We start from the raw sequence: 229,998 nt of genomic DNA, 5'->3' as shown, positions 1-229,998 counted from the left end.
CGCTGCAACATGCGCATTGTGCCGCCAGACGCCAACCGTTCGGGGGCCATGTAGAGCAGGCGCAATGTGCCAGCCTCAAGCCCCGCCCAAACGGCGTCGGTCTCTTCTTCGGTGTTGCCAGAGGTCAGCGCGCCCGCCTCGACACCCGCCTCGCGCAGACCGCGCACTTGGTCACGCATCAGCGCGATGAGGGGGGAAATGACGACTGTGACACCGGTCCGAGCCAACGCAGGAAGTTGGAAGCAAAGCGATTTACCGCCGCCTGTGGGCATGATCGCAAGTGTATTTTCGCCCGCAATCACCGCCTCGACGATCTCTTGCTGACCAGGCCTGAACGCGTCAAAGCCAAAGATATCTTTCAGCAAAAGGGCGGCGCTCATAAGGGTTACTTTCCGTGTCAGGTCGGCGCACAATCCCACATGCGGAATCTGCAAACAAGGGCCAAGGCGACGCTTGCGCCATCGGGCTTGCATAGCTACCCATGTGGCAACGCAAAGGAGATATACGTTGGGTGAAATTACACTGGTCCGCCACGGGCAGGCCAATTCTGCGGCGACCAATGAAGCAGATTATGACCGGCTGACCGAGCTGGGACATCAGCAGGCCGCATGGCTGGGCCACTGGATCAAGGCCCACGATGGCCCCTTTGATAGTGTCTATTCAGGCAGTTTACGCCGTCAGCGCGAGACTATTGCAGGGATGGGGTTTGAAGATGTGTCGGTTGACGAGCGGTTAAACGAAATCACCTATTACGATTTGGCGGCTGAAATGGATACCTTGGGGTTGGTTGCGCCGCGCGAGGGGCCCGACGATTTCGCCGTTCACTTTCCCGCGACATTGACCGCATGGCGTGATGGCAAGATTGCAGGTGGCGAGACCTATGCCAATTATTCGCAGCGCGTGCAGGACGTGATCAACGAGGCAGCACAACCAGGCAAGCGCATTTTATGTGTGACCTCTGGCGGGATTATTGCCCGTGCTGTGGCGCATATTTTGCATCTGGATATTCCGCAGATGGCGCAGATTGCCTTGCCGATTTTGAACACCTCGGTGCACCGGATTCATGTCACGCCACAGGGACCGATTTTGGGGGCATTTAACGCGGCTCCGCATCTGGATCACGTGGACCGTTTAGCGGCGCGCACGCATTATTAAGGATCGAATATGACACATCTATGGGTTCGCGCCGAAAGTCGCGCACATGAAGAGCGGATCGGGATTACGCCTGAGGGGGCGGCGAAATTGCTGGCCGCAGGGTTTCAGGTGACGGTTGAGGAAAGTGTGCAGCGCGCGATTGGGCTGGACGGATTTATTGCAGCAGGGTGCGCCACCGCGCCTGAAGGCGGCTGGGTCGATGCCCCGCGTGACGCGATTATTTTCGGGCTGAAAGAGTTACCAGAAGATGGCACACCGTTGCCGCACCGCCATATCATGTTTGGTCACGCTTATAAGGGGCAAGCGGCGGGGCGCGTCCTACTGGACCGTTTCGTGGCGGGCGGTGGCACGTTATTTGATCTAGAGTATCTGGTGGATGAAGACGGGCGGCGCGTTGCCGCGTTTGGCTATTGGGCGGGATATGCGGGGGCGGCGGTAAGTTTGCTTGCATGGATTGCACAGCAGCGTGGTGACCTTGCGGGGCCTGTGGAAACCTATGCCAGTGCGGGTGCGATGCGTGATGAATTGGCCACGCATTTGAAAGGTGCAAAGCCGTCGGCGTTAATTATCGGGGCGCTGGGCCGTGTTGGCACAGGCGCGGCGGATCTGTTTGAGGCATTGGGGCTGCCTGTGACCAAGTGGGATATGGCCGAAACTGCGTCGGGTGGCCCGTTCCTGCAGATGTTAGAGCATGATATCTTCCTGAACTGTATTCTGGCCCGCGATGGCACGCCTGTGTTTGTGCCGATGTCGGCCAAGACGGCGACGCGGAAACTGACGGTGATTGGGGATATTGCTTGCGATCCGCAGAGTGATTTTTCACCGATCAAGGTCTATGATTTAGAGACGACATGGAGTGCGCCCGCATTGCGCGTGCATGATGATCCTCCGCTAGACGTGACCGCGATTGATAATCTGCCGTCGCTTTTGCCTGTCGAAAGCAGCGAAGATTTTGCGGGGCAGTTGATTGCATATCTTGGCCAACTTGACGATTTGGAAAGTGGCGTTTGGGGGCGGGCGAAACAGGTTTTTGTCGCCGCGACCTAGCTATTGAGAGGCGGCAGGGCTGGTTACACCTCTGGCGTCACATCTTCGAAATCGAAATTGTCGAGCTTTGCGGCCCGTTTGCCTGCGCGCTCGGAGGCGACGCCGATATCTTCGAGATCGCGGCGCGCTTGCCCAAAGTGCGTGTTCAGTTTTGCAACGCGTTCCGAGATCAGCTCGACATCGCGGTGCAGCAGCCGCAGGGTCGTACGGATTGCGCCCGCCTGTTCGCGCATACGCGCATCTTTGAGGATCGCGCGCATGGTGTTTAATGTGGCCATGCAGGTCGTGGGCGAGACAATCCAAACGCGGGCGGCGAACCCTTCGCGCACCAGTTCGGGAAAGTTGGCGTGTAGTTCGGCGTAGACCGCCTCGGATGGCAGAAACATCAGCGCACCATCGGCGGTTTCGCCGTCGAGGATGTATTTTTCCGAGATCGCTTTTATATGCGCTTTGACCGATGTGCGCATGAATTTGGCCGCCTCATTGGCCTCCCAATCGGTTTTCGCGCGGCGCAGGGCTTCGTAGGCTTCCAGCGGAAATTTACTGTCGATCACGATGGGCCCCGGCGGGTTTGGCAGATGGATCAAGCAGTCGGCGCGTTTGCCGTTTGAGAGCGTGTGTTGGAACGTGTAGGCGTCGGCGGGCAGCGCCTTACTGACGATATCGTTGAGTTGGATCTCACCGAATGCGCCGCGTGTTTGTTTGTTGGACAGGATGTCTTGCAGGGACAAAACGTCGCCAGATAACTTGGTAATATTCTCTTGTGCTTTGTCGATGGTTAGCAGCCGTTGCTGCAATTCGCCAAGCGATTGCGCGGTGCGTTGGGCCGAATGGGACATGTTCAGATTAAGGGATTCGGTGACTTGGCTCAGCCGCCGTTCCATCAGTTGCAGGGTTTTTGCCTGCTGTTGCGCCTGCGCCTCTGTGACCGAGGTCAGACCGCCAAAGAGTTGGTGTTGCCCATCAGAGAGCATTTGCACGCGATTGCCTAGGCCGCCCATTTGGCTAGCGAGGATCTGCGCCATTTCGCCTGATTTACCGGCACGGCGCACCGCCACAATCAACAAAACAACCATCGCGAGAAGAATGAGCGCAACGATGAGACCGGCGACGAACAACGGGTCGCCAAGCGCAAAGGTATAATCGCCGATCGTGATCATGTGCGGCCAAAGAGCCGTTCAATGTCGGAAAGTTTCAGCTCTACATAGGTGGGCCGTCCGTGGTTGCATTGGCCTGACATTGGCGTTGCTTCCATCTCGCGCAGCAGTGCGTTCATTTCTTCGCCGCGCATCCGTCGCCCTGTGCGGATCGAGCCGTGACAGGCGACGCGGGACAGGATTGCCTCGACTTTTGATTGCATGCGGTCAGAGCCGCCAGTGTCGTCCAACTCGTCGAGGATGTCGCGCAGCATGGCGCCTGCGTTGACTTCGCCCAAGATCGCGGGGGTTTCGCGCACGGCGATTGCGCCGCCGCCAAAGGGTTCGATGGTCAGGCCGAACCGCGCCAAGTCGTCAGCGATTTCGAGCAGTTGTGCTGCCTGATTGTCGGACATTTCGACGATTTCAGGGATCAGTAGGGCTTGCGCTGCGACGCCGTTTTCGGCCATTTGCCGTTTGAGTTTTTCATAGACCAAGCGTTCGTGGGCCGCGTGTCCGTCGACGATGACGATGCCCGCGTCGGTTTGCGAGATGATGTAGTTTTCATGCACCTGCGCGCGGGCCGCCCCCAAGGGTAAATGCGCTGGCTCGTCTTCAAAAACGGGTTCTATGCGTGCGGAGGGGGCTTCGGAGAAGCCGGGCGATTGCGCTTGGAACGACATGGAGCGCGCCGCGAATGACGGGCGGTCCATTTGGTAGACCCGCGGTTCGGTCACTTCGGGGCGCATAGCCCCCAAGGTTGCGTCGGCCACGGTAGTTGAGGCGCGGTGCCCTGCCTCTGCCAAGGCGTGGCGCAGGCCCGAGATGATGAGGCCGCGCACGATAGCGGGTTCACGAAACCGGACTTCGGATTTTGCGGGGTGCACGTTGACGTCGACCAGCGTTGGGTCGCAATCAACGAACAGCGCGGCAACAGGGTGACGATCGCGCGAAAGCACGTCCATATAAGCGGCGCGCAATGCGCCAAGCAGCATTTTGTCGCGCACGGGGCGTCCGTTTACGAACAGATATTGTGCGACTGCGGCCCCGCGAGAATAGGTTGGTAGCGCGGCGTAGCCTGTCAGGTGGAAACCCTCGCGCTGCGCATCAATGGGCAGCGCGTTATCTGCGAAATCGCGGCCAATGACGGTGCGCAAGCGGCCATGCAGCGCGTTGAACATGTCGCCAGTTTCGGCGTCGGCGCGAAAGGTTGTGCGATTATCGCCACCCGACGCATCGCGCAGGATGAAGGTGATGAAAGGTTCGGACATGGCCAAGCGCTTGACGACATCGCTCACGGCTTGTGCTTCTGCGCGGTCGGTGCGCAGGAATTTCAGCCGTGCGGGGGTGGCGTAGAACATGTCGCGCAGTTCGACCACGGTGCCGTTCGAGAGCGCGGCAGGGCGAACTTCGGTGTGTTTGCCGCCTGTGACGGAAATGGTGGCGCCCTCGCTATCCTGGGCGCGGCTGGTGATGGTCAGGCGACCGACCGCGCCGAGACTGGGCAGGGCTTCGCCGCGAAAGCCGAAGGAATGGATGTTCAGCAGGTCAGAGCCGTCGATTTTGCTGGTCGCGTGGCGCGATAGTGCAAGCGGCAGGTCGGAGCCTGAGATGCCGCAGCCGTCGTCGGTGACGCGGATCAGGGTTTTGCCGCCATCAGCGATAACCACCTCGATGCGCGTCGCCCCTGCGTCGATGGCATTTTCGAGCAATTCTTTGACCGCGCTCGCAGGGCGTTCAAGCACCTCGCCTGCGGCAATACGGTTCACAGCGGCATCGTCAAGCTGCTTGATAACAGGTTGAGGCTTTATCTGGGGGTCTGAACTGATCATGCCACAAGGGATAGCACGTCATTATGCGATTCTGCGAGACTTGAAATAGGAGTTATTGACATAAGCTTAATGTTATATAACAGTATACGTATGATAGAAATGCACACCACTTTTGCCGCCCTTTCCGATCCTACGCGCTGTTCCATTCTGGATATGCTGGCGGCGGGTGAGATGACGGTGATGGATATTTCTGATCGTTTTACCATGAGCCAGCCTGCGATTTCGCGGCATTTGAAGGTGCTGGAAACTGCGGGGCTGATCACGCGCCGTGTGGACGGTGCAAAGCGGCCCTGCGCCTTGTCGCCCGCAGGGATAGAGCAACTTGAGCAATGGGCGACCAAGCTACGCAGATCACTTGTGCAAAATTATGACCGACTAGATGCGGTTTTGGCCGCGATGCCCTCAGAAAAGGAAACGTCATGACCACTTTGAAAATCGACCTGACGGGTGACGGCTGCGCCGTCGCGACCCGTCAATTTGCGGCCACGCCCGAACAGGTTTTCCGCGCGCATACCGAGGCTGATCTGATCCGTCTTTGGATGGGCGGCATGGAGGGATGGGAGATGACGCATTGTATTTCTGACGCACGCGCCGGTGGCAAGCTAGGCTACGGCTGGGCAAATGAAGAGGGACATGCGTTTGAGATTACCGGCGAATATGAGGTCGTGACGCCCTATTCCGAGATCCGCCATGTGGAACGGATGCATATCCCTGATCCGACGCCCGACAACCGGTGCCACACCACATTCGAGGCCAAAGACGGTGGCACGTTGTTGACCCTGCGGATGCAACTGCCCGACGAAGAAAGCCTGAAAGCCATGCTAGATACCGGCATGGAGCAGGGCATGGAGGAAAGTTACAGCCGCATCGACGGGTTGTTTTAATCCGTGCTTTCCAACCCTTCGGGTTGGCCGACCACGACAAAGCGCAGGTTTTCGGGCTGTAAGAATTCAGTCGCAACGCGGTTCACATCGGACAGGGTAACGGCCTCGATGTAGTCGTTGCGATTGATGACATATTCGGTTGGCAGACCGATCATCTGCATGCCCACCATGATATTCGCGATTTCGGCGTTGCCGTCAAAACGCAGGGGATATTCGCCGGTCAGGTAGGTTTTGATCCTGTCCAATTCAGCTTGGGTCGCGCCGTTTGTCGCCAGATCGGACCAGACATCGCGGGTCACTTGGATGGCCTGCGCGATGGTGGCATTACTGCTGGCCACCTGCCCAATCCACATTTCAGCGTGGAATTTCGGCACGAGAGAGGCACCGATCCCATAGGTCAGGCCACGCTTTTCGCGGACCTCGTTCATCAGGCGGGATTCGAACCCTGCCCCACCCAGAATTTCGTTGAGAATATAGGCGGCAAAGAAATCGTCGTCGTCGCGTTTGATGCCGGAATGGCCAAACAGGGCCACGGCTTGCGGGGTGTCAAACGGGATCACGGTCACGCCACCAGACAGGCCGAAAGGCACATCCGCGATTTGCGGCGGTCCATCGGCAGGCAGGTCGCCGAGCAACGTGTCGAGGATCGGGCCAATCTCGGCAGTGGTGATATTGCCGACCGCAGACACATAGATATCGCTGCGCGTTAATGCATTACGGTAGGCGTCAAACATGTCATCTTGGGTCAGTGCGGACACGCTTTCCACGGTGCCATCGCTGGACGAACCGTAGGGGTGATCGCCAAATGCAGCACTGTCAAAATAGGCGGTTGCGATGCGGTTCGGGCTTTTGGCGTCGCTGGCGATACCTGACAGGACTTGCGCGCGCACGCGGTCGATGGCGTCTTGGTCAAAGCGCGGCGCGGTCAGGGCGCCATGTAGTAGTTCCAGAACCTCGTCTTGATTTTCGGTCAGGAAACGCGCCGAGATAGACATGGTGTCGTCGTAGGCGCGGAACGAAAAGCTGGCGGCGAGCGCGTCGAGTTTGGTCTGGAACGCGCGGGCGTCCATGTCGCCGCTGCCTTCCTCGATCAGCGCCATCATCAGGTTGGTAGCACCGCGTTTTTCGGGCAGGTCAAGCGACGCGCCGCCGCGCATGCGGATTTCAAGAGCAGTAAACGGGATCGACGGTTCCTCGACGACCCATGCGTTGATGCCGCCTGCGGAGGTGACTTCTTCGATCTCGATCGCGGAGGCGACTGTTGCGCCAAGCGCAAAGCAGACTGTCAAAACAATACGGAACATTAGCGGGCCTCCTCGGCGGCTGAGACGACCCATCCTGTCACGGATTGATCGCGGTTTAGAACCTTTTGCGCCACGGCTTTTACGTCTTCGGCGGTCACGTCTTGCAAGACTTGCGGCCAGTCTTGCACGTCTTGCACGGTTAACCCTTGGGTCAGGGCGCGTCCGTAGCGGTTGGCCAAACCTTCGACATTATCCAAGGCGTAGATTTCAGAGGCGCGCAGTTGTGTGCGCAGACTTTCCATTTTGGTCAAATCGATGTCGGCGGCGAGGAAGGCGGCGATTGCTTCGTCCATTGCTGCCTCGGCCTCGGAAAGAGTTACACCTTCGGAGGGGGCGACGCTAAGGCCGAAGCTGCCGATATCAAGGTTCGATCCGCTGTAGCCAGCCGAACTGTAAATGGCGGTTTGTGTGTCGAATTGCAGGGCCTGACCGAGGGCGGACGTGAACGGCGAACCTCCTAGGAGGTCAGCGAGATAGACCAATGCGGCGGCTTCTTTCTGCGCGCCTGCATCGCGTTCGGGGGCCAGATACGAACGCGAAAGGTAGGATTGACTGACGCGTGGATCGACGTAGGTGATCCGGCGTTCCGCCCGTTGCGGTGGCTCAGACGGGCGCAGGCGATCGGGCAGGTTTTCCTCTGCGGGGATCACACCGTAGTATTGTTCAGCCAAGGCTTGCACGTCTTCGGGTTTCACATCACCCGCGACAACCAGAACCGCGTTGTTGGGCGAATAGTAGAGGTCATAGAAATCGAGAGCGTCTTGCAGGCTCAGATCTTCCATTTCGTGCTTCCAGCCGATCACCGGCACGCCATAGCGGTGGTTTTGGTACAGGGCGGCGTCGAATTGTTCGCGCGCCAAGGCGTTGGGATTATTCTCGGTGCGCTGGTTGCGCTCTTCAAGGATCACATTGCGTTCGGTGACAATGTCGTCTTCGGTCAGCATCAGATTGTTCATCCGGTTGCTTTCCATTTCCATCATCAACGGCAAGCGGTCGGCCGCGATGCGCTGGTAATAGGCGGTATAATCGTGGCTGGTAAAGGCGTTGTCAGCGCCGCCATTGGCAGAGACCACCGCAGAAAACTCGCCGCTTTCCAATTGATCGGTCGCTTTGAACAGCAGATGTTCGAGAAAGTGTGCGACACCAGACGCGCCAACCGGTTCGTCCGCCGATCCAATTCGATACCAGACCATGTGAACCACAACAGGGGCACGGTGATCTTCGATCACGACGACATCCATGCCGTTATCAAGGGTGTAGGTTGTCACGTCCGCGGCCAAAGCAGGCAAGGCAGTGAACATCAGTAAAGCAGAAGAAATCAGGCGGCGCATGGGCGATCCTTTGTCAGTGGCGTTAGGCATAACCTACGCCGCAAACAGCATCGCGCAAGTGGCACAAACGCGGATGTGATCGGTTAGTTGGCGGGGGGCGCCGTTGGGGTTGCCACACCTGCGGCGCGGAACCTCGCAAGCTCGGCATAGGCATCGAGTGCGCTACCTGAGTATGCTTTGAAATACCGGTCGCGGCTCAAGATCGACAAGAACCCCAAGCGTTTTTTGCCTGCGCGAAACCGTGCATCTTCGTTTGCCAGAGTGCTGCGGATATCGCTCTGCGTGCCGTTGCGGCCCGCTCGTGCCACCAGCGCCGCGTCACTTGCTGGAATACCGCCCGTGTTTGCCACCGCTGCATTGCCGCCAAGTGCCGCAATCGCGTCGGCTTTTGGCGTTGCGTCCGTCAGGTTTGCACCGCCTGGCGTGGGCGCCGGCAAGGTCATTGTCGCGGGGATCTGGAGCGCGGCGAGAGGTATCACCGAAAACTCGTCAGGACCGCCCGTAGAGGACCGCATGTCATGCAATGGCCGCTGGCCTGATGAACATGCCATCAGTGTCGCCGCTGTCAGAACTGCCAAAATCGTCTTGCGCATTGTCAAACCTTTGATCTTTTCACGGCCCCTTTTAGACGAACCATCGTCGGTCGTCACGTCCGTTTCTTTTTAGATGGGCGGCTATCGGCAAATGCGATGCCGATTGCGCCGATAAAAATCGCGATATCCGCAATATTGAATGCATAAGGGTTCTGAAATCCGCAGCAAGACATGTTCAGAAAATCGGCCACCGCGCCATAGATCAGGCGGTCAACAACATTGCCCAGCGCACCGCCGATCAGGAACCCTGCTGCGATATAGGTGAACCTGTCGGCGGGCCTGCGCCACAGCCAGATCACAACGCCGACCGAGATCGCACAGGCAACCCCGATCAGCACCCAACGCATGTCGAACCCTGCGCCGATCCCAAAGTTCACGCCTCTGTTCCATGCCATCGTGAAGACCAGAAACGGGTCAAAAATCGCGACAGGCTGCCCTTCTTTGAGTTGCAGCATATGCAGGATATAATATTTGCTGGCTTGATCCACCAGAAACACCCAAAATCCCGTCCAGAATAGAAGCCGCATCAATTTCTCCTTAATGCCGGAAGTGGCGCATGCCGGTAAAGACCATGGCGATGCCAGCCTCGTCAGCCGCTGCAATGACCTCGTCGTCGCGCATGGAACCGCCGGGTTGAATGACGCAGGTTGCCCCTGCGGCTGCGGCCTCTAACAACCCGTCAGCAAAGGGGAAGAACGCGTCGGAGGCCACCGCCGATCCTATGGCGAGCGATTCGGGCAGGTCCATTGCACTTGCCATACGCTCGGCTTTTTGGGCCGCGATCAAGGCACTGTCGAGACGTGACATTTGCCCTGCGCCGACGCCAACTGTGGCACTATCTTTGACGTAGACGATTGCGTTGGATTTGACGTGCTTCGCCACTTTCCAAGCGAACAAAAGATCGGTCATTTGCGCATCTGTCGGTTTGACTTTTGTCACGACTTTGAGATCGGAAAGATCGACTGATCCGACATCTTTGTCTTGCACTAACATGCCGCCAGCGACCTGCTTCATGGTGATTTGCGCGGCTTTTGGATCGGGCAATCCGTCTGTTGTGAGCAGGCGCAAGTTCTTCTTGGTGGCAAAGATGGCGCGGGCCTCAGGGGATGCGCCCGGCGCGATCACGACTTCGGTGAAAATCTCCACAATCGCCTTTGCAGTGTCTACATCTAGCGGCTGGTTCAGCGCCACAATGCCGCCAAACGCAGAGGTCCGGTCACAGTTGAAAGCGTTTTTATAAGCCTCAAGCAAGGTCGCGCCGCGCGCCACACCGCTGGGGTTTGCGTGTTTGATGATCGCGACTGCGGGGCCATCGGCAGGGTCGAATTCTGCAACCAACTCGAACGCGGCATCGGTGTCGTTGATATTGTTATAGGACAGTTCCTTGCCCTGATGTTGCACGGCGGTCGCAACACCTTGGCGGTCTGTTCCATCGGTGTAAAAGGCGGCGGACTGGTGGCTATTTTCACCGTAACGCATTTCTTGCTTGAAGGTGCCCGCGATCGAGCGACGGCGCGGTGTTGCCAGATCAATCGCCGAGGCCATCCAAGTACTGACAGCGGTGTCGTATGCGGCGGTGCGACCATAGGCGGTTTGCGCAAGCTTTTGACGGAATGCCAATGTCGTCTGACCGTTGTTTGCATCAAGCTCACCGAGCAGCGCGTCATAGTCTTGCACGTCTGTGATTACGTTCACAAACGCATGGTTTTTCGCGGCAGAGCGGATCATCGCAGGACCGCCAATGTCGATGTTTTCAATGCAGGTGTCGAAATCCGCGCCTTTGGCTACAGTTTCTTCAAACGGGTAAAGATTAACGACCAACAGATCGATTGCGCCGATATTATGCTCGTCCATTGCTGTAACATGTGCGGGCAGATCGCGGCGCGCTAACAGGCCGCCATGCACAACGGGGTGTAGGGTTTTTACGCGCCCGTCCATCATTTCAGGAAAGCCCGTGACGTCTGCTACGTCTTTTACATCAAGGCCTGCATCGCGCAGTGCTTTGGCTGTGCCGCCGGTGGACAACAGTTCGACGCCGCGCGCGGCCAAGGCACGGCCAAGTTCAAGCAACCCCGTCTTATCAGAGACAGAAAGCAGTGCGCGTTTCAGTGGTGCAAGGTCAGTCATGTGATCCCCCGATCATTCATCATTTGGGTCCATCAAATCGTCCGTGACCAAATCGCGCACACCTTCGGGCGTGCCTTGCGCTTTGGCCAACGACCAGCGGACGCGTGTCGCATAGGCCATTGTGCTGCCAGATAAAACCACCTGTTGCGTCGGACGCGGCTTTAATCGGCCATTTTCGAGATAAACTGAAGGCTCAAGTGCCAAATCGGCATGTCCATCGTAGCGCAGGATCCAGACCTCGCCGGATTTAAGCGCCATCGACACCGCGGCCCCGCCCATATCAAGGGTCGCATCAACGTCGGGATGCAGATGAAAGCGCAGCGCGTAAGGGATGCCTTGCAGTGCGCTTTCGTCCAGCGCGTGCGCGAACCGTCTTTTGTCGGCGTCAGTCAGCGTTGTCAGCACATCGTCGCCCACCATGCCGCGTCCGTCCGTCGCCAGATCTAGTGTGCGAGCGTGTGTTAAGCCGTGGGTGACGCGGTAACCGTCGTGCGACATCTCCATGCGCTTGCCATCATGCAGTGCGGAAAATTCGGCGATTACCTCGTGCGGCACGTCGTCCAACATTTCCTGCCGAGATGTGACCACACGGCTGGGTGCGCCCAATCGGGACGAGGAATATCCTTCGATGCACAGGGTAGAGTGGCTTGGTGTGGCGCGCCCTGCGCGCCGCCAGTCTTCGCCAAAGGTGCGACCTGATCCGCAATTCACGATCAATGGCCTGCGCCCCGATGTGACCTCGAACGCAAGCGTGCTGGCATGCGCGTTCACTGATATCGGCCCGCTTGGCGGTGGTGCTGCGTCAATCACAATCGAAGTACGCCCTGCATGCATCCGCGCAAAACCCATGTAAAGCTTGTCGGTCGGGCGCGTGCGATCTCCTGCCATGGCCAAAGCAAGATCAAGCCGCCCGTCCAGCCCACGCCCACCGCCATGGAACCGCGCCAAGCCACCGTCAGCGTGACGCAAGGCCCGCAGGGTGGGCGTGATTCGCGCAATCGCCATTGCAATCGCCGCAGGGGGCTCTTCGCCTGCCTCGGTCAACGCCGCCGTGGCCCATGTCAAAAGGGTGAGGACTTCTAGCAATTCTTCGGGGTTACGCGTTGGAATGCCGCCGGTCTTATCAATTTCGCGCGCACAATCTCGCGCCAAGGCTTTGACCGCAGGGGCAACGTGTTCTTCCATACCCTCTAGCGACAGCCCCGCGTAGATCATGCCCGTAAGAGCCTCAAAGCGCGGCAACCCTTGCGCGGTTGTTTGCCAGCGCCGTGACAGGAAAATCGTTTGCTGACCCAGCGAGCGGTAAAACGCTTGGCTTTCGGATTTCTCCAAGCCGCGCAACACAAAAAATCCGTGCTGAATCCAGCGGATCAGGCGGCGCCCGACCAAATCAGGGGTCCAGCCTAAACCACGCCCGTTGCCATAACGGGTGATCCACGCCGCGATCCACGTCTGCGCACAGGCACGCGCCTTAGCATCACCAACGGCAGCCAGATCATCAAGCCAGATGCAACCTTGCAGTTCTTCGGCCACCACATCGTTGTCTTTTGCAATATCCCAAATCACTGCGCCTTTGGCCTCGGTCAAGGCGCCTGCAAACAGGAAATTTCCCGCGATCATCTGACGACCTCGCGCAAAATGACCAATGGTGCGCGGTTCTGGCTGGCTGACGAACCCTGTCGCGGGACGTGCATGAGACGCCACACGCGCATGGACGCGGTGCATGATCTGGACGCGCTTCGCACGCCATGTTTGTGGTTTTGCCACTGTCTGCTGCCTCGGCTTCGCGCTGTTACGCTTGATTATTACCGAGACAATAGCCGCGTCTTACGGCTTTGTCAGCACAGCAATATAAAAACCGTCCATGCCGCCGCGATCGGGCCAATAATCGGGGCGCAAACGCACGCCACCCTCAAAGGTGGTCCAGTCGGGGTCGATGCCTGTGCGGTTTGCGGCGGTGACGTCAACGGTCAGACCTGCATGGCGCTCCAAGGCTTCCTCGATCTGCACTTCCCCTTCGTCGGGCAACAAAGAACAGGTGCAATATACCAGCTTGCCGCCTGATTTCAGCAAGGTCAGCGCGTGGTCGATCAGCGAGGATTGCTGTTCGATCAACGCGGCAAATTCAGAGCCGTCTTTAGCATAGGGCAGATCAGGGTGGCGGCGGATTGTGCCGGTCGCCGAACATGGCGCGTCAAGAAGGACCGCATCATATTGCCCCGTGACGTCAAAGGCATCTGCCACAATCACCTCGGCCGAGAGCTTCACGCGCGCAAGATTTTCAGAGACACGCATCACGCGACCTTGCGAGATATCAACGGCTGTCACCACGGCCCCAGCGGCCGCGAGTTGCATGGTTTTGCCACCCGGCGCGGCGCACAGATCCAGAACTGTCATGCCCTCTGTCGGGGCCAACATCAGCACAGGGATCGCAGCGGCAGCATCCTGCACCCACCAATCACCCGTATCAAAACCTGCCAGCGCGCTGACTTGGCCTGCATCGGCGACGCGCACCGAGCCGGTCGGCAAGACAACTCCGCCCACCGCCTCAGCGATTTTCTCGGGGTCACCTTTACAGGTCAAATCAAGCTGCGCGCCTGCAAAATGTGCGACGTCCATCGCGTCCATCGCGGGACGACCCCACGCGGCGACGAGCGGCTGACGCAACCATCCCGGCATCAGAGGAACGGCGCGCTTATGCCACGCGGCGGGGCCTTCCTCGGCGATGCGGCGCAGAACCGCGTTGGTCATGCCTTTCATCGAGGCGGTGCGCTGGTTGCGACCGACGATCTCGACATAGGCGTTCACCACCCCATGTGCCGCCTCGCCACCTGTTAATTCGATCACGCCCAAACGCAGGGCATTCATCACGTAATCTGGCGGCGTGGTTTTTTTGAAATAAGGTTTCAACATGCGATCGGCGCGGTCCAAGCCTCGCAATGCATCAGTTGCCAAGCGTTGCGCACGCGCACGATCGTCAGGGGCCAGATGCTCTAAAGCGCCACCACTGATCAACTCGGACATCAAACGGCCCTCGCCTGTAATATGTTCCAGCAAATGATGCGCGGCGCGGCGCGGTGGCAGACCTGATTGGCTCATGGGTGTTCCCTTGTTTTCACAAGCATGGGCAGTATATCAAAGAACACGACCCCACAAGGACAGCGCAAATGACCGATGAATTTCCAGACGCCGCAAAACGTGCTCTCGCAGAAGCAGAGACCCGACGACGTGAGAGTGGCGACGTTAAATTGCCAACGGAACTGGGGGGCCGCAAAGGCCCTGAACCTGTCCGCTATGGCGATTGGGAGAAAAAGGGCATCGCTGTCGATTTTTAGACGCTCACAAGGGATTGATGACTGCGATTAAGATATGCCAGTGTGCTGGCATAGGTAGGCCGCAACACGACGACCTATCCTTCATTTACAAAGGATAGCCCCATGAAGACCACTCATCCACGGCTTGGAGTCGATATCGGCGGAACATTCACCGATGTTGTTCTGGAACGGGATGGTGCGTCGTTTTCGACCAAAGTGTTGACCACCTACGCCGCCCCCGAAAACGCAATTATCGACGGTATGAACCAGGTTTGCGCCAAGGCGGGCATCACCCCGCGTGATATCGTGCAAATTATCCATGGGACGACCCTTGCCACCAATGCGTTGATCGAGCGGCGCGGCGCGAAAACCGCGTTGATCACAACCACCGGATTTCGCGATGTGATCGAGATGCGCACCGAGTCGCGTTTCGAACAATACGACTTGAACCTGACGCTGCCAGAGCCCCTGCTCGCGCGGCAAATGCGTTATACCGTTTCAGAGCGGATCGATGCCAAAGGCAATATCCTGATCCCACTGGACCGCGCAGAGGTGGTGGCCGTGGTCGAGCAGATCAAGGCAGCCGGATATGAATCGGTGGCGGTTGGCCTGCTGCATTCCTATCTGAACGATACCCACGAGAAAATGGTCCGCGATGTTCTGGCGGAACTGATGCCAGAAATAATGGTCTCGATTTCTTCGGAAGTCAGCCCGCAGATGCGCGAATACGAGCGGTTTAATACCGTGGTCGCCAACGCCTATATCAAACCTTTGATGAAGTCCTATCTAGGCCGCCTGAAGGGTCGCCTGAAAGATGAAGGTGCAGGGTGTCCAATTTTCCTGATGCACTCTGGTGGCGGCATTATCAGCATTGAGAGCGCGGCAGATTTCCCCGTGCGTCTGGTTGAATCCGGTCCCGCAGGCGGTGCGGTTTTTGCGGCTAATATCGCGGCGCGCTATGGTCTAGATAAGGTGCTGTCATTTGACATGGGTGGCACCACCGCCAAAATTTGTTTGATCAAGAACCAGACACCAAAGACCTCGCGCGTGTTTGAGGTTGCCCGCACGTACCGCTTCAAAAAGGGGTCAGGCATGCCGATTTCCATCCCTGTGATCGACATGGTCGAGATTGGTGCAGGCGGCGGATCACTCGCACATGTGGACGCGATGCGCCAAATTCGTGTGGGCCCAGAAAGTGCGGGATCAGAGCCGGGACCGGCCTGCTACGGACGCGGTGGCGATAGACCTGCCGTGACCGACGCGGATTTAGTCTTGGGCAAACTCGACCCTGACAATTTCGCTGGCGGCTCGATAAAACTATCCAAAACGGACTCTAACAAGGCTTTAGAGACTGTTTTAGGCATCCCTCTGGACATGGACGCGCAAACCGCTGCGTTTGGTTTGGCCGAGGTTGTTGATGAAAACATGGCAAACGCTGCGCGGGTGCATGCGGTCGAAAACGGCGAGGATCTTGCTGACTATACCATGATCGCCTTTGGCGGCGCGGCGCCGCTTCATGCTGGCCGCCTCTGTGAAAAACTAGGCGTTGACCGGTTACTCGTGCCGACCGGCGCGGGGGTGGGCTCTGCTATCGGGTTCCTGCGCGCGCCGTTCAGTTTCGAGGCGAACCGCTCTGTCTATATGCGCCTGTCAGGGTTTGACGCAGATGTCATCAAAACGCTGCTGGGCGAGTTGCAATCAGAGGCAAAAGGGTTTGTGCGGACCTGCGATGCGACGGCTGATATATTGTCCGAATTCAAGGTTTACATGCGCTATGCGGGCCAAGGCTGGGAAATCCCGATTGTATTGACAGAGGCGCAGGCCATGTCGCCTGACGCAGCCACATTCCAGCGCTTGTTCGAGGCCGATTACACCAAACTTTTCGGACGCACGGTTACGGGCATGGACATTGAAATCACCGTCTGGTCGGTCAACGCCACAACGCCGCCAGAGCAGGTCGCCGCGATCAAAACCGCAAGCGCAAGCGGGCCTGCCCCGTCAACCAACACCCGCGACTTGTTCGACGCAGGGTTGGGCCACACTACCCCGGCGCAGATCATCAACCGCACCGACATGACTGCGGGCCAGACCGTGCAGGGCCCCGCGATTATCGTCGAGGACGAGACCACGATCATCCTACCCTCCACCCGCCAAGCCATCGCCCAACCCGATGGCACCATCGATGTGACCCGCAAAGGAGACCGCCAATGAACGCCCCCTCAAATGTCGCATATCAAGTCATGTGGAACCGCCTGATTTCGGTTGTGGAAGAACAGGCGCAAGCCCTCGTGCGGACCGCATTCTCGACCTCGGTACGCGAAGCGGGCGATCTGTCGGCCGGGGTCTATAACGCCGACGGTTTGATGCTGGCGCAAGCGGTCACAGGCACCCCTGGACATGTGAACGCGATGGCTGACGCAGTGGCGCATTTCATCCGGCGCATCGGTCGCGACAACATCCACGCAGGCGACGTTTATATCACCAACGACCCGTGGGAAGGCACCGGCCACCTGCACGATTTCACCGTTGTGACCCCCTCGTTTCACAATGGCATCCATGTCGGGTTCTTTGCATGCACCGCCCATGTTGTTGACGTTGGCGGCCGCGGATTTGGTGCTGATGGCGCTAGCGTCTTTGAGGAAGGCATCCACGTCCCCATCATGAAATTTGCCGATCAAGGCACGGTTGATAAAACCCTCGTCGCCATGCTGCGCAGCAATGTGCGCGAACCGGATCAGTTGATTGGCGACCTTTACGCGCTTTCGTCGTGTAATGAGATCGGGCATCGGCGGCTGATCGAAATGATGCAGGAATTCAACCTAACAACGCTGACGGGCATTTCCGATTTCATCCTCGACAATTCGCGGCGCGCGACATTGGAACGCATCGCCGCCCTGCCCCGCACCAGCGCCACTGGCGAGATGACGGTTGATGGCTTTGATGTGCCGATTACGTTGAAGGTCAAATTGACGATCCACGCTGACCGCATTGTCACCGATTTTGCCGGCACCTCGGGCGTTGATAAAAAGGGAATCAACTGTCCATTGGTCTATGCCAAAGCCTATGCTTGCTACGCGTTGAAGGTCGCGATTGCGCCCGAAATCCCCAACAACGCCGCCTCGCTTGCTCCGTTCGAGGTCACGGCCCCTGAGAACACGATTGTAAACGCGGTGCATCCCGCCCCCGTGGCCTTGCGGCACATCGTGGGCCACTTTGTACCCGATGTGGTGTTCAACGCATTCGACAAAATTATGCCCGGTCTGGTCCCTGCGGAAGGGGCCGGCTGCCTGTGCAACTTTCAGGTCTCGGTGCGCCCACGCACCGACGCGCCCGCACCGGATGACGCAGTTCGATCCGAGGTGTTGACGTTCAACTCGGGCGGCTCAGGCGCACGACCGCAGCACGACGGATTAAACGCAACCGCCTTTCCCTCTGGCGTGATGACCATGCCCGTCGAAGCAACCGAACATGCAGGCCCCGTCATAATCTGGCGCAAAGAGTTGCGACCCGACAGCGGCGGCGCAGGTCAACAGCGTGGCGGTTTGGGGCAATTCATGGAAATCGGCGCGCGCGATGGTCATGAATTCGACCTGCAGGCCATGTTCGATCGCGTGCAACATCCGGCCCTTGGACGTCGCGGCGGCGGTGCCGGTGCGGCCACGACAATCAACCAAGATGACGGCACCAAAATGCAAGGCAAAGGCAAGCAATTTGTGTCCCACGGTCGACGCGTTCAAATGGCATTTCCGGGTGGTGCGGGCTACGGCGATCCTGCGTTGCGCGAAAAATCCAGCGTGATGCGCGATCTCGCACGGGGATATATCTCCGAAGCAACCGCGCGGCAGGACTACGGGTTAGGTGACGCCGATATTGCAACCGTCAACGCGGCCATCGTAGGCGGGCAAGACCTTTAAACCTTGCGCCCGATCCCGCAACTGGAAACGGGCACACGGTCGACATCGGCCTTACGACGCCTTTGAGTAAAGCGCCGATTCGATCCGGTATGTGTCAAATACATTGGCCACAAGTCGGGCCACGTGTCGGGCATGGTCGATGATTTCAAACCCGTTCGCGGTGCGCCGGGTCACGGCCTTAAACTGCGCAAGCGCCTTGTCCAGATCGGGGATTACGCTGTCCAGCAGGCTGCCATAGGTGTCACGCAATTCCAGTAGATCAACCGAAAAATCGCACATGATCATCTCGATCAAACGCGCGCGCATCTGGTCGTCGGGTGTCATCGCAAAGCCACGCGCGCCGGCCAATCGCCCCGTCTCGATCCGCGAGATATAGGCGGCTGTCGCGGCTGCGTTTTGCACATAGCCATCGCTAAACCGCGAAATTGACGAGGCCCCGATGCCGATAAGTGTCGGGCAACTGTCAACGGTGTAGCCTTGAAAATTACGCCGCAACGCACCTGATTTTGCGGCCTTGGCAAGCGTATCGTTAGGCTTTGCAAAATGATCGATGCCTATTTCCGCCATGCCCGCGGTCACAAACCGCTCAGTCGCCAGTTCGGATAGATCATGGCGGGCATAATCGTCGGGCAATGTGTCTTGTTTGATCAATTTCTGACGCTTGGCCATATGCGGAACATGGGCGTAGCCGAACAACGCGATACGGTCGGGATCGAGGCTAAGCACCTGATCAATCGAGGCGTCCATTTTCGCAAGTGTCTGATGTGGTAGGCCGTAAACCAGATCGGCGTTCAAGGATGTAATCCCCGCATTTCGTAATAAATCTACGCAGGTTTTGGTTTGTTCAAAACTTTGATGGCGGCCAATTGCATCCTGCACGTCGGGCGCAAAATCCTGAATGCCGATACTGGCGCGGGTCATGCCGACCTCTGCCAAGGCCTCGATTTTGTCGGCATCAACCATCGTCGGGTCAATCTCTACCGAAAATTCAAAGTTGTCAGCGGGTGGGAAAACCTGCTTAATTGCGGTAGCCAGTTCGCGAATTAAGTCAGGTGGCAGGATTGTCGGTGTGCCGCCGCCCCAATGTAATCGCCCCATTTGCAATCCGTCGGGACGTAGTTTTCGCAACTGCGTCAGCTCTTTTTTCACTACGTCAATATAGTGAACGACCGGCGACAGGGTGGTGGTGCCTTGGGTCCGGCAGGCGCAGAACCAGCACAGTCGTTCGCAAAATGGAATGTGAATATAGACAGAAACCGGCTCTGCGGGATCGAGCCTGCGGATACATTTTTCTTGAAAATCAACACCCGTCTCGGGCGAGAACGCCGTTGCGGGCGGATAGCTGGTATAGCGCGGAACCCGCGCGTCAAAAAGGCCAAGTGCGGCAAGCGATGCATGTTTCATGGCGCATGTTTACGGCCCGGCATCGTCAACGACTTTGATATAGAACAAACCCTAAAAACAAAAACGCCCACCGCAATGGGTGAGCGTTTCCGAAGACATTTGCTGGTCGGGTTAGCGACGCAGGCCCAAACGCTTGATCAGGTCCTGGTAACGGGCCTCATCTTTGCCGCGGGCGTAATCCAAAAGCTTACGACGCAGAGCAACCATTTTCAAAAGACCACGACGACCGTGGTTGTCTTTCTTGTGGGTTTTAAAGTGCTCGGTCAGTGTCGCGATGCGCGAGGAAAGGATAGCAACCTGTACTTCGGGTGAACCTGTGTCACCTTCTTTGATTGCGAATTCTTTCATCAGGCGTGTTTTTTCTTCAGCAGTAATCGACATCGGGGTCTCCTTGTCTAAGGGTTAATGGCGCGATCCGGGATGTCGTCCAGAAAAGCCCGTGGAGTATCAGCGCAGGGATTCCCCGCGCAGATGGGTGCGTTTAGGTCAATTTGCGCAAAAATGAAAGCCTTTTGTCATGCAGCAGTGAGCACGATTGGTACACTGGACAAATCAAGCGCCGTGTAACCGGCAAATGTTGCAACAGGCGTATCATCCGCCATCAGCAAAACACCGTCATCTTTGTCAATAAATTGTAAAACAGGTTCGCCACCTGCCGGATCGTATGCAATTTCGATTGTGTCTTCATCCAGATTGAAGTCATCAACAAATGCACCACTCGCCACTTCTAGCAAAAATGTGTCCGCGCCATCGCCACCATTCAAATGATCGCCAACACCGGACATCAAAATATCGTTGCCAGCGCCCCCATTCAGAAAATCGCGACTACCATCGTCACGCCCGTCCAGCACATCATCGCCAGAGCCGCCAAACATCACATCTTCGCCATTGCCCCCGCTAAGTGTGTCATTGCCAAGTGACCCAAGTAATGAATCGTTGCCATCGCCACCAATCAATACATCGTCACCAGCGCCGCCATTCAGGTCATCATCCCCATCGCCACCATAGAGACTGTCATCGCCAACGTGGCCGAAAATACCATCGTTGCCAGCACCAGCGTAGATCATGTCATTGCCGCGTCCGCCGTGCAATTCGTCGTCGCCGCTGCCGCCATCAATGTTATCGTCGCCATCTTCGCCGCTAATCAGGTCGTTGCCAGAGCCCGCCGAGAGGCAATCATCATCCGGACCGGCAAACATAACCACGTCCTCGTCCACCGGTTCAGGTTCGATATCCAGATCGACCTCACCGGATGCAGCATCGCCCAACAGTTGGTCAATCGTCATGATTTCAGATGATTCTTCATCCTGCGCAGCCTTTGTATCGGCCGCATCCTGCTCTGCTGCACTGTCGTCATCAAATTCAGTGCCCGTCAGCATGACCGCAGAGAGCGCCAAGCTAAATAATCCAAGAATCGCAAACATTGTCTATGTTCCGCATATTAGGTCGCCCCGACCACGTTAATACCTGCGTAATAACACAGAACATCGCACCACCGCGTTAATTCACACCAGAAGGTTAACGGCTAAAAAAACGCAAAAGATTATGCGCCCCACAGCTCCGGCTGCTGGGTATATTTGATGTAAAGCGGATGCTTGGGGTGACCGTCCTTCGTCAATCCAAGCGTAAAAATCGGCTGAGCGGTCTGGCGTAACAAGGCCGCCACCTGCGCACCGCGACCCAGATGCACGCCATGCGTACCCCACGCGGCAATCACGGTATCCGCCCAAACGGCAGCTTCGCGAATCATTACGTCGTTGGCTGGCCCAACAGGTTCTACGGCCGCCCGCATTTTACGCGGATCGGTATCGCGCCATGCAAAGATATTGGTCACACGAAACGCACCGAACCCCAAGGCACGCGCCCTGCGCTCGCAACGCTCGACCGTCGGATCATTCTGCACTTCGGTGGCGGTCGACGGGTTCAGCATAACGAACAACGCGCGTTTGCCGTCCGCATCCCATTCACGGGTCAAGGCATAGCGATAGCGCTCGCAATCCGAATAGATCGCGGTGGAACTGGACTGCGACGTCGTATGATCACGCACAATCATGGGTCACCTGTAGGATGGGGCCTGCCCCATCAATCGGGCCGCACAAAAACACGACTCGGATGCAGTTCACCGCTGCGATAATTACCGACAGCAACGGCCTGCCCATCATGGCTGGCCCAAACTTCTTGATCGTAATCCAAGCCACTGGCGAATACGGTTGCAGCATTACCATTGCGCAGCTTTGTCAGGCTCGATGCCGGGCAAGTCACCTGCTCCAGATCAGCCAAACCAACCTCAAGCGGCAAAATAAATCCGTCTAATTCAGGGGTTTTAGCCAATGCGTCGACCCGATCCAGCGTCACACCATCCTTGACGTCAAACGGACCTGACCAAATGCGGCGCAATTGCAAAACATGTCCATAACACCCAAGCGCCGCGCCAAGATCGCGGGCAATCGCACGGACATAACCACCCTTGCCGCAGGTCATTTCCAATTCAACGTGATCGGCATCGGGGCGCCCAATCAGCAATAGCTCTTCCACCCACAACTCGCGGGCGGCAAGGTCCATTTCCTCGCCTTCGCGGGCTTTCTTATAGGCGCGCACCCCGTCGATTTTCACAGCCGAGAACTGCGGCGGGACCTGCATGACATCGCCTACAAACGCGCCCAGCGCGGCCTTAATCTCATCGTCTGTCGGGCGCAGATCAGAGCTCGAAATCACTTCGCCTTCGGCATCGTCAGTATTTGTTGCCTGCCCCAGACGCACCGTAAATGTGTAACATTTAAGCGCGTCAGTGATGTAAGGCACCGTCTTCGTCGCCTCGCCAAGTGCAATCGCCAAAACGCCCGTCGCTTCGGGATCAAGGGTGCCTGCATGGCCCGCCTTCTTGGCGTCCAGCGCCCATTTCACCTTATTCACCACAGATGTCGACGTGATGCCCGCAGGTTTATCAATCACTAACCAACCCGATAAATCGCGGCCTTTGCGTTTACGTCCCATATGTCACCTAAATTCTCTATTTGCAGGGCAGCTATCCGCGCCTGCACGCCGCGTCAACTATTCGACCACGCCGACAATCGGCCCCAGACGAAACCCCAGATCAGAACGCCCCATCGCAGGCGCGTGTAAACGCGAGACCTTACCATCAAAATATAGCGCATTTGGAAGGTTCAGAACCTCCCGAAACAAACTGCCGAATTCGTAAAATGAGACCAGACTATTCGAGATCACAAACACCGCTGTTTGCCCGTCGCTGCTGGCGCCAACCCCGTTGCGAATAAAGCGCGAGGTGCTGCTTTTCAAAAACCGTGGATGCAGCGCACCGTCAATCACCAACATCGGACCGGACTGTGTCGCGTCGCGGCAGACGGGGTCTTCGTCAAGAAACCGCAGCGTCTCGTAGACCTGCGCGTTATCGTCATTCACGCAAAACACACCATTAGGCAGCAACCCGAAATTGCCCGGACCCGCATTGGGCACCACATGCATGACCTCAACGCCGTCCTGCACATAATGACCTACAGGAGCACGGTCCGCATGATACATGCCGGCATTCATGGCAAACGACAGTTCTTTATCGCCCAGCACACCATTCACATTTGCGAAATTGCCCAAGATATTGCCGTCCGCATCCCGCAAGAACAGACGCAAATCCTCGGTCGCGACATCAACAGTGCAGGCCGTGAACTTATTGCCTTTAGACGTGATACTTTCGCATGTCACCGCTGCTGCGGGACTGGTCCAGATCAACGCCAGTAAGGCAACCCACTTCACTCGTCCAAGTCCTGCTTTACATGATTCTCGGCCAATAGCGCTGCGGTGGCATCCATCTGATCAAAGGTGCCGTCGATCTCGAACCGCAATTCAGGAGCGTGTTTGATTCTACCGCCCTTCACCACCAGATGCCTGATCTCGTGACGGTTCTGACGCAGCGCCAATAACGCCTCGTTCTTTTGCTCGCCACCCAAAGGCAGCACAAACGCCGTCGCAATCCGCAAGTCAGGCGACATGCGCACCTCGCCCACGGTAATCATGTAGCGTGACAACTCTGGGTCATGCACTTCGCCACGCTGCAAAATCGCGGACAGATCCCTGCGGATCATCTCCCCGACCTTCAACATACGCTGCGTGGGCGCGCGCCCGTCTCTTGATGTATTTTTAGCCATAAACGTCATGTAATGCGTCATAGTGACTTTGCCAAGCAGCGAACATTGCGATCTTTGGCGGTGCGACTATACGTTGACGCAGATGCACGCACACCCGCCGTTGCACTCTGTAGCATCGGACACAGCATGACTTCTGACACCACCTCACGCGACAACCTGCACGGCAGCCTGTGGATGATCGTGGCAATGGCCATCTTTGCCGTCGAAGACACGCTGGTCAAAGCGGTCTCGGTGACGCTGCCGGTCGGTCAGATCATGATCCTGTTCGGGGGTATAGGTGCTGCAATTTTCGCATTCATCGCACGGGCAAAAGGTGAGGCGATCCTCAACCCTGACGTGCTGTCGAAACCCATGCGTATTCGGGTCTGTTTCGAGGTTTTCGGGCGGCTGTTCTATTTTCTCGCCCTCGCGCTGATCCCGCTCTCGGCAGCCACCGTGATCTTGCAAGCCACACCGCTTGTTGTCGTCGCAGGGGCCGCCATCGTGTTCGGCGAAAAAGTCGGCTGGCGGCGCTGGACGGCAATCTTTATCGGGCTCGCAGGGGTGCTGACAATCATCCAGCCGGGCGCGGACAGCTTTTCGCCGCTCTCGATCCTCGCGGTCATCGGCATGTTGGGTTTCGCGGGGCGCGACCTCGCCAGCCGCGCCGCGCCAAAATCACTTAGCGCGACACTGCTTGGCATCTACGGCTTTCTTGCCGTGCTCGTCGCAGGCACTGCATTTGCAATATGGGAAGGGGCCGCCTTTGTGATGCCCGACGCAAAAACCAGCCTAACACTGCTTGGCGCAATTATCGCGGGGGTCACGGCCTACACCTGCCTGATGACCGCGATGCGCACCGGCGAAGTCGCAACCGTCACGCCGTTCCGCTACACACGGCTGATCTTTGGCATCGCCCTTGGCGTTCTGGTCTTTGGCGAAGAAATCAGCGCCGCCATGGTCACAGGCTCCGCACTGATTGTACTGTCAGGATTGTTCATCCTTTGGCAGTCAAATCGCACCAGGCGCTTAATGCGTCAAAACACGCCAACACTTTAGAGGCATCGATCAACGCGGCGCTCCACACCTGACACCTGTTCCCCCGCAGCGTTCCTGCCTATAAGCACAAGCAACACAAAACAGGAGCGCCCCATGACCAACACACCCGGAATCGTAATCACTGGCGGCTCTGGCCGTATGGGGCAAATGTTGATCAAGACGGTGATGGCCTCGGACAAATGCCACCTTGCAGGGGTGCTGGAACGGACCGGACACGCGTGGGTCGGTCAGGATGCGGGCACAGCCATGGGCGGACCTGCGATAGGCATCACGGTCAGCGACGACGCGCTAGCGATGTTCGCAAAGGCCCAAGCCGTGATCGATTTCACCGCCCCTGCCGCCACCGTCGACTTTGCAGGGCTCGCCGCCCAAGCACGCGCAGTGCATGTGATCGGCACCACGGGGCTATCGGACGGCGATCTGAATGCGATCAATCTCGCGGCGCATCACGCCGTCATTGTGCGGGCGGGCAATATGTCGCTTGGCGTGAACCTGTTGGTCAAACTCACCCAAAAAGTCGCCGCCGCCCTCGACGAGGATTTTGATATCGAAATCATCGAGGCGCATCACAACCAAAAAGTCGACGCGCCGTCAGGCACTGCGCTGATGCTTGGTGAAGCAGCTGCAAAAGGGCGCGGTGTGACCCTGTCTGACGTGACTGATAGCGGACGAGACGGAATAACAGGCGCACGCAAACGCGGCGACATCGGGTTCGCTGCCATCCGTGGCGGCGACATTGTGGGCGAACACGACGTGCTCTTTGCCGCAGCAGGCGAACGGATCACGTTACGCCACGCCGCCACCGACCGCGCCGTCTTTGCACGCGGCGCACTCAAGGCCGCACTGTGGGGCCAAGACAAATCCCCCGGCGAATACGACATGATGGACGTGCTTGGACTATAGGCAAAAGGAACCACCATGCTTATCAAGGTCGGCAACGCGCGCACCACAAATATTGATCTGGTTCTGGCGGGCTTGATGTCGTCGATTGCGGGCGCACTCAATGCCGTGGGCTTTCTCATCGCAGGCTCCTTTACGGCAAATATGACGGGCAATGTATCGGCCCTCGCAGACTACTTCGCAAACGGGGAAATCCTCATCTCACTGTCCTTTGCCGGACTGGTCGCTGCCTTTGTCTGCGGGGCGGGCGTCGCTGCACTCGCAATTCAAACCGGTGAACGACATCAGATCCGCGGCGTCTATGCGCTGGCGATTACCGCAGAGGCGATCATCCTGTTGCTGCTCGGCCTCACGCTTGGGCTGCTTTCGCCCACGACCCCAGAGATGTTTCTGGTGTTCGTCCTTAGCTTTGTGATGGGGCTTCAGAACGCAGTAACAACCATGATTTCACAAGCAAGGGTGCGGACCACACATGTCTCGGGCATGGCCACCGATATCGGCATAGAACTAGCGGCCATGTTAGGTGATACAAAGTCACGCACCGACGCGCTGCCCAAACTCAAACTCCATAGCCTGACACTGACCTGCTTTGCCGTAGGCGGTTTAGTCGGTGCGCTGTTGTTTCAATTCGTCGGAAGCTGGTTGTTCGTGATCGCGGCGGCCGTGTTACTGGTGATCGCGGTGCCAGAGGCACGGCGCGCGCATCATTCGTAAGAGTTGCGGCCCGCTTCCTTCCACCACCTTGCCTCGGCATTTCAGATATGATCTGACACGGGCAAAGTCGACGAAAGGCAACCGCATGACAATCCGGCACATCGTATTCTTTAGCGCCAAAGACAAAGCAGACATTCCCGCGATTTTGACAGGATTGCGCGAACTTGCAAAAATCCCCCATTCCGACGTGTTCGAAGTGCGCGAAAATATTAGGGGCGATGAATGGTCCCGCGAAGTCGACGTGATCGTTTACGGCGAATTCGCAAACGAAGCGGCCCTTGCCGCCTACAAAGCAGACCCGCTCTATGAACACACGACTTCTGTGGTAAAACCATTGCGCGACATGCGGATCGCGGCAGACTTCTAAGGAGCCACCTTTGGCCCAGCGCGTATATTTCGATAGCGGGCCTCAAGGCGACAGCCTGACATTTGCCGCGCCGCGCGAGATCATTCGCGCCGATACGCCCGATCAGATTGGCCCTGCACTCCGCAAAATGGAAGCAGCCAAGGCGGCGGGGTATTGGTTGGCGGGGGCTGCGTCCTACGAGTTGGGCTACACCGTCTCGCACAAACTGCACGACCTGATACCGCAGAACCGCGATGTTCCCCTGCTGCACTTTGGCGTTTTCGATGCGCCGGACATTGGCCAATGCATCACAGGCACAGGGGCCACCCTGACAGCGCCAATCCCCGTTTGGTCTATTGCCGACTACACCACCGCTTTTGATACCGTGAAACGCTACATCGCAGCGGGCGATATTTACCAAGCCAACCTGACATTTCCGCTAACCTGCAAACGCACAGGCACCCTTGATGCGCTTTACGCCGGATTGCAGGCAAAGCAGGCTGTGCCATTCGGGGCGCTCGTTGATCTTGGCGGCCCTGCCCTGCTATCGCGATCACCCGAATTGTTCTTTGCCATCGACGCCAAGCGGCAGATCACGGCGCGGCCCATGAAAGGAACCGCTGCACGCGGCGACACAGCCGACGCGGATCAGGCCCTCGCGAATTGGTTGCAAACGTCGGAAAAGAACCGCGCCGAAAATCTGATGATCGTGGACCTGTTGCGCAACGATATGAGCCGGATTTCCGACATCGGATCAGTAAAGGTCCCCGCACTTTTTGCCATCGAAACCTATGAAACCCTGCACCAAATGACCTCCACCATCACATCGACCCTGCAAGAAAACACCAGTCTGGGCGAAATCATCACCGCGCTGTTTCCTTGTGGATCAATCACGGGTGCCCCAAAAATCAGAGCCATGCAAATCATCCACGCGTTAGAGCCTGCACCGCGCGGGGCATACTGCGGTGCTATCGGCTGGATCGCACCAAACGGGGCGATGTCTTTCAACGTGGCGATCCGCACACTGACTTGTTTTGACGACAACACCGTGCGTTTGAACGTAGGCGGCGGGGTCGTTCACGACAGCATCGCCGCTGACGAATATGCCGAGGCTCTGCTCAAATCGCGTTACGCGCGCCTCGACTGAAACGCGTACGGCGCAACGTAAACCTCAAACAGGAAACCAGTTCCAAGCGAGCCAGCGTTTTCCCAGCCCCACGTCACAACACTTCCCAAACGCCAATAAATCCTGTATGGCCCAGCCATCTTGAGACGACAGGCGCCCGCATTCCAGCGCCAAGCAAGATACCGGAATGAGGGGGAATACGCCCCCTACGCAAAACTCGGGCCCAAGGTCCAAAGGAAAACATAGATGTTTAACGAAGTTAAAAAATCAATCCAGTGGGGCGAAGAGACGCTGACACTGGAAACAGGCAAAGTCGCCCGTCAAGCAGACGGTTCCGTGATTGCCACGCTTGGCGAAACAAGCGTCATGGCGAACGTGACATTTGCACGCAAGCAAAAGCCTGGTCAGGACTTCTTCCCCCTGACAGTGCACTACCAAGAAAAGTATTACGCTGCCGGTAAAGTACCAGGTGGCTTCTTCAAGCGTGAAGCGCGTCCAACTGAAAAAGAGACGCTGACATCCCGCCTGATCGACCGTCCAATCCGCCCATTGTTCGTCCCTGGCTTCAAAAACGAAGTTCTGGTGATGTGTACAGTTCTGTCGCACGATCTGGTTAACGACCCGGACATGGTTGCGATGATTGCGGCTTCCGCAGCACTGACAATTTCCGGCGCACCGTTCCGTGGCCCGATCGCTGCTTGCCGCGTTGGTTTTGTAGATGGCGAATACATCCTGAACCCTGAAATCGACGACATGCACAACCTGCGCTTGCAGCCAGAGCAGCGTCTCGACCTTGTTGTTGCCGGCACAAAAGACGCCGTAATGATGGTTGAATCCGAAGCATACGAGCTGTCCGAAGCTGAAATGCTTGGTGCGGTGAAATTCGCCCACGACAGCATCCAGCCAGTCATCGACCTGATCATTGATCTTGCCGAAGATTGCGCAAAAGAGCCGTTTGACTTCCAACCAGAAGATTACTCCGCGCTGTCCGCAGCCGTGAAGGCCGCTGGCGAAGACAAAATGCGTGCCGCTTATGCGATCACTGACAAGCAAGAGCGCACCGGTGCGGTTTCCACAGCAAAAGACGAAATCATCGCGTCTTTGACTGAAGAGCAGCAAGAAGACAAAAACCTTGGCCCAGCGCTTAAGGGTCTTGAGTCCGCTGTTCTGCGCGGCGACGTTGTGAAAAACGGCAAGCGTATCGACGGTCGTGCCCTCGATACTATCCGCCCAATCGTTTCCGAGACCGGCATCTTGCCACGTACACACGGTTCTGCCCTGTTCACACGCGGCGAGACTCAAGGTCTTGTTGTGACGACACTCGGCACCGGCGACGACGAACAGATGATCGACTCGCTCACTGGTATGTATAAGTCGAACTTCATGCTGCACTATAACTTCCCACCATACTCTGTTGGTGAAGTTGGTCGTGTGTCTGGCCCGGGTCGTCGTGAAATCGGTCACGGTAAACTGGCTTGGCGTGCGCTTCAGGCGGTTCTGCCAGCGGCAACTGATTTCCCATACACCATCCGTTTGGTGTCCGAGATCACTGAATCCAACGGCTCTTCCTCGATGGCATCTGTCTGCGGTGGCTCCTTGTCCATGATGGACGCTGGTGTGCCGTTGAAAGCGGCTGTTGCTGGTGTTGCAATGGGCTTGGTCATGGAAGACGATGGCCAGTACGCCATTCTGTCCGACATCCTTGGCGACGAAGATCACCTTGGCGACATGGACTTTAAAGTTGCTGGTACAGCTGCGGGCATCACGTCCTTGCAGATGGACATCAAGATCGCGGGCATCACGCCAGAGATCATGGAAAAAGCATTGGCACAGGCGAAAGCGGGCCGTTTGCACATCTTGGAAGAGATGAGCAAAGCTTTGACTGGCGCAAAAGATCTGGGCGTTCACGCACCAAAGATCGAGACAATGCAGATCCCGACTGACAAGATCCGTGAAGTTATCGGTTCTGGTGGTAAAGTGATCCGCGAGATCGTTGAAGTGTCCGGCGCAAAAGTCGACATCAACGACGATGGCGTGATCAAGCTGGCATCAAACGACGCCAATGCCATCAAGATCGCCTACGACATGATCTATTCCATCGTAGCCGAGCCAGAAGAAGGCAAAGTCTACAAAGGTAAAGTCGTGAAGCTCGTCGATTTCGGCGCATTCGTGAACTTCTTTGGCAAGCGCGACGGACTGGTCCACGTGTCCCAGATCGAAAACAAGCGCCTGAACCACCCTTCTGATGTCCTCAAAGAGGGTCAAGAAGTTTGGGTCAAGCTTCTGGGCTTTGACGATCGCGGCAAAGTACGTTTGTCGATGAAAGTGGTCGATCAGGACACTGGCGAAGAAGCGAAAAAAGAAGAAGGCGACGAGGAGTAAATCCTTAGTCATTCTTACGAAATCAGGCCTCGACGGAAACGTCGGGGCCTTTTTTATGCGTCACCGCGATAGTGTGAAACGACGAACGTAACGCGGCACTAATCCGGTATGCGCGCGATTTCGACGCAGTCCCGCAATGCCTCTGCCAATAACTCTTGCCCATAATCATTGATATGAATGTCATCCCGAAACGGGTTTTCACGTGCCGCAGACAGAGCCACACCAAAGTCGAGAACAGGAACACCCCGCGCATCAAATATGGCGTGGATGTTTTGGCTGTTTGATGTCGGGGCGATACCGATCTCATCACGTTCTTTGTGTTGTATAGCGCATAACTTAACACCCGCGTCTTCGGCACGATCTATAAAATCTGCTACTGAACCAGCCGCGCTAACGCGATCTGTCAGGTCCGGTGGGGACATTTTAGGCGCTGAACTTGCAAAAAAACGAGGTAAATACCGCGGCACATACCGCGCAATCCCTTCGGTCAGCGCCGAAAATGGCCGCTCAGTCGGGTGAGTTTGCGGGTCAAGCGGCGCAAAATTAGGCACGTCATACAGGTCATGCGAGCTGATCAAAATAACCAATGTGCCTGCACCCAGCAGTCCATACTCATCAATCCATGCGACCATGTTCTGCGGCCCCCAACTTCCGGCGCTCACGTTTCCATAAAAAATGCCAGCGTCAGTGGCAAGCGTGGTCGCGAGGTTGTTATGGTCCGATAGATTGCCGCCATTCAACACGGAATCCCCAAATACAAGCACGCGGCGCGGTTGGGGCACCTGATCCATCGGACCACTTCGCATCCCGTATTCGTTATAAACTTGGTAATTCCCGAAACGGTACAGATTTTGGTCTGGCGCGAACATGTATTCAATCGTCGGATGCGCCACAGAAAGCGGCGGGGTGCCGAGACCTAAAAAATACCTTGCCCCGACCTCTGCGCCGGCCACGACAGAAACTGCCAAGCCTAGAATAATAAATTTACGCTTCAAAACAGACCCCGAATATAGTGCCGAACAACTTTTGCGGACCTCGTTGATACCGACACTATCGCAGAGGCCATGATAAAAAAGAAACCTGCCGTGTTACCCATCCAACGTCTTTGTCGCCGCAACCTTTGGCACACAAAACCCCATCGCGATCCATGCGCCAAGTAGCTTCCTGAAAAACCGCAGGCTCTGCGACTTTGCGTTTGGCACATCATCCGGCAGCACCACACCGTCAGGCACATCCACGGCCATCGTTCGCATCTCGACGGGCGGGCGGTCATCGTCAGGCCAAAGCCCCGCGAAAATGCTTAACCAATGTCCATGGGCAAATTCCAGAAACATCGGCGTGTTGCAACAGCTCGCCACAACCCGTCTGGTCTTGGCCTCTGGCGACATCCTAAGCTCTCTAAGGTGATCCTGACCGCTGACAATCTGCGCGCGATCCTTGCGATACATCACATATGGCACCGTGCCGAATTCAGTCAAAATCTGCGGCGCGCCGTCCCGCATTTGAATGATCTCGGCCACCGTGCGGCACGACACGCAACAACACTCAACACTCGCAATTGGCGCCCCTATGATTTCCAGACACGTTTGGCCGCAGGCACATCTCAACTGCATCGCTCACCCGACCTAGATTAAAACTACATTTGCCATACGCAAAGAATACGCATGGAAGACGCGAAAAAGACATCACTATTGATGCATATTAGACCTTCGATGAACACACTTGGAATTTCGTATCATCATCAAACTTGCGATCTTTGGCGACATGTTCTGCGAAGGCGGAAACGGCGAAGAAAAAGGCACCGCAGGCTTGAACGTGCGCTGACGCTCTATCTAGGCAACGGCAGGGTCCCGTCTTTGTATGGGGCCCAATCGGTGATTTCGGGATAATACATCGCGCGCCATTTGCGCACACGCGGGTTCATCATGCGCCGCCACAGGGTTGGTGACAGCGCCGCAAGTGTCATCAATGGATAGCCGTATGGCAATTGCGGTGCGTCGGCGGCGCTATGGTTTTGCAAAAGCGGAAACCGCCTGTCCGGCTTGTAATGATGATCGGAATGGCGCTGTAAATTGATAAGTAGCCAATTGGATGCGCGGTAAGCGGTGTTCCACGAGTGGCGCGGCATGACGTGCTCGTATTTGCCATCCCCCAAGTGTTTGCGGGTCAACCCGTAATGCTCGATATAATTCACCAGCTCCAACTGAAAAATCGCGCTCGTCGCTTGAACTGTGAACAGAAATAGCCCCCACCATCCGCCAATCACAAAGGCCAGAATGAGCATAAATCCCTGTAACGCCCAATATTTCCAAAACGGATTGGAAGAGTGGCTCCACGACAGGTTTTTACGCGCAAGCATCGCTTTTTCAGCGCGGAAAGACGACAGATAGCTTTGACGCAAAACACGCGGCAGGAACCGCCAGAACCCTTCACTATAACGCGCGGTCACAGGGTCGCGCGGCGTGCCGACATAGCGGTGATGCACCAACATATGCTCGGACCGGAAATGCGAGTATAGAACCATCGCCAGTAAAACATCACCCAAATGCCGCTCCAGCTTTGGTTTTTGATGCATCAACTCGTGGCTATAATTGATCCCGATTGTGCCACTAATCACCCCAAGGCCAATGAATAAGACATATTGTTCCCACCCATTTAAATGGTTCGCGCGGGTCACATAAAAAATCATCCCGAAAATCACGACGAACTGCACGGGCGCCCAAATCATCGTGATAACGCGATACCAATATAGTTGATCATCGGTCGTGTTGGTATCCGCGTTAGCCTCGTTTAGCCCCGTGAAATAGTCGATTACAGAAAACAAATACCACGCACTTAATGGCAAAATCAGCACCATCCAGCCGCCGAAAGCAGCACTGATTGCTACCAGTGGCACCAGCAAAAGCGATAACCAGAACGGCAACGCGGATGAGAATTTGGCGATTTTTTCGCTTGGAATCAGTGTCATATATTTACCTACCAACAAATTACGGCAACCCTATGAAAAATGGATGAATATCTCAATCATGGCGTAGCGTCGCGGCTATTTGCGCGTGGACTTTGCGCATTGCGGTGGGCAGGCTCTTGGGGTCAAAACCGGTGTCTGCGACAAAAAACCCGCGCAAAGGTTCAGCGTCGTTTGTGACCGTAACCGTTTGAATCGTCAGCTCTAAATGAAAATGCGTGAACGTATGGCGCGCCACGTCATTTAGCGTTGTCCAAGACCCATCCAGCGGCGGATCAGCCTGCGGATCGTCACCCCAATCCGTCGTTGGAAACCCCAGCATCCCCCCCAAAAGCCCTTTTTCGGGTCTGGTTTCCAACAGCCATGCCCCATCCGCGCGCCGCGCAACATAGGCCACACCATACCGCGTCGGCACTTTTTTCTTTGGGGTTTTCTTGGGCAATCCCGCCGCCGTGCCAGCCATACGCGCCGCACAGGGATCACGCCACGGACAGATGCCGCAGGCCGGATTGCGCGGCGTGCAGATCGTGGCACCCAGATCCATGACGGCTTGCGCATAGTCGCCCGCACGTTTGTCAGGCGTGAGCATCGCCGCATAGGCCGTCAGCGCAGGTTTGCTACCGGGTAGCGGATCATGCACATCATAAAGCCGCGCCATAACCCGTTCAACATTGCCATCCACAACCACAGACGGCTGATCAAACGCGATGGATGAAACCGCCGCCGCAGTATACGGCCCGATCCCCGGAAGTGTGAGAAGTGCGTCATTGGTACGTGGAAACGCGCCGTCATGATCCGCCACGACCGCACGGGCGCATTTCAGCAAATTCCGCGCGCGGGCATAATACCCCAGACCCGCCCAAGCGGCCATCACATCCGCATCTGCAGCGGCGGCAAGGTCGGCAACAGTCGGCCAAAGCCCCATAAACTTATCATGATACGCACGCACGGCAGCCACCGTTGTTTGCTGCAACATCACCTCTGACAACCATACCGCGTAGGGGTCGGGCAACTGCCCCGATTTGCGCGCAGCCGGGCCAACACGCCACGGCATTTCGCGGGCATGCACATCGTACCATTCTAAAATTGCTTCAGACAGATCACGCAATGTTTATTCATCCTGTTACCTAGTTTCGCTGGCATGACAGCCGCAAACCATTAGATTAGCGCTTAGATATGAAACAGCCACGTCACACCAGCACCACCCGCGGATTTTCCCGTGCAGCGTCCTTGATGCAGACCCGCATCAGAACGGCTTCTGAAAGCCGTGGCTTTGCCGTGACCCGCCTTTTGACCCACTGGTCCGAGATCGTGGGCGAGGCAACGGCGAACATCGCGACCCCCGTAAAGGTGGGCTATGGTAAGGGCGGCTTGGGTGCGACATTGACCGTTCTGACCACAGGCGCACAGGCACCGATGCTCGAAATGCAAAAAGAACAGATCCGCGAGAAAGTGAATGCCTGCTATGGGTATAAGGCGATTGCCGCCGTGCGGATCACACAAACCGCGCCCGTTGGTTTCCATGAAGGACGCGCCAATTTCAACGCTCCTCCCGCACAACCCAAACAACCCGATCCAGCGATCCAGGCGATCTCTGATGATCTCTCCCGTGATGTGAAAAGCGACGATTTGCGTGCGGCCCTCGCGGCCTTGGGCGCAAACGTGCTTTCCAAAGCTAAATCCTGAACAGACAAAGGAATTCCAATGCAACGTAGAAACTTTATTCTTGGTGGCGTAGCCGTATTCGGCCTTGGCGGTTATATGCTAACGCGTAGTCCGTCGGGCGATTTTGAACCACTGATGGCCGCGAACGCGCAAGAGGCGACTGGCGAGATTTCCGAGATTGCGGATATGGTTTTGGGTGCCGCTGACGCGCCTGTCGAGATCATTGAATACGCCTCGTTCACCTGCCCGCACTGCGCGTCGTTCCACACCGATACGTTCCAAAAATTGAAAGCCGACTACATTGATACCGGCAAAGTGCGGTTCATCCACCGCGAAATCTTTTTCGACCGCTTTGGTCTGTGGGCGTCGATGATTGCGCGGTGCGGCGGTGAAATGCGCTACTATGGCTTGATCGGTCTGATATATGAAAAGCAACGTGAATGGACCGCAAGCGGTGATCCGGCAACCATCGTCGCTGACTTGCGTAAACTGGCAAAAACGGCGGGCTTGACCGACGAAATGCTCGACGAATGTATGAACGATGCCGATATGGCGCAAAGCCTTGTTGCTTGGTTCGAGGAAAATTCAAAGCGGGATGATATTAGCTCGACCCCGTCATTCATGATCGACGGCGAGAAGTATTCCAACATGGCTTATTCCGAGTTTCAAAAGATCATCGACGAAAAGATTGGCGGCTAATGCAGCCTCTCAGCGGTCTTAAAGTCATCGAGTTGGCGCGTATTCTGGCTGGCCCTTGGGCTGGTCAGACGCTGGCCGATATGGGGGCCGAGGTTCTAAAAATCGAGGCCCCCGCAGGTGACGATACACGCCAATGGGGGCCGCCGTTTATCGCACGCGAGGGCGACCGTTCCGCCGCCTATTTCCATAGCTGCAATCGGGGTAAGAAGTCGGTTGTCATCGACTTTCGCACCCCTGAAGGTCTGGTCCAACTGCGCAAGTTGATTGCAGATGCGGATATTCTAATCGAGAATTTCAAAGTCGGTGGCTTGGCAAAATACGGTTTGGATTATGACAGTCTCGCCGCGCTGAACCCCCGCCTGATTTACTGCTCGATCACGGGATTTGGACAAACCGGCCCCTATGCGCACCGCGCCGGTTACGACTATATCATCCAAGGTATGTCGGGGCTGATGTCGGTTACCGGCGAACCGGACGGACAACCACAAAAAGTCGGCGTCGCGGTCGTGGATCTGTTCAGCGGGCTTTATGCAAGCACCGCAATTCTGGCGGCTGTCCAGCAACGGCACACGACTGGCAAAGGACAACATATTGATATTGCCCTGTTTGACGTAGCGACGGCCGTTATGGCAAATCAGGGCATGAATTATCTGGCGACTGGCACGGCGCCGACGCGGTTGGGCAACGCGCATCCGAACATCGTGCCTTACGCGGTTTTTGACTGTGCGGACGGGTATATTATCATCGCCTCTGGCAATGACGGGCAATTCGGCAAGCTGTGTGATTTGCTTGATCTGGATGTGCGCGGGCAGTTTGCATCGAATGCCGATCGCTTGGAAAACCGTGACGCGCTGACCGTTCTTATAAAAGCGAAAACCGTAACTTGGACCAAGGCCGACCTGCTTGACGCTTGCGAGAAACATGGCGTGCCAGCAGGCCCTATCAACGATATGGCCGAGGTGTTTACCGATCCGCAAATCGTAGCGCGCGGTATGCGTGTTGATCTTGACGGGGTGCCCTCTGTGCGGTTGCCGGTTGTGTTTTCGGACACCGACAGTGTCACGCAAACCGCATCCCCAAAACTGGGCGAGCATCAGGATTTACTGGACTGAAACCCGATTTTGGCAAGTGCGGCATAGAGCGGTTGCGCATCATCAAAGGCCAGGCGCACCGGAAACGTCAGCACCTTAGCGCGAAAACTGTCGGGCAGGCGCACTGCGTCTTTTTCGGTCGTGACGAGTTGGGCGCGGCGTAACTTCGCTTCGGCCTCAAGACGCACCATCAACGCAGAGGTCAGCGGCTGGTGATCGCCCAAGGCCTCGCCGTGGATCACATTTGCGCCTGCCGCCCTCAGAGAGGCGAAAAACTTGGCTGGATTGCCGATGCCCGCAAAGGCCAGAACGGGCATATCCTGCCAGATCATCCCTGTTTTAAGTGGCATGAGATGACCGCGCATTGTGGCTTGCGGCACGTCGCCCGCCCCAATCGCCAGCACCAGATCGGCACGCGCAAGGCCAACATCAACAGGTTCGCGCAGCGGTCCAGCAGGGATAACCCGCGCGTTGCCAAACCCGCGCGCGGCATCAATGACTACGATATTCAAATCTTTGGCGACCGTCGGGTTCTGAAACCCGTCATCAAGAATAACCGCCTGCGCGCCCGCATCCACCGCGGCACGCACGCCAGCAGCACGATCTTTGGCGACCCATGTGGGGTGAAAACCCGCCAGCAAAAGCGGTTCGTCGCCAGTTTCGCTCGCTTTATGAACGCTGTCTTGCACCTGCACAGGGCCAGTCAATGACCCGCCGTACCCGCGACTGACGAAATGCACGCACACATCCATCTCGGCCAAAATCTGGGCGACAGCAATGGCGGTTGGCGTTTTACCGGTGCCGCCTGCATTGATATTGCCAATGCAGATCACCGGAACGGGCGCGCGGTAGGGCGTGCCCTTTGCCAATCGCCGCGCCGTGGCCGCCGCATAAATTGCAGCCAAAGGCGCAAGCAGCCGCGCTATCAGGCGGGGTTTATCCGGGGCGGTGAACCAGAAATCGGGCGCGCGCATCAGGCATTCACCTGATCAAGATAAGTGTAAATCAATGTCACAAGTTCATTGGTCGCATCCGCCCCGCGCGATGTCACGTCCCACGCAGCGTGGGCCAGTTGGGCGGCATAATCAGCAGACAAAAGCATCTCGACTGCGGCGCCCAATGCGGCAGGTGCTGCGATCATGTGCAGCGCATTCGCTTTCCTTAACTGCGCCAGATGTGTGTGAAACTGGCGGGCTTTTGCCCCGACCAGAACCGCCGACCCAACCGTGGCAGGCGCAAACGGATCCGGAATTACGCCGTCCGTTAAACTGCCGCCCAGATAGGTGATCGGCGACAACCGGCACCACAGGCCCAGCCCGTCACCGGTATCGGCAATATATATTTGCGTGGCATCTTTTGGCGGATCATCGGTGGATCGACAGGCAACCGTGAACCCCGCTTCACGCAGGTTTTCGGCCATTTGCGCACCCTGCGATGCGACACGCGGAACCAACAACAAAAGCGTGCGGTGGGCGCGCCTTTCTGCAAGTCGGTGCGCTTCGGTGATATACCCCAGCTCGTCCATCGGCACATCAGCGGCCAGCCATAGCGGACGGGTGTGCAGGGTGCTGACAAGATCCGCGCGCTCTGCTTCGTTATGGGGCGGGGGCGTCACCCCGTCCTCCAACAGTCCGATAATGCGGATTTTTTTCGGATCCGCACCTAGCTTGACAAGCCGTTGAACGGTCGCCTGATTGACGGTCAGAATTTCCACAAAACTGGAAAGTGCAGCGCGCGGTCTGCGTGGCATCCGCGGCGCTTTTGGCGCATCAAAATCGGCGCTATTGGCCTCGATAAAAATCGCAGGGATCTTCGCAGAGGTAATTTCCAACAGCGGCGCCGCCTCAATGGTGCCACCCACCCACAGGACAATCCGGGGCCGAAAGTGGTCTAAAAACGCGCGGGTGCTGCGTTTTGTATTTGGGCTTATTTGCACGTCCGGTTCGCTTGCGTCAGGCAGGGTCGCGATGATCGTCACCACCTCGCCGTCCTCGGTCAGCCTGCGCGCCAGCATGTTCACCGCGGGTAATTGTTTAGCATCTGCGCAATGCGCCCAGACCACCGTGCCTTTCGGGCGCGGCCGCGTGTCGGGACCAACCATACCGCGCTCTGTCGGACTGACTGCTGCTTGCAGTGCGGCAAATAACGGCAAACGCGCCATGGCGGGTTTAGGAGCCGAGTTCTTCGGTCGAAGAGGCCGCGGCTTCTTCATCACGCAGGCGGTGGATATGCGCAATGAAATACCGCATATGTGCGTTATCCACGGTGCGCTGCGCGGCGCCTTTCCACGCATTATAGGCGCTGTCATAATCGGGGAACATGCCAACGATGTCGATATCGTTCACATCCTTAAACGCGTTTTTGGATGGATCAATCAGTTCGCCGCCAAAGACGAGGTGAAGTCGTTGTGTCATGTGAAACCCTTTTCAAAAAAGTTGTTGGTTTATGTTTATGCTATGTTGTTGAACGCCTGCGCTCAAGCGAGTTGCGCCAAAAGCGGTCCGTGTATACCGCCGCCGCCGATCAAACCGTCGATTTGGGGGTGCGGATTGTTGAACCGGATTGGGCTGCCTTTTTGAGTTGTTGCCATGCCGCCTGCCTCGGACAGGATCAACGCCCCCGCTGCTACGTCCCATTCCCAAGTTGGGCGCAAGGAAATCATCGCGTCAAACCGCCCCTGCGCGACAAGGCACAAACGATAGGCCAGCGACGAACGAAATGCGATTTTGCTATCGGGGAACTTTCCGTCGCGCCAATATTTCTTGTCGCGGCTCGCCTTGTTCGTCAGGATTTTGGCCTGCGAAAGCTGCGTGTTCTGCAAAGCGCGGATCGGTGCGTTGTTTAAAAAGGCGCCCTGCCCCAGTGCGGCCGTAAACATTAGATCGCGCATCGGCAGATAGACCGCCGCTGCGGTGACCTGCCCGCCACGCACAACGGCCAGTGAGTGGGACCAGTCTTTTGCGCCCGCGATAAACGCGCGTGTGCCGTCAATCGGATCGATCACAAATTGCGCCTCGGTGCCAAGGCGCGTGACGCTATCTTCGGATTCTTCTGACAGCCAGCCGTAGTCGGGGCGCGCAGAGGTCAACGTGTCTTGCAACATCACGTTAACCGCCAAATCGGCTGCGGTTACCGGACCACCATCATCAGCTTTTTCCCAGACTTCGGGGCTTTGTCCAAAGTAGCTGGTTGCAATGTCACCCGACCGCTGTGCGGCTTGCGTCAATAGCGCAAGGTCAGTCGCCAGCAAGGGTAAGCCCCTCGACCAATAGCGACGGCACAACGTGGCTTAGATGCGTCTGCGCGTCATTTGCGGGGGTGATCCGCATCAGCATATCGCGCAGATTTCCGGCAACGGTGCATTCGTTAATGGCGTGGGTAATCTCGCCGTTCTCGATCCAGAAACCAGACGCGCCACGCGAATAATCGCCGGTATTGGGGTTGATTGTGGACCCGATCATCGAGGTCACCAGCAACCCGGTGCCCATCTGCGCAATCAACTCTGCGCGGGTCTGGTCGCCTTGGGTCAAGGCGATGTTGCTCAGGCTTGGCGAGGGCGGCGCAGAGGTGCCGCGCGACGCGTTTGCGGTGCTTTTCATTCCCAGTTTACGCGCGTTTGCCAGATCAAGCGTCCAACCCGTCAACGCCCCATCATCAACAATCGCGCGGCGCGCGGTGGGTAATCCTTCGGCGTCAAACATGCGCGACGACGAGGTGCGCAAACGGTGCGGATCCTCGATGATCGACAGACCCTTTGGCAGAACCTGCTCGCCCAGCGCATCACGCAGCCAGCTAGAGCCACGCGCGATAGCCGCGCCATTGGTCGCCTGCAAAAGATGCCCGATCAGCGCAGTTGAAATGCGTTCATCAAACAGCACAGGATACGCGCCTGTCTTGGGTCGACGCGCACCGGTGCGTTCAACAGCGCGTGCCGCAGCTATACGGCCAATCTCGACAGGGTCACGCAATTCGTTTTGGAAAATGCGGCTATCATAATCGTAATCCCGCTCCATCGCGGACCCCGTGCCACTGATCGCAACACATGACAGCCCGCGACTGGTGCGGGTGTAGCCTGCGGAAAACCCGTTGCTGGCAGACATGTGGATCCGGTTTTTACTATAACCGGCAGAGGCGGATTGGACCTGCGAGATGCCCTTGTTTTCAAGTGCCGCCGCCTCGGCGCGGGCAGCGTGTTCTTGTAATTCGGCGGGGTCAGGTTCGGCACTGGGATCAAACAATTCCAGCCCGCTATTATCAGTCATTGCAGCCAGTTGGGACGGATCGGCAAGCCCGGCATAGGGATCATCGGGTGCCTCGCGGGCCATGGCCATTGCGCGATCGACCATCTGCGCCAGCGTATCAGGTTTGGTATCAGACGACGATACACAGGCCTGTTTTTGGCCGACCAGCAGGCGCAAACCTACCTCGACCCCTTCGGAGCGTTCGGCGTGTTCAAGCGCGCCAGCACGAACATCAATGGAAACAGAGGTGCCATCAACGGCGATGGCATCGGCGTGATCCGCGCCCGCACGGCGGGCCAGATCAAGCAGTTGTTGGGTCAGATCAGAAAGAGGCGTAGTCATAAGATATCCTTTGTTCCTCTTTCAGGTAGTCGCCCGCGTGGTCCTGTGCAAGTCATGGACCACGCGAGTTAGGCTTACTGAAGACGTTGACCGTTTGCGATCACATGGCCTTCTTCGTTGATTTCCAGTGTGGCGGTCAACGCATCGTCGCCTGTTGACTGTGCAAACATGCCCATCATCATACGGCCCATCATCGCCTGCTCTTCTGGCAACAAGCCCATCTGCACAAGGCTGTCGATCAGCGCATTTGCACCGGTGATATTCACTGTCGCATCACCCATAGGACGGGGCATCCCGTCGAATGTCACTGTGTCAGTGTTATCAAAGGTGAAATCACCGCTGCCCTGCACATCAACACCCGCCATTTTCAGCTGAAGATCGTTCAGCGTCAGCGCATTCAATTCGCCCGGAACGTCCGCCTCTGCAATAGCCTCGGCTTGGGCCGGATCGAACAGGTCAAAGAACAACGATGCCTTTCCCGACAGGTCCAGTAGGATCGTGGCAGGGTCGTGCGGAATTGCGTCCGCAGGATCGACCATCGCCCAGATCGCTTCGTTCACAGCAAGATCAGTCAGGTTCACGCGCAAGCCAAAATCGGCGGGCTCTTTGGTCTTGGCCACTGGCATGTCAACGCCAAACCCGTATTCAGCCATGCTGACCTCGATGGGGAACGGCATAGAGGCACCGTTCAACGCAACGTCCAGGTCTTTCACGGAACTGTTGTAAGACATTGCCGAGGCATCCATTTTCATCGCCAGTGTACCAGCACCTGTGCTGGCTGTGCCGGATGCCTGATCGCCTTCGGACCTCACATCAAAGATGTAATCGCCACCAGTATATTCATAGGCCGCATCCAACGCAAAACCGTTTGCGAACATATCCTCAGGCGATTCAATGTTTTCCGCCAAAGCGAGGGTCATTTCAGCCGTTGTTGAAAGGTCCTGAATTTTGCCGCTAAAGGTGACGTAATCGCCCGCGATTTCCGGCGAGATAATATCAGCCAACATATCCAGCGACGCCACGTCCAGCGAATATGCAATATCGCGCATCTCGCCGGTTCTCACAGTATAACCACCGGTCACGTCATTCATTGCAAAGCGGATATCAGCTTCGACTTTCTCGCCATCGACCATCACCTCGTCCATATTGAACGCGTATTGATCGGCACTAAGCGCATAATTCAAATCGGCGGCTGTACCACTGGCGATCATTTTCAAGCCGGTCTGTGTGATCGTAACCTTGATATCGCCGCCTTCGTCCGTGGTGATGACCATCGGAAAGGAGGCTGCACCCGTAATTGAAACAGTGCCGTCGCCGAGTTCCTGAAACTGCATGTCGCCCACGTCGGCAGCCACCTTCACGGTCTCGTCCTCAAACGCCAGCGCGATACCTGATACAGTCAGGGTATCCCCGTCCATTGCTTCCGCCCCGACCGTAACGTCGCCGTTGCCGTACATCGCAAGGCTCTCCTGCCAGTCCGCCCAAACTTCGGCAGCGGTTACGTCAGCAGATGCCGTGGTGGCGCAAAGCAAAGCAATCGCGCTTACGGCGCTTCGCAAGGGGGTAATATGGGTCATGTCTTGATCCTTTTGAAAATGTTGTGCGCCTTGCGCTTTGTGTCAAGGTCGGGAATTCTAGCCATAACGTAGCGGTACCGCGCGCGGACAAAAAGGGACATGACATGAAAAACTTCGAAATGAGCGGGAAAACGGTCATGATTACTGGCGCAAGCCGTGGAATCGGCAAGGCGGCAGCTTATGAATTTGCAAAAGCGGGGGCAAATGTAGCCCTTCTGGCTCGCTCGGTCGATGAGATTGCGCAAATCGCAGGCGATATCGGGGCCAAAGCGCTGGCAATTCCTTGCGATGTCGCCACCCATGCACAGGTGGAAGCCGCCGTTGCCGCCACAGCACGAACATTCGGCGGGCTGGACGTCTATATCGGCAACGCAGGCGCGCTAGACCCCATCGGACACATCACCGACACCGACCCTGATGCATGGGGACGGGTCATCGACATCAATCTCAAGGGCGTTTTCTACGGCATGCACGCAGTGTTGTCCGGCATGATTGCCCAAGGACACGGCACGATTTTAACCGTGTCATCAGGCGCTGCGCATGGTCCTGTAGAGGGCTGGTCTGCCTACTGTAGCTCAAAGGCCGGCGCCTATATGATGACCCGTATGGCTGATCTGGAGGCGCGCGAAAAAGGCGTGCGCGTTATGGGCCTGTCGCCCGGAACCGTGGCAACACAGATGCAGCGCGACATCAAAGCATCGGGTATGAACGCCGTTAGCAAACTCGACTGGTCCGAACACATTCCACCTGAATGGGTCGCAAAAGCACTGGTCTGGATGTGCTCGCCTGCGGCAGACAGCTATCTTGGCCAGGATGTGTCGTTGCGCGAACAGGCGGTACGCGACGCAGTGGGCCTGTCATGATCGGGCTCGCCAAAGACGGCGACTGCTGGACGATCACGCTCGACCGCCCCGACAAGGCCAACGCGTTGACACCCCAAATGCTAACACAACTTATTGATATCGTTGAGGGCGCTACAGCGGCAAAGGTGCTGATCCTCACCGGAAATGGCCGCGTGTTTAGTGCAGGTGCCGACCTTGATGCCGCGCGCGCAGGTTTGGCGACGAGCCCGCTATGGGAACAGCTGTCAGGCGCAATTGCCGCGCACAAAGGGCTGACAATCGCGGCGCTGAACGGCACTGTGGCAGGTGGCGCATTTGGCATGGTTCTGGCCTGTGACCTGCGGATCGCGGTGCAGGGGGCCAACTTTTTCTATCCCGTGATGAAGCTGGGTTATCTGCCACAGCCAAGTGACCCTGGACGCATGCGCAACCTGATCGGGCCAGCGCGGACAAAAATGATCCTGATGGGGGGACAAAAATCCCTACCGAACAAGCGCTTGGATGGGGGCTGATCGACCAAATATGTGCGCCTGACGGATTGGCGGATAGCGTCAAGACACTCGTCCAAGACACACGCGACGCGACGCTAGATCACGTCGCGGGCATCAAAGCGTTGCTCTAAACGGGCGCAACAGGCAATAGGGGTTAAGCCGAACGGGAAAACGCCACTATGGAACAGTCAAACGCGATTATCGAAAAAGGGCTAGCGCTGTTTGATCAAGGATACAAACTCGCGCTTGAATGGCTTTTGACGCCAGCCGCATGGACGCAATTCGCGCTGCTTGTGGGGGCTTATCTGCTGGCGGTTCTGGTCAACCGGATTGTCACCCCCAAACTTTTGATCTTGCTTGCACCCCGATCAGACAGCGCAACGCTGCTGTCAAAAGTACGGCGCTTTATGATCTTTCTTTTGCCGCTGCTTTTGCCGCTATTCGCCTACGGATTTACCGCGATTGGCGAACAGGTCACGCGGTCGCTCTTCGGATCTGGGGCGATCATCGCATTCGGAAAACGGGTGTTCCTGTTTCTTGTGCTGCGGGCCTTTGTGCGGGATATCCTGACCGATCCGTTCCTGCATTTGCTCGGAAAATATGTCATCATCCCGATTGGTGCGCTTTACGCGCTGGGCGTCCTTGATCCTGTGATGCTCGGGCTTGCGCAGACAGGCGTCTCGATTGGCAACATTAATTTCAGCGTGCTGGCGCTGGTGCGCGGTGTCATCGCGGGCAGTCTGCTTTTCTGGCTTGGGCACTGGTCCAACAGCCAATCAGTGGCCTATATCGAACGGCAACGGATGCGCCCCGCGATCAGGCAACTGCTAACCAAAGTTGCCGAATTCGCGATTTTCGGCTTCGCGTTCCTGCTATTGATGAACATCATGGGCGTGAACCTTGCATCGCTTGCGCTTTTGGGCGGGGCGATTGGTGTCGGGCTTGGCTTTGGCCTGCAAAAGATCGCGTCGAACTTTATCTCTGGCGTGATTCTGCTAATCGAGGGGCAGGCAACCGTCGGTGACTACGTTGAACTCGACGGCGGCGAGGCAGGCACGATCATTAAAATGACAGCGCGCGCAACGGTTCTGGAGACATTCGACGGGCGCTGGATCGTGGTGCCAAACGAAGATTTCATCACCACGCGCGTCGTTAACTATTCCGACAGCGGCTCTGCTAACCGTCTAGAAGCGGCATTCTCTGTCAGCTACGACACAGATATCAACAAGGTCCCCGCGATTATCGAAGCTGCAGTCGCCACCCATCCGGGCGTGTTAAATACACCCGAACCACCCGATTGCGAGCTGCGCGGATTTGGCGATAGCGGCATTGATTTTGCCGTCGAATTCTGGGTCAACGGGATCGACGACGGCAATAACAAATACACCTCTGACGTGCTGTTCCTGATCTGGAACGCACTGAAAGACAACAATATTGAAATCCCATATCCGCACCGCGTTGTGGAAATCAAAGGCGGGCTGCCACAATGAATGATGCACTCGTGATCGGGGCTGGTCCGGCAGGGCTGATGGCTGCTGAAACCATGGCCGCCGCAGGGTTAAAGGTCACAATCGTGGACGCGATGCCATCTGTCGGGCGCAAGTTTCTGATGGCTGGAAAATCGGGTCTAAACCTGACAAAAAACGAAGATTTGGCAGTTTACCTCGCTAATTTCGGCAAGACGTCAGATGCAATGACAGGCGCACTTGCCGCCTTTGGACCAACGGCCGTGATGGCTTGGGCAGAGGGGTTGGGCCAGCCGTTATTCACCGGATCAACAGGGCGCGTTTTTCCGAAATCGATGAAAGCGTCACCACTGTTGCGGGCATGGATACGACGACTGGACACGGCAGGTGTGACCCTGAAAACCCGCCATCGCTGGGTCGGTTGGGATGGGGATGTGCCGATTTTTGACACACCCGACGGGCGTGTCGCCTTACCCGCCAACCGCGTGGTTTTGGCGCTGGGTGGGGCAAGCTGGGCGCGGCTTGGTTCTGATGGAGCTTGGGCCGATTATCTGCCCGAAAGTGTTGCGCCATTTGCGCCTGCGAACATGGGATTTGTGGTGGACTGGTCCGATCACATGGCCGCACATTTCGGCAAGCCACTCAAGTCGGTGGCGTTAACTGCGGGCAATCAAACATCACGCGGCGAGGTCGTGATTTCCGCACAGGGGATCGAAGGCGGCGGGATTTATATGGTCAGCCGTGCAATGCGTGAAGGCGCGCCGCTGATGCTGGACCTGATGCCAGACTGGACAATCTCGGGTATTCGCAAGGCGCTGGCGCGACCACGCGGTAAAAACAGCCTGTCTAACCATTTGCGTAAAACGCTGAAACTGGATCCCGTGCAAATCGCGTTAATGTCTGAATTCGGACGGCCTTTCCCCGACGATCTGGCGATACTTATCAAGGCTCTGCCGATCACACACAACGGCCCGCGCCCGATGGATCAGGCGATTTCGACGGCGGGCGGTGTCCGGTTTGATGCGCTCGACGGGTTCATGCTGCGCGACCGAGCAGGGGTCTTTTGCGCAGGTGAAATGCTTGACTGGGAAGCACCAACAGGCGGCTATCTTATTAACGCCTGCCTTGCGACAGGGCGCGCCGCAGGTCAACACGCGGCGGCATACCTCGCTTAAGCAACCTTACGAAACCTTGGTGCTGCATATCCGTATTGCGCGAGATCCCACGCGTATCGCTTGCTCATCAGGGCAGTGGCCTCTGGGTCAAAACGGCTCATCCAGCTTTCTCGGTCCAGTGTTTCGGTCTGGATTTCGTCCAAGCCGGGAGCGATGCCGAGTTCGGCCAAGACCGGCAGCAGATCGTCCTCGATGGATTCAACGCGGATTGTGTGGTCGATACGACCGCTTTCCCATGTTTTTGCAGACCATGCGCCGTGTTGACGCCAACGCGGACCATTGCGGTTTCCTGCGCCAATTCCGTCGGGGCGGGTGCGGTGCAGCCACTGCTTAAACTCTGGCGGTTTCATGCCCGCAAGATGACGCAACTGCCACACCATATCGGTTTGCGCGATGCGATCATAAAGCCGCGCAAGGCGGGTGAACGGATGTTCGGTGATTGAAATCCGCAGATAGCTTCGGAACGCCAGTCCCGATGCATCAAAGGCCCATTCAGCCTCGTGCGGGGTCATGTTTTGAAAAAACATATGTCCCTGATTGCGGTCGGGGCGGGGTCCAACAGTTACATCTGCCCAAGGTGAAAAGGCGCGCAAAACTTGCGCACCCGCACCTAAGGGGTCAGCGAAAAGGACAAATCTACATTTATGTGACACGATCATAGCGCGATCATTGCAGTTAAGGTCCTAATAAACTGTGCATTTTTTACGGCATTGACTGGATGTTTTGCGTTTGTCGGCATATTTCGTCATGCGTCGGGCAATTCGTGACATTCGGGTTTCCAATTCCATGCCGGCCAAGTTAACCTTGGCGCAGTATTTTGTCGGGGGATCAACTATGGCACGTTCAGTTTATCGCAATAGTGTGGGGGTGTTTGCCCTTGCTGCGGCCACGTCCGCGCAGGCCCAGCAAGGCCCAAGCTATACTATCTTCGGCACGCCTGGTTTGATCGAAATGCCCACTGCTGAAAGCGCGGATCCAAGTGATATTGCCGCGACCTTCGCCTATTCCCGAACGGTGGCTACCGGACGTCATTCACCTATCAACTGACGCCAAATCTATCGGGTAGTTTTCGTTACGCAGGGTTTGATGTTTATAGCGAAGACCTGAACGACCCTGTCGTCGAAACCTTTGATCGCAGTTTCGATCTGCAATACTGGTTGCGCGACGAGACGACGTATTTACCCGCCGTTGCCTTTGGTCTCCGCGATTTCCTCGGCACGGGGCGGTTTGGGTCTGAGTATTTCGTGGCTTCCAAATCCTTTGGTCCCAATCTGATCGCGACGGGCGGGATCGGCTGGGGGCGCATGGGGACCCAGAACAGCTTTGATAATCCGCTGAGTGCGATTTCAGACTACTTTGATAATCGACCCGTTTACGATGATCGCGATGCGACAAGCGAAGGCAGCACAGGCGGCACGATTTCGGCCAAACAGTTTTTCCGTGGTGATGCGGCGCTTTTTGGCGGTGTGGAATATCAGATCTCTAGCAATCTGGGCGTGAAGGCCGAGTAGTCATCGATTGGCTATCCGGTCGAATCCTCTGCGCCTGCGATCGATCATGCTTCGCCTTTTAACTTTGGCGTGACCTATCGTCCGCGTTCGAACATGGAACTGAACGCGGGCTATATTTATGGATCAGACTATTACCTGAGCTTTACCACACTGCTGAACCCTGAAAAGCGGCCCGGATTAAGTGGGCTTGATCTTGCGCCCGCGCCGTTGAAAGTGCGCCCGCAAGATGCGCGTGCTGCGACCACTTGGGATCGGTCAAACGAGCCCGCATTGCGTGCCGCGTTGGCGCAGCTATTGGTGGTTGAGGGAATCACGCTGGACGGGCTTGAAGTCAGCGACCGTCAGGCGCGGGTGCGCTATAACAACACTCGTTACCGCAGTGAAGCGCAGGCCATCGGGCGTGTTTCACGGATGATGAGCCAGGTGATGCCTGCCTCGATCGAGACATTTATCCTAGAACCCATGCAGCGCGGTGTGGCTGTGTCGCAGACGACATTGCGCCGTAGTGATCTGGAACGGCTAGAAAATACTGTTGGTGCCTCCGAGGCCATGTTGGAACGTGCCGGATTTACGGCTGCGGGGCCGGATGCGGGTTTGCTGGACGGGCCGGAAGCGGAGGACAAGTGGCAGTGGGGTATCGTCCCTTACATGGCGCTGGTTTTGTTTAACGGGTCCGATCCTGTGAAGGCGGATATCGGTGTGCAGTTTGACGGGCGCTATGCCTTAAACAAGAACCTGATTATTTCGGGAAGCGTGCGGCAATCGGCGTTAGGCGCGCAAGAGGCCAGCACATTTACCGACAACCCGAATGACTATGAAAACGTGCGCACCGACGGGGCGTATTACGGGCGCGATGGCGATCCGACGCTGCAAACCCTGACCTTGGCACATTACGGGCGGGTTGCGCCTGACGTGTATAGCCGGGTCACGCTTGGCTACCTTGAACAGATGCATGGCGGGGTGTCAGCGGAGCTATTGTGGAAACCTGTTGGAAGCCGTTTAGCCGTAGGTGCAGAGGTGAATTATACCGCGATGCGTAACCGCGACATGGGGTTCGAGTTTGACGAATATGATTATTCTGTCGGGACCGGGCATCTGTCTGCTTACTACGATGTCGGTGGGGGGGTATCAGGCGCAGCTTGATGTCGGGCGATACCTCGCGGGTGACTGGGGCGCGACCTTTGCGCTGGACCGCGAGTTTCAGAATGGCTGGAGCGTTGGTGGTTACTTTACGCTGACCGATATGCCGTTTGATCAGTTTGGCGAGGGCTCGTTTGATAAGGGCATCAAGGTTACTATCCCTTATGACTATTTCATTGGTTCACCGTCGCGCAAGGACGTCAGCACCACACTTCAATCGTTGTCGCGTGACGGCGGAGCGCGGCTGTCGGTTGACGGGCGGCTCTACGAGACAGTACGCGGTGGTCATGTGGCGGATTTATCCGATTCATGGGGGCGTTTCTGGCGATGATCTGCAAAAACCTTATCCGCGGCGCGGTTTGTATCGTGGCGCTCACAAGCCTTGCCACCTGCGGACCGCTGAACGAAGAATCGCCGGCTGCGGGCCTTTCGCAAATGGTAAAAGCACGGTTTACGGGGGGAGCGGAGCCAGTGGCGGCGCCCGCACCTGCCCTGACACGCGAGGCGGCCGACGCCAATCCGGGCGCATTCATGTTGATGTCACTGGCGGGGGCGCCGGAGCAAGCGTCGCTGGTCACCGCAGGTGTCAACGGGACAAAAGTGACGTGGATTGGCACCGACCAAATCTCTATTACGCTTGAAAACGGGCTGCTTGTGGCGACACGGGGATTCGCCGAAGACATGATGGCGGCCGATATTTCGCAAGTGATGAACGCACTGATTGACGGTGGCGGTACAGCTGTTAGACGCGTCGAACATTTGGACGGTTTGGATCAAATTTCGACACAACTGTTGCAGTGCAGCATCGCTTCTGTGGGAATCGAAACAGTGGAAACGCTAGGAAAAACTAGTCAAGTTGACCGTTTCGACGAGACTTGTGTGTCGGAGTCCGTCAGATTCACCAATGTTTATTGGATAAATGACGCAGGTGTGATTGTGAAAAGCCGTCAGCTGGTGTCGCGCGGGGTCGGATATCTGGAATTAATCTGCCCATAGTGACGGTTGCGCAATTTCAGATTTCAAATACCACCTTGTTTTATGACCTTAACGTGGGTAGAAAACCCTAGATCGTCAAATTTGTGCATTTTAATTGGAGTACCGACATGCGCCTTACAACAACTCTCGCTGCAGCAGCAGTAATCGCAGTATCCGGCGTAGCCGCTAACGCTGGTGGCCTCGCCCCTGTGGTCAACGACACACCAGTGGTTATGATCGACACACCAGCACCAGCTGGTTCGATCAAGCCAGGTTACATCGTGCTTGGCCTTCTGGCAGCACTCGTTGCAGCATCCGGCTCTTTCTAAGTTCACTTAGAAAGCGTTAAGTTCTGGAGAGGTTGAACACGTTCAGCTTTTCCTCTCAGTTTAAAGGAGAATACCAATGCGTATTTCAACAACACTCGCTGCAGCAGCAGCACTCACAGTATCCGGTGTAGCGGCTTCCGCAGGCGGCCTTGCACAGGCAACCCCTGACGTGATGATCACGCCAGTCGTTATGGAGCAGCCAGCACCAGCTGGTTCCATCAAGCCAGGTTACATCGTACTTGGCCTGCTTGCAGCACTTGTTGCAGCATCCGGTTCTTTCTAAGCTAACGCTTAGAATTAAAGATTTTGAAAAGGCGGGCTTAGGCCCGTCTTTTTGCGTTTGAGGGTTCGTTTGAAGCGCTTGCTTTAGCGGCGTGCCATCATCGCAAGACGGATCAGGGTGCGTTCCATCAGCGCGTTTTGCGGCGCTGTATCCGCCGATCGCAATTGCAGGTCCACATCTGTCAGCGCGGTCAAGGCACGCTCTAGCCTGTCGCTGCCCCATGCACTGGCTTGGCGCACGATCTTGTCACGGCGCGGCCCGAATACGGGAGGACGCAACCGCCCGATCCCTGCCCCTGCCCCACCCGGATCGCTGGCAACTGTGTGCAAGCGCTTGAAATGGCGCGTTGCCCCAATGCAAAGCGTCACAGGCGTGACACCTTGCGCGTAGAGATTACGCAGCACGGGGCCAAGTTCGTTCGCCGCCCCCTGCGTGACCGCATCCAGCACATCGTCAACGTCGACCTCGGCAGATTGTGGCGCACAGGCCAGCACATCAGCCATGGTCAGCGGCGTCGTGTCACCGCGTTTATAGAGGCCGACCTTTTCGATGGTCTGGCGAAAATCACCCGGTTCGAGTGTTTGCGCCAATCCCAAGAGCGCATCCATGATATCGCTGGATGGCACCTGCAATTCAGCGGCTTGCAGCGCAGACATGATATCGTCGCGGTTTGGTGGATCGTCGTAGATGCCGATGGCTACCGCGTTACGGTGGACCTCGAACAGCTTGCGCAGCGCTGATTTGGCGGTCAGCTGTCCGGCTGTCACCACGATCTGAGCGTCACCTGCCTGCCAATCGACCAGAGCGGCGGTGAGGGATTTAGCAAGCAGATCGGTTGCGTCCTCGATGAAGGCAACGCGGTGCCCCGGGAAGAAGCTTTGCGCTTTGATCGCGTCGTCTAGCAGCGCGGGATCTTTGCGCAGATCGCTAGCAGGGAGGCGGGTCAGGCGCATTTCTTCCTCGCCCCTGGGACCCACCAGTGCCGTAATCGCAGACTGGCGCGCGGTGGCGATCCGCATTGGATCAGCACCGTAAATCAGCAAGGCGGTATGTGTCGCGTCAGGCTTGCGCAGATAAGCCTGCGCGCCCGATCCCGCCAGTTTCATTGGGTGAACTCTGGTGCTGCGATGATTACCTGTGCCACGATCAAATCAGCCAAAGCGACTGATAAGCGCGCCTGTGCGTCGGTTTCGGCGGCGGTTGTGGCGACGGTTGAGCCTGTTGCCGAATAGCTGGTGAATGCGTCAACGGTGCCGTCTTTCAACGCCACACCCGCAGTATCACGCAGCACCCATGTCGCCATACCAGCCAGATTGAACCGCGTGGTGTCACCGTCGGTTGTGATCGTAGCCGGCGTCGTGGCCTGTGATATTCCGACAGTCAACCGGTACGTGGCAACGCGGGTGTCGCCCAGTCGCTCGGCCAAGCGGGTGCGTAACCGGTAGCCAGAGACCGTATCAGGGACCTCAAACGCCACAGCGCTGCGCAGTGCCGTGGCGCTGCCGCCCGTACCATAGACGGGTGAAAAACCGCAGCCAGCCAGCCCCAGCGCCACCAAAAGGACGCTGCGGCGGGAGAGCAAAAGAGGCAGCGATCTAAATGACAATGTTCACAATCCGTCCCGGCACAACGATCAGTTTCTTAGGGGTCGCACCGTCAAGGGCGCGCACCACAGCATCCATCGCGAGCACCAGTTTTTCAATCTCGTCTTTTGGCATATCGGCAGGCACGGCGATTTCTGACCGACGCTTGCCGTTGATCTGGATTGGCAGGGTGACTGTATCCTCGACCAGCATAGCTTCGTCAGCCACTGGCCACGGTGCATTGATGATCAGGCCTTCACCGCCGAGCATTGTCCAGACTTCTTCGGACAGGTGCGGGGTCATCGGGGCCATCAGCTGCACCAAGGTGCGCATCGCCTCGCGCTTGGCATCTGCGCCAGCCTTGGACTTGGAAAGCACCGCTGTGAAGCCGTAAAGCTTGGCGATTGCGGCGTTGAACCCGAAGGTTTCGATGCCAGCGGTTACGTCGACAATTGCCTTGTGCATGGCGCGCAGCAGGGCGTCGTCGTCCGTGGTTTTCGCAGTATCCATCGCGGCAATATCAACAGCGATCCGGTAGACGCGGCTGATGTGTTTATAGGTCGCCTCGGCCCCTGAGGCGGTCCATTCCACGTCGCGTTCTGGCGGACTATCGGAGAGCACAAACCAACGGGCGGTATCCGCGCCGTATTTCGCCAAAATGTCATCTGGATCAACGACGTTGTTCTTTGATTTCGACATCTTGGCCGATGGGATCACGTTCACCGTTTCACCAGTTTCAGTCACGACCATCACGCCATCACGGTCTTCGACCTGTTCGGGATAGTGGTAGATCGGACGGCCATTTTCGGTTTTGCGCTCGGCATTTTCATAGATCGCGTGTGTCACCATGCCTTGGGTAAATAGCGCGTTAAACGGCTCTGTTGCCGTATCTGGCAGGTGGCCTGTCATGTTCATCGCGCGGGCGAAAAACCGGCTATAGAGCAGGTGCAAAATCGCATGCTCGATCCCGCCGATATATTGGTCGACGTTCATCCAATAGGCGGCGTCTGCCATGTCGGTCGGCGTTGCGGCATCGGGCGAGGTGAAGCGCGCGTAATACCACGAGCTGTCAACGAATGTGTCCATCGTATCGGTCTCGCGCTGCGCAGGCTTGCCGCATTTCGGGCAAGCGCAATTGCGCCATGTCGGATGACGATCCAGAGGGTTGCCCGGCACGTCAAACGACACGTCATAGGGCAATTCGATCGGCAGGTTCTCTTTCTTTTCCGCAACAGGGCCGCAGTCGTCACAATGCACAACGGGGATCGGTGTGCCCCAGAAGCGCTGGCGGGACAGGCCCCAGTCGCGCAGGCGGAATTTGGTCACGCCGTGGCCTACGCCATTGGCTTCACAGAACGTAATCGCGGCATTAATCGCCTCTTCGCCGGTCTGTTCGATTTCACCAGCGAAGCCTTTAACATAAGCGACTTTTTCGGTCTTGAGGGGCACGTAGGCCTCTGTCAGATTGGTGGATGAACCGGTGTCAGGCAGGTAAGTTGCGATGATTGGCAGATCGTATTTGGTCGCGAAATCAAAGTCGCGCTGATCATGCGCGGGACAGCCGAAGATAGCACCCGTGCCGTAATCCATCATGATGAAGTTGGCGATATAAACCGGCAGTTCCCATGAGGTATCAAAGGGATGGCGCACGGTCAGGCCGGTATTGTAGCCTTTCTTTTCTGCGGTTTCCAACTCGGCGGCAGTGGTGCCACCCTTGCGGCAATCGGCGGTAAAGGCGGCAATCTCTGCGTTATCGCGTTCTAGTTCACGCGCTAGCGGGTGGTCGGGGGAAATGCCGACAAAGGACGCGCCCATCAATGTGTCGGGGCGGGTGGTGTAAACTTCGACGCGATCATGCCCGGCGAGGCCATCGACCAAGCTAAACGAAAACTGCAAGCCGCGCGATTTGCCGATCCAGTTTGCTTGCATTAGTTTGACCTTGGCGGGCCAGTTATCAAGGCTATCTAGTGCGGTCAGCAATTCCTCGGAATAGTCGGAGATTTTGAAGAACCATTGCACAAGTTCGCGGCGCTCGACCTCGGCACCAGAGCGCCAACCCTTGCCGTCAATTACCTGTTCGTTGGCAAGCACGGTCATGTCGATCGGGTCCCAGTTGACTACCGCTTTCTTGCGGTAAATCAGGCCTTTTTCGAGGAAATCGATGAAAAGCGCCTGTTGCTGGCCGTAATATTCGGGGTCGCAGGTTGCAAATTCGCGCGACCAGTCGATGGACAGGCCAAGCGGCAACATCTGTGCCTTCATCGCGGCGATGTTCTGGTAGGTCCAGTCTTTGGGATGGCTGTTCGTCGCCATTGCCGCGTTCTCGGCGGGCATTCCGAATGCATCCCAGCCCATCGGGTGCAGCACGTTATGGCCTGTCGCCATTTTATAGCGCGAGATCACGTCGCCCATTGTGTAGTTGCGCACGTGGCCCATGTGGATGCGGCCCGAGGGGTAAGGGAACATTTCCAGCACGTAGTATTTGGGTTTGTCGTCGGAGCGAACGGCCTTGAACGTATCGGCGGTGGCCCAAGTGGCCTGCCATTTGGCTTCGATTTCAGCGGGGGTATAGGTGCTCATGTGCGGGAACTTTCAAAAGAAACGCCGGGCCGTTCAGGCCCGGCGATGGTCGTATTCGGGCGGGATGCCGGGAGCTTATAACGCTCCGTCAGCGATACGAAGTTGGCGGGCGCGGCTGAGGATCGCATCCTCGATTGCGCGCTGTGTTTCGGCGGATACCGTGCCATTGCGGGACTGCAACGCGACATTCAGCGAACGGGCGTCAAGCGCGGGGTCGGTGATGTAGACTGTGGCGCGGTAGGCGCGATTTCCGCCCGGTGGGGTGCCATAGCCCATCACGATCACACCCGTGAAGGGATCAATGCTCTCTATCGGTAGGAAATCCAGCACGTCCAGTGCGGCAGACCAGATGTAGCGGTTCACTGCCACATTTTCGGCGCCGCGCACGCGGGCAGCTTGTCGGGTAGCAGAAGTTTCCGAGCTTGCGCCGCTGGAAAACGGGTTCAGGCTCGCGCAGGCGGGCATCGCTAGCAAACCCGTGGATATCACGGTGATTTTTGCAAAATTTGAAAAAGTGGTCAAAGCAGGGTCCCCCAAGGGATTTCATTCCCGAAATATGTAGCGAACAGGTCGCCGGGTCACAAGGCATTTGACGCAAAACGGGGCATGATCGCGATCACAACACCACAAAAAGAAAGAGCGGCCCCGAAGGACCGCTCTAACTTAGGCAATTACATTCAAATTAGAATGTGAATGCAACTTTAACAGTTGTACCTGGAAGGTACTCTGCAGAACCGATTTCGTCTTCTTGATCGCCATCTTTGTCTTCAGCATACATTGCCAAGATAGATGCACCGCCACCAAGGTCGTATGTGCCACCAACGTAGAAGTCAGCGTCGTCGCCTTCGTTCTCGTTAAGCGCACCAGCAAGAACAACAAGACCGTTGCCAAGATCGTATGCACCTTCGATGTTCCACTCTGTCTCAGTCGCAGCGGTGTTGATTTCACCTTCGCTACGTACTTTCAACAGACCTGTGAATGCACCAGCTGCGTAATCAAGCTGCAGGCCGTAGTTGTCGTCTGCATCGCCGGAGTTCTTTGTGTCTTCTGCTACGTAGTAAACAGTCGCAGTTACTGGACCGAATGGGTACGCAACTTTAACACCGAAAGACTGAAGCTCGTCATCGCCGATGTATGCGCTCTGTTGAGCGTAAGCAACAGTTACGTCAGCACCAGCAAAAGATGCACCACCGGAGATACCGAATGCTTCTGCGCTTTCGAAGTCGCCGTTGCCGCCAGTGTTGCCGAGAACAGCTTCATCCTGGTAAGCAACAGAGTAGTTGAACATGCCGATGTCGCCGGACAGACCGAAAGACAACTGGTCGTAGTTCTCGCCAGCATCGCTAGTGTAGTTGCCAGCTTCGTCAGCGACCAACATGGAGACCGAGGCAGAAACGCCGGCCATTTCGATGTCGCCGCGCAATACAACTTCGCCATCAGATTCGGAGAATGCGTCGCCGTGCATATCGCCAGCAGATTTCCAGTGAGTTTCTGCAGCGAATTTTGTGTCGCCGAAGAACAGGCTAGCTGTTTCGCTTGTCAAAGACAGAACGTAGCTGCTCGAAGCAAGGCTATAGTCGTTGCTTGCGTCGCCTTCAAAAGAGTCGCCTTCGCCGCTTTCATCATCGACTTCGATGTTGAAGGTTGCAGCAGCTGTTACGCCGTTGTCCAATGCTTTGGACATTGTTACTGCAAGGTTTGCAGCCCAATAGAAGCCGTCTTCGCCCCAAACGTCATCGTCGTTGAAACCAAGATACGCAGTACCTGTGAAAGAAACGCCGTCGTCGGAAGCGTGGCTTTCAGCGAAAGCGGCGCCAGCGAAGGCGACCAGAGCTGTGGAAGTAAGAAGAATATTTTTCATGGTATAAAACCCTCGTGTGTTGTGCATTCCCAAGAATGCCAGATTGGACCAGCATTAGGGTGTATTTGCGCCTAACGGACCGCACACTCAAGGGTTTTGGCTGGCGGGCGGGGCAGTGCCTTGGAAATGATGCATCAAGGTCACACACCGTTTCTGCGAATTCAGCAATGACAACCCCTCAAATTCAGCCTATTTCGACTATATCCCTAATACAGCAAGCATTTTCAGGAGCCCGCGATGTCCCTCGATACAATCCGCCACGCAATTGCCGCCGCAACCCTAAAAGCGGGGCGTGCAGAGCAGGACGTGACCCTGATCGCCGTCTCTAAGGTGCAACCAAATGCCCGAGTCGCGGCGATTCTGGATCAGGGGCATCGAATCTTTGGCGAGAATAAGGTGCAGGAGGCCGCTGGCAAATGGCCGGATTTTCGTGAGGTCTATGACGACATCGAGTTGCACCTAATTGGCCCGTTACAAACCAATAAGGCGCGTCAGGCGATGGAGCTGGCGCAATCGATCCATACATTGGACCGTCCGAAGTTGGCGACAACCCTTGCGCGGTTGGCGCAAGAGATAGGGCATTGCCCTGATTTGTTCATTCAGGTGAACACCGGTGAAGAGGATCAGAAGGCGGGGATCATGCCGCGCGAGGCCGATGCGTTTATCAAAGACGCGCTTGCGCTGGACCTGCCTGTGCGCGGATTGATGTGTATCCCGCCTGTGGATGACGAACCTGCGATGCACTTTGCGCTGCTTGCAAAAATCGCGGCGCGTAATGGGTTGAAGGGGTTATCGATGGGGATGAGTAGTGATTTCGAGACTGCGATTGCGCTTGGGGCGACCCATGTGCGTGTTGGGTCCGCGATATTTGGTGAACGTAGCCATGAGCACTGAGTATAACCCGCCGCAGGAGCCGCTGGAATTTTTGCACGACGATCATCAGGTGGTGCTGGTCAATAAACCCGCAGGGTTGCTGTCTGTTCCGGGTAAGGGTGAGCATCTGTCCGATTGCCTGATGGAACGGGTTAAGATGGTGTTTCCAACGGCGCTATTGGTGCACCGTTTGGATCGCGACACATCGGGCGTGATGATTTTTGCGCTGACGCCACATGCCCAGCGGCACCTTGGGCTGCAATTCGAGAAACGCCAGACAAAGAAAACTTATATTGCGCGGGTCTGGGGTGAGATGACGGAAAAAGCCGGCACTGTTGATTTGCCGATCTGCGTTGATTGGGAAAACCGTCCGCGTCAGAAGATTGATCATGAGAATGGTCGGGCGGCGCAGACCGATTGGAAGGTGATCCGCGCCGGGGACGGTGAGACTCGCGTGCGATTGATGCCGAAAACAGGGCGCTCACATCAATTGCGCGTGCATATGCTGTCGCTGGGGCATCCGATTTTGGGTGATCCGTTTTATGCGCAAGGGGCAGCATTGGCATATCCCCGCTTGATGTTGCATTCGGAGACATTCCAATTCCGGCACCCTGATGGCGGGGCTGGCACGCGGATCACGGCGAAAGCGCCGTTTTAGTCCAGAGGCGGTAGACTGCGTTCCAGCTGTGTGCGCAGGTGTTCATGGCGGGACGGCAGTTTTAGTGCCTCGCCTAGATGCGCGGTATCTTCGTCGCGGTCAAAGCCGGGGTCATTGGTGGCAATCTCGAACAGAACTCCGCCGGGTGCGCGGAAATAGATTGCATGGAAGTAGTCGCGATCAATCACGGGTGTGACATTATACCCCGTATCAAGCAGCGCCTCGCGGACCTCTAATTGGCGCGCACGGTTTTCGACAGCAAAGGCGATGTGGTGCACCGACCCTGCGCCGGACGTTGCTTGCGGCCCGTAGGGCAAGGTTTCGACATCAATTACATTCGCGGGATTGCCGTTGGGCCTGACGAAACGGGTCACATTGTTATGGGTGTCAAATTTTTCGTAGCCCATGAATTGCAACAGGTCCGATGTGGCGCGGGCGTCATGTAACCGCATCTCGGCTCCTTGGAATCCGCCAATTCCCATGTCGACACTTATGCCGTTGCCCGTCCAAGCTGCACGATTGTCATCGGTTTCAACGAGCGCAAGGCGTTCACCGTCAGGCCCGTCAAACAAAACGCGGATTTGGCCAAAGCGGGTATCTTGCGCAATATTTGCGACCTCAAAGGTGGCGAGGCGGTGCATCCATGCCTTCGCACTTCCCGTCGGGATCTTGAAAGATGTAACGCTGACCTCGCCCGTCCCGCGTTGCCCGCGCGTAGCGTTGTTGAACGGAAAATATGTGATGACGGATCCGGGGGTGCCAACCTCGTCGCCATAATACAGGTGGTAAACCTCGGGCGCGTCAAAGTTCACCGTCTTCTTGACGCGGCGCAAGCCCAGAACGGTAGTAAAGAAGGTGTTATTTGTGCGTGCATTGCTCGCCAGTGATGTGACGTGGTGCAGGCCTTTGATCTGGTTTAACATATGATTGCTCCTGAATGGGTGTGCCAAACATAGTGGTTAATCATTTGTATAAAACAGCGAGGGGCGCACAGTATTGGTGCGCCCGCTGAGATGTTTAGTCGATGGACCACGCGGAGATTGCTTTGGATTCGAGGTATTCTTCGATCCCCCAAACACCGCCTTCACGCGCACGACCCGAGAGTTTCACCCCGCCAAAGGGCGAGCCAGCGCCACGAGATTCGCCGTTCATTTCGATCATGCCAGCCTCAAGTGCACGGGCCATGCGGTTACGTTTTGCACCGTCAGTGGACTGCACATAGTTGGTCAAACCGTAAGGCGTATCGTTGGCAATACGGATTGCATCAGCTTCATCCTCGAACGGGATCATCACCAGAACTGGGCCAAATATTTCTTCTTGTGCGACGCGCATGTCGTTGGTCACGTCAGCAAAGATCGTCGGCTTTACATAAAAGCCGCGGTTCACGTTTTCCGGCAGGCCAGTGCCGCCCGCAATCAAGCGCGCACCTTCGTCGATGCCGACCTGGATCATGCCCTGAATTTTTTCCCATTGGGATTTGTTCACGACGGGGCCCATATGACGGCCCGCTTCGGTGGTTGGGCCGACCTTGATATTATTGGCAGCTTCGGTCGCTTCCAGTACGGCGGCGGCGTAGCGTGACCGCTCGACCAGCATACGGGTCGGGGCATTGCAGGACTGGCCGGAGTTGTTCATGCAGCTGCGCACACCACGTGCCACGGCCTTTTCATCGGCATCGGCAAAGATCACGTTTGCCCCTTTGCCGCCAAGTTCCAGGCCAACGCGTTTTAGCGTTTCAGCGGCACCTTTGGTGATCAAGCGACCGGCGCGGGTTGAGCCAGTGAAGCTGATCATCGCCACATCTTCGTGGGCGGTCAGTTGCGAGCCAACGCCAGCGCCGTCGCCATTCACAAGGTTGAACACGCCAGCAGGAATGCCTGCCTCGTGCATAATCTCGGCGAAGACGATGCCGGATAACGGGGCCTCTTCGGAAGGTTTTAAGACCATCGTACAGCCCGCGATCATTGCTGGAAATACTTTCAAGCCAATCTGGCTGATCGGCCAGTTCCACGGGGTGATCATGCCGACGACACCAATTGGCTCCATCAAGATACGGTCGGTCGGGGCGTGATCGCCTAGAGGGCGGTCCCATTCAATTTGCTTAGACGCTTCAACCGCATCGTTCAGTGCCCAAGGCATGCAGGGGGCTTGGCTACCGTGTGCCAGATCGTGCGGCGCGCCCATTTCCATACGGATCGCCTCGCCCATATCCTTTGCGCGGGTCTCATAGACCTTCATCACATTTTGCACATGCGCGACACGTTCGGCCACTGACAGCGCAGCCCATGCAGGAAATGCAGCGGTCGCCGCAGCCACGGCTGCATCGGTGTCGGTCTGATCACCGAGCGAGATGACAGCAACCTGCTCTTCGGTTGCAGGATCAATGACAGGATAGTCGCGTGGGGCGGCAGGAGCCGTCCAAGCGCCGTTAATATAGAAATCGCGGTGCGTAATCATGAAGTCGCTCCAAGGCCAAGTGTTTCGCGCATCGTGGCATTGCGTCGCGTTTCAAGCAAGCGGTCTAGCAAGGCCAGTTCACAACACCTATATCCTTAATATAGAATTACAACAGAAGGAGTAGCGCCATGAGCTTGCGTATTAACGACACGATCCCGAACCTGACTGTCGAAACAGACCAAGGCACACTGACCTTGCACGACTGGATCGGTGATAGCTGGGCGATCCTATTCTCGCACCCTAAAGATTTTACGCCTGTCTGCACCACCGAGTTTGGCGCAGTGGCACAGCTATCTGACGAATGGGCCGCGCGCGGCACCAAAGTCATTGGCATCTCTGTGGATAGTGCGGAAGAGCACAAGAAATGGAAGACCGACATCGAGAAAGTCGCAGGCACCAAGGCCGGCTTCCCGATCATTGCGGACGAAGATTTGGTAGTTGCAAAAGCTTTCGACATGCTGCCAGCAGAGGCCTACATGCCCGACGGCCGCACGCCAGCCGATAGCGCGACTGTACGCGCAGTCTTTATCGTTGGGCCGGACAAGAAGTTGAAATTGTCCATGACCTACCCAATGAACGTGGGCCGCAACTTTGCCGAAGTGCTGCGTGCGCTAGATGCCCTGCAGACAGCGGCCAAACACACGATTGCGACGCCCGCAAACTGGAACGTCGGCGACGACGTGGTGATCCCGACATCGTTCAGCGCTGACGCAGCGAAAGAAAAGTTTGGCGATTTTAATGAAGTCTTGCCGTATTTGCGTATGACAAAACTTTAACACTAATCGGTTTTGCAAACAAAAGGCCCCTGCATTCGCAGGGGCCTTTTTCGTTTGTCAGGCATTATATTTTACGCATGAAGTCGAGGACAAACAGCGAAAATGGTGTTTTACTTGCCTTTTACGGACGCGACGATATTGGCAAATTCTTCGTCCGTCAGCACATCGCGTTTTGCAATGCCGGCCGCTTTGACTTCTTCAAGGATGAGCGCAATCTTGTCGTCTGCCAGTTCGCCCATGCCAAGTTCACCCATCTTGTAGATGATTGACGCTTTGCCGGACTTCTTGCCCAAAACGACCTCGCCGACTTTTCCTGTAAGCGATGGATGTGTCGCAAACATGACCAGCGGGTCGTTCATCACATAGTTGATACCGATACCGGACTCGCGGATAAAGTTGCCGTGGCCAAGAACAGGTTTGTTGCGTGCAATTGGAATGTTGGATTTCTGCGCGATCATTTCGGCCAGTTCTGGAATCTTGTCCAGTTTGTAGTTGGTATCGTAGCCGTAAAGCAGGTGCAGACCCATCATCAGTTCTTCGAGTGCTGCATTGCCAGTGCGCTCGCCCAACCCGTTAGCGCAACTATGAACGCAAACAGCGCCCGCAGTCACAGCGGCGAGTTCAGTCGCGACACCCATGCCGAAATCGTTGTGCGTGTGGATTTCGATCGGCAGGCCGGTCATGTCATTGACCCAGCGGACCATATGTTTGATCGCTTCGGGGGTCGCGCAGCCCATTGTGTCAACGATACCGATGGAATCAGGCACCGAATGATCCATGATGTATTTGCACAGATTTTCCAGATCATCCTTGCGCGCGCGTGTAGTGTCATATGGGAAGAACAGCGCGTGCAGTCCGTTTTCACGGGCATAGTTGATGATCGGGGCGGTTTTTTCCGCCACATCGCGCCATGTCCACCCAAACTGGGTTACCAGTTTCGGATAGCCAATCGGCACTTCGATCACAACGCCGTCCGCGCCACATTCCAGTGCAAGGTCGATGTCTTTTTTCATCGCACGCGCAAAGGTGAAAATCTTGGCGTTCAGGCCCAGCTTAGAAATTTCTTTGATAGCCGTTTGGTCGTCAACAGAAACGGCTGGCATGCCTGCCTCGATGCGATCCACACCCAATTCGTCAAGCTTCATTGCGATTTCGATTTTATCATCTACCGAAAACACAACGCCAGGTGTCTGTTCCCCATCACGCAGTGTTGCGTCGTGGATCTCGACCTTCTCCGGCAACATCAACCCTTCGCGCACCGAAGGCTCGAAGTTATAGGGGCTGACCCACCATTTGCCATCTTCTTGATAGGTTTCGCGCATGTTATTTCCTTTTCATATCAGCATATTGAGGTATCGGATTTTAGGACAAATTCGTTATTGACTGCCCTATATGAAGTCCCCATCGGATTCGGTTATCCTAAAAGTGTCGTGGTTTTTCATATTTGTCCAATAAAATCGATTTTTATATGACTGATAAATTTTCACTTTGACAGGGGATAACGTCAAAATCCCGACAACAATCTTCGTTAAACGTCTCTGGCGGCTCTTTTAAACAGGAATCTGTCTATCTGCCCGCAGTGCGGGATGGGCTCGTAGCATGACGCTCTCAAATTTCTGGAAACCCGTCCCGAGAAGCAGGACTACGTCAATCTTCATCTACTAACGCGACTGTTCTTGTTCGTCTGATTGATGGGAGGATTACCAGAGCAAGTGACACGGCGGCAAAAATCAGCAAGCCAGCGCTAATGGGTTCGCGCAGAAATACCAAGACATCACCACGCGAAATCAACAGAGCGCGCTGCATATGGCCTTCCATCATCGGGCCTAGAATGAAACCCAAAATCATTGGTGCTGCTTCGCACTCAAGTTTCTTCAGGATGTATCCGAACATGCCAAAGCCAGCCATCGTGAGAACCACAATGGATGTGTTGGACATGCTAAAGACACCGATGCAGGCAAAGACGATGACAATCGGGAACAGGAATTTGTAAGGAATTGAAGCCAGCTTTACCCATAATCCGACGAGCGGCAGATTGAGAACCAGCAACATCAGGTTACCAACCCACATAGACGCGATGATACCCCAGAATAACTCGGGGTGATCCCTGATAACGGCCGGGCCCGGCTCGATACCTTGAATGACGAGCGCACTGATCATCAGCGCCATGACAGGGTTTGACGGGATACCGAGCGTAAGCATCGGAATAAAAGAGGTTTGTGCGCCAGCGTTATTGGCGGCCTCAGGTGCGGCCACGCCAGCAATTGCACCATGACCAAATTTCTCGGGCGTTTTTGATATTTTCTTTTCCAGAGCATAGGCTGAAAACGAGGCCAAAAGCGCACCGCCGCCGGGCAGTACCCCCAGGAAAGATCCAAGGAATGTACCGCGCACCATCGGCGCAAATATATCTTTCAGGTCCTTTCGGGTGGGCATCAGGCTGGTAATTTTAGATACCTTTACCTCACCGTTTTTCATGGATTCAAGGTTGCGGATGATCTCACCGAGACCAAAAATACCCATTGCAATTGCAGCGACGCTGAGACCATCGGCGAGCTCGGGCGTCCCGAATGTAAAGCGTTGCAAACCCGTCTGACTATCTGTCCCGATGATCCCCAACAAAAGACCCAAAATCATCATGCCGACAGCCTTTGCAATCGAACCACTGGCGAGGACAACCGATACCACCAGCCCGCACACCATCAGTGAAAAGTATTCTGCCGGACCAAATTGAAATGCAAGTGAGGCCAAGGGTGGCGCAAATAGCCCGATCAGTACCGTTGCGACACAGCCCGCAAAAAAGGATGCGATCGCGGCCGTTGCAAGCGCCTTGCCGGCATGGCCTTGTTTGGCCATTTCGTGGCCGTCGAGGGTGGTGACAATCGACGACGCTTCGCCCGGCAGATTGATCAGGATTGCGGTCGTGGACCCGCCGTATTGTGCACCGTAAAAGATGCCCGCCAGCATGATCATCGACGATACCGGATCGAGGGCAAAGGTGAATGGCAAAAGAACCGCGATTGCAACTAGCGGACCCAAACCGGGAAGAACCCCGATCATGGTTCCAAGAAGCACGCCAAAAAAGGAATACAGCAGGTTTTGCGGTGTCATAACGGTCACAAAACCGAGGCCAAGGTTACTTATGAGTTCCATGTGTGCGTCCTAGAATGACCAAATTGCGATGGGCAGGTTTAGCAGACCAACGAACAGGCCCGCGCTAAACAGGGCGAGTAATGCCGCCACCGCAAGCCGCGGGACTGTGCCGTAGCCCGGCATTGCGAAACTTGCTGTGATCGTTGCAAGAACCACGGACGGGACGAGCCCGAAACGGTTAATGGTAAATGCAAACAGAACCACTGCGAGTGTAATGAAAAAGAACGGCCGCCACACAAAATTTGCGTAGGCAATGACGGGGCTGCGCATGCTTACCAACGCCACACCTGCGCCGATCGCGATCAGAAGAGTCGACAGGATTGTCGGAAAGAAACCCGGACCGGGCCGTGCAGTTGTTCCGAAATCGAACTGGAATGACATGCTAAGGCTGAAAATGCCGATGGCTACAAACATCAAGCCCGACACGACGTCTTTATCATAAAGGTGTTTCATTTTCCGCCTCCCAACACGAAACTACGTGATCATAGTTAAGAGAGCCCGCCGCGCAGCGACAGGCTCTCTATTCAGTTTACTCTACCAGAATCGCTGCCCAGTCCGACAACTCTGCGGCGATCACAGCAGAGAAATCATCAGGCGTCCCGACGATCGGAGACAGGCCAGCACCGGCGAGCACGTCCTGAAATTCCTGCGTTTGCGATTGACGTTCAATTTCCGCGTGGATGCGGTCGATGACGTCTTGCGGCGTTCCTGCGGGTGCGATCAAACCGAACCACGAGTTGAATTCATACCCTTCGACGCCCAATTCAGCGATGGGCAGTAAATCCGGTGCGGCCGGATTTGGTGTCAGGCCGGTAATACCCAAAGCCACCAACTGACCGTCGTTCACAAATTGCATGCCCTGCGCCGCAGAAACGAACACTGTCGAAACCCGCCCTGCGACAACGTCAAGAACACCTAAGTTAAGCTGCTCATATGGAATTGGGGTCATTTCAATACCGGTTCGAACTTGGAATAGCTCGGCTGCCAAACTCGCCGAGCTAGCACTGCCCGCAGTCGCAAAGGTGACTTCGCCCGGATGATCCAACGCGTAAGCGATGAACTCTTCCTCAGATGTGATGCCCATGTCGTTGTTGACATAGTGAACCATCGACGCACCTGCGACCCGAACGATCGGTGCAAAATCGGCACTAACATCGTAAGTGATGTCGTACAGATAAGGATGCGTCGTCAGGTTGGCTGGAACAAATCCAAGCGTGTAACCATCGGGATCCGCGTCGGCCAGCTGTGTCACACCGATCGAGCCGCCTGCGCCGCCGACATTCCTGACGATAACTTGCTGCCCCCATTCTTGTGTCATTCCGTCCCCGATCAAGCGGGCCAGAATATCAACAACGCTTCCCGGACCTGCAGGAGCGATAATTGTGATCGCTTTTTCAGGATATTCCTGTGCAGCTGCTGCGAATGGAATAGCGCCCAACGTCGCAGCCATAGCCACCTTGCACATCAGCCTACGGCTGAAAGTATTGATCTTCATCATGGTCTCTCCTCCCCATTGTTTATCTATAATCTTAGCAATTTTAGTAGAACGTCATCGCTTCGATACCCTTGCCGGCCACAACGCATTCGATCGCCGTCGCTGTGGCCAAATCCACCCGCGTAAACAGTCCGCAATCGTGGTTTGACACAATCGTGTGTTTTCCATCAGCCGTGAAGGCAATGCCCTGCGGACCCTTTGCAATCGGGATCATAACGTGATCGGCGATGTTATTTGCATCATGAATATGCATGACTCCTGACGGGTAATTCGTGCTGACCAGGTATTTCCCGTCGGGCGAATACCGAAGCCGAATTAGACGGCTTGTTTTCGGATTGCTTAAAACAGCGCCCTTGAGTGCAATCGTGTCGATGATTTTATCTGTTGCCGTGTCGATAACCAGCAGGTCCTGTTTGGAATTCTCTGCCGCGATCAGACGATCACCATTCGGGCTCATCGCGATACCTTCAGTGCCTTTCGGAACTTCGATTTCTGTCAGAACTTTTTTCTCGACGGTATCAAAAACAATGATGTTTCCGAGCTTGCAAGACACATAGATTTTGCGACCATCCGGTGTGATCTCGATAAATGGCGGACGCCCGTTCTCGGCGCCAATCGGGTAAGCCTCGGTGAGCGTCAATGATTGGGTATCGATCAAACCTAGCTCGCCGGTCTCTTCAAAGATCACCCACAGGTTTTCATTTGCGTCAAAGCGCATCGCATGCGGACCTTTAAAGCGCCCGGTCGAAATGCGGTGAACGATGGTTTGGGTTTCCAGATCCAGAACCGAGATATGCGTCCCTGACTCAACGAAATTTCCGGCTGCAAATTTTCCGAACTCCGACGCAAACGCACGTTTGTGATCCGGTGAAACCGCAACCTCGTGGTGGTTTTTGTGTTCGATGACTTTCTGCTCGACCAAGGTCACCGGATCAAAGAACCGGATTGCATCACCAACCTTATCAATCGCGATAAGACCCTTTGTGCCGGTCGGGTTATTGGCCACCCATAGATCAAAAGATGCGGAGCCATCCTGGCGTTTTTGCGGGGTCTGGTTTGCTGTGTTCATTAGAAAATCCTTGCGAACGATTCATTCATTCGTTCAAAAATCCTTGCAAAATGTTCATTCATAAACAAACATAAGATTTACATACTTTATTCCAGAATGGACTATAGATGCGATATTCACTTGTCCAAATTCGATCCATCGTAGAAGTCGCCCGCTGCGGATTTCATGTCTCCAGAGCGGCAAAAAAACTTAATACATCTCAATCTGTCGTCAGTAAGCACTTGAAATCATTCGAAGACGCTTTCACGGCCAAGATATTTGAACGCACGGGCAAGCGACTGACAGGGCTAACCGCCGAAGGCCAGAAAATCATCGTTCATGCCGAAAGAATACTGCGGGATCATGAAAGCATCGAAACGATTGGTCACGAAGCAGGCATCGCCGAACGTGAAAGCCTGACTTTAGCCACAACCCCGACATTGGCGCGCTACCTCCTTGCGGACACGGTCAAGAAATTTACGCAGATGCATCCTCGTGTCCAACTGCAAGTGCAGGTCGAGGAGACAGACAAAGCCATCGAATCCCTGCGTCACGGCGCCAGTGATTTTGCCATCGTGCCAATCGGCAAAACGACGTTTCCTGATCTGACGGTCAAGCATTTGACTGACTGGACGCGGTTATTGATCGGACTGCCTGATTGCACCCTGTTCACGGACGATGCGCTGACACTGGAAGCCATCGCGGCAGAACCGATAATTGCCTTCGAGACACCTACAATATCGTTAAGGGACACCTTCGAGGAACGCGGAATAAAGATCAATACGGCCATCACCACAAGCAATCCCGGCGTTATGAAAGCCTACGCGGCGCTGGGTCTAGGCGTGGCAATCGTAGCAACCCCGACGTTTGACCCGCTGCGAGATCTGCCCCTTGTTTCGCGCGACGTGTCCGGCATTTTCCCCTCAGTTCGCATTGGCGTATTTCAAAAGGCGGATTGTTATCACGCTGCTTTACAAACCAAATTCATAGAGGTTTTGGAAACAAGTTTTCCGAAACCCGAAATCGCGTAAATACGGAACGACGTACCTTATTTAGATATTGCGCTTTCTTAAGGTAACATCGTGGCTGCAAAGACACACAGTCACTGCGGTATGGATAGCTTCGAGCGTATTCCATTCGGATCATCATGACCAGTTGCGCCAGGGGCAGAGGTAATCTGACCCACAAGATCGAAACCAAACCCAAACAGAACGCAGGTCGCGATGAAAGCGGGGGATAGTAGCCCTCCCCCTCCAGAAATACACAGCACCCTGCGCACCTGCCAATCGTGCTACACCGTGACTTTGATACGTTGGCACTGGCCGTTCAGGTGAACATCCCAAGCGATCTCTTTGATTATCTCGAAACCGAGAAAGCGCGAGCTGATGAAGAGCGGCGCGAAGTCTTGATCGACTTCAACGGCGTGCAACTTGCACTTGAAGGCGCATGGCGGTAACGGCTACCTCTTTATCGCAAGCGGCCGCATGAATGGCGCGACGTGGTTTTTTAAGAAACCAAACAGCAAAGACCCGTGGGGCATCCGTTTGTCGTTTGGGTCATACTTTATGGCGGTGCATGGTCTTGGCGCAGCAAAGGCCCATGTCGATCACGTCTTGGACCGTTTTGGGATCAAGTTCGGCGCGTCCGATATCAGCATATCGCGCATTGATTTTTGCGTGGACTTGTTGGCCCCAGATTTTCAACTGACCCCAGATCATTTTGTTATGCATAGCAGCACAGGACGGCGCGATTACATTACGGGCGATGATGTGTCGGTGAACGGAAAATCGGGGCGCGTGACCTCGGTAACTGTTGGCAATATTATGAACCGCCAAGTGATTATCTATGACAAGCGTGCGCAGATTATTGCGACCAATAAACCGCATTGGTGGGACATTTGGAACCACACCTTACGGGCGATAAAACAGGAAAAGCCCTCTTACATTACATTACATAGGGATCAGGCTTCCCCTATGTATACGATACCTAATGAATTGGACCCGTCAGACCCCGACCAAAGCCGCGTGTGGCGCGTCGAATTACGGGCAGGTAAGACCCTGTTGAATGAGGTGCCCCTAACTTCCTAGACGCCTGCCTCGTTCATTTTCTGCTGTTTCATTTCATAGTCAACCGGTGACAGCATGCCGTTGTTCGTGTGCTTGCGTGTAGGGTTGTAAAACATCTCGATGTAATCGAACACATCCTGCCTTGCGGCGTCGCGTGTGAGGTATGTTCGCCGCCTAATGCGCTCCCGCTTCAAAAGCTGGAAGAAGCTTTCTGCGACCGCGTTGTCATGACAATTCCCACGTCTGCTCATGCTGGCAACCAGATTGTGTTTGCTAAGGAACGACTGCCACTCTTTGCCAGTGAACTGTGAACCTTGGTCTGAATGGATCATGACTTTTTGCTTTGGTTTGCGCCGCCAAACAGAGGTGGTCGCGGATTTTCGGACCAGTTGTTAAGGTGGATCGCATGACGAAAGAAGTGATCCCAAATGACAAAACGAAAGAACCATTCGCCCGATTTCAAAGCCAAGGTTGCGCTTGAAGCAATCCGCGAGGAGATGTCGATGGCGGAACTGTCCAAAAAATATGGCGTTCATCCGACCCAGATAGGGACTTGGAAACGGGCGGCGATAGAGAATATGGCGACGGCATTTACGCGCAAAGGTTCAGCGCCCGATGGGGTAAGTGCCGTTGACGTCGACAAGCTGCATTCCAAGATAGGTCAGCTTGTTGTGGAGCGAGATTTTTTGGCGGATGCCTCGCAGCAGTTGCTCGGGATGCGAGGCAAAAAATGGTGAGCCGAGATCATAAGTTAAGCATGCGTAAACAGTGCGAACTATTGCAGTTGTCGCGTTCGCGGCTTTACTACCAGCCCGTCGGCGAGAGCGCTGAGAACCTGCGGTTCATGGAAATCATCGACAAACAGTTCCTGGAAACGCCTTGGTATGGATCGCGTCAGATGGCCCGGTACATGAAGCGCAACAATCACCAATGTGGCCGCCACCGGATCCGGCGCTTGATGCGGCTTATGCGTCTGGTTCCGATCTATCAGGAGCCCAACACAAGTAAAAAGCATCCGCATCACAAGATCTGGCCTTACTTGCTGAGGAATGCGGCAATTGACCGCCCAAATCAGGTTTGGTGCGCAGATATTACCTACATACCGATGCGACGCGGCTTCCTGTATCTCGTGGCGATCATGGATTGGCACAGCCGCAAAGTGCTTTCGTGGCGGCTGTCCAACAGTATGGATGCAGACTTTTGCGTCGAGGCTTTGAAAGAGGCGCTCGCCAAGCACGGCACGCCGGAAATCTTCAACACCGATCAGGGCAGCCAATTTACCAGCGGCGCTTGGATCGACGTGCTGGTCGACGCAGACATCAAGATCAGCATGGACGGAAAAGGCGCATGGCGCGACAATCGCATGATCGAAAGGCTCTGGCGATCGTTGAAGTATGAATGCGTCTATTTGAATGCCTTTGAGACAGGCTCGGAAATGCGGGCTGGGATCGGCAAATGGCTGACGTATTACAACTCTGAGCGCCCGCATTCAACTCACGGCATATTGACCCCAGATGAGGCCTATGTCAGCAAAACAGAACCAATGAGATTAGCAGCCTAAATAAAACCCAGATCCACCTTAACAAGGATGTAAACTGGTCTAAAATCTAGGACCACCTCTAACAGCAGCCAACAAGGCTTGCAAGGCCAGGTCAGTTGTCATGCGAGATTGCTTCGACCAACCAACGACACGTCGTGAAAACAGATCGATGACCACAGCGAGATATGACCAGCCTTCATGGGTTCTGATGTAGGTAATGTCGGTCACCCAAACCGCGTCAGGTGCCGCAACCTCAAACTGTCTGTCCAGCGTGTTGTCAGCGACAACAGCAGGTTTGCCGCCATAGCGACCAGGCTGACGCTTGTATCCGATCTGTGCTGTGATGCCCGCAAGGCTAGCCAATCGTGCCACACGGTTCTCGGAGCAGGTCTCGCCAGCATCACGTAGATCATCGGCCAGCTTCCGATAGCCATAGACCTTCCCGCTATCTGTCCATGCTTGGTGGATCAGCTCTGTCTGCCGCGCATCTTCAAGCGCGCGTACGCTTAACGGTTCTTTAAGCCATGCATAGAACCCGCTGAAATGCACAGCCAGCACACGACACATCGACCGCACCGAAAACTCCGCACGATGAGCCTCAATAAACGCGTACCTCACTGAGACTCTCGCGCGAAGTACGCGCGCGGCATTGTCCTCGGACCAATGGCGGACAATTTGCGCCCTTTTTTAAGATTGTGCGTTCCTCGGTGACGCGGGCCAGCTCTCGCTTCAACCGTCTGATCTCAGCAGCCTGCTCCGCAACCTCCGATCTGACACGTGGCGACTTCGCAAATTGCGCCTTCCAAGTGTACAGCGACTTGGTGCTTATCCCCAGCCGCTCGGCGACTTCGCTGACCGCATATCCACGCTCAACAACCTGCGCCACAGCGTCCTGTTTGAACTCGTCTGTAAACCGTATTCCTTTGTTCATATCCGTCTCTCCTTGGTTCCAAAATTACCAAGCAAAGCGTCTACAAATCTAGGGGCACCTCAGTTCACCGCGAACAGCACATCGCGACCATCTTTCGCAACGTGCTAGGCTGTAGCATCACGTTGGCGGCGCTAGAGGGTAAAGAACCAGCAGACCTGCCTGACTTCTTTGAAGCGACTGCGCAAAAATTGAAAGACGCGGTGCAGTCTTATCCAGCCAAAACCGAGCGGCAATTGCGCGAGGCTAAAGAGCGGTATGTGTTTATCCAAAAACCGGAAGCGCCTATGTAATGTTACATAGGCATATACGGCAGTCAAAAGCGCCTTACATCACGTAGGGCGCTTTTGCGTGGCGGAGCTTCAACTATATAAATTAGGGCGGAGAGCTGCCATTCTCTGTAGGCGCGACTATAGGACAAGCAATGTTTTGTGTCAGTCTGAGGTCAACATAATAGTTATATTCATCCGTCTCAGTACTCACAAGAAACAACTATTTGTCGCCTAATTCAAAGAAGTCCAATTTTTGCAGCACTGGCTTCCTTTTCCAGATTACGGAGCTACAACTATCGACATCTATAGTAATAATTTTCTTCAAGTCTGACTGGTACTGTGCAAAAAGCCACTCCGCGTAATCAAAACAGCTTGAATAGTTTTTTTGACCATTTCTACCGCTAGATAGTTCGTTAGAAAGGTCAAAAATTTGATCAAAGTAGTCATGAGCATTTACCACCAGAACCGGAGTAAAAGCGGGTGTCAGTCCAGAGTGTACAATGGAATTTCGTGCTCGGTAGCTTCGATGAAGTTGCCATTCAACACGCTTTTGATGTTCAGCCAAAATTTGATGGGCACGGCGCGGGTCATCAAACGCTTACCAGAGGCAGAACGTCCTATACTTTAATAGTTCGAAATGCCCCAAATCTCCAAAGAGCTTCTTAAGTTTATCGGAATTCTCTTTATTTGCTACAAGAGAGAATGCCTTTTCGCTCAAATCCGCGCCGGCAGGTGCCTCGACGTTATCTAACAGCTCAAGAGCAATATCTCGATTCCACCGATTTAAATCCGTAGCAAGTCGCCAGAATATTCTATTAAAATACTGTAGACCTAAAAATGGCAACACACCATCGACCACTTCTTTGATGACCGATTGGCCTTTTCTTCTTGGAACAATAGTTTCCAAGGATGTCCAGAGATTGATAAGTTCGTTTTCTACTGATTCAGTTTGTATACTTTTTCCATGAAAGCTTATCGCGCGGAAAAATTTCTCACGGTCTTCTCCTCTAGGAAAGTTTACCTTCTTAATCATTTCATCAAGTTTCTGCGCTGCTTTGTGCGGGGGTAATCCTCCCCAAAACCAAGGGGATGCGGAAGTAGAATTTTCTCGGCAAGATATCTGAGGAGATTTTGATGAAGATGACGAGATATAGCGAACCCCAAATCCTTGCGATCCTGCGCCAAGCCGAAGGCGGTGTGCCTGTCTCTGAGCTGTGCCGCGAGCACGGCATGAGCAACGCGTCATTCTACAAATGGAGGTCGAAGTATGGCGGGATGGACGCATCGATGATTAGCCAGATGAAGGCCCTTGAAGACGAGAACCGGCGTCTCAAGAAGATGTATGCCGAGATGAGCATGCAAGCTGAGTTACTGAAGGAAGCCCTTGGAAAAAAGTGATCCGGCCAGCCCTGCGTCGGGGTCTGGCCGAGAAAGCTGTGGCGCGACACGGTGTCAGCATTGCGCTGGCCTGCCGCACCTTTGGCGTGAGTGAGACCTGCTATCGTTACAGCCCGCTCTTGAGCGACGAGAACGAAGAGGTCGCCGATCTGCTGGTTGGGCTAACGACCGCCCGGAAGACGTGGGGGTTTGGGCTATGTTTCCTGAATCTACGCAATGTGCAGGGCCATCCGTGGAACCACAAACGCGTTTACCGCATCTACTGCGAACTGGAACTGAACTTGCGGATCAAACCTCGGAAACGGTTAAAGCGGGACAAACCCGATGCGCTGGCAGTGCCGGACGCACCAAACGTGACCTGGTCGATGGACTTCATGGCGGATCGCCTCGGGGATGGCCGGGCGTTTCGGCTTTTGAACGTGCTGGATGATTTTAACCGCGAGGGTTTGGGCATCGAGGTTGATTTTTCTTTGCCAGCCGAACGGGTTATTCGCAGCCTCAACCGGATCATCGAATGGCGCGGCAAACCAGAAACTATTCGGGTTGATAATGGCCCAGAATATATCAGTGGCAAGCTGTTAGAATGGGCTGAAAAACAAGGTATTAGCATCCAGCATATCCAACCCGGAAAGCCGCAGCAGAACGCTTACATCGAGCGCTACAATCGCACGGTCAGGCATGAATGGTTGGACCAACACATCATTGAAAACATCGAGGAGGCGCAAGACTTCGCCACACAATGGCTTGTCTTATAATGAACTTGGCTCCTGCTTTATAATGGGGCCACTGCCCGCCACGTCATTTGTGACAGGCAGTGGCGGCGGTTGGATCGTAAATGGCTGGGTCATGATGGACCGCTCCAGAGTTTGATCAACCGCCGTCTTCCCCAAAGGCCTGAACGGATACGCGTGCAACAAGTCACGTATGACAAGCATAGGATATGGAGAATATGACAGATCATAACATTGGCGTGGACATTTCTAAATCCCATCTGGACGTGTTTCGATTGGAAGACGACATGGCTAAACGCTTCGATAATTCAATCACAGGCTTCCGTGCTCTTATCAGATGGTTGGGCAAGGCGACCCGTGTAGCGAGGGTCGTTTACGAGCCGACAGGATCGTATCACAAAGCCTTTGAAGCGACACTTGGGAAGGTGTTACCATTGGTCAAGGTAAATCCTTTGCAGGCGCGCCGTTTTGCGCAGGCCCATGGTACGAGAGCTAAGACTGATGCAGTCGATGCTCGAATGTTGGCGCTTATGGGCGCGGCATTTAATCTTGAACCACAAGTGCCTCTCCCGAAAGAAGCAATTGACCTCAAAGACTTGCATGTTGCGCGGGCTGGGTTGGTCAAGGATCGCACCAGATTGCGCAACCGTGCTCAAATTCAGGGGTTATCTCTCCTGAAACGCCAAACCAAAGCGCGTCTCACGCTAGTGGAACGCCAGATCGTTGAGTTGGACGCCGAGATAGCAGCGCTGATCCAGGCGCGGGAGAGCACCGCACGTACGCATGATATTTTGCGTTCCATGCCCGGTGTCGGCGCTGTTTCTGCTGCCGCAATATTGACCCTGATGCCCGAACTCGGCACGCTAGATCGCAAACAAGTGGCCAGCCTGGCTGGTCTCGCCCCCATCACACGCCAGTCTGGATTATGGCAGGGCAAAGCGTCCATCGGAAGCGGGCGCAAGCCCTTGCGCGATGCCCTTTACATGCCCGCATTAGTCGCCATGCGCTGGAACCCAGACCTCAAAGCAAAATACGAACACCTACGAGACGTGGGAAAACCCGCCAAGGTCGCAATTGTCGCTATAATGCGGAAGCTAATCGAAATCGCAAATGCACTTGTCAAAGCTAATCGCAAATGGACACCAAAAACCGCTTGATCAAGACGGATACTCTCGACTTACAACAATGACCGCCCGAATATGGGCATCGGCGGCATCACACCCGCACAGAAACTAAAAATGGCCGCGTAAGTTCTACAGCCGCACCCCGTTAAAAATGGGGGGATTACCGACCGGTTGTCGCTTACAAAATGCATTCGGTTCACTGCGGTTCTGATGGAAACTTGCGATTTGTCACAGCACGTTTTCTTCGTTATCCCAAATGGGCTCAGGAAAAAGGAGCCTTTGTGATAATAAAGACCAAATAGGTCGTGAAGCCGTTCAACCCTATTATTTGCTGTTTGCATCGCGGAACTGCTGTCTGGAGCTCTTATATCTTTGAGGATAAGGTAATTTTCGCCTAAATCGAGGGTCAGGAACGATTTTCTAACGGTTGTTTCATGGAACTCCTCGGGAAGTTTGGTAGTCAATTCCATGCTGAAAATCTTGAGAATTTCCTTCCTTACGTTGCCAACGCTTGTCGTAATTTTCAAAGCTATGTCATATTTGTGTGAGTGTGGGAAAAGCTCTTGTAACAATTTGACAAGGATATCGGGGCCTGAAACCTCATTATCGGAAAAGAAAGTGCTTAATACAGTCTGTTTAAGTGCTATTCGCTGACGCCCTGGTTTTGCAAATTTGCAGCAATCTCACGGGCGAGAAAGTCAATTTCAAACTTTTTCTCGGTCTCTACTGCATTTTTGACTAGGTCAAAAGCAGTCATAGTATATGTTCTGGCATCCAACTCAGCCTGCAAAACACGGAGTTTCCGGAGAATGGCGCCGATATCGCTTCGATCATAATTGAGGTATTTCTCTAACCGAAGACTTAAAAGCTCCGACACGATTGGATTTTTCCGCAAGCGAGTCTCCAACTCATCGAGAATGTGCAGTGATCCATTTGGAGATATGCCCAATTCCTCGCACAGTTCAAAAGAACGTATCGCTTCTCGTAACAAAAAAGGCGCTGTCGTAGTCGGAGCTCGGTAGCTATCAAGAGTATAGCTAAATGTAAGTTCATCCATTCTTTAGGCAAAAAAGAGTAATCCTTTAGAAGTGTCGGGGCTCTTCCAATTTTTAATGCTACGTAACTTCATTTTTCTTGCCCTTTTTGCCACCTTGGGCAAGGTCAACTATACCGAGAAAAATGACAAGATTCTAATCAGTCAAGGGTGGCTAATCCAGCTCACCTCATACTACGATTTATCCTATAATTTGAGTTCCACCCACTTAAGTCTGCAGCGCGGCGCGAGGGAGCAGTTTCAATGTCTGCAATGGGCCGAAATTGCCAATCAACGTTAACCGGTAAGTTGATTTTCCCATACGACACGCTCTCGCGCGACCCAAATATGCTCCGGTTTTTGTTGAATGATCGCGTTTTTAAAGCCTGACAGTGACTTCGCCTCGTCCGCAGTATGCGCCAATGCCCAACCGTGGATAGATAGGCTGTTGGCGGCTGCTGAGGGGACTTCAATTTTCCATACCTGTAATATCATGCCTACTCTTCCCACATCACGGTTAACAAAACGTTGCAGCTAAAATCCATTCATGGACGCGAGCAACCAAACGCTGAACGAACGGCTGCTTTGAAGAGCCCCAACCGAGCACACTGATCACAGGGAGTGTCGGCTTCTCTAATTGGGCGTTTGGGTCAAGCTCATTTTCCTTCTTTCTTTCTTCCGGGTCTTTGTCACTCATCCGGGTCACGCTTCTCTTCGCAGTCTGGTTGATGCCGTGATGGCACCGCTGCACGCATATGTCGGATCGGACGTGGAGAGCCTTGCTTTGGGACGCGCTTCACGTTGCGCAGCAGACATTTTCGGCTTCTTCCACGAACCTCGTCCGGTGAGGGACGACCCCGTTAGGATTGGTGTTTGGGCTTTAGGTCATGCCTTGCCCCCCACTTGGTCCTGACGGAATTCTGTGCCATCTATCCACATCCGGTGGAGCAAGACGGCGAGTTTACGTGCGACAGCTACAACGGCGCGACGACGACCCTTGGTGCGCATTAGCCGCATACCCCAAGATTTGATCTGCGATCCGGCCATCGTCCGCATCAGCAAAGCGTTTGCAGCTGCATACAAAGTTGCGCGAACGTCTCTGTCCCCCGCTTTCGATATACGACCAGGATTGTCGTGCTCACCTGACTGATATCGTCGCGGTGTTAGCCCAAAATGCGCGCCTACAGTTCGTGACCGTTTGAAGCGCGTAGGATCGTCCACAGCGGCTTTGAAGGTCAATGATGCAATCGGTCCAACACCCGGAACGGTCATCATTCGCATACAAACCTCATCCTGGCTGGCGGCGCGTTTGACACGCCGATCCAGTTCCAGAAAGTGCTGATACAACACAACACGTGCATCTAATAGTGGCACCAAGGCATGGGCCAGAACGTCATCCATCTCGATCATCGGTCGGACAACACCATCGAAACTGCCGTGCTGCACAGTCTTGGGCAGACGAATGCCAAATATCTTTAATAAACCGCGCACTTCATTGGCTAGATCCATTGTCTTCTTTAGCAATGCCTTGCGCGTGCTAAGCAAGGCACGGACGCCATGGGCCTCTCGGCTCTTCATATGTACCGGGCTGAACCAGCCCGTGCGTAGCACTTGAGCTATCCCGCGAGCATCATTCTTGTCAGTTTTATTCCGCATTGCTGATAGCGCCGCATTGACCTGTCGCGCCTCCATGAAAACCACATCGAAGCCTTCTGCTGTCAAACCGAAGTACAGGTGCTGGCTCATCGTGCCCGCTTCAAAGCCCACCCGTTCAATCGGATGTGCGAACTCAGCAAGGTACTTAGTGATATCGCTGATCTCGCAGGGCAGCTCTCGTTCAAGAAGCACTTTTCCTCTGCCATCAACAATGCAAAGCGCACAGGATCGAAGCGATACGTCTATTCCGGCAAAATATTCCATCTTCTTTCTCCCTTGTTCACAGTCATCCTGTGATCTTATCGGGAGCTCGACCTCAGAACAGAGGGTAGCCCAATTACGCATGCTTTGGGCCGAACAGTCCGGATCGATTCGCTCAACACACGAGGGATAAGATTATTGGGCCGTGTTTCAAACGACACATGCCAAATCCGCTTTCTATAAGCTTCCGGATTTTTTACGCGATTGTTGCTAGATTCAAAATCCACGCAAGTATCTGTAATATAAAGATAAATGGTGAGCCGGTCGGGATCCGAACCCGAGACCTACTGATTAAAAGTCAGTTGCTCTACCAACTGAGCTACCGGCCCACTAGGCGGCTATCTAGAAAAGCCTAGCGCCGCGGTCAACCCACAAATGCGTCTGGTACTGGATTCATTTCAGATCAGCGTCTATATGCGCGTTTATGACCCAAAAAAATACCACAAATCTACCATTCATGAAGATGCACGGACTTGGAAACGACTTTGTTGTTGTCGATGAACGTGGAATTTTGCCAATCATTGATTCTTCGATAGCAATTGCGATTGCAGATCGTCATCGCGGAGTTGGCTTTGATCAGCTGGCCGTTTTGTCGGAACGTGCTGATTCGGATGTGCATCTGACGTTTTGGAATGCTGATGGATCGCAGTCTGCCGCCTGTGGCAATGCGACCCGCTGTGTTGCGCGGTATTTGATGGATGAGACTGGTAAGGATGCGCTTACGATCACCACGGATCGTGGCACGTTGTTTGCGGTTGATGCGGGTGACGGCGCGGTTTCAGTTAACATGGGCCAGCCGCAGTTGGATTGGTCCGAGGTGCCTTTGGCGTACGAGGTCGATACTTTGGCCTTACCGATTGAGGGTAGCCCTGTGGCGACGGGTATGGGCAATCCGCATTGCACTTTTTTTGTCGATGACGCCGACGCGATTGATTTGGTGGCGCGTGGTGCGGTGGCCGAGCATGATCCACTGTATCCGCAGCGCACGAATGTGCAGTTTGCGTCCTTGGTTGGCCCAGACCATCTGCGTATGCGCGTGTGGGAGCGCGGCGTGGGCGTCACGCTTGCCTCTGGCTCGTCATCCTGCGCGACTGCGGTTGGTGCGGCGAGGCGGGGCCTTACAGGCCGTCAGGTGCGCATTGATTTGGACGGTGGCACGTTGATGATTGACTGGCGTGACGATGGCGTTTGGATGACGGGCGCCACGGCGCATGTGTTTGACGGGATGTGGCGGTTATGAGCGCGCCGATATTTTCCAATCACGGCTGCCGTTTGAACGCTTATGAGACTGAGGCGATGAAGGAATTGGCGGGCGCGGCTGGCGTTCAGAATGCGATTATCGTCAATACTTGCGCAGTGACTGCCGAGGCCGTGCGTAAGGCCAAGCAGGACATCCGCAAGCAGCGTCGCGCCCATCCTGATGCGCAGATTATTGTGACAGGGTGTGCTGCGCAGACAGAGCCTAAGACGTTTTCGGATATGCCCGAGGTGAACATTGTCATTGGCAACACGGAAAAGATGGATCCTGCAACTTGGGTTGGCTTGGCGCCTGATTTGATTGGCAAGACCGAAGCCGTTCAGGTGAATGATATCATGTCAGTGACTGAAACGGCAGGTCATTTGATTGACGGGTTTGGCACAAGGTCGCGTGCGTATGTGCAGGTTCAGAATGGCTGTGATCATCGCTGCACGTTTTGCATCATTCCTTACGGTCGTGGCAATTCGCGATCGGTGCCTGCGGGTGTTGTGGTCGATCAGATCAAGCGGTTGGTGGATAAAGGCTATAACGAGGTGGTGCTGACGGGCGTTGATTTGACCTCTTGGGGTGCTGATTTGCCCGCCACGCCCAAGCTTGGTGATCTGGTGATGCGCATTTTGAAGTTGATTCCCGACTTGCCCCGTCTGCGGATCAGTTCGATTGATAGCATAGAGGTGGATGAGAACCTGATGTGCGCGATTGCCACTGAGCCGCGTTTGATGCCGCATTTACATCTATCGTTGCAGCATGGTGATGATATGATTCTTAAGCGCATGAAGCGTCGTCATTTGCGCGATGATGCGATCAGGTTTTGTGAAGAGGCAAGTAAGTTGCGTCCTGATATGACATATGGCGCTGATATTATTGCGGGATTTCCAACTGAGACCGATGCGATGTTTGCAAATTCGCTGGCGCTTGTGCGCGAGTGCGATCTGACGTGGCTACATGTGTTTCCCTATTCTGCACGGATCGGCACCCCTGCGGCGAGAATGCCTGCGGTGAATGGTAAGTTTATTAAGGAGCGCGCTGCTCAATTGCGCGCGGCTGGTGATGCGCAGGTGAGCAAGCACCTGAGCGCTCAGGTGGGAAAGGACCATCAAGTTCTGATGGAGAGTCCTACCATGGGCCGCACGGCACAATTTGCTGAGGTCATCTTTGACACCCCACAAGCAGAGAGCCAGATAGTCGCAACGCAAATCTCCGGAGTTCGCGGCAAGCAACTCCTCGCTTTTTCTTAAATAGTCCCGCCGGAGGCTTCGACATATGCCACAGCCACCTATTCTTTGGTCATTCAGGCGCTGCCCTTATGCGATGCGCGCGCGGCTTGCGATTAAGGCCAGCGGGGTCCAGGTCCGGTTAAGGGAAATCCTGTTACGTGACAAACCGGTCGAGATGCTGCTCGCTTCTCCCAAGGGTACCGTTCCGGTGGTGCAAGCGCACGACTACGTCATAGACCAGAGCCTTGATGTTATGCGCTGGGCGCTTGCGCAAAATGATCCAGAAGGCTGGCTGAACCTGCCAGAAGGCGGTTTTGATTTGATTGCGCAGTCGGATGGGCCGTTTAAATCTGCGCTAGATCGTTACAAATACCATGTGCGTCATGTGGATGGCACACGAAAGGTCGCCCGCGCCGAGGGGGCTACGTTTTTGCGAACGTTGGATGGGATGCTTGATGGGCAGGATTGGCTATATGGAGCGCAATCTTTGGCTGATATGGCGATATTGCCGTTTGTGCGCCAGTTTGCGAATACCGATCGGGCGTGGTTTGATGCACAGGATTGGCCGCATTTGCAGCGCTGGTTGAATGCATTTTTGAAATCCGAGGCGTTTACGTCAGTGATGGAAAAGTATGAGCCTTGGCAAGACGGTCAAGATGACGTTTTATTCTAGCAACCCCCAAGGAGCCGTCCTATGAAATTACTGATGTCCCCCTCCTCACCCTATGTGCGTAAGGTCCGTGTTCTGATCTGTGAGGCCAACCTGAACGATACGGTTGAAGAAGTGGAAGTGTCGACAAGTGCGTTAAACACCGATGCATCGGTCGTGGCGGCAAATCCGACAGGGCGAATTCCCACGTTGATTCGCGAGGATGGACCAGCAATTTTTGATAGTCGTGTGATTACAAGATTTCTGAATGATCACGCGGGCGCAGGATTATATCCAGAGGGACGAATCTGGGAGGTTTTGACGCTAGAAGCTTTGGCTGATGCCATCATGGACTCGGCTGTGTCGATCGTCTACGAATCACGGTTGCGCCCGGAGGATAAGCAGTATGCCGTTTGGACGGACGCGCATTGGGGTAAGATTGCTCGCGCAATCGCCGATATCAATGGGCGTTGGATGAGCCATTTGGCTGGGCCCCTGGATATGGGTCAGGTAGGCGTTGCCTGTGCGCTGGGATATTTGGACCTGCGCCATGATGCCCGTGGCTGGCGCAACGGAAATGCAGCGTTAGCAGAGTGGTTCGCGGCGTTTGAGGCGCGTGATAGTATGGTTGCCACGAAGGTGTAGGATGGGTTTTAACCCATCCCGTAACGTTTAGAACTTAAAGCTAAGACCGAGGTTAACCGCGTTGGTAACGACGTCGGTTTTGAGCGTGCCCCCTGAGTCGAGGTCAGCGACGTTTTGGCTATATGTGCCTTTGTATTCGCCGAATACGGACCATTTGTCGTTGATCGGATAGCTTGCGCCAGCCAACCACGTTACCGCAGCGCCAGTCACTTGGTAGCCGAATGTTTCGCTTGCCCCGTAGGTGACTTCAACGTGTGGGATCGCGACCCCAAGTCCGCCACCGACATAGGGTGTGAAATTGCCAATTGCGTTTTGCCAGCGCCGATATGCGTTTACAGTCAGTGTGTTTAGCCCATCCGTAAATTCGAGCGTTTTATAACCCGCCTTTTCGAGATCGCCTTCATTGGGGTAAATTTTGTTATGTGTAAAATCAAGGCCGTAACCGAAGGACGGTGTTTTCCAGATTGTCGCACGCAGGCCGTAATAGATAGGCGCGTCCATAGATTTACCGACCCACCCCATCCGAAACCGATCGCTAGGGATGTCCGGATCGCCAGTGACCGAAACAACCGAATGCGGCGAGTTTTGGGCGCCGCTGTAAAAGCTAAGTTCTACTTCTGCGGACGCGCTAAGTGGCGCCAAGCATAAGAGGGCAGTTGCTGTTATAGTCTTGTTTAACATCGCGCATGGCTTTCATTGAGTATTCGTAAGATTAGTATGCCTGTGCGGGGATCATGACAAGCGGGTGTAACAATACTGTTAATCACCAATTGCCTAAGTGTCATCCCAGTCAAAGCGCCGCACCCTCATGTCCGCCAGCGCTGTGCTTTCGGCGCAAGTGAATTTCACCTCCAGCGATCGTCATTTCCGTTCATGATCTGTTTGTGATTTTTGTGCATGAGTGTAGTCTTATCACACCTGCGCCTTATTGTCCGCTGGACGGATAGGGTTTTGGTGGCTAAACACCGCCAGAATAGATAATGGGTAAACATTATTTGATTTTTCGTGTGGGTCGACGGGCCCCAACCACCGGAGATGCACCTCGTGTCACATGCAGAAGACCATCAAGGCACTCGCCGCGACTTTATTTACTATGCAACCGCAGGTGCGGGTGCAGTAGTTACAGGCGCGGCTGTTTGGCCCCTCGTAAACCAAATGAATCCATCCGCGGATGTCCTAGCGTTGGCTTCTATCCGCGTTGACGTCAGCGCTATTGACCCGGGAACACAGCTAACCGTGCTGTGGCAGGGTAAGCCGGTATTTATCCGCGCCCGCACAGAGGACGAAATCGCAGCCGCTCGCGCCGTTGATATGTCCGAGTTGCCCGATCAACGTGCAGAGAATGAAAACGCTGTTGTCGGTGCGGATGCATCTGATGAAAACCGCGCCCTGTCCGAGGACGGTGTCTGGTTGGTTCAGATGGGCATTTGCACGCACCTTGGCTGTGTACCTTTAGGTGAATCCGGTGATTTTGGCGGTTGGTTCTGCCCATGTCACGGTTCACACTACGACACATCCGGTCGTATTCGCAAAGGCCCTGCACCGCGCAACCTTCTCATTCCTGTTGCGTCCTTCGTGGACGAAACAACAATTCAACTCGGTTAAGGAGAGCAGAATATGTCTGGTATTCCCCACGACCATTATGAGCCGAAGTCGAACTTCACCAAAGGTGTTGAATCCCGTCTTCCGATCATCAGCCTGCTTTACAGCACGCTAACCGCCCCGACCCCGAAAAACCTTAACTGGATGTGGATCTGGGGCATTGTCCTTGCTTTCACACTTGTTTTGCAGATTGCGACAGGTATCGTGCTGGTCATGCACTACACGCCGCACGTTGATATGGCGTTCACCTCTGTTGAACACATCATGCGTGACGTTAATGGCGGGCATATGCTGCGCTATTTCCACATGAATGGCGCATCACTGTTCTTCTTTGCTGTTTATGTTCACATGTTCCGCGGCCTTTACTATGGCTCTTATAAAGCGCCACGCGAGATTACTTGGATCATCGGCATGTTGATTTATGTTCTCATGATGGCTGCTGGTTTCTTGGGTTATGTTCTTCCATGGGGGCAGATGTCCTTCCACGGGACGGCCGTTATTACAGGTCTATTTGGCGCGATACCATTCATCGGTGAATCGCTTCAGACTTGGTTGCTTGGTGCGGGCGCCGTTGGCCAACCTGCATTGAACAGATTCTTCTCGCTGCACTATTTACTGCCGTTCGTCATTGCTGGTCTTGTGATCGTGCACATCTGGGCGTTCCACCACACAGGCAACAACAACCCGACTGGTGTTGAAGTGCGTCGCGGCAGTGTTGATGAAGCCAAAAAAGACACACTGCCTTTCTGGCCCTACTTTGTGATCAAAGACCTGTTCGCCTTAGCTGTTATCCTGGCTATCTTTATGGCGGTTGTCGGCTTCATGCCGAACTACCTTGGTCATCCTGACAACTATACTCCGGCAAACGCGCTGGTCACCCCATCGCACATCGTTCCAGAATGGTACTTCCTGCCATTCTACGCGATCTTGCGGGCCTTCACCGCTGACGTCTGGGTTGTTCAGATCGTTAACTTCCTCAGCTTCGGCATTATTGATGCCAAGTTCTTTGGTGTGTTGGCGATGTTTGGCGCTATCTTTGTGATGGCACTGGCACCTTGGTTGGACACATCATCGGTTCGCTCTGGTCGGTTCCGTCCGATGTTCAAGTGGTGGTTCGCCCTACTGTCAGTCGACTTTGTTGTGCTTATGTGGGTCGGCGCGATGCCAACGGATGGTATCTACCCGTACATTTCTTTGCTTGGCGCAACATATTGGTTTGCATACTTCCTTGTCATCCTTCCGCTTTTGGGTGTGATCGAGAAGCCGCTGACACCGCCAGCAACAATCGAAGATGATTTCAACGCGCACTACGGTCCAAAAACTGACGGCTCAACCGTCAAACCGGCCGAGTGAGGAAAGGACAAATGAAGATGTTCCGTAAACTCACCCTAGCAACTGTTCTGGCGGTTTCCGCCAGCACTGCGGTTGCTGAATCCGAAGTGCACCTCGTCGACTTCGATTTCTCTTTCGAAGGCCCGTTCGGCTCCTTTGATCAAAACCAGCTACAACGTGGCCTGAAAATCTACACCGAGGTTTGCAGTGCATGTCACGGTTTGGAACTGGTCGCATTTCGCAACCTTCATGACGAAGGCGGCCCTGCGCTACCCGAAGACCAGATGCGCGCCTATGCAGACGGTTTAGAGGTCTTTGACCCAGCACTTGACGATGGCAATGGCGATTTCCGCAATGCTACTCCTGCGGATAAATTCCCGGGTTCGGGACTTGAAGCCGCACCTGACCTGTCTTTGATGGCGAAAGCGCGCGCAGGCTTTCATGGCCCATATGGAACAGGACTAAGCCAGTTGTTTAACGGGATGGGCGGAGCTGAATATATTGCATCGCTCATGATCGGCTACGAAGAACCGCCTGCGTGCGCGCCTGAAGATTTTGAAGGCTCGTATAACGCGGCATTTGCAGCCGGCGGCTTTCCCGAAGAGTGCATCGACGAGGAGGGTCATCATATGGTACCCGGCTCTTGGATCGCGATGGCACAGCCGCTTTACGGCGAAGATCTGGACTTTGACGATGGTCATTCCAACTCAATTGAAAATGAAGCAGAAGATGTTGCTGCATTCTTGATGTGGGCGGCTGAACCAAAAATGATGGCACGCAAACAAGCTGGTTTGACCGGCGTTCTGTTCTTGTCTCTTTTGTCCGTGCTTTTGTATCTCACAAACAAGCGGTTGTGGGCGCCACACAAGCATAAGCACGAAGACTAAGATTGCCTAGACTGTTACAAAGGCCCGCCAATTTGGCGGGCCTTTTGCGTTTGTGGTGGGATGGGTTTTAACCCATTTCTCCGAGATAGTCGCGCAGGGCCGGCGGAGGATTGGCGAAAATATCAACTGTATTTACAGGTGCAAATACGAGCCCGTCAGCGACAACACAGACATTATCAGCAATGCGTTTTGTGTCTGCTGGGTCATGTGTCACCATAATCACCGCGCGACCCGCCAGTCGCGATTTCACCAAATCCAGCATTTCTTCTTTCAACCGCGGCCCAAGTGCCGCAAACGGCTCGTCCAGCAGCACGATAGGTCGCCCTGCAAGCAGTATCCTCGCCAGTGCGGCACGGCTTTGCTGCCCACCTGAAAGCCCAGCGGGTTTACGTCCACCTAGCCCTGAAAGCCCGACATCTGCGAGCACATCCTCAACATGTTTTCGTTCAGCTGCTTTCAGTTTCAGGGTCGCGCGCAGACCCAGACCAACATTATCAGCGATTGTGAGATGTGGGAAAAGATTGTTATCTTGGAATAAAATACTAACAGGCCGCTTTGCCACGGCTAGGGCATCTATACGGGTTTCATTAAAAACTATTTCCCCGGAATCTACAAGCAAGAAACCCGCGATTGCAGAAAGAAACGTAGATTTTCCCGCTCCGGACGGGCCCATCAGTGCTGTGATCGTCGCTGGCTTGATTACAATATCGGCCCGCAGTCGAAATTCGCCTTGCACCAATTCAAGCTGATCAAATGTCAACATTGCCGCGTCCTCCTTTATCGCAGATCCAGAATAATCCAAGGCTAAGCGATAGCAACAAAAGGGCTGCTCCGGCTGCTGCGTCCATTTTATATGCTCCCATCAACCTATACATCGCCAGTGGAAGGGTTTCTTGGGCGTCCCCTGCAAAAAGTGTGATCACTCCAAGATCACCCATAGAAAGTGCCGCCGCCAATCCTGCGCCAAATCCGATCGGTGCGCGCAATCGTGGTAGCATAATGCGTATAATCCAAACCGATGGGTGCAACCCGAGCGACGCACCGAGCCTGCCGAAATCTGCCTCAACTTTCATGGCAGCAGGGCTCACAGCTCGAAGCGCAAAAGGCAGCGCCAAGGTTGCGTTTGTGACTGCGGTCACCGCAAGTGCAAGCTTTGCGGGGTTAGCGAATGGGTAGATCATCAGAAACAAGCCCGTGCCAATAACCAATGACGATGCCGCAAGCGGCAGCACCCCGACCATTGCGACCATCCGCCCGCCACGCAGCGCAAGTACCAGTGTCAGCACCATGCAGATCGTCGCCGATGCTATTGCGACGAGAATCGACCGCCAGGCCGCACGCCATATCTCTGGTGGCAGCTCGGCCAACCCCGGCAATCCGCGCCATATGACCATGCCGAGTGGGAGGATCAGGAATAAAACTGCGAGGCTAATGTAAATTCCGTCATGCACAGGGCTTCCATCCCATCGCCGCACGCTGCGATCCAGCCCTGCCCCTGACATATCAGCGATACTGAATTTCCATGCCAGAATCGCCGCGCCTGCACAGATCCCGAACTGCACGGCTGCCAGCAATCCCGCCCGTCCAAGGTCAAAATCAAACCGCAGCGCCTGATAGATGGCCAACTCCACCGTCGTCGCTTGTGGCCCGCCACCTAAAGTAAGCGCTACGGCAAAACTGGTCAGGCAAATCAGGAATACCACGAGGAACGCGCTGGGAAGCACCGAGCGCAACATCGGTCGCTCAATCAGGGTCCCCACGGGTGCGCCAAGACTGGCCGCAAGCCGGAACCGCTCTGACGGGATCGAGAGCCACGATTGGAGAATAAGTCGTGTGACCAGCGGCAAATTGAAAAACACATGCGCCAGCACGACCCCATGAAAACCATAGATGTTAATCAGCGGAATTCCGGCCCAACCAAGCAAAGAGTTCACGATCCCGCCACGCCCAAACACGGCTAAAATACCAAGAACAGCCACCACGACAGGCAATAAGAAAGGCGCGCCCAACAACGTGATCAGCAAAGATCGCCCCAAAAAAGTGCGACGCGCCAATGCCCGCGCCACAGGAACGGCCAGCAGGCAGCTCAGGGCAGCCGAGACGAATGCCTGACTGATTGTAAAGCGGATGGCAGACCAGTCAGCCGCACCTAGACCAGATGTCAGGTCAGCACGAAACAGCACGGCCCCCAGCGTTCCCAACGTCAACGCAAGCACAAGCCCGGCAGCAATGCCACCGGGCCAGCGCGGCGTTATTGAGAAAGGGCTGTGCGCCATTTGTCCAGTGCCTCTGCGCGCAAAGCCAATGCATCCTCGGACGAGAAGAGCAGTGATTTGGAAGGCGTCACCAAATCATCAAAACCGTCATGCAAACCGTCTGCCGGCATAACAGCCGGGTACATCCAATTGGTTGTTGGAATGATCGATTGAAACGCGTCGGACACCATGAATGCCATGAATTGATCTGCTAATTCCGGTTGGTCTGTGCCTGCTAGTTTAGCTGCGACTTCGACTTGTATGTAGTGCCCTTCGTCAAAGAGCCACGCAACTTTACTGCCGTCATCTTCCGCAATCAGATGGTAAGCGGGCGATGTTGTGTAAGACAAAACCCCATCCGCCTCTCCCTGCAAGAAAAGTCCATAAGCCTCAGACCAGCCGGGGGTCACAGTGACAATGTTATCAGCAAGATCTGCCCAAAGCGCGAGCGCATCATCGCCGTAGGCAGCCTGCACCCACATCAAAAGGCCAAGGCCCGGAGTCGAGGAACGCGGGTCTTGAATGACCACCTTGACGTCGCTGTCTGCAAGCGCCCGCAAAGACGTTGGTGCCGTCTCTCCCTTGTTGCCAACAAAGGCGAAGTAGCCCCAGTCAAACGGTAAAAACTCTGCGTCATCCCAAGCGACTGGCAAGTTGAACTCCGCGGTCACACCGTGTGGCCCAAATAGATTGGTTTCGCGCGCGCTTGCGGTCAGGTTTGTATCCAAACCCAACACAATATCTGCATCTGTGCGTGGCCCTTCCAGTTGCAAGCGTGCCAGCAAGGCAGCACCATCACCTGCACCCACAAATTGCAGGTCACAGGCGCAGATTTCTTCAAATGCGACCTCTATCGCGGGACCAGGACCCCACTCGCTCGTAAAGCTGTCATATGTTAAGACAGTCAGCACTGGCATTTCAGCTAAGGCAGGTGTTGCCAAAGCAAATGCCGCAGCAGCTGTCAGAATGATTGGTTTTTCCATCGTATCCTCCAAATGCGACGAGCGGATTGGGGGACAGCATGATTGCCAGACCTTCCCTCCGCCGGTCTTAACCGGTTCAGGTTCAACGGGTCCGCTTGCGCATCTCAGCCAAAATGGCCCCCCGAGGTGTCACTTTGGTAGGATGAATGTGTCGGATTGGCAAGTGGGTGTCGATGTCGAGGGAAAATAGCCACAATTGTGCTGTGCGTTAGATTGCTGGGCTTTTCCAAGGAGCAACTTTACCGTATCGCGAATACAAAGGAGCATTCCCATGTCGATGAACACATTTGGCCATTTTTTCCGGTTCACTACTTGGGGCGAAAGCCACGGGCCAGCATTGGGTGCGACGATTGACGGATGTCCGCCGAACGTGCCGATTGATGCGAGTATGATCCAGCAATGGTTGAACAAGCGCCGCCCCGGCCTGAATAAGAATACGACCCAGCGCCAAGAGGCTGATGAGGTCGAGATTCTGTCAGGCGTGTTTGAAGGTGTCACGACTGGAACGCCTATTCAGTTAATGATCCGCAACACCGACCAACGATCCAAGGACTATGGTGATATCGCGAATACGTTTCGTCCTGGTCATGCAGATATTACCTATCACCAAAAATATGGTGTGCGCGATTATCGTGGCGGTGGTCGTTCGTCAGCTCGTGAAACCGCAGCGCGCGTTGCGGCGGGCGGTGTGGCACGCGAGGCGATTGCCGCCATGGCGCCAAATGTTCAGATCAGAGGCTACATGACCCAGATGGGGTCAAAGAAAATTGACCACGCCAAAGTTGATTGGGACGAGATTGATCGCAATGATTTCTTTTGCCCTGATGCTGACGCTGCGGCGGAGTGGAATAACTATTTGGCATGGCTTCGGAAAGATGATCACAACTCTGTCGGGGCAATAATCGAGGTTGTTGCACGCGGCGTGCCTGCGGGCATCGGTGCCCCAGTTTATGGCAAGTTAGACACTGATCTGGCGGCCGCTATGATGTCGATCAATGCTGTGAAAGGTGTCGAAATTGGCGAAGGTATGAATGCGGCATCTCTGACGGGCCGCGATAATGCTGACGAGATTTTCATGGGGAACGACGGGCATCCCAAGTACTCCAGCAACCACGCTGGCGGTATTCTGGGCGGGATCAGCACGGGCCAAGATATTGTAGTGCGTTTTGCGGTCAAACCGACGTCTTCGATCTTGAGCCCTCGCAAGTCGATCCGCATGGACGGATCACCGATGGAAGTTATCACAAAGGGCCGTCATGATCCGTGTGTCGGCATCCGTGCTGTACCTGTTGGGGAAGCGATGATGGCCTGTGTGATTCTTGATCACCTGCTGTTAGATCGCGGCCAAACAGGTGGCGTCAGGGGTAAAATCGGATGATGCTACGCACTGCTCTACGAGCATATCTGAATGCAAATGGGAGTGGAGATGCGGCGCACGATGTGTCGCATACAGATCGGGTCTGGGCGAATGCGAAGGTCATTTCGGGCGGCGAGGAGCCCTGTGATATGGCAGTCCTTTTGGCGTCATGTTACTTGCATGATTTGGTTTCAGTGCCGAAAGATAGCCCGGAGCGGACGCGCGCCTCTAGGTTATCGGCGCAGGCCGCGCGCCCTGCGTTGGCTGGTTTTGGATTGACTGATCAGCAGATTAACGCGACATGCCACGCTATCGAAGCGCATAGTTTTTCGGCGAATATTACCCCCGAGACCTTAGAAGCCAAAGTTTTACAAGATGCGGATCGTATCGAGGCACTTGGTGCGATTGGGATCGCGCGTTGCTTTGCGACAACAGGTGTTTTGGGTGGTGCATTGTTTCATGGTGGTGACCCATTTGGCACGGCGCGCCCGTTGAATGAAAAGGCCTATGCCGTCGATCATTTTAAGGTCAAGCTGCTCGGCTTGCCCGCGACAATGCAAACTAAAACCGGACGGATGCTAGCGCAAGATCGCGCCAATGTTTTGCGCGATTTTCTAGATCAACTGGCAAGCGAGTTAGATGTGTCAGCCAGCGGTTGGTGAGGGCTTGGGAGGCGGCTGCTTGGATATTTGCACCGCCAAAATCGCGCCGGCAATAACGGCAACGCCCAATATATCGGCCCGACCTAAGGTTTCGCCCAACAAAACCGCTGCGATTGCGACGCCGAAGAACGGGTTGAGGAAGTGGAATGTCGACGCTTTAACCGCGCCCATCCGTCCGACAAGCAGGAACCAGACCCAAGTTGCAAGTAGTCCTGGCACCAGCGTTGTGTAAAGGAAGGCCACGATCAGTTGCCAGCTCCATGTCACCTCAAATGTTTCAAATACAATGGCTGGACCAGCCAGAAGCGCGCTGCCGACGAGCATTTGCAGCCCTACGATCATAAGAACGTTGCCGCCCGAGCTTGCACCTAAGACAGCGAGTGTCGCGACTGTAAGTGAGATCACACCAAAGATGCAGAGCGCCAAACCAAACGGGTCAACCCCGCCTTGAAGCCGCGCGCCCATGATGATGCTAACTCCGATGACGCCTGCAACCAATCCTATGATACCCAGAGGTCGGATGCGCTGCCCCATGAGCAGCCAGCCCGCAAGTGCGACGAGAAGTGGCATTGTCGAGGCGATAATCGCCGCAAGCGAGGCTTGGATCGTTTGCATCGCGATGAAATTCATGCCGAGGTAGAGTGCGTTTTGACAAAGTCCGAAAATGAAAACGCCGACCCACTGTTTGCGGCTAAGCTGCATGGTTTGTCCAAGCAGCTTAGCGATGATGATACCGACGATCCCCGACACCAGAAACCGCAGGCTCAATGCCGTAAGAGGTGGTGCGTATTCGACGATGATGCGCGCCGAGGTAAACGCGGACGACCACATCGCGGCAAAGGCGAGGCCCATAAGGATTGCTTTCATGTCCATCGCACGCACCTATTTCAAATATTATGATGGTCGAGAATGCAAAAAGGCCATCCAATCTGGACGGCCTTCTTACGAATTCTATAAATCACGACTTAGTCGTTAACTGAATCTTTCAGTGCCTTCGCGATTGTCATTTTGACAACTTTGTCTGCATCTTTTTTGATTTGCTCGCCAGTGGCAGGGTTACGCACCATGCGCTCTGGACGTTCACGGCAATAAATCTTGCCAACGCCTGGAAGTGTGACCGCGCCGCCGCCGGACACTTCGCGTGTGATCAGAGTACAAACGGCATCAAGCGCTGCGCCTGCGGCTTTTTTGTCTACGCCCATATCTTCTGCAAGTGCTGCAACAAGCTGTGCTTTCGTCATTGGTTTTGCCATTTTCTGGTCTCCATCTTTTCGCCCGATTTATTGGGCCTCATGTGCGCACAGTTAACGGCATCTTGTGCCCATCCACAACGAGTGTTGCGCAAAAAAACGCCCGTTTTAGCATTTTTTTGCAGCTTTTTACGACTTCAAAGGAAAGCTGTCTCTTCAAAGCTACGCAACTTGCGGCTGTGAATCCTCTCAAGGGGCATTTCGCGTAGAATTTCCATCGCCTGAATACCGATACGAAGGTGGCTTGCGACCTGTGTTTTATAGAAATCCGAAGCCATTCCCGGCAGTTTCAACTCGCCGTGAAGGGGTTTGTCGCTGACGCACAGCAGGGTTCCGTAGGGAACGCGAAACCGAAATCCGTTGGCCGCGATTGTCGCACTTTCCATATCCAGCGCAATAGCACGAGATTGAGAGAGCCGCTGTACGGGGCCAGAGTGTTCGCGCAATTCCCAGTTTCGATTGTCGATCGTCGCCACAGTTCCGGTGCGCATGATCCGCTTCAACTCAAACCCTTGCAGTTCAGTCACGTTTGCCACCGCCGTCTCTAAAGCGATCTGGATTTCAGCTAATGCAGGGATTGGGACCCAAATAGGCAAGTCGTCGTCAAGCACGTGATCTTCGCGCAGGTAAGCGTGCGCTAGAACATAATCACCTAGCCGTTGCGAGTTGCGCAGCCCAGCGCAGTGTCCGACCATTAACCACGCATGCGGTCGCAATACTGCGATATGGTCGGTTGCGGTTTTGGCGTTTGACGGACCGACACCGATGTTGACCAATGTGATACCGCCGCCGCCCTTTCGTTTCAAATGGTAGGTCGGCATTTGCGGTAGTTTGGCAGGAGACTGCATGGGCGCGCTAGGGTCGGTGATCTCGATGTTGCCGGTACCGACAAAACTGGTGTAGCCGCTATGAGGGTCAGCCAGAACATGTCGCGCATAAGATTCGAACTCTTCAACATAGAATTGGTAGTTGGTGAAAAGCACGTGGTTTTGGAAATGCTCAGCTGCGGTGGCCGTATAGTGTGACAGTCGCGAAAGTGAATAGTCGATCCGTTGTGCCGTGAAAGGTGCGAGCGGGTGCGCGCCGTCGGGATAGACAAACCCGTTTCCGTTTACGATGCTGTCATGGGTCGTGGAAAGGTCTGGAACGTCAAAACTATCGCGAAGCGTAAAATCCAGACTGCCGTCATGGGGAACAGATATGCTCGCGTTATTCGCCACTGCAAAATGAACGGGCATTTCAGTCGTGGAAACGCCGATCACAACAGGGACACCATGGCTTTCTATGATCAGGCCGATTTGCTGTATGAGGTAATTTTCAAACAAATCGGGCCGTGTGACCGTTGTAGAATACTCACCCGGTTCTGCGACATGTCCAAATGACAGACGGGAGTCGGTTTTAGCGTGGCTTGTCGTGGTAAACCGGATCTCTGGATAATAGGCACGAATGCGAGCGTCAGGTTGGCCGCTGGTAATCGCATCGTTGAAATTTTCGCCTAAAAACTTGGTCGCCATATCATAAAGCTCTTGCAGGCGTTTGACGGCGGCGTTGGCGTCCATGTAGGTCTCGTGTGCGGGCGCATCGGGCGTCCGGATTTTGATACTCATTCAGTGTCCTCAAATAGAGACGTGATCTCAAACTTTGTCACATCAACCAAGCCCAGATCAGAAATACGTAACGCGGGTATGACAACTAACGCCAATAGCGAATGCTGCATGTAAGCGTTATTCAGGGTGCAACCGCAAGTCGCCATGGCCGCGACCATCTCATCGGCTTTTGCTGCGACCTCGGATGCGGGTCTATCTGACATGAGCCCCGCGATTGGGAGTTTAACAAGCGAAAGTTCCTGTCCGTCTTTCCAGACCGTAACGCCACCACCAACCTCGCCCAAGCGGTTCGCGGCCAAGGCCATGTTTACGCGATCTGTACCGACCACAATCATGTGGTGGCTATCGTGCGCAACTGTTGATGCGATAGCCATATCGCCAGTGTATCCAAAACCGGACACAAAGCCGTTTACGACATCGCCCGTTGCCCGATGCCGTTCGACCAATGCGATTTGACAGGTACCATTTACGCCTTCAACAATGCCATTGGTGACAGGTAAATCAGCAGTTAACGCCTCTGTCGGCGCTTGGTTTTCGACAACACCGATGACTTTGGCGGTAACTGTGTTTTTCCCGTTGGGGGCGTAGATTTCAAAATCAGTGTCGATAAGAGTTTTGCCCATATTCACAGTTTCGCGTGCGCTGTCGGGCCATGCATAGTGCGGACAGCTCACGGTGATTTTACCGTCTTTCGCCACGGTTTTGCCGCGTGCGATGACATGTTCAATCGGGAGTGTTTTTAGATCCGACGTCAGGATCATATCAGCCCGCCTGCCCGGCGTGATTGATCCCAACTCCCGCTCTAATCCAAAGTGTGTGGCCGTGTTAATTGTGGCCATTTGAAGCGCGATTAACGGGTCGCAGCCACAGTCGATTGCATGGCGCACGGCACGGTTCATATGTCCTTCATTCACAAGCGTTCCAGAGTGACAGTCATCGGTACACAAGATGAAATTGCGCGGATCGAGCCCTTTTTCAGTTACGGCGGTTATCTGGCTTTTGACATCATACCATGCCGAGCCAAGACGCATCATTGACTTCATACCGAGGCGAACACCGGCGATTGCGTCAGCTTCGGCGGTTCCTTCGTGATCATCAGCGGGGCCACCGGCAACATAGGCCGAGAATGCTATTCCCTTGTCGGGGTTGGCATAGTGACCGCCAACAACCTTACCTGCGTTCATGGTCGCGGCCATTTCAGCAAGCATCTGCGGATCGCCGTTTACGACACCCGGGAAATTCATCATTTCACCAAGCCCGATAATGCCAGGCCACATCATTGCCTCAGCCACATCTTCGGCGGAAATTTTGAAGCCTGTCGTCTCAAGGCCCGGTGCGGAGGGCGCGCAGGACGGCATTTGGGTGTAGATGTTAACGGGCTGCATCAGCGCCTCGTCATGCATCATACGCACGCCAGCCAGCCCAAGCACATTTGCGATTTCATGCGGGTCGGTAAACATTGTTGTTGTGCCGTGCGGAATGACAGCGGCAGCGAATTCCGCGGGTGTCAGCATGCCAGATTCGATATGCATGTGCCCGTCGCAAAGACCCGGGATCAGAAAGCGGCCGTTTGCCTCGATGATTTCCGTATCCGGTCCAATGCAATGGGACGCGTCAGGACCAACATAAGCGAAACGCCCGTCTACCACCGCCACTTGCCAGCCATCCAGTATTTCGCGGGTTTGCACATTCACCAGCGTGCCACCTCGCACGACCAGATCTGCGGGACTACGCCCTGCTGCAACAGCGACCAAGCGGGGGGCAACTTCGGCCCAAGATTTCATGATGTTTTCCATCCCCAAATGTTTCACCGATTTTCAAATGGTTCAAGGGGGTCTTGCATTGGCCAATAAGAAAGGCCGCCAGCGTGATGCAAGCGGCCCATTTCAATCGTCAGATAGAAACCTTATTGGAGCGAGGCGATATAGGTATAAATATCGAGGGCTTCTTGCTCATCACGCACTTTATAGGCCATTTTACCGCGCGCACGTGGGTCACCCGTTACTTCGCGCAACCAACCGGTCGGGTCTAGAACATAGCCGACAAAGCTTTCTTCATCCCAAACCATGCCAGATTCACCAGCAACAAGAAGGCTATCACCGTAACGGAAACCTTCTTCGGAGCCAAGTGCGCGACCAACGATGCCGTACAGGTTAGGACCTGTTTTTGCGTTGCGGCCTGCCAGCACATCGCCAGCTTCATTGCGTACAACGTGGCAAGAAACGCACTGGCGGTTGAATTGCTCTTCGCCAGCGGCAATATCGCCCTCGGCAAATGCAGGAACGGCAAGAGCCGTGAAGATTGCAACAAGAGGGAGAGTTCTCATGTCCATTTTCCTTTTAATCAAACGACCACAGGGACTATCCCCGCTTGAGTCGTTACTTAGTGGCCTATATGCCGATATCAAATAGCAAGTTAGTGGTCATGTGCGATGCCCATTGCCTCGACATTAAAAACAATTGCGACATCGCCTGCATTCTCGAACGTCAATATCGCAGGGATTTCTTCGCCGATCTCAAAAGGGTCCCCTTTGAGACCCATGAACATCACATGCTTACCGCCTGGTGAAAACGTCACACTGCCCCCCGCTGGCACCACAATACCCTCAGCAAGGTGCATCATCGTGGCAACACCATCAGCCAAGGTGGTGTCATGCATCATCACACGCGGAAAATCGGCCGTCACTGTAAGTAAACGGTCATCGGTATCGCCGTTATTGGTCACGCCAAAGTAACCTGCGCCCGACATGGCAGACTTTATGGTTTCATGCGCAACAGGATGGTCGATCACAAGATCCCCCACCTTGTAGTCATGTGCCACTGTGATTGCCGGTAAGGAAATAAGCGCTATGGAAAGTAGTATGTTCGCTGTCATTTGATGTCCTTTACATCGCCAAAATAACCCAGCAATCCACCTCATACCACCCCGACATTAGCGCCAAAGCGTCGCAGGGCTAATTTCCGTTGCGCTGGCACTTACTCTGAAGAAACGCGATCATCCACTTTTTCCACGCGCACCGCTGAGAACTTAAACTCGGGAATTTTACCATAAGGATCAACCGCAGGGTTGGTCAGGATATTCGCCGCTGCCTCGACAAAAGCGAACGGCAAGAAAACCATATCAGGCGAAACCGCACGATCAGACCGCGCCATAATGGCGATGGTTCCACGCCGCGTCGTCAACCGTAACATGCCACCCGGCTCGATGCCTAGCTTGCGCAGCGTTGAAGGATGAAGCGAGCAGTTTGCTTCCGGCTCCATTGCATCAAGCACCTTTGACCGCCGCGTCATCGACCCTGTGTGCCAATGCTCTAACTGCCGTCCAGTGGTCAGGATCATCGGGTATTCGGTATCTGGCGCTTCGTCAGGGGCGATCAGATTCGCAGGTGTGAATTTTGCGCGCCCGTCCTGACGCGGAAATCCGTCTGCGAATACGATCGGCTGCCCGGGGTCTGTGGCAGAAAGCGACGGATAGGTCACCGCGCCTTCCCGTTCCAAACGATCCCAACTGATGTTTTCAAACGATTTCATCAATTCGGCCATTTCCGCAAAAACTTCGCGAGGATGCGTGTAGGTCCAGCCAAGCCCAAGGCGTTTGGCTAGCTCCACTTCAATCCACCAATCTTCTTTCGCTTCACCCGGCGGCGCAACAGCCGGACGGCCCATTTGGACCTGACGATTCGTGTTGGTCACAGTGCCGGATTTTTCTGCAAACGCTGAGGCAGGCAAAATTACGTCAGCGTAGTTGGCCGTTTCAGTTATAAATATGTCTTGCACAATCAGGTGTTGGAGTTTTGCAAGCGCATCACGCGCATGTTCTACATCAGGATCGGACATCGCGGGGTTTTCGCCCAAAATATACATGCCGCGGATATCACCGTCATGCACGGCATCCATAATCTCGGTTACGGTCAGACCTTTTTGCGCAAGTAACGGCTCGTTGATCGCATCACTGTTTAAATCACGCGCCCAGACATCAGCAAACCGCGAACGAACACCATCGTCAGCAACGGACTGCATGTCAGGCAGGAACATCGGTATCAGCCCCGCATCAGAGGCACCCTGCACGTTGTTCTGGCCGCGAAGTGGATGCAGACCGGTGCCAGACCGACCCACGTTGCCCGTCATTAAGGCGAGACTGATCAGACAGCGCGAATTATCAGTGCCGTGGATGTGTTGACTGACGCCCATGCCCCAGAAAATCATACCTGCCTTGGCGCCTGCAAATGTGCGCGCCACGTCACGCAAAACTTCCGGTTCGATGCCGCAAATTGCGGACATTTTTTCAGGGGTGAAGTTGGCGAGATGGGCCTTTTCGGCTTCCCAATTTTCCGTGAACTTTGAAATATAGGCAGCGTCATATAGCTCTTCTTCCACGATGACATGGCAAATCGCGTTCAACATCGACACATCTGCTCCGGGCCGGAATTGCAGCATGTGCGAGGAGTGGCGTTTGAGCGCTTGCCCACGCGGGTCCATCACAATTAACTTGCCACCACGTTTGGCAAACTGCTTGAAATATGTCGCTGCAACTGGATGGTTTTCGGTCGGGTTTGCACCAATCACAATCGCCACATCGGCGTTTACGATCTCGTTGAATGTCGCGGTTACTGCGCCCGATCCTACATTCTCCATCAGCGCTGCGACAGATGAAGCATGGCAAAGACGCGTACAGTGGTCGACATTGTTATGTCCGAATCCTTGGCGGATCATCTTTTGGAATAGATATGCTTCCTCGTTGGTACATTTTGCCGAGCCAAAGCCCGCAACAGATGCGCCGCCATTGACTGCCTTCAGGTCCAACAGGCCCTTTGCTGCGAAATCGAGGGCTTCGTCCCACGATGCTTCGCGGAAGAATTCGGTGTAATTCCCCGGATCCACGTTCAACCCCTTTGCGGGGGCATCATCGCGGCGGATTAGCGGTTTTGTCAGGCGGTGATCATGATGAATGTAATCGAACCCAAAACGTCCTTTAACGCACAGTCGCCCTTCGTTTGCGGGGCCGTTGATACCTTCGACGAATTTGACCTTACCGTCTTTGACCTTAAGCGAAATTTGGCAACCGACGCCGCAAAACGGGCAAACACTATTGGTCTCGCTATCAAAATCTGCGCTATCACCCACCTGGTTTTCGTCAGTGACAGTCGCAGGCATCAAGGCCCCCGTTGGGCAAGCTTGCACACATTCGCCACACGCCACGCAAGAGCTATCGCCCATTGGGTCATCCATGTCGAAAACGGGATAGGCATTATGGCCGCGCCCCGCCATACCAATTACATCGTTGACCTGCACCTCCCGACACGCGCGCACGCACAACCCGCACTGAATGCACGCATCAAGATTGACGGACATAGCAACATGCGAGGAATCGAGGAGCGGCACGAAGTCAGTCTCTAATTTTGGAAAACGGCTGGTTGTGGCACCTTGTGCATCAGCCATATCCCAAAGATGCGAAGATTTATCATGTGCGGTCTCTTGAGCCGGTTGATCAGCCAAAAGCATTTCCATGACCATTTTGCGCGCCTGCACTTCACGCGGCTGACTTGTGGTCACAACCATGCCGTCGGCAGGTTCGCGAATGCAGGATGCGGCCAATGTTCGCTCGCCTTCAATCGCGACCATACAGGCACGGCAGTTCCCATCAGACCGGTAGCCCGGTTCAGGTTTGTGGCAGAGATGCGGAATAATCAAGCCACGTCCGTTGGCAACCTCCCAGATCGTCATGCCTGCGTCAGCCTCGACCGATTTACCATCAAGTGTAAATGTAACTTTTGACATCAGATTTCATCCTTGAAATGGGTCATGACCATCTTGATCGGGTTGGGGGCGGCTTGGCCTAACCCGCAGATCGAGGCGTCGACCATCGCGGTTGAAAGTTCTGTGAGAAGCGCCTGATCCCATGTGTCAGCTTGCATTAGCTTGACCGCTTTTTCACAACCGACACGACAAGGGGTGCATTGCCCGCAACTTTCGTCTTCAAAGAACCGCAGCATATTTAGGGCAGCATCGCGGGCACGGTCTCGCTCTGAGAGAACGACCACTGCAGCGGAACCGATAAAGGTGCCGTGCGGTTGTAGCGTGTCAAAATCTAGCGGAATGTCATTCATGGATGCAGGAAGCAAACCAGAAGAGGGCCCACCCGGCTGGTAAGCTTTGAACACCTCTCCATCCGCCATACCGCCGCAAGCCTCAATAATATCGGTAATGGTAGACCCCGCGGGTAAAAGATACATACCCGCATTTTTGACACGACCCGACACCGAGAAACTGCGCAAACCTGTGCGCCCGTTCTTTTCGACACTATTCAGAACGTCAGGGCCTTCTCGCACGATCTTGGCAACCCACATCAGGGTTTCGACGTTATGGACCAGTGTAGGTTTTCCAAAAATACCAACTTGCGCGACAAACGGCGGACGATGGCGCGGAATACCGCGCTTGCCTTCGATACTTTCGATCATCGCAGACTCTTCGCCGCAGATATAGGCGCCGGCCCCGCGTCGCAGATCGATATAACCCTTTTCGATAATGCCCGCCTCTTCCAGTCTGGCGATTTCAACGGCCAGAATGTGCAGGACGGCAGGATATTCATCGCGCATATAGATGAACGTCTTGTCCGCCTCGACCGCCCATGCAGCAATCAGCATGCCCTCAAGAAACAGATGCGGATGGCGTTCCAGATAGTGGCGATCTTTGAATGTACCAGGTTCGCCTTCGTCACCGTTTACGGCCAAGTAACGAGTACCCTCGTTCGCCCGCACAAAACCCCACTTGGTGCCTGACGGAAAGCCAGCGCCGCCAAGACCGCGAAGCCCGCTTTCTTTAATTTTTGCCTGCACATTTTCCCAATTGCCGTTTGTGCGTAGCGCTGTCAGCTCGGAATAACCGCCAGTTGCAACGTAAGCGCCAAAATTTTCGTAGTTGGGGATCGTCGCGTGAGTGTGGCCGCCCGCAATCGCTGCTTTAACTTTTTCAAAGGTGGCCTCGTCTATATGCGCGTGACCCAATTCTAGCACCGGCGCGGTATCGCAACGGCCCATACATGGCGCACGCAAAACGCGGACTTCGCTGGCATCCAACCCGCCTTCCAAGGCTTTTCTCAACTCTTGGGCGCCCGCCAATTCGCACGACAGACTGTCGCAAACGCGGATAGTCAGGGCCGGTGGCGCCGCCTCGCCCTCTTTCACAATATCAAAGTGGGCGTAAAAACTGGCAACCTCGTAAACTTCGGCTTGGGACATGCGCATTTCTTCTGACAAGGCGCGCAAATGTGTTGCGGAAAGGCAACCGTGTGCGTCTTGAATCAGGTGTAAGTACTCGATCAAAAGGTCGCGGCGGCGCGGCTTGTCGCCCAATAACGCGCAAACTTCTGTATGGGCGGTATCGTCGAGTTGGCGGCCTTTCGTCGTGTGGCGTCCCTTGCCCTTGCCCGACTTCCAAACGCCCTTGAGATCATCCAATGCCATTTCCTTACATCCTTTAGTTCCGCCCTTGATTCAAATGTTTAGCTGTCTGCTGCTTTTAACGACAGCGCAAATACGACACTCGGGCATCAGCTTGCGTTCCGAATGTGTGCAAAAATGGTCTGAGCGTTTCCTTTACGCCCCCAAACGTTCCTAATTGGAGCTGTTCTTTCGGTCCGCATTTAGGCGCATCACCGCACCGACCGCGAATGTGATCAACAACAACCCCGCAACCCCGACAAGGAAGGTAAGAGCCGTCATCGTGATATCTGTCTCTCCAAGCGTAAACATTGGCGCACCCTGAATAATCTGTGCGCCAATTGTTGCGGCAAACAGCGCTGCAATTCCAAGTGCCCCGAATACGGTCGCGCCGCCAACAAATCCACTTTTCTGCGGATGGCTCAACGCGCGTCGCACTGCACTAATTTGCTGGTTTACGTCTGCCTGCATTGCCATAAGCGCGGGCACAATCATCAAGACAAGCACCATGCCAAAACTAAGTCCGTAGACCAAGGTGATAACCGTAGGTTTAAGGAACTGCGCCTGACTTGACCCTTCATAGAGCAACGGCAGCAGCCCAAGCACGGTGGTCAATGTTGTCAGTAATACCGGTCGCAAGCGGTCCGATGTTCCGTCGATGATTGCCGGAATCAACCCTCGCTCTTGGGCATATTCGTCCACTGTGGTTACCAGGACAATTGAATCGTTTATGATGATCCCGACCATGCCAATCATCCCCACTACCGAGAAAATGCTCATCGAGACGCCCCAGTGGTAATGGCCGTAAATTGTTCCGACCAGCCCGAAAGGAATTATCGCCATGACGACCAGTGGTCGCGTCCAACTCGAAAAAATCCATGCCAAAGTCAGGTAGATCCCGATCAGACATAAAATCAACCCGTCACGTGCATCGTTCAAGAACCTGTCGGACTGCTCGGACAGACCGGAAAGCGTCGTTTGCACCCCAAAGTCGGCTTCGATCTTGGGCAAAATAGTTTGTTCGACAATATCCATAATCTCAACTGCCCGCGCCGCATCATCATCAGACAAGTCGCCAGTGACAGAAATGAGAAGAACACCATTCTCGCGTCGGATTGTTGAGAAACCTGTGCGACGTTCTACCGATACGATATCCGCGAGCGGCACATAACTGCCGTCGTTGGCGCGCATCATCGACCGTTCAAGGAAGTCGGCGGTCAACTCACCTGCGGGCAATTCCACACGGATCGTCGCAGAGCGCGGGCCGTCAGGATAACTTGCCGCTTCGATCCCGCCCAAGCGATTGCGCAAGGTCCGGCCCAGCGCGTCAATGGTGAACCCAAGCGAGTGCCCTTGCGGCGCCAATTGCAAAATCAATTCTTCTTTATCGTAAGCAAGATTATCTTCTAGCGCTGAAGCCTCTGGGAATTGAGCTAGCATAACCTTTAACGCTTCAGCCGCCGCCTTTAGGGTCTCTGAGCGTGCCCCCGAAATCTGAATATCAAGCGCATCACCGCCCGGCCCGCTGCCCCAACTGCGAAAACTGACGGTCTCTGCAAGCGGATGTTTTATCACCAACTCTTGCAGTTCACCCACAAACGCTGTGCTAGAATAGGGCCGCAGGTCGGCATCGATCAATTCGATTGAAATCGCTCCCAGTAACGATGCATCTTTACTATCTGCACCGGCAATCCCGCGCCCTGCGTTGCCGCCTATTTCAGCCATTACGAAATCGACCGGATTGGCGCCGAAACGCTCTTCGTAGGATTTGCCCAAGGCTTCGGTGGCCCGCTGCATTTCCCGCATCATCGCAATTGTATCGGCGCGGTCAGCACCCGCCGCCATTGCAAAATTACCGCTGATAGAGCCTTGCTCTGGCGAGCTAAAGAACCGCCATGTTACATCGCCCTTTATGAACAAAACGATCTGACTGCTCAGCAATACGATCAGACCTGCAAACACGGGATAGCGCGCCCAAATCACTGCCGCAACAAAGGGGCGAAACGCCTTTTCACGAAACCAATCGAAACGACTGTTCACAAAGCGGCTAGGCGCATCATACCAGTGTTCTTTATGAGAATGTGCCAACGCATGAGCCATATGATTGGGCAAAATCAGGAAACATTCTACCAAACTCGCGGCAAGCACTACGATCACGGTAAAAGGAATATCGCTGATTAAATTGCCAAATCGCCCCCCAATCGCGACCAGACCAAAGAAAGCAATGATGGTCGTCAATGTGGCGGAAAACACCGGTGAAAACATACGCCTTGCTGCGGTTTCAGCAGCGGTAACCGGATCCTCGCCTAGCCTCCTCACCCGAAAATCAGCATGTTCACCTACGACAATTGCATCATCAACAACGATGCCCAAGGTAATAATCAGCGCAAACAGCGATATCATATTGATCGTCAGCCCCGCCGCATACATCAGGGCAATCGCGGCCAGCATCGCCACAGGAATGCCCGCCGCAACCCAAATTGCAATCCGTGCATTCAGGAAAAGAAACAGCAGACCCACGACCAAAGTAAGCCCCATCAGGCCGTTTTCCATCAAGATGTTAAGCCGACCCGTAATCTGTTCTGCGCGCGTGCGGATCAGATCAACTGACACGCCTTGCGGGACCGTCAACTCGAACGCGTCCGCGACCTCTTGTGTGCGTTCCTGCAAGTCGATTGCGTCACCCCGATCCGACCGGTCAACGCGGATCTTGATTGCGGAATCCATGCCTACGAAATATGAACGGTCACGATCAACTCCCCCTGCAGTTACGCGGGCCACATCACCCACAGCCAAGATGGAATTATCATCATTGGTGCGCAACGCGATATTCGCGATCTCTTCAACGGTGCGTTTGGGCGATCCGGTTCTTACGCGCGAGGCGCCTGATACATCGCCTGCCGGACTTGCATCCGCCTCTGCTCTGACAGCATCCGCGATCTGAGCCATTGTCACGTCGTACTTGATCAACGCCTGCGATGGCACCTCGATCATAATTTCGCCTGCCGCGATCCCTTGCACTGTTGTTTGGGTTACGCCTGCCGCAAACAAGCGCACAATCAGTTCGTCAGCAAAGCGCGCCAGCTGGTCTACCCCGACCGGTCCTGTGATCACTAAATCAGTCACGCGGTCAGACCACTGACCTCTTCTGACAGTTGGATCATCGGCCGCTTCTGGCAGATTACCGACGCTATCGACGGCCTTTTGCACGTCATCAGCAGCGCGCGCCATATCCCAGTTTGGCTCAAACTCAAGCCGCACACTTGCGCGTCCCTCAGTGGATGTCGCCGTTGTATCAGTAACCCCCTGCACCGACAGCAATGTAGGCTCGAGAACCTGCACAACAGCAAGGTCGATATCGCCAGCTCCTGCCCCGTCCCAGCTAACCGAAACCGTGACCGTATCGATAACGACATCGGGAAAAAACTGCGCGCGCATTCGCGGAAATGCAATGACACCTGCCGTGATCAATATCACTAACAACAAATTTGCCGCCGTTTTGTGCCGCGTGAAATACGAGATAATTCCGCCAACTTGCTCGGAACGCCGCATTCCTTAGCCCCCCATACGGGTTTCAAGCCGTTCCACGGTTTCGACAGACACTTCATCCGCCTCTAATTGCGTTAAAATCCGTGCTTTGGCATCATCAGCCATGCGCGAATTTGACTGAACAAATGCAATGAGCTTAGCGCGGCGATCAGGCGTCAAAACGACCATCGCCTCTGCTTCGGAAATAACCACTCCATCATCTGCACCGCGCAATGGGTTCACCTTGATCCCTGCCCCAAGGATAGGCGACCTTTCTGCGACGATGCTGGCGCCATGCAGTGCAGGTGCGCGCACGATCACCGCGTCGCCTTGCCTTCGCAACACAACAACCACAGCAACAGTCAGTCGGTTGTCATCACCAATTACAAGCACTGTGTTATCCGCGCCAAGAGCCATCGACGGTAGTAAAGCGACCTGTTCAAGCGTCGGCTCGGCAACGGTCAGAGTGACAAAATCACCGGGCCGAAATGCAGGAGATGAGTCCATCCTGGCAAAGATCAAGCGGCCAACCTGCCCTCCCGCAACCGATGCGCCTTCACGACTAATTGTGGCAGTTGTCGTCAGATCACCGCCCAACACATCTAACCGCACAGTTGCTGGTGCCGAAATTAAACGCCCTTCTGCGTCTAGCAGACGGGCGTGTTGTGCAGTCGAGACACGAAACGCGACCTCTAGCTCGCTGAGGTCAATTAACTGTGCAACCAATTGGTTTGCCGTGACGCGCCCCCCTTCGACCACTGACGTATCGGCCAGAATGCCCGCAAAGTCCGCGATGACAGTGGTGTCAGCAAGCGTACGCCGCGCCTCGGACAAGTTGATCTGCATGCGCTGTTCGCGCGTCGTTGCCATATCCAGCCGTGCTTCCGATTGCGCGATAGATTGCCGCTTCGACAGTACCGCTTGATTGGCTGCCGACACCGCAAGCTCGGCATTTTCCACCGCAGCCGTTGTGCCAACGCCACGTTCTCGCAGATCAACTTGCCGAGCCAATGCAGCCTCACGTAGACGAGCCTGTTCGGTAGCCGCGTCAAATTCATCTTGCCCCAAAGCTAATGATCGTTGCGCGTCGCGTGTCTCTGCCTCGGCGTCGCGTACATCGGCACGCACACGATCCAGTGCGGATTGCGCGTCATTAGGATCAAGCCGCAGCAAGATTTCGCCCTTTTCAACAACACCGCCACTTTGAAAACTGTCCGAAATTTCGATGACACGCCCAGTTGCAGATGGCCTTATATCAAGGGTTCGCCTTGCTTGCACTTCACCAAAAACCGAAAGTTCGGGCGTGAGTGTCGTAGCCTCAAAGGTAATCGCATTAACGGTTAGGACTTGTTCGGTGGCAGGTCTTTGACGCGGCTCATCGGCCATTTGGGCGCGGATAGCAGAATTGACCATAGAAAAAGCAACACCAAAAAGCGCTAAGGTTGCAGACATCAGGAATAGCCCGGTGAGGCTACGTTGCAAAAAGCGCATGCTGTGCCCCCTTTTGACCAAGACAAGTATTACATTTCGCCCGCATACAACATTTAGCGCATATATTATATGTAGCCAGTCTGAATTTCCTACAGTATTTTATGCCCTTCTTTCGCAGACGCTGTAACAACCCGACCAATCTCTGCAAATCTCTCGGACAGCGGGTTAGATTTCCGCCAGATCATGCCGATCATGCGTGACGGCGGAACACCCGAAAACCGCGAAATTGCAACAGGTGCTGCGCGCAACTCTACCGCGATAGCCATTTCGGGTAGCAGCGTAATGCCCATGTTTGCCGCAACCATTTGCACAAGCGTGGATAGCGAACTGCCGTCTAACCCTTCCCATGGTCGCGCGGTGGGTGTGCTGCAAAATGATAGCGCTTGGTCGCGAAAACAATGCCCTTCTTCCAGCAAAAGCAAGCGCATCTCGCGCAATGTATCGCGGGCAGGCACCGGTTTGTCACTTTCGGAAATCGGACGTACCAGAACAAATTCCTCCTCGAACAAGGACACCTCTTCAAACGAAGGCTCGTCGATTGGTAAGGCGACAATAGCCGCGTCCAACTTTCCATTGCCAACCTCTTCGATCAATTTGGGGGTCAGCGTTTCACGGACTCGCAAGTCCGCACTCGGATACTTCACTTGGAGGTTACCTATCAACTTAGGCAATAAGTAGGGTGCAACAGTTGGAATAATACCCAGTCGTAATTTCCCGGTCAGCGTATCCCCCGAGGCGCGCGCTAGTTCAACAAGATCATCTGCCCCTCTTAGGATATCTCGTACACGCAACCCAAAATCAACACCGAAGCCGGTCAAGCGGACCTGCCGTGCGCTGCGCTCAAACAGCGCCTCGCCTATTATTTCTTCGAGCTCTTTTATTTGCATTGATAAAGCAGGTTGGGTGATCGCACAGACGTCCGCTGCATTTCCAAAATGCAAGTGCAGCGCGAGTGCTTCAAAATAGCGAAGATGTTTCAGTGTGATGTCGGGCATAAGTTATACTTATCAATACTATCAGTTTATTCAACTTAACTAATCGATATGGTTTGGTATGTCGAAGCAAATTCGAACTTGATTGGAGATCACCATGGACAGCAACGATATCAGTAAATGCCCCGTATTAGGCCACTCGGAGTCCGCGAAAAGCGCATCACGTAACCACCATTGGTGGCCAGAGCAATTGAATCTCAAAGTGCTTCACCAGAATACGCCGCTGTCAAACCCGATGGGCGACAACTTTGACTATGCCGAAGAGTTCAAAACGCTTGATCTGGACGCCGTGATCGCAGATTTACACGCGCTGATGACCGACAGCCAAGAGTGGTGGCCTGCTGACTACGGTCACTATGGCCCGTTCTTTATCCGCATGGCGTGGCACTCTGCTGGCACATATCGCGTTGGTGACGGTCGCGGAGGTGCAACATCTGGTAGCCAGCGGTTTGCTCCGCTTAACTCATGGCCCGATAACGTCAGCCTGGACAAAGCCCGCCGTCTGATCTGGCCAATCAAAGCAAAATATGGCCGCAAGCTGTCTTGGGCTGACTTGATGATCCTCACAGGGAACGTCGCACTTGAATCGATGGGCTTTAAAACCATGGGCTTTGCCGGTGGCCGCGTTGATATTTGGGAGCCAGAAGAAGACATTTATTGGGGTCCGGAAACCGAATGGTTAGGCGACGAGCGCTATGAAGGCGAACGCGAGATGATCGGTGAATTGGGCGCCGTGCAAATGGGCCTGATCTATGTGAACCCAGAGGGGCCAAACGGCAACCCTGATCCAAAACTGTCCGCTCATGACATCCGGGATACATTCATGCGCATGGCGATGAACGACGAAGAAACTGTTGCTCTCGTTGCGGGCGGTCATACCTTTGGTAAGTGCCATGGCGCCGGCGATCCCGTCGCGTATGTGACCGCAGAGCCAGAAGGGGCACCGCTTGAGCAGCAAGGGCTTGGCTGGCAGAACGCTATGGGCACAGGCAACGGCGTTGATACCATTTCGTCAGGCATCGAAGGCGCTTGGACTAAAACGCCGATCACATGGGATAATAGCTATTTTGATACGTTGTTTGGCTTTGAATGGAAGCTGGTCAAAAGCCCTGCGGGCGCGCATCAGTGGGTTGCGATTGGCGGCGAAGGCACAGTGCCAGATGCGCACGACCCTTCCCGTACGCACGCACCAATGATGACCACTGCCGACCTCGCCCTTCGCGAAGATCCTGCATACGCAAAAATCTCCAAGCGCTACCACGAGAATCCAGCCGAGTTCGCAGAAGCATTCGCAAAAGCATGGTACAAGCTGACACATCGCGATATGGGTCCATATGAGTTGGGCCTTGGCAAGTTGGTTCCTGCACAACCGGAGTTGTGGCAAGATCCGGTGCCGACATCAACAGCAGCACCGCTTTCAGACGCGGATATTGCGACGCTGAAGGCAAAATTGCTTGCGGCACTCCCTATCGCGACACTGGTGAAAACAGCTTGGGCTTCTGCAGCGACCTTCCGTGGTTCAGACAAGCGCGGTGGTGCAAATGGCGCTCGCATTCGCCTTGAACCTGCAAAAGATTGGGCTGTGAATAACCCAGCGGAATTGGCCGCTACATTGACAACCATCGAGACTGTGCAAGCCGAGTTCGGCGCTGATAAAGTCTCACTTGCTGATTTGATCGTACTTGGCGGGTCTGCTGCAGTAGAACAAGCGGCGAAAAACGCTGGCCATGCGGCCACCGTGCCATTCACAAGCGGTCGCACCGACGCAAGCCAAGAGCAAACAGATGCGGAAAGCTATGCGTGGCTTGAGCCGAAATCTGACGGATTCCGTAACTTCCACGGCAAGCCCGTACGTGCGACCCCTGCGGAAATGTTGGTGGATAAAGCCCAGCTTTTAACACTCACCGGCCCTGAAATGTCAGTGCTTGTTGGGGGAATGCGCATGCTTGGCGCAAACACTGACGGGTCCGACAATGGCGTATTTACCGACAAAGTGGACACGTTAAGCAATGACTATTTCAGCAACTTGCTGGATATGGGCACTGTTTGGACCGCGACGTCCAAGAATAGCTATCAAGGCACAGACCGTAAAACCGGCGCGGCAAAATGGTCGGCAACATCTGTTGATCTGGTGTTCGGCTCGAACTCGATCCTGCGTGCGCTTGCGGAAGTTTATGCAAGCGACGACGCGCAAGGCAAGTTCGTGACCGACTTTGTTGCTGCGTGGACGAAAGTCATGAACCTCGACCGTTTCGACATCGCATAAGTACGCAAAAACTCCCCCTCGACACCGCAATTACGTTGGGGGGGGGGGATTGAGCCCGCTTAAAACCCGTCGACCAAATATGACTGCTTTGCTGGCAGGACACTGAATTTGACTAATTTGGTTTTATTGAGGATAAGTTCACTTCTTAAGAGTTCAGGACTGTATGGATAAAAGGTAGTTCAAAACCACCTACTGTGACGGACTAAACGCAAGGATACATCTATGCCATCTGCCGATCAGATCGACACCAATGGCAATGTGATCGCGAGAATTTTCAAACACCCCGCATGCCATTTACTCCTACCAATTCTTGTTGCATCAGCCGCATTCTGGGTGCTGCATTCGATGTCTCAAGATATTGATTTTAATGACGTAATTTATGATGCAATGACCTATCCAGCGCGGTTATTGCTCGCCTCTTTAGTCGCAATGATGGTCAGCTATCTGTCCTTTTCGATGTATGATATCCTCATCATGCCAAGCGTGACGCCGATAAAATTACCGGTGCATATTCAATTGATGACCGCTGGATCAAGCATGGCAGTTTCAAACATGTTAGGGTTTACGTGGGTGACGGGTGCCGCGGTTAGGCTTCGTGTTTACTCGGCGTTTGGAGTAAAAATTTCAGCAATCGCCAAGTTGATTGCCATCTCATGGGTGGCATTTACCGGTGGCCTGTGGGCCTTGCTCGGTTTACTAATGTTACTGCGCCCGACCGGTGTTTCGCAACTTTTTACCATTTTTCAGGGCAGTGAACAACTTATCGGTACGTTAATGATAACCTCCCTCGGCCTCTTCTTTTGGTGGACACGTAACGGCCCTAAAAGCGTGCAGGCGGGACCGATCAATATGGAGGTTCCTGCCGCAAAAGACGGGCTCAAACTCACCGCAGTTTCGATGATTGACATCGTTGCAATGGCAGCAACGCTCTATTTCTTGATGCCAGCAGACCTTTCGCAGAACTTCGTCTACTTTCTTGTGATTTTTGCCGCTGCGTTTTGGCTAGGCATCATCAGCCATTCACCTGGAGGATTGGGCGTCTTTGAAGCTACGTTGATCGCAGGTTTAGGCGCGGTTGGGCGGTCGGATGCCCTTGCGGCCATTGCAATCTACCGCGTTATTTATACCGTATTACCGTTTTTCATCGCGGTAATCGGTCTATCTATCGCGTGGCTTTTGTCTAATCGTAGGTAGCAGCGGCGCGCTCGATCTGATTGAGCAGAGCCCCTAAAATCCTTCAATTTTTTGTAGAGTCCGCCCAGCAAAGAGCGGATAATTTTGCGATTTAATGCGGCTTCATCTGGGAATCCTTCGTTGAAGGCTTCGGCGGGTGTTTCCAACAAAGTCCACCCTTGGTGAGAAGGTCGCCAACACACCCGAGTATAGCAGATCATAAAGTAGCGTTACCTAAATCAATCAGGTGACTTCGGGTATTTCAACATGGCGCCCCCCTTCATGGAACGTGCCAAAGTTTTGCACCCATGTCGTTCCCGGCCAGCGTATTTCCATCTCGCCTCTTCTGGGGCGATAAATGGCTGTATATAGCGTGCCGAACCCTGCCCGGAATGCGGTCGAATAAAGGGGCGGACGTAAAAATGCGCCGATAAATTTTTCTTGCGGATCACGGTGTAGGGTTAACCGCTGAAGCAAATACCGCTCACGCTCGACTGTGGCCGTTGCACGGGCGTGACTGACCCAATCAATGCTTTCCTGATGGTTGGTTGCAACAGCCGCGCGCGTGATAATCGCAGGTCGATCTGGAGCTAGCATCGCGGTCAGATATTTTCTCTTTCTGTCCAAAACGGTGACATTATACGCCATATGGGTCGGCATCCGAGCCAGAACTTCGCCCGCTTCGTCTGCCGTTATGCAGGTTTGTAAAATATAGCGCAGTATCAGCGGTACCCCAAAGCCTTTGCCGACAATTCGCCGTCCACCAAAGGTCAGAGAGATCGCAAGTCCTGCATCATTCATTCCGTCCACGAGACCAAATAAACCGTCTGACGTGCCGATCACCTGCCGCCCCTGCCACGCCGTTCGCAATGTCAGGCTATCAAATGCGTTTGGATTATAGTCGTAATTCCGCACCATGACGGGCTCTTTACCATGCCAGATTGCCTGACTGCACCCCGACAAGTAAGGCGGAGGACAATAGAATGAAAGAAATCTCGCTGCCTGATCACCACCACCAGCGACTTCGCACAACTCATCATAGAGTGGGACAATCTCGGGCATATGTTCTTTGAGCGCACGTCTACACTCCAGATAACTTGGTCGCGCAGCGTTGCCTTCTTTTAGCCACCAGCGCTGATAATGAGGCCAATACTCATTGAAAAGCCCGGCCCATTTAGGGCCGGGCAAATCCTCACTAACTGCTCGCCAATACATCTCTGCCCTTACATCAACTTAAACGCGAGTTCCTCTGACGTAGGCCCCGCATTTGCAACGGCCAATGGCTGACCTTCAACCGATCGCTTAATGCCGTGAATCCATTTCTTTGCCCGATCATTCAGCTGGAAACTTTTGGTCATGGATCTGCCGCGCGTCACAAGAATACCAATGTCGGCTCCTTCATAACGGTAATCGCCAGGTTGCAGAATACGCAGGAAGAATGCTTCGTTTTCGGATTCGACCGCACGACGGTGGTAATCAAATCGGTCGAACACGACGCGACCATCATCCAACATCTTATAGATGCCAGTCTCAGGTGATTGCGTGCAAATGTCCACAGAATCTGCTGTATGTTTAATCACCATCTGCGACCAGCTATCGATCATGTCGGGATTAGCCCAACGGTTGTTCAACTCGGTCGTATCCAATTCGAATTTCTTTTTCGAAAACTCAAGCAAGTGGAACAAGAACAATGGCGCATCAGCATGAGCAAAAGCTGCATGATTTGTCATTGACGACGCACCAGTGATCCGCGGATTCAATTCCCCTAACCAAATCTCGTTGGTCTTTTTGTCGATCAAGAAGTCGAGCTCAAAGTAACCACGATATCCTTCTTTGCGAAGCTGCTCACCAAATTTGAAAGTCAATTCACGAGCCCGCTGACGCACCTTTGGCGGGAATGCCGTGGAGAGAATTTCATTTCCGCACCAACCACCACGATAGGGTGTCAGGTCTTTGAACCCCACCAACTCTGTCATCAGCGGGCCAACAATTGTGCCCTCTTTGGTCGCACATGCCTCAATCGCAGAGCCACGACAATCGATCCGCTTCATGATCTTGATTTCACCTTCGTCGACGATTTCATGCTCGTGACGACGGAAATCAGATTCAGAGTTAATAAAGAACGTTGTGTGGCCACTATCTCCAAAAGCGGATTGCAGGACAACATCGTGCCCGATACCCGCTTTTTCGCAAATCGCCTTCAGACCGCCATAAGATTTGACCTCGGCCAAGACGTTCGGCACCGAAGGCACACCCGCCTTATTGCCGATGCGAACAGTCTCGATCTTATTGTCCATGCTCGTGCGCAACTTGGCCTTTGGGAACCAAACCTCTGCACCCAACTCTTTGGACAATCTCTCGGTCTCTTCGTCGAACATGAGAAACACAAACTTGGGCTTGCCGCCACGACGCTTGATAAAGTCGATAACCTCTTTGTGCTGCAACAGGTAATTGTTAATGTCTTCGATAGATTGAAATTCTGCATGCGGCTGCTCGGAAGGACAAAATACGTTTGGGTGTTTGCCACCGTAACAATCAATATAGCAAATATATTTAAAGTTTTTGACCCACTCATCAAGTCCCAACAGATTAAAGTTGGTCGCTGAAATAAAGTAAATCGGATCTTCGTTGCGATGAAAAAACCGTCTGATTTCAGAGATATTTCTAAGTACAGTTGCCATTTTTTTGGTGTCCCTTCCCTATTTCTTTTCAATCTTTGCTTTTGGTTTTATCTTATTCGCAAGCGGCAAAGCAGCGAGCGCTTCGGGGGTGAACACCCGTAAACCCAAATCTGCCCGGTAGCCGTGGATTTCACTAACATCCAACGCACGCATAAACGCGAGGATTTCAGGGCTGATGACTTGGCCTGGGACCAAGATTGGAAAACCCGGTGGATATGGAATGATAAAGCTGGCGGAAACCACCTCTTCTCCCGCCTCAAGTTTCATTTTAAGTGAACCGTCAAGTTCAAAGTAATCGCAATTCGTGTCGTCATAGCTTAGGTAATAAGCGGTGCGAATATCACCCTCCGGCGTCACATGATCTGGCCTGAATGCATCGTGGAACCGACTAAAATCAGGTAGTGGTGGGTAATTCTCTGTCAGGTTTTTGACCCTTCGATCAAACGACAACCTCTCCATTTTGGACGCATCATCCAAAAGATCATCCAACTCGTTTGCAATTTCGACCAAGACCTCAATCAAATACGCAACGGAAGACCGCGTGGTGCCTATATTGGTCATAAACAGAACTGTATTGCGCGAAGTTTTATTAATCTGGATACCGTAACGATCCATCAGAATGGCGGTCTTGAATGTATCCCCGTCCCATCCCGTGCCGCCAACTGACAAGGTGACACGCGTTGGGTCGAGAACAAATTCGTCCTGCTCCCAGCAATCCCACATATCCGTCCAACCCTGCTCGTTGTCGAAATACGTGGTCACACCGCTTTGGCGATGAGCGTCGGGGATCATATCGCCAGCTGTCAGCACCTTGAAATACTTTTGTAGCTGCGGGTGTTTACTAATCGCACGGCGCATAGACATTGCCGCCTCGATTTGGCGCTGTACAAACTCGAACCCTTCAAGTTCAACCTGACGGCGGCCAACATCCAAAGATGCAATGATCTGATAGTTTGGCGAAGTTGACGTGTGGGTCATATAGGCTTCGTGGAACGACTGTTCGACCTCACCCTTAAAGTCCTGATCGCTGACGTGAATCATCGACCCCTGGCGCAACGACGTCAAAGTTTTATGCGTTGATTGAGTAGCATAGACCCGAACGCGCGAAGCCGGCGAGGCTATCAATCGGGTATTTAACCATACCTCATCCGACGCGCCCTCAAGTTCTTTTTGCTGCGCGTCGTAGGCCGCTGCATGGTCGTCGGTCCGAAACCGTTTGCGTAAGTTATTGGCCGTGCGCATCGCAGTCCGTTGACGATACGTCGGACTAAAACGGGCAAAAGCAAACCATGCCTCGTCCCATAAAAATACCAGATCTGGTTTAATGGCGAGACATTCTTCCATGACGCGCTCTACGTTATAAACAATACCGTCGAACGTACAGTTCGTCAGCAAAAGCATACGAACACGGTCCAGTTTTCCTGCTGCCTTCAGCTCTAATAACTGCTGCTTGATTTCACGCAACGGAACCGCGCCATACATCGAATACTCGTTCAGCGGATAACTATCGAGATAAACAACTTCCGCTCCCGCAAGGACCATGCCGTAGTGGTGCGATTTGTGGCAATCGCGGTCCACCAGAACGATATCACCCGGACGAACCAGCGCCTGCACGACGATTTTGTTACAAGTCGACGTGCCATTCGTCGCGAAAAATGTCTGCTTGGATCCAAACGCGCGACTGGCTAACTCTTGTGCTTCTTTAATCGGGCCGTGCGGTTCTAGTAGGCTATCCAGCCCGCCCGACGTCGCCGAGGTTTCAGCAAGAAAAATGTTAGGTCCATAAAACGCACCCATGTCCTGAATCCAGTGACTGCGCGTGATCGATTTCCCACGACTAATCGGCATCGCATGAAACACGCCAGTCGGCTGCTTTGAATAATTCACAAGCGCGGTGAAAAATGGTGTGTTGTTACGCGCTTCAACACCGCGAATGATGTTGAGATGTAACTCCATGAAATCTTCTTGATTATAGAAAACGCGACGGCAAATTCCCAAATCTAGCCCAGCAATGTCTTCCACAGAGCGATCAGTAACCAGATAAGCGTCTAGTTCGGGGCGCACGCGCTGGATCAAGCGGCACAATTCGGGCCCGAGGTTTTCTGGCGAGGTCCCATCAATGTCTTCTTGCGACCCTGCGCGGTTCAAATACTTGTGTAGAATAACATTATCGAATTCCGATTTCAGAGTCAGGCCGGGGCGGACAACAATCGCTTGGATATTGTGATTAAACAGAACTGCAATCAGCGCGTCTTCAAGACTCGGAACAACCACGGCTTCATAGATAAACGGGTCCTCAGTCCGGCGCATACGGGCAACATTGGCCTTAAGCCAGCGTTCTTGCTGTTCGCTGACACTATCGACGATCAAAACCTCAAAGTAAGGCTTTGTCATCGCGCGGGCTTCCGGTGACAACAGTGCCTCGTCGTCATGTTCTTCTTTATCGGCAGTATCACGCTCTAACGGAATACGGCGACGACGATATGCACCAGTCGTTAAAGCCCGCGTCACGCGGTGAACTGAAAACGCCAGATCTTCGAAACTGTTATGCTCTAACTGGCGACGCATGTGCTCAAATGCAGCCATGCCAGGAAAGGCCCAATAAGGCTCGATCAGCGAGAGCGACTCGAAAAGCTCTTCTGCTTTTGCACGCTCATTAGCAGAAATTTTCGTAGGCACATTGCGCGCAAGTGATCCCGTCACCTCGCGCAACGTACTCCACCTATCGGTGCGAAGTTGCGTTGCGGAGTAGTAATCGCTGACCGAATCCAATGTTCGTTCTCCCGTTATGTATTGGGCTTCATCACGAACATTGGACCTGTAAGTCCCACGTGGTTTAGCCGCCAGTCGTTTTGCCCAGATAAGGGAACTTGTCAGTGTCAGGCGACGACATCAGCCCTATCCCCTCTTCAACGCTCGCAGGCTCCTCGACGAACAAACCAGCGCGTGAACCCTGTGTCGGAATTGCGAGCGGACCAAGCCGCTTTAGATAGTCATCCGTGCCACTATTGCGGTCATAGACGTCGAAATCAACAGAACGATCCCTGAAGCTTTTCAGAACTTGCCCAAGACCTTTCATCCCTGTCTCACGTTGGCGACGGACCACGGACAAGTCAACCTCAATTGGGAACATGTCCTCTTGCCCGCCAGACTGGTGCAAGACCAGTGACGTGGGGTCAACAACACAAGATTTACCAATACCACCCGATCCCAAGCCATTGACGTCAAAGACATAACACTGGAATTGCGCGGCGGTCGCGCGGGCAATTGCGAGCTCTGCATCTCGATCCGTCGTGCCGGTCAAAACCGGATGCAAAAGCACCTCGACACCTTGGCTGGTCAACTGGCGCGTTGTCTCAGGGAACCACATATCGTAGCAAATCGACAAACCGAAGCGACCGACATCAGGCACATCAAAAACGCAAAACTCCGTGCCGGCAGCGACACCCGCCTCATAGGGTAAGAACGGGAACATTTTGGCATAGCGACGAATAATCTCTCCATCCGGATTGATCACAAGCGATGTATTGTAAATCCGTCCGTCCTCCGGATGCGTCAAAAACATCGAACCGGGGATCAACCAAATCTTGTGACGCCGCGCCGCCGCACAAAACCTCTCGATCACCTCATTTTCCTGAGGCAGCTGAAATTTCTCAAGCGGACCAAACGGCGATAATTCTGAAAACAGCACCATCTGCGTCCAAGGAAACCGCAGCATCAAGACATCAAGCCGCTGCATCATCCCCTCGACGTTAGGGTGCAAGGCGTTGACGTACATTTGGACGCCGGCAATTGCGAAAGGTGTCATGCTCTTCGGTCTCCGTGAATGCAGAGTTGCCCACATCGGGCTTATTGTCGCTCTACGAAATTTCCATAACGCCCATACCATGCAAGCGGAGGCGACAATTTACCGATCATACCACAATATATTGCGAGTACCGGTTTCAACGGGCAAGCAGTCCAGCTTGCCCGTCTCATAGGTGTTTAAACTTCCGCGAGTGCAGCAATCAAGGACGCTTCGAAGATCGCCAAGCCTTCTTCGATAATCTCGTCGGACGCAGTGAGTGGCACCATCAAGCGCAGCGCATTTCCGTGCATACCACAGCCCAGCAAAATCAAACCACGCTTTAATGCCTGCGAAATTAGCGCTTTATTCAAGGCCGCATCTGGCGCAGCGCTGTCAAAATCGGTGACAAATTCAACCGCCAGCATTGCGCCCAAACCACGAATATCCCACATACGGAACGGCGCAACACGCGCGCCAATCTCGGCAAAACGTGCGCGGAAGGTTTCGCCCATCTCAAGAGAGCGAGCAAGCAATCCTTCTTCTTCAATTGCCTCGATTGCAGCAAATGCAGCGGCACAAGCCACCGGATTGCCGCCGTATGTACCGCCCAATCCACCAGGGATCACAGCATCCATCACCTCGGCACGACCAATTACGCCCGCGATCGGATAGCCGCCAGCCATCGATTTTGCGACAGTAATCAGGTCAGGCACAACACCCGAATGCTCAATTGCAAACCATTTGCCTGCTCGGCCAAATCCGGATTGGATTTCATCTGCTATCAACATAATGCCATGCTCGTCACAAATTGTGCGTAGCGCATGCATCATCTCGAACGGCACAGGCGTATAGCCGCCCTCACCCAAAACCGGCTCGATAATGATTGCTGCAACCCGCTCCGGCGCTGCGTCAGTCAGGAACAGGTTTTGCAAACCAGTCAAGGCATCCTGCACGGAAATACCGTCACGCACACTAGGGAACGGCGCGCGATAGATTTCGGCAGGAAACGGACCCACATCTTTCTTATAAGGCGCAACTTTACCGGTCATTCCGAGCGTCAAAAGCGTGCGGCCGTGATAGCCCCCCGTAAACGCAATCACACCCGCACGACCCGTGGCCGCACGCGCAATCTTGACCGCGTTTTCGACAGCTTCTGCACCTGTCGTGACTAAAAGAGATTTTTTCGCATGGTCGCCAGGAGCCAGTGAATTCAATTTTTCAGCAAGCGCAATATACGGCTCGTATGGCACAACCTGAAAACTGGTATGCGTATAATGATCTTCTTGTGCTTTGGCCGCGGCGATTACACTGGGGTGACGGTGGCCAGTGTTCAGAACCGCAATCCCGCCTGCAAAATCGATATAGCGATTGCCTTCAACATCCCACAACTCGGCGTTCTCGGCGTGATCCGCAAAAATCGCCGTCGCAGAGGCAACACCGCGCGGAACAGCAGCGTCACGGCGCGCGATCAAAGAGGCGTTTGTCAGGCTCGGCGCGACATAATCCGGTACGATCGCAATATCCGGTGCATTCTTCTTGGTGCCAGCCGTCTTGCGTGATTTCTTTTTCGCTGAATTTGTCATTCTAGTGACTCCCAATACTTAGATGTGCAAGGCGCGGTTACCCTGAAACCATTAAATTTCTCATACTGCCTCCAGTTCACCTGTCAACGCGTATTCCCCTACTCGGTCAGACATGCGGTAATTTCGTAATGAAACCACCAATCGCCAGCAAGAACTAGCTTATTTTGTTCACAACTGTGTCACGTGAGGCACGGCGCACCTCTCACGCCGTCACTTCTCCTGTGTCATGTCGATAACTTCGGCCTCTACCACATCCGCATCATTTTCGGTCTGATCGGTAATCTGCCCTACAATAAGTGGTAGCATTTCAGTGCCCGCCGGCATCGCAATTTCACCCGTTGCTGGGGTCTTCCATGCAAGCGTATCAAACGAACCGCAATTTCCACAGGTCGGCCCCCACGTTGCATGAATTGTCTGACACTTTTCGCAAATCCACTGCGGACCGCGCGGCGCAGTCAATGCACGGGTCAGCCAGCCACGCACTACTATGTCGTCTGCACCCATGCCGCGCTCGATTGCAGCCATTAATGTCAAACTGCGAGAGGTCGGATCAGTCTCAACCACCCCCCCAAGCGCTCGCTTCGCGGCAGGGAAATCTTCGGCCGAAATATTCAATTCAGCCAAAAGCATCTTCGTTTCTGCATGGTCCGGCTGCTGCTTGATCAACGCATTAAACCGCTTCAGGCGCGCCTGCGGTGTTTCGTCAGGAACGATTGCCGCAAACGCGGCAGCAATATCAGGATGTGGTGTCGCCGCCCAGGTTTTCGTCAAAACACGCGACGCATAACGCGCATTGCCCGCCGCAATATATCCACGCGCAGCCATTACAGAGGCAGGGATTAAATCAGGGGATAGACGGTTCGCTTCAATTGCCGCCTCGCGAGCCTCGATTGAACTTCCTTCATCCATAATATCCTTGGCCTCGGATAATGCCAAAACCGCATCACGACGCTTGTGAACATCACGCGGTAACGACCCCGATTTCAATTTGGCACCCAATGTCGTGCGGGCCCCTTTCCAATCGGCCTTCTCGGCCTGCAGCTTTAACAAAACATCCTGTGTTTCTTCGTGTTTAGGCTTTAACGCAAACGCTTTCTCGGCAAGCTTGAGCGCGGTTTCGGTATCACCTGCCGCCAGCTTTTGCTTCATAATGCCGCGCACACCGACAAAGCGAGTTTTATCATTATCCAGCAGTTTTTTATACGTCGCCTCGGCGGTGCGGCTATCGCCGGTCATCTCAGCAGCCTGAGCGGTCAGTAAATTAGTCAACTGCGGTTGCTTCAACAGCTTCTCGGCACGTTGAGCCTTACTCATCGCCAAATGACCCTCGCCAGACGCAAGCGCCATCATGCCTTCCGCCAATGCCTCGTACCCCTTTTTCTCACGGTTACGATCAAAATATCTGGAAATAGCAGTTTCGTCGCCATTGAGAAACTTAAACGCTGCAACCAAAAACTTGAGCAACTTCAAGCCCAACCAAACAGCAACCACTAAAACGACCATCGCAAAGGTCAGTTGCAGCGGCGAAAGCGTCAGCTCGATACCAGCAATGGCAATCGTTGCCCCGCCCGCAACTTCCAGCAATTGGGTTGCACCGAAAGTGACCGCAATCACGACAGCAACGAATAGCAAAATCTTAATCAATGAAAATAACATCTGCGGCGCCTCTAATTATCGTTAAGTGATGTAGCGAGGGTCGCAGCAGCAGCCAGCGCATCCGCGCGGGCCTCCGCCAAACCCTGCCACTCGATCAATTCAGCGCGCGCGACCTCCGGCAGTGCACTGACTTCGGCTAGCGTATCGGTCAAACGACCTTGCCTCAAAGCAGCCTCTGCACGCGACAAAACAGCATCGGCGCCGTCACCGTCTTTTGGCGCGACAGACCGCACATCCAGCTGATCGCGCAAAAACGCTGTAAACCCGCCTTCAACTTCACCAGCCGCACCCTCTCTACGCGCGGTTGCCAGTGCGGCGCGAGCATAGTCAGGGAAAGATGCCTGTAATGACGCAAGTGTTGGCACTCCATCGCGCACAGCCGTCAGCTCGGAAGGCACATCACCGCCAATTGCAGCGGATAAATCATCAAGTGCCGCCCCAAGCGGCGCTCCGGTCTCAAGCCCACCATCAATGCGCGACAATGCAGCACGGCCCGCAGCAGCCAAAGCCGCCTTTTCCGCATTCGCCTCGATTGACGCAGCAGCATCTCGCGCAGCACTCAACTCCGCGACAGCGGTCCCACGCAGGTCTTCCATCTCGGAACGCAGAGCGTCCAACTCTTGGGCATAAGTTGCATTTGCCAATGACCCTGCATCGCCAGCACGACTCCTTAAGTCGGCGAAAGTCGTCTCCAGTCCGGTGATTCGATCATCCAGCGCCTGAACCGCATTTACCGTTTCGGCTTGCGCGCCCTCAACCCCCGATAAATCAACCGTCGGCAACGTATCCAAACGATCACGCAGCCCAGCAATCTCTGCGCCTTGTGCCGAAACGCGATCAGGCAACAGCATATCCGGTTGTGGCAATACCAAATATGCGGCACCGAATCCGATTGCGCCTGCAACAAGGCCGCCAAAGATAGCGGGTATAACTGACACTTTTTTCTTTTCCGGCTCTTTTACAGGAGGAATAGAAGTTTCCGATCTCACTTCGACTACTGGTTCCTCCACAGTCGTCGTATCCACGACCTCCGATTCAGAACGTGGTGTGACCTTAGGCTCCTCGTGCTCGGCAGTAGGCACACTGCCCTCAACCGTGTCGAGCTCTGGAGTTACGTCCATATTTTTAGGCGCTTGTACCTTAGATTTCGCATGGGGCTTACCACCCTTGGCTGGTTGTTTTGCCACGTTCAAACCCTTTCAACACTTTGCCCGTTAAACGTCAGGCACAAATATAACCTATAGGGCCAACGGCAGACCCTCAAGCGACCGTTCAAAATGACTGTAAATCACAACAGGCATCAATCACCGCAGCCAACATTGTATCACCATCCGGTTTGTCCACTATCTGAACCCGCAAACCGCCCATACGTTCCGCAACCGCTTTACTTATAACAATCACACGCGCACGCGGCCCCACAGTCGCCTGCTGCAATAACAACGTTGCAGCACGTGGGGAAAACAGTGGAATAATCACGGTATTCGCCCCTTCGATTGCGGCCCTCGCTGCATCCGACAACGCAAGCACCTCTTGCTCATAGGCAATCACATCCGCACAAGGAACACCGGCAGCGCTCAACCGCAGCGCAATATCCCCGCGCGCCTCCCGTCCACGAATATGCGTCAGGTTTTCGACTGACTTCTGCGCTAAAACAAGCCTTATTAAATCCTCTGCATCACCCCTCGCGGATACCGCATCAAATCCAGCATCCCGCGCCACCTGCGCCGTGCGGTTCCCGACACACCACGCACGCGACCCGCTCAGCCCCATGCGAACGGCCTGCGCCACACCATTGGACGAAGTGAACACAACAGCCCCCGTGCCGCACCTCACGTCAACAGGCACGATCTTTTGCAGTGGCGAAACAATAATCGACACATCAACTTGCGCCTTAACCTGACGGGCAAAGCGGTCGCCATCAGGGGCAGGACGTGTAATTATCAATACAGGCTTCACCGTAGCACCATTGTTTGCAGAAGGCCCAAGTGTTACCTGCATAATCACAAACCGCAACCGGACTTCGTATGACACAAAGCCTGACCATCCTTGGAATTGAAAGCAGCTGTGACGACACCGCTGCCGCCGTAGTGCGCATGGAGGATGGAAAAGCGACCATCCTTTCATCCGTGGTTTTCGGGCAAACTATGCTTCATGCCGATTTTGGCGGTGTCGTGCCAGAATTAGCAGCGCGAGCACATGTTGAAAAACTCGACATCAGTGTAAAACAGGCTCTAACACAAGCAAAAGTTAACTTTTCTGACCTCGACGGTGTCGCGGTTACCGCAGGTCCGGGTCTTATCGGCGGTGTTGTTTCTGGTGTTATGTTGGCAAAAGGCATCTGCGCGGCAACTGGACTTCCGCTGATCGGCGTGAACCACCTCGCAGGCCATGCGCTAACCCCGAGACTGACCGACCAAACTCCCTACCCCTACCTCATGCTGCTCGTATCTGGAGGGCATTGCCAATTTCTTTTGGTCAAAAGCCACAACGACTACACACGCATTGGCGGCACAATCGACGACGCGCCTGGTGAAGCTTTTGACAAAACCGCGCGCATCCTTGGCCTTTCACAACCGGGCGGACCTTCGGTGCAAAAATCAAGTGAAAAGGGCGATGCCAAACGGTTCAAACTGCCACGCCCGCTTCTTAATCAAGCGGGCTGCGACATGTCTTTCTCAGGGCTTAAAACCGCAATGATCCGCGCACGCGATGCAGTGATAGCCGATAAAGGCGGATTAACTCTTCAAGATCAGTCGGACCTTAGCGCAGGCTTCCAAACTGCCGTCGCCGATATACTTACGGAAAAATCGCGCCGCGCACTGCAAGAATATTTCGCGCTTAACCCTGAATTACGCAGCTTCGCTGTCGCTGGAGGCGTCGCCGCAAATACGCAAATCAGATCGCAACTCGAAGCACTTTGCGCTTTGTTAGATACTGATTTTATCGCACCACCTCTGGCCCTCTGCACAGATAACGCGGCAATGATCGCATATGCAGGGCTAGAGCGGTTCGCGGCGGGATACCAAGATGACATGACCCTGTCCGCGCGACCCCGCTGGCCGCTCGATCAGACAGCAGCGCCCATGCTAGGTTCAGGCAAAAAAGGAGCAAAGGCATGAGAATTGCAGTGGCAGGCGGTGGCGCATTTGGCACGGCTCTTGGTGTCGCCCTTGTGCTTGACGGGAAAAAAGTAACACTTTGGGCACGCAATATCGACGCTGTCAGGACCATGCAGCAGACAAAGACAAACCCTCGCCTAGCTGGTGTGATCCTGCCCAATGGCTTGACCGTGACGAACGATCTCGATGACCTGTTCGCCGCCGATGTGATCCTACTCGCCACGCCTGCACAGACACTCCGCGACTTTCTGCAAGCCCACAAAGACGCGCTCGAAGGCAAATTACTCGTGGCTTGCTGTAAGGGCATCAATCTGACGACCATGACAGGCCCTGCGAGCACAATTCGAGACTGCGTTCCAAGCGCAACAGCGGCTGTGCTAACAGGACCTAGCTTTGCGGCCGATATTGCGCGCGGCCTTCCAACAGCCCTCACAATTGCCTGCGCCGACGATGAAAAATGCGCAGTAATGCAAGCCGAGTTATCGACCCAGACGCTACGACTTTACCGCACAAACGACACTATTGGCGCCGAACTTGGTGGCGCTTTGAAAAACGTCATGGCCATTGCTTGCGGCGTCTGTATGGGCGCCGGCTATGGCGAAAGCGCGCGCGCAGCCCTGATCACGCGCGGGTTTATCGAAATGAAACGCCTCGCCGCCAAACTTGGCGCAGCACCCGAAACACTCAGCGGATTATCAGGCTTTGGCGACCTGGTCCTCACTTGCACTTCCGACCAATCACGCAACTATCGCTATGGGTTGGCCCTTGGACGCGGTGACGACTTTGACCCAACAATAACTATCGAAGGCGCATCAACCGCACGTGCCGTGCGCCAACTTGGGCAAACGCTTAACATCGACATGCCAATCTGTTCGGTAGTGGCCAGCCTGACAAAAAATGAAACAACAGTGAAAACCGCCTTAGAAAGGCTGCTTTCGCGCCCACTAAAGGAAGAATAAAATGCGCATTGCATTGATCACCAAAGACAAAGACGGCGCTCTGCAAACACGACTGGATAACCGCGAGGCACATCTGGCCTATATTGCGGAAACTGGCGTCGTAGAAATGGCAGGCCCCTTCCTTGATAGCGACGGTGCGATGTGCGGCAGCCTGATAATTCTTGAGGTGGACGACATGACCACCGCTCAAACTTGGGCTGACAACGATCCCTACAACAAAGCAGGCCTGTCCCAATCCGTGACTTTGCAAGCATGGAAAAAGGTCATCGGCTAATGGCAAAATGGCTGTTTAAATCTGAACCCGACGTCTGGGGCTGGGACGCGCAAGTCGCCAAAGGTGACGCTGGCGAGGAATGGAACGGCGTGCGCAACTACCAAGCGCGCAACAATATGCGCGCGATGGAAGTCGGCGATCGCGGGTTCTTTTATCACTCGCGATCAGGACTGGAAATCGTCGGAATTGTCGAAATCTGCGCCGCTGTGCATCCCGATAGCACCACGGAAGACCCACGTTGGGATTGCGTCGATATCAAAGCGGTATGTTCATTCGTAAGACCCGTCAGCCTTGCGCAAATCAAAACCGACCCAAGGCTTGCTAACATGGCACTCGTCAAAAGCGCACGTTTATCCGTGCAACCCGTGAGCGACGCAGAATGGGACATCGTCTGCGCGTTAGGTCAAACCACACCTTAATGTAAAACGCTCGCCAAACTTGGCGAGCGTTTTTATCCCCAACCAACAAATATTTAGCTGTAAACAGCTTCTTTTCCGAAATGCTTTGTCAGCATGTAATAAACAACAGCGCGGTATTTATTGCGCTCGGATTTACCATAAACCTCGATGACCTTCTCAACAGCTTCCATCAACTCTGGCCCATCAGTAAGACCCAGCTTCTTGACGAGAAAGTTATTTTTTACGGTCTCAAGCTCGGCCGCCTGACCGCCAGCGACAGTTTGCGCATCTTTGTTATAAATCGCCGGACCACAGCCGATCGTGACCTTAGTCAGCAGATCCATATCTGGCGTCATGCCGCATTTCGCTGTCAAATCTTCCGCGTATTTCGCGATCCATTCGTCTCTCTTACCCATCAAAAATCCCCAATTCTATTCTTTGGCCACATCAGGCCTGGTTGAGCGCGGGCCAAAAAAGCTGCGCTTGAACAAAGCCTAGTGCGCAACGCACGCCAAGGTAAAGAAAAATAGGGGGGAAAATTAACCGACTATTATCAACGGCAAGTGCCCCAGCCCTTAGACTGCAAATGAAAATGATCGGCGTGAAATGCGTTGTAGTCGGGCGATAGCGTTAAACGGAACCACTTACAGGCACCCTCCTTTGCCACTCTGAGAAAACGTGCGATCTCATCATCCCCTTCCCAATCACGGATCAATCGCACTTCGCGGCCATCCGCAAAATCAAAGCCGGAAATATCTATCGCATCCGCCGTTGAGTGGGTACTCATACGACCGGATGAACCTGAATTCGTGCGTATTTCGCGGCAATTGTAACTGCCGATATGAGTAATACCAGACAGTGACGTGCCCAGCACCTCTACAGCTGGCTGCAAACTATGTCGCTCCCACATAGCCAAGCGCAACGCGACAGCACAACGAGTCTCAACAGGCCTGATCTGCGCCTGACCAACACCCTGTAAAACTACACGTCCTTTGATATGGCACTGATTTGACGCTTCAAAATCGGCCAAAACCTGAAACGCGGCCCCACCCTCCAGTGCCGCTAAACAGGCAACAGGATCCGCCAACGCCCGCCCCATACGCCAGTCAGTTAGCGGCGTAATCGGGTCTGCAACCTCAAACGGCGCAACCGGATTCCACCCCGCAGGAATGCGCTCTGGGTTTACCCCAACCCACAAAATCGCCCAAAAAACCGCGGCCAACACCAAACGAAAAAGCACGCCAACAATGCTGGCGCGCTTCATCTTTGGTGGCTTATCCTCCGCCACGAATTAGTAGCGGTAGTGCTCTGGCTTGAACGGACCATCAACGGTCACGCCGATATAATCCGCCTGCTCTTTGTTCAGTTTGGACAGCTTCACGCCAATCCGCGCAAGGTGCAAACGCGCTACTTTTTCATCCAAATGCTTGGGCAGAATATAAACACCAGGCTGGTATTCATCGCCTTTCGTCCACAATTCAATCTGTGCCAAAACTTGGTTTGTGAACGAGGCAGACATCACAAACGACGGATGACCAGTCGCATTACCAAGGTTCAACAAACGTCCCTCTGACAGCAAAATAAGGCGTGCACCGCTTGGCATCTCGATCATATCAACCTGATCTTTGATATTGGTCCACTTGTGGTTGCGCAGGTTCGCCACTTGGATTTCATTGTCAAAGTGACCGATGTTACCAACAATCGCCATGTCTTTCATTTCGCGCATATGCTCGATACGAATAACGTCTTTGTTGCCTGTCGTTGTGATGAAAATATCCGCCGTCGCAACAGCATCTTCCAGCGTCACAACCTCAAAGCCGTCCATCGCCGCTTGCAATGCACAAATCGGATCAACTTCAGTCACCTTCACGCGCGCACCAGCGCCAGATAATGACGCAGCCGACCCTTTACCAACATCGCCATACCCACAAACTACAGCAACTTTACCCGCCATCATCGTGTCAGTCGCGCGGCGAATACCGTCGACAAGGCTCTCTTTGCAGCCGTATTTATTGTCGAACTTCGACTTGGTCACACTATCATTCACGTTAATCGCAGGGAACGGCAGTTGGCCCTTCTTGTGCAGATCATACAGGCGATGCACACCTGTCGTCGTTTCTTCTGACACACCAACAATCGCAGCCTTTGTCTTGGCAAACCAACCCGGAGTGTCGGCAATCCGCTTTTTGATCTGGACCTTGATCGCTTCTTCTTCCTCGGATTGCGGAACCGAAAGCACATCTTCGCCCGCTTCCATACGCGCACCCAATAACACATAAAGCGTTGCATCACCACCATCGTCCAAGATCAGGTTTGCACCCTCAGAGAACATAAACGAGCGATCCAAATAATCCCAATGCTCGGTCAGGCTTTGCCCCTTAATCGCAAAAACAGGGACGCCAGATTCTGCAATCGCCGCTGCCGCATGATCCTGCGTCGAGAAAATGTTGCAAGACGCCCAGCGCACATCAGCGCCCAACGCCACGAGCGTTTCAATCAACACAGCGGTCTGAATGGTCATATGCAACGACCCAACAATGCGCGATCCCTTCAGGGGCTTACTCGCGCCAAATTCTTCGCGCAGCGCCATTAGCCCCGGCATTTCGGTTTCAGCAATGTCCAGCTCCTTGCGGCCGAAGGCTGCGAGTGCGATATCTTTTACAATGTAGTCGGTTGCCATATGGGCCATCCTGTCTGTCATCTATTCGACGGATCATCTAGCACTGGCAAGTCACTGCGACAAGGTAATGGACAAAACATGGCACAACCACGCGCTTGGCAAAGGATGCTCTCGGGGCGTCGACTTGATCTACTTGACCCGACCCCAATGGATATCGAGGTCGAAGACATCGCACATGGCCTTGCGTTTGTGGCGCGCTGGAACGGCCAAACGATCGGTGATTACGCCTATTCAGTCGCCGAACACTCTTTGTTAGTGACGGATATCTTCTCCGCAAAAAACCCCAAAGCCCCTGTCAAATGGCAACTGGCAGCTCTTTTGCATGATGCACCCGAGTATGTGATCGGTGACATGATCTCTCCCGTAAAAGCCGCTGTCGGTCCCAATTACGGATTGCTTGATGACAAACTGATGGCTGCTATCCACATCCGGTTTGGCCTTCCTGCCCAGCTACCCGCAACAATAAAAAAGCAAATCAAGGCGGCCGACAAAATATCTGCTTGGTTGGAAGCGGTCCAAATAGCAGGTTTCACTGCCACAGAAGCCGACAAGCTGTTCGGTAAAATTGACCCTGACATGGCGAAAATGCTACAAATTCAGCTCCGCCCCCCAGTTGAAGTCCGCCACGACTTCACGATGAAACATAAACAACTCATGGACTTGATATGATTATGCTCAACACCCGCGTGCGCGTGGCGGTAAAAGGTGATGCACCACAAATGGTAACACTGCTAAATGCCGTCATCTTGGCAGGCGGCACGACCGCACACGAAACACCACTAGACGTGGACACCATGCTGGCACACTACATTTCCCCACCCGATCTGATTGCGTGTCACGTTGCCATAACGAATGGGCGGCTATCAGGGTTTCAGTTTCTTGGATGGGCGACGGACCGCGACGGCTGGGCTGTTATTGCCACGTTTGTCGGTCTTGATCGGGCCAAGATGGGGATCGGTCAGAAACTGTTTTCCGCCACGCGGTTTGCGGCGAAAGAGGCAGGCGTCAAATCCATAGACGCCAAAATCAGGGGCGATAATGTAGGTGGGCTGAAATACTACGGCGGCCTTGGGTTCGTCGATTACGAGGTGATACCTCAAGTGCCGCTGAACGATGGCACCCCTGTTGACCGGATTCGCAAGAGGTTTGATCTGTAGTCAGCGCGGACTGCGTTTCGCCAATATCCGCTGCAAGGTCCGCCTGTGCATATTCAAACGCCGGGCAGTCTCGGACACATTGCGATCACATAACTCGTAAACCCGCTGAATATGCTCCCAACGGACACGATCCGCGCTCATCGGGTTCTCGGGCGGCGGCGGCAAATCACCGACCCGCGCTAATAGCGCATTGGTAATATCATTCGCGTCCGCAGGTTTCGCCAAATAATCTGTGGCACCAATCTTCACCGCAGCAACTGCGGTGGCAATTGCACCATAGCCCGTCAGCACGACAATCCGCGCATCAGGGCGGCGCTCGCGCAACGTCTCGACAACATCCAAACCGTTTCCATCCGTCAGGCGCAAATCCACAACCGCATAGGCAGGCGGGCGGGCCGTCGCAATCGCCTTACCGCCAGCAACACAATCAGCCGTCTCAACAGAAAACCCGCGCTTCTCCATCGCCTTCGCCAGACGCCTTAAAAACGCCTCGTCGTCATCGACCAACAGCAACGTCTTGTCGTCGCCCAGCTCTATTGGATCTACTTCCATCGGCTTCAGCCTTTCCGCTTCATTATGCGTCAGATAGCTTGTAACGCACCGACATCAACATGTCAGGCCGCCTTTGCAAAACAAGCAACAATATCAGCGACTTTTTCAGGACTATCCGTCTGGCGGAAAAACTCCACGACACCCAGATCAGGCATCGCAAGATATGTGAACGTCGAATGTTGCATCAAATAATATTCAGGATCATCATCCTGCTTAGCGTAAACCGTACGGTACGCCTTTGACGCAACAGCCACCTGCGCATCACTTCCCGTCAGCCCGATCATGTCAGGGTGAAAATTATTCGCATACTCTGCCATCACTTCGGGGGTGTCGCGGGCCGGATCAATACTGATCATCACAGGGGTTACAGGCACACTGCGCTCTGCCAATATATCGACCACCGCCGCATTACGCGCCACATCCAGCGGACACACATCAGGGCAAAACGTATAGCCAAAATAAATCAACGTCGGCTGCGTAATCACATCGACATCTGTTACGGTCTTGCCCGTCTGGTCAACCAACTCGAACGGACCACCAATCGCGGACCCCGATGCAACAGAAGCACTGCAATCCTCTAAACTAGGTGCGCGCAACTGCGTCACTGCAAACGTCCCGGCAATCAAACCAACAACCGCAATACTTGCAGAAATCGCTATCATCTTTGACATAGTAGCCCCCTGATAAGTCGTCGCATTGATGATCCAACACGCACGACTTAACAATAGCCCAGCGCGCAGCAAAAAGGATAAACCGATGTCCACAACCGAATTCGAGATGTTTCAGGAAAGGCAACGCAGCGATTGGGTCCGTCTGCGCACATTGGTGCGGCTACGTTGGTACGCGATTATCGGGCAAACGTTGGCGTTAATCGTTTCGGTCTATATGTTCGAGCTGCAAATCCAAATTGGACTAGCAGCGATGACCGTGGGCGCCTCAGTCATCGCCAACATGATCTTCCGCGTCGTCTACCCCGAAAACAAGCGGCTGATCGAGCGCGAAGCATTCCTCATGCTGATCTTCGACGTTGTCCAACTCAGCACCCTGCTTTACATAACGGGCGGATTGAACAATCCATTTGCACTGCTTCTGCTCGCTCCCGTTACCATCGCCGCAACGGTCCTAAACCTGCACCGGACCATCCTACTTGGCGTCCTCGTCATCCTGCTCACATCATTCCTTAGCCAATTCAGCCTCCCTATTGAGACCGCGAGCGGTGGGCTCCTCGCGCTGCCGGACCTTTACCAATTCGGCTTCTGGCTCGCACTTGTAATCGGTGTCGTCTTCTTTGGCGTCTATGCGCGCCAAGTCACCACAGAAATGCACAACATGGGTGAAGCACTACTTGCCACACAACTCGCCCTTTCGCGCGAACAAAAGCTTACCGACTTGGGCGGGCTCGTCGCGGCGACAGCCCACGAGCTAGGCACACCCCTCGCCACGATCATGCTGGTTAGCGGCGAACTGCGTCCCGAAATGGCGAACCACCCAGATCTGTTAGAGGATATTGACCTCATCCATGACCAAGCCTCGCGCTGCCGTGAAATCCTGCAATCTATGGGGCAAGCAGGCAAGGATGACCTGCATCTGCGGCAAGCGCCAATCGAGGCCTTGGTAAAAGAAGCCGCAGACCCACATATGAACCGTGGCAAAACCGTTGTGTTTTTTATCGGCGCCGAAGACCAAAGCGATGAACGGCAACCCATCGTGCCACGGCGTCCCGAAATAGTGCATGGGCTACGCAACCTCATCCAAAACGCCGTCGACTTTGCACATTCCCGCGTCGAAATATCCATTAGCTGGTCTGGATCGGATCTGCGAGTGCGCATCTCAGACGATGGCGATGGCTTTCCAACCTCAGTCATCGGACGAATCGGTGATCCCTTTGTCCGTAGACGACGCGACAACATGGATGGCGAAAAACGACCCGGTTATGCGGGCATGGGGCTCGGACTGTTTATCGCGAAAACTCTGCTCGAAAGGTCAGGCGCGCGTCTCTTATTTCGCAATGGATCAAAGGCAACAGCCCCCATGAACGGTGCCACAATCGACGTGATCTGGCCGCGCGCCAAAATCCAAATGCCCATTGCAACAGCTTTGGGCGACAATCAAAAATTCGCAACGCACTAATCGTGACTTAACGATGCATTAACCTTACTAGCGCAGTCTTGATCTCGGGGCACATTGGGACAGGCAAGTTATGTCATTGGGATTATTAGATCTAAGCGCTATTGGCGCGACCGCATTTGCGGCATCAGCACTTTTTTGGGGTATTCTTTACGCCACCAGAAAAACAAGGCAGCAACCGGCGCTCACCCGATCGCCAGATATCAATGACATCGCTTTCCTGCTGGAAGATAACGATGTCGTTGACGCGACACCAAAGGCGGCAGCACTACTAGGTCCCGATGCTTTGGCCCGACCAACACGCGACTGTGTGATCAGCGCTCTAATAGACACGTTCCCAACCCTAGACGAAATACTGCTTAACACTATTTCAACCCCGACAGTCATTAACGCTCAAGACGGCACCGCAGCGTGGATCAATCTCCAACCTATAAAAGGTCGTATTCGTTTGACGGTCGGCGCAACCGATGGATCTGCCGGTGGAATACTGACAGGAATTCAAACCAATCGCGAGAATGCGGAGCTGACTTTGTTGCAAGACATCGCCAACCAAGCACCGATTATCATGTCACGCACAGACTCCGCCGGTCGTCTCGTTTGGGCTAACGAGGCTTATCTCGCGGTCCATGACGCAAAATCAAAGACCGCCAATACGCTACCAACGGTTCCATGCAAATCGCTTTTTGAAGGGATCACCGAGAACGCAGCACTTGGAACATCAACAACACGCGCATCAGCTACCAAAGGCGAAAACAGCGCGGCACACTGGTACGACATCACCACCTACAAATCGGATGCAGGCACATCGCAATATGCCATCGACGCCGACCCCGTTGTACGCGCCGAACTTGCCCAAAGAAAATTTATGCAAACACTCAGCCAGACTTTTGCACAGCTTTCCATTGGCCTCGCGATCTTCGACCGACGCAGACAACTGGTAACTTTCAATCCTGCTCTCTTTGACATGACAGGACTACCTATCGAGTTTATTTCGGGTCGACCAACTCTGGATTCCTTCCTCGACCGATTGCGCGAACTGCGCATGCTGCCAGAACCAAAAAACTACGCATCATGGCGAGAACAATTCGTCGCAATCGAAAAAGATTCTCAAAAAGGTGCGTACACTGAAAACTGGAACCTGCCCGACGGACAAACATTCCGCGTCACCGGAAGGCCACATCCGGATGGCGCATTTGCGCTACTTTTCGAGGATATAAGCGCCGAAATTTCATTGACACGTAGGTTCCGCTCGGAAATCGAGACGGGTCAAGCCGTCATTGACAAAATTGACGACGCGATCGTAGTCTTCTCGAACGGCGGAAACCTGGTCCTCGCCAACGCCGCCTATAACAGCCTATGGGACAACGACAACAAGTCAGGCTTCGGACAATGCGATCTGAGAGGTGAGTTGCGAAAATGGCAAGAGCGCTGCACGCCGTCGCGCATCTGGAAAAACCTGCGCGAATTCAACTCACAAATAGGCCAACGAAAACCATGGATCGACACAGCCATTTTGGATGACGGCCGCTGGATTAGCTGCCACGCTGATCCAATTTCGGGAGGCATGACCATGATCAGATTTCGATTCCAAAGCTCGGCATCAGCGACGATACAAAAATTAACACAAATCGATCCCGCAATCAGGGCAGTGACGCGTTGAATTGTTAATCCCCTATTTTTTAAAGGGCTGTAACGGTAGAATTTACGCGGCCATTTTTAGTTTCTCTTCGGGCGTTATGCCGCCGATGACCAAATCCTCGCAGCACAGCTCCGATACGCACACCGCCCTCGACATGGCGCAGGATCGAAAGAATTTGGAGTACTTATGTTTCGTCATCTTCATCAAAACTTTTTCAGATATCGTGCCGAGAAAATTCTACTTCTGAACTCCACTAATTTTTGGAGGAATAACCAATTGACTTGCAGACGCTGCCCCACAACATATCTTGGGGTATGACAAACGAAAAAATTATCATCACTCTCTGCACCGAAAATGACACGGTAGCGCTAGCAACGCGCATCGCCCCACTGTTGCGTTCGGGCGACACCATTCTACTAGAGGGGGCAATTGGCGCGGGAAAAACGGCATTCGCCCGTGCTTTCATTCGCGCCAGATTGGGCCGCATAGAGGACGTGCCATCTCCGACCTTCACAATCGTGCAAACCTATGACCACCCCGATGGCGACATCTGGCATTGCGACCTTTACCGCCTTACCCACCCCGACGAGGCGATTGAACTTGGTCTTGACGACGCATTTACATCCGCGATCTGCCTCATCGAATGGCCCGACCGCCTTGGCGCAGATACTCCCGCAAACGCAGCGAAATTCGCCTTTACTGCTGGGGATATATCCCATTCTCTATCTATAACGATGTACGGCGACATGAAAAACCGGCTCCTTCAGGCGTTACAGAATGCGTGACGAAACACTGGCTCTAGCTCTCGAAAAAAGCGTCTGGGCTTCTTGGGCCCGTGCGCCAATTGCAGGTGACGCATCCTCCCGCCGCTACTTTCGCCTAAGTCAAAACGGGCAGCCTACTGCAATTTTGATGGACGATCCCACCCGTGACACCCAACGTTTCGCTGACATTGCACAGTTCCTGACAGCGTCCAGACTCAGCGCTCCTGAAATCCTTTACCATAACCCGAACGACGGCGTGATGATAATTACTGATCTCGGCCAAACAGATTTCGCCACGCACATCATAAGCACGCCGCAAGACGAGGTCTCCCTTTACACCGCCGCGACCGACATTTTGAGCGTCATCCACACACTTAGACCTGCACTAAGTCTCGGAAAAATCGACAAGACCACTGCACCGGAAATGATCAACGTCGCCGCGATGCACTATGCGCCAACGCCGATTCATCTAGACACATTACACCGCGCAATGCAAAATGCATTCGTCAACCACGTTGATCCGACACTCCATCTCGCATTGCGCGATTTCCACGCAGAGAATCTTATCTGGCGGACCAACTTACATGGACCTTCCCGCGTTGGACTACTGGATTTCCAAGACGCCTGCTTCGCGCCAGCCGGCTACGATCTCATGTCGCTACTTCGCGATGCAAGGCGTGACGTCGATCCGGACATTGCAACTCATTGCATCGCCCAGTTTTGCCAATCAATCAACATCGCCTCAGCCCAACTCGCCTGCATCTCAGCCCAGCGCAACCTACGCATACTTGGTATTTTTGCACGACTCGCCAAGCAACACGGCAAGACAAAATACCTTTCCCTCCTACCGAGGGTCTGGGCCCACTTGATGACCGACCTCGCACATCCCGCATTAACTGACCTAAGAAACACAGTCCTATTCGCCCTACCGCCACCCGACGCCACAACACTGCAAAGGCTGCAACCATGACCAAATTTCCCATTTTGCTCTTTGCCGCAGGCCTTGGCACCCGCATGGGCGGGTTGACCCATGACAAGCCAAAACCACTGATCAAAGTTGCAGGACGGTCCCTGATTGATCATGCACTTGATCTGCTCGATCCAACAAGCTCGCGCCCGGTCGTCGCAAATGTGCATTACAAAGCAAACCAGATCCGCGCCCACCTCGCCCCGCACAACATCCTCATTTCCGACGAAACAGGTATGCTTTTGGAAACTGGCGGCGGCTTGCGTCACGCATTACCGCTATTGAACCACAACACAGTCATCACTCTAAATACAGACGCGGTCTGGCGTGGTGAAAACCCTATCGAGGCACTTCTGGCGGCTTGGAAACCCCACATGGAGGCACTCTTGCTGACCATCCCGCACAAAGGTGCGATCGGCCACAAAGGCAACGGCGACTTTATCGCCAACGCCAACGGAAACCTGACACGCGGCACGGGTGAAATCTATACAGGGCTACAAATTATCCGCACGGATGATCTTGAAAACATCACTGAAACTGCATTTTCGATGAACCTGCTATGGGACCGCATGATCGCACGCAACGGGCTTTATAGACATTCCTACAACGGTCATTGGTGCGACGTTGGCCACGCCGCGAGTATCCCGCTCGCTGAAGACATGTTGGCGCATCACAATGTTTAACGCCACCGACAAACCGCGCATTTTCGGCATGCCGCTTGGCGCTGATTTCGCCAGCAGCCTCGTCACGGGTTTGCAAGAGAAAGCAACCGATCTTGCCCCCACCGATTGGGCCCGTGTCGAAATTTTTGTCAACACCAGCCGCATGAGACGTCGCATCCGCGATATGTTCGACGGGGGCCCCGCGCGACTACTTCCACGTATCAGGCTCATTACTGACCTCGCAAATGATCCACTCGCCGACGTCGGTCCACCCGCCGTTTCCCCTTTACGGCGCAGACTAGAACTTTCACAATTCGTGTCAGCGCTGCTGACTCAGGACCCCACCCTCGCACCCCGCGCCGCTCTCTACGACCTATCCGACAGCCTCGCAAAACTCATGGAAGAAATGCACGGCGAAGGTGTCGACCCAAGCAAATTTGCCGATCTCGACGTCAGTGACGAATCCGGTCATTGGGATCGTGCGCTCAAATTCCTTAACATCGTTGCTCCATTCTTTGAGCACAATGTCGCCCCCGACAAAGACCTGCGTTTACGCCGCGTCGTCACCCAACTCGCCGCGCGCTGGACGGACTCCCCACCAACCCACCCAATTATCGTCGCGGGCTCGACAGGGTCGCGCGGCGCCACCGCATTGTTTATGAAAGCCGTGGCATCGCTCCCTCAAGGCGCCGTCATCCTGCCCGGTTTCGATTTTGACCTACCCCACGACGTCTGGGATCAAATGACCGAAGACCTGGTCTCGGAAGATCACCCACAATACCGCTTTCGCAAACTCATGGATCTCATCGGATTTGGCCGCCACGACGTGACTGCATGGGACCTAACGCCACCGCCACACCCCGCGCGAAACTCACTAATTTCCCTCTCGCTTCGCCCCGCTCCCGTCACCGATCAATGGCTGCGCGACGGACCAACGATGGGCGACCTTATCGCTGCAACACAAGGCATCACGCTGATCGAGGCTCCATCACCACGAGCTGAAGCAGAAACAATCGCACTCCGCCTGCGCGCCGCCGCACAAGACGGAATAACCGCCGCGCTCATAACCCCCGACAGAATGCTGACCCGCCAAGTCACCGCCGCCCTAGAGCGATGGGATATTCGGCCAGACGATAGCGCAGGTACCCCGCTGCCGCTCTCGCCCCCTGGCCGCATGCTTCGCCATATCGCCGATCTTTTTGGCAAGCCAGTAACGGGCGAAAGCCTTCTCACACTTCTCAAACATCCGCTTTGCAACACAGGCGGCAATGATCGTAACACGCACCTTCTCAACGCCCGTGAACTCGAACTTGAACTGCGCCGCAACGGCCCGCCATTTCCTACGGCGCTCACCCTCCAAAAATGGTCGCATGACACCGCTCGCGCTGATTGGGCCGCATGGCTTGGCCAGCTTATCACCGACATCGACACCCCCATCACGCGCGACTTATCTGATCACATCACAGCACATATCACCCTCGCCGAACAATTCTGCGCAGGACCAAACACATCTGGCGCAGGGGGTTTGTGGGACGAGGCAGCTGGCCGCGAAGCCCGTCGCATCTGCGATAACCTCACCGCACAGGCCGACGCTGGCGGCGAACTGGATACCCGCGAATATGCGGCAATGTTCGGCGCAATCCTGAACGAAGGCACCGTGCGCAACCCCGATGGTGCGCAGCCCAACATCTTGATCTGGGGCACCCTAGAGGCCCGCGTTCAAGGTGCCGATCTGGTCATTCTTGGCGGCATGAATGAAGGGATCTGTCCCGAAGCTGCAACCCCCGACCCATGGCTCAACCGCAAAATGCGCAAACAAGCAGGGCTGCTTTTGCCAGAGCGCCGCATCGGCTTGTCCGCACACGACTACCAGCAAGCCGTCGCAGGCAAAGAGGTCTGGATCAGCCGCGCCAAACGCTCGGCAGAGGCGGAAACCGTGCCGTCGCGCTGGGTCAACCGTTTGGTAAACCTGCTCGGCGGCCTTCCTAACCAAAGTGGCCAAATTGCGCTCGACCGCATGCGCGCCGACGGCAACACATGGCTCGCAAAGGCGGCATCACTCTCGACCCCACAACACACCGTCGCCCCCGCAAAACGACCATCCCCGCAACCACCCATCGCCGCGCGTCCAAAACGTATTTCTGTCACCCAAGTCAAAACCCTGATCCGCGACCCCTACGCAATATACGCGCAAAAAGTGCTGCGCCTCAACGAACTCAACCCGTTGATCCCCACCGTCGATTTCCGACTTCGCGGCATCATCGTGCACGAAATCCTCGAGAAATTCATCGCTAGCGGCACCAAAGCGGTCGACACAAACGCCCGCGAAATTCTCATGCAAATCGCCCGCGAAATCTTCACCCGCGACTGCCCATGGCCGACAATCCGCGCACAATGGCTCTCTAGAATAGACCGGATCGCCGACACCTACCTGAAAGGCGAGGTAGACCGCCAATCTTTGGCCAACTTCTCCGTTCTAGAGGCCGAAGGCGACATCATGGTCGGCGACACCGGCGTAAAACTGACCTGCAAAGCAGACAGGATCGACCTGACCGACGCAGACACCGCGCTGATCTACGACTACAAAACAGGGCAAATCCCAACGACAAAAATGCAAGAGCGGTTCGACAAGCAACTCCTCCTTGAGGCCGCAATGGTCGAACGCGGCGCATTTGAAAAGCTCGGTAAACATCAGGTCGATGCCGCCACCTTTGTCGCCATGAACACCACGATGAAAGACGTCGCCGCCCCCTTGGAGGAAAACCCAAGCAATCAAGTTTGGGCCGATTTCGTCAAATTACTAAATGAATACAACGTAAAATCGCGTGGCTATAGCGCGCGCATCGCAACCTTCTCGCGAGCCGATACCAGCTATTTCGACCACCTGTCGCGCTTCGGCGAATGGGACACAAGCCAAGACGCCGTGCCAGAGGACCTCACATGATCCGCAATGACGCCACCCAACGACAGGTCGATGCCGCCGATCCTAAATCCTCAACTTGGCTTTCCGCAAACGCCGGCTCGGGCAAAACCCGCGTGCTTACCGACCGCGTGGCGCGACTGTTGTTCGACGGGGTCGAGCCACAAAACATTCTCTGCCTGACCTACACCAAAGCCGCCGCCGCCGAGATGCAAAACCGCCTGTTCAAACGGCTAGGCGCATGGGCAATGATGGACAACGACGCGCTGCGCCGCGACCTAATCGAACTTGGCACCGAAGGGTCAATCGACAACACACGCCTCGCCAATGCCCGCCAGCTTTTTGCCCGCGCCATCGAAACCCCGGGTGGACTGAAAATCCAAACGATCCACTCTTTTTGCGGCGGCGTTCTACGGCGCTTCCCTCTAGAGGCAGGTATCAGTCCACAGTTTCGCGAAATGGAAGACGGCACTGCCCGCGACCTGCGCGCCGAAGTAGTCGACGACATGATTATGGGCGATCACGCCGCGCTGGTCGACGATTTGCTACGCTACTTTTCCGGCGCAGATCTCGCCGACCTGACCGCCGACATCACGCGCCAACGCGAGATCCTCTCTGTGCGCCCTTCAGACGAAGTCCTGCGCAATACACTCGATCTCACGCCAGACGTCACTCGCGCCAGCCTGCTCAAAACAATCTTCATGGTCGGCGCCACAGAAACCCTGACCAACCTGATCCCCGCCCTGCGCAAAGGCTCCACCACAGACGCCAAAGCTGCAGACGCATTGGCGCAGATCGACTTGTCAAATCCACCAAGATTGTCCGATGCAATTATCCTCGAAGATGTCTTCCTGTTTAAGTCAGGAAAAACGCCCTTCACCGCCAAACTCACGTCATTCCCGACCAAAGCAACGCGCGAAGCAAACCTCGAACTCATCGAAGACTTACACCCGATCATGGAAGCAGTAGAGGCTTGCCGCCAAGACCGCCTCGCACTCGTTACATATGAGCGAACACGCGCCCTTCACGCCTTCTCCGCCGTCTTTCTCCCTGCTTACGAACAACGCAAAATTAACATGGGACTGCTCGACTTCGACGACCTCATTGTGAAAACCAAACTACTTTTGACCGACGAAAAAGTGGCCGCTTGGGTTCTGTTCCGGCTCGACGGTGGCATCGACCACGTGCTTGTCGACGAAGCCCAAGACACCAGCCCAAACCAATGGGCCGTGATCCGCCAACTCACCCACGAATTCACCGCAGGCGTCGGCGCAAATCCCGATAACGTGCGCACAATCTTTGTCGTCGGCGACCGCAAACAATCAATATACTCCTTCCAAGGTGCTGCGCCCGAAGCATTCGACCAAATGCGCCATCACTTTGATGACGCGCTCACTCACGTTGGTCGAAGCCTCGCAAACCGCCAACTTAACTACTCTTTCCGGTCATCACCCGCGATCCTGCGCGTGGTCGATGAAACCTTCGTCGGCCCCAAAAACATCGACCCTGAAACAGACGCAAAGCACCTCGCCTTCAAGGCCGATATGCCTGGACGCGTCGACCTCTGGCCCGTTATCGAAAAAACCGAGGTCGAAGATCCAAAAGACTGGTTCGCCCCCGTTGATCAACCGTCACAAACCAACGAAATCGTCGTTCTTGCCAACCAAATCGCAAGCCAGATCAAACACATGATTACCCACGATACCCTGCCCGTCGAGATCGAAAACTCTGGTGTTTACAATCACCGCCCGATCACTGAAGGCGACATCCTGATCCTAGTGCGCGGCCGCAAAACAGGCCTATTCTCTGAAATCATCCGTGCCTGCAAAGCCGCTGAATTGCAAATCGCAGGGGCCGACCGCCTGCGCGTTGGCGCCGAACTCGCAGTGCGCGACCTCGTCGCACTCCTGTCATTTCTCGCCCTACCCGAGGACGACCTCTCACTCGCCTGCGCCCTCAAATCCCCGCTGTTTGGCTGGTCTGAACAAGATCTTTTCACCCTCGCGCACCATCGCCCCGAAAAGGGCTACCTATGGTCGGCCCTGCGCCACGCAGAACACCACGCAGAAACGCTCGCTATCTTACTCGATCTGCGCAAACAAGCCGACTTCCTCCGCCCCTATGACCTGATCGAGCGCATCCTCACCCGTCACCAAGGGCGCGAAAATCTGCTCGCGCGGATCGGCATTGAGGCCGAAGACGGCATCGACGCCCTCCTCTCGCAGGCCCTCATCTACGAATCCAACGGCGTACCCAGCTTGACAGGATTCTTGGCCGCCATGCAAACCGACGACCTTGAAGTCAAACGGCAAATGGACAACCAGGGCGACCGCATCCGAGTCATGACCGTGCACGGCGCAAAGGGCCTTGAAGCCCCCATCGTCATCCTGCCCGACTGCGCCAAAAAGAATGCACCAACCGTGGATGATCTTGTGCCCGCAAATGGCCAAATCATCTGGCGACCAAACGCCGATGCATCCTCCGATAGCGTCACTGCCATGACCGACCCGATCAAAGTAGCGCTGGAAGAAGAACGTCTTCGCTTGCTCTACGTCGCCATGACCCGTGCCGAAAAATGGCTGATCGTCGCGGCGGCGGGCGACACAGGCAAAACCGACGATAGCTGGTACAACATGATCTCAGGTGGCATGGATCACGCAGGCGCAGTCGACGCCGACAGCTTTGGCCTGCCCATTAAACGGTTCGCCTTTGAAAACTGGGCCAGCGGCACATTGCAGCCACGCAGAACGCCCGACCTCACAGTCACAACTCGCCCAACCTTTGGCGACTTACCCGAAATCATAACGCCAAAAACCATCTCTCCGTCTGACCTCAAAGGTGCAAAAATCCTGCTCGGCGACCCCAGCAAAATGGACGAAGACAACGCCATGGCGCGCGGCACCGCAATCCACCTACTACTCGAACACCTCCCTCTCGCGCCCATTTCCGACCGCGAAAAACTCGCCAAGGCGCTCCTGTCCAGCATGGACGCAGGCCTCGCCGACGACACCGAAATCCTCGATCACGTCACACTGGTTCTCAACGAGCCAAACCTCGAGCACCTCTGGACAAACGACGCCCTCACCGAAGTTGACATCAGCGCACAGGTCGACACCACCCGCTTCCACGGCGCCATCGATCGCCTGCTCATCACCGACAAGACTGTGCTCGCAATCGACTACAAATCGAACCATCTCACCCCAACCACCCCCGATAAAACCCCCGAAGGGCTGTTACGGCAAATGGGCGCGTATCAAGCTGCTCTCGCAAAAGTGTTCCCCGATCACAGCATCGAAGTGGCAATTTTATGGACAAAAACCGCCACTCTCATGCCAATGCCGCCAAAACTGATCCTCGATGCACTGGAACGCGCCACCACACCTTGACCATCTGGAGCCACGTTCTTAGGTTCCCTCATATCAAATTCCGCCAAGGAGATACCCCAATGGCCACGCTAGCAGTAACCGATGCAACCTTTGACGCCGAAGTGCGCCAGTCAGATATCCCAGTCGTCGTCGACTTTTGGGCCGAATGGTGCGGCCCATGCAAACAAATCGGTCCGTCACTCGAAGAGCTGTCCGCTGAATTCGAAGGCAAGGTCAAAATTGTCAAAGTAGACGTCGATACCAACCCAAATTCCCCTGCTCAAATGGGCGTGCGCGGCATCCCTGCGCTGTTCCTGTTCAAGGACGGCGAAGTGGTTTCCAACAAAGCAGGTGCAGCACCAAAAGCAGCACTGAAATCTTGGATCGAAGAGTCCATCTAACCCAATGAAATACGCGAAATCGGGCGCCCCAGTGGCGCCCTTTTTTGTGTCCGCCTTGTAGCAAACCCAATCGACCGCCATATAGGTTTCAACAAACGAAAGGATGCAATCATGGCAAAAGACGAATTTCCAGGCTGGCACGGCACCACAATCATCGGCGTGCGTAAAGGCGGCAAAGTCGTCATCGCAGGTGACGGTCAAGTCAGCCTTGGCCAAACCGTGATCAAGGGCACCGCGCGCAAAGTGCGACGCCTTTCCCCAGGTGGCCAAGACGTGATTGCTGGCTTCGCAGGCTCTACCGCTGACGCATTCACGCTGCTTGAGCGCCTTGAAAAGAAACTCGAAGCCACACCCGGCCAACTCGCCCGCGCCTCTGTTGAACTGGCAAAAGACTGGCGCACCGACAAATACCTGCAAAAACTGGAAGCGATGTTGATTGTCTCTGACGGCCGCGAACTCTTCGTCATCACAGGCGCAGGCGACGTTCTCGAACCCGAACATGACGTGACCGCAATCGGGTCCGGTGGAAACTACGCCCTCGCCGCAGGCCGCGCCCTGATGGACAGCGACCTCGACGCCGAAGCCATCGCACGCAAAGCCATGGCCATCGCATCTGACATCTGCGTTTACACAAATGGCCGCCTCACAGTGGAAAGCATCCAATCATGACCGACCTAACCCCCCGCGAAATCGTCTCTGAACTCGACCGCTATATCATCGGCCAAAACGACGCCAAACGTGCCGTGGCTGTAGCCCTACGCAACCGCTGGCGGCGCAAGCAATTGGGCGACGATCTGCGCGACGAAGTCTACCCAAAGAACATCCTGATGATCGGGCCAACCGGCGTCGGCAAAACCGAAATCTCGCGGCGATTGGCAAAGCTCGCACGCGCACCCTTCATTAAAGTAGAAGCAACAAAATTCACCGAAGTCGGCTATGTCGGCCGCGATGTCGAACAAATCATCCGCGACCTGATTGAGACCGCGATCATCGACACCCGCGAACACATGCGCGAAGACGTGAACGCCAAAGCGCGCGAAGCCGCCGAAGAGCGCGTGATCACAGCTGTCGCAGGCACAGACGCGCGCAGCGGCACCCGCGAACTTTTCCGCAAAAAACTCAAATCAGGCGAACTCGATAACACAATCATCGAGCTTGAACTCGCAGATACCTCCAACCCGATGGGCGGCTTTGAAGTGCCCGGCCAACCCGGCGGCATGGGCGGCATGATGAACTTGGGCGAGTTGTTCGGCAAAATGGGCGGGCGCACCATCAAAAAGAAAATGACCGTCGCAGACAGCTATGAAGCGTTAATCGCCGACGAGGCCGACAAACTACTCGACGACGAAGCTGTGACCAAAATTGCGCTGGAAGCGGTCGAGCAAAACGGAATCGTATTCCTCGACGAAATCGACAAAGTTTGCGCAAGATCGGACGCTCGTGGCGCCGATGTATCGCGTGAGGGCGTGCAGCGCGACCTTCTCCCCTTGATCGAAGGCACAACCGTAGCCACCAAACACGGCCAAATCAAAACCGACCACATCCTGTTCATCGCATCAGGCGCATTCCACGTAGCAAAACCTTCTGACCTGCTGCCCGAACTGCAAGGCCGCCTGCCAATCCGCGTCGAACTTCGCGCCCTTACAGAAGCTGACTTTGTACGCATCCTGACCGAAACTGATAACGCACTGACCCTACAATACTCTGCCCTTATGGCGACCGAGAAAGTCACAGTGACCTTCTCCGAAGACGGGATCAAAGCACTTGCCAAAATCGCCGCCGAAGTGAATGAAAGCATCGAGAACATCGGAGCGCGCAGATTATATACTGTGATCGAACGCGTTTTCGAAGACATGTCCTTCAACGCTCCGGATATGGCAGGCGAGGAAATCACCATTGATGCCGCGTTCGTCGAGCAGCACTTAGGTGAACTCGCACGCTCAACGGATCTTTCGCGCTACGTACTTTAGGGCTGTTCGTCGGCGTCATTCATGCCCATGAGTAACATCATGAAAACAGGCTACATCACCTTCATTAAACAAAACGCGCCCTTCCTTGCGACGGGCGCGTTGTTGTCTTTCATGTCCAGTTTTGGGCAAACCTTTTTCATCTCGATCTTCGGCGGCGAAATCCGCGAAACCTACGGCATGTCAAACGGCGACTGGGGCGTGATCTATATGATCGCGACCATGGGATCAGCAGCAGTCATGGTTTTCGCAGGCGGCCTCGCCGATACATTCCGCGTGCGCACCCTTGGCATTCTCGTCGCAGGCGGCCTATCCCTTGCGTGTCTCGCCATGGCATTCAACAACTCACTCATTGGCCTCATCGCGGTCATTTTCGCACTGCGCTTCCTCGGTCAAGGTATGTCCACGCATATGTCCGCCATCGCCATGTCACGCTGGTTTATCGCCACGCGCGGACGGGCGCTCGCTGTCGCAGGCCTCGGCTTTATGCTGGCAGAAGCAACACTGCCTCTCACCATGGTTTACCTTAAAACTATCGTCGACTGGCGTACCCTCTGGGTCTTTTTCGCGCTCTTCTGTCTCGCAACGTGCCCCGTCCTTTATTGGCTCCTGCGCTTGGAGCGCACCCCAAAATCCGAAGCCCAATCTAACAGCGCGACAGGCATTGGCGACAAACACTGGACCCGCCGCGAAGCCCTGTCCCATCCACTTTTCTGGCTTCTGACCCCTGCAATCATCTGCTTTGCCGGATTCGGCACCGTCTTCTGGTTCCACCAAGCCCACTTTGCCGAAGTAAAAGGCTGGTCGCACCTCTCGCTCGTCGCGGTTTTCCCGCTTGGCACGATCGCCCTTGCCATCAGCACCATCGCTTACGGCTGGGCCATCGACAGGTTGGGCGCGGTGCGGCTGTTACCGTTTTACATCCTGCCATATGTCGCAGCGTTTACCATGAACTGGTACGCGCCCAACCTCGCTTGGACAGCGATTGGTGTGATCCTTATGGGCATAGCCGGCGGCGGGCACGGCACGATACTCAATGCAGTCTGGGCCGAATTCTACGGGACCAAGTTCATCGGCTCAATCAAATCAGCCGCGACTGCAATGATGGTTCTCGGATCAGCCCTTGGACCAGGCATTAGTGGCTGGCTCATCGACAAAAACGTGGGGCTGGAAATACAGTTGCTCGCCTACGCAGCCTGCTTTGGACTCTGTGCGATCCTGCTCAAAATTGCTGCAAACATGTATCTACGACTAACGGCTACGGCGTAGATAGACATAATATGCACCATGCCCGCCATGGTTCAAATGCGCTGGCGTCACCTGCAAAATCGCCTGCGATAGGGGCGGCAATGCCATCCATTGCGGCACCTGATGACGCAGAATCCCCAGCCGCCCACCATCATCGCGCAGCTTGCCCTTGCCAGTAATCACCAAAACCAAACGCCGCCCAATCGCATGCGATCCCAGTATAAACGCAATCAAATCGGGATGCGCTTCGGCCATCGTCAGCCCATGCAGATCAATCCGCGCCTCTGGCTTCAGCTTGCCACGGGTCATCTTGCCGTAAGCCTTGTTATCCATCTGCACAGGCGCATGGGTCAAACGGGCGGCCATACTTGGCAGAATATCATTCGCACGACCATGCTTCGCCTTTTCACCCATCATAAAATGCTGGATCGGATCAACTTCGCGCACGACAGGTCTGCTTACAGGCTTCGTCACGTGCGCTGGCTCAACAGGTCGCGCAGGCTCCAACGGCCTTGCCGTGTCCGCGACACGATCCCACAAAGCGCGTTCTTCGGCAGAAAGATGACGAGGACGTCTCATTCAATCGCTTTAGGAAACATCGCATAAGCCATCTGCATCGGCAAAAGCCGGATCATACGACCGCCATCAATAATCCGACCCGCCTTACGACCTGCATCTTCACCCGTACCATAAAAAATATCAGCGCGCTGCGCACCCTTGATCGCCGACCCGGTATCCTGCGCCACCATCAAACGATGCATTGGCGTGGCGCCCTCTTTCTCAATCCAAACCGGCGTCCCTAACTTGGTAAATTCAGGATCAACCGCCAACGAACGCTCCGTGGTAATCGAGCAGTTCATCGCACCCAGCGGGCCTTTGCCGGCAGGCACCTCGTTCACTTCACGGAAAAACACATAGCTCTTGTTCAGCCACAACAACCCGCGTCCCTCATCGGGATTATCACGCACCCATTTTCGGATCACGTCCGCTGACACCTCATCTGGCTGGTAAACCCCGCGATCCACCAATGCGCGTCCAATCGACGAATATTCATGTCCATTCTTGCCGCCATACCCCACACGAATACCGTTGCCGTCATCAAACCGGATGCGACCAGATCCCTGCACTTGCAAGAAAAACAAATCCACAGGATCAGCCAGCCACGCAATCTCCAAGCCACGACCCGCAAGCGGACGACCGTCCTCAATCTCTTCTCGGGTCAAATATGGCTCACCTACGACGTGATCATCTGGCAAACGATAAATTGGAAACTGATACTTACCACCTCGCGTCGGCGCACCACGCAACTCTGGTTCAAAATATCCGGTGAACAACATTGGCTCACCATCCTCTATCAAAACAGGCTGGAAAAACGTTTCAAAAAACGCTTGGGCATCCTTAGTCTTCTTAGCAACCGAACAAATATCCACCCACTCAGGACCATCCAACTCGCCACATGTCTCTATAAAAACACTTAATGCCGCCTGATGATCATCAGCCGACCAATCGGCCAAATCATCAAACGACAACAATGTGTAACTCGGTTCCGCCATGAACGCCCTAGCCAGTTAAGAGGTCACCCGCCAGTTGCAACGAGACGCCAGTTGGGATCATTTGCGGACATATCACGGGCAAAAGTCCAGATATCCTTCTGGTGCTTGATCTCGTCAGCATTGCCCTCGATCACGTCACCACCGGCATCACGAACCTGATAGGTCAACTCGGCTTTATACCGCATCGTGATCTCGGCCTCTTTCGTTACCGCATCAAAAGTCGCACTTTTCAGACCAATATGCGAGATGCCAACGAACGTTGCCTCGACAGTCAAACCCTTCTGGTCACGCTCATCAACAACACTTGAGAACGCCTCATAAACGTCTTCCGACAGAAACGGCAACACGCTGGCCAAATCGCCGCGCTCGAATGCCATCAAGATCATCTCGTATGCGCCACGCGCACCGCCCAAAAACTCGCCCACATTGAAACTCGGATCGGCCCGCTTCATTGCAGCAAGAGCGATCGCCGTATCAGACCCCTCCTCGGCATGATCGATGATATCGTGATCGGGACCACCTTCAATCACCTCAAAATCACTGCGGCGGCTCTTGGCCACATCAGTCTTGATCTGCGGTTTTTCAAAACCCTCTCGCGTCCCCAAAACCCCACGCAGTCGCAGAATCAGAAAAACAGCAATGCCGGCAAGCACTAAAAGTTGGATAATCGGAGAGTTCATCAGGGCCTCTTTATACATAGGGCATGGAAACGTATGGTTGCGTCTCTTATGTAGGTGGGGCGCGGGGCCAAGTCCACCTTACCCCCCGCAACAACATAAGAAAGGGCCCACCAATGTGGCTTTTAATAGCATTTATCGCGATTCCATTGATCGAAATCGCATTATTCATCCAGGTTGGCGGGTTTATTGGCCTCTGGCCGACACTTGGCATCGTGCTTGTGACCGCAATCATCGGCTCATCGCTGGTGCGTAGTCAAGGCGCGCGGGAATTATCCAAGCTTCAAAACTCCTTTTCCGCTCTCAATGACCCGACCGAGCCTCTGGCAAATGGCGCAATGATTCTGTTCGCAGGTGCAATGCTTCTCACACCCGGTTTTTTTACCGATGCCATTGGCTTTGCACTGCTTTTCCCACCAGTTCGCGCAGGCGCATTCAAATGGGCAAAATCGCGCATCAAAGTGCAGAGATTCTCGATGGGTACACCGCCTAACCAACCGCACGCACCCTCAGATCGGGTCATTGAAGGCGAGTTTGAAGAGGTGCCCAGCAAACAAAGCGGACCCTCCCGCTGGACGCGCGATTAAACCTGATTGAGGGACCGGCAAAGTCCTGATAACAACAGCTCAACCTTTTTCAAATACCGGAGCAAAACATGGCCGATACACCCGAAACAGGCGCAGAAGCCGCTGCACCAAAAGTCACCAGCCGCGTGCTGGCACAATATGTTCGCGACCTGTCGTTCGAAAACATCCTTGCACAAAAAGGTGTGTCAGGTGACGCTCAGCCAGAAATCAAAGTACAAGTGAACCTCGACGCCCGCAAACGCGGCACCGAAGGGCAATTCGAAGTCATCACCAAGCTGAAGATCGACAGCAACACCAAAGAAAAGGGTGACCCGTTGTTCGTCCTCGAATTGGAATATGCGGGCGTTTTTGAAGTGTCAGGCGTGCCAGAAGACCAGATGCATCCCTACCTTTTGATCGAATGCCCACGCATCACATTCCCGTTCTTGCGCCGTATCGTCAGCGACGTAACACGCGACGGTGGCTTTCCACCACTGAACTTGGAAACTATCGATTTCATGGCGCTATACCGCAACGAAATCTCGCGCCGTGTTGACGCAGAAAAAGAAAAAGTCAAAATTAACTAGGCTCTATCCAGTTTTTTCCAGACAGCGCCGTCGCCCAGCTTTTGCACAAAAGCATTATGGGTGGCGGCTTCTTCTTGCGTGATCTTTGATCCCAACGGTGTCGGACGCGGCGTCGGACGCCACGCACCGATATCAGCCGCTGAACTCGATTTACGACTATCAGTCGCCAGCGCAAAGTCGGGCTGACGACCGCCAATCAACTCCAGATATACTTCCGCCAAAATTTCACTGTCCAAAAGTGCGCCGTGCAACGTCCGATTAGAATTATCGATCCCAAAGCGACGGCAAAGCGCATCCAATGACGCCGGCGACCCTGGAAATTTGCGCCGCGCAATTCCAAGCGTATCCACAGCTTGATCCATCGAAAATAGTGGACGGTTCAACCATCCCAACTCGGCATTCAAAAACTTGATATCAAACGCAGCATTGTGAATGATCATTTTGGAATCACCGACAAAATCAATAAATCCCTGCGCTACTTCGGCAAACACAGGCTTGTCGCGCAACGTAACCTGACCGGGCTGCACAGGTTGTGGTGGCTCCAACAAATCAGGACCAATGCCATGCACCCCAAACGCCCCCGCCGGCATCATCCGTTTTGGGTTAATATACTGATGATAAGTGCGGCCTGTCGGCATATGACCAATCAGTTCAATTGCGCCAATCTCGACGATACGATCGCCCTCGGCGGGCTCGAAACCCGTGGTCTCAGTATCAAGAACGATCTCACGCATTGGGCAAGCCTTTCAATTTGGTGACGATCTTTTGCACCGCTGAGCGTGCCGCGTCTATGGAAACCGTCTCAATCAGAAAATCTGCCCGCGCACGCTTTTCCGCGTCAGGCATCTGCTTGGATAAAATCAATGCGAATTGCATCTCTGTCATACCATCACGCTCCAAAACGCGCTCTCGTTGAACTGCTATCGGGGCTGAAACAACGGCCACCGCATCTAGCCAAACATCAGCCTGCGTCTCAAACAACAATGGTATATCGAAAACCAACAAATCGCCTTGTGTGTTAGCAATGAAAACAGCGCGATCATCACCAACCAAGGGATGAACGATCTGCTCGATCTGGCGTAAAATGTCACGATCCGCAGCGATCATCGCCTTCAAAACGACCCGCGACACAGCCCCGTCAACCACGGCTTCAGGCAAATGTTGCGCGAATAGCGGAACCGCAGCCCCGTTTTTGGCATATAGACGGTGGACGGCGGCATCTGCATCCCAAACGGGCACCTCCAAATCGCGAAACATCTGCGCTGTAGTCGACTTGCCCATCCCTATAGAGCCGGTCAGCCCCAACAAAAAACTCATGCCAACACAACCGCGCGGGTCTCTTCGTCAACCTCAGGACGCACACCAAACCACCGCTCAAACCCCGGTACCCCTTGATGTAACAACATACCCAACCCATCCACCGTCACACAGCCCATCGCTTCGGCATCATCAAGCAGTTTGGTGCGCAGCGGACTATATACAATGTCCGTCACCAGTGTCCCTTTACGCAACCCGTCCAACGAAACACGCAACTCAGGATGACCAACCATACCTAGCGCCGTGGTATTCACCACAGTCGCCGCATCCGCCAACATGCCCCCCGCCTGCACCCACTCCACCACATGAATTCGCGATCCAAACTCGGCACGCAGCGCATCCGCCTTTATACGGGTACGATTGGACAGTAAAATCTCGGACACACCCGCATCGGCAAGTGCAACAATAATCGCACGCGCCGCACCACCTGCGCCCAGAACGGCAGCTGGGCCAGCCGTCGGATCCCATGCAGGCGCATTCTGTTTCAAATTCGAAATAAAACCGTAGCCATCTGTATTATCAGCATAGATAGAGCCATCGTCACGAAACGTCAGCGTGTTCGCCGCCCCGATCAACGTGGCGCGATCACTGACCTGATCAGCAATCCGCAGCGCGGAAATCTTATGCGGCAAGGTCACATTTGTACCGACAAACCCCATATTTGGCATGGCGCGCAACACCGCTTCCAAATTGCCTTCCGCAACATGCAGCGGCACATAATCCCCCGCCAAACCATATTTAGCCAACCAATGCTTGTGCAGCTTTGGCGACTTCGATTGCGCAATGGGATTACCTAAAACGCCAGCAAGGGGGATCTGTTTCATCATCCGGCAAGTGTCCCGCGAAGCGTCAGATATGACAAGAGTTCTAACAGCGGAATCCCCAAGACATTAAAATAATCGCCCTCGACACGGGAAAACAAACGCGCCCCCTCCTCTTCTAACTTATATGCCCCAACAGAATGACGAATACTTTCCCAATTGCAATCAACATACTCTGCCAAATAATCATCTGACACATCACGCATAAACAACCGGGTCTGCCCCACATGTCGCCACTGCGGCTTGCCATCGGCATAAATCACCGCCGCCGATAACAATTGATGGGTCTGACCACGCAACGACTTTAATTGCGCAATAGCATCCTCGGGCGTTTGAGGCTTCGACAACAACTCACGCCCATGTGCCAACATCTGATCACAGCCAATTACTAAACTATCAGGATGTTTCGACGCTACCTTTAACGCTTTCATCTCGGCCAAAGCATCGGCAATATCACGCGGACTGGCGCCCTCAATAATCAATGACTGCTTCATAGTTTGCTCGTCAACGCGCGGCACAACAACCTCAAACGGCACACCTGCATTGCGTAAAAGTGTGGCGCGAATATCGGAACCAGAGGCAAGAATAATGGGCTGGGACATGGGGATAACTCTCAGGACAACTTCTGTTTTTCCGCATGGACAAAAGGGTGGGTGATTACACCCTCCCTCCAACATGTGGATACTCTCCCCTTTATGCGAAGGTTCACCTACAAATGTCCACGGTGGACAAGGATAACTTTCCCCTGTGGAGGAATCAGACGCATAACCTCGTCAAGATGATGAATTAAATTTTAACAACTTGTTAAGTTATAAATAACTATATGATTTATAAAGATAAAATAAATGATGAGTAAAAAATTATCCATCTCTCCCACAATCCCCAACCGGGGATAACCCTGCGGATAAAAAAACAATCCACAGAAAACGCGCCCCCTACCTCTTCATCATCTTTCTTTATATATACTTAATTATATTAAGAGAGAGGTCGTCATGCAGGACATTATCAATTCACTCTACCCATGGATAAAATCACTTCACATCATGGCAGTGATTTCTTGGATGGCAGGTATGTTCTATCTCCCTCGCCTGTTTGTCTATCACGCAGAGCGGGCAACAGTTGGCTCAGAACTCGACGCCACCTTCCAAATCATGGAAAAAAAGTTGCTGCGGGTAATCATTAATCCTTCAATGATTGTAACATGGATCTGCGGGTTGATCATGATCTGGCAAGGCGCGTTTGACTTTAGCTCGGCTTGGTCATGGATCAAACTGATCGCCGTCGTCCTGATGTCCGCATTTCACGGTTGGCTCTCCACACGCCGCAAAGAGTTCGCTCGCGGCACCAACACACGCACTGGGCGGACCTACAGGATAGCAAACGAAGTCCCCACCGTCCTCATGCTCATAATCGTCATCATGGTCGTCGTGCGCCCCTTCTGATTGACAAAAGTCAAATCCCCCCCTAAACATGCCCTCACTTCCCGTTCGGGATAGCTGTTTTCCATCTCATCACAAAAAACTCCGCGCCCCTGTGTGCGGCAGTTGGATATTTTTATGACCCTTGACCGCCTGAACCTCGCCGACCTCAAAGCACAAAGCCCAAAAGCGCTCCTCTCAATGGCCGAAGAGCTAGAGATCGAAAACGCATCCACCATGCGTAAAGGCGACATGATGTTCGCGATCCTCAAGGAACGTGCTGACGAAGAATGGATCATCGGTGGTGACGGCGTCCTCGAAGTTCTCAAAGATGGCTTTGGCTTCCTGCGCTCCCCCGAGGCAAACTACCTGCCCGGACCCGACGACATCTACGTCTCCCCCGACATGATCCGCGCCCACTCCATGCGCACCGGCGACACCGTCGAAGGGGTAATGAAAGAACCAAATGATGCAGAGCGCTACTTCGCCCTCACAAGCGTTGAAAAGATCAATTTTGAAGACCCAGAGAAAACCAAACACAAAGTCGCCTTCGACAACCTAACCCCGCTATACCCGGACGAGCGGTTCAAAATGGAAGTCGAAGACCCGACAATCAAAGACAAATCCGCACGAATTATCGACCTCGTGGCACCGATCGGCAAAGGGCAACGCTCCCTGATCGTAGCTCCACCGCGCACTGGTAAAACCGTGCTGCTGCAAAACATCGCGAATTCCTTGGAAAAGAACCACCCGGAAATCTACCTCATTGTTCTGCTCATCGACGAGCGGCCAGAGGAAGTCACCGACATGCAGCGTTCGGTCAAAGGTGAAGTTGTCTCCTCGACATTCGACGAGCCTCCCACACGCCACGTCGCTGTCGCCGAAATGGTTATCGAAAAAGCGAAACGCCTCGTGGAACACAAACGCGACGTTGTGATCCTCCTCGATTCAATCACCCGTCTTGGCCGCGCCTATAACACCGTGGTGCCTTCATCGGGTAAAGTTCTGACAGGCGGCGTCGATGCCAACGCTCTGCAACGGCCAAAGCGTTTCTTTGGTGCAGCACGTAACATCGAAGAAGGCGGTTCACTCACAATCATCGCGACCGCTCTGATCGACACAGGCTCGCGGATGGACGAAGTGATCTTTGAAGAATTCAAAGGCACAGGCAACTCGGAAATTGTGCTCGATCGCAAAGTCGCCGACAAGCGCGTCTTCCCTGCGATGGACATTCTTAAGTCAGGCACACGTAAAGAAGAACTGCTGGTCGACAAAGCAGACTTGGCCAAGACTTACGTTCTGCGCCGGATCCTCAACCCAATGGGCACAACCGACGCAATCGAGTTCCTGATTGGCAAGTTGAAGCAAACCAAGTCAAACGCCGACTTCTTTGACTCAATGAACACCTAAGTTATCGTTTTAAAACAACGGGTTACACTAATGGATACGATCTTCGCCTTAGCGACTGCGCAGGGCCGCGCTGGTGTTGCTGTGATACGATTATCAGGCATCAGCGCGACGAGAGCGGCCCAAAAAATGATGAAAACCGTGCCATCTCGGCGCGGTTTACGCACTTTAGTCGATAGTTCCGGTGAACATCTCGACGAAGCACTAATTCTCGTTTTCCCGGAAGGACAAAGCTTTACTGGCGAACAAGTTGTCGAGCTGCACTTGCACGGCTCAATCGCCGTCGTCGGCGCCGTCCTTCGCACACTCGGCGACATGCCCGACCTCCGCCCCGCAGAAGCAGGCGAATTCACACGACGCGCTCTCGACAACGGACGTCTCGACCTTGCCCAAGTCGAAGGCCTCGCTGACCTCATCGATGCTGAAACCGAAGGACAACGACGCCAAGCCCTACGTGTCCTTTCAGGCGACCTTGGCAAACTCGCCGAAGGATGGCGTCAAAAACTGCTGCGCGCGGCAGCTCTTCTGGAAGCCACAATCGATTTTGCCGACGAAGATGTCCCTGTTGACGTCAGCCCTGAAGTAATCACTTTACTGCAAAACGTTCGCACCGAACTGGAACGAGAATCAACAGGTGTGAAAATCGCCGAACGACTACGTACTGGTTTTGAGGTCGCAATTGTTGGTGCACCTAACGCAGGAAAATCAACACTGCTCAATCGACTAGCCGGACGTGAGGCTGCAATCACCTCTGCCATTGCGGGAACGACCCGTGATGTGATCGAGGTTAGAATGGACCTGAATGGGCTGCCTGTCACAATCCTTGACACTGCAGGCCTGCGCGAAACCGACGATGAAATCGAAGTGATCGGTGTACGTCTTGCACGCGATCGCGCGGAAAAAGCGGACATCAGGGTCTACTTACAACTTCCAAATGACGAAGTTGGAATCAAAATTCTAGAAGGCGATCTGGTCCTACGCGCCAAATCCGACCTTTATGACGGTGAAAATATCGGTATCTCGGGAATGACCGGGGATGGCATTGATCACCTCATTGCGCACCTGACGAACACTCTTACATCGCGTGTGGCAATTGTCGGCGTGGCAATGCGAGAACGGCACAGACTCGCCATGCAGAAATCTCTTGGGTTTTTGGAATCGGCACAAGCTGCTATGGGTAGCTCTAGCTTTATGGAAGATCTGGTAGCAGAAGATATTCGAACAGCTACACGCGCCATCGATAGCTTGGTTGGTCGCATCGACGTAGAAGACGTGCTGGGGGAAATTTTCTCCAGTTTTTGCATTGGAAAGTAAGGATTGTTTCACGTGAAACATTTTGACGTAGTCGTCATTGGCGGCGGGCACGCAGGCGCTGAAGCAACTCTCGCAGCGGCACGAATGGGTGTGCAAACCGCGCTTGTTACCCTCTCAAAGGAAACAATTGGCGTTATGTCATGTAATCCGGCGATTGGCGGTCTTGGAAAAGGACACCTTGTTCGCGAGATCGACGCACTCGACGGGGCTATGGCGCGGGTTGCTGACGCAGCCGGCATTCAATTCCGTCTCCTCAATCGGAAGAAAGGCCCCGCCGTTCAAGGCCCGAGAACACAAGCTGACCGGAAAATTTATCGCACAGCGATGCAATATGAAATCGCGAACGCCGAAAACCTTTGCGTAATTGCTGGTGAAGCCACCGACCTAATCATGGATGGCAACCGCGTCTCCGGTATCACTCTAGGTGACGGTTCGGAATTGCGCGCTACAGCCGTTATCCTGACAACGGGCACATTTCTTCGTGGTATCATCCACATCGGCGACGTATCACGTCCGGGCGGACGCATGGGCGAAAATCCAGCAGTGAAAATGGCCGAGCGACTCGATAGTTTCGGGCTTCCCCTCGGTCGGTTAAAAACAGGCACACCACCTCGCCTAGATGGGCGGACAATCAACTGGGACATTCTAGAGATGCAACCGGGCGACGATGACCCTGTGCTGTTTTCTTTTTTGTCAAAAACCGTTCAAGCCAAACAAATCAGCTGCGGCATAACCCATACAAATTTACAAACCCATGATATTATTCGGGAAAACCTTTCACGCTCCGCGATGTATGGCGGTCACATAGACGGCATCGGTCCACGATACTGCCCATCAATCGAAGACAAAATTGTGCGTTTTGCTGATAAAGACTCGCACCAAATCTTCCTTGAACCCGAGGGGATTAATGATCATACAGTTTACCCAAATGGTATATCAACCTCGCTCCCAGTTGATGTTCAAGAAAGTTATGTCCGTTCCATAGTCGGATTGGAAAACACAACGATCCTTCAACCCGGCTACGCGATCGAATACGACTATATCGACCCTCGCGCATTGCGCTCAACGCTCGAGCTTAAAGACGTGCCAGGCCTTTACCTTGCAGGACAAATCAACGGCACAACCGGATATGAAGAGGCGGCAGCGCAAGGCCTTGTTGCTGGGCTAAATGCAGCACGCGCAATTAAAAACCAAGACCCTCTCCTTTTCAAACGCCGCGACTCCTACATAGGCGTTATGATCGACGATTTGACGACGCGGGGCGTCACAGAGCCGTACCGAATGTTCACGTCTCGCGCAGAATTCCGTTTGTCCCTTAGGGCTGATAATGCTGACCAGCGGCTCACCGCATGGGGCCGGGATATCGGCTGCGTCGGCGACGCTCGCTGGGATAGTTACCAACGCAAAAAAACTACGATTGACGCAGTTAAAACAAAGCTATCCGCGCTCATGTTTAGCGCACGAGAAATCGCCGCATCTGGGGTCAAGTTGGCTCCCGATGGACCAAAGCGAAGCGCACTCGATGCCCTGTCTTTAATTGATTTCAATTTCTCCCATCTAGAAAGCCTAAGTGGGGCACCCCTGAACGAACCTGCTGATATCCTTCAACAAATTAAGAACGACGCGCTTTATAAAAACTATATTTCCCGTCAGGAAAAAGATATTGCAGCTATGGAACGGGACGAAAAACACGTCTTACCGAGCGCTATGAATTACAGTCATATTGTCGGCCTCTCCAATGAGTTAGTTCAAAAGTTACAGCAAACGCAACCACGCGACGTAGCTCAAGCCGGGCGCATCGAGGGTATGACGCCCGCAGCACTTATGTTGATCGTTGCATGGCTTAAGCGTGATAAACTCAGTATTGCAGAGGTCTAAAATGCAAAATATCGCAGGTATGGATGTTTCACGTGAAACAATTGAGCGGCTCGAACTATTCGAGGCACTTACAAAAAAATGGAACCCAACCATTAACCTCGTTGCACGCAGCACGTTAGACGATCTTTGGGAAAGACATATTGTTGATTCTGCTCAGCTTTTCCAATACGCACCCTCATTGCTGAAACATTGGGTCGATGTTGGTAGTGGTGGCGGCTTTCCCGGGATTGTGATCGCTGCAATGGCCAAAGAGCTTAGTCCAGCAACGCGGATCACAATGATTGAAAGTGATCAGCGGAAATCAACGTTTCTCCGCACTGCATCGCGAGAGCTATCACTCGACGTCACCGTCCTCGCGGACCGCATCGAAGACGTAGCACCCCAGTCGGCTGACGTCGTTAGCGCACGTGCGTTAAGTAACTTAGACGATCTTTTCGCTCTGATTCAAAAACATATGACGCCCTTAGCCTGCGCAATTCTGCCAAAGGGGCGGACATTCGAATCTGAAATCAGCCAGGCGGAAAAAAATTGGCGCTTTGATCTTAGCGCACATGCAAGTATGACAGAGCCAGACGCCCGTATTCTAGTTGTGAAAGATATCATTCGTGTTAGATCCTAGCCGCTCTCGCGGGCCTCGAATTCTTGCTGTTGCAAACCAGAAAGGTGGCGTTGGTAAGACGACCACGACAATAAACCTTGGCGCGGCGCTTGCAGAGGTAGGTCAGCGCGTCCTCTTGATTGATCTGGACCCTCAGGGAAACGCGTCAACAGGCTTGGGCATCGAACAAGACGCACGCGGTATAACAACTTACGAGCTTATTGCCGGTGACGCGACACCCGCTGAAGCAATTCAAACCACAGAAGTCCAGAACCTTTGGATCGTTCCCGCAACAACTGATCTTAGTTCCGCCGACATCGAACTCATTTCAAACGAAAAACGCAGTTATCTGTTGCGTGACGCATTACGACAAACTGCGATGGACGCATACGGCTTCGACTACATATTGATTGATTGCCCTCCTTCTCTCAACATATTGACAGTTAATGCAATGGTTGCGGCAGATGGCGTTGTGGTTCCACTGCAAAGTGAATTCTTCGCGCTCGAAGGACTGTCGCAACTAATGCTGACAATCCGCGATATTCGTGAGACCGCAAACAAGAACCTACGCATTGAGGGCATCGCGCTTACGATGTATGACAAACGAAATAATTTATCCCAGCAGGTCGAAGCCGACGCTCGCGATAATCTCGGTGAACTTGTATTTAAAACAGTCATTCCGCGAAACGTAAGGCTTAGCGAAGCCCCTTCATTTGCCGTGCCAGTTCTGACCTATGATCCTACATCAAAGGGCAGTTTGGCATATCGCGCTTTGGCGAAAGAGCTGCTCGAAAAGAACAAATCTGTAGGGAGAGGGTGATCTAAATGGTTGATAAAAAACAAAAAACACGCGGGCTTGGACGCGGCTTATCGGCGCTGATGTCTGATGTCACCCAAGAGATTGCGCCACCAAGCACACAGACACCGCGGCGGCCAGACCTATTTGTGCCGGTCGAACGTGTTCGGCCTAACCCTGAGCAACCCCGCCGCGCCTTCAACAAGGAAGCTCTTGATGAACTCGCAAGTTCAATCGCCGAAAAAGGCGTAATTCAACCGCTTATCGTCCGTAAACATCCTACCGAACCTGATGTCTTTGAAATTGTGGCGGGCGAACGGCGCTGGCGTGCGTCACAAATCGCGCAACTGCATGAAATTCCAGTCATTATTCGCGAATATTCTGATACAGAAGTACTCGAAGTCGCAATTATAGAGAACATTCAGCGCGCTGACCTAAATCCGATCGACGAAGGTGCAGGCTATCGTCAGCTCATGCAAAAATTTGGCCACACGCAGGAGCAACTCTCCAGTGTTCTCGGTAAAAGCCGTAGCCATATTGCAAACCTGATGCGCCTCCTCAACCTTCCTGACGGCGTCCGCGACTACCTTGTCGAAGGTAAGCTCACGCAGGGCCATGCCCGTGCATTGATTGGACATGAAGACGCGCAAAAACTGGCTGACCATATCGTCGCAAAAGGACTTTCAGTCCGCGATGCAGAGCGCCTGGCGAAACAGGGTCTTTCAAAGCCAAATTCGACCAAAAAGGCTGGCGCACCCTCACAAAAGGACGCCGACACACTTCAGTTAGAAGGCGAGCTATCTGCTACATTAAAAATGAAGGTCACGATTGATCACAAAGCAGATACAGAAGGAGGCAAGTTGAGCATCAATTACCAGAATCTTGATCAGCTTGACGATATCCTGCGTGCACTTTCTGGCGGTTAATCGTCCAGTAAATGCCGCAGTACCGCATTTAGCACAGGCCGTCCTTTCGGGGTGACCCGTAACTGAGAACCATCCAGTGAAACCATTCCCATCTGGGCTAACTCGGTTATCTTTACTTTAAAACAAGCGATCTCGTTCTGACCTAGACGGGCCAAATCAACCCCTTCGGTCAGACGAAGTCCCATTAATAGAAACTCGGTCGCAGCGTCAGTGGTGCTCAATTCTACTCTAACGCTCTCACCAGTCCCAATTTCAGAAACTTTTTTACGCCACAAACCGGGCGCAAGCGGCGCCTCGGTCGCAGATCTTTTGCCCTGAACCGTTAAACGCCCATGCGCACCCGGACCAATCCCTGCATAATCGCCGTATTTCCAATAAATTTTATTATGAAGGCTCTCTGCTCCCGATCTAGCGTGATTAGATACTTCATATGCTGGAAACCCAGCGTTTTCGCATAACTCTTGGGTCAACTCATAAATATCTGCGGCGCGGTCATCGTCAGGCAAACCCCTTAACTTCCCAGCCGCATAACGGTCGCCAAAGGCCGTGCCGCTCTCAATCGTCAATTGATATAACGACAGATGATCAACTGCCAAAGAAAGTGCGGTGGACAACTCTGCACGCCACGCCTCCAAGCTTTGGTTCTGGCGCGCATAAATCAGATCAAAACTTACGCGGTCAAACTCACGTCGCGCAATGTCAAACGCTGCCAAAGCCTCGGCATGGGTATGCAAACGCCCCAACGCTTTCAAATCAACATCATTCATGGCCTGAACGCCCATCGAAATCCGGTTTACACCTGCTTGGCGATACCCCGCAAATCGACCCGCCTCCACTGATGTCGGATTAGCCTCAAGCGTAATCTCAACATCATTGGCCATACCCCACGTTGCGCGAACCTTGGATAAGATCGCATCAACAATCTCGGGATCCATCATGCTTGGTGTGCCGCCGCCAAAGAAAACAGATCGTAAAATCCGACCCTCGGTTTCCACGCCAACCCGCTCAATCTCACTCAAATAGGCTTCAGCCCACGCCCACTGGTCGATCTTCGCAGCCACATGCGAATTAAAATCGCAATACGGACATTTCGCCTGACAAAACGGCCAATGGATATAAAGCCCAAAGCCAGCGTTTTCCCAATCCTCAGGCAAAGCAACCCGCAATCAATTTCTCAAATGCATTTGCGCGGTGGCTAATCTTGTTCTTTTCCCAGCGATCCATTTCTCCAAATGTAACATCATACCCTTCAGGCTGAAAAATCGGATCATAACCATGGCCCTGCTCGCCACGCATTGGCCAAACTATCTGTCCATCCATCACGCCCGCAAAAACCTCGTCATGACCATCGGGCCACGCCAAAACCAACGTACAACAAAACCGCGCCGTCCGTGGAACTGGTGCGTTCACCGCCTCCAGTTCATTCCAACTGCGCGTCATTGCCATCACAAAATCACGCCCGTGCGGCGTCTCTGCCCAATCCGCCGTATAAACCCCAGGCGCACCATCCAAACCATCAATTTCGATCCCGCTGTCATCTGCCAGCGCAGGAAGCCCAGTCGCTTTAGCCGCCGCATGCGCCTTTATCCGCGCATTACCGGCAAACGTGGTTTCCGCCTCTTCTGGCTCAGGCAGCCCATGATCGGCATTAGACGACAGAGATATGCCGAACGGGCCTAATAGAGCCTTCATTTCATCCAACTTGCCATTGTTATGCGTCGCAACAACCAGCTCTTTCCCTTCAAAGCGACGCATCAGGACACCGCCGCCCTTTGGGCCGCAACCAACTCGTTGATGCCCATTTCGGCAAGGTCCAAAAGCCCGTCCATCTGCTTGCGTGTAAAAAGCGACCCCTCCGCCGACATCTGAACTTCAATCAACTTACCGCCGGTCATAACAAAATTGCCATCAACACCAGCTTCGGAATCCTCAGGATAATCCAAATCCAAAATCTCCTGCCCCGCATATATCCCACAAGAAATCGCAGCCACAGGATCAACCAGCGGATCACTTTTCACTAACCCCGCCTTCATCAACTGGTTCACCGCCAGTTTCAGCGCAACCCAGCCGCCAGTGATCGCCGCACAACGCGTCCCGCCATCTGCCTGAATAACATCGCAATCCACAACAATCTGGCGCTCACCCAAGGCAACGCGATCAACGCCCGCTCGCAAAGACCGACCAATCAGCCGCTGAATTTCCTGCGTCCGGCCCGATTGGCTCGTCTTCGCCTCACGACGCATCCGCGTATTGGTTGCGCGCGGCAACATTCCGTATTCTGCCGTCACCCAACCGAGCCCCGACCCCTTTAAAAACGAAGGCGGCCGATCTTCAATTGTCGCAGTACACAGCACATGCGTATTCCCCATCTTAATCAGACACGACCCCTCGGCATGCATCGTCACACCGGTTTGGATCTCAATTTTACGCATTTCATTAATCTGACGGCCTGATGGACGCATGGGGAAACTCCTGTCTATGGTTGCCTTTTCTGCCTACGCTGCCCATCTATAAAATCCAAGCCCGATTGACGACGCCCACTATATCGCTTTAATGAAACCGCCCCAAACGATTGGTCGACATGACAAAGCCGCCGCCACAATTCACCGACATGAACGAACGCTCGAGAGAAGTCTTTCGGCGCGTGGTCGAAGGCTACCTGGAAACAGGCACTCCCGTCGGTTCACGTACCCTCTCCCGCACCCTCAATGAAAAAGTCAGCGCCGCAACCATCCGCAACGAAATGCAAGATCTCGAACATCTTGGTCTACTCGACAGTCCGCACATCAGCGCCGGTCGCGTGCCAACCCAACTTGGCCTGCGCATGTTTGTCGATGGCATCTTAGAGGTCGGCGATCTGACTGAGCCCGACCGCCAAACAATCGACAACACCTTTGGCGATACCCAGCAAGACGTGGCCACTCTCCTTGACCGTGTCGGCTCGGCTCTCTCGGGCATGACACGCGGCGCAAGCCTCGTCCTCACTCCTAAACAAGAAGCACCGATCAAACACATCGAATTCGTATCTCTCTCCCGTGACCGCGCCCTCGTCGTTCTGGTCCTCGCTGACGGACGCGTCGAAAACCGGCTATTCACACCGCCAGCTGGCCAAACCCCGTCCTCTATGCGCGAAGCGGCAAATTTTCTGAATGCTATCTCCGAAGGGCACACTCTCTCCGAACTCGGCTCCGTCATCACCCGCGAAATCAAAGCAAGGCGCCAAGAAATCGATGCACTTGCCGCCGAACTGGTCGAAAGCGGCTTTGCCACATGGGATAACGCCGACGAAAAAAACGAACGTCTTATCGTACGCGGACGGGGAAACCTACTCGCCGATCGCGACTCCGAGGCCGATCTCGACCGCATCCGAACCCTCTTCGACGACCTCGAACGCAAGCGCGATATCGCTCAATTCCTCGAATTGGCCGAAGGCGGCGACGGTGTGCGCATTTTTATCGGCTCCGAAAACAAATTATTCTCACTTTCGGGTTCCTCTTTGGTTGTTTCTCCATATATGAACGCCAATCAGAAGATTATTGGCGCCGTTGGCGTCATTGGACCGACACGCCTTAACTACGGGCGGATCGTTCCCATCGTAAATTACACCGCCCAACTGGTTGGCAAGATGATTGCCGATCGCTCAAGACAGGACTGAAACTATGGCTAACGACGAACCGCAAAGCTTGGATGACCTCGCCGCAGAAGGTGATATGCAAGACGATATCCTTGGCCGGATTGCCGACATGGAAGCAGAGCGCGACGAATTTCGTGACAAATTCATGCGCGCATTGGCTGAAACCGAGAATATGCGCAAACGCTCCGAACGGGACCGCCGCGAGGCCGAAAACTACGGCGGCTCAAAACTTGCCCGCGACATGCTTCCTGTCTACGACAACTTGCGCCGCGCGCTTCAGTCCGTCGAAGAAACCCAGAAAGACGTGAACAAAGCCCTTCTTGACGGCATTGAACTCACGATGCGCGAATTGATCTCTGTTTTCAAAAAACACGGCATTGACCCGATCACTCCCGAAGTGGGCGACAAGTTCGATCCGCAAATTCACCAGGCAATGTTCGAGGCCCCTGTCCCGGGCACAAAAGCCGGTGAAATTATCCAGGTCGCCTCCGAAGGCTTCCTGCTCCACGACCGCCTGCTACGGCCTGCGCAAGTCGGCGTATCGTCAACACCAGCGTCTTAACGTGACGGGCTACACCCTTTGGCCCCTCCTGACGCTTGCGCTGTGGCTGGCAACCTCCCTGCCCGCCACAGCGCAAACCTTTCCCATCGAACGTGATCCATACGTAAATGATTACGCGGACCTGCTTGATGATGCACAAGAAGCAGAGCTGCGCCGCAAGCTCGCTGACCTGCTAGAACACCGTGACATCGAAATGACGGTCCTGACCATCACACAACGTAGCGACTATAATCAAACCTCTAGCAATGAGGTATTCGCAACCGACTTGTTCAACGCTTGGGGTATCGGCGACAGCCAGCGCAATGATGGCGTGTTGTTTGTTGTTTCACGTTTTGACCGCGATATGCGCATTGAAGTCGGCAGCGGCTATGGCACCACCAAAGATGCACCTCTGAAAGACATTATCGACACCATTGTGATCCCAAATTTCACGGCAGACCGTTACGCCGAAGGCATTTCATTCGGCATCGACCACACTATCCGCGAATTTGCAGGCGTTTGGCCCGACCAATACAACGCGCGTGCCATCACCCGCTGGTGGACCGATATCAACGCATTTCTCGGCGGCTTTATTTTCATCATTTTCGCGCCAATTGCCTTGGCAGTCTACCGTGTCCATCACGCAGCAATGCGCCGCCGCCCACGCCGCTGTCCCGTTGATGGATCATGGATGCCGCGGGTTCTAGAGGAGTTCGAGGATAAACATCTCAGTACAGGTCAGCAAAAAGAAGAAGACCTCGCCTCAAAGGAATACGACGTCTGGATTTGTCGCAAATGCGACCACGTCACCATCGAAGGTTTCGCTCGTTGGTTCACCAAGCAAGAACTTTGCACGAAATGCGGCTTTCACACGTTAGAAAGCTACAACTCTGAACGTACAGTTGAGCCAACTTATAGCCTGACTGGCGAGATGCGCACAGACTTCCAGTGCAACCACTGCGAAGAACGCTATTCGACCTACACAGTTCTGCCAATCCTCGCAGATGACGACTCCGATAGTGGTGGATCGTCCGGCGGAGGTGGTAGCAGTTCAGGTGGCGGCGCATCGGGCAGCTGGTAATCACTTCCCTAACATATCCCGCAACTCATAGATCAAAGCCAAGGCCTCTTTCGGCGTCAATTCATCAGGCAAAACCGAATTTAATCGACCCTCCACTTTCGACGCCTCAACTTTGGCCGCAACAGGCGCAGGCACCGACGCAAACAATGGCAGATCATCAACAATCGCTTTCCGCGCCGACCCACCTTCCCGCTCGCCCTTCTCCAGTGCCGCCAGAACCACCTTCGCCCGCTCCACCACAACCTGCGGCAAGCCAGCCAAACGCGCGACCTGCACCCCGTAACTGCGATCCGCCGTACCTTTCTTGACCTCATGCAAGAAAATCACGTCACCTTCCCACTCACGCACCGTCACAGTGGCATTATCCACCCCATCGAGCTTATCGGAAAGCTGCGACATTTCGTGATAATGTGTGGCAAACAGCGCACGACATCGGTTCACATCATGCAAATGCTCTAACGTGGCCCAAGCAATCGAAAGCCCGTCATACGTCGCCGTACCACGGCCAATCTCATCCAAAATCACCAGCGCCCGATCATCCGCCTGATTCAAAATCGCCGCCGTTTCGACCATCTCAACCATAAACGTAGACCGCCCCTTCGCCAGATCATCCGACGCACCAACACGACTAAATATCTGGCTGACAATCCCGATATGCGCGGCCTTTGCAGGGACAAACCCACCCATCTGCGCTAAAATCGCAATCAGCGCATTTTGCCGCAAAAACGTCGACTTACCCGCCATGTTCGGACCTGTCAGCAACCAAATTGGCGTGCCGCTCAAATCACAATCATTGGCTACAAACGGCGTGCCAGCCTTCTGCAACGCGGCCTCCACCACAGGATGCCGGCCACCCGAAATCTCAAATGCGCGGCTATCATCAATCACAGGCCGCGCCCAATTCTCGGCACTTGCCAGATGCGCCATAGCAGTTGCCACATCAATAACAGACAACGCCCGTGCCAGCGCCCCAATCGGCCCCGCTTGCGCAATAATCGCCTGCGTCAGTGTCTGATATAGCCGTTTTTCAATCTCAAGTGCGCGACCACCCGCATTCAAAATCCGCGTCTCGATCTCCGACAGTTCCACCGTCGTAAACCGCACTTGGTTCGCCGTGGTCTGACGATGAATAAAGGTTTCATTCAGTGGTGCCGCCAACATCTTTTGCGCATGCGTCGCGGTGGTCTCTATGAAATAACCTAACACATTGTTGTGCTTGATCTTCAGCGCTGAAATCCCCGTGACCTGCACAAAATCCGCCTGCATCGCCGCAATGACCGAACGGCCCTCATCGCGCAATTTACGCGCATCATCCAATTCTTCGTCAAACTGCGGCGCAATAAACCCACCATCACGGGCCAGCAAAGGCGGCTCCGCAACCAAGGCATCATCCAGCAATTCCAGCAACGCATCATGCCCATGCAACGCCAACCGCGCTTCATCCAGCTCTTGCGGCAACTCCTCCGGTAACAGACGTAAAATCGCCTCCGCCTGTCCAAACGTATTGCGAATAGCTGTCATATCGCGCGGACCACCCCGCTCCAACGCCAATCGCGACAACGCACGGTCCAAATCAAACACACCGCGTAATCCATCACGCAAATCTGCGGTCAGCCGGCTCTGTTCAGCCAAAAATGCGATGCTCTCCTGCCTTTGAGAAATCACCGACAGGGCACATGACGGACTCGCCAAACGACGCTCCAACAACCGTGCCCCACCCGCCGTCACCGTGCGATCAATCGCCGACAACAACGACCCCTGACGACCACCACCCGTCCCATGCGTCAATTCCAACGACCTGCGCGTCGCCGCATCAATCTGCATCGACGTGGCCTGACCCTCAATTACAGGCGGGCGCACCAGCGGCAAATTCCCCTTCTGCGTTATCTCCAAATACTCTGCCACCGCCGACATCGCGGAAACCTGCGCACGATCAAAGCTACCAAACGCATCCAGCGACCCAACCTTAAACAGCGCCGTTAATCGCTTTTCGCCCGCCGTGCTATCAAACGCCGCACCGCCCAATGTGGTCAACGCTGCTCCCGATTCAGACACTAACGCAGCATAATCACCCTCGAATCCATCAACAACAATCACCTCTCGCGGCGTTAATCTCGCCAACTCAGGGCCTAGGGTCACACGAGGGCAGTTCATCACGTGAAACGCGCCAGTGGAAATATCAATCCACGCCAACGCTCCCTCACCACGGACTTCGGCATAGGCTGCCAAATAGTTATGCCGCCGCGCATCTAGCAAAGAATCTTCCGTCAACGTCCCAGGCGTTACCAGCCGCACAACGTCGCGCCGCACTACCGACTTTGCACCGCGCTTTTTCGCTTCCGCGGGGCTCTCCATTTGCTCGCAAACGGCAACACGAAATCCCTTGCGGATCAGCGTCAAAAAATACCCTTCGGCTGCATGATGCGGCACACCACACATCGGAATGTCCTGCTCCAAATGCTTGCCGCGCTTGGTTAACGCAATGTCCAACGCCGCCGCCGCAGCAACCGCATCATCAAAAAACATCTCGTAAAAATCGCCCATACGATAGAACAGCAAGGCGTCAGGATATCCCGCCTTCAACTCCAAATATTGGGCCATCATCGGTGTCGTGGTTGGTTTTGCGGTGCTCATGGTTCCCCCGATCAATCGGGCCGATACTAACCGCCTCACCTTGGCTGCGAAAGTGATAAAGATAGACTTTTCCCCGAACTGAAAATCCCATCAAAGTCAGGAATATAAACCGCCACCATCATCACCACGATCCTGTCGGCCATTGGCAAATCTGTGAAAATCTGATCGACTGACTCAACCGACAACGAAAATCTCAATATGGCCGTCAGCACGGCCCGCAAGGTAGGTCACTCATGGCAATCTGGAATCTCGGCTCTATCAACGTCGACCTCGTCTACACTGTTCCGCACATCCCAGCGCCCGGCGAAACACTGTCTTCGACAGACCGCAAAGTATACATGGGTGGCAAAGGTGCCAACATGTCCGTCGCCATCGCGCGCGCGGGCAGTAGAATCAACCACATCGGCGCACTTGGACCTGACGGCGTCTGGGCAGCAGAGCGCCTGCTCGAATACGGCGTTTACACACAACATATCGCACTGGTCGAAACGGCAACAGGTCACGCCGTTATCATGGTCGACTCACAAGGCGAAAACGCAATCCTGCTGCACGCAGGTGCGAACGGTGAAATCCCACAAACCGCCCTGCAAACCGCCTTGTCAGAGGCGCAAACAGGCGACTGGTTTGTGACGCAAAATGAAACAAACCTGCAACGCACAGGCGCAGCCTTAGCCAAGAAAATGGGTTTAAAAGTCGCCTACGCCGCCGCCCCCTTCTCTGCCGAACGGACACAAGCCGTAATCGAACATCTTGATTTCCTGATCCTGAACGAGGTCGAGGCGGCCCAACTTGCAAAAGCCACCGGCAAAACCCCCGACGCGCTGGGCGTTCCAGACGTGATCGTTACATTAGGCAGTGACGGGGCTGACTGGTATGGGCCAAACGGTAAACAGCATTTCGACGCCATCCCAGTCACGCCCATCGACACAACTGGCGCGGGCGATACCTTCACGGGCTACGTTCTGGCTGGCCTTGATCAAGGGATGCCAATGGCGCAGGCAATCAATCTCGCTACCAAGGCGGGCGCACTTATGGTCACCCGCCAAGGTACGTCAGACGTGATCCCCGACCTCTCGGAGGTCCGCGCGTTTAATGGTTAACAAATGGGGCCTCGGCCCCCCATAACGCAGTGATACGCTCATCACGACCACAACCTTCGCGGTAGAACTCATAAGCCTCCGCCTGGGTTTTCACACCCCCACGGGTAATCACACGGTTTGTGCCAAGATAATAATCCTGATGATAATCCTCGGCGACATAGAATTGCGCAGCAGGCAGAATCGGGGTCACGATCTGCTGGCCCAACTCACTCTGGGCCGCTGCCAGTTCCGCCTGCGCAGTCGCTTCTTCGTCAGGGTTAGACACAAAAATCGCCGTGCGATACACATCACCACGGTCACAGAACTGACCACCGGCATCGGTCGGATCAACAGACCTGAAGAACATGTTCAGCAGCGTCGCGTAACTCACAACATCCGCATCATAAGTGATCTGCGCGACCTCATAATGCCCTGTGCCGCGTAGCGTCTTATAGGTCGGGTCCACAGTCGTGCCACCCGCATAGCCAGACAAAACCTCCGACACGCCGTCTACACTTTCAAAGTCGCTTTCCACACACCAAAAACACCCACCAGCAACAACCATCTGCTGAATATCTTCCGCATCTGCCGTTGTGCCTTGCAGCATTGCACCAGTGCCAATCAAAATGGCCAATGCCGCCGTCTTAGCAGTTCTCGTTGAAATCTTCATTTCTCTACTCCTGTTTTCCCCACATTCACCGTTCACTCAGCGCAAAGCAATTCACGCAAGGGTGAGTTCACGCGCTCTTTACCACTTGGAACATTCAAACAGTCGCAATAGCCTGACCAAAAGGGGACCAACATGACCGAACACGTGACAACTCACCAAGCCCAAGAAGACGCGCGCAACGCCGAAATCCTGATTTACGTTGACGGGAAAATCGTCCCCAGAGATGACGCGAAAGTAAGCGTTTATGACAGCGGCTTCATGCTCGGCGATGGCGTCTGGGAAGGGCTGCGCCTCTACAACAACACATGGGCCTTCCTGAACGAACACATGGACCGGCTGTTCGAGGCAGCAAAAGCAATTGATCTCGATATAGGAATGGACCGAAATGGCGTCATTTCTGCCTTGTTAGACACACAAAAATCGAACGACATGACCGATAATGTCCACGCCCGTCTGATGATTACGCGCGGCGTAAAAGTTCTACCCTTCCAACACCCGTCACTCTCGCAATCTGGCCCGACCATGGTGATTATCATGGAACACTCGCGCCCCAAACTCCCACGCCCAATCACCCTCGCAACTGTCCCACATCTGCGCGGCCTGCCAATGACCCAAGACCCGAAACTCAACAGCCATTCCAAACTCAACTGCATCCTCGCCTGCATCGCCGCTACGAAAGCTGGCGCCGACGAAGCCCTGATGCTCGACATCAACGGGTTCGTGAACACAACTAACGCCTGTAACTTTTTCATCGTGCGAAAAGGCGCGGTTTGGACCAGCACAGGCGACTACTGCATGAATGGCATCACCCGCCAAAAGGTTATTGATCTGTGCCGCGCCAACGACATTCCAGTGTTCGAGCGTAATTTCAGCCTTGTTGACACTTACGGCGCAGACGAGGCTTTCCTCACCGGCACCTTTGGCGCACAGACCCCCGTCGGCTCACTCGACGGTCGCGTGATTGGATCAGGCGAACTTGGCCCAATCACAACTCGCCTGCGCGCGCTTTATAAAAACCTTATCGCAAAAGAGGTATCCGCATGAAAATCGCAATATGGTCCGGCCCCCGCAATCTCTCGACAGCAATGATGTATGCCTTCGGCAACCGCCCCGACTTCGCGATCTGGGACGAGCCCTTTTATGCACCCTATCTTGCGAAAACAGGCTTAGATCACCCGATGGCCGCAGAGATTATCGCTGGCCACGAAAACGATCCCAATGCCGTCGCCCAACGCTGCATCGACCCTATTCCAGCGCAAAAGCCGCATCTCTACATGAAACATATGCCTCATCACATGATTGACGGCTTCCCGCTCGATTGGACCCGCGACTGCGTTAATATCCACCTGATCCGCCATCCCGCTTACGTCATTGCAAGCTACGGCGTGAAACGCGCAGACATCACCGACGACGACATCGGCTTCCGTCAGCAAGCAGCGCTTTTTGATCGGATCGGCGGGCTGGTTATCGATAGCGCGGACATCCGCCAAGAGCCTGAAAATGCACTGAGAAAACTGTGCAAAGCCATTGATCTGCCATTCGATTCCGCCATGCTATCATGGTCCGCAGGCCCTAGAGACGACGACGGCATCTGGGCCGCGCATTGGTACAATGCGGTGCATAAATCAACAGGTTTTGCGGGAACAGAAGGGCCGCTGCCCACTCTATCAGGGCGCGATCTAACCTTGTTGGAAAATGCGCTGCCACATTACGAAAAACTGGCAGCGCATAAAATTTAGGACTTCACACGACGGTTTCGCGCAGCAATCAACTTCAAACGCAACGCATTCAACTGAATAAAGCCCTGCGCATCCGTCTGATCATACGCACCGGCATCTTCTTCAAATGTCACATGCGCTTCGGAATAGAGGCTGTTTTCCGACCAACGCGCCACAGTGGACGCAGTGCCTTTATACAGTTTCACGCGCACTGTACCGCTGACATGCTCTTGGCTTTTGTCGATCAGCGCCTGCATCATTTCGCGCTCTGGCGAGAACCAGAAACCATTGTAAATCAGCTCTGCATAACGTGGCATAATGCTGTCTTTCAAATGACCCGCACCAGAATCCAACGTGATCTGCTCGATGCCACGGTGCGCTTCCAGCAAGATCGTGCCGCCTGGCGTCTCATAAATCCCGCGCGACTTCATGCCCACAAAACGGTTCTCAACGAGGTCCAAACGACCCACACCATGCTTGCCACCCAGCTCGTTCAACTTGGTCAGGATCGTGGCAGGTGACATCATTTCGCCGTTAATAGACACTGCATCGCCGCGCTCAAACCCGACTTCGACCATCTCTGGCATATCAGGCGCATCCTCTGGGGACACGGTGCGCTGATAAACATATTCCGGCGCTTCTTGGCTTGGATCTTCCAGAACCTTACCCTCGGACGAGGTATGCAACAGGTTCGCATCAACCGAGAACGGCGCTTCGCCGCGCTTATCCTTGGCCACAGGAATCTGGTTCTTTTCCGCAAACTCCAACAGGCGCGTCCGGCTTGTCAAATCCCACTCACGCCAAGGCGCAATAACCTTAATTTCGGGGTTTAGCGCATAAGCGGCCAATTCAAACCGAACCTGATCGTTGCCCTTACCAGTCGCGCCGTGCGCCACAGCATCAGCACCCTCAAGTGCGGCAATCTCAACCAAACGCTTGGAAATCAACGGACGCGCAATCGATGTGCCCAGCAGATAAACACCCTCGTAAACCGCATTGGCGCGGAACATAGGAAACACGAAATCGCGCACAAACTCTTCGCGCAAATCTTCGATATAAATCGATGATGCACCCATCATCTCTGCCTTGGCGCGCGCAGGCTCCAACTCTTCGCCCTGCCCCAAATCAGCAGTAAACGTCACAACTTCACAGCCATATTCGGTTTGTAGCCACTTCAGGATAATCGAGGTATCCAGACCACCAGAATATGCGAGAACAACTTTTTTCGGAGCAGTCATAAGATTAGCCTTTATATCACGCGGAATTTCACCCGTGCGATATCGCCTTTTACGAGACCGCGCAAGGATATGGCGTTGACCACGGCATGAGGTGGTGTAACGAATAGCCAGATTTTAATGCAAAAGGGGTTTTGACATGGCTTGGCAATTGGTGCGGCACGCGTTTGCGATGATTTTTGGCAACTTGGGACAAGCGTTAAAGGTCTCGCTGATCCCCTACGGTATTCTTGTTGCCACCGTGTTGACCAGCTTTGCGCTCATGGGGTTACCAGTGTCGATGAGCCCGACAGTATTGCCAGAGACATACTCTCCTTATGCAATCTTCCTCCTGATCCCGCTTGCGATCTTCGCGATTTTCGTTTTCGGTTGGGTCGCCGTGTCATGGCACCGGTTTATCCTCAAAGAAGAATACACAGCACTTGTTCCCGTCTACAAAAACCGGCCGATCTGGTCTTACGTCGGGCAAAGCATGTGGTTGGGTTTGATTGTATCACTCGCCGCAATCCCCGTGTTTCTGCTCACCAGCCTGATTGCTGCGCCTTTCGCCGGCAGCGGATCACTCCTCGTGCCATTGCTCGCCCTATTTTGCGGACTTACAGCATTGGCCTACCTCTGGATGCGCTGGGCCATCGCTCTGCCAGCAACAGCGATTGGTAGCGGGATGACGATGTCAGAGGCATGGGCCGCAACTGCGCCGATGTCTAAAACGATCTTTGGTGTGGCTCTTATCTTGATGGGGATCAACGTCCTGCCTGCATATATACTGGGCAACTTCTACGCAGCAGGCTCGCTTGTGGGCGTCGTCTTGGACGTGTTCCTGCAATGGTTGACCATCATGCTGGGCCTTTCGATCCTGACCACACTTTACGGGCACCTGATCGAAAAACGCCCGCTTTAGAACGACATATTCGCAACAAAGGCCGCGTCGCCATCATTGGATAGCTCCTGAATGGCGTCGCTGGCATACATCCAAACCGCTTGATGGTTTGTCTCGGTTGCTGGGCCGTGCGGCATTACAGGAATAGCTGTATAAATATGGCACATCTTTTCCGCGTACAGTTCGTAATCCGGCATCCAGACAAAACGTCGAAACGCACCCAATCGACGCGCCTTGGCAATACGCCAACCGGTTTCCTCAAACACTTCGCGGTGCAGCGCCTGAATAGGACTTTCACCCGGATCAATCCCGCCACCAGGTAGCTGATATTCAAAGTGGGGTGCGCCCTGATATGTCAACAACAACTGCCCCGCATTTGGCAAAATCGCATACGCCCCTGCCCGCATTTTATACCGCACACCCGCCTTTGGCGCGTTTCCATACCGTTTGATCATAGCTTCACCCCTTGGACACGGCCTTGCCGCACCTATATAGTCGGGGTATGCCAATTCCGCACATGTAAGGAAAGCCCATGACGACCAGCAAAATTGCTTGGGACGACACAGTCCTGCCATTTCAACTCGACGCCTCCGATATTCGCGGTCGCGTGGCGCGTCTTGACGGCACCTTGGAAGAGGTCCTGCGTCAACACAGCTACCCCGACGAGATCGAGGGGCTGGTCGCCGAGATGTGTTTGCTGACCGCGCTGATCGGGCAATCCATGAAACTTCGCTGGAAACTGTCCCTGCAAGTGCGCGGCGACGGGCCGATCCGCTTTATTGCGACTGATTACTACGGCCCGACCGACGACGGCGCACCCGCGCGCATCCGCGCCTACGCCAGCTATGATCCAGATACCATCAACCTGAAAGCGGTGCCATTTAGCCAAATCGGCAAAGGTTACTTCGCGATCCTGATCGACCAAGGTCCTGACATGACGCCCTACCAAGGCGTCACACCGCTATCTGGCGATTCCCTATCAAAATGCGCCGAAACCTATTTTGCGCAATCCGAACAAATCCCGACACGGTTCGAGCTGACCTTCGGGCGTAGCCAGATTCGCGGTGAAAATGAACAGTGGCGCGCAGGCGGCGTATTGCTTCAGCACATGCCAAAAGGGTCAATCGACCTGAAAGGCGACGGCGGCTCTGGTGAAGACGGCCTGCTACTGCCCGAGGACATCCTCGACGAAGTCGAAGGCGAAAACTGGACCCGCGCAAACGCTCTTCTCGACACTGTAGATGTACTCGAATTGATCGGCCCAACCGTCACACCAAGCGAACTTTTGATCCGCCTGTTCCACGAGGAACAGCCGCGCATCTACGACTCCCAGCCCGTGAAATTCGGTTGCTCCTGCTCGGAGGATCGCGTGCGCCAATCCCTGTCGATCTATTCTCAAAAAGACATCGGCCACATGATTACCGATGAGGGCACCGTCACTGCTGACTGCCAGTTCTGCGGCTCGCACTATGTTTTCCAGCCCGAGACACTTGGGTTCGAGGCGAAAAGTGACGACGCCTGACCTGATCAAAAACCTGACCGATGCGCTGTCAAAAACAGGCGGCGCATCGACGGACTACGACTTGAACAAAGGCATCATTTTGCCAGCGGACCGTAAACTGACCCCCGCCTCCGTTCTGATTGCTTTCCGCGCTGACACCGGCAACCTGATCCTTACCAAACGGTCTGCTCGGCTCAAACATCATCCGGGTCAAATCGCGTTCGCAGGCGGCAAGCAAGATCCGATAGACGCCACACCCACCGCCGCCGCTCTACGCGAAGCGCACGAGGAAATCGCTCTCGATCCTGCACAGGTCCAAGTCATAGGCACATTGCCCTGCCATGAAACTGTGACAGGCTACGCAATTACCCCCGTTCTCGCCGTCGTACACGGCCCCTTCCTCGCAATCCCCGAAATCGGCGAGGTCAGCGAAGTATTCGAAGTCCCATTCGCCCACGTCACAAACCCTGGGAATTTCAACGTGCAGGGACGGCGCTGGCAGGGACACATGCGCAGATATTATGTTGTGCCTTTCGGTCCCTACTACATTTGGGGCGCCACCGCCCGCATCCTGCGCGCCCTTGCGGACCGCATGACATGACGCGCCTAACCGCACCTTGGCTCAACGGCCCCGCTCAAACAGTTTGCGCCATGCTCACTGACGCAGGCCATCAGGCATGGTTCGTCGGCGGCTGTGTGCGCAACGCGCTCATCAACGCACCCGTTTCCGACCTCGACCTTAGCACTGACGCCCGCCCGAACCGCGTGATGGACCTTGCGCAATCCGCAGGCCTCAAAGCCGTTCCCACAGGCATCGACCACGGCACCGTGACCGTCATCGCGAATGGTATCCCGTTCGAGATCACAACCTTCCGCCGCGATGTTGCGACCGATGGACGCCGCGCCGTAGTCGCCTTCGCCGACACCATGCTAGAAGACGCGGGCCGCCGTGACTTCACCATGAACGCGCTCTACTGCGATGCGCTGGGCGAAATTTCCGACCCACTCAATGGCCTACCCGATCTTTATAAACGACACGTGCGTTTCATTAATGATGCCGACCAGCGCATCAAAGAAGACTACCTGCGCATCTTGCGCTTCTTCCGCTTCCACGCATGGTACGGCGACCCCGCTGGCGGAATAGATGCCGACGGACTGGCCGCCTGCGCCGCCAACCTCGACGGACTCTCAGGCCTGTCAAAAGAACGCATTACCTCCGAACTACTCAAACTGCTAACCGCACCCGATCCCGCACCAGCACTCGCCTCCATGGCTGCGGCGGGCGTTCTGGGGCAAATCCTACCCGGTGCCACGTCACAAATTATCGCGGTGCTGGTACATGTCGAGCAGCAGGCAGGTTTATCGCCCGACCCCATCCGCAGACTGGTCGCAATGGGCGGTATGCGCGACGGTTTACGGCTGACCACCAAGCACGAAAAACTCATAACGCAACTATCCGGCACGCAAAGCCTCGCCACATTGGCATACAACCACGGTGCCAACATCGCACTTGATCGCGCCGCAATAGAGGCAGCCAGCTTGGGTCAGCAGCTTGATCCAGCCACCATCCAACTGACCCAATTTGCAGCCAGCCAAACCTTTCCACTCAAAGCGGCTGATCTGATGCCCGCCCTCCAAGGCGCAGCACTCGGCACGGCCCTCAAAAACGCACAAGACGACTGGATCGCGTCCGGTTTCAAGCTCACAAAACAAGACCTGCTCGGATAACATTCAGATGGTTTGCCTTTCCGATTGTTCGCGTTAACATCACCCAAAACCAACGAAGGCAGCCCACCGTGTTTCGATTTTTCGAGAACCTCGTCGATCCTTATATATCCTATGAAGAGACCGATCAGCCCCCTACCAAATTATTAGCTTTTCTACGCGAATATGCGCGGCCCTTTCGCCGTGTGTTCTGGCTGGCGGGTATCGCCTCCGTCGTGATCGCCGCCGTCGAGGTTTGGCTGATTTATTATGTGGGCCGCTTGGTCGATACCTTATCCGCGGATAAGGTTTCTGACGTTTGGGCGCTCCACGGCACCGAGATGATATTGGTCGCAATATTCATCCTGACCTGCCGTCCCGCGTTGCATATTTTCCAAGTGGCCCTACTAAACAACGCAATCTTGCCTAACTTTGGCACTCTCGTGCGCTGGCGCGCCCACCGTCATGTCCTGCGGCAATCGGTTGGCTGGTTCGAAAACGATTTTGCAGGGCGCATCGCCAACCGGATCATGCAAACGCCGCCCGCCGCGGGCGAAGTGGTGTTCCAACTTTTCGACGCGATCACGTTCGCGATGGCTTACCTCGTCGGCGCCGCAATTTTGCTCGGTGATGCTGACGTGCGGCTGATTATCCCGATGATGGTGTGGCTTATTCCCTATCTGTTTTTGCTGCGCTGGGTGGTCAAGAAAATCGGACCCGCATCAGAGGCCGCTTCAAATGCCCGCAGCGCGGTAACGGGCCGTGTGGTCGACAGCTACACCAACATTCACGCCGTCAAAATGTTCGCGCATCACGACAACGAAGTGGCTTATGCCAAAGAGGCGATTGAGGAAACCCGCCGCACATTCCAAATCGAGATGCGCTATTACACCATCATGGACGTGGCTTTGATGATCTTGAATGGCTTCCTGATCGTGGGCGTCACAGGCTGGGCGATCAAACTGTGGATGGACGGAAGTGCGACCGTTGGCGTGGTTGCCGCGGCCAGCACATTGGCGCTGCGGTTAAATGCGATGTCGGGCTGGATCATGTGGGCATTCACCATCTTTTTCCGCGAATTGGGTGTCGTTGCCGAAGGGATGAAAACAATCGCGCAGCCGATTACGTTGCTTGATGCAGCGAACGCAACACCGTTAAACTTGACTAAAGGCAAAATCGAAATTCGCGATGTGTCGCATCATTACGGCAAGGATGCGGGCGGGCTGGATCATATCAACCTGACAATAAAGGCCGGCGAAAAAGTAGGGCTTGTCGGCCAATCCGGCGCTGGAAAATCGACCTTGGTCAAGCTGCTCTTGCGATTTTACGACGTAGAGAAAGGCGCGATCTTGCTGGACGATCAACCGATTTTCGGCGTGACCCAAGACAGCCTGCGCCTTGCGATTGGCATGGTTCAACAAGACAGCGCGCTGTTGCACCGCACCGTGCGTGAAAACATTCTGTTTGGTGATCCGACCGCATCTGACGCACAGGTCTTTGCTGCCGCGAGACAAGCCGCCGCGCATGACTTTATTCTTGGGCTGCAAGACAGCGAAGGAAACAAAGGATATGACGCGCGTGTCGGCGAGCGAGGCGTCAAGTTATCTGGCGGGCAGCGGCAACGTATTGCGCTTGCGAGGGTCATGTTGAAAAATGCACCGATCCTGCTATTGGATGAGGCGACTAGCGCACTAGATTCAGAAGCAGAGGCCGCAATTCAAGAAACGCTCTATGGCATGATGGAAGGCAAAACTGTCGTCGCGATTGCTCACAGACTTTCAACGATTGCGCAGATGGACCGCATCATTGTGATGGAAAATGGCCGTATAATCGAAGACGGCACACACGACAGTTTGCTTGCGCGTGGCGGGCAGTACGCAAAATTCTGGGCGCGTCAGTCCGGTGGATTTTTAGGACAGACATGAGACAGATTTCAAAATTGATCGACGCATTTTCCCCTGCTGACGGGCCGCCACCGCATAGCTTGCTGGCCTTCCTGAAGTGGGGCTTTAAAGGCAGCTATCGCTACATGGCGTTGGGCGGTGTTGTGTCCGCGCTGGGCGGCTTGGTCGAAGTTATGTCTGCGCTGATTTTAGGTATGGTGATCGATGCAGCACTTGCGTCAAATTCGGTTACATTTTTTGACACGAATATGGGCCTATTGCTCGGCGTCACTGCATTTTTCGTACTGTTGCGGCCCGTGATTTTTGGTCTGTCTGGCCTGATGCAGTCGGTGGTTTTGGCCCCTGCGATTATGAACATGATTTATTCGCGGTTGCACCGTCACACGCTGGGCCAATCGGTGCAGTTTTTTGACGATGATTTCGCGGGGCGCATAGCGCAAAAGCAGGGTCAGGCGGCAAGGGCTGCGACTGACCTAGTGGTCGAGATGATCCATACTGTGATTTTTGCTGCGGCGTCATTGATCGGCTCGGTCATTTTGATGTTCACGATTGATGGTCGCAGTGCGCTGCTGCTGGCAGTTTGGGTCGTAGCCTATGGGATGTTGATCCGGTTTTATATGCCGCGTGTGCGGGCGTCGTCGAAAAAACGTGCTGCAAGCCGTGCAATGGTCACGGGGCAGGTGGTTGATACGGTCACGAACATCAAGACAGTCAAGCTGTTTGCGCATGATAGCTTCGAGGACCGCGCCGCGATTGATGCGATGGAAGAAATGCGTCAGGCTTCTGTCGGATTTGGCATGATCTCAGCCAGTTTTCGTTTTCTGCTGATGACGCTGGCGGGGCTTTTGCCGCTGATTATGGTCGGGGCGACGCTGTATTTCTGGACAACCGGATCAGCAAGTGCGGGCGATATCGCGGTGAGTGGCACAATTGGTTTACGCCTTGCGCAAATGACCGGTTGGGTCAGTTTCACGCTTTTGGGCATGTATGCCAATGTGGGTGAGGTTGAGGATGCGATCCGCACCTTAAGCCCTGCGCACAAGTTGGTGGATGATGCGGATGCCGTCGAGATGGCCGTTACGAAAGCGGCGATTGATTTCAAGGATGTTACCTTTACCTACGGCGGTGGCGCGGGTGGTTTGCAGGGCGTGAATCTGTCGGTTTCTGGTGGTGAAAAACTGGGGATCGTGGGGGCGTCTGGCGCCGGTAAGTCGACGCTCGTGTCGCTACTTCTGCGGCTGTATAATACAGAAAGTGGTGCGATAGAGATCGACGGACAGGACATTGCCCATGTCACGCAAGAAAGTCTGCGCCGCCAGATTGGTATGGTTACCCAAGAAACGGCGATGTTCAATCGCTCTGCCAGCGATAACATTGGGTACGGCAAACCTGACGCAACACAAGACGAGATTGTCGCGGCGGCAAAGCAGGCCGAGGCGGATGATTTCATTACCGTGTTAAGTGATTTTAAGGGGCGTAGTGGCTATGATGCGCACTTGGGCGAGCGCGGTGTGAAGCTGTCGGGTGGTCAACGTCAACGCATCGCGATCGCCCGTGCGATTTTGAAGGATGCGCCGATCTTGGTGTTGGACGAGGCGACAAGCGCGCTTGATTCCGAAGTCGAGGCATCGATCCAACATGCGTTAGAAAGTGTGATGGAGGGTAAGACGGTCATTGCAATTGCGCACCGCCTTTCGACCCTTGCCCGCATGGACCGTATCATTGTGCTTGACGCGGGGCGCATCAAGGAACAGGGGTCTCACGCTGAACTACTGGCGAAAGACGGGCTCTATGCGCGTTATTGGAACCGGCAGTCGGGCGGATTTATTAATGTAAAAGATGCGGCGGAATAAATTATGGCGATGATTGAAGGGCTGACCCATCTGGGACTAGGCAAAGTGGATGACGGGCGCACGTTGTTGCCGCGCGTTTTGCCGGGTGAAGAGGTGGCCGTGGCCCAAGACGGGACGGTGCGCATTGTCACGCCGTCGCCTGATCGTGTGGCAGCGCCTTGCAAGCATTTCAAGACCTGTGGTGGTTGCGCGATGCAGCACGCCAATGATGCCTTTGTGGCAAATTGGAAGCTGGGGATTGTGCAAAAAGCGCTGTCCGCACAGCGTATCGAGACCACGTTCCGCGATGTGTTGACTAGCCCTCCCAATTCACGACGTCGCGCAAAGCTGGCGGGTAAGCGTACCAAGAGCGGGGCGATGTTGGGCTTTCATGCCAAGGGCACAAATACGCTAATTCCTGTGCCCGAGTGTCAGTTGCTAACGCCGAATTTGATGGCGGCATTCCCGATGCTAGAGGCGCTTGTGGTGATTGCGGCGTCGCGCAAGGCCGAGATTGCGTTGACGGTGACCGAGACGATTTCGGGCATGGATATTGTTGTTGATACCGAAAAGCCGCTAACTGCCGAGTTGCGCACAGAATTGGCCGCTTTTGCGCAGAACAATGATATTGCGCGTTTGGTCTGGGTTGATGAACCTGTGGTGACGATGCATCCACCTGTGCAGCAATTTGGCAATACTGTCGTTGTGCCGCCCGCCGGCGCGTTTTTGCAGGCGACCAAGCATGGTGAACTGGCGCTGCTGGGTGTGGTTGAAGAGATCACCGCGGGCGCGAACCGAATCGTGGATTTGTTTGCGGGGTCCGGCACGTTTACGTTGCCTTTGGCCGCGCGTGCCGAAGTCCATGCGGTCGAGGGCGAGAAAGACATGATTGCGGCGCTTGATCGTGGTTGGCGTGAAGGTAAGGGCTTGAAGCGGGTCACAAGTGAAGCGCGCGACCTGTTCCGTCGGCCGTTAGAGCCAGATGAGTTGCGTAAATTTGATGCAGCTGTGATCGATCCGCCACGCGCGGGCGCCGAGGCGCAAATCGCGACATTGGCGGCGTCTGACGTAAAAGTGATCGCAATGGTGTCGTGCAACCCCGTAACCTTTGCGCGGGACGCAACAACGCTGCAAAAGGCGGGGTTTGCGTTGAATTGGGTGCAGGTTGTGGATCAGTTTCGCTGGTCTGCGCATGTCGAGGTTGTCGGCAGTTTTACGCGAAAGTAATCTTCCGACGTAAATTTTTGCTACCTTATTTCGAGAATCGTGTATTGGTAAAAGAAAGCGGCGAAGACCGGAGCAGTACAATGATTTCTAGACGACTAATGATGTTTGGTGCGGCCTTAGGGGCGGCAGGTTGCTCGACGAGCAAATTCCAAAGCTATTCAGGCACCAAAGCTGATCGCATTCAGATTTTCAAAGAACGTGGCGTTATGCAGCTGGTTGGCGGCACGTCTGTGATGAAAAGCTACGGGTTTCAATTGGGGTTCAGTCCCGTTGGCCACAAGCAGGTCGAGGGTGACGGGCGCACGCCGGAAGGTGTTTACCGGATGAACCGTCGCAATCCGAACAGTCGTTTCCACCTGTCGCTGGGCATTTCCTATCCCAACGAGCGTGACCGTGCCTATGCACGCTCTATCGGGAAATCGCCGGGCGGTGACATTTTCATTCACGGCACGCCTGAGGCCTATGTTGGTGAACCCAATTGGACGTGGGGTTGCGTTGCTGTGTCGAATCCGGAAATCGAAGAGATTTACGCCATGGTCGCGGATAATGCTTTGGTGTTGATCGCGCCTTAGAGCGACCCGAGCTGGAACGGGGCTTAACCTGTTCCGGCGGTCTGCATTACGGGGGCATCGGCAATAGTGTCGGTACCCAAGTTCATCGTCCACCACAATTTGCCAGCCGGTTCCTGAAACCATGCGATGCCCAAGCGGCGAGCTTGCGGGTCGAGAATCACGCTGCGTGTATCGGCCTGATTCATCCATGCGGCCAGCGTCTCTAGCTCGGTTTCATAGGATTCAGAGATGTTCTCGCCAACGATCCGCCCACGAAAACCGACGCGACGGGCGCGGTCCAGTGGTGATGACCCATCGGATCCAAACAGCCAAGGCCGGTTTTGTGCGGCCATGTCACGGGCGTGCGTTGCCGCAGCGGCGTTGAGTTGTGCGTCAAGTTGCACAGGCGAAAGGTTCGCCGCCTGACGCAGGGTATTCACGCTATCGAGCATACGGAATTGGATATCAGCGGTGTCGCCAGCAGAGATTTGATATATTTGCGGCAAGGGCAGCCCGTCGGGGCCGATCCGCGCAGCAGAGCCAGAGGAACATGCAGAGAGCACTGCAAGGGATAGGCCGATTAGCATCTGGCGTCGTAACATCATAAATCCTGCTTCACTAATTCAGCTCTTTCTTAACGGTTATATAGACACACTTCAAATGCTGTTGAGAAAACCGCTGGATTTATTATCGGTCGTATAATTTGCATGGTTTCACAATGTGGCCTAAATACAATGGTAATTGATCAGTAATTTGGTCTGATGGAGTATTTTATGGATAAGTTTAATTCAAACGATCTGACGCGCCGTGGTTTTCTGGCGGCGACAGCGGCGACAATCGGGACTGGCGCATATGCCCAGACGGGGAACAGCACCGAAGTTGAAGCCAGTATCAATAGCAGGATTGTCCGGAATATTTCCAGTTTCCGGTCGCTGGACTGGCAGCCGTATTTCAACAACTTGAACGGCGGTGCGATTCTGATCGATTTGCGATCGCGTGCGTTGCATTTCTGGTCAGCGGATCAGAGCATTTATAAACTGTATCCGACGTCCGTGCCGTTGTCCGATGAGTTGACCCGTACCGGTCGCACGGAGGTCATTCGCAAGGTTGAAGGCCCAAGCTGGAGCCCGACGCCGTCGATGCGTAAGCGCAATCCGGAATGGCCTGCGCGTATCGGGCCGGGTCCCGAGAATCCGCTAGGCACACATGCGTTGTATTTGTCATGGCAATATTACCGGATCCACGGCACGCATGACACGCGCAAAATCGGTCGCCGCTCGTCGAATGGCTGTATCGGGTTGTATAACGAGCATATCGCGCAGCTATATAGCATGACGGGCGCAGGCACACAGGTTTTGGTGCTATAGGGTGTGCGGCAGGGCATAACCCTGCCGTTTACGTTAGCGGTTAACCCAGCCTAACAGGTTCTGGTCGATCATGCCGCAGAGTGCTGCGATGTGTGCGGGATCGTCGTTCAGGCATGGGATATACGTGAACTGTTCGCCGCCTGCATCTTCAAAGCTGTCTTTAATCTCTTCGTTGATTTCTTCGAGTGTCTCAATGCAATCCGCAGAAAAGGCAGGCGCGCAGATCGCGATGTTTTTGACGCCCTCTTCTTTGGCCAATCGCGCCACTTCGTCAACGGTATAGGGCTTGAGCCAGGCTTCGCGTCCAAACACCGATTGGAAGGTTGTGCGAATTTCGGTGTCTTTCCAGCCAAGCCGCTCTTTTAACAACCGCGTCGTTTTCTGGCACTGGCAGTGATACGGATCGCCTTCGGTAAGGTATCGCTGTGGCATGCCGTGGTATGAGCAGATCAGCAGTTCCGGTTTTTTATCGAGACCTGCGTAGGCTGTTTCGATGGATTGCGCGAGCGCGTCGATATAGGCGGGGTCTTCGAAATAGGGTTCGACGATCCGTGCGATGGGCTGCCATTTTTCGTCCATAAGCGCGCGAAAGAATTGGTCGTTTGCGGTCGCAGATGTTGGCCCTGCGTAGTGCGGGTAAAGCGGGAAGAACAGAATCTTGGTGCAACCTGCCTCGACCATTTCGCGTACTTTGGACTTGGTAGACGGGTTGCCATAGCGCATGCAGAAATCGACCATAACGCTATCGCCGTAACGCTCTGCCATTGTCGATTTAATGGCGGCGGTTTGCTGTTTGGTAATCGTTAAAAGCGGACTTTCGTTGTCTTTTTCGTTCCAAATCGAGCGATAGTTGGCACCTGATTTTGAAGGACGTGTCGTCAGGATCACCAGTTGCAGCAGCGGTTGCCAGATCCACGATGGGGTATCGACGACCCGTTTGTCGGACAAGAATTCGTTCAGATAGCGCCGCATCGACCAATAATCGGTATCGTCGGGCGTGCCGAGATTGGCGACCAGAACACCGACCTTTGCGGGCTTTACTGTCGGGTGATCTGCGGGTGCGTGCGCGGGGCAGACTGCGGTGTTCATATTGGTCATCATTCTATCCATTTTGATCTTAACTTAGTCGGAAACTTCTTGGGATCAATCTTTCAAAGGTTTTTCGGTAGTTCCAAGCACGTCTGCAAACCGTGTTGTTGCACTTCCGGGGCGTAATGGCTTGGGCTGGGTGTCGTCGGGCGCCCAGCCGGTGAGTGTAATAATCTCGAATGTTGCGTCAACCCGTCCTTGGTCATTGGTGAAGTTATCAGCATAGACGGTGGCCGCTTCGGTCAAGATATTGCGCATGGTGAAGTGTTTGGGCCGGTGCATCAATGCATTTCCTTCGCCCATTTTTCGCAGGTCGTGCATCAGGTGGAACGCGTTGGCGTAGTCGGCAGTGAGCGGAGTGCCGTCGGCAACGGGTAGCGCAAAGCCCGCCCGTTGCAGGAGTGCGCCCAGATCGCGGATTTCACCCATGGGGGCGATGCGTGGTGATAGCCCGCCTGCGACCACTGCTTCTGCTTCTGCGAGGGATGCGCGTAATTCGTGAAGGGTTTGCCCGCCCAAGCAGGTGGCGAGGAATAAGCCGTCAGGTTTGAGCGCATGGCGACATTGCACCAGTTGCCCGACGGGGTCATTCGCCCAGTGCAGCGCCATCATATGCAGGACCAGATCATAGCTGTGCGCGGTCAAGTCGAGGGTCTCGTCGTCGGTCACAATGGTGGCATCAGGGAAGTGTCCGCGCCACAGATCGGGAAAGCCTGTGACAATTGCGACTTTCGTAAAGGTTCTGTTAACCTCTTTGAGTCTTTCTTTGATCTCGTCGGCAACGATGTCATGCAAAAATAGCGCGTCTGTAACAGATCGTGCGCGGTTTATGAGCAAGGCAGTGCGGTCGGTAAGTTTGGGCATATTTTCCATAGTGGTCATTTAGGATGCAATCATGCGGATGCAAAGCATCATTCGAGCAATTTATCCGACGCAATGCGTCGCATGTGATGCGCCGACGGAGGGTGATTTTGGTCTCTGCGGCGTTTGCTGGCGCGATGCGCAGTTTATCAGCGGGACCATGTGTTGCAAATGTGGGGCGGGTTTGCCCGGCGATAGTCTGGCCGATGATCTGATTTGTGACGAGTGTTTGACCATTGCGCGCCCTTGGGATTACGGGCGGTCGGTGATGGCGTATAGTGGGGTGGGCCGAAAGCTGGTTTTATCACTAAAGCACGGGGATCGCACAGATCTGGCGCAGCCAGCGGCACGTTGGATGGCGCGCGCTGCGGGTCCCTTGCTGCATGATGATACGCTGATTGTGCCTGTGCCGTTGCATTGGGTGCGATTGTTGCGCAGGCGCTATAACCAGTCGGCGGCCTTGGTGAATGTGCTGGGCAAACAGGTGGTGCGCGGGGTTTGCGCCGATGCATTGGTGCGCGTGAAACGCACAAAGCCGTTGGAGGGTCACAGTCGTGAGGCGCGGTTCGCGGCCTTGTCGGATGCTATTCGCGCCAATCCAAAGCGCGTCGAGATCATTAAGGGTCGGCATGTTTTGCTGGTTGATGACGTGATGACATCGGGTGCTACCTTAGCCGCGTGCACGGAGGCCTGCATGGTCGCGGGTGCCAAGGCTGTGAATGTGCTAACACTGGCACGGGTCGTGAAAGATGCCTAGATAGGAGGGAATAGCAATTTCTAGGACGAGCATATCATGCAGAACGTTGAACTTTACACCAAAAACACTTGTGGGTTTTGTCATGCGGCAAAGCGACTTTTGACGTCTAAGGGCGTTAGTTTTTCGGAGGTTGATATTGGTAAGAAGCCCGAAAAGCGGGCCGAGATGGTGCAGCGGTCCAATGGCGGACGGACGGTGCCGCAGATTTTCATTGGCGAGACCCATGTTGGTGGGTGCGATCAGTTGTTTGCGTTGGAAAGTGCGGGCAAGCTGGATGCGTTGTTGAAGGGATGAAAGCGGCTGTATTGCAGCTGAATTCAAGCGATGATCCAAGCCGCAATTTAGCCGTCACGCGTGAATTGATACGCGAGGCGGCAGGGCGTGGCGCGCAGTTTATGTTTACGCCGGAAGTGACCAATTGTGTGTCGGTCAGTCGCGCACATCAGGTGGATGTTTTACAGCATGAGGCGGACGATCTGACGCTGGCAGGTTTGCGGCAAGAGGCGCATGCGCTGGGCGTTTGGGTATCGATCGGGTCGCTTGCGCTGAAAACGAACGATGTCGATGGGCGGTTTGCCAATCGGTCGTTTCTGATCAACCCTGCGGGTGAGGTTGTTGCGAGATACGACAAAATTCATATGTTTGATGTGGATGTGAGCCCGAGTGAGACCTACCGCGAGAGTGCAGGGTATCGACCCGGGACGAGGGCGGTTTTGGCGCAGACGCCTTATGGGAAAATCGGCCTTTCGATTTGTTATGATCTGCGTTTTGCTTATCTTTACCGTGCTTTGGCGCAAGCGGGTGCTGAGATTTTGACGGTGCCGTCGGCGTTTTCACCCGTCACGGGGGCCGCGCATTGGCAGGCGCTATTGCAGGCGCGCGCGATTGAGACGGGGTGCTATGTTGTGGCGGCTGCGCAGACGGGGACGCATGCGGCCACTGCGGGGAAATCGCGCCAGACGTATGGTCACAGCATGGTAATTTCGCCATGGGGTGAGGTGTTAATTGATGCTGGCGTTGAAAAAACCATTGAAATCATTGATTTTAATCTCAAAGAGGTATCAAATGCGCGCAAACGTATTGCCGCGCTCTCGCATGATCGCTCTTTTGAAGGCCCCTAATGGTAGCTCAGAACCAAAACCTTGCTGTAACGCTGTTCAGCGAAATCCTTGTTGTGGACCAATTGGCCCGCAGTCTGGTCGCGTCTGTGTTGCCCAAGGGGATGGAGCTATCGCATTTTTCGGTGCTGAACCATTTGGCGCACACGGGGGCTGAGAGGTCGCCAGCGCAACTTGCCCGCACGTTTCACCTGACACGCGGTGCGATGACCAATACGTTGAGCAAGCTGGAATGGGCGGGTTGGGTGCATGTGCGCCCCGATTGGGATGATGCGCGCCGCAAGATGGTCGCGATTAGCCCCTCTGGTTTGCGCGCGCGCGATGCCGCCGTGATTGCGATTGCGCCTGTTGTCTCTGATGTTGTGGCAAAGTTGGGCGAGGACAAGGTCCGTGCGGTTTTGCCGGTGTTGCGCGAAATGCGATTGAATATGTCCAAGGTCGAGTGATGTTGCCGCCGCTTGGGCTGCACAGCGATATGGTTGTGATGCAGCAGGTTGGCCGAGGCCAATGTGGAACACCTATCGTGGCTATTCAGGTTTTATGGCGGCTGTGACGTAGTTGACGGACAGGTCTTTGTCAGAGATCGACCATGTGAAACGTGCAAAGTTGAAAACGTAACCTTTGCGGTCAACGGGGTCGAGGCCTGCTTTGGTAAGCAGTTTGAACAACTCTTCCGGTGTAATGAATTTCGACCATTCGTGGGTGCCTTTTGGCAACCATCGCATGACCCATTCCGCGCCGACAATGGCCATGGCAAAGGATTTCGGATTGCGGTTGATGGTGGAACACAGGTGAAGTCCGCCTGATTTGAGGAGTTGCTGGCAGGCGGTCAGGTAGCCAAGCGGATCGGCGACGTGCTCGACGACTTCCATATTGAGGATCACGTCGAATTGTTCGCCTGCTTCGGCCATGGCCTCTGCTGTTGTGTGGCGGTAGTCGATGGTCAGGCCCGATTGTTCAGCGTGGATTTGCGCGACGGGGATGTTGCGCGCGGCGGCGTCTGCTCCCACGATTGTGGCCCCTAGCCGTGCCATTGGTTCGCATAACAGTCCGCCCCCGCAGCCGATGTCGAGGATGCGTAGCCCTTTGAAGGGGGTGGGGCCGTTCAGGTCCCGACCATATTCCGCAGCGATTTGACTGGTGATATAGTCCAAGCGCACGGGGTTCATCATGTGTAACGGCTTGAATTTGCCTTCCAGATCCCACCATTCTGCGGCCATGGCCTCGAATTTAGCGATTTCGGATGGGTCAACGGTGTTGGTTTGCATGATATTGGCTCCGGTTTTCGCGTGGTCACTTCGATTGTTAGGTTATATAGGGTGTTTATGCACAAGGTCTTAGGTCAAAAGCGCGCGGGTGCGCATCTTTATCCTCCAACCGAGCCATTTTCGCGGCAAATGTTGGATGTGGGTGACGGGCATACGATCTATGTCGAGCAATGTGGCAATGCGGCGGGCATTCCTGTGGTTGTGTTGCATGGTGGTCCGGGCGGCGGATGTAGTCCTGCGATGCGCCGCTATTTTGATCCTGCCGTTTACCGGATTATCCTGTTTGACCAGCGCGGCTGTGGCAAATCACGCCCCCATGCCAGTGTCGAGGCGAATACAACATGGCATCTGGTGGCGGATATCGAGTTGATCCGCGAGGTTTTGGCGATTGATCGCTGGATCGTGTTTGGCGGCAGTTGGGGGGCGACGCTGGCGCTGATCTATGCGCAGGCACATGCAGAGCGGGCGGCGGCGCTTGTGTTACGTGGCGTTTTCTTGATGACCCAGCCCGAGTTGGATTGGTTTTACGGCGGTGGCGCTGGCAAATTCTGGCCTGATTTGTGGGAAAGTTTTGCGGATCTGGTGCCAGATGACGAACATGACGATTTTATTGCGGCCTATCACAAGCGGCTGTTTTCGGGTGATCGGGCGGAGGAAGTGAAATATGCGCGGGCGTGGGCCAAGTGGGAAAATGCGCTTGCTTCGATCGAGAGTGACGGAGTTGTGGGCGAGGGGCCGGCGGACTATGCGCGGGCCTTTGCGAGATTGGAAAACCATTACTTCCAGAATGCCGGTTTTCTGTCGGAGGATCAGCAAATCCTAAGCAATATGCACAAGATTTCCCATGTGCCGGCGGTGATTGTGCAGGGTCGTTTTGACATGATTTGTCCGCCTGCCTCGGCGTATAAACTGGCGTCGTTGTGGCCTGCTGCACGGCTTTCGATAATTGCCCGCGCCGGGCATGCGTTGTCGGAACCGGGGATCGCTGGCGAGTTGGTTCGCGCGATGGATCAGATCGGCGCGCAGGCGAATGAACTGAACCTTTAACCTTTACACAAGGACGTCAGTTTGTAACTCTGGGCTAGAACTAATAGGAAAAATGAAATTTTGGGCAACGTCCTATCGATCGTCATTCAGCGGCTAGGTCTTGGCCTTCTGACTCTTCTTGTGGTTTCCATTGTTATCTTTGTCGCAGTGAATATGCTGCCGGGTGACTTCGCCGAATTGATTTTGGGGCAGGGGGCTACGCCCGAATCTGTTGCGAAAATTCGGGTTGATTTGGGATTGGATCAATCGCCGGTCTCGCGGTATTTCACATGGCTTGGCGGGATGCTGTCCGGTGATCTTGGCACTAGTTTTGCGCAGTTGAATTTCCAGACCAATATGGGTGGCAGTGGTGGTGTGACCGTGGCAGAGCAGATTGCGCCGCGATTTGCCAATACGATATTCCTTGCCAGTGTGACGGCGATGATTGCGGTTCCGATTGCGGTGACCTTGGGAATTTTAGCAGCGCTTTACCGCAATACGATGTTTGATCGTGCGGCGAATATTTTGACGTTGAGTTCGATCAGTAGCCCGGAGTTTTTCATGGCTTACGTGTTGATCCTGTTCCTTGCGGTGCTGAACCCGATCCTGCCATCGTTGTCGAATATTTACGAGGGTATGGATTTTTCTGAACGTCTGGAAAAGACGCTGTTGCCCGCGCTGACCCTGACGTTGGTGGTGACGGCGCATATGATGCGAATGACGCGTGCCGCGATTATTAACTTGCTGGCCAGTCCATATATCGAGATGGCGCGGCTGAAAGGTATGTCGCCGATACGCGTGATTGTGAAGCATGCGCTGCCCAATGCGTTGGCGCCGATTATCAACGTGATCGCGCTGAACCTTGCGTATCTTGTGACGGGCGTTGTCGTGGTCGAGGTGGTGTTTGTGTATCCTGGCATTGGCCAGTTGTTTGTGGATAGTGTGAAAATTCGCGACATTCCTGTGGTGCAGGCATGCTGTTTGATTTTTGCGGCCGCTTATATTTTGTTGAACCTGACGGCGGATATTTTGTCCATTCTGTCCAACCCGCGTCTGAGGCATCCAAAATGAACACTGTTGTTACGATTATAGTGGCGTTTGGCGTGATGGGTGTCGCTGGATGGGTGCTGCGGTTCGCAGGACAGAAAGTCACCGGAAATGCCCCCAGTTTTCGCGATATGTCGTTTGGCGTGGCCTTTGGCTATGTGCTGGGGGCCGTTGTTCTGGCCTGGCTGTTCTGGGCGTTTATGCAGTCGATGAGCGCAGATCAGGCTGTTGCGAACAAGTTTTTCTTTCTCGGTGTTGCGATTAAGGGCTTCGTGATTTTCTCGATTGCTGCGTGGATTTTCCGGTTATTTGGCCGCAATGTTGGCACGGCAGGGACGCGCAAGTTGTTTCGTAACATGCCGTTAACGGCGTCGTTCGGGATTTTGGCGATTTTGATTTACGCGATCTTTGCGGTCTTTGCTGGCGTGATCGCGCCATACGGGCAGGACGAGATTATCAGGGGGGTCGCCGCGAATATTACGCCGGGCGGCGATGTGGCTATGGGCGGCAACCCCGACTTTCCGCTGGGAACTGACCAAATCGGGCGCGATATTCTGTCCCGTTTGATTTACGGCGCGCAAAATACTGTCGGGATTGCCTTTGCGACCACGTTGCTGGCGTTTGTTCTGGGGGGCAGTCTGGGGTTTCTGGCGGCGGTTGTTGGTGGTTGGACTGATGAGTTGCTAAGCCGCACGATTGATGTGCTGATGGCGATCCCGTCTTTGATTTTTGCGCTATTGTTGATGACGATTGCGAGTGTTTGGTCGTCACGCTTGGGTGTGCCACTGACGGTGTTTATGGTGCTGATTATTGCAGTGATTGATAGTACACGGGTGTTTCGACTGGCGCGCGCGGTCGGGCAAAACATTGTGGTGATGGATTACATCGAGGCTGCAAAGCTGCGCGGTGAGGGCATGTGGTATCTGGTCTTCCGAGAGATTTTGCCAAATGCGACAGCACCCTTGCTGGCAGAGTTCGGATTGCGGTTCTGTTTTGTGTTTTTGACGATTGCGGCATTGTCGTTCTTGGGCGTTGGTATCCAGCCACCGCTGGCCGATTGGGGCACGATGGTGCGCGATCTGGCGGCGTTCATTAACTTTGCGCAGTTTGCACCGCTGGCGGCGACGGCGCCATTGCTGGCGGCGAGTGCGATTGCTTTGCTGACGGTGGCGGTGAACTTTGTCGTCGACTGGATGCTGCATAAATCATCGGGGTTAAAAGAATGACTGAACCTCTGCTTAAAATGCGCGGCGTAAAGCTTGAGGGTCGTTCTGACGAGACGTGGAACCCGATCATCAACGGTATTGATCTGACGCTTGCGCGTGGTGAGGTGCTGGGGCTGATCGGCGAGTCCGGCGCGGGGAAATCGACGCTCGGCTTGTCCGCGATGGGGTTCACGCGTGACGGTGTGCGCATTTCTGCCGGATCGGTCGAGTTTGACGGGATCGATTTACTGAAAGCTTCTGCCGCGGTGAAGCGCGGATTGCTGGGCAAACGCATTGCTTATGTGGCGCAGTCAGCAGCGGCGAGTTTCAATCCGGCGCACCGTTTGATGGATCAGCATGTCGAGGGGCCATCGCGGCACGGTGTGATGTCGAAGGCGGAAAGCGAAGCGGACGGGATCGAGCTATATCGCAAGCTGCGGTTACCTGACCCTGAAAATATCGGGTTTCGTTATCCACATCAGGTGTCCGGCGGGCAATTGCAGCGCGCGATGACGGCGATGGCGATGTCGTGTCGTCCTGATTTGATCATTTTTGACGAGCCGACGACGGCGCTGGATGTGACCACACAGATCGAGGTCTTGGCCTCTATTCGTGATATTGTAGAGCAGTTTAATACGGCTGCAATTTATATCACGCATGATTTGGCGGTCGTGGCCCAAATGGCCGATCGCATCAAGGTTTTGCTAAAGGGTGACGAGGTGGAAACGGCTGATACCCGCACCATGCTATCCGCGCCGACACAGGAATATACCAAGTCGCTCTGGGCTGTGCGCAGTTTCGAGCGTCCGTTGAAGGCGCCGGTGATTGCCAGCGCTGTGCCTGTGGTGTCTGTGCAGAATGTTGTGGCCGCTTACGGTAAAGTGCCGGTTTTGCATGATGTGAGTTTTGACATGCACGAGGGCCGCACGGTGGCTGTTGTGGGCGAAAGCGGATCGGGCAAGTCGACTGTGGCGCGTTGCATTACGGGATTGTTGCCGCCGATGTCGGGGCAGATTTGCTTTGACGGTGAGGTGGTGCCTGCCGATTATCGCAAGCGGTCCAAGGATCAGCTGCGCCAAGTGCAGATGATTTATCAGATGGCTGATACCGCGCTGAACCCGCGCATGTCGATCGGCGAGATCATTGCGCGGCCTGTGCAGTTTTACATGGGGCTGACCGGCAAGGCAAAACGTGCGCGTGTGGACAAGTTGATGGATCAGATCGAGCTTGAACCCTCGGAGTATTACAACCGTTTGCCATCGGAATTGTCGGGCGGGCAGAAACAGCGGATCGGTATTGCGCGTGCCTTGGCGGCAGAACCGAAGTTTATTATCTGTGACGAGGTGACAAGCGCCCTGGATCAGCTGGTGGCAGAGGGGATTCTGCGGCTCTTGGCGAGGCTGCAGGATAGACTTGGGCTGTCTTATATGTTTATTACTCACGATCTTGCGACGGTGCGTGCGATTGCCGACGAGGTGGTTGTGATGAAGGATGGCACGGTTGTCGAGGCGGGGCCAAAGGCCGAAATGTTCAAGCCGCCGCATCATCCTTATACCGATCTGTTGCTGTCCTCGGTGCCTGAAATGGACCCTGACTGGCTAACCAACCTATTGCAGGAACGCGGAGTTGATAACATCGGCGACGCAGCATTGGATAAGATGTAGATACGAATCACCGCTGATAGCGGCGAAAATGAGGGCGGTTAACGCCTGTATGACCAACAAGGGATTATGATTATGTATGGAATTAGCAGACGTGGATTGATGAAATCCGGTGTAGCGGCGGGAGTTCTTGGCCTGACGGGAATGCCATTGCGGGCGGCACCAACGCGCGGCGGGAAATTTACTGCGGGACTAAATGGCGCGAATACATCTGATAGCTGGGACAGTCGTACGCACTCTGACCTGTTTATGATTGCAAGTGCGCAGGGTGCCGTTTTTGACAGCCTGACCGAAGTTGCTGCCGACGGGTCGCTTCAGGGTGAGTTGGCGGAAAGCTGGGAAGCGTCGGCTGATGCCAAGGTTTGGACATTTAATTTGCGCACTGGTGTGGTGTTCCACAACGGTAAATCGTTTGGTGCAGATGACGTGATTGAATCGTTGCAAATGCACATTGGTGAAGAGTCCAAGTCGGCTGCAAAACCAATTGTAGAAGCTATTATCGAGATGAAGAAAATCACGGATAGCCAAGTGCAGTTCACGCTCGCGGCTGGCAATGCTGACTTTCCTTATTTGATGTCCGATTATCACCTGAATATTTTCCCTGCGGGCCAGATTGACGAAGCGATCGCTAACGGGATTGGTACAGGTCTATACGCTGTGCAATCGTTTGACCCAGGTGTGCGCATGGTCGCGAAACGCGTTGACGATCACTATAAAGGTGACAGCGCTGGTTTCTTTGACGAGATCGAGTTTATCGCGATCAATGACAACACGGCCCGGATGAACGCTTTGATTACGGGTCAGGTTGACGCGATTAACCGGATCGATTTCAAAACCGAAGCGCTGTTGAAGGCGAACCCTGCTTTGCGTATTCAAGAGGTCGCGGGCAACCAGCATTACACGTTCCCGATGTTGACGAATACTGCGCCATATAACGACGTTAATGTGCGCCGCGCGATCAAGTATGGTGTGAACCGTCAAGAGATGGTGGACAAGATCCTACAGGGTCACGGTACTGTTGGTAATGACAGCCCGATTGGTCACGCAAACCCGTATTACAACGACGAGATGGAGCAGATTACCTATGATCTGGACAAGTCGAAGTTTTATTTAAAAAAGGCTGGTTTAGACTCGCTCGACATTGACCTATCTGCGTCGGATGCCGCGTTTGAAGGGGCTATTGATGCGGCTCAGTTGATGCAGGCGTCGATGTCGCCTGGTGGCATTAACATCAATGTGATTCAGGAACCGGCGGACGGATATTGGTCAAACGTCTGGTTGAAGAAGCCGTTCTGTGCGTCCTATTGGTCTGGCCGTGCGACCGAGGATTGGATGTTTTCGTCTGCCTATGAAACAGGTGTGCCATGGAATGACAGCCAGTGGGATGGCGACGATAGTGCGCGTTTCCAGGAGTTGTTGCTGACTGCGCGTGCCGAATTGGATAGTGACAAGCGTCGTGAGCAATACTTTGAGATGCAGCAAATTCTGCGTGACGATGGCGGCGTAATTATCCCGATGTTTGCGAACAATGTGCAGGCTGTGAACAACCGCATCCACTCGCCCGAGCAGGTCGGTGCGATCTGGCAGATGGATAACGGGCGCATGGCAGAGCGTTGGTCTGTGGCGTAAATCGGCTAGTTTGAATAGAGAACGCCCCGCGATTTGCGGGGCGTTTTTCGTTGTCTTTATTACGTCTTGCTCGCGTCTTCTTTTGGTCTCGCAGTTTATCGGTTGCCAACTGGTTGAAATGCCATGGGATGCGGCGGTCGCGGTCAGAAACGTAAAGGGTGCTTGCAGACTCGGCAGACCTTCGCTATATGACATTCAACAGCGGCGTGCTGGGGTCCAAACCCAGCGCCCAACCGGAAATTTGTAACGGGCCGTGAGCCCGTTTTTTTGTGCTTGAGAGAATAATGAACGACTTAGTTGCCAAAGCTGCCATTGATCGTCGGATCGCCGAGATTATCGTCCCTGTTGTTGAAGACATGGGGTTCGAGATCGTGCGGATTCGTTTGATGACGGGCAAGGAAAGTGTTTTGCAAGTCATGGCCCAGAAGGCCGATGGCACCATTGAGGTTGATGAGTGCGGGAAAATCAGTACCGCGATTTCGGCAGTGATGGATGTCGAGGATCCTATTCTGGATGCTTATACCTTGGAGGTGTCTAGCCCCGGTGTAGATCGTCCGTTGACGCGGTTAAAAGATTTTGCCCGTTGGGAAGGTTTTGAAGCCAAGGTCGAGACCGAAGAATTGATTGACGGGCGCCGCCGCTTTAAAGGTCCGCTTGCGGGTGTTGAGGGTGACGAGATTTTGATCACCATTCCCGAGGGTACGATTGGTTTGAAATTTGAATGGCTGTCAGATGCCAAGCTGGTTTTGACGGATGAATTGATCCGCGATGTATTACGCGGGCGTAAAGATGCGGGTCAGATCGACGAGACCCAGTTTGACGAAATCGAAACCATCATTGATGGTCAGGAGGACTAATAAATGGCAATTACTTCCGCAAACCAGCTAGAGCTGTTGCAGACAGCCGAGGCTGTGGCCCGCGAAAAGAATATCGACGCCAATCTGGTTGTTGAGGCGATGGAAGAGTCTCTCGCGCGTGCGGCGAAGTCCCGTTACGGCGCAGAGATGGACATTCGTGTCGATATTGACCGCAAGACTGGCCGCGCCACATTCACCCGTGTGCGTACGGTTGTGGAAGAAGATGACCTAGAGAATTATCAGGCCGAGTTCACGGTCGAGCAAGCCCGTGAATACATGCAAAACCCTGAGGTTGGTCAGACTTTTGTAGAGATCGTGCCGCCTGTTGAGTTGGGCCGTATTGCGGCGCAGTCCGCCAAGCAGGTGATTTTGCAGAAGGTTCGTGAAGCCGAGCGTGACAAGCAATACGAAGACTTCAAGGATCGTGCCGGTACAATTATCAACGCGCTGGTGAAGCGTGAAGAGTATGGCAACGTGATTGTTGATGTGGGCTCTGGCGAGGCGATTTTGCGCCGCAACGAGAAGATCGGTCGCGAGGCGTATCGCCCGAACGATCGTATCCGTTGCTACATTAAGGAAGTGCGCCGCGAACAGCGTGGTCCGCAGATTTTCTTGAGCCGCACAGCGCCAGAATTCATGGCCGAGTTGTTCAAAATGGAAGTACCTGAAATTTACGAAGGTATTATCGAGATCAAGGCAGTTGCCCGTGATCCGGGGTCACGCGCGAAGATCGCTGTGATTTCTTATGATAGCTCGATTGATCCGGTTGGTGCCTGTGTTGGTATGCGCGGTAGCCGTGTTCAGGCGGTTGTGAATGAATTGCAAGGCGAGAAGATCGATATCATTCCTTGGAATGAAGATATGCCAACGTTCCTTGTGAACGCGTTGCAGCCTGCGGAAGTTTCCAAGGTTGTTCTGGACGAAGAAGCAGGCAAGATCGAAGTTGTTGTGCCTGATGAGCAGTTGTCGTTGGCAATTGGTCGTCGTGGTCAGAACGTGCGTTTGGCGTCGCAACTGACCGGTCTTGATATCGATATCATGACCGAGGAAGAAGAGAGCAAGCGTCGTCAGGCCGAATTCGAATTGCGCACCAAGCTGTTTACAGATGCGCTGGATCTGGACGAGTTCTTTGCACAGTTGCTAGTGTCCGAAGGGTTTACGAGCCTTGAAGAAGTGGCCTATGTCGAGATCGACGAATTGCTGGTTATCGAGGGTATTGACGATGCGACTGCAGGCGAATTGCAGACCCGTGCGCGTGAATTCCTAGAAGCGATTAACAACAAAGCCATGGAAAATGCTCGTAAGTTGGGCGTTGAAGATAGTCTTGTGAACTTTGAGGGTTTGACCCCGTTGATGATCGAGGCTTTGGCCGAAGATGGTGTGAAGACGCTGGAAGATTTTGCAACTTGTGCTGACTGGGAGCTGGCTGGTGGCTGGACGACCGAAGGCGGCGAGCGCAAGAAAGACGAAGGCGTTTTGGAGAAGTTTGAGGTTTCACTGGAAGATGCACAGAGCATGGTGATGACAGCCCGCGTGATGCTGGGTTGGGTTGATCCTGCTGATCTGGTGGCCAACGACGAAGAAGACGAATTTGCACAGGAAGATGACGCCTGAATGGGCGTCACGAGGTAGCCCTAATAGATGTCACGCAAGACCCCATATAAAGCAAAGAACGACGACGTTGAGCGTAAGTGCATCGTCTCGGGAGAGATCACCCCAAAAGCGGGGCTGATCCGCTTTGTTGTGGGTCCTGATGACAGGATCTATCCTGATGTCTTGGGGAAGCTGCCCGGACGTGGTATGTATGTGACTGCTGATCGTGCGATGTTGGAGGCGGCCACAAAGGGCCAGTTTTCCCGCAGCGCAAAGAAGGCAGTTGTCATTCCTGAGGGCCTTGTTGAGGAGGTGGAGCGTCAGTTATGCCGTCACACCCTTGATTTGATCGCTTTGACCCGTAAATCGGGTCGTGCGGTGTGTGGTTTTGAGAAAGTTAAGGGCTGGCTCGCCGGTGGCGAGAATGTCCGTGTTTTGTTGCAGGCCTCTGATGGGTCCGAGCGCGGCAAGGCAAAGTTATGGACCCCCGAGGGTGCCCGGTATTTCGGGTGTTTTACTTCGGAGGAATTGGGTTTGGCATTCGGACGTGGAAGTGCAATACACGGCGCGCTCTCGAATGGTAAACTTAGCAACCGTGTTGTAGAGGAAGCCACAAAGCTGCGTGGCCTACGCGAGATAGACGGCGACGATATGTCCGCCGGGAAGGATATGAAGCCAGATGAGTGATAACGACGGTAAAAAGCCACTTGGTCTGGGCGGTTCGCGCCCAAGCAATGTGAAGCAGAGCTTTAGCCACGGACGCACCAAAAACGTCGTGGTCGAGACTAAACGCAAGCGCGTTGTGGTCCCCAAAGCGACGACAACAGCAAAGCCGGCGACCGGTGGTCCAACGATGCCGATTGGTGGTGATCCATCCAAGCGTCCGGCAGGGATTTCGGATGTCGAGCTGGCGCGTCGTATGAAAGCATTGGCGATGGCCAAGGCTCGTGAGACTGAAGAGCAAGCCAAGCGTCTGGCCGAAGAGGCAGAACGTGCAGCCGAGCGCGAAAAGCGTCGCGCTGAGTTGGAGGCCAAAGAGGCCGAAGACCGTGCTCGCGAAGAGAGCCTGAAGGCGAAAGCCGATGAAGAAGAGCGCAAGCGCTTGAAAGCTGCCAAGGCGAAAGCTGCGGCGGATGCACCAGTTGCTGCGCCTCCGGGCGAAACGTCTGTGTCTCGTCCGTCCTCGGCGCCTCGTAATGCGGACCGCGAAAAGACGAACCGCAACAATGAGAACGCCAATGCCAAGCCGCGTAGCGGTGACGGTGATAGCCGTCGTTCTGGTAAGTTGACGCTGAATGATGCGGTTGCCGGTCGTGCCGGTGGTCGTCAGCGGTCGATGGCCGCGATGAAGCGTAAGCAGGATAAGGCCCGCGCCAAGGCGATGGGTATTTCTGCCGAGCGTGAAAAGATTTACCGCGATGTGGCGCTGCCCGAGGCGATTACGGTTGCAGAACTTGCAATTCGTATGTCCGAGCGTGTTTCTGATGTTGTCAAAGCATTGATGACAAACGGTATCATGGCGACGCAGACCCAAACAATTGATGCGGATACTGCGGAACTGATCATTGAAGAGTTCGGCCACCGCGTTGTGCGCGTTTCTGATGCGGACGTTGAGCAGGTGATCGAGCAGACCAAAGATGATCCTAAGGATCTGGTTACCCGTGCGCCGATTATCACGATCATGGGTCACGTTGACCATGGTAAGACGTCTTTGCTGGATGCGATCCGCAATGCGCGTGTTGTTGCTGGCGAAGCTGGTGGCATTACGCAGCATATTGGTGCGTATCAGGTCACGACCGATAGTGGTCAGGTATTGTCGTTCCTTGATACTCCGGGTCACGCGGCGTTTACGTCGATGCGTTCTCGTGGTGCACAGGTCACTGATATTGTTGTGCTTGTGGTTGCGGCAGATGATGCGGTTATGCCGCAAACTGTCGAGGCGATTGCTCATGCGAAAGCAGCGAATGTGCCTATGATCGTTGCTATCAACAAGATTGACCGTCCTGCGGCCAATCCGACCAAAGTGCGCACCGATCTGTTGCAGCATTCGGTAGTGGTCGAGGCTATGTCGGGTGATGTGCAGGATATCGAAGTGTCTGCGTTGACGGGTCAGGGTTTACCTGAGCTGTTGGAAGCGATTGCGCTTCAGGCGGAGATTCTGGAATTGAAAGCGAACCCGAACCGCGCAGCTTATGGTGCGGTCATCGAGGCCCAGCTTGATATTGGTCGCGGTCCTGTCGCGACGGTTCTGGTGCAGAACGGCACATTGCGCAAAGGCGACATTTTTGTTGTCGGCGAGCAGTGGGGTAAAGTTCGCGCGCTGATCAACGACAAAGGCGAGCGTATTGATGAAGCTGGTCCGTCGGTACCTGTTGAGGTCTTGGGCCTGAACGGGACGCCAGAGGCGGGTGACGTTTTGAGCGTGACATCGACAGAAGCGCAGGCGCGTGAGATCGCGGAATACCGTGCGAATGCGGCCAAGGACAAACGTGCGGCGGCTGGTGCTGCTGTGACGCTTGACCAGTTGATGGCGAATGCCAAGTCGAACGAGAACATCAGTGAATTGCCGATCTTGTTGAAAGCGGACGTTCAGGGTTCTGCCGAGGCGATTGTGCAGGCGATGGAGAAAATCGGCAACGATGAGGTGCGTGTGCGTGTTCTACACTCCGGTGTTGGTGCGATCACGGAATCCGATATCGGTCTTGCCGAAGCGTCAGGCGCCCCTGTGATTGGATTTAACGTTCGTGCCAATGCATCGGCGCGGCAATCTGCCAACCAAAAGGGTGTCGAGATCCGCTATTATTCGATCATTTACGATCTCGTGGATGATGTGAAAGCGGCGGCGTCTGGTCTGTTGTCGGCGGAGATTCGTGAAAAGTTCATCGGTTATGCCAAGATCAAAGAAGTCTTTAAGGTTTCGAATGTCGGCAAAATCGCTGGTTGTCTTGTGACCGAGGGTGTTGCCCGTCGTTCTGCCGGTGTGCGTTTGCTGCGTGACGATGTGGTTATTCACGAGGGCAATTTGAAAACGCTGAAGCGTTTCAAGGACGAGGTTTCCGAGGTTCAGTCAGGTCAGGAATGTGGCATGGCGTTTGAAAACTACGAGGATATTCGTCCCGACGACGTGATCGAAATCTTCGAGCGTGAAGAGATCGAACGTAACCTGTAAGGTTTTCTAGAATTTAGTGAGAAGGGGCTGCCAGTTTGGTGGCCCTTTTTTGTTTGAGCCAGTTTGTGTTGGGTTCGCGCGATGGCTGGGGCAAAAAAAGAGGCACCCGATTGGATGCCTTTTTTCTGGTGCTGACGGGAGCTGACACACACGACGCTTATGGTGATGTGTTTGGATGATAAATACGCTCAGGGATTTGGTTTAGCCTCGGACTAACGAAATCATGTTAAAGCCAATCACGCAGAATCGGGATAAGTGGAATATCTGCGGCGGGCATCGGATAGTTTTGCAAGTCGCGCGCGTGAACCCATTTGAGGGCTTGGTTTTCGCGGCCTCTTGGCGTGCCTTCCCAGCGGCGGCAGGCGAAGAGTGGCATGAGTAAGTGGAAATTTTCGTAGCTGTGGCTGGCAAAGGTGAGTGGCGCGAGGCAGCTAGACCATGTGTTGATGCCGAGTTCTTCTTGCAGTTCACGAATGAGCGCTGCTTCGGGGGTTTCGCCTGGTTCGACTTTGCCGCCAGGAAATTCCCACAGGCCCGCCATTGATTTACCTTCGGGGCGTTGTCCCAAAAGGACGCGCCCATCGGTGTCGATGAGCGCGACTGCGGAGACGAGTAGCGTTTTCATTCGCAGACCTCTGGTTTGACTTTCACGACCGGTAGTCTGCGTTGATTGTGATGTATTGGTGGGTCAAATCGCAGGTCCAGACGGTGGATGTACCGTAGCCGAGGCCAAGATCGACGTTGATTGTGATGTCTTGGGCTTTCATTTGCGCGGCGCCTGCGTCTTCGGTGTAGGTGGGGGAGACCCAGCCGTTTTCCGCCACAAGCACGTCACCGAATTTGATGGTGAGAAGGTCACGGTCGGCGCGAGCGCCTGATTTACCCACGGCCATGACGATGCGGCCCCAGTTCGGGTCTTCGCCAGCGATGGCAGTTTTTACCAGCGGAGAGTTCGCGGTGGCCATGGCGACGAGGCGCGCGTCTGCGTCGGTGGCGGCACCTGTCACGTTGATTGTGACGAATTTGGTGGCGCCTTCGCCGTCGCGTACGACTTGATGGGCGAGGTCGAGCATGACGGTGTGCAGGGCGGTTGCGAAATCGCTGTTGCCTGTCACGTCGACGCCTGAGCGGCCGGTTGCGCCGATCATCAGGCTGTCGGAGGTGGAGGTGTCGCTGTCGACGGTGATGCAGTTGAAGGTGTTGGTGTTATGCGTCGAGACCAGTTTTTGCAGGTCGGCTTGGGCGATTTTTGCGTCGGTGAAGATGTAGACCAGCATGGTTGCCATGTCGGGCGCGATCATGCCGGACCCTTTGGCGATGCCTGCGATTTTCACGGGCTTGCCGTTGATCGTGACGGTTTGTGTCGACCCTTTTGCGAAGGTGTCGGTGGTCATGATGGCGGCGGCGGCGTCGCAGAGGTTTTCGGCGGATTGGGTGTCGCGCAGATCGCTGATTTTGGCGATGATTTTGTCGTGGGGCAGGGGGAGGCCGATCACACCGGTGGAGGCGGTGAACACGCGGTTTACGTCGATGTTGCAAAGGTCAGCGACGCTGGCGCAGATGGCAGCGACGGACCCCTCGCCGTGTTTGCCGGTGAAGGCATTTGAGTTGCCAGAGTTCACGATGATTGCGGCGCGGCCTGTCGAGGGGGTCGCGAGTTTGCGCTGGCAGTCGAGCACGTTGGCAGAGCGGGTGGCTGATGTCGTGAAGACGCCCGCGACGCTGCTACCCTCGTCGAGGATAGCGAGCATCACGTCGCGTCGGTCTGCGCGTTTCACCCCTGCCATTGCAGCCGCAAAGGTCACACCGTCGATCACGGGCAGATCAGGGAAGGAAGCGGGGGCGAGGGGTGAAACTGTCATGGTTTACTGGTCCAATAGGTCAATGTTGCTCAGCAGGGTCGGATCGAATGCGTCTGCTTCGGGTTTTGTGATTTCAGCGGCCTCTGTCAGGTCGGAGAGCAGGGATTGGATCGCTGTTTCCTGTACTTCGCTAAACAGGTCCTGACGCACGTCGTCGAGGGATGGCGCCTCGGCGTTGCGGGTCTCTAACAGGGTGACGATGTGCCAGCCGAATTGTGTCTGGACCGGATCTGACACGTCACCGATGGACATGTTTGCGACCGCTTCTTCAAATTCGGGGACCATCTGGCCTGCGCCGAACCAACCGAGGTTGCCGCCGTTTGGACCTGTCGGGCCTGTGGAGACTTCTTTGGCCACATCGCCAAAAACTTCGCCATCTGTGACGCGAGCTTTTGCGGCGGCGGCTTCTTCTTCGGTTTCAACGAGCAGGTGGGCTGCGTTGTATTCGACGGTAGGTGCTGCGTCCGCGTAGCGCTCGTCATACAGAGATTGCAGAGCTTCGTCGGTGACGGTGCCAACGGTGAGGTCGTTCACTGCTTCGCCCGCCTTCAAAGAACGCTCTTCGTTCTGGATCGCGTAAGTCACGCGAGCGGGAGTTTCGGTCAGGCTATCGGCCAAAAGTTGCTGTTGGATCAACTGGTCGAGGATCCCATCGAACAGAATTGCGTCTTCGAGTTGTGCGTATTGCTGCGGAAGTTGAGCGCGTGTGATGATCATTTGACCGAGTGTGATGTCGGTTCCGTTTACGGTTGCGATCACGGTTGCGGCACTCGCATCTTGCGCATTTGCGCTGCTGGCTGCGAGAGAAAGGGCAAAAGCCCCGAAAAATGTTACATGTTTCAGCATTAAACGATCCCTTGATGTGTTGCGGAGGTCCGCAACATTGACACTGCATAACCCGCCCCTTACATCCAAAAGTAGCCTTCGAGGGGGCCGGTCTTGGCCCTTTGTAGGGGTCGATTTGATGAGCTTCAAGCGACCTCCTCTCAATTATATGTAAGTCGTGCGTGATCACGCCGCCGGAGAGAATGAAGATGGGTTTAGGAACGATTGCCAGAAAAGTGTTTGGCACCGCAAACGATCGCAAAGTGAAATCGGTTCGCCCGTTGATCGCAAAGATCAACGCGCTTGAGCCTGAGTTCGAGAAACTGTCGGATGAAGAGATCAAAGCGAAAACCGAAAGTTTGGCGACCCGCGCGAAGGGTGGCGAAAGTTTAGACGCCCTTTTGCCGGAGGCGTTTGCCAACTGTCGTGAGGCGGCACGCCGTGCCTTGGGTTTGCGCGCGTTTGATACGCAGCTTATGGGCGGAATTTTTCTGCATCAGGGAAATATCTCTGAGATGAAAACCGGCGAGGGCAAGACGCTTGTTGCGACTTTTCCCGCGTATCTGAATGCCTTGTCGGGCAAGGGTGTGCATGTTGTTACCGTCAACGATTATCTGGCGACGCGTGATGCGGAGTGGATGAGCAAGGTTTACGGCGCACTGGGCATGACCACCGGAGTGATTTACCCGCAGCAGCCGGAAAACGAAAAGCAGGCCGCGTATCTGTGTGACGTGACTTACGCCACCAACAACGAGCTTGGCTTTGATTATCTGCGCGACAACATGAAGTCCGAGTTGTCGCAGATGCATCAGCGTCCGCATAACTATGCGATTGTGGATGAGGTCGATTCGATCTTGATTGATGAAGCACGCACGCCGCTGATTATTTCGGGTCCTGCACAGGATCGCGCGGAAATGTACCGTCAGATTGACAAGGTCGTGCCGGAGTTGTTGGAAGAGCATTACACGATTGATGAGAAGACCAAGCAGTGTAGTTTTACTGATGAAGGCAATGATTTTCTTGAAAATCGTTTGGCTGTTGTCGGTTTGTTGCCAGAGGGTCAGTCGCTTTATGATCCCGAGAGCAGCACGTTGGTGCATCATCTGGCCCAAGGTTTGCGCGCCCATAAAATGTTTACCCTCGATAAAGATTATATCGTGCGTGACGGTGAAGTCGTTCTGATTGATGAATTTACCGGACGTATGATGGCCGGTCGTCGTTTGTCGGAAGGTCTGCATCAGGCGATTGAGGCAAAAGAGAATGTGTCGGTGAAGGCCGAGAACGTCACTTTGGCATCTGTGACGTTCCAGAACTATTTCCGTTTGTATAACAAGTTGTCGGGCATGACTGGTACTGCGTTGACCGAGGCCGATGAGTTCATGGAAATTTACGGATTGGGTGTGGTCGAAGTGCCGACGAACCGCCCGATTGCCCGTAAGGACGAGAATGATCAGGTGTACCGCACCGCCCGCGAAAAGTTTGAGGGTGTTGTGAAGGAAGTGCAGAATGCGCACGAAAAGGGTCAGCCGATTCTGGTTGGGACGACGTCGATTGATAAGTCCGAGGCCTTGGCGCAGATGTTGACGGCTGCGGGTATCACGCACAATGTTTTGAATGCTCGTCAGCACGAGCAGGAAGCCCAGATTATTGCCGATGCTGGTAAGTTGGGTGCCGTGACGATCGCGACAAACATGGCGGGCCGCGGGACAGATATTAAGCTGGGTGGGAACCTGGAATTTTCGATCATGGCGGCGATTGCGGCGAGTCCTGATGCGGACCCCGAGGAAATTCGTGCCAGTATGGAAGCCGCCCATGACGTAGATGAGAAGGCTGTGATTGAAGCTGGTGGTCTGTTTGTGCTTGCTACCGAGCGTCATGAGAGCCGCCGCATCGATAACCAGCTGCGTGGACGTTCCGGACGCCAAGGTGACCCTGGTCGCTCGTCGTTCTTTTTGTCGCTGGATGATGATTTGATGCGTATCTTCGGTTCCGAGCGGTTGGATAAAGTGTTGTCCAGCCTTGGAATGAAAGAGGGCGAGGCGATTGTGCACCCTTGGGTGAACAAGTCGCTGGAGCGCGCGCAGGCGAAGGTTGAGGGGCGCAACTTTGACACTCGCAAACAGCTGTTGAAGTTTGACGATGTGATGAACGAGCAGCGTAAGGTGATTTTTGCCCAGCGTCGCGAGATCATGGAAGCGTCTGATTTATCCGAGATTGTGGCCGATATGCGCGGTCAGGTGATTGATGATCTGGTGCACGAGTATATGCCGCCGAAATCTTATGCCGATCAGTGGAATACCGAGGGGCTTTATGCGGCAGTGATTGCCCAGTTGGGTCTTGATGTGCCTGTGATGAAGTGGGCCGAGGAAGAAGGCGTCGATGATGACGTTATCCGTGAGCGGTTAGAAGAAGCGTCGCAGACGTATATGGACGAGAAGGCGGCCGCCTTTGGTGCCGATACGATGCGCAACATTGAAAAGCAGGTGTTGTTGCAGACGATTGATGGCAAGTGGCGCGAGCATTTGTTGACGCTGGAGCATTTGCGTTCGGTTGTTGGTTTCCGCAGTTATGCGCAGCGCGATCCGTTGAACGAATACAAGACCGAAGGGTTCCAGTTGTTCGAGCGGCTTTTGGATGGTTTGCGGACTGAAGTGACGCAGAAATTGGGTCAGATCCGTCCGATGAGTGCCGAAGAGCAAACGGCGATGGTTGCTCAGATGCGGGCGCAGCAGGCTGCTGCGGCTGAGGGGCAGGAAAAGGCGGTTGCGCGGGCTACGTCTGATAGCTCTGGCGTGGGTGCGACGGCGCGTGAAGGTTTTGTCGAGGATGATCCGAGCACTTGGGGTAGCCCGAGCCGCAACGATGCCTGCCCATGTGGGTCGGGTAACAAATTCAAGCACTGCCACGGCAAAATTGTCTAATTTCGCCACAATGCGGTCACGCTAAAACCTTGCGGTGGCCGTTCTGCGGCCACCGTCCGGTGACAGACTGTTTCCATATCCGCATCGGAGGGGGAGGCAGAAATGTCCCGGAAGAAGAATTTTATAACGGCAGCGATAACATTTTCGACAGCGCTAGGCATCGGTTTCGTCATGCAATATGGCGACGCGGTTGCATCGCGGATTCAGGCAACGCCAGAGCCGAATTTGACTTTACCGGACATTGTTTTGCCGCAGCAGGCGTCGATGGCGTTGGACCTACCGGAAATGGTGGTTTCTAGAACTCGCGAGCCGCTTATCGAGCTCGCGGCGCTGGAGGAGTTGGACGTGCCTGAGATGGCCGCACCCTCTGCTACGCCAGAGCCGGTATGTGAAGTCAAAATGTCAGCTGATACATTGCCGATGGCGATGGTTGCAGTATCGGTTGTGGCACCTTGTCAGCCGAATACGGCGGTAACGATTCACCACCAAGGCATGATGTTCTCGCAGTTGACTGACGCGGAAGGTCGCGTAGCTATTGTTGTGCCTGCGCTTTCACAGGAAGCATTTTTTATCTCGGCGTTTGCTGGTGGTGAAGGTGCGGTTTCGTCAACGACTGTGCCGGAGCTGGCCAATTATGACCGAGCTGCGTTGCAGTGGCAGGGTATGAACGCGGTGCATTTGCATACGCTGGAGTTTGGTGCGGATTACGGCACGGATGGTCATGTTTGGGCCGCTGCGGCGCGTGATGTCGACTTTGTAAATCCGCCGAGTGCAGGGTTTATGACTTCGCTTGGTGATGCCCGCGCAACAAACGCGCTGATGGCCGAGGTTTATACATTCCCATCCGGGCAGTTTAATCGAGACGGGACTGTCGCGTTATCGGTTGAGGCTGAGGTTACCGCAGAGAATTGCGGGCGCGATATTGCGGCGCAAAGCATCCAGTTGAACCCTGAGCAAGAGCCGACTGCGATTGATTTGATGATGACCATGCCAGACTGCGAGGCGGTTGGTGAGTTTCTGGTGTTGAAGAATATGTTCAGGGACCTGACGCTCGCTGCGAAATAAGGCGTAATGAATGCGGCCGCTTTGGTTTGTTATCAAACCGGCGGTGGCATTGGTGGACGCTGCTTTGACTTGGGATTTTTATCTTGTCGAAATGCAATAGGCCCGCAAATTGCGGGCCTATCAAACTATTCTTTTGCTTTGACTTACTCGGTTGCGCAGGCGCGTAGTTTTTCAACGTCTGGACCATTTGGTGTCCGACCAAGATTAAACGGAGCCGACGCATCACGCCATTTTGCGTAATCGTTCAGGTACTCAACTTGGCTGAGATAAACCCGTGCACTATCAGGGTTCTCACATGCGGCTTCTTCGATGACGGCATTTGCCATTTCCTGAATCGTCGCAAGTGTTTCGTCATCATAGCGGGTAATTTCGATACCTGCGTCAATGAACTGCTGATAGGCTTCAGTCGCGCGTTTCTCAGTGAAGGCAAGCGACCAGATCAGGTTGGCTTCGGCTGCAATTTTCAGCGTTTCGCGTGTCTCGTCGGACAGCGCATCCCAAGATTCTTTGTTGATCATCACACCGAAAACCGAAGCGGACTGGTGCCAGCCGGGTGTTGCCCAGAATTTGGTAACTTGGTGGAAACCACCTGAATAGTCGACGTTTGGTGTCGAGAACTCGGCACCATCAATCACGCCACGCTCGAGGGACTGATAGATTTCGCCGCCAGCCATAGACACCTGGCTACCGCCAAGACGTTCTAGCAAACGGCCCTGCTCTAGGCCCGAGAGCCGCAGGCGCATGCCTTCTAGATCAGCCAGAGTTTCGATCTTTTTGTTGGTGCGGAAACCGGATTCGTTGTTGGTCACGCCATATGGCAAATAGACCATGCCGAACTGGCCATAGATGTCGTCATATAGCTCTTGGCCGCCCCACTGCTGGATCCAGTTCACATAATCAACCGCGTTGAATAGCGATGCTGTGGTGGCCAACGGCGAAAACGCAGGGTTGCGACCGGCCCAATAACCAGGCCAGTCAGCGCCAGCCTGAATTGTGCCGGATTCAACCGCACCAAACACTTCGCCTGCAGGCACCAATGCACCGCCTTCGAAGAACTCGATGCTCAGATCGTCGCCAGTCAGTTTATTGGCCAATTCGACAAAGTGCTTGTCGATTTCGATAAGCTCCAGTGACGTTGGCCATGTGGTTGTCATTGTCCACGAGTCTTGTGCCAATGCAGCGCTGGACACGGTCGCCGCCACTGCTGCGGTTGTAAAGAGATTAGCCAGTTTCATATGAAACTCCTTTTCTAGGTTACTTTGGGTAGAGAGTTTGAGGGAGCCACAGAACCAGTTGCGGTATGACCGCAACGGCGATGCACATCGCGATAATCAGTCCGATAAACGGCAGAACACCGCGAATAATTTGTCCGGTGCGCACTTCTTTGGGGGCAATCGCGCGCAGGTAGAACAGCGCATATCCGAAGGGCGGGGTCAGGAACGAAGTCTGCAAAACCAGCGCCATCAGCACGACAAACCACAACAGATCTACCTGCATTTCTTGAACGATAGGCAGGAAAATCGGGAATGACAGCAGGACAATCCCGGTCCAGTCAAGAAACGCGCCGAGGATGAAGACGATAAACAGCATCATTGCAATCAGCATCCACGGGGCCATGTCGAGACCGCGAATGATTTCTTGCGTGGCGCGCAGGCCGCCGGTGATATTGAAAACACCGGTAAATGCAGTTGCGCCGATCACGATGAACAAGATCATTGCAGAGGTGCGCCCCGTTTCCAGCATAGCCGAATAAAACGAATGGAGCCGGAATTTTCCCCGTACGATCACGATCAGTAGTGCGAGGGCTGCACCGATTGCGGAAGCTTCGGTTGCGGTTGCAATACCGGCCAGCAACGAGCCTAGAATACCCAAGATAAGGACCAAGGGCGGTACGGCTTCGAATGCCAGCATTTTCAGTAACGCACCGCGTGATATCTTTTCATCGGGTTCAACGGCCGGAGCGGAGGCAGGGTCAAATATCGCAACAACGACGACCCAAGCTGCGTAGAGCAAACCCAGAAGAATACCGGGGATCATTGCACCGGCAAACAGCTCTCCAACCGAAAGCGGAGAGTAGGACGCCATCAAAATCAGCATGATTGAAGGTGGGATCAGGATACCCAGACATCCGGACGCGGCGATAACGCCAGTCGTCAGGGTCGGTGAATACCCGTAACGCAACATCGGCTTTAGCGCCATGACACCCATCACGGTGATCGACGCCCCGATGATGCCGGTCGTTGCGGCCAGCAAAATTGAGATGAATACAACGGCCAGCGCCAGCCCGCCGCGCACATTCGACAGCAGCAATCGCAGCGATTCGAACATCCTGTCCGTGACGCCACTATCGGATAAAAATCTGGCCATGAGGATGAATAACGGGATCGCAATCAGCGTAAAGTTATCCAGCACATCGCCGAAAATACGATTGATAACGATGCCTAACACCATAGGCTTGCCTGCAATAACTGCGCCAAGCACAGCAGTGCCGCCAAGAACAAAGGCTAAGGGGTGCCCCATGAAGAGCCCTAAAAGCAGCAGGCCGAACATGCAAAGGGTGATGATTTCAGGAGTCAATGTGCGAAACCTCGCGGTCAAGAATGAGTTTCAGAATTTCGGAGATGCCTTGCAAGAACAACAGTCCTGCGGCAACGGCCATGGCGATTTTCAACGGATAAACGGGCATCTGAATCGAGCCGTAAGTGGTTTCGCCTTGGTTCCAAGACTTCATGGCGAAGTCCCAAGAACGGGTCATGAATACCCACGCAAACGGGAAGAAAAATATGAGGTATCCGGCGACCTCGACCCAGCGCCTTGTCCGGCGGCTAAATCGCTCTGTCACCAGATCAACGCGCACATGGGCCTGATGGCGCAATGCATATCCGCCCAGCATGACAAAGTAGAAACCGTATAGCTGTTTTGTGACATCAAACGCCCAACGGGTCGGGTCGTTAAAGACATAGCGCATTACGACGTCGAAAATGATGATTGCGGCAAAAACGATTGCAACAACTGATACCAATCTTCCGGCGAGTTCGTTTAATCCATCGATTGTTTTGATTATCATAATCACCTCATTTGCCATGCGTGAACGTGAGATGAGCAATTATTCGCCGATCTTACAAGGACTTATTTCGTATTGTCGATATTGATGCTCCCGCAAGGCGCTCCCCGCCTTGTTATCTTACCAAAACAGACCAAGTGTTTTTATGCCAGCGAAAAATTGCCAAGTGAACGTCGGGTTCACTTGGCCTTGAATTTAGAGATGAGGCGCTAAAATCGAGAAACCGGCCCCGCCAAGCTCGCGCTTTAGCGTTGTCGCGATATCAAGGGCAACTGCGCTATCGCCATGAACGCAAATCGTATCAATCCGCACGGGAATGCGTTTGCCGCTGGTCGAAATGATGGCATTTGCTTTGATCATTTCGATGATCCGCGCCGCTGCAACATCTTTGTCTTCGATCATTGCATTCGGTTGGCTACGATCGGTCAGCGTGCCGTCATCGCAATATGTGCGGTCAGCGAAAATCTCGCCTGACCACGAGGCATCCAGATTTTTCGCTGCCGCCTCCATTGCCGTTTGCGGCATGACGACCAGTCGAATGTCAGGTTGAATTGCCAGCGCAGCCCGATAGCAGGTCTCGGCCATATCGATAGATTCAGCGGCCATATTCGACAGTGCGCCGTGCAGTTTGAAATGCGCGATCCGGGCGCCTCTCGCAGTAGCCATCGCGATTGCGGCCCCGAGTTGGTATTGGATCATATTTGTAAGTTCGTTGGTGGATAGCTTGATCCGACGTCGTCCGAACCCTTGCAAGTCTGCAAAGCCAGGGTGCGCGCCCAGCGCCACACCGTTGCGCAAGGCAAGGTCCATCGTTTTGGCCATTGTATCGGGGTCACCCGCATGGAAGCCGCAGGCGATATTGGCTGAACTGATGACCTTGAGCATTTCTGCATCCTTGCCCATCACCCAAGGTCCGAAGCTTTCGCCCATATCTGCATTGAGGTCGATTGATGTTTTCATAGGTCACGCTCCAAATCATCGCCGCAGGTTACGCCGCTGATTAATTGGTAAGATAGAAGATCATGGATGTCAGCCGGATTGCGCACCAACGGGCGCACCTTGGACCTGATCTGGGTTAATGTTTGTGTCTCGGTTTGATAAAGTCGGGCTGCCTCTTGCAAGCTGACCCACGCAAATTGCACCTCGGCCCCTGTTTGCAGTTGCGCCATACGGGGGCGATCTGTGTCAATTATTGTGCCGATACGTGGGTAGCCGCCAATGGTCTGACATTCTGTCAGAAGCACAAAAGGCACGCCATCACCCGTCATTTGGATGTCGCCACATGTTACAAAGTCCGACACGGGACTTGTCGCGAGTGTCGCGGTGAAACCCGTGCCATCATGGTCAAGTCTAGACCCTGTGCGGTTTGCCTGCGCATTGCGCGTGAACCGTGTGTCGCAAAAGCGTGCAATGGTCGCATCATCAAACATATGGGTTTGAGGGCCCGCCATAACCCGGATGTTACCGCCCGCGAGCCGTGCGTCAGGTGCAATGCACTGCGGCGGTATGTGAGGCTGCGTATCGCCAGAGAGGGGTATTGTATCGCCAGCGGCCAGATAGCGGCCTATGCCAGCGGCGATATGTGTGGACACGCTTTCTAGCCAGCACGTCTGCATGATGTCCCCTGCAAATGTGAGGTATCCATAAGCGCCAGAAATCGCGCCGCCGATGGTAAGAACCTGCCCTGCATTCAGCAGATGCGTCGCGTTCCAGCGCGCGGGCGTTCCGTCGATATTCGCCGACATCTGCGCGCCGGTCAGGGCAATCCGCATCGGCGCGTCACATTGAAAGCGACCTCCCATGCCAGCCATTTCGATGGCCGCATCAACCTTTGATCGGCCCAGAAGTGCAGCCCCTTCCATCAGCGCCAAGCGATCCATAGCGCCGCCGGTCGAAAGCCCGAGGCCAACGTGACCTGCGCGGCCAAAATCCTGCACGCTGACCATTGGTCCGGCCTGTAGAATTTGCAGAGTGGCTGTCATGTCAGCACCTTGCATACTGCACCCCCAAGCCCGTCAGATTGAGTGGCCTTTAGCGTTGTAATTGTATCGTCATCAACGGCAACAAACCGGATGAGATCATTGGCTTGTAGAGCGAAGGGCGTGGCGCGGTCCGCTTGAAAGGGTGCAAACGCACAGGTTCCAATCCAGCGCCAGCCTGTTGGGCTTTGGTTTGCGAATAGCACCAGTTGCCGCAATGCGACAACGAGGGCTCCTGCGGGAACCTGTGCGGTTATTTCACTTTGGCGGGGCATGTTCCAGTTGTCGGGCAGGTGTCCGATATAGGGCTGACCGGGTGCAAAACCAATTGCCAGAACGGACAGGTCCTGACCTGTAATCTCTTCAATGGCTTGGCGCGGACTAAGACCTGCCAGCGCGGCAGCCTCTTGCAATTGCGGACCTCGGTCGCCGTCAAAGCTAACGGGAATAGTCCAGAGCCGTTGTGCCGCCAGCGAGGGTTTTTCAGATTTTTGATCCGCGAGCAGGGCGTCTAGTTTTTCCAAGAGCGCACCTCGCGACACGCTTTGCGGTGCAAACTGAACCAAAACCGAGGTGAGCGAGGTGGCCACATCAACCACACCATCGAGTTTTCCCTGCCGCACAACATCACCAAAATTCAGCGCCTGTTTCGTGTTTGCAGTATACCCGTCGCCAAACCGCACAAGGATACCGTCCTGTCCAAGCGGATACATCGTGGCTGCTGGATTAGTAACTGTATTTTCGATCAGTTCAGAGGAAGTCATAAAGCTGCCCTTCTACAATGCCGCTTGACTGATGTCGTGAAACGCTTACAAAATGTCAACATAACATAAAAGAAGTGTCACCGTTTATTTTGTGACAGTCAACAGGAGCCCGAAAATGTTTAAGTTTGCCACGATACTGGCTGCGACCTGCGCCATCACAACTCCAGCTTTTGCCGAAAACTGGGACATGCCGACGCCCTATGGCGATACGACATTCCACACTATCAACATCCAGCAATTTGCCGCAGACATTTCGGCCGCCACTGACGGTGAATTGGAAATCACGGTGCATTCCGCAGGGTCCCTGTTTCCGGGTGCCGAGATCAAGAACGCTGTCCGGTCGCGCCAAGTGCCGATTGGCGAATTTTTCCTATCGTCAATCTCGAACGAAGATCTGGCATTTGGCGTCGACAGCCAGCCATTCCTCGCAACCAGCTATGATGGTGCAGCCGCCCTTTGGGCCGCGCAGAAGCCGGTGATTACCGAGTTGTTTGCCGAGCAAAACCTGATGCCGTTGTTCTCTGTCCCATGGCCGGCGCAGGGTCTGTATACCAACGGCGAAGTTCCTAATGCCGATGCGATGGTCGGTATGCGTATGCGCGCCTATAATGCCGCCCTAGAGGAATTTTCAGCACTTGTGAAAGCGGCCCCTGTTCAGGTTGAGGCTGCCGATATTCCGCAGGCGTTTGCCACGGGGCAGGTGCAGGCGATGATCACTTCGCCGTCGACTGGCGCGAATTCGTCGGCGTGGGACTATGTTGATACATACACGTCGATTGACGCTTGGTTGCCCAAGAACATTGTTGTGGTGAACAAGAACATGTTTGACGCCCTGTCGCCCGAAGTGCAGCAAGCTGTTCTGGACGCATCTGCCGCCGCAGAAACACGCGGCATTGAGATGTCGAAGGCGGAAACCACCGAAAAGGTTGCGGTTATGGCTGAAAACGGGATGACAATCGCAGCTCCGTCCGAGCAGCTCGTTGGAGAATTGCAAGCGGTCGGTGCGGAGATGCTTGAAAACTGGAAATCCAACGCCAGCGACCCTGCCTTGGCGATCCTGACGGCGTTTGAACAACGCTAAACATCTCGCTTGCCCCATCTTGCGAGAGTGGGGCGAGCGCTTTGTCTAACTGAAATTTGGGAGAGGCCATGTCTGATGCGTAGACTGCTAGATGCGATTTATTTTTTGGCGGCTGTATTGGCTGGCATCGCCATTGTGGCGATCTGCCTTTTGGTGAGCGCGCAGGTTGGCTTCAACATATTGGCCCGCGTTGGCGGCGCGAGTTTGTCATACACAATCCCGTCCTATGCTGATTTTTCCGGCTACTTTCTAGCGACTGCCAGCTTTATGGCGTTGGCTTATACATTGCGGTCGGGCGGTCACATTAGGGTCGGATTGGTTGTGCAACGATTACCCGAAAGGTGGCGCTGGATAACTGAACTGGCGACACTTGCCTTTGCCTCGCTCTTTTCGGCATTTGCAACGTATTACGCGCTAAGGCTGCTTGGTGATAGTTGGCGGTTTGGTGATAAATCAACCGGCATCGTTGCGATACCGATCTGGCTGCCGCAATGTTTTATGGTGGCGGGGCTTGGACTTTTGACTATCGCGTTTATTGATACCCTCGTGGAAAGCCTGCGTGCGAAAACGACGATTATTTCCGACGTAGGGGCCGAATAGATGTCAGATCCAACAATTTTCCTGATCCTGCTCTGCCTGCTACTGACCCTGCTTGCTTGTGGTCTTTGGGTCGCGGTTTCGCTGTCGGTCATGGCGTTGACTGCACTGACTTTTTTCTCGAACGCGCCTGCGGGACAGGTGCTAGCCACCACTCTTTGGGCCAATAGTCATAGTTGGCCGCTGGCCGCACTTCCGCTGTTCATCCTGATGGGTGAAATTCTGCTGCGATCGCGGTTGAGCGAAGATATGTTTTCGGGCCTAGCGCCTTGGTTGGGCCGTTTGCCGGGACGATTGTTGCATGTGAACGTCTTGGGATGTGCGATTTTTGCCGCTGTTTCGGGCTCGTCTGCTGCAACCGCCGCCACGATCGGGCGCATGTCGGTGCCTGAGCTTACACGTCGCGGTTACTCGGAAAAGATGATCCTCGGCACGCTAGCGGGGTCCGCCACGCTAGGGCTATTGATCCCGCCGTCCATCATTATGATCGTTTACGGCGTGGCCACCGAACAGTCGATTGCGCGCCTTTTTGTTGCCGGCGTTTTGCCCGGTCTGATGCTTGTCGGTATGTTCACAGGCTACGTCATGTTTCAGGCATGGATGCACCCTGACCAAATTCCCGATGAACCATCGGATATGACATTCGGACAAAAGATCAATGCATCCAAGCGGTTGATCCCTGTTATGTTGTTGATTGGCGGGGTGATCGGCACGATTTATACTGGTGTTGCTTCGCCTACGGACGCCGCCGCCGTTGGCGTGGTGATGGCGATTATTCTGGCGATTGCATCGGGTAATTTCAGCCGCGCCAAGTTCTTTGACGCCGTGATGTCGGCCACTAAAACCAGCTGCATGATTGCGTTTATCCTGATGGGCGCTGCATTGCTGTCGATTGCGATGGGGTTCACAGGTATCCCGCGAAATCTTGCGACATGGATCAGCGGATTTGAATTGTCACCCTATGCGTTGCTGGCGGTCCTGACGGTATTCTTTGTTATCCTGGGCTGTTTTCTCGATGGTATTTCCGTGGTGGTTTTGACCACATCTATCATTTTGCCGATGGTCGAGGCGGTTGGGATCGACCCGCTATGGTTCGGTATTTATCTCGTGATTGTTGTGGAAATGAGCCAGATTACGCCGCCGGTCGGGTTCAACCTGTTTGTGATCCAAGGGCTAACAGGCATCGACATTTTGCGCGTTGCGCGCGCGGCCTTTCCGTTCTTTTGCCTGCTGTTAGTCGGTGCCGTGCTAATCACGATTTTCCCGCAAATAGTGACGTTCTTGCCGAACGCAATGGGCGGGTGACTATAACGATGCCGCCGCGCGACTAGCTTGATCATAGAGCCCTGACAGGGCCCTTAGGGCAGACGCCACCTTGCGCATATCAGTGCCGGCGAGGCCTGCATTTGGTAGGATGTCCAACAGGCACTGTTCGCGCAATTTCCGGTATTCCCCGCAAAGATCACGCCCCTTATCCGAGGTCCGGTAAAATACCTCTTTGCCGCGCTTTTCAGAGGTCAATAATGCGAGCTTCAAAAGTTTTCGCAATGCGTAATTGACCGTATGCGAATCCTCTATGTTCAATAAAAACGCAATGTCAGTCAGCCGTTTTTCGCGGTCACGATGGTTGGCATTATGTAACACGAGAATTTCCAACGCCGACAGTTCGGGCATGCCAGCCGCCGTCATGCAGCGCTGCATCCAGCGCGAGAAGCCATTGAATGCAAGGATCAAGCCATACTCGACCTCCGATGCTTCCCAGCCGTCACCTTCTGCGAGGTGGCGTGACGATACAATGCGGCGATCTGTCGGCTCTAACATCAAAATTCCATCCATTTATCTTAGGTTAACTCATTTCATCTAAGGTTATATGGAGCAATAGCATATGTGTCGGCCAAAATATCGCATTGGTGACATGAGCCATTTTGATTTAAGTTTAGTCAAAAAAAACCCGCTGGCACGAGGCACAGCGGGTTTGAAGTTTGTGCGCTTTGTGAACCATCCCGCGGACGGGGTGGTTGACTAGACGCACTGGCGGTATTCGTGAAAACTAGTGTTTGGCCATCTCTGAGCGGATTTGCTGGCGCAGCAGATCGATAGGCACTTTTTGCCCGTCGCGCTTGAATTGCCAGTAAGTCCAGCCGTTACAGCTAGGCGCGCCTTCGAGGTGGGCGCCGACTTGGTGGATTGATCCTTTGATGTCGTCACCGATCAGGGTGCCGTCAGCGCGCACTTTGGCTTTGTGGCGGCCGTTTAGGGACCAGAGTTCTTCGCCGGGGCGCAGCATGCCGCGTTCGACCAGCACACCAAAGGCGACCCGTGGTTCGGCGCGTTTTGATGTGGATACTTCGAGAGCCTCACGGTCGAACTTGCGGGTGTTCTTGATGCGTTTTTCAGCGACGGCGCGGTAGGCTGGTTCGCGTTCGATGCCGATGAAATCGCGGCCCAGCATTTTAGCGACGGCGCCTGAGGTGCCTGTGCCGAAGAACGGGTCGAGGACCACATCGCCGGGGTTTGTTGTGGCGAGAAGGACGCGGTGCAACAAGGATTGTGGTTTTTGTGTTGGGTGCGCTTTGTCGCCGTTGTCATCCTTCAGGCGTTCGTGGCCTGTGCAGATTGGCAGCACCCAGTCAGAGCGCATTTGCACGCCTTCGTTGAGTGCTTTCAGCGCTTCGTAGTTGAAGGTGTATTTGCTGGTTTCGGATTTACCGGCCCAGATCAGGGTTTCGTGGGCGTTGGTCAGGCGCTTGCCACGGAAGTTTGGCATGGGGTTGGATTTGCGCCAGACCACGTCATTGAGGATCCAGAAGCCTTGGTTTTGCAGCTCGTAGCCCATGCGGAAGACGTTGTGGTACGATCCGATGACCCAGATTGCGCCGTTTTGTTTCAGAAGGCGGCGCGCGGCGGCGAGCCATTCTTTGGTGAATTTGTCGTAAGCTGCAAAGCTGTCGAATTGGTCCCATGCGTCATCTACCGCGTCAACTTTTGAGTTGTCGGGACGGTGCAGGTCGCCTTTTAATTGCAGGTTGTAGGGTGGATCAGCGAAGATCAGATCAACGGAGCCTGCTGGAAGGCTGTTCATCAACTCAATGCAATCGCCGTCTAGGATGGAGTTCAGTGGAAGCGTTGCCGCCTCTTTGGACACAGCTGCGCCCTTGGTTTTAACTGTCATTTTATACTGCCTCATTTACCGGCGGTTGATCCGCTCTATGGTTGGCCCTAATTTGAGGCGGTCAGGCCAAACGCGCAATAAGTTTATCTAATCAAATGGTTAGTTATTTTGGTTGCCACAAGATATGGTGGACGGGTGCGAAGGTTCGTCTATGGTGTGGGGTGACCCCCAATTCTTGCAGTGCTTTTTTATGCACAGGTGTGGGGTAACCGGCGTTCGTTTCCCAGCCATATCCTGGATGCTGTTGCGCTAAATCCACCATCAGTCTGTCGCGCCACACTTTGGCCACAATTGAGGCCGCTGCGATGCTTTGTGAACGGGTGTCGCCTTTTACAATTGTTTGGCTTGGTGTGTTCAGTCCGCGCGGGATTTGGTTGCCGTCGATCAGGACAAAGTCGGCGGGCGCGGACAGTCCGCCTATCGCCCGCAGCATCGCAAGATGAGAGGCGCGCAGGATATTCAATTCTTCGATTTCGCTGACCGTGGCTTCGGCTATGGAGACGTCGGCGCAGGCCATGAGTTGGTCGAACAGCGCGTCGCGCCTTTTGGCGGAGAGTTGTTTGCTGTCGTTTAATCCGTCGGGGATGTTGTGCATGTCGAGAATCACGGCAGCGGCGCAAACGGGGCCAGCGAGAGGTCCGCGCCCGACTTCGTCGACGCCCGCTATGGCGCTAAAGCCGTTGGCGATGGCGGCGATTTCAAATGAGAGATCTGGTGTTGATTTTGTCATGCGTCCCAGTGACCAGACGCGAGAGGTGTCTTCAAGGTGAAAAATGTGCGCGCGGGTGTGATTACGCCGCGCGCGATGCGAGGATTAGCGGCGGCTTGCGGTGTAGCCAGCGTCGCGCAGGCAGTATTGGTCAAAGCCGTTGCGCGCGCCATGCCGTGTGGCGAGCCGGACTTGGCAGTTGCGTGGGAGTGCGTTGACAGCGCGGTAGTTGGTCCGAAGGCAGTCGCGTGTGAATATCGGGACAGTGCCGTGGCGCGTGTTCACGTTTTCCAAGCATTGGCGTGGCAGTGTTTGAGCGCGATTGGCTAGGTGCGTTGGGGTCCTGCCGCGTTGTGGTTCAGCGCGGGGCCGTGGGGTGGGGGCTGGTGCGGCGTCCTGTTTACGTTTGTTGCTGATGATGCTTGCGACGGCGGCTGTTGCGACGACGCCAAGTAGAATTTTGCCGACCTGCTCGTCGTTCAACCGCCCTGCCTGTGCCGGACTAACAGCCCCAAGAGTGAGTGAAGCGGCAGCGATGCCTGCGATAAGAGTTTTGAACATGTGGTCTTCCTTTGGGTGAGGGTGAAGTGATGACCAAGGATGGGTTGACGGCACTGTGCCATTCAATAACAGGGGATGGTTATGGCAGCGCAGTCGCGTTAGCATGGGGCGTTATTGAATATCACCAGCAGTCGGGGTTATCTGGCAGGCATGAAACACACATTCCTTTCCCTTTTCATCGCGATCCTTTGGGCTGGTGCTGCATCTGCGGAGTGCTACGCTGATTATAAGGCCAAGCGAGATGATCCGTTGCGTCTGCATTATGGGGTTGCCGCCATTGACGGCGACTGCTCTGTGGCGAATGCGACGGCCCAGTTGGCAGACCGTTTGGTGGCGGATAACTGGACATTGTTGAATGTTGTTGGCGTCTTTGAAGATGCTGGCTTGGAAGAGCGAAAGGAAAGCGCAGGTGAGTATTTCCTCCGCTACTGAGGCCCGCGAAATTGGCAACAAGATAATCGTAGCAGGTATTGCTGCGATTGTGCTGGTGTTGCTAATTACGGCGGTGATGTTGTTTATCAACCTGCCCGATGCAAATGCGTTTAACGCCCGTGTCGAGCAGTTGTTTATTGCGAATGACAATCTGACTGGCAATGCCGAGATCAAGTTGCTGGAAATACTGGCACAGTCGGGCACCGCGTTTTCGGACACACTATCGTCGTATCGTTTTGTGATCTTTGTGCTGCTGGTTTTTGCGACCGCATTGTTGATTGCTGCGATTGCGTTTTTGGTAATGCTGATCACTTTGACCCGTCGCATGTCGCGCATCGAGCGCAAGGGAATCGAGGTGAATTCCTTGTTGATTAGCCGCGATCAAAAGTCGGTTTATCTGAATGATTTTGAATTCAAACTGACTGATGCCGCTATTGAAACGATATCGGTCTTGGCCGAGGCTCGCATGGATGACGAGGTTTTATCGGGGGCTGAAATCGAGGGTGTGATATCGGGTCGCGATCCGTCTGATTGTGACGAGGCTGCTGGGGCTACCCGTATCAAGCGGCTGAGAGATACTCTGGGAAATCAGATGATTAGCGAGCTGCTGGTTAAGAATATCGCCCGAAAGGGATATATGCTGGCAATCGACAAAGATGTTATTCGGATGATTTAAAAGCCCGGTTATTTCCCGGTCAACGCGCCAGTTCCCGCCTAGATTATAGAATCTGCAAGCAAGTTAGGGTCTTATTAGGCTTTAAGCAGGATATTCATGACGTGTATTTTAGATCGGTTGTATGAATATGTTAACGGGCTTACCGTCCCATAATCTTCTAGCTGCAGTTATTTTCGCTGTTGATAGCCCTGTCCTGATTATCGACCTCGCAGGACAGATTAATTTTGTGAACTGCGCATTTCAAACGCGCACGGTGCTGTTGGACGAGATTCGTGTGGGCGCAAAGTTTTCCCGCTATTGCGCAGGGGGGGATGTCGCCCGCGTTGATGCCTTTTTAGCCAACCCAAACCCCTCGTCCGGCGTGCCTCAACAGATTTCGGCGCATCTGACAGATCCAACAACCTGTTACCGTTGCCGTCTTGGGCGCGTGACTGATCTAGAGGGAATTTGCATCGGGTTTGTCTGTCAGATTGAGGATGAGCGCATACAAAAGAGCGATTTGGCTGATCGTTTGGGTTTGTCGCTTGAGGTCGCTGGCGTTGGCATTTGGGAATACCGTATTGATGATAAGATCACCTATTGGGATCAGCGGGTTTGTACGATTTATGGGTTGGACCCCACGCAAAACGAGCTGAGAAGCGGCGATTGGGAGGGCTTTCTTCACCCTGATGACAAGGAAAAGGTCCTCTTTGACGCCGAACGCCGCATAACGAACAAGATCGATTTTGTGAATGATTACCGTATCGTGCGTGCTGATGGGGCTGTGCGCCATGTGCGTAGTCGCGCGAAATATGTGCATGCCGATCACTTGTCGGGCGCGCGTTTTATCGGGGTAAATATCGATATCACCGATGATGTCCGCAAGACCGAAGAATTGGAGGCTGCCCACGCTGCGATGGAGCATGACAGCCGTCATGACGCCCTGACGGGACTGGCAAATCGCCGCAAACTGGACGAGGTATATCGCGCGTTTATACAGGCTGAAAAGGACGCGGCGCGTGTACCTGATTTTGCTGTTTTAAGTATCGATCTTGATCACTTTAAGGCTGTAAATGATACGCTAGGCCATAGTATCGGTGATCTTGTTTTGAAACATGCCGCCAATTTGATCACGACTGTGGTTGCAGATGCGGGTCTTGTGTCGCGCATGGGTGGCGATGAGTTTGTCGTATTTTTGCCAGGCCCGTTTACGGACAGCCAGATCAATGAGTTAGTGGCTGGGATTTTATATCAAACCTCAAAACTCCGGACGATTGAGGGTCATGTTTTTCATTTTGGTATGAGTATTGGAACGGCCAAAAACAGCGGAATATCTTTTGATCTGTCCAGTGTGTTTGCCGCCTCTGATCTTGCGCTTTATCAGGCCAAGCGGGCCGGACGAGGCCGCGCCTGCCATTATCAAGAATCTATGAAGCCGCATATTACGCAATTAAAATTATATGGTGATGATATTAACCGCGCCATGGCTGAAAACCAGTTTATTTGCCGTTATCGTCCGCAATTTTCGGCCCTGACCGGCGCACTAGAGGACGTTGAGGCGCTTTTGCTGTGGCAACACCCGACAATAGGATTGCTCGACCCAACATGTTTCCTGCCGGCGGCAGAAGCGGCAGGGCTTGTGCGCGAGGTGACCGAGCATGTGATGCGTATGTTGCTTGCAGATCAAGCAGGCTGGGCTGCGGCAGGTTTGATCGTGCCGTGCGTTTCGATCAAAGTCATCACTGCCTTTTTGCATGATCCAAATCTGATCTGCGTGCTCGACAATCTTGGCGCCGCTGCTGGTCGGATTCGTTTCGAATTGGTTGATCTGCAGATGCATGCAGAAAACGAAGCGATGTTTGTCCAGAATCTGACCGTCTGCCGTGATTGCGGTATCGACATAGAGATCGGTAATTTTGGCGCAGGGAATTCACCGGTGTTCAATGTATTGGAAGTCGCGCCACAGCGCATTGCTATTGACCTCACGCTGATTGAGGCGATGATTTTGGGTGATGATGAGCACCAGATCGTTGCAGCTGTGGTTCGTATCGCCAAACTGATGGGTGCCAAGGTAACTGCGAAAGGGTTACAAACCCTGCACCATGTAAATCTAGCCAAAAAAATCGGCTTTGATGTTTTACAAGGCGATTGTCTGGCCCCAACTTTGGCGGAAACAGACCTGCGTGCGATTTTGATCGCCTCCTAGGTATACGTTTGTCGACCTAATCCTAGCTGCATCTTTCTTCGCCAAACAGGCCTTGGTTAGGTCTGCGAAGTTAATATGGAAACCAAATTAACGAAGTTGCTCTGGGGGCGGGCGACTCAATTTCATTGGACGTAGTATCGAGCCGAGATAATTTCCGAGGCGCTGATGGCAGTAGCAATCGGATCGCTAGCCGACGGGTTTGTGTCGGTAGAGGGCTATGTTGTGAAATGAACAGCATAGCGAAATCTACTGCCAGGAGTGGGTCATCTCATTTCTGGATGTACATTACTTGCGTAAAGTATCCCCGAATTCCAAAGTTGGACTAAGCTCGATAATTTGTTCGGCAGAGGAATTGTCCCCAGAATTTCGCGCGGCCACAATTTGTGCAGCACGAACGCCGATCTCGTGGCGGCATGCGTCCATCGTCGCCAGTCGGCGCGGCAAGCCTTCGAGCAGTTCGACCCCGTTGAATCCTGCAAGCCCAACCTTTGCGGGAACATCTATTCCCTGCTCCAGTAGATAAAGCAGCCCCCCCGCGCCAATCATGTCATTGGAATAATACAGAAAGTCCAAATCTGGCGTGCGCTCCAACATCGCTGCGGTCATTTCACGACCCTTTGCTAAAGCTGAGCCACCAGAATAAAATTCTTGATCCGCAATTTCGATACCTGCTTTTGCAAGGGTCCGCGTAAATCCCTCGAAGCGTTTACGCGCACGGTGATCAAGCGGCATTTTTGTGCCCATAAATCCAATTTTACGGTAGCCTGCGTCAATAATTGCCTCTGCCATTTTGCGCCCCGCACGGCGATGCGAAATGCCAACCGCGCAATCTACTGGCTGTCCGTCGACATCCATGATCTCGACCACTGGAATATCGGCTTGGCGCAGCATCGCTCGCGACGCCTCGGAGTGTTCCAGTCCTGCGATAATGACGCCAGATGGCCGCCACGACAGCATCTCGAACAGAACTTTCTCTTCTTTTTCAGGGAGATAGTCAGTCACCCCCACTACTGGTTGCAGTCCGGTGTCTTCGAGCGTTTCTGAAATACCCGACAATACTTCGGGGAAAACCATGTTCCCAAGCGACGGTATAATCACGGCTACAAGGTTCACGCGTTGTGACGCCAAAGCACCGGCAATCTTGTTTGGCACGTAGCCAAGTCGCTTTGCCGCCTCTTTCACTTTCTGCCGCGTCGCCTCGGACACATCGCCCTTGTTGCGCAACACGCGGCTGACCGTCATCTCACTTACACCCGATGCCTCGGAGACATCTCGCAAAGTCAGAGCGCGCTTTTTTGGGGTAATCACCTTGGCTTGTCCTGTTTTTTGGTCATTAGGGTAAAACCTACAGGGCAACTGCGTCATTGTCCAAGCAGAACCGTTGACCATCGTTGCAATCGCGGGCATTCACCAGTGCGACGGCCCCGTGGCTCAATTGGATAGAGCAGCCCCCTCCTAAGGGGCAGGTTACTGGTTCGAATCCAGTCGGGGTCACCAAAAACACCTTTAAAATATAGCTTATTTACAGGGCTTTGTGCAGGATCTTGCAGAAAGGCCCGTGAGCTTTCGGGTCGAATTCTGCTGGTACGGCAGAAATCTCGTACAAAACCTGTACAAAATTCGCACGTCTTTGCGCCTTTTGGGGTGTTCCAATGAGTTGGCGGGTTGCGAACACATGCGCGGAACGCAAGTTTGGCAGCGCAACGCGCAAGCAGATCATCATGTTCTTGGCAGACAAGGCGAGCGACGATGGCTCGGGCATCTGGTGTTCCAAGGGAACGATTCAGCGGCACACCGAGCTTGGTCTTGTCCCGGTTTAGTTCCGGTCTCTTTCGAGCAATGTTTGCTATGAAGGAGACAAGAAATGGCAACGAGATACACAGACGAGTTTCGACGTGATGCGGTACGCATCGCCACGACCAGCGGCTTAACACGCCCTCAGGTTTCATCTGATTTGGGTGTTGGGCTTTCGACCCTGAACAAATGGGTTCAGAAACACCAGCATGATGATTTGATGTCGGGTCCTCATGAAGATGTGGAGCGGGAGAACGAACGCCTTCGCAAGGAAGTCCGCGTGCTGCGAGAGGAGAGGGAAGTGTTAAAAAAAGCGGCGATCTTCTTTGCAGGCCAAAGTCGGTGAGGTTTGCCTTCATTGACGCCTGGAGAGAAGAATGGCCGGTTGAGTTTCTGTGCTGGGTTATGCAGGTCACATCACGTGGGTATCGTGCGTGGCGGGTCCGCCCAATGTGTCAGCGACAGCGTGATGATATGGTGATCTTAGCTCATATTCGTGCCCAACACCGTCTCAGCCTGCAAAGCTACGGCCGCCCCCGGATGACTGAAGAGTTACAGGAACTGGGGCTGGCGGTAGGCCACCGGCGTGTGGGGCGCTTGATGCGAGACAACAGCATAAAGATTGTCAGAACTCGTAAATTCAAGGCTACAACCGACAGCAATCACACCTTTAACATCGCCCCCAATCTGTTGGATCAGGATTTTTCTGCTGATGCCCCAAACCAGAAATGGGCAGGCGACATTTCATATATCTGGACCAGTGAAGGCTGGCTGTATCTGGCGGTCATTCTCGACCTATACTCCCGACGCGTCATCGGTTGGGCGGTCAGCAATCGTATGAAGAGGGACCTGGCAATCCGGGCATTGGATATGGCTGTCGCGCTGCGACAGCCGCCTAAGGGCTGCATTCATCATACGGATCGCGGGTCGCAATATTGTTCAGGCGACTATCAGAAGCGCCTGAACAAACGTGGCTTCGAAGTATCGATGAGCGGAAAAGGCAATTGTTACGACAATTCCATGGTTGAAACGTTCTTCAAATCCCTCAAGGCTGAGCTGATCTGGCGCAACCGTTGGGAAACCAGACGTCAAGCCGAAGGGGCGATATTTCAGTATATCAATGGGTTCTACAATCCACGACGCCGGCACTCGTCGTTAGGAGGTAAAAGCCCCTTGGCCTTCGAACGAAAGGCTGCCTAAATGAACTGAGAGACCGGAACGTAAACGCGACAAGACCACATTGGTTCAAGCACAATGGCGAGCGGAACTGAGTTCACCAGCATGGCGATCGTCAAATGGGTTCAGGAAACTGGTGTTGATTGGCAAGAGGGCTACAATTGACGCAGACGTATTCAGCATTAGCTAACTTCACACCGATGGAATTTTTGCAGAGAAAGACGATGGACAAGATAGCGGACAGAATGAGCTCGTCGCAAATTTTATTCTCGGTGTTAACCGCTGAAAGAATACAGACAGACTGTTTTCTGATTCTTCTCACATTTTTCAAAACCATCAAAACTGAAATGGTCGGGCGCGACACATAGAAAACCCGCCGCTCGGTGATGATGCAATCTTTGGATACTTTAGGGTTTCGACGATCCGCGACGGCGCCACGCAAGGCCCTATCGCGTTCGAACGGTAGGTGGCTTAAAATGAGTACTCGGGACCGCACAAAATCGCGACCGGCCCATTAGTTAAAGAAGGCCCCATTCGCGAAAGCTTGCTTCGCGGGATTTTCCGATGATGATATGATCATGCACTGTGATTGATAGCGCCTTGGCGGCATTGTCGATTTGGCGGGTCATGGTGATATCGCTCTCGGAAGGGGTCGGATCACCAGAGGGGTGGTTGTGCACGAGGATGATCGAGGCTGCGTTGAGTTCCAAGGCGCGCTTGATGACCTCGCGCGGGTAAACAGGAACGTGATCCACTGTTCCTTTGGCTTGCTCTTCGTCGGCGATCAGCACGTTTTTAGTGTCGAGGAACAAAATGCGAAATTGTTCTGTGTCGCGGTGTGCCATGACGGTGTGGCAGTAGTCGATGACCGCGTCCCAGCTAGAGATCACGCAGCGCTGCATCACCTTGGCGCGGGCCATGCGGTGCGATGTTGCCTCGATCAGTTTGGGTTCCGAGATGACCCGCGGACCGCATCCTTTTATTTTTGACAGCACTATGGGGGCCGCAGAAAGGACGCGGTTGAGGTCGGCGAAGTGTGCCATGAGTGTGAGCGCAAGGGGCTTCACGTCGATGCGTGGGATTGCGCGGAACAGGATCAGTTCCAGTAGTTCGTAGTCAGGCAGTGACGCTGGTCCGAGGTCGGTGAAGCGGTCGCGCAAGCGTTGCCTGTGGCTTACAGAATCGACTGATTCGATAACGGTTAGGTCATCATCATCGAAAAAAGAGAGTGATTCTGCAAAGTGGTTCATGAGAACACCTTGCAGAACATTTAGTGAACTAAGCGTTAATACCTACGAGAGATATCAGCCTTTCATCGAATCCCAGAACGTTTTTACCGACTTAAAGAAAGTTGACCCCTTTGGATTGTTCTCGGCTTGGATCGCGTCGAATTCCTTGAGGATTTCTTTTTGTCGTGCTGTCAGGTTCACGGGTGTTTCCACCGCGAGTTCGATGAACATATCGCCAGCTGCGCCGCCGCGCAGCGCGGGCATCCCTTTGGACCGCAGGCGCATTTGTCGGCCCGATTGAGATCCTTCGGGGATTTTCACGCGGGACCGGCCACCGTCGATTGTGGGCACTTCTATCTCGCCGCCCAAGGCCGCAGCGGAGATGCTGACGGGGACTTGGCAGTAAAGGTTGAGGTTATCACGTTCGAACAGCTTGTGGTCTGCCACATCGATGAAGATGTAGAGGTCGCCGGTTGGGCCGCCACGTGTGCCTGCTTCGCCCTCGCCAGCGAGCCGGATGCGTGTGCCGGTTTCAACGCCCGCGGGGATGTTGACAGAGAGGGATTTTTCCTTCTCGACGCGACCCTGGCCGTGGCATTTTTTGCAGGGGTCCTTGATGGTTTGGCCCATGCCGTTACAGGTTGGGCAGGTGCGTTCGACGGTAAAGAACCCTTGCTGTGCGCGCACTTTACCCATGCCTGCGCAGGTAGGGCAGTTGATCGGTTGAGAGCCGTCTTCTGCACCTGTGCCGTCGCACGATCCACATGCGACCGCTGCGGGGACGGTGACGGTTTTCTGTAGGCCTGAGTAGGCGTCTTCGAGGTTAATGCGAAGATTATAGCGCAGGTCGTTGCCGCGTTGGGCACGCTGACGCCCACCGCCACCGCCGCCGAAGTTGCCGAACAGGTCGTCGAAGACGTCGGAGAACGCTGACGAGAAGTCGCCGTGACCGCCGCCGCGTGGACGTCCGCCGCCACCGCCCATGCCACCTTCAAAGGCGGCGTGACCATAGCGGTCGTACGCTGCCTTTTTCTCAGCGTCTTTCAGGATTTCGTGAGCCTCGTTCGCTTCTTTAAACTGTTCTTCGGCCTTTGGATTGTCAGAGTTGCGGTCTGGATGCAGCTCTTTTGCTTTCTGGCGGTAAGCTTTCTTGATCTCAGCCGCGTCGGCACCTTTATTGATACCGAGAATTTCGTAGTAGTCGCGTTTTGACATTATTACTTTTCCCCTTTGGGAATGGAAAAAGACCGGCCCGGTTCAGGGGCCGGTCAATTTTACCTTAGGCGATTTGGCTTAGTTGCCGCGCTTTTCATCGTCGCTGAGGTCCTCAAAGTCCGCATCAAGGATATCATCCTCGTCTGCGCCTTTCGGCTCTGCGTTGCCGCCATCTTCAGCGTCTTGCGACGCTTTGTAGATCGCTTCACCCAGCTTCATCGCAGCTTCAGACACGTTCTGGATGCCGGATTTGATCTTGCCGGCATTGTCAGCTTCAAGGTCATCCTTGAGCGCTGCGATAGCCAGTTCGATTGCTTCGATGGTTGTCGGGTCGACTTTTTCAGCATGCTCTTCCATCGACTTTTCGGTCGAGTGGATCAGGCTTTCAGCTTGGTTCTTCGCTTCGATCAGCTCGCGGCGCTCTTTATCGGCATCCGCGTTCTCTTCTGCGTCGCGCACCATTGCTTCGATGTCCTCATCAGAGAGGCCGCCGGACGCTTGGATTGTGATCTGCTGCTCTTTGCCAGTGCCTTTATCTTTTGCGCCTACAGACACGATGCCGTTGGCGTCGATGTCAAAGGTCACTTCGATTTGCGGCATGCCGCGCGGCGCTGGTGGGATGCCTTCCATGTTGAACTGGCCGAGGATTTTGTTGTCGGCGGCCATTTCGCGTTCGCCTTGGAACACACGGATTGTCACAGCGTTTTGATTATCTTCTGCAGTTGAGAACACCTGAGATTTCTTGGTTGGGATCGTTGTGTTGCGATCGATCAAGCGTGTGAACACGCCACCAAGAGTTTCAATCCCGAGGGACAGTGGTGTGACGTCGAGAAGAACAACGTCTTTCACGTCGCCTTGCAGAACGCCCGCTTGAATAGCCGCACCCATTGCAACAACTTCATCTGGGTTCACACCCTGATGCGGTTCTTTGCCGAAGAATTTTGCGACTTCTTCTTTGACGCGTGGCATGCGGGTCATACCGCCAACCAGAACGACTTCGTCAATGTCGCCAGTGGACAGGCCAGCATCTTTCAACGCGGCTTGGCAAGGCTTCAGGGACGCTTTGATCAGGTCAGCAACAAGGCTTTCCAGCTTTGCGCGTGTTAGTTTCATCACCATGTGCAACGGCTGGCCGTTGGAGCCCATGGAGATAAATGGTTGGTTGATTTCAGTCGAGGAGGCAGACGAAAGTTCGATTTTCGCTTTTTCCGCAGCTTCTTTCAGACGCTGCAACGCCATCTTGTCTTTGGTCAGATCAACTTGGTTTTCTTTTTTGAACTCGTCCGCGAGGTAGTTCACGATACGCATGTCAAAGTCTTCACCGCCGAGGAACGTGTCGCCGTTGGTGGATTTTACTTCGAACAGGCCATCGTCAATTTCCAAGATGGTCACGTCGAATGTACCGCCGCCGAGGTCATAGACCGCGATGGTTTGGGTGTCTTTTTTGTCGAGGCCGTAAGCCAGCGCAGCTGCTGTTGGCTCGTTGATGATGCGCAGCACTTCGA

At 54.4% G+C, this 229,998-nt stretch carries 217 protein-coding genes, 2 tRNA genes, 5 pseudogenes and 1 riboswitch (2 of these 225 cut by a window edge); of the genes and pseudogenes, 111 read left to right on the top strand and 113 right to left on the bottom strand.

Annotation, left to right across the window (positions count from 1 at the left end; all coding sequences use genetic code 11):
* On the bottom strand, positions 1-380 hold the 5' end (the start) of the coding sequence (gene recQ, locus ACXLHR_RS15320; protein WP_458792251.1) for a DNA helicase RecQ. The gene continues 1,657 nt to the left of window position 1, outside the view; only the first 380 of its 2,037 coding nucleotides appear in the window; its start codon is at positions 378-380; the stop codon falls past the left edge of the window.
* Positions 381-507: 127 nt separating this feature from the next.
* Here recQ and ACXLHR_RS15315 point away from each other — a divergent pair, with 127 nt between their 5' ends.
* Complete coding sequence (locus ACXLHR_RS15315; RefSeq protein WP_458792250.1) at positions 508-1,155, top strand: histidine phosphatase family protein; 648 nt, start codon at positions 508-510, stop codon at positions 1,153-1,155.
* Between the two features lie 9 nt (positions 1,156-1,164).
* Positions 1,165-2,202, top strand: a complete 1,038-nt coding sequence (locus tag ACXLHR_RS15310) for a saccharopine dehydrogenase (RefSeq protein WP_458792249.1) — start codon at positions 1,165-1,167, stop codon at positions 2,200-2,202.
* Between the two features lie 23 nt (positions 2,203-2,225).
* Here ACXLHR_RS15310 and ACXLHR_RS15305 read toward each other — a convergent pair whose 3' ends face one another.
* Positions 2,226-3,362 carry a DNA recombination protein RmuC gene (locus ACXLHR_RS15305; protein WP_458792248.1) on the bottom strand — a complete coding sequence of 379 codons (1,137 nt, stop codon included), beginning with the start codon at positions 3,360-3,362 and terminating at the stop codon, positions 2,226-2,228.
* Positions 3,359-5,170 carry a DNA mismatch repair endonuclease MutL gene (mutL, locus tag ACXLHR_RS15300; RefSeq protein ID WP_458792247.1) on the bottom strand — a complete coding sequence of 604 codons (1,812 nt, stop codon included), beginning with the start codon at positions 5,168-5,170 and terminating at the stop codon, positions 3,359-3,361. The genes ACXLHR_RS15305 and mutL overlap by 4 nt, the downstream gene beginning before the upstream one ends.
* Positions 5,171-5,269: 99 nt before the next feature.
* Here mutL and ACXLHR_RS15295 point away from each other — a divergent pair, with 99 nt between their 5' ends.
* Entirely contained in the window at positions 5,270-5,593 is a 324-nt protein-coding gene (locus ACXLHR_RS15295; protein ID WP_458792246.1) for an ArsR/SmtB family transcription factor, read from the top strand.
* A complete protein-coding gene (locus tag ACXLHR_RS15290; RefSeq protein ID WP_458792245.1) occupies positions 5,590-6,054 on the top strand; it encodes an SRPBCC domain-containing protein in 465 nt (154 codons plus the stop codon). Before ACXLHR_RS15295 ends, ACXLHR_RS15290 begins: the two co-directional genes overlap by 4 nt.
* Here ACXLHR_RS15290 and ACXLHR_RS15285 read toward each other — a convergent pair.
* The 7 genes from ACXLHR_RS15285 to ACXLHR_RS15255 form a co-directional block, all read right to left on the bottom strand.
* The gene (locus tag ACXLHR_RS15285; RefSeq protein ID WP_458792244.1) at positions 6,051-7,358 is read right to left on the bottom strand and encodes a M16 family metallopeptidase; all 1,308 of its coding nucleotides are present in this window, start codon (positions 7,356-7,358) and stop codon (positions 6,051-6,053) included. The genes ACXLHR_RS15290 and ACXLHR_RS15285 overlap by 4 nt on opposite strands.
* Positions 7,358-8,689, bottom strand: a complete 1,332-nt coding sequence (locus tag ACXLHR_RS15280; RefSeq protein WP_458792243.1) for a M16 family metallopeptidase — start codon at positions 8,687-8,689, stop codon at positions 7,358-7,360. Before ACXLHR_RS15280 ends, ACXLHR_RS15285 begins: the two co-directional genes overlap by 1 nt.
* Positions 8,690-8,772: 83 nt before the next feature.
* Complete coding sequence (locus ACXLHR_RS15275) at positions 8,773-9,339, bottom strand: DUF3035 domain-containing protein (RefSeq protein ID WP_458792242.1); 567 nt, start codon at positions 9,337-9,339, stop codon at positions 8,773-8,775.
* Entirely contained in the window at positions 9,336-9,809 is a 474-nt protein-coding gene (gene lspA / locus ACXLHR_RS15270; RefSeq protein WP_458792241.1) for a signal peptidase II, read from the bottom strand. Before lspA ends, ACXLHR_RS15275 begins: the two co-directional genes overlap by 4 nt.
* Before the next feature lie 10 nt (positions 9,810-9,819).
* Positions 9,820-11,409: a bifunctional phosphoribosylaminoimidazolecarboxamide formyltransferase/IMP cyclohydrolase gene (purH, locus tag ACXLHR_RS15265; RefSeq protein ID WP_458792240.1), complete on the bottom strand. Its 1,590-nt coding sequence runs from the start codon at positions 11,407-11,409 to the stop codon at positions 9,820-9,822.
* Between the two features lie 12 nt (positions 11,410-11,421).
* Positions 11,422-13,134, bottom strand: a complete 1,713-nt coding sequence (locus ACXLHR_RS15260) for a heparinase II/III family protein (RefSeq protein WP_458792566.1) — start codon at positions 13,132-13,134, stop codon at positions 11,422-11,424.
* A gap of 102 nt (positions 13,135-13,236) precedes the next feature.
* Positions 13,237-14,508: an RsmB/NOP family class I SAM-dependent RNA methyltransferase gene (locus ACXLHR_RS15255; RefSeq protein WP_458792239.1), complete on the bottom strand. Its 1,272-nt coding sequence runs from the start codon at positions 14,506-14,508 to the stop codon at positions 13,237-13,239.
* A gap of 68 nt (positions 14,509-14,576) precedes the next feature.
* Between ACXLHR_RS15255 and ACXLHR_RS15250 the strand changes: the two genes are divergently transcribed.
* From ACXLHR_RS15250 to ACXLHR_RS15240, 3 genes are all read left to right on the top strand, one after another.
* On the top strand, positions 14,577-14,744 hold the full coding sequence (locus ACXLHR_RS15250; protein WP_458792238.1) for a DUF1674 domain-containing protein: 168 nt from the start codon (positions 14,577-14,579) through the stop codon (positions 14,742-14,744).
* 102 nt (positions 14,745-14,846) lie between these two features.
* Positions 14,847-16,934, top strand: a complete 2,088-nt coding sequence (locus tag ACXLHR_RS15245; RefSeq protein ID WP_458792237.1) for a hydantoinase/oxoprolinase family protein — start codon at positions 14,847-14,849, stop codon at positions 16,932-16,934.
* The gene (locus ACXLHR_RS15240) at positions 16,931-18,637 is read left to right on the top strand and encodes a hydantoinase B/oxoprolinase family protein (RefSeq protein WP_458792236.1); all 1,707 of its coding nucleotides are present in this window, start codon (positions 16,931-16,933) and stop codon (positions 18,635-18,637) included. The genes ACXLHR_RS15245 and ACXLHR_RS15240 overlap by 4 nt, the downstream gene beginning before the upstream one ends.
* 51 nt (positions 18,638-18,688) lie before the next feature.
* On the opposite strand, the gene hemN is transcribed toward ACXLHR_RS15240, so the two are convergent.
* From hemN to rbfA, 7 genes are all read right to left on the bottom strand, one after another.
* The gene (hemN, locus tag ACXLHR_RS15235; protein ID WP_458792235.1) at positions 18,689-20,041 is read right to left on the bottom strand and encodes an oxygen-independent coproporphyrinogen III oxidase; all 1,353 of its coding nucleotides are present in this window, start codon (positions 20,039-20,041) and stop codon (positions 18,689-18,691) included.
* A 111-nt stretch (positions 20,042-20,152) separates the two neighbouring features.
* Complete coding sequence (gene rpsO / locus ACXLHR_RS15230) at positions 20,153-20,422, bottom strand: 30S ribosomal protein S15 (protein ID WP_458792234.1); 270 nt, start codon at positions 20,420-20,422, stop codon at positions 20,153-20,155.
* A 134-nt stretch (positions 20,423-20,556) separates the two neighbouring features.
* Complete coding sequence (locus tag ACXLHR_RS15225) at positions 20,557-21,465, bottom strand: calcium-binding protein (RefSeq protein WP_458792233.1); 909 nt, start codon at positions 21,463-21,465, stop codon at positions 20,557-20,559.
* A gap of 119 nt (positions 21,466-21,584) precedes the next feature.
* A complete protein-coding gene (locus tag ACXLHR_RS15220) occupies positions 21,585-22,094 on the bottom strand; it encodes a DUF1643 domain-containing protein (RefSeq protein ID WP_458792232.1) in 510 nt (169 codons plus the stop codon).
* 29 nt (positions 22,095-22,123) lie between these two features.
* Positions 22,124-23,035 (bottom strand): tRNA pseudouridine(55) synthase TruB, encoded by a 912-nt coding sequence (truB, locus tag ACXLHR_RS15215; RefSeq protein WP_458792231.1) that lies wholly within the window; start codon positions 23,033-23,035, stop codon positions 22,124-22,126.
* A gap of 57 nt (positions 23,036-23,092) precedes the next feature.
* Positions 23,093-23,809 carry a phosphodiester glycosidase family protein gene (locus ACXLHR_RS15210; protein ID WP_458792230.1) on the bottom strand — a complete coding sequence of 239 codons (717 nt, stop codon included), beginning with the start codon at positions 23,807-23,809 and terminating at the stop codon, positions 23,093-23,095.
* Complete coding sequence (gene rbfA / locus ACXLHR_RS15205) at positions 23,806-24,201, bottom strand: 30S ribosome-binding factor RbfA (RefSeq protein WP_458792229.1); 396 nt, start codon at positions 24,199-24,201, stop codon at positions 23,806-23,808. Before rbfA ends, ACXLHR_RS15210 begins: the two co-directional genes overlap by 4 nt.
* Positions 24,202-24,327: 126 nt before the next feature.
* Between rbfA and ACXLHR_RS15200 the strand changes: the two genes are divergently transcribed.
* From ACXLHR_RS15200 to pnp, 6 genes are all read left to right on the top strand, one after another.
* The gene (locus tag ACXLHR_RS15200) at positions 24,328-25,239 is read left to right on the top strand and encodes a DMT family transporter (RefSeq protein ID WP_458792228.1); all 912 of its coding nucleotides are present in this window, start codon (positions 24,328-24,330) and stop codon (positions 25,237-25,239) included.
* Positions 25,240-25,332: 93 nt separating this feature from the next.
* The gene (gene dapB / locus ACXLHR_RS15195) at positions 25,333-26,142 is read left to right on the top strand and encodes a 4-hydroxy-tetrahydrodipicolinate reductase (protein WP_458792227.1); all 810 of its coding nucleotides are present in this window, start codon (positions 25,333-25,335) and stop codon (positions 26,140-26,142) included.
* 15 nt (positions 26,143-26,157) lie between these two features.
* Complete coding sequence (locus tag ACXLHR_RS15190; RefSeq protein WP_458792226.1) at positions 26,158-26,853, top strand: YoaK family protein; 696 nt, start codon at positions 26,158-26,160, stop codon at positions 26,851-26,853.
* 85 nt (positions 26,854-26,938) lie between these two features.
* A complete protein-coding gene (locus ACXLHR_RS15185) occupies positions 26,939-27,220 on the top strand; it encodes a Dabb family protein (RefSeq protein ID WP_458792225.1) in 282 nt (93 codons plus the stop codon).
* Positions 27,221-27,230: 10 nt separating this feature from the next.
* Positions 27,231-28,346 carry an aminodeoxychorismate synthase component I gene (locus ACXLHR_RS15180; protein ID WP_458792224.1) on the top strand — a complete coding sequence of 372 codons (1,116 nt, stop codon included), beginning with the start codon at positions 27,231-27,233 and terminating at the stop codon, positions 28,344-28,346.
* 225 nt (positions 28,347-28,571) lie between these two features.
* Positions 28,572-30,707, top strand: coding sequence for a polyribonucleotide nucleotidyltransferase (gene pnp, locus ACXLHR_RS15175; protein WP_458792223.1), 2,136 nt, complete (start codon positions 28,572-28,574; stop codon positions 30,705-30,707).
* A gap of 98 nt (positions 30,708-30,805) precedes the next feature.
* Here pnp and ACXLHR_RS15170 read toward each other — a convergent pair whose 3' ends face one another.
* From ACXLHR_RS15170 to mutY, 4 genes are all read right to left on the bottom strand, one after another.
* Positions 30,806-31,702, bottom strand: a complete 897-nt coding sequence (locus ACXLHR_RS15170; protein WP_458792222.1) for a hypothetical protein — start codon at positions 31,700-31,702, stop codon at positions 30,806-30,808.
* Between the two features lie 93 nt (positions 31,703-31,795).
* Positions 31,796-32,242 (bottom strand): hypothetical protein, encoded by a 447-nt coding sequence (locus ACXLHR_RS15165; protein ID WP_458792221.1) that lies wholly within the window; start codon positions 32,240-32,242, stop codon positions 31,796-31,798.
* Positions 32,243-32,535: 293 nt separating this feature from the next.
* Positions 32,536-33,669 (bottom strand): alkane 1-monooxygenase, encoded by a 1,134-nt coding sequence (locus tag ACXLHR_RS15160; protein WP_458792565.1) that lies wholly within the window; start codon positions 33,667-33,669, stop codon positions 32,536-32,538.
* Positions 33,670-33,727: 58 nt separating this feature from the next.
* Positions 33,728-34,780, bottom strand: coding sequence for an A/G-specific adenine glycosylase (mutY, locus tag ACXLHR_RS15155; protein WP_458792220.1), 1,053 nt, complete (start codon positions 34,778-34,780; stop codon positions 33,728-33,730).
* Positions 34,781-34,848: 68 nt separating this feature from the next.
* Here mutY and ACXLHR_RS15150 point away from each other — a divergent pair, with 68 nt between their 5' ends.
* Genes ACXLHR_RS15150 through ACXLHR_RS15140 form a run of 3 tightly spaced genes read left to right on the top strand, consistent with a single transcriptional unit; the run spans position 34,849 to position 37,148 of the window.
* The gene (locus ACXLHR_RS15150; RefSeq protein ID WP_458792219.1) at positions 34,849-35,358 is read left to right on the top strand and encodes a DUF721 domain-containing protein; all 510 of its coding nucleotides are present in this window, start codon (positions 34,849-34,851) and stop codon (positions 35,356-35,358) included.
* Positions 35,359-35,376: 18 nt separating this feature from the next.
* Complete coding sequence (locus ACXLHR_RS15145) at positions 35,377-36,036, top strand: DsbA family protein (protein ID WP_458792218.1); 660 nt, start codon at positions 35,377-35,379, stop codon at positions 36,034-36,036.
* Positions 36,036-37,148, top strand: a complete 1,113-nt coding sequence (locus ACXLHR_RS15140) for a CaiB/BaiF CoA transferase family protein (RefSeq protein WP_458792217.1) — start codon at positions 36,036-36,038, stop codon at positions 37,146-37,148. Before ACXLHR_RS15145 ends, ACXLHR_RS15140 begins: the two co-directional genes overlap by 1 nt.
* Here the strand turns inward: ACXLHR_RS15140 and lpxK are convergent.
* The 6 genes from lpxK to ACXLHR_RS15110 all read right to left on the bottom strand — a co-directional run bounded on the left by lpxK (position 37,130) and on the right by ACXLHR_RS15110 (position 43,287).
* A complete protein-coding gene (gene lpxK, locus ACXLHR_RS15135; protein WP_458792216.1) occupies positions 37,130-38,101 on the bottom strand; it encodes a tetraacyldisaccharide 4'-kinase in 972 nt (323 codons plus the stop codon). The genes ACXLHR_RS15140 and lpxK overlap by 19 nt on opposite strands.
* Complete coding sequence (locus tag ACXLHR_RS15130; RefSeq protein WP_458792215.1) at positions 38,101-39,288, bottom strand: 3-deoxy-D-manno-octulosonic acid transferase; 1,188 nt, start codon at positions 39,286-39,288, stop codon at positions 38,101-38,103. Before ACXLHR_RS15130 ends, lpxK begins: the two co-directional genes overlap by 1 nt.
* Positions 39,289-39,295: 7 nt before the next feature.
* Positions 39,296-39,541 carry a DUF4170 domain-containing protein gene (locus tag ACXLHR_RS15125; RefSeq protein WP_458792214.1) on the bottom strand — a complete coding sequence of 82 codons (246 nt, stop codon included), beginning with the start codon at positions 39,539-39,541 and terminating at the stop codon, positions 39,296-39,298.
* A gap of 62 nt (positions 39,542-39,603) precedes the next feature.
* On the bottom strand, positions 39,604-40,377 hold the full coding sequence (locus ACXLHR_RS15120; RefSeq protein ID WP_458792213.1) for a 3'(2'),5'-bisphosphate nucleotidase CysQ: 774 nt from the start codon (positions 40,375-40,377) through the stop codon (positions 39,604-39,606).
* Complete coding sequence (locus tag ACXLHR_RS15115) at positions 40,364-41,710, bottom strand: TldD/PmbA family protein (RefSeq protein WP_458792212.1); 1,347 nt, start codon at positions 41,708-41,710, stop codon at positions 40,364-40,366. Before ACXLHR_RS15115 ends, ACXLHR_RS15120 begins: the two co-directional genes overlap by 14 nt.
* A gap of 74 nt (positions 41,711-41,784) precedes the next feature.
* Entirely contained in the window at positions 41,785-43,287 is a 1,503-nt protein-coding gene (locus ACXLHR_RS15110; RefSeq protein ID WP_458792211.1) for a DUF2125 domain-containing protein, read from the bottom strand.
* Positions 43,288-43,391: 104 nt separating this feature from the next.
* Here ACXLHR_RS15110 and ACXLHR_RS15105 point away from each other — a divergent pair, with 104 nt between their 5' ends.
* The 4 genes and pseudogenes from ACXLHR_RS15105 (at position 43,392) to ACXLHR_RS15090 (ending at position 47,261) form a co-directional block, all read left to right on the top strand.
* Positions 43,392-44,150 carry an SDR family oxidoreductase gene (locus ACXLHR_RS15105; RefSeq protein WP_458792210.1) on the top strand — a complete coding sequence of 253 codons (759 nt, stop codon included), beginning with the start codon at positions 43,392-43,394 and terminating at the stop codon, positions 44,148-44,150.
* Positions 44,147-44,751, top strand: a pseudogene (locus ACXLHR_RS15100) (enoyl-CoA hydratase/isomerase family protein). Before ACXLHR_RS15105 ends, ACXLHR_RS15100 begins: the two are co-directional and overlap by 4 nt.
* Positions 44,752-44,799: 48 nt before the next feature.
* A complete protein-coding gene (locus tag ACXLHR_RS15095) occupies positions 44,800-46,110 on the top strand; it encodes a mechanosensitive ion channel family protein (protein ID WP_458792209.1) in 1,311 nt (436 codons plus the stop codon).
* A complete protein-coding gene (locus ACXLHR_RS15090; protein WP_458792208.1) occupies positions 46,107-47,261 on the top strand; it encodes a TIGR03862 family flavoprotein in 1,155 nt (384 codons plus the stop codon). The genes ACXLHR_RS15095 and ACXLHR_RS15090 overlap by 4 nt, the downstream gene beginning before the upstream one ends.
* Here ACXLHR_RS15090 and ACXLHR_RS15085 read toward each other — a convergent pair.
* A complete protein-coding gene (locus ACXLHR_RS15085; RefSeq protein WP_458792207.1) occupies positions 47,258-47,788 on the bottom strand; it encodes a hypothetical protein in 531 nt (176 codons plus the stop codon). The two genes, ACXLHR_RS15090 and ACXLHR_RS15085, sit on opposite strands and share 4 nt — an antisense overlap.
* 307 nt (positions 47,789-48,095) lie before the next feature.
* On the opposite strand from ACXLHR_RS15085, the gene ACXLHR_RS15080 reads away from it, so the two are divergent.
* The 6 genes and pseudogenes from ACXLHR_RS15080 (at position 48,096) to ACXLHR_RS15055 (ending at position 51,499) form a co-directional block, all read left to right on the top strand.
* Complete coding sequence (locus ACXLHR_RS15080) at positions 48,096-48,308, top strand: hypothetical protein (protein WP_458792206.1); 213 nt, start codon at positions 48,096-48,098, stop codon at positions 48,306-48,308.
* A pseudogene (locus ACXLHR_RS15075) lies at positions 48,305-49,915 on the top strand (YjbH domain-containing protein). Before ACXLHR_RS15080 ends, ACXLHR_RS15075 begins: the two are co-directional and overlap by 4 nt.
* Entirely contained in the window at positions 49,884-50,243 is a 360-nt protein-coding gene (locus ACXLHR_RS15070; protein WP_458792205.1) for a YjbH domain-containing protein, read from the top strand. The pseudogene ACXLHR_RS15075 and the gene ACXLHR_RS15070 overlap by 32 nt, the downstream one beginning before the upstream one ends.
* Positions 50,222-50,908 (top strand): YjbF family lipoprotein, encoded by a 687-nt coding sequence (locus ACXLHR_RS15065; RefSeq protein WP_458792204.1) that lies wholly within the window; start codon positions 50,222-50,224, stop codon positions 50,906-50,908. The genes ACXLHR_RS15070 and ACXLHR_RS15065 overlap by 22 nt, the downstream gene beginning before the upstream one ends.
* A 107-nt stretch (positions 50,909-51,015) precedes the next feature.
* Complete coding sequence (locus ACXLHR_RS15060) at positions 51,016-51,216, top strand: hypothetical protein (RefSeq protein WP_458792203.1); 201 nt, start codon at positions 51,016-51,018, stop codon at positions 51,214-51,216.
* 76 nt (positions 51,217-51,292) lie between these two features.
* Positions 51,293-51,499 (top strand): hypothetical protein, encoded by a 207-nt coding sequence (locus ACXLHR_RS15055; protein WP_458792202.1) that lies wholly within the window; start codon positions 51,293-51,295, stop codon positions 51,497-51,499.
* 83 nt (positions 51,500-51,582) lie between these two features.
* Here the strand turns inward: ACXLHR_RS15055 and holA are convergent, their stop codons facing one another.
* The 5 genes from holA to ACXLHR_RS15030 all read right to left on the bottom strand — a co-directional run bounded on the left by holA (position 51,583) and on the right by ACXLHR_RS15030 (position 57,523).
* Positions 51,583-52,605: a DNA polymerase III subunit delta gene (gene holA, locus ACXLHR_RS15050; protein ID WP_458792201.1), complete on the bottom strand. Its 1,023-nt coding sequence runs from the start codon at positions 52,603-52,605 to the stop codon at positions 51,583-51,585.
* Complete coding sequence (gene lptE, locus ACXLHR_RS15045; RefSeq protein WP_458792200.1) at positions 52,602-53,105, bottom strand: LPS assembly lipoprotein LptE; 504 nt, start codon at positions 53,103-53,105, stop codon at positions 52,602-52,604. Before lptE ends, holA begins: the two co-directional genes overlap by 4 nt.
* Positions 53,095-55,662: a leucine--tRNA ligase gene (leuS, locus tag ACXLHR_RS15040; protein WP_458792199.1), complete on the bottom strand. Its 2,568-nt coding sequence runs from the start codon at positions 55,660-55,662 to the stop codon at positions 53,095-53,097. Before leuS ends, lptE begins: the two co-directional genes overlap by 11 nt.
* Before the next feature lie 75 nt (positions 55,663-55,737).
* Complete coding sequence (locus ACXLHR_RS15035) at positions 55,738-56,184, bottom strand: DUF3576 domain-containing protein (protein WP_458792198.1); 447 nt, start codon at positions 56,182-56,184, stop codon at positions 55,738-55,740.
* A 160-nt stretch (positions 56,185-56,344) separates the two neighbouring features.
* On the bottom strand, positions 56,345-57,523 hold the full coding sequence (locus ACXLHR_RS15030; protein WP_458792197.1) for a porin: 1,179 nt from the start codon (positions 57,521-57,523) through the stop codon (positions 56,345-56,347).
* A gap of 237 nt (positions 57,524-57,760) precedes the next feature.
* Here ACXLHR_RS15030 and ACXLHR_RS15025 point away from each other — a divergent pair, with 237 nt between their 5' ends.
* The gene (locus tag ACXLHR_RS15025) at positions 57,761-58,417 is read left to right on the top strand and encodes a YggS family pyridoxal phosphate-dependent enzyme (RefSeq protein WP_458792196.1); all 657 of its coding nucleotides are present in this window, start codon (positions 57,761-57,763) and stop codon (positions 58,415-58,417) included.
* Positions 58,407-59,054 carry a pseudouridine synthase gene (locus ACXLHR_RS15020; RefSeq protein WP_458792195.1) on the top strand — a complete coding sequence of 216 codons (648 nt, stop codon included), beginning with the start codon at positions 58,407-58,409 and terminating at the stop codon, positions 59,052-59,054. The genes ACXLHR_RS15025 and ACXLHR_RS15020 overlap by 11 nt, the downstream gene beginning before the upstream one ends.
* Here ACXLHR_RS15020 and ACXLHR_RS15015 read toward each other — a convergent pair.
* Positions 59,051-59,977, bottom strand: a complete 927-nt coding sequence (locus ACXLHR_RS15015) for a VOC family protein (protein ID WP_458792194.1) — start codon at positions 59,975-59,977, stop codon at positions 59,051-59,053. The genes ACXLHR_RS15020 and ACXLHR_RS15015 overlap by 4 nt on opposite strands.
* A 94-nt stretch (positions 59,978-60,071) precedes the next feature.
* Entirely contained in the window at positions 60,072-61,511 is a 1,440-nt protein-coding gene (locus ACXLHR_RS15010; protein WP_458792193.1) for an aldehyde dehydrogenase family protein, read from the bottom strand.
* 128 nt (positions 61,512-61,639) lie between these two features.
* Here ACXLHR_RS15010 and ACXLHR_RS15005 point away from each other — a divergent pair, with 128 nt between their 5' ends.
* On the top strand, positions 61,640-62,287 hold the full coding sequence (locus tag ACXLHR_RS15005; RefSeq protein ID WP_458792192.1) for a peroxiredoxin: 648 nt from the start codon (positions 61,640-61,642) through the stop codon (positions 62,285-62,287).
* A gap of 110 nt (positions 62,288-62,397) precedes the next feature.
* On the opposite strand, the gene ACXLHR_RS15000 is transcribed toward ACXLHR_RS15005, so the two are convergent.
* The 5 genes from ACXLHR_RS15000 to ACXLHR_RS14980 form a co-directional block, all read right to left on the bottom strand.
* On the bottom strand, positions 62,398-63,609 hold the full coding sequence (locus ACXLHR_RS15000) for a 2-isopropylmalate synthase (RefSeq protein ID WP_458792191.1): 1,212 nt from the start codon (positions 63,607-63,609) through the stop codon (positions 62,398-62,400).
* Positions 63,610-63,934: 325 nt separating this feature from the next.
* Entirely contained in the window at positions 63,935-65,440 is a 1,506-nt protein-coding gene (locus ACXLHR_RS14995; protein WP_458792190.1) for a tripartite tricarboxylate transporter permease, read from the bottom strand.
* 9 nt (positions 65,441-65,449) lie between these two features.
* Positions 65,450-65,893: a tripartite tricarboxylate transporter TctB family protein gene (locus ACXLHR_RS14990; protein WP_458792189.1), complete on the bottom strand. Its 444-nt coding sequence runs from the start codon at positions 65,891-65,893 to the stop codon at positions 65,450-65,452.
* A gap of 76 nt (positions 65,894-65,969) precedes the next feature.
* Complete coding sequence (locus ACXLHR_RS14985; protein ID WP_458792188.1) at positions 65,970-66,935, bottom strand: Bug family tripartite tricarboxylate transporter substrate binding protein; 966 nt, start codon at positions 66,933-66,935, stop codon at positions 65,970-65,972.
* A gap of 43 nt (positions 66,936-66,978) precedes the next feature.
* A complete protein-coding gene (locus tag ACXLHR_RS14980; RefSeq protein ID WP_458792187.1) occupies positions 66,979-68,004 on the bottom strand; it encodes a YncE family protein in 1,026 nt (341 codons plus the stop codon).
* Between the two features lie 107 nt (positions 68,005-68,111).
* Here ACXLHR_RS14980 and ACXLHR_RS14975 point away from each other — a divergent pair, with 107 nt between their 5' ends.
* From ACXLHR_RS14975 to ACXLHR_RS14965, 3 genes are all read left to right on the top strand, one after another.
* Positions 68,112-69,014, top strand: coding sequence for a LysR substrate-binding domain-containing protein (locus ACXLHR_RS14975; RefSeq protein ID WP_458792186.1), 903 nt, complete (start codon positions 68,112-68,114; stop codon positions 69,012-69,014).
* 257 nt (positions 69,015-69,271) lie between these two features.
* Positions 69,272-69,439 (top strand): hypothetical protein, encoded by a 168-nt coding sequence (locus tag ACXLHR_RS14970; protein WP_458792185.1) that lies wholly within the window; start codon positions 69,272-69,274, stop codon positions 69,437-69,439.
* A gap of 28 nt (positions 69,440-69,467) precedes the next feature.
* Positions 69,468-70,070, top strand: a complete 603-nt coding sequence (locus tag ACXLHR_RS14965; protein WP_458792184.1) for a hypothetical protein — start codon at positions 69,468-69,470, stop codon at positions 70,068-70,070.
* Here the strand turns inward: ACXLHR_RS14965 and ACXLHR_RS14960 are convergent.
* Positions 70,067-70,414, bottom strand: a pseudogene (locus ACXLHR_RS14960) (IS3 family transposase); the annotation flags it as partial. The gene ACXLHR_RS14965 and the pseudogene ACXLHR_RS14960 sit on opposite strands and share 4 nt — an antisense overlap.
* Before the next feature lie 63 nt (positions 70,415-70,477).
* On the opposite strand from ACXLHR_RS14960, the gene ACXLHR_RS14955 reads away from it, so the two are divergent.
* Positions 70,478-71,610, top strand: a protein-coding gene (locus tag ACXLHR_RS14955) for an IS3 family transposase (RefSeq protein ID WP_458789667.1) whose coding sequence is annotated in 2 segments (ribosomal slippage) — positions 70,478-70,757 and positions 70,757-71,610 — 1,134 coding nt in all. Because the reading frame shifts where the segments join, the coding sequence is not laid out codon by codon here.
* Between the two features lie 60 nt (positions 71,611-71,670).
* On the opposite strand, the pseudogene ACXLHR_RS14950 reads toward ACXLHR_RS14955, so the two are convergent.
* A pseudogene (locus ACXLHR_RS14950) lies at positions 71,671-72,520 on the bottom strand (IS3 family transposase); the annotation flags it as partial.
* A 101-nt stretch (positions 72,521-72,621) separates the two neighbouring features.
* Here ACXLHR_RS14950 and ACXLHR_RS14945 point away from each other — a divergent pair.
* Positions 72,622-72,810, top strand: coding sequence for a hypothetical protein (locus ACXLHR_RS14945; protein WP_458792183.1), 189 nt, complete (start codon positions 72,622-72,624; stop codon positions 72,808-72,810).
* Between the two features lie 577 nt (positions 72,811-73,387).
* Here the strand turns inward: ACXLHR_RS14945 and ACXLHR_RS14940 are convergent.
* Positions 73,388-73,822, bottom strand: a complete 435-nt coding sequence (locus ACXLHR_RS14940) for a hypothetical protein (RefSeq protein WP_458792182.1) — start codon at positions 73,820-73,822, stop codon at positions 73,388-73,390.
* A gap of 101 nt (positions 73,823-73,923) precedes the next feature.
* Between ACXLHR_RS14940 and ACXLHR_RS14935 the strand changes: the two are divergent.
* Positions 73,924-74,933: pseudogene (locus tag ACXLHR_RS14935) on the top strand (IS3 family transposase); the annotation flags it as partial.
* 203 nt (positions 74,934-75,136) lie between these two features.
* Positions 75,137-76,075, top strand: a complete 939-nt coding sequence (locus ACXLHR_RS14930) for an IS110 family RNA-guided transposase (RefSeq protein ID WP_458789636.1) — start codon at positions 75,137-75,139, stop codon at positions 76,073-76,075.
* Positions 76,076-76,685: 610 nt separating this feature from the next.
* Here ACXLHR_RS14930 and ACXLHR_RS14925 read toward each other — a convergent pair.
* The 5 genes from ACXLHR_RS14925 to ACXLHR_RS14905 form a co-directional block, all read right to left on the bottom strand.
* The gene (locus ACXLHR_RS14925) at positions 76,686-77,099 is read right to left on the bottom strand and encodes a hypothetical protein (protein WP_458792181.1); all 414 of its coding nucleotides are present in this window, start codon (positions 77,097-77,099) and stop codon (positions 76,686-76,688) included.
* Between the two features lie 273 nt (positions 77,100-77,372).
* Positions 77,373-77,570, bottom strand: coding sequence for a hypothetical protein (locus ACXLHR_RS14920; RefSeq protein WP_458792180.1), 198 nt, complete (start codon positions 77,568-77,570; stop codon positions 77,373-77,375).
* 22 nt (positions 77,571-77,592) lie between these two features.
* Positions 77,593-77,772, bottom strand: a complete 180-nt coding sequence (locus tag ACXLHR_RS14915) for a hypothetical protein (RefSeq protein WP_458792179.1) — start codon at positions 77,770-77,772, stop codon at positions 77,593-77,595.
* Positions 77,773-77,960: 188 nt separating this feature from the next.
* On the bottom strand, positions 77,961-78,995 hold the full coding sequence (locus ACXLHR_RS14910; protein WP_458792178.1) for an IS110 family RNA-guided transposase: 1,035 nt from the start codon (positions 78,993-78,995) through the stop codon (positions 77,961-77,963).
* 250 nt (positions 78,996-79,245) lie between these two features.
* Positions 79,246-79,321: transfer RNA gene (locus tag ACXLHR_RS14905), tRNA-Lys, on the bottom strand.
* 95 nt (positions 79,322-79,416) lie between these two features.
* Between ACXLHR_RS14905 and dapF the strand changes: the two genes are divergently transcribed.
* Genes dapF through ACXLHR_RS14885 form a run of 4 tightly spaced genes read left to right on the top strand, consistent with a single transcriptional unit; the run spans position 79,417 to position 82,761 of the window.
* On the top strand, positions 79,417-80,232 hold the full coding sequence (gene dapF / locus ACXLHR_RS14900) for a diaminopimelate epimerase (protein WP_458792177.1): 816 nt from the start codon (positions 79,417-79,419) through the stop codon (positions 80,230-80,232).
* Entirely contained in the window at positions 80,229-81,488 is a 1,260-nt protein-coding gene (gene mtaB / locus ACXLHR_RS14895) for a tRNA (N(6)-L-threonylcarbamoyladenosine(37)-C(2))-methylthiotransferase MtaB (protein ID WP_458792176.1), read from the top strand. Before dapF ends, mtaB begins: the two co-directional genes overlap by 4 nt.
* A 25-nt stretch (positions 81,489-81,513) precedes the next feature.
* On the top strand, positions 81,514-82,140 hold the full coding sequence (locus tag ACXLHR_RS14890) for a glutathione S-transferase (protein WP_458792175.1): 627 nt from the start codon (positions 81,514-81,516) through the stop codon (positions 82,138-82,140).
* A gap of 21 nt (positions 82,141-82,161) precedes the next feature.
* Positions 82,162-82,761, top strand: a complete 600-nt coding sequence (locus ACXLHR_RS14885) for a glutathione S-transferase (RefSeq protein ID WP_458792174.1) — start codon at positions 82,162-82,164, stop codon at positions 82,759-82,761.
* A gap of 27 nt (positions 82,762-82,788) precedes the next feature.
* Here ACXLHR_RS14885 and ACXLHR_RS14880 read toward each other — a convergent pair whose 3' ends face one another.
* Positions 82,789-83,403 (bottom strand): outer membrane protein, encoded by a 615-nt coding sequence (locus ACXLHR_RS14880; RefSeq protein ID WP_458792173.1) that lies wholly within the window; start codon positions 83,401-83,403, stop codon positions 82,789-82,791.
* A gap of 402 nt (positions 83,404-83,805) precedes the next feature.
* Here ACXLHR_RS14880 and petA point away from each other — a divergent pair, with 402 nt between their 5' ends.
* Genes petA through ACXLHR_RS14865 form a run of 3 tightly spaced genes read left to right on the top strand, consistent with a single transcriptional unit; the run spans position 83,806 to position 86,582 of the window.
* Entirely contained in the window at positions 83,806-84,366 is a 561-nt protein-coding gene (petA, locus tag ACXLHR_RS14875; RefSeq protein ID WP_458792172.1) for a ubiquinol-cytochrome c reductase iron-sulfur subunit, read from the top strand.
* Positions 84,367-84,378: 12 nt separating this feature from the next.
* Positions 84,379-85,716 carry a cytochrome b gene (locus tag ACXLHR_RS14870; RefSeq protein WP_458792171.1) on the top strand — a complete coding sequence of 446 codons (1,338 nt, stop codon included), beginning with the start codon at positions 84,379-84,381 and terminating at the stop codon, positions 85,714-85,716.
* Positions 85,717-85,727: 11 nt separating this feature from the next.
* On the top strand, positions 85,728-86,582 hold the full coding sequence (locus ACXLHR_RS14865; protein ID WP_458792170.1) for a cytochrome c1: 855 nt from the start codon (positions 85,728-85,730) through the stop codon (positions 86,580-86,582).
* Between the two features lie 67 nt (positions 86,583-86,649).
* Here ACXLHR_RS14865 and ACXLHR_RS14860 read toward each other — a convergent pair whose 3' ends face one another.
* Genes ACXLHR_RS14860 through thiB form a run of 3 tightly spaced genes read right to left on the bottom strand, consistent with a single transcriptional unit; the run spans position 86,650 to position 89,820 of the window.
* Complete coding sequence (locus ACXLHR_RS14860) at positions 86,650-87,345, bottom strand: thiamine ABC transporter ATP-binding protein (protein ID WP_458792169.1); 696 nt, start codon at positions 87,343-87,345, stop codon at positions 86,650-86,652.
* The gene (locus tag ACXLHR_RS14855) at positions 87,332-88,858 is read right to left on the bottom strand and encodes a thiamine/thiamine pyrophosphate ABC transporter permease ThiP (RefSeq protein WP_458792168.1); all 1,527 of its coding nucleotides are present in this window, start codon (positions 88,856-88,858) and stop codon (positions 87,332-87,334) included. Before ACXLHR_RS14855 ends, ACXLHR_RS14860 begins: the two co-directional genes overlap by 14 nt.
* Positions 88,834-89,820: a thiamine ABC transporter substrate binding subunit gene (gene thiB, locus ACXLHR_RS14850; RefSeq protein WP_458792167.1), complete on the bottom strand. Its 987-nt coding sequence runs from the start codon at positions 89,818-89,820 to the stop codon at positions 88,834-88,836. The genes ACXLHR_RS14855 and thiB overlap by 25 nt, the downstream gene beginning before the upstream one ends.
* A gap of 36 nt (positions 89,821-89,856) precedes the next feature.
* Positions 89,857-89,954: riboswitch (TPP riboswitch) on the bottom strand.
* Positions 89,955-90,091: 137 nt separating this feature from the next.
* Between thiB and aroC the strand changes: the two genes are divergently transcribed.
* The gene (aroC, locus tag ACXLHR_RS14845) at positions 90,092-91,198 is read left to right on the top strand and encodes a chorismate synthase (protein ID WP_458792166.1); all 1,107 of its coding nucleotides are present in this window, start codon (positions 90,092-90,094) and stop codon (positions 91,196-91,198) included.
* 62 nt (positions 91,199-91,260) lie between these two features.
* Positions 91,261-91,839: an HD domain-containing protein gene (locus ACXLHR_RS14840; RefSeq protein ID WP_458792165.1), complete on the top strand. Its 579-nt coding sequence runs from the start codon at positions 91,261-91,263 to the stop codon at positions 91,837-91,839.
* Here ACXLHR_RS14840 and ACXLHR_RS14835 read toward each other — a convergent pair.
* The 11 genes from ACXLHR_RS14835 to ACXLHR_RS14785 form a co-directional block, all read right to left on the bottom strand.
* Positions 91,822-92,712, bottom strand: coding sequence for a DMT family transporter (locus ACXLHR_RS14835; RefSeq protein WP_458792164.1), 891 nt, complete (start codon positions 92,710-92,712; stop codon positions 91,822-91,824). The two genes, ACXLHR_RS14840 and ACXLHR_RS14835, sit on opposite strands and share 18 nt — an antisense overlap.
* 92 nt (positions 92,713-92,804) lie before the next feature.
* Positions 92,805-93,092, bottom strand: a complete 288-nt coding sequence (locus tag ACXLHR_RS14830) for an HU family DNA-binding protein (protein WP_458792163.1) — start codon at positions 93,090-93,092, stop codon at positions 92,805-92,807.
* Positions 93,093-93,226: 134 nt separating this feature from the next.
* A complete protein-coding gene (locus tag ACXLHR_RS14825; RefSeq protein WP_458792162.1) occupies positions 93,227-94,696 on the bottom strand; it encodes an AMP nucleosidase in 1,470 nt (489 codons plus the stop codon).
* The gene (locus tag ACXLHR_RS14820; RefSeq protein ID WP_458792161.1) at positions 94,693-96,492 is read right to left on the bottom strand and encodes an adenine deaminase; all 1,800 of its coding nucleotides are present in this window, start codon (positions 96,490-96,492) and stop codon (positions 94,693-94,695) included. The genes ACXLHR_RS14825 and ACXLHR_RS14820 overlap by 4 nt, the downstream gene beginning before the upstream one ends.
* A 110-nt stretch (positions 96,493-96,602) precedes the next feature.
* On the bottom strand, positions 96,603-97,022 hold the full coding sequence (locus ACXLHR_RS14815) for a c-type cytochrome (protein WP_458792160.1): 420 nt from the start codon (positions 97,020-97,022) through the stop codon (positions 96,603-96,605).
* An 89-nt stretch (positions 97,023-97,111) separates the two neighbouring features.
* On the bottom strand, positions 97,112-97,570 hold the full coding sequence (locus ACXLHR_RS14810; protein WP_458792159.1) for a copper chaperone PCu(A)C: 459 nt from the start codon (positions 97,568-97,570) through the stop codon (positions 97,112-97,114).
* A 101-nt stretch (positions 97,571-97,671) separates the two neighbouring features.
* Positions 97,672-100,473, bottom strand: a complete 2,802-nt coding sequence (fdhF, locus tag ACXLHR_RS14805; protein ID WP_458792158.1) for a formate dehydrogenase subunit alpha — start codon at positions 100,471-100,473, stop codon at positions 97,672-97,674.
* Complete coding sequence (locus ACXLHR_RS14800) at positions 100,473-102,158, bottom strand: NAD(P)H-dependent oxidoreductase subunit E (RefSeq protein WP_458792157.1); 1,686 nt, start codon at positions 102,156-102,158, stop codon at positions 100,473-100,475. The genes fdhF and ACXLHR_RS14800 overlap by 1 nt, the downstream gene beginning before the upstream one ends.
* 150 nt (positions 102,159-102,308) lie before the next feature.
* Positions 102,309-105,686 carry an efflux RND transporter permease subunit gene (locus ACXLHR_RS14795; RefSeq protein ID WP_458792156.1) on the bottom strand — a complete coding sequence of 1,126 codons (3,378 nt, stop codon included), beginning with the start codon at positions 105,684-105,686 and terminating at the stop codon, positions 102,309-102,311.
* A 3-nt stretch (positions 105,687-105,689) separates the two neighbouring features.
* Entirely contained in the window at positions 105,690-107,153 is a 1,464-nt protein-coding gene (locus ACXLHR_RS14790) for an efflux RND transporter periplasmic adaptor subunit (protein WP_458792155.1), read from the bottom strand.
* Positions 107,154-107,242: 89 nt separating this feature from the next.
* Entirely contained in the window at positions 107,243-108,148 is a 906-nt protein-coding gene (locus ACXLHR_RS14785; RefSeq protein WP_458792154.1) for a LysR substrate-binding domain-containing protein, read from the bottom strand.
* Between the two features lie 94 nt (positions 108,149-108,242).
* On the opposite strand from ACXLHR_RS14785, the gene katG reads away from it, so the two are divergent.
* Positions 108,243-110,411 (top strand): catalase/peroxidase HPI, encoded by a 2,169-nt coding sequence (gene katG / locus ACXLHR_RS14780; RefSeq protein ID WP_458792153.1) that lies wholly within the window; start codon positions 108,243-108,245, stop codon positions 110,409-110,411.
* Between the two features lie 222 nt (positions 110,412-110,633).
* On the top strand, positions 110,634-111,605 hold the full coding sequence (locus tag ACXLHR_RS14775; protein ID WP_458792152.1) for a hypothetical protein: 972 nt from the start codon (positions 110,634-110,636) through the stop codon (positions 111,603-111,605).
* A 222-nt stretch (positions 111,606-111,827) separates the two neighbouring features.
* Here ACXLHR_RS14775 and ACXLHR_RS14770 read toward each other — a convergent pair whose 3' ends face one another.
* The 8 genes from ACXLHR_RS14770 to ACXLHR_RS14735 all read right to left on the bottom strand — a co-directional run bounded on the left by ACXLHR_RS14770 (position 111,828) and on the right by ACXLHR_RS14735 (position 123,322).
* Positions 111,828-112,799 carry a C45 family autoproteolytic acyltransferase/hydolase gene (locus ACXLHR_RS14770; RefSeq protein WP_458792151.1) on the bottom strand — a complete coding sequence of 324 codons (972 nt, stop codon included), beginning with the start codon at positions 112,797-112,799 and terminating at the stop codon, positions 111,828-111,830.
* A gap of 8 nt (positions 112,800-112,807) precedes the next feature.
* A complete protein-coding gene (locus ACXLHR_RS14765; RefSeq protein WP_458792150.1) occupies positions 112,808-114,265 on the bottom strand; it encodes a biotin carboxylase in 1,458 nt (485 codons plus the stop codon).
* 18 nt (positions 114,266-114,283) lie between these two features.
* A complete protein-coding gene (locus ACXLHR_RS14760; RefSeq protein WP_458792149.1) occupies positions 114,284-117,037 on the bottom strand; it encodes an aminotransferase class I/II-fold pyridoxal phosphate-dependent enzyme in 2,754 nt (917 codons plus the stop codon).
* A gap of 64 nt (positions 117,038-117,101) precedes the next feature.
* The gene (locus ACXLHR_RS14755; RefSeq protein WP_458792148.1) at positions 117,102-118,073 is read right to left on the bottom strand and encodes a carbon-nitrogen hydrolase family protein; all 972 of its coding nucleotides are present in this window, start codon (positions 118,071-118,073) and stop codon (positions 117,102-117,104) included.
* A 176-nt stretch (positions 118,074-118,249) separates the two neighbouring features.
* Entirely contained in the window at positions 118,250-119,635 is a 1,386-nt protein-coding gene (gabT, locus tag ACXLHR_RS14750; RefSeq protein WP_458792147.1) for a 4-aminobutyrate--2-oxoglutarate transaminase, read from the bottom strand.
* Positions 119,636-119,845: 210 nt separating this feature from the next.
* Positions 119,846-121,291 carry a heme biosynthesis HemY N-terminal domain-containing protein gene (locus tag ACXLHR_RS14745; RefSeq protein WP_458792146.1) on the bottom strand — a complete coding sequence of 482 codons (1,446 nt, stop codon included), beginning with the start codon at positions 121,289-121,291 and terminating at the stop codon, positions 119,846-119,848.
* Between the two features lie 11 nt (positions 121,292-121,302).
* Positions 121,303-122,478 carry a COG4223 family protein gene (locus tag ACXLHR_RS14740; protein WP_458792145.1) on the bottom strand — a complete coding sequence of 392 codons (1,176 nt, stop codon included), beginning with the start codon at positions 122,476-122,478 and terminating at the stop codon, positions 121,303-121,305.
* An 85-nt stretch (positions 122,479-122,563) separates the two neighbouring features.
* The gene (locus ACXLHR_RS14735; RefSeq protein ID WP_458792144.1) at positions 122,564-123,322 is read right to left on the bottom strand and encodes a uroporphyrinogen-III synthase; all 759 of its coding nucleotides are present in this window, start codon (positions 123,320-123,322) and stop codon (positions 122,564-122,566) included.
* Here ACXLHR_RS14735 and tsaD point away from each other — a divergent pair.
* From tsaD to ACXLHR_RS14715, 4 genes are read left to right on the top strand one after another with little or no spacing between them, the layout of a single operon-like run.
* The gene (gene tsaD / locus ACXLHR_RS14730; RefSeq protein ID WP_458792143.1) at positions 123,316-124,410 is read left to right on the top strand and encodes a tRNA (adenosine(37)-N6)-threonylcarbamoyltransferase complex transferase subunit TsaD; all 1,095 of its coding nucleotides are present in this window, start codon (positions 123,316-123,318) and stop codon (positions 124,408-124,410) included. The genes ACXLHR_RS14735 and tsaD overlap by 7 nt on opposite strands.
* Positions 124,407-125,369 carry an NAD(P)H-dependent glycerol-3-phosphate dehydrogenase gene (locus ACXLHR_RS14725; protein ID WP_458792142.1) on the top strand — a complete coding sequence of 321 codons (963 nt, stop codon included), beginning with the start codon at positions 124,407-124,409 and terminating at the stop codon, positions 125,367-125,369. The genes tsaD and ACXLHR_RS14725 overlap by 4 nt, the downstream gene beginning before the upstream one ends.
* A gap of 1 nt (position 125,370) precedes the next feature.
* The gene (locus tag ACXLHR_RS14720) at positions 125,371-125,643 is read left to right on the top strand and encodes a YciI family protein (protein WP_458792141.1); all 273 of its coding nucleotides are present in this window, start codon (positions 125,371-125,373) and stop codon (positions 125,641-125,643) included.
* Entirely contained in the window at positions 125,643-126,062 is a 420-nt protein-coding gene (locus ACXLHR_RS14715) for an EVE domain-containing protein (RefSeq protein WP_458792140.1), read from the top strand. The genes ACXLHR_RS14720 and ACXLHR_RS14715 overlap by 1 nt, the downstream gene beginning before the upstream one ends.
* Before the next feature lie 53 nt (positions 126,063-126,115).
* On the opposite strand, the gene ACXLHR_RS14710 is transcribed toward ACXLHR_RS14715, so the two are convergent.
* The 3 genes from ACXLHR_RS14710 to ahcY all read right to left on the bottom strand — a co-directional run bounded on the left by ACXLHR_RS14710 (position 126,116) and on the right by ahcY (position 128,721).
* Positions 126,116-126,457 carry a DUF2853 family protein gene (locus ACXLHR_RS14710; protein ID WP_458792139.1) on the bottom strand — a complete coding sequence of 114 codons (342 nt, stop codon included), beginning with the start codon at positions 126,455-126,457 and terminating at the stop codon, positions 126,116-126,118.
* Positions 126,458-126,594: 137 nt separating this feature from the next.
* On the bottom strand, positions 126,595-127,305 hold the full coding sequence (locus tag ACXLHR_RS14705) for an extensin-like domain-containing protein (RefSeq protein WP_458792138.1): 711 nt from the start codon (positions 127,303-127,305) through the stop codon (positions 126,595-126,597).
* Positions 127,306-127,332: 27 nt separating this feature from the next.
* Positions 127,333-128,721: an adenosylhomocysteinase gene (gene ahcY, locus ACXLHR_RS14700; protein ID WP_458792137.1), complete on the bottom strand. Its 1,389-nt coding sequence runs from the start codon at positions 128,719-128,721 to the stop codon at positions 127,333-127,335.
* 78 nt (positions 128,722-128,799) lie between these two features.
* Between ahcY and ACXLHR_RS14695 the strand changes: the two genes are divergently transcribed.
* On the top strand, positions 128,800-129,390 hold the full coding sequence (locus ACXLHR_RS14695; protein ID WP_458792136.1) for an HD domain-containing protein: 591 nt from the start codon (positions 128,800-128,802) through the stop codon (positions 129,388-129,390).
* Positions 129,387-129,878, top strand: coding sequence for an N-acetyltransferase family protein (locus ACXLHR_RS14690; RefSeq protein WP_458792135.1), 492 nt, complete (start codon positions 129,387-129,389; stop codon positions 129,876-129,878). The genes ACXLHR_RS14695 and ACXLHR_RS14690 overlap by 4 nt, the downstream gene beginning before the upstream one ends.
* Here ACXLHR_RS14690 and ACXLHR_RS14685 read toward each other — a convergent pair whose 3' ends face one another.
* Both ACXLHR_RS14685 and ACXLHR_RS14680 read right to left on the bottom strand, forming a co-directional pair.
* Positions 129,879-130,430, bottom strand: coding sequence for an ActR/PrrA/RegA family redox response regulator transcription factor (locus ACXLHR_RS14685; RefSeq protein WP_458792134.1), 552 nt, complete (start codon positions 130,428-130,430; stop codon positions 129,879-129,881). It lies immediately after the preceding gene.
* A 62-nt stretch (positions 130,431-130,492) separates the two neighbouring features.
* Positions 130,493-131,101, bottom strand: coding sequence for an SCO family protein (locus ACXLHR_RS14680; protein WP_458792133.1), 609 nt, complete (start codon positions 131,099-131,101; stop codon positions 130,493-130,495).
* A gap of 85 nt (positions 131,102-131,186) precedes the next feature.
* Here ACXLHR_RS14680 and regB point away from each other — a divergent pair, with 85 nt between their 5' ends.
* Together regB and ACXLHR_RS14670 are read left to right on the top strand one after the other, a co-directional pair.
* Positions 131,187-132,560, top strand: a complete 1,374-nt coding sequence (gene regB / locus ACXLHR_RS14675; RefSeq protein ID WP_458792132.1) for a sensor histidine kinase RegB — start codon at positions 131,187-131,189, stop codon at positions 132,558-132,560.
* A gap of 70 nt (positions 132,561-132,630) precedes the next feature.
* Positions 132,631-134,217 (top strand): PAS-domain containing protein, encoded by a 1,587-nt coding sequence (locus ACXLHR_RS14670; RefSeq protein WP_458792131.1) that lies wholly within the window; start codon positions 132,631-132,633, stop codon positions 134,215-134,217.
* Positions 134,218-134,259: 42 nt separating this feature from the next.
* Here the strand turns inward: ACXLHR_RS14670 and ACXLHR_RS14665 are convergent, their stop codons facing one another.
* On the bottom strand, positions 134,260-134,400 hold the full coding sequence (locus ACXLHR_RS14665; RefSeq protein WP_458792130.1) for a hypothetical protein: 141 nt from the start codon (positions 134,398-134,400) through the stop codon (positions 134,260-134,262).
* Between the two features lie 110 nt (positions 134,401-134,510).
* Between ACXLHR_RS14665 and tsaE the strand changes: the two genes are divergently transcribed.
* The 9 genes from tsaE to ACXLHR_RS14620 all read left to right on the top strand — a co-directional run bounded on the left by tsaE (position 134,511) and on the right by ACXLHR_RS14620 (position 146,511).
* Positions 134,511-134,981 (top strand): tRNA (adenosine(37)-N6)-threonylcarbamoyltransferase complex ATPase subunit type 1 TsaE, encoded by a 471-nt coding sequence (gene tsaE, locus ACXLHR_RS14660; RefSeq protein ID WP_458792129.1) that lies wholly within the window; start codon positions 134,511-134,513, stop codon positions 134,979-134,981.
* Entirely contained in the window at positions 134,974-135,930 is a 957-nt protein-coding gene (locus ACXLHR_RS14655) for an aminoglycoside phosphotransferase family protein (protein ID WP_458792128.1), read from the top strand. Before tsaE ends, ACXLHR_RS14655 begins: the two co-directional genes overlap by 8 nt.
* Entirely contained in the window at positions 135,927-136,610 is a 684-nt protein-coding gene (locus ACXLHR_RS14650; protein ID WP_458792127.1) for a nucleotidyltransferase family protein, read from the top strand. Before ACXLHR_RS14655 ends, ACXLHR_RS14650 begins: the two co-directional genes overlap by 4 nt.
* Positions 136,603-139,533, top strand: coding sequence for a double-strand break repair protein AddB (gene addB / locus ACXLHR_RS14645; protein ID WP_458792126.1), 2,931 nt, complete (start codon positions 136,603-136,605; stop codon positions 139,531-139,533). Before ACXLHR_RS14650 ends, addB begins: the two co-directional genes overlap by 8 nt.
* Positions 139,530-142,895, top strand: coding sequence for a double-strand break repair helicase AddA (addA, locus tag ACXLHR_RS14640; protein WP_458792125.1), 3,366 nt, complete (start codon positions 139,530-139,532; stop codon positions 142,893-142,895). The genes addB and addA overlap by 4 nt, the downstream gene beginning before the upstream one ends.
* Positions 142,896-142,954: 59 nt before the next feature.
* On the top strand, positions 142,955-143,275 hold the full coding sequence (gene trxA, locus ACXLHR_RS14635; protein WP_458792124.1) for a thioredoxin: 321 nt from the start codon (positions 142,955-142,957) through the stop codon (positions 143,273-143,275).
* A 111-nt stretch (positions 143,276-143,386) separates the two neighbouring features.
* Positions 143,387-143,944: an ATP-dependent protease subunit HslV gene (gene hslV, locus ACXLHR_RS14630; protein ID WP_458792123.1), complete on the top strand. Its 558-nt coding sequence runs from the start codon at positions 143,387-143,389 to the stop codon at positions 143,942-143,944.
* The gene (gene hslU, locus ACXLHR_RS14625) at positions 143,941-145,245 is read left to right on the top strand and encodes an ATP-dependent protease ATPase subunit HslU (protein WP_458792122.1); all 1,305 of its coding nucleotides are present in this window, start codon (positions 143,941-143,943) and stop codon (positions 145,243-145,245) included. The genes hslV and hslU overlap by 4 nt, the downstream gene beginning before the upstream one ends.
* Positions 145,246-145,272: 27 nt before the next feature.
* Complete coding sequence (locus ACXLHR_RS14620) at positions 145,273-146,511, top strand: MFS transporter (protein ID WP_458792121.1); 1,239 nt, start codon at positions 145,273-145,275, stop codon at positions 146,509-146,511.
* Here the strand turns inward: ACXLHR_RS14620 and ACXLHR_RS14615 are convergent.
* From ACXLHR_RS14615 to ACXLHR_RS14605, 3 genes are read right to left on the bottom strand one after another with little or no spacing between them, the layout of a single operon-like run.
* Positions 146,494-147,069, bottom strand: coding sequence for a Smr/MutS family protein (locus ACXLHR_RS14615; RefSeq protein WP_458792120.1), 576 nt, complete (start codon positions 147,067-147,069; stop codon positions 146,494-146,496). The two genes, ACXLHR_RS14620 and ACXLHR_RS14615, sit on opposite strands and share 18 nt — an antisense overlap.
* Positions 147,066-148,043, bottom strand: a complete 978-nt coding sequence (mltA, locus tag ACXLHR_RS14610) for a murein transglycosylase A (RefSeq protein ID WP_458792119.1) — start codon at positions 148,041-148,043, stop codon at positions 147,066-147,068. The genes ACXLHR_RS14615 and mltA overlap by 4 nt, the downstream gene beginning before the upstream one ends.
* Before the next feature lie 23 nt (positions 148,044-148,066).
* A complete protein-coding gene (locus ACXLHR_RS14605; RefSeq protein WP_458792118.1) occupies positions 148,067-148,723 on the bottom strand; it encodes a Tim44/TimA family putative adaptor protein in 657 nt (218 codons plus the stop codon).
* A gap of 113 nt (positions 148,724-148,836) precedes the next feature.
* Between ACXLHR_RS14605 and ACXLHR_RS14600 the strand changes: the two genes are divergently transcribed.
* Entirely contained in the window at positions 148,837-149,307 is a 471-nt protein-coding gene (locus ACXLHR_RS14600) for an FxsA family protein (RefSeq protein WP_458792117.1), read from the top strand.
* Positions 149,308-149,375: 68 nt separating this feature from the next.
* Positions 149,376-149,873 carry a protein-export chaperone SecB gene (gene secB / locus ACXLHR_RS14595; RefSeq protein WP_458792116.1) on the top strand — a complete coding sequence of 166 codons (498 nt, stop codon included), beginning with the start codon at positions 149,376-149,378 and terminating at the stop codon, positions 149,871-149,873.
* Here the strand turns inward: secB and dnaQ are convergent.
* Genes dnaQ through ACXLHR_RS14575 form a run of 4 tightly spaced genes read right to left on the bottom strand, consistent with a single transcriptional unit; the run spans position 149,870 to position 152,613 of the window.
* Positions 149,870-150,607 (bottom strand): DNA polymerase III subunit epsilon, encoded by a 738-nt coding sequence (gene dnaQ / locus ACXLHR_RS14590; protein WP_458792115.1) that lies wholly within the window; start codon positions 150,605-150,607, stop codon positions 149,870-149,872. The genes secB and dnaQ overlap by 4 nt on opposite strands.
* On the bottom strand, positions 150,600-151,190 hold the full coding sequence (gene coaE / locus ACXLHR_RS14585) for a dephospho-CoA kinase (protein WP_458792114.1): 591 nt from the start codon (positions 151,188-151,190) through the stop codon (positions 150,600-150,602). Before coaE ends, dnaQ begins: the two co-directional genes overlap by 8 nt.
* Positions 151,187-152,014 carry a shikimate dehydrogenase gene (locus ACXLHR_RS14580; protein WP_458792564.1) on the bottom strand — a complete coding sequence of 276 codons (828 nt, stop codon included), beginning with the start codon at positions 152,012-152,014 and terminating at the stop codon, positions 151,187-151,189. The genes coaE and ACXLHR_RS14580 overlap by 4 nt, the downstream gene beginning before the upstream one ends.
* Complete coding sequence (locus ACXLHR_RS14575; protein WP_458792113.1) at positions 152,014-152,613, bottom strand: Maf family protein; 600 nt, start codon at positions 152,611-152,613, stop codon at positions 152,014-152,016. The genes ACXLHR_RS14580 and ACXLHR_RS14575 overlap by 1 nt, the downstream gene beginning before the upstream one ends.
* Before the next feature lie 390 nt (positions 152,614-153,003).
* On the opposite strand from ACXLHR_RS14575, the gene hemJ reads away from it, so the two are divergent.
* The 7 genes from hemJ (at position 153,004) to ACXLHR_RS14540 (ending at position 160,348) form a co-directional block, all read left to right on the top strand.
* Positions 153,004-153,453, top strand: a complete 450-nt coding sequence (hemJ, locus tag ACXLHR_RS14570; protein WP_458792112.1) for a protoporphyrinogen oxidase HemJ — start codon at positions 153,004-153,006, stop codon at positions 153,451-153,453.
* Positions 153,454-153,567: 114 nt separating this feature from the next.
* A complete protein-coding gene (gene rho, locus ACXLHR_RS14565) occupies positions 153,568-154,839 on the top strand; it encodes a transcription termination factor Rho (protein WP_458792111.1) in 1,272 nt (423 codons plus the stop codon).
* A gap of 30 nt (positions 154,840-154,869) precedes the next feature.
* Complete coding sequence (gene mnmE, locus ACXLHR_RS14560; RefSeq protein ID WP_458792110.1) at positions 154,870-156,150, top strand: tRNA uridine-5-carboxymethylaminomethyl(34) synthesis GTPase MnmE; 1,281 nt, start codon at positions 154,870-154,872, stop codon at positions 156,148-156,150.
* A gap of 12 nt (positions 156,151-156,162) precedes the next feature.
* Positions 156,163-158,028: a tRNA uridine-5-carboxymethylaminomethyl(34) synthesis enzyme MnmG gene (mnmG, locus tag ACXLHR_RS14555; RefSeq protein ID WP_458792109.1), complete on the top strand. Its 1,866-nt coding sequence runs from the start codon at positions 156,163-156,165 to the stop codon at positions 158,026-158,028.
* A 1-nt stretch (position 158,029) separates the two neighbouring features.
* A complete protein-coding gene (gene rsmG / locus ACXLHR_RS14550) occupies positions 158,030-158,647 on the top strand; it encodes a 16S rRNA (guanine(527)-N(7))-methyltransferase RsmG (protein WP_458792108.1) in 618 nt (205 codons plus the stop codon).
* Positions 158,634-159,446: a ParA family protein gene (locus ACXLHR_RS14545; RefSeq protein ID WP_458792107.1), complete on the top strand. Its 813-nt coding sequence runs from the start codon at positions 158,634-158,636 to the stop codon at positions 159,444-159,446. The genes rsmG and ACXLHR_RS14545 overlap by 14 nt, the downstream gene beginning before the upstream one ends.
* A 5-nt stretch (positions 159,447-159,451) precedes the next feature.
* Positions 159,452-160,348 carry a ParB/RepB/Spo0J family partition protein gene (locus ACXLHR_RS14540; protein WP_458792106.1) on the top strand — a complete coding sequence of 299 codons (897 nt, stop codon included), beginning with the start codon at positions 159,452-159,454 and terminating at the stop codon, positions 160,346-160,348.
* On the opposite strand, the gene hemW is transcribed toward ACXLHR_RS14540, so the two are convergent.
* From hemW to rph, 3 genes are read right to left on the bottom strand one after another with little or no spacing between them, the layout of a single operon-like run.
* Positions 160,345-161,502: a radical SAM family heme chaperone HemW gene (gene hemW, locus ACXLHR_RS14535; RefSeq protein WP_458792563.1), complete on the bottom strand. Its 1,158-nt coding sequence runs from the start codon at positions 161,500-161,502 to the stop codon at positions 160,345-160,347. The two genes, ACXLHR_RS14540 and hemW, sit on opposite strands and share 4 nt — an antisense overlap.
* Positions 161,495-162,103, bottom strand: coding sequence for an RdgB/HAM1 family non-canonical purine NTP pyrophosphatase (gene rdgB, locus ACXLHR_RS14530; protein WP_458792105.1), 609 nt, complete (start codon positions 162,101-162,103; stop codon positions 161,495-161,497). The genes hemW and rdgB overlap by 8 nt, the downstream gene beginning before the upstream one ends.
* The gene (gene rph, locus ACXLHR_RS14525; protein ID WP_458792104.1) at positions 162,103-162,810 is read right to left on the bottom strand and encodes a ribonuclease PH; all 708 of its coding nucleotides are present in this window, start codon (positions 162,808-162,810) and stop codon (positions 162,103-162,105) included. Before rph ends, rdgB begins: the two co-directional genes overlap by 1 nt.
* Positions 162,811-162,929: 119 nt before the next feature.
* Between rph and hrcA the strand changes: the two genes are divergently transcribed.
* From hrcA to ACXLHR_RS14510, 3 genes are read left to right on the top strand one after another with little or no spacing between them, the layout of a single operon-like run.
* Entirely contained in the window at positions 162,930-164,003 is a 1,074-nt protein-coding gene (gene hrcA, locus ACXLHR_RS14520) for a heat-inducible transcriptional repressor HrcA (protein ID WP_458792103.1), read from the top strand.
* Between the two features lie 4 nt (positions 164,004-164,007).
* Positions 164,008-164,544 (top strand): nucleotide exchange factor GrpE, encoded by a 537-nt coding sequence (locus ACXLHR_RS14515; protein WP_458792102.1) that lies wholly within the window; start codon positions 164,008-164,010, stop codon positions 164,542-164,544.
* A 1-nt stretch (position 164,545) separates the two neighbouring features.
* Positions 164,546-165,604, top strand: coding sequence for a TPM domain-containing protein (locus ACXLHR_RS14510; protein WP_458792101.1), 1,059 nt, complete (start codon positions 164,546-164,548; stop codon positions 165,602-165,604).
* Here ACXLHR_RS14510 and mutS read toward each other — a convergent pair whose 3' ends face one another.
* Positions 165,605-168,238, bottom strand: coding sequence for a DNA mismatch repair protein MutS (gene mutS, locus ACXLHR_RS14505; RefSeq protein WP_458792100.1), 2,634 nt, complete (start codon positions 168,236-168,238; stop codon positions 165,605-165,607).
* A 233-nt stretch (positions 168,239-168,471) separates the two neighbouring features.
* Here mutS and ACXLHR_RS14500 point away from each other — a divergent pair, with 233 nt between their 5' ends.
* Positions 168,472-169,338: a ribokinase gene (locus tag ACXLHR_RS14500; RefSeq protein ID WP_458792099.1), complete on the top strand. Its 867-nt coding sequence runs from the start codon at positions 168,472-168,474 to the stop codon at positions 169,336-169,338.
* Here ACXLHR_RS14500 and msrA read toward each other — a convergent pair.
* The gene (msrA, locus tag ACXLHR_RS14495) at positions 169,328-169,987 is read right to left on the bottom strand and encodes a peptide-methionine (S)-S-oxide reductase MsrA (RefSeq protein WP_458792098.1); all 660 of its coding nucleotides are present in this window, start codon (positions 169,985-169,987) and stop codon (positions 169,328-169,330) included. The two genes, ACXLHR_RS14500 and msrA, sit on opposite strands and share 11 nt — an antisense overlap.
* 132 nt (positions 169,988-170,119) lie before the next feature.
* On the opposite strand from msrA, the gene ACXLHR_RS14490 reads away from it, so the two are divergent.
* Positions 170,120-171,031, top strand: a complete 912-nt coding sequence (locus ACXLHR_RS14490) for a D-amino acid aminotransferase (protein ID WP_458792097.1) — start codon at positions 170,120-170,122, stop codon at positions 171,029-171,031.
* Positions 171,028-171,726, top strand: coding sequence for a sulfotransferase-like domain-containing protein (locus ACXLHR_RS14485; protein WP_458792096.1), 699 nt, complete (start codon positions 171,028-171,030; stop codon positions 171,724-171,726). Before ACXLHR_RS14490 ends, ACXLHR_RS14485 begins: the two co-directional genes overlap by 4 nt.
* Here the strand turns inward: ACXLHR_RS14485 and ACXLHR_RS14480 are convergent.
* Positions 171,723-172,943 (bottom strand): argininosuccinate synthase, encoded by a 1,221-nt coding sequence (locus ACXLHR_RS14480; protein ID WP_458792095.1) that lies wholly within the window; start codon positions 172,941-172,943, stop codon positions 171,723-171,725. The genes ACXLHR_RS14485 and ACXLHR_RS14480 overlap by 4 nt on opposite strands.
* 136 nt (positions 172,944-173,079) lie before the next feature.
* Between ACXLHR_RS14480 and ACXLHR_RS14475 the strand changes: the two genes are divergently transcribed.
* Complete coding sequence (locus tag ACXLHR_RS14475) at positions 173,080-173,841, top strand: hypothetical protein (RefSeq protein ID WP_458792094.1); 762 nt, start codon at positions 173,080-173,082, stop codon at positions 173,839-173,841.
* Here ACXLHR_RS14475 and ACXLHR_RS14470 read toward each other — a convergent pair.
* The gene (locus tag ACXLHR_RS14470; protein ID WP_458792093.1) at positions 173,838-174,275 is read right to left on the bottom strand and encodes an NUDIX domain-containing protein; all 438 of its coding nucleotides are present in this window, start codon (positions 174,273-174,275) and stop codon (positions 173,838-173,840) included. The two genes, ACXLHR_RS14475 and ACXLHR_RS14470, sit on opposite strands and share 4 nt — an antisense overlap.
* A 77-nt stretch (positions 174,276-174,352) precedes the next feature.
* On the opposite strand from ACXLHR_RS14470, the gene hslO reads away from it, so the two are divergent.
* The 7 genes from hslO (at position 174,353) to ACXLHR_RS14435 (ending at position 182,560) form a co-directional block, all read left to right on the top strand.
* A complete protein-coding gene (hslO, locus tag ACXLHR_RS14465) occupies positions 174,353-175,342 on the top strand; it encodes an Hsp33 family molecular chaperone HslO (RefSeq protein ID WP_458792092.1) in 990 nt (329 codons plus the stop codon).
* Complete coding sequence (locus tag ACXLHR_RS14460) at positions 175,329-175,922, top strand: CoA pyrophosphatase (protein ID WP_458792091.1); 594 nt, start codon at positions 175,329-175,331, stop codon at positions 175,920-175,922. Before hslO ends, ACXLHR_RS14460 begins: the two co-directional genes overlap by 14 nt.
* Complete coding sequence (locus tag ACXLHR_RS14455; RefSeq protein ID WP_458792090.1) at positions 175,919-177,049, top strand: CCA tRNA nucleotidyltransferase; 1,131 nt, start codon at positions 175,919-175,921, stop codon at positions 177,047-177,049. The genes ACXLHR_RS14460 and ACXLHR_RS14455 overlap by 4 nt, the downstream gene beginning before the upstream one ends.
* A gap of 68 nt (positions 177,050-177,117) precedes the next feature.
* The gene (locus tag ACXLHR_RS14450) at positions 177,118-178,950 is read left to right on the top strand and encodes an ABC transporter ATP-binding protein (RefSeq protein WP_458792089.1); all 1,833 of its coding nucleotides are present in this window, start codon (positions 177,118-177,120) and stop codon (positions 178,948-178,950) included.
* A complete protein-coding gene (locus ACXLHR_RS14445) occupies positions 178,947-180,782 on the top strand; it encodes an ABC transporter ATP-binding protein (RefSeq protein ID WP_458792088.1) in 1,836 nt (611 codons plus the stop codon). Before ACXLHR_RS14450 ends, ACXLHR_RS14445 begins: the two co-directional genes overlap by 4 nt.
* A 3-nt stretch (positions 180,783-180,785) precedes the next feature.
* Positions 180,786-181,988 carry a class I SAM-dependent RNA methyltransferase gene (locus ACXLHR_RS14440; RefSeq protein ID WP_458792087.1) on the top strand — a complete coding sequence of 401 codons (1,203 nt, stop codon included), beginning with the start codon at positions 180,786-180,788 and terminating at the stop codon, positions 181,986-181,988.
* 80 nt (positions 181,989-182,068) lie between these two features.
* Positions 182,069-182,560, top strand: coding sequence for a L,D-transpeptidase family protein (locus ACXLHR_RS14435; RefSeq protein WP_458792086.1), 492 nt, complete (start codon positions 182,069-182,071; stop codon positions 182,558-182,560).
* A 23-nt stretch (positions 182,561-182,583) separates the two neighbouring features.
* Here ACXLHR_RS14435 and dalA read toward each other — a convergent pair whose 3' ends face one another.
* Complete coding sequence (dalA, locus tag ACXLHR_RS14430; RefSeq protein WP_458792562.1) at positions 182,584-183,141, bottom strand: divisome-associated lipoprotein DalA; 558 nt, start codon at positions 183,139-183,141, stop codon at positions 182,584-182,586.
* Between the two features lie 171 nt (positions 183,142-183,312).
* Here dalA and ACXLHR_RS14425 point away from each other — a divergent pair, with 171 nt between their 5' ends.
* Positions 183,313-183,906 carry a L,D-transpeptidase gene (locus tag ACXLHR_RS14425; RefSeq protein ID WP_458792085.1) on the top strand — a complete coding sequence of 198 codons (594 nt, stop codon included), beginning with the start codon at positions 183,313-183,315 and terminating at the stop codon, positions 183,904-183,906.
* Between the two features lie 33 nt (positions 183,907-183,939).
* Here ACXLHR_RS14425 and hemH read toward each other — a convergent pair whose 3' ends face one another.
* Complete coding sequence (hemH, locus tag ACXLHR_RS14420; protein ID WP_458792084.1) at positions 183,940-185,004, bottom strand: ferrochelatase; 1,065 nt, start codon at positions 185,002-185,004, stop codon at positions 183,940-183,942.
* A 45-nt stretch (positions 185,005-185,049) separates the two neighbouring features.
* A complete protein-coding gene (locus tag ACXLHR_RS14415; protein ID WP_458792561.1) occupies positions 185,050-185,868 on the bottom strand; it encodes a methyltransferase domain-containing protein in 819 nt (272 codons plus the stop codon).
* A gap of 22 nt (positions 185,869-185,890) precedes the next feature.
* Here ACXLHR_RS14415 and ACXLHR_RS14410 point away from each other — a divergent pair, with 22 nt between their 5' ends.
* From ACXLHR_RS14410 to ACXLHR_RS14395, 4 genes are read left to right on the top strand one after another with little or no spacing between them, the layout of a single operon-like run.
* Entirely contained in the window at positions 185,891-186,613 is a 723-nt protein-coding gene (locus ACXLHR_RS14410; protein WP_458792083.1) for a ComF family protein, read from the top strand.
* Positions 186,614-186,649: 36 nt separating this feature from the next.
* On the top strand, positions 186,650-186,907 hold the full coding sequence (grxC, locus tag ACXLHR_RS14405; RefSeq protein ID WP_458792082.1) for a glutaredoxin 3: 258 nt from the start codon (positions 186,650-186,652) through the stop codon (positions 186,905-186,907).
* Complete coding sequence (locus ACXLHR_RS14400; RefSeq protein WP_458792081.1) at positions 186,904-187,734, top strand: carbon-nitrogen hydrolase family protein; 831 nt, start codon at positions 186,904-186,906, stop codon at positions 187,732-187,734. The genes grxC and ACXLHR_RS14400 overlap by 4 nt, the downstream gene beginning before the upstream one ends.
* On the top strand, positions 187,734-188,177 hold the full coding sequence (locus ACXLHR_RS14395; protein ID WP_458792080.1) for a MarR family winged helix-turn-helix transcriptional regulator: 444 nt from the start codon (positions 187,734-187,736) through the stop codon (positions 188,175-188,177). The genes ACXLHR_RS14400 and ACXLHR_RS14395 overlap by 1 nt, the downstream gene beginning before the upstream one ends.
* An 81-nt stretch (positions 188,178-188,258) precedes the next feature.
* On the opposite strand, the gene ubiG is transcribed toward ACXLHR_RS14395, so the two are convergent.
* Entirely contained in the window at positions 188,259-188,999 is a 741-nt protein-coding gene (ubiG, locus tag ACXLHR_RS14390) for a bifunctional 2-polyprenyl-6-hydroxyphenol methylase/3-demethylubiquinol 3-O-methyltransferase UbiG (protein WP_458792079.1), read from the bottom strand.
* 57 nt (positions 189,000-189,056) lie between these two features.
* Between ubiG and pip the strand changes: the two genes are divergently transcribed.
* From pip to infB, 9 genes are all read left to right on the top strand, one after another.
* Positions 189,057-190,046 carry a prolyl aminopeptidase gene (gene pip / locus ACXLHR_RS14385; RefSeq protein WP_458792078.1) on the top strand — a complete coding sequence of 330 codons (990 nt, stop codon included), beginning with the start codon at positions 189,057-189,059 and terminating at the stop codon, positions 190,044-190,046.
* Between the two features lie 60 nt (positions 190,047-190,106).
* Complete coding sequence (locus ACXLHR_RS14380) at positions 190,107-191,096, top strand: ABC transporter permease (protein WP_458792077.1); 990 nt, start codon at positions 190,107-190,109, stop codon at positions 191,094-191,096.
* Positions 191,093-192,298 (top strand): ABC transporter permease, encoded by a 1,206-nt coding sequence (locus ACXLHR_RS14375; RefSeq protein WP_458792076.1) that lies wholly within the window; start codon positions 191,093-191,095, stop codon positions 192,296-192,298. Before ACXLHR_RS14380 ends, ACXLHR_RS14375 begins: the two co-directional genes overlap by 4 nt.
* Positions 192,295-193,941: an ABC transporter ATP-binding protein gene (locus ACXLHR_RS14370; protein WP_458792075.1), complete on the top strand. Its 1,647-nt coding sequence runs from the start codon at positions 192,295-192,297 to the stop codon at positions 193,939-193,941. Before ACXLHR_RS14375 ends, ACXLHR_RS14370 begins: the two co-directional genes overlap by 4 nt.
* Before the next feature lie 72 nt (positions 193,942-194,013).
* Positions 194,014-195,567, top strand: coding sequence for an ABC transporter substrate-binding protein (locus ACXLHR_RS14365; RefSeq protein WP_458792074.1), 1,554 nt, complete (start codon positions 194,014-194,016; stop codon positions 195,565-195,567).
* Positions 195,568-195,851: 284 nt separating this feature from the next.
* A complete protein-coding gene (gene rimP / locus ACXLHR_RS14360; protein ID WP_458792073.1) occupies positions 195,852-196,424 on the top strand; it encodes a ribosome maturation factor RimP in 573 nt (190 codons plus the stop codon).
* Positions 196,425-196,427: 3 nt separating this feature from the next.
* Positions 196,428-198,038, top strand: a complete 1,611-nt coding sequence (gene nusA / locus ACXLHR_RS14355; protein ID WP_458792072.1) for a transcription termination factor NusA — start codon at positions 196,428-196,430, stop codon at positions 198,036-198,038.
* Positions 198,039-198,065: 27 nt separating this feature from the next.
* Positions 198,066-198,704 carry an RNA-binding protein gene (locus ACXLHR_RS14350; protein ID WP_458792071.1) on the top strand — a complete coding sequence of 213 codons (639 nt, stop codon included), beginning with the start codon at positions 198,066-198,068 and terminating at the stop codon, positions 198,702-198,704.
* On the top strand, positions 198,697-201,186 hold the full coding sequence (gene infB / locus ACXLHR_RS14345; RefSeq protein ID WP_458792070.1) for a translation initiation factor IF-2: 2,490 nt from the start codon (positions 198,697-198,699) through the stop codon (positions 201,184-201,186). The genes ACXLHR_RS14350 and infB overlap by 8 nt, the downstream gene beginning before the upstream one ends.
* 226 nt (positions 201,187-201,412) lie before the next feature.
* On the opposite strand, the gene mutT is transcribed toward infB, so the two are convergent.
* From mutT to ACXLHR_RS14330, 3 genes are read right to left on the bottom strand one after another with little or no spacing between them, the layout of a single operon-like run.
* Complete coding sequence (mutT, locus tag ACXLHR_RS14340; protein WP_458792069.1) at positions 201,413-201,811, bottom strand: 8-oxo-dGTP diphosphatase MutT; 399 nt, start codon at positions 201,809-201,811, stop codon at positions 201,413-201,415.
* 22 nt (positions 201,812-201,833) lie between these two features.
* Positions 201,834-203,048: a bifunctional glutamate N-acetyltransferase/amino-acid acetyltransferase ArgJ gene (argJ, locus tag ACXLHR_RS14335; RefSeq protein ID WP_458792068.1), complete on the bottom strand. Its 1,215-nt coding sequence runs from the start codon at positions 203,046-203,048 to the stop codon at positions 201,834-201,836.
* A gap of 3 nt (positions 203,049-203,051) precedes the next feature.
* The gene (locus ACXLHR_RS14330; RefSeq protein WP_458792067.1) at positions 203,052-203,894 is read right to left on the bottom strand and encodes a peptidylprolyl isomerase; all 843 of its coding nucleotides are present in this window, start codon (positions 203,892-203,894) and stop codon (positions 203,052-203,054) included.
* A 188-nt stretch (positions 203,895-204,082) separates the two neighbouring features.
* Here ACXLHR_RS14330 and secA point away from each other — a divergent pair, with 188 nt between their 5' ends.
* Complete coding sequence (gene secA / locus ACXLHR_RS14325; RefSeq protein WP_458792066.1) at positions 204,083-206,794, top strand: preprotein translocase subunit SecA; 2,712 nt, start codon at positions 204,083-204,085, stop codon at positions 206,792-206,794.
* A 102-nt stretch (positions 206,795-206,896) separates the two neighbouring features.
* Positions 206,897-207,859 carry a hypothetical protein gene (locus tag ACXLHR_RS14320; protein WP_458792065.1) on the top strand — a complete coding sequence of 321 codons (963 nt, stop codon included), beginning with the start codon at positions 206,897-206,899 and terminating at the stop codon, positions 207,857-207,859.
* A gap of 143 nt (positions 207,860-208,002) precedes the next feature.
* On the opposite strand, the gene dctP is transcribed toward ACXLHR_RS14320, so the two are convergent.
* The 6 genes from dctP to ACXLHR_RS14290 form a co-directional block, all read right to left on the bottom strand.
* Positions 208,003-209,094 carry a TRAP transporter substrate-binding protein DctP gene (gene dctP / locus ACXLHR_RS14315; RefSeq protein ID WP_458792064.1) on the bottom strand — a complete coding sequence of 364 codons (1,092 nt, stop codon included), beginning with the start codon at positions 209,092-209,094 and terminating at the stop codon, positions 208,003-208,005.
* Between the two features lie 19 nt (positions 209,095-209,113).
* Entirely contained in the window at positions 209,114-210,409 is a 1,296-nt protein-coding gene (locus ACXLHR_RS14310; RefSeq protein WP_458792560.1) for a TRAP transporter large permease, read from the bottom strand.
* A 16-nt stretch (positions 210,410-210,425) separates the two neighbouring features.
* Positions 210,426-210,926: a TRAP transporter small permease subunit gene (locus ACXLHR_RS14305; protein ID WP_458792063.1), complete on the bottom strand. Its 501-nt coding sequence runs from the start codon at positions 210,924-210,926 to the stop codon at positions 210,426-210,428.
* A 192-nt stretch (positions 210,927-211,118) separates the two neighbouring features.
* Positions 211,119-211,883 (bottom strand): LamB/YcsF family protein, encoded by a 765-nt coding sequence (locus ACXLHR_RS14300; protein WP_458792062.1) that lies wholly within the window; start codon positions 211,881-211,883, stop codon positions 211,119-211,121.
* A complete protein-coding gene (locus ACXLHR_RS14295; RefSeq protein WP_458792061.1) occupies positions 211,880-212,905 on the bottom strand; it encodes a 5-oxoprolinase subunit C family protein in 1,026 nt (341 codons plus the stop codon). The genes ACXLHR_RS14300 and ACXLHR_RS14295 overlap by 4 nt, the downstream gene beginning before the upstream one ends.
* On the bottom strand, positions 212,902-213,666 hold the full coding sequence (locus ACXLHR_RS14290) for a 5-oxoprolinase subunit B family protein (protein ID WP_458792060.1): 765 nt from the start codon (positions 213,664-213,666) through the stop codon (positions 212,902-212,904). Before ACXLHR_RS14290 ends, ACXLHR_RS14295 begins: the two co-directional genes overlap by 4 nt.
* Before the next feature lie 115 nt (positions 213,667-213,781).
* On the opposite strand from ACXLHR_RS14290, the gene ACXLHR_RS14285 reads away from it, so the two are divergent.
* The 3 genes from ACXLHR_RS14285 to ACXLHR_RS14275 all read left to right on the top strand — a co-directional run bounded on the left by ACXLHR_RS14285 (position 213,782) and on the right by ACXLHR_RS14275 (position 216,649).
* Complete coding sequence (locus ACXLHR_RS14285) at positions 213,782-214,747, top strand: TRAP transporter substrate-binding protein (RefSeq protein WP_458792059.1); 966 nt, start codon at positions 213,782-213,784, stop codon at positions 214,745-214,747.
* 75 nt (positions 214,748-214,822) lie between these two features.
* Complete coding sequence (locus tag ACXLHR_RS14280; RefSeq protein WP_458792058.1) at positions 214,823-215,347, top strand: TRAP transporter small permease; 525 nt, start codon at positions 214,823-214,825, stop codon at positions 215,345-215,347.
* On the top strand, positions 215,348-216,649 hold the full coding sequence (locus ACXLHR_RS14275) for a TRAP transporter large permease (RefSeq protein ID WP_458792057.1): 1,302 nt from the start codon (positions 215,348-215,350) through the stop codon (positions 216,647-216,649). It abuts the gene before it with no gap.
* Here ACXLHR_RS14275 and ACXLHR_RS14270 read toward each other — a convergent pair whose 3' ends face one another.
* From ACXLHR_RS14270 to ACXLHR_RS14255, 4 genes are all read right to left on the bottom strand, one after another.
* Positions 216,650-217,165 (bottom strand): winged helix DNA-binding protein, encoded by a 516-nt coding sequence (locus ACXLHR_RS14270; protein WP_458792056.1) that lies wholly within the window; start codon positions 217,163-217,165, stop codon positions 216,650-216,652. It abuts the gene before it with no gap.
* A 229-nt stretch (positions 217,166-217,394) separates the two neighbouring features.
* Positions 217,395-218,516, bottom strand: a complete 1,122-nt coding sequence (locus ACXLHR_RS14265) for a DNA methyltransferase (RefSeq protein WP_458792055.1) — start codon at positions 218,514-218,516, stop codon at positions 217,395-217,397.
* Between the two features lie 103 nt (positions 218,517-218,619).
* Entirely contained in the window at positions 218,620-219,246 is a 627-nt protein-coding gene (locus tag ACXLHR_RS14260) for a ribonuclease HII (RefSeq protein WP_458792054.1), read from the bottom strand.
* Positions 219,247-219,330: 84 nt separating this feature from the next.
* The gene (locus ACXLHR_RS14255; RefSeq protein ID WP_458792053.1) at positions 219,331-219,786 is read right to left on the bottom strand and encodes a hypothetical protein; all 456 of its coding nucleotides are present in this window, start codon (positions 219,784-219,786) and stop codon (positions 219,331-219,333) included.
* Between the two features lie 150 nt (positions 219,787-219,936).
* On the opposite strand from ACXLHR_RS14255, the gene ACXLHR_RS14250 reads away from it, so the two are divergent.
* The 3 genes from ACXLHR_RS14250 (at position 219,937) to ACXLHR_RS14240 (ending at position 223,079) form a co-directional block, all read left to right on the top strand.
* Positions 219,937-220,218 carry a hypothetical protein gene (locus ACXLHR_RS14250; RefSeq protein WP_458792052.1) on the top strand — a complete coding sequence of 94 codons (282 nt, stop codon included), beginning with the start codon at positions 219,937-219,939 and terminating at the stop codon, positions 220,216-220,218.
* A gap of 25 nt (positions 220,219-220,243) precedes the next feature.
* Positions 220,244-220,894, top strand: a complete 651-nt coding sequence (locus ACXLHR_RS14245; RefSeq protein WP_458792559.1) for a winged helix-turn-helix domain-containing protein — start codon at positions 220,244-220,246, stop codon at positions 220,892-220,894.
* 127 nt (positions 220,895-221,021) lie between these two features.
* Entirely contained in the window at positions 221,022-223,079 is a 2,058-nt protein-coding gene (locus tag ACXLHR_RS14240; RefSeq protein ID WP_458792051.1) for an EAL domain-containing protein, read from the top strand.
* Positions 223,080-223,364: 285 nt separating this feature from the next.
* Here ACXLHR_RS14240 and ACXLHR_RS14235 read toward each other — a convergent pair whose 3' ends face one another.
* Positions 223,365-224,387: a LacI family DNA-binding transcriptional regulator gene (locus ACXLHR_RS14235; RefSeq protein ID WP_458792050.1), complete on the bottom strand. Its 1,023-nt coding sequence runs from the start codon at positions 224,385-224,387 to the stop codon at positions 223,365-223,367.
* Positions 224,388-224,499: 112 nt separating this feature from the next.
* On the opposite strand from ACXLHR_RS14235, the gene ACXLHR_RS14230 reads away from it, so the two are divergent.
* Together ACXLHR_RS14230 and ACXLHR_RS14225 are read left to right on the top strand one after the other, a co-directional pair.
* Positions 224,500-224,576 (top strand) — tRNA-Arg (locus ACXLHR_RS14230).
* 367 nt (positions 224,577-224,943) lie between these two features.
* A protein-coding gene (locus ACXLHR_RS14225; RefSeq protein WP_458792049.1) for an IS3 family transposase occupies positions 224,944-226,073 on the top strand; the annotation gives its coding sequence in 2 pieces (ribosomal slippage) (positions 224,944-225,190 and positions 225,190-226,073; 1,131 coding nt in all).
* A gap of 91 nt (positions 226,074-226,164) precedes the next feature.
* Here the strand turns inward: ACXLHR_RS14225 and ACXLHR_RS14220 are convergent.
* The 4 genes from ACXLHR_RS14220 to dnaK all read right to left on the bottom strand — a co-directional run.
* Positions 226,165-226,491: a hypothetical protein gene (locus tag ACXLHR_RS14220; RefSeq protein WP_458792048.1), complete on the bottom strand. Its 327-nt coding sequence runs from the start codon at positions 226,489-226,491 to the stop codon at positions 226,165-226,167.
* A gap of 76 nt (positions 226,492-226,567) precedes the next feature.
* A complete protein-coding gene (radC, locus tag ACXLHR_RS14215) occupies positions 226,568-227,299 on the bottom strand; it encodes a RadC family protein (protein ID WP_458792047.1) in 732 nt (243 codons plus the stop codon).
* Positions 227,300-227,353: 54 nt separating this feature from the next.
* The gene (gene dnaJ, locus ACXLHR_RS14210) at positions 227,354-228,493 is read right to left on the bottom strand and encodes a molecular chaperone DnaJ (RefSeq protein ID WP_458792046.1); all 1,140 of its coding nucleotides are present in this window, start codon (positions 228,491-228,493) and stop codon (positions 227,354-227,356) included.
* A 78-nt stretch (positions 228,494-228,571) separates the two neighbouring features.
* Positions 228,572-229,998: the 3' portion of a molecular chaperone DnaK gene (gene dnaK / locus ACXLHR_RS14205; protein ID WP_458792045.1), read on the bottom strand. 484 nt of this gene lie beyond the right edge of the window; only the last 1,427 of its 1,911 coding nucleotides appear in the window; its start codon lies off the right edge, out of view — the gene reads right to left on this strand; the stop codon is at positions 228,572-228,574.

This window comes from Yoonia sp. MH D7, assembly GCF_054439475.1.
The sequence above is the reverse complement of the archived record's forward strand: the minus strand, read 5'-3'. Positions and strand labels throughout refer to the sequence as shown.

Excerpts from the sequence above, each read along its gene's own strand:
- ACXLHR_RS15310 (WP_458792249.1), top strand. The coding sequence starts at position 1,165 with ATGACACATCTATGGGTTCGCGCCGAAAGTCGCGCACATGAAGAGCGG.
- ACXLHR_RS15305 (WP_458792248.1), bottom strand. The coding sequence starts at position 3,362 with ATGATCACGATCGGCGATTATACCTTTGCGCTTGGCGACCCGTTGTTC.
- mutL (WP_458792247.1), bottom strand. The coding sequence starts at position 5,170 with ATGATCAGTTCAGACCCCCAGATAAAGCCTCAACCTGTTATCAAGCAG.
- ACXLHR_RS15295 (WP_458792246.1), top strand. The coding sequence starts at position 5,270 with ATGCACACCACTTTTGCCGCCCTTTCCGATCCTACGCGCTGTTCCATT.
- ACXLHR_RS15290 (WP_458792245.1), top strand. The coding sequence starts at position 5,590 with ATGACCACTTTGAAAATCGACCTGACGGGTGACGGCTGCGCCGTCGCG.
- ACXLHR_RS15285 (WP_458792244.1), bottom strand. The coding sequence starts at position 7,358 with ATGTTCCGTATTGTTTTGACAGTCTGCTTTGCGCTTGGCGCAACAGTC.
- ACXLHR_RS15280 (WP_458792243.1), bottom strand. The coding sequence starts at position 8,689 with ATGCGCCGCCTGATTTCTTCTGCTTTACTGATGTTCACTGCCTTGCCT.
- lspA (WP_458792241.1), bottom strand. The coding sequence starts at position 9,809 with ATGCGGCTTCTATTCTGGACGGGATTTTGGGTGTTTCTGGTGGATCAA.
- purH (WP_458792240.1), bottom strand. The coding sequence starts at position 11,409 with ATGACTGACCTTGCACCACTGAAACGCGCACTGCTTTCTGTCTCTGAT.
- ACXLHR_RS15260 (WP_458792566.1), bottom strand. The coding sequence starts at position 13,134 with ATGCACCGCGTCCATGCGCGTGTGGCGTCTCATGCACGTCCCGCGACA.
- ACXLHR_RS15255 (WP_458792239.1), bottom strand. The coding sequence starts at position 14,508 with ATGAGCCAATCAGGTCTGCCACCGCGCCGCGCCGCGCATCATTTGCTG.
- ACXLHR_RS15250 (WP_458792238.1), top strand. The coding sequence starts at position 14,577 with ATGACCGATGAATTTCCAGACGCCGCAAAACGTGCTCTCGCAGAAGCA.
- ACXLHR_RS15245 (WP_458792237.1), top strand. The coding sequence starts at position 14,847 with ATGAAGACCACTCATCCACGGCTTGGAGTCGATATCGGCGGAACATTC.
- ACXLHR_RS15240 (WP_458792236.1), top strand. The coding sequence starts at position 16,931 with ATGAACGCCCCCTCAAATGTCGCATATCAAGTCATGTGGAACCGCCTG.
- hemN (WP_458792235.1), bottom strand. The coding sequence starts at position 20,041 with ATGAAACATGCATCGCTTGCCGCACTTGGCCTTTTTGACGCGCGGGTT.
- rpsO (WP_458792234.1), bottom strand. The coding sequence starts at position 20,422 with ATGTCGATTACTGCTGAAGAAAAAACACGCCTGATGAAAGAATTCGCA.
- ACXLHR_RS15225 (WP_458792233.1), bottom strand. The coding sequence starts at position 21,465 with ATGTTTGCGATTCTTGGATTATTTAGCTTGGCGCTCTCTGCGGTCATG.
- ACXLHR_RS15220 (WP_458792232.1), bottom strand. The coding sequence starts at position 22,094 with ATGATTGTGCGTGATCATACGACGTCGCAGTCCAGTTCCACCGCGATC.
- truB (WP_458792231.1), bottom strand. The coding sequence starts at position 23,035 with ATGGGACGTAAACGCAAAGGCCGCGATTTATCGGGTTGGTTAGTGATT.
- rbfA (WP_458792229.1), bottom strand. The coding sequence starts at position 24,201 with ATGGCTAAAAATACATCAAGAGACGGGCGCGCGCCCACGCAGCGTATG.
- ACXLHR_RS15200 (WP_458792228.1), top strand. The coding sequence starts at position 24,328 with ATGACTTCTGACACCACCTCACGCGACAACCTGCACGGCAGCCTGTGG.
- dapB (WP_458792227.1), top strand. The coding sequence starts at position 25,333 with ATGACCAACACACCCGGAATCGTAATCACTGGCGGCTCTGGCCGTATG.
- ACXLHR_RS15190 (WP_458792226.1), top strand. The coding sequence starts at position 26,158 with ATGCTTATCAAGGTCGGCAACGCGCGCACCACAAATATTGATCTGGTT.
- ACXLHR_RS15185 (WP_458792225.1), top strand. The coding sequence starts at position 26,939 with ATGACAATCCGGCACATCGTATTCTTTAGCGCCAAAGACAAAGCAGAC.
- pnp (WP_458792223.1), top strand. The coding sequence starts at position 28,572 with ATGTTTAACGAAGTTAAAAAATCAATCCAGTGGGGCGAAGAGACGCTG.
- ACXLHR_RS15150 (WP_458792219.1), top strand. The coding sequence starts at position 34,849 with ATGAAACAGCCACGTCACACCAGCACCACCCGCGGATTTTCCCGTGCA.
- ACXLHR_RS15145 (WP_458792218.1), top strand. The coding sequence starts at position 35,377 with ATGCAACGTAGAAACTTTATTCTTGGTGGCGTAGCCGTATTCGGCCTT.
- ACXLHR_RS15140 (WP_458792217.1), top strand. The coding sequence starts at position 36,036 with ATGCAGCCTCTCAGCGGTCTTAAAGTCATCGAGTTGGCGCGTATTCTG.
- lpxK (WP_458792216.1), bottom strand. The coding sequence starts at position 38,101 with ATGCGCGCGCCCGATTTCTGGTTCACCGCCCCGGATAAACCCCGCCTG.
- ACXLHR_RS15130 (WP_458792215.1), bottom strand. The coding sequence starts at position 39,288 with ATGGCGCGTTTGCCGTTATTTGCCGCACTGCAAGCAGCAGTCAGTCCG.
- ACXLHR_RS15125 (WP_458792214.1), bottom strand. The coding sequence starts at position 39,541 with ATGACACAACGACTTCACCTCGTCTTTGGCGGCGAACTGATTGATCCA.
- ACXLHR_RS15115 (WP_458792212.1), bottom strand. The coding sequence starts at position 41,710 with ATGACTACGCCTCTTTCTGATCTGACCCAACAACTGCTTGATCTGGCC.
- ACXLHR_RS15110 (WP_458792211.1), bottom strand. The coding sequence starts at position 43,287 with ATGACCCATATTACCCCCTTGCGAAGCGCCGTAAGCGCGATTGCTTTG.
- ACXLHR_RS15105 (WP_458792210.1), top strand. The coding sequence starts at position 43,392 with ATGAAAAACTTCGAAATGAGCGGGAAAACGGTCATGATTACTGGCGCA.
- ACXLHR_RS15095 (WP_458792209.1), top strand. The coding sequence starts at position 44,800 with ATGGAACAGTCAAACGCGATTATCGAAAAAGGGCTAGCGCTGTTTGAT.
- ACXLHR_RS15090 (WP_458792208.1), top strand. The coding sequence starts at position 46,107 with ATGAATGATGCACTCGTGATCGGGGCTGGTCCGGCAGGGCTGATGGCT.
- ACXLHR_RS15085 (WP_458792207.1), bottom strand. The coding sequence starts at position 47,788 with ATGTTTTTTCAAAACATGACCCCGCACGAGGCTGAATGGGCCTTTGAT.
- ACXLHR_RS15080 (WP_458792206.1), top strand. The coding sequence starts at position 48,096 with ATGGCACGTTCAGTTTATCGCAATAGTGTGGGGGTGTTTGCCCTTGCT.
- ACXLHR_RS15070 (WP_458792205.1), top strand. The coding sequence starts at position 49,884 with ATGTCGGTGGGGGGGTATCAGGCGCAGCTTGATGTCGGGCGATACCTC.
- ACXLHR_RS15065 (WP_458792204.1), top strand. The coding sequence starts at position 50,222 with ATGGGGGCGTTTCTGGCGATGATCTGCAAAAACCTTATCCGCGGCGCG.
- ACXLHR_RS15060 (WP_458792203.1), top strand. The coding sequence starts at position 51,016 with ATGCGCCTTACAACAACTCTCGCTGCAGCAGCAGTAATCGCAGTATCC.
- ACXLHR_RS15055 (WP_458792202.1), top strand. The coding sequence starts at position 51,293 with ATGCGTATTTCAACAACACTCGCTGCAGCAGCAGCACTCACAGTATCC.
- holA (WP_458792201.1), bottom strand. The coding sequence starts at position 52,605 with ATGAAACTGGCGGGATCGGGCGCGCAGGCTTATCTGCGCAAGCCTGAC.
- leuS (WP_458792199.1), bottom strand. The coding sequence starts at position 55,662 with ATGAGCACCTATACCCCCGCTGAAATCGAAGCCAAATGGCAGGCCACT.
- ACXLHR_RS15030 (WP_458792197.1), bottom strand. The coding sequence starts at position 57,523 with ATGAAAAATATTCTTCTTACTTCCACAGCTCTGGTCGCCTTCGCTGGC.
- ACXLHR_RS15025 (WP_458792196.1), top strand. The coding sequence starts at position 57,761 with ATGTCCCTCGATACAATCCGCCACGCAATTGCCGCCGCAACCCTAAAA.
- ACXLHR_RS15020 (WP_458792195.1), top strand. The coding sequence starts at position 58,407 with ATGAGCACTGAGTATAACCCGCCGCAGGAGCCGCTGGAATTTTTGCAC.
- ACXLHR_RS15015 (WP_458792194.1), bottom strand. The coding sequence starts at position 59,977 with ATGTTAAACCAGATCAAAGGCCTGCACCACGTCACATCACTGGCGAGC.
- ACXLHR_RS15010 (WP_458792193.1), bottom strand. The coding sequence starts at position 61,511 with ATGATTACGCACCGCGATTTCTATATTAACGGCGCTTGGACGGCTCCT.
- ACXLHR_RS15005 (WP_458792192.1), top strand. The coding sequence starts at position 61,640 with ATGAGCTTGCGTATTAACGACACGATCCCGAACCTGACTGTCGAAACA.
- ACXLHR_RS15000 (WP_458792191.1), bottom strand. The coding sequence starts at position 63,609 with ATGCGCGAAACCTATCAAGAAGATGGCAAATGGTGGGTCAGCCCCTAT.
- ACXLHR_RS14995 (WP_458792190.1), bottom strand. The coding sequence starts at position 65,440 with ATGGAACTCATAAGTAACCTTGGCCTCGGTTTTGTGACCGTTATGACA.
- ACXLHR_RS14990 (WP_458792189.1), bottom strand. The coding sequence starts at position 65,893 with ATGAAACACCTTTATGATAAAGACGTCGTGTCGGGCTTGATGTTTGTA.
- ACXLHR_RS14985 (WP_458792188.1), bottom strand. The coding sequence starts at position 66,935 with ATGAAGATCAATACTTTCAGCCGTAGGCTGATGTGCAAGGTGGCTATG.
- ACXLHR_RS14980 (WP_458792187.1), bottom strand. The coding sequence starts at position 68,004 with ATGAACACAGCAAACCAGACCCCGCAAAAACGCCAGGATGGCTCCGCA.
- ACXLHR_RS14975 (WP_458792186.1), top strand. The coding sequence starts at position 68,112 with ATGCGATATTCACTTGTCCAAATTCGATCCATCGTAGAAGTCGCCCGC.
- ACXLHR_RS14965 (WP_458792184.1), top strand. The coding sequence starts at position 69,468 with ATGAATGGCGCGACGTGGTTTTTTAAGAAACCAAACAGCAAAGACCCG.
- ACXLHR_RS14940 (WP_458792182.1), bottom strand. The coding sequence starts at position 73,822 with ATGATTAAGAAGGTAAACTTTCCTAGAGGAGAAGACCGTGAGAAATTT.
- ACXLHR_RS14930 (WP_458789636.1), top strand. The coding sequence starts at position 75,137 with ATGACAGATCATAACATTGGCGTGGACATTTCTAAATCCCATCTGGAC.
- ACXLHR_RS14925 (WP_458792181.1), bottom strand. The coding sequence starts at position 77,099 with ATGGATGAACTTACATTTAGCTATACTCTTGATAGCTACCGAGCTCCG.
- ACXLHR_RS14920 (WP_458792180.1), bottom strand. The coding sequence starts at position 77,570 with ATGATATTACAGGTATGGAAAATTGAAGTCCCCTCAGCAGCCGCCAAC.
- ACXLHR_RS14915 (WP_458792179.1), bottom strand. The coding sequence starts at position 77,772 with ATGAGTGACAAAGACCCGGAAGAAAGAAAGAAGGAAAATGAGCTTGAC.
- ACXLHR_RS14910 (WP_458792178.1), bottom strand. The coding sequence starts at position 78,995 with ATGGAATATTTTGCCGGAATAGACGTATCGCTTCGATCCTGTGCGCTT.
- dapF (WP_458792177.1), top strand. The coding sequence starts at position 79,417 with ATGACCCAAAAAAATACCACAAATCTACCATTCATGAAGATGCACGGA.
- mtaB (WP_458792176.1), top strand. The coding sequence starts at position 80,229 with ATGAGCGCGCCGATATTTTCCAATCACGGCTGCCGTTTGAACGCTTAT.
- ACXLHR_RS14890 (WP_458792175.1), top strand. The coding sequence starts at position 81,514 with ATGCCACAGCCACCTATTCTTTGGTCATTCAGGCGCTGCCCTTATGCG.
- ACXLHR_RS14885 (WP_458792174.1), top strand. The coding sequence starts at position 82,162 with ATGAAATTACTGATGTCCCCCTCCTCACCCTATGTGCGTAAGGTCCGT.
- ACXLHR_RS14870 (WP_458792171.1), top strand. The coding sequence starts at position 84,379 with ATGTCTGGTATTCCCCACGACCATTATGAGCCGAAGTCGAACTTCACC.
- ACXLHR_RS14865 (WP_458792170.1), top strand. The coding sequence starts at position 85,728 with ATGAAGATGTTCCGTAAACTCACCCTAGCAACTGTTCTGGCGGTTTCC.
- ACXLHR_RS14860 (WP_458792169.1), bottom strand. The coding sequence starts at position 87,345 with ATGTTGACATTTGATCAGCTTGAATTGGTGCAAGGCGAATTTCGACTG.
- ACXLHR_RS14855 (WP_458792168.1), bottom strand. The coding sequence starts at position 88,858 with ATGGCGCACAGCCCTTTCTCAATAACGCCGCGCTGGCCCGGTGGCATT.
- thiB (WP_458792167.1), bottom strand. The coding sequence starts at position 89,820 with ATGGAAAAACCAATCATTCTGACAGCTGCTGCGGCATTTGCTTTGGCA.
- aroC (WP_458792166.1), top strand. The coding sequence starts at position 90,092 with ATGTCGATGAACACATTTGGCCATTTTTTCCGGTTCACTACTTGGGGC.
- ACXLHR_RS14835 (WP_458792164.1), bottom strand. The coding sequence starts at position 92,712 with ATGGACATGAAAGCAATCCTTATGGGCCTCGCCTTTGCCGCGATGTGG.
- ACXLHR_RS14830 (WP_458792163.1), bottom strand. The coding sequence starts at position 93,092 with ATGGCAAAACCAATGACGAAAGCACAGCTTGTTGCAGCACTTGCAGAA.
- ACXLHR_RS14825 (WP_458792162.1), bottom strand. The coding sequence starts at position 94,696 with ATGAGTATCAAAATCCGGACGCCCGATGCGCCCGCACACGAGACCTAC.
- ACXLHR_RS14820 (WP_458792161.1), bottom strand. The coding sequence starts at position 96,492 with ATGGAAAACATCATGAAATCTTGGGCCGAAGTTGCCCCCCGCTTGGTC.
- ACXLHR_RS14815 (WP_458792160.1), bottom strand. The coding sequence starts at position 97,022 with ATGAGAACTCTCCCTCTTGTTGCAATCTTCACGGCTCTTGCCGTTCCT.
- ACXLHR_RS14810 (WP_458792159.1), bottom strand. The coding sequence starts at position 97,570 with ATGACAGCGAACATACTACTTTCCATAGCGCTTATTTCCTTACCGGCA.
- fdhF (WP_458792158.1), bottom strand. The coding sequence starts at position 100,473 with ATGTCAAAAGTTACATTTACACTTGATGGTAAATCGGTCGAGGCTGAC.
- ACXLHR_RS14800 (WP_458792157.1), bottom strand. The coding sequence starts at position 102,158 with ATGGCATTGGATGATCTCAAGGGCGTTTGGAAGTCGGGCAAGGGCAAG.
- ACXLHR_RS14795 (WP_458792156.1), bottom strand. The coding sequence starts at position 105,686 with ATGCGGCGTTCCGAGCAAGTTGGCGGAATTATCTCGTATTTCACGCGG.
- ACXLHR_RS14790 (WP_458792155.1), bottom strand. The coding sequence starts at position 107,153 with ATGCGCTTTTTGCAACGTAGCCTCACCGGGCTATTCCTGATGTCTGCA.
- ACXLHR_RS14785 (WP_458792154.1), bottom strand. The coding sequence starts at position 108,148 with ATGCCCGACATCACACTGAAACATCTTCGCTATTTTGAAGCACTCGCG.
- katG (WP_458792153.1), top strand. The coding sequence starts at position 108,243 with ATGGACAGCAACGATATCAGTAAATGCCCCGTATTAGGCCACTCGGAG.
- ACXLHR_RS14775 (WP_458792152.1), top strand. The coding sequence starts at position 110,634 with ATGCCATCTGCCGATCAGATCGACACCAATGGCAATGTGATCGCGAGA.
- ACXLHR_RS14770 (WP_458792151.1), bottom strand. The coding sequence starts at position 112,799 with ATGTATTGGCGAGCAGTTAGTGAGGATTTGCCCGGCCCTAAATGGGCC.
- ACXLHR_RS14765 (WP_458792150.1), bottom strand. The coding sequence starts at position 114,265 with ATGGCAACTGTACTTAGAAATATCTCTGAAATCAGACGGTTTTTTCAT.
- ACXLHR_RS14755 (WP_458792148.1), bottom strand. The coding sequence starts at position 118,073 with ATGACACCTTTCGCAATTGCCGGCGTCCAAATGTACGTCAACGCCTTG.
- gabT (WP_458792147.1), bottom strand. The coding sequence starts at position 119,635 with ATGACAAATTCAGCGAAAAAGAAATCACGCAAGACGGCTGGCACCAAG.
- ACXLHR_RS14745 (WP_458792146.1), bottom strand. The coding sequence starts at position 121,291 with ATGTTATTTTCATTGATTAAGATTTTGCTATTCGTTGCTGTCGTGATT.
- tsaD (WP_458792143.1), top strand. The coding sequence starts at position 123,316 with ATGACACAAAGCCTGACCATCCTTGGAATTGAAAGCAGCTGTGACGAC.
- ACXLHR_RS14725 (WP_458792142.1), top strand. The coding sequence starts at position 124,407 with ATGAGAATTGCAGTGGCAGGCGGTGGCGCATTTGGCACGGCTCTTGGT.
- ACXLHR_RS14720 (WP_458792141.1), top strand. The coding sequence starts at position 125,371 with ATGCGCATTGCATTGATCACCAAAGACAAAGACGGCGCTCTGCAAACA.
- ACXLHR_RS14715 (WP_458792140.1), top strand. The coding sequence starts at position 125,643 with ATGGCAAAATGGCTGTTTAAATCTGAACCCGACGTCTGGGGCTGGGAC.
- ACXLHR_RS14710 (WP_458792139.1), bottom strand. The coding sequence starts at position 126,457 with ATGGGTAAGAGAGACGAATGGATCGCGAAATACGCGGAAGATTTGACA.
- ACXLHR_RS14705 (WP_458792138.1), bottom strand. The coding sequence starts at position 127,305 with ATGAAGCGCGCCAGCATTGTTGGCGTGCTTTTTCGTTTGGTGTTGGCC.
- ahcY (WP_458792137.1), bottom strand. The coding sequence starts at position 128,721 with ATGGCAACCGACTACATTGTAAAAGATATCGCACTCGCAGCCTTCGGC.
- ACXLHR_RS14695 (WP_458792136.1), top strand. The coding sequence starts at position 128,800 with ATGGCACAACCACGCGCTTGGCAAAGGATGCTCTCGGGGCGTCGACTT.
- ACXLHR_RS14690 (WP_458792135.1), top strand. The coding sequence starts at position 129,387 with ATGATTATGCTCAACACCCGCGTGCGCGTGGCGGTAAAAGGTGATGCA.
- ACXLHR_RS14685 (WP_458792134.1), bottom strand. The coding sequence starts at position 130,430 with ATGGAAGTAGATCCAATAGAGCTGGGCGACGACAAGACGTTGCTGTTG.
- ACXLHR_RS14680 (WP_458792133.1), bottom strand. The coding sequence starts at position 131,101 with ATGTCAAAGATGATAGCGATTTCTGCAAGTATTGCGGTTGTTGGTTTG.
- regB (WP_458792132.1), top strand. The coding sequence starts at position 131,187 with ATGTCCACAACCGAATTCGAGATGTTTCAGGAAAGGCAACGCAGCGAT.
- ACXLHR_RS14670 (WP_458792131.1), top strand. The coding sequence starts at position 132,631 with ATGTCATTGGGATTATTAGATCTAAGCGCTATTGGCGCGACCGCATTT.
- ACXLHR_RS14665 (WP_458792130.1), bottom strand. The coding sequence starts at position 134,400 with ATGAAGATGACGAAACATAAGTACTCCAAATTCTTTCGATCCTGCGCC.
- tsaE (WP_458792129.1), top strand. The coding sequence starts at position 134,511 with ATGACAAACGAAAAAATTATCATCACTCTCTGCACCGAAAATGACACG.
- ACXLHR_RS14655 (WP_458792128.1), top strand. The coding sequence starts at position 134,974 with ATGCGTGACGAAACACTGGCTCTAGCTCTCGAAAAAAGCGTCTGGGCT.
- ACXLHR_RS14650 (WP_458792127.1), top strand. The coding sequence starts at position 135,927 with ATGACCAAATTTCCCATTTTGCTCTTTGCCGCAGGCCTTGGCACCCGC.
- addB (WP_458792126.1), top strand. The coding sequence starts at position 136,603 with ATGTTTAACGCCACCGACAAACCGCGCATTTTCGGCATGCCGCTTGGC.
- addA (WP_458792125.1), top strand. The coding sequence starts at position 139,530 with ATGATCCGCAATGACGCCACCCAACGACAGGTCGATGCCGCCGATCCT.
- trxA (WP_458792124.1), top strand. The coding sequence starts at position 142,955 with ATGGCCACGCTAGCAGTAACCGATGCAACCTTTGACGCCGAAGTGCGC.
- hslV (WP_458792123.1), top strand. The coding sequence starts at position 143,387 with ATGGCAAAAGACGAATTTCCAGGCTGGCACGGCACCACAATCATCGGC.
- hslU (WP_458792122.1), top strand. The coding sequence starts at position 143,941 with ATGACCGACCTAACCCCCCGCGAAATCGTCTCTGAACTCGACCGCTAT.
- ACXLHR_RS14620 (WP_458792121.1), top strand. The coding sequence starts at position 145,273 with ATGAGTAACATCATGAAAACAGGCTACATCACCTTCATTAAACAAAAC.
- ACXLHR_RS14615 (WP_458792120.1), bottom strand. The coding sequence starts at position 147,069 with ATGAGACGTCCTCGTCATCTTTCTGCCGAAGAACGCGCTTTGTGGGAT.
- mltA (WP_458792119.1), bottom strand. The coding sequence starts at position 148,043 with ATGGCGGAACCGAGTTACACATTGTTGTCGTTTGATGATTTGGCCGAT.
- ACXLHR_RS14605 (WP_458792118.1), bottom strand. The coding sequence starts at position 148,723 with ATGAACTCTCCGATTATCCAACTTTTAGTGCTTGCCGGCATTGCTGTT.
- ACXLHR_RS14600 (WP_458792117.1), top strand. The coding sequence starts at position 148,837 with ATGTGGCTTTTAATAGCATTTATCGCGATTCCATTGATCGAAATCGCA.
- secB (WP_458792116.1), top strand. The coding sequence starts at position 149,376 with ATGGCCGATACACCCGAAACAGGCGCAGAAGCCGCTGCACCAAAAGTC.
- dnaQ (WP_458792115.1), bottom strand. The coding sequence starts at position 150,607 with ATGCGTGAGATCGTTCTTGATACTGAGACCACGGGTTTCGAGCCCGCC.
- coaE (WP_458792114.1), bottom strand. The coding sequence starts at position 151,190 with ATGAGTTTTTTGTTGGGGCTGACCGGCTCTATAGGGATGGGCAAGTCG.
- ACXLHR_RS14580 (WP_458792564.1), bottom strand. The coding sequence starts at position 152,014 with ATGAAACAGATCCCCCTTGCTGGCGTTTTAGGTAATCCCATTGCGCAA.
- ACXLHR_RS14575 (WP_458792113.1), bottom strand. The coding sequence starts at position 152,613 with ATGTCCCAGCCCATTATTCTTGCCTCTGGTTCCGATATTCGCGCCACA.
- hemJ (WP_458792112.1), top strand. The coding sequence starts at position 153,004 with ATGCAGGACATTATCAATTCACTCTACCCATGGATAAAATCACTTCAC.
- rho (WP_458792111.1), top strand. The coding sequence starts at position 153,568 with ATGACCCTTGACCGCCTGAACCTCGCCGACCTCAAAGCACAAAGCCCA.
- mnmE (WP_458792110.1), top strand. The coding sequence starts at position 154,870 with ATGGATACGATCTTCGCCTTAGCGACTGCGCAGGGCCGCGCTGGTGTT.
- rsmG (WP_458792108.1), top strand. The coding sequence starts at position 158,030 with ATGCAAAATATCGCAGGTATGGATGTTTCACGTGAAACAATTGAGCGG.
- ACXLHR_RS14540 (WP_458792106.1), top strand. The coding sequence starts at position 159,452 with ATGGTTGATAAAAAACAAAAAACACGCGGGCTTGGACGCGGCTTATCG.
- rdgB (WP_458792105.1), bottom strand. The coding sequence starts at position 162,103 with ATGCGTCGCTTTGAAGGGAAAGAGCTGGTTGTTGCGACGCATAACAAT.
- rph (WP_458792104.1), bottom strand. The coding sequence starts at position 162,810 with ATGCGTCCATCAGGCCGTCAGATTAATGAAATGCGTAAAATTGAGATC.
- hrcA (WP_458792103.1), top strand. The coding sequence starts at position 162,930 with ATGACAAAGCCGCCGCCACAATTCACCGACATGAACGAACGCTCGAGA.
- ACXLHR_RS14515 (WP_458792102.1), top strand. The coding sequence starts at position 164,008 with ATGGCTAACGACGAACCGCAAAGCTTGGATGACCTCGCCGCAGAAGGT.
- mutS (WP_458792100.1), bottom strand. The coding sequence starts at position 168,238 with ATGAGCACCGCAAAACCAACCACGACACCGATGATGGCCCAATATTTG.
- ACXLHR_RS14500 (WP_458792099.1), top strand. The coding sequence starts at position 168,472 with ATGGCAATCTGGAATCTCGGCTCTATCAACGTCGACCTCGTCTACACT.
- msrA (WP_458792098.1), bottom strand. The coding sequence starts at position 169,987 with ATGAAGATTTCAACGAGAACTGCTAAGACGGCGGCATTGGCCATTTTG.
- ACXLHR_RS14490 (WP_458792097.1), top strand. The coding sequence starts at position 170,120 with ATGACCGAACACGTGACAACTCACCAAGCCCAAGAAGACGCGCGCAAC.
- ACXLHR_RS14485 (WP_458792096.1), top strand. The coding sequence starts at position 171,028 with ATGAAAATCGCAATATGGTCCGGCCCCCGCAATCTCTCGACAGCAATG.
- ACXLHR_RS14480 (WP_458792095.1), bottom strand. The coding sequence starts at position 172,943 with ATGACTGCTCCGAAAAAAGTTGTTCTCGCATATTCTGGTGGTCTGGAT.
- ACXLHR_RS14475 (WP_458792094.1), top strand. The coding sequence starts at position 173,080 with ATGGCTTGGCAATTGGTGCGGCACGCGTTTGCGATGATTTTTGGCAAC.
- ACXLHR_RS14470 (WP_458792093.1), bottom strand. The coding sequence starts at position 174,275 with ATGATCAAACGGTATGGAAACGCGCCAAAGGCGGGTGTGCGGTATAAA.
- hslO (WP_458792092.1), top strand. The coding sequence starts at position 174,353 with ATGACGACCAGCAAAATTGCTTGGGACGACACAGTCCTGCCATTTCAA.
- ACXLHR_RS14455 (WP_458792090.1), top strand. The coding sequence starts at position 175,919 with ATGACGCGCCTAACCGCACCTTGGCTCAACGGCCCCGCTCAAACAGTT.
- ACXLHR_RS14445 (WP_458792088.1), top strand. The coding sequence starts at position 178,947 with ATGAGACAGATTTCAAAATTGATCGACGCATTTTCCCCTGCTGACGGG.
- ACXLHR_RS14440 (WP_458792087.1), top strand. The coding sequence starts at position 180,786 with ATGGCGATGATTGAAGGGCTGACCCATCTGGGACTAGGCAAAGTGGAT.
- ACXLHR_RS14435 (WP_458792086.1), top strand. The coding sequence starts at position 182,069 with ATGATTTCTAGACGACTAATGATGTTTGGTGCGGCCTTAGGGGCGGCA.
- dalA (WP_458792562.1), bottom strand. The coding sequence starts at position 183,141 with ATGTTACGACGCCAGATGCTAATCGGCCTATCCCTTGCAGTGCTCTCT.
- ACXLHR_RS14425 (WP_458792085.1), top strand. The coding sequence starts at position 183,313 with ATGGATAAGTTTAATTCAAACGATCTGACGCGCCGTGGTTTTCTGGCG.
- hemH (WP_458792084.1), bottom strand. The coding sequence starts at position 185,004 with ATGACCAATATGAACACCGCAGTCTGCCCCGCGCACGCACCCGCAGAT.
- ACXLHR_RS14415 (WP_458792561.1), bottom strand. The coding sequence starts at position 185,868 with ATGGAAAATATGCCCAAACTTACCGACCGCACTGCCTTGCTCATAAAC.
- ACXLHR_RS14410 (WP_458792083.1), top strand. The coding sequence starts at position 185,891 with ATGCGGATGCAAAGCATCATTCGAGCAATTTATCCGACGCAATGCGTC.
- grxC (WP_458792082.1), top strand. The coding sequence starts at position 186,650 with ATGCAGAACGTTGAACTTTACACCAAAAACACTTGTGGGTTTTGTCAT.
- ACXLHR_RS14400 (WP_458792081.1), top strand. The coding sequence starts at position 186,904 with ATGAAAGCGGCTGTATTGCAGCTGAATTCAAGCGATGATCCAAGCCGC.
- ACXLHR_RS14395 (WP_458792080.1), top strand. The coding sequence starts at position 187,734 with ATGGTAGCTCAGAACCAAAACCTTGCTGTAACGCTGTTCAGCGAAATC.
- ubiG (WP_458792079.1), bottom strand. The coding sequence starts at position 188,999 with ATGCAAACCAACACCGTTGACCCATCCGAAATCGCTAAATTCGAGGCC.
- pip (WP_458792078.1), top strand. The coding sequence starts at position 189,057 with ATGCACAAGGTCTTAGGTCAAAAGCGCGCGGGTGCGCATCTTTATCCT.
- ACXLHR_RS14375 (WP_458792076.1), top strand. The coding sequence starts at position 191,093 with ATGAACACTGTTGTTACGATTATAGTGGCGTTTGGCGTGATGGGTGTC.
- ACXLHR_RS14370 (WP_458792075.1), top strand. The coding sequence starts at position 192,295 with ATGACTGAACCTCTGCTTAAAATGCGCGGCGTAAAGCTTGAGGGTCGT.
- ACXLHR_RS14365 (WP_458792074.1), top strand. The coding sequence starts at position 194,014 with ATGTATGGAATTAGCAGACGTGGATTGATGAAATCCGGTGTAGCGGCG.
- rimP (WP_458792073.1), top strand. The coding sequence starts at position 195,852 with ATGAACGACTTAGTTGCCAAAGCTGCCATTGATCGTCGGATCGCCGAG.
- nusA (WP_458792072.1), top strand. The coding sequence starts at position 196,428 with ATGGCAATTACTTCCGCAAACCAGCTAGAGCTGTTGCAGACAGCCGAG.
- ACXLHR_RS14350 (WP_458792071.1), top strand. The coding sequence starts at position 198,066 with ATGTCACGCAAGACCCCATATAAAGCAAAGAACGACGACGTTGAGCGT.
- infB (WP_458792070.1), top strand. The coding sequence starts at position 198,697 with ATGAGTGATAACGACGGTAAAAAGCCACTTGGTCTGGGCGGTTCGCGC.
- mutT (WP_458792069.1), bottom strand. The coding sequence starts at position 201,811 with ATGAAAACGCTACTCGTCTCCGCAGTCGCGCTCATCGACACCGATGGG.
- argJ (WP_458792068.1), bottom strand. The coding sequence starts at position 203,048 with ATGACAGTTTCACCCCTCGCCCCCGCTTCCTTCCCTGATCTGCCCGTG.
- ACXLHR_RS14330 (WP_458792067.1), bottom strand. The coding sequence starts at position 203,894 with ATGCTGAAACATGTAACATTTTTCGGGGCTTTTGCCCTTTCTCTCGCA.
- secA (WP_458792066.1), top strand. The coding sequence starts at position 204,083 with ATGGGTTTAGGAACGATTGCCAGAAAAGTGTTTGGCACCGCAAACGAT.
- ACXLHR_RS14320 (WP_458792065.1), top strand. The coding sequence starts at position 206,897 with ATGTCCCGGAAGAAGAATTTTATAACGGCAGCGATAACATTTTCGACA.
- dctP (WP_458792064.1), bottom strand. The coding sequence starts at position 209,094 with ATGAAACTGGCTAATCTCTTTACAACCGCAGCAGTGGCGGCGACCGTG.
- ACXLHR_RS14310 (WP_458792560.1), bottom strand. The coding sequence starts at position 210,409 with ATGTTCGGCCTGCTGCTTTTAGGGCTCTTCATGGGGCACCCCTTAGCC.
- ACXLHR_RS14305 (WP_458792063.1), bottom strand. The coding sequence starts at position 210,926 with ATGATAATCAAAACAATCGATGGATTAAACGAACTCGCCGGAAGATTG.
- ACXLHR_RS14300 (WP_458792062.1), bottom strand. The coding sequence starts at position 211,883 with ATGAAAACATCAATCGACCTCAATGCAGATATGGGCGAAAGCTTCGGA.
- ACXLHR_RS14295 (WP_458792061.1), bottom strand. The coding sequence starts at position 212,905 with ATGACAGCCACTCTGCAAATTCTACAGGCCGGACCAATGGTCAGCGTG.
- ACXLHR_RS14290 (WP_458792060.1), bottom strand. The coding sequence starts at position 213,666 with ATGACTTCCTCTGAACTGATCGAAAATACAGTTACTAATCCAGCAGCC.
- ACXLHR_RS14285 (WP_458792059.1), top strand. The coding sequence starts at position 213,782 with ATGTTTAAGTTTGCCACGATACTGGCTGCGACCTGCGCCATCACAACT.
- ACXLHR_RS14280 (WP_458792058.1), top strand. The coding sequence starts at position 214,823 with ATGCGTAGACTGCTAGATGCGATTTATTTTTTGGCGGCTGTATTGGCT.
- ACXLHR_RS14275 (WP_458792057.1), top strand. The coding sequence starts at position 215,348 with ATGTCAGATCCAACAATTTTCCTGATCCTGCTCTGCCTGCTACTGACC.
- ACXLHR_RS14270 (WP_458792056.1), bottom strand. The coding sequence starts at position 217,165 with ATGTTAGAGCCGACAGATCGCCGCATTGTATCGTCACGCCACCTCGCA.
- ACXLHR_RS14265 (WP_458792055.1), bottom strand. The coding sequence starts at position 218,516 with ATGACAGTTAAAACCAAGGGCGCAGCTGTGTCCAAAGAGGCGGCAACG.
- ACXLHR_RS14260 (WP_458792054.1), bottom strand. The coding sequence starts at position 219,246 with ATGACAAAATCAACACCAGATCTCTCATTTGAAATCGCCGCCATCGCC.
- ACXLHR_RS14255 (WP_458792053.1), bottom strand. The coding sequence starts at position 219,786 with ATGTTCAAAACTCTTATCGCAGGCATCGCTGCCGCTTCACTCACTCTT.
- ACXLHR_RS14250 (WP_458792052.1), top strand. The coding sequence starts at position 219,937 with ATGAAACACACATTCCTTTCCCTTTTCATCGCGATCCTTTGGGCTGGT.
- ACXLHR_RS14240 (WP_458792051.1), top strand. The coding sequence starts at position 221,022 with ATGTTAACGGGCTTACCGTCCCATAATCTTCTAGCTGCAGTTATTTTC.
- radC (WP_458792047.1), bottom strand. The coding sequence starts at position 227,299 with ATGAACCACTTTGCAGAATCACTCTCTTTTTTCGATGATGATGACCTA.
- dnaJ (WP_458792046.1), bottom strand. The coding sequence starts at position 228,493 with ATGTCAAAACGCGACTACTACGAAATTCTCGGTATCAATAAAGGTGCC.